Source organism: uncultured Sphingosinicella sp., from assembly GCF_963974575.1.
In the GTDB taxonomy this organism is placed as follows: domain Bacteria; phylum Pseudomonadota; class Alphaproteobacteria; order Sphingomonadales; family Sphingomonadaceae; genus Sphingosinicella.
The window spans coordinates 56024-279146 of sequence record NZ_CAXBBQ010000003.1 but is presented as its reverse complement, the minus strand read 5'-3'; the positions used below and the strand labels follow the sequence as shown (position 1 = coordinate 279146).

Sequence of the window (223123 nt, the reverse complement as noted above, 5' to 3'; positions counted from 1 at the left end):
CGCCGTTTCGGCACGGTGCTCGAAAATGTCGTCATCGACCCGGTCACCCGCGTGATCGACCTTCACGACAACAGCCTCGCCGAAAACAGCCGTGGCTCCTACCCGATCGACTTCATCCCGAACGCGTCTGAGAAGAACCTCGGCCCCGTGCCGAAGAACATCATCTTCCTCACTGCCGACGCCTACGGCGTGCTGCCGCCGATCGCGAAGCTGACGCCCGAGCAGGCGATGTACCACTTCCTGTCGGGTTACACGGCGCGCGTCGCCGGCACCGAGATCGGCGTCACCGAGCCGAGCGCGACCTTCTCCACCTGCTTTGGCGCGCCGTTCATGCCGCGCCACCCGAGCGTCTACGGCAACCTCCTCAAGGAGCGCATCGCGAAGGGGGGCGTCGATTGCTGGCTGGTCAACACCGGCTGGACGGGCGGCGCCTACGGCACCGGTAACCGGATGCCGATCAAGGCGACACGCGCGCTTCTGAACGCCGCGCTCGACGGCAGCCTGAAGGGCGCGAACTTCGTCACCGATCCGTTCTTCGGCTTCCAGGTCCCGACCGCGGTGCCGGGTGTCGACAGTGCGATCCTCAATCCGCGCGAAACATGGGCGGACAAAGCGGCATACGACGCGCAAGCCCGCAAGCTGGTCGGGCTGTTCATCGACAATTTCGCCCAGTTCTCCGATCACGTGGACGAAGGCGTTCGGCAGGCAGCACCCAAGGCGGCCTAACACCGAGCCCAAGACAAGCTCAAAAAGCGCGTCGGTCCCGTGGCCGGCGCGCTTTCCCTTTTTTGGAGGCGGACATGAATCCCAATGAACCGCGACTGTTTGCGGACGACGATGCCGTGCGACGCATCGGCGAAGGTCTGCTCGCGCGCACGCTGCCGCGCGCCGACTGGACGCACGAGGCCCATCTTGCAGCCTGCATGTGGCTGGTCCGCGAGCGGCCGGACGTCGACCTGCCGCGGGAACTGCCGGGCATCATCGCGCGCTACAACGTATCGGTTGGCGGTGTGAACGACGATACGCAGGGCTATCACGAGACGCTTACGCAGCTCTATATCGCGGGCGTGCGCGCCTTCGCGGCCCGGTACGCCGCGCTTGATCTTGCCGGGGCGGTGAATGTGCTGCTCGCCGCGCCGGAAGGGCGCCGCGACTGGCCGCTCGGCTTCTACAGCCGGGATCGGCTGTTTTCGGTGGAGGCGCGGCGGAATTTCGTCACGCCCGATCTGGCGCCGCTGCCGACGCTCGCCTAACTAGACGTCATGGCCAGACAGACTCGCAAGGACGATTGGGGATTTCCCCGCTGGCGCAGCTACGGCGGCGCGCGCGAGGCGGTGAACGTGCGCCTGTGCGATCGGCACGGCTGCACCGCCCCCGGCGATCGGCCCGCACCCAAGTCCCCCAACAGCCCGGAGCGCTGGTTCTTCTGCGAGGTCCACGCCGCGGAATACAACAAGAACTGGAATTATTTCGAAGGGCTTACCAAGGAGGAAGCCACCGCGCGCGAACAGGCCGAGCGCGGCGACACCGCGTTCGAACAGGCGCGCCACTGGCAATGGACCGGACCCGGCGACGGCAGCCGCACACGCGGCGAGCTCGATGCCTTGCGCGCGCTCGAGCTGGAGGACGATGCCGACTTCGAGGCGGTGAAGCGTGCCTACCGCAAGCTTGCCAAGCAATATCACCCGGATCGCAATCAGGACGACAAGGAGGCTGCCCGGCAGTTCCACGCCGTGCAGGCCGCCTACGAAGTGCTGCGCCGCGCCGAAGAGGGCAAGAGCTGGAAGGGCGAAGACTGAGCGCATGGGCGGATCGGACTGGACGGATTTCGCGGCGAAGTGGTGTGCGGACTGGAACGCGCGCGATGTCGAGCGCGTGCTCGCGCATTTCCATGACGACGCTGTGTTCACATCGCCGCTCGCCGCGCAGCGGGTTCCGGAATCAGGCGGCACGGTGAGAGGCAAAGCCGCGCTTCGCGCCTATTGGACCGGCGGCGTGCGTGCCGTGCCCGATCTGCATTTCACGATCGAAGGCGTGTTCGGCGGCGTGGATATGGTGACGATCCTCTACCGCAACCAGGCCGGCATCCGCGTAACCGAGACGCTTCGGTTCGACGGGGCCAAGGTGCGCGAGGGCCATGCCGCCTACGAGGCGGCAGTCTAGACCCGCTATTCCCGAACCAGCATCACGTTCATGTGCGCAGAGGCGACGGGCGCGCTCCGGTCTCCCTGCCATGCCTCGGCGCGCACGTTGGCGATGCGGCGGCCCATGCGGGTGACGATCGCGGCGGCGTATGTGGTCTCGCAGGCGGCGGCGCGGAGATAATCGACGGTGACGTTGATGGGTTTGACGCCCGGCGCGGTCTCCTCGCGGCCGAGGACATGGACGAGCTGCGCGATCGAGGCGATTTCGAGCAGCCCGGCGACAGTGCCGCCGTGCAGCCGGTTCGGCGCGCCGATCAGATCCTTGGAGAAGGGCATGATGATCACGATGCCCTCCGTATCGCGCCGGTAGCTGAGCCCGAGCGTGCGGGCGTAGGGCAGCGAGGACAGCGGGCCTTCGTCGGGGGCGCCCAGAAGCTCGCGGACCAGCGTGTCGAAGTTCATGACTTCGCGCCCGCCGTGAACATGTAGCTCGCCGTCATCAGCGCTACGGGGTCGTCCGGGTCGCCGTCGTGCGCGATGCCCTTCACGAAGGCGACCGCGCGCGTCAGCTTCGTCACTTCGGCGCGCCCGATCACGGTCTTGCCGGGTTCCGCCGGGCGCAGATAGTCGATCCGCAGGTCGAGCGTCGCCTGCCGCACCATGCGCTTCGATTTCGCGACCACCGCCATGCCGCCCACCGAATCCATCAGTGAAAAGATCGCGCCCGAGGCGATGATGCCGGGGGTGCCGTCATCGCCCGGATAAGCGACGAGATGTTCGGCGTAGGGCAGGGTGAGTTCTGCCCAGTTATCGCCGATGCCGTGGAAGCCGATGCCGAGCGCCTTCACGTGCGGCAGGAAACGCAGAAAGCTGTCGACGATGGGCTTCAGGATCGGGGTCACGCCGCGAGCCGCGCGGCGGTTTCGCGGATGAGCGCGATCATGTTGGGAATGCCCTGCGTGCGGTTCGACGACAGATGCTTCGCAAGTGCGAACGGGGCGAGCCGGTCAGCAATGTCCATCGCCAGCACCTCTTCGGCGGTGCGGTCCTGCACCAGCGTCAGGATCAGCGCGACGATGCCTTTGGTGATCGCCGCGTCGCTGTCGGCGAGGAAATGCAGGTGGCCTTTCTCGGCCGTGGTCGGATACACCCAGACGCTCGCCGAGCAGCCGCGTACCTTGGTGGCGTCGGTCTTCAGCGCGTCCGGCATCGACTCCAGCGCCTTGCCGAGGTCGATGAGCAGGCGGTAGCGCTCGTCGGGCTCGTCGAGGATCTCGAAATCGTCGCGGATGGTGTCGAAGTCGGGCAGCGTCATCGTGCCGAGACTTGGGCGAGGCGACCCGCCGCGTCAAGCCGAAGGGGTGGGCGGGGCTTGAAAGGTCGGTAGGTTGTGCTCATTTCGAGCGCGCGGGCCGGGCCCCTCTGGCGGTCGTCATTTCCGGCGACCTGCGATGTCGGACCGCATCGAGCCATCTCGATGCCGGTCGCCTTCGATTGGCATTCAGACAAGAGGAGAAACCAGGAAATGACCAACCCCGCCGCCGGAATGCCATGCCCCGTGTGCAAGGTGCCGCTCGTGATGAGCGAGCGCCAGGGCGTCGAGATCGATTATTGTCCTCAGTGCCGGGGCGTCTGGCTGGATCGCGGCGAGCTGGACAAGATTCTGGAGAGAAGCAGCCGGGACGCTGCACCTTCTGAGGCGCCGCGCGTTTCGCTGCCCCGGCGGGACGAAGATCGCTATGCGCGCGAGCAAAAGCCCTACGGCTACGGCTATGGGAAAAAGCGGAAATCGTTCCTCGAAGAACTGTTCGACTGAAGGTCGGCGACAGGCGCCGGCGTCAATAATCGACGCCGGCGGCGATCGCTTCGAGTTTGCGCACGCGTTCCTTGAGGTCGGCAACGTCGATCCGGCCGGAGACGGGCGGACCTGCCGCGATGCGGTCGTTTCCGAGCTCGGCGCGCTTCAGCTCGAGCCAGCCGTTCCAGCACCATGCTGCGATGCCGGCAATCATGCCGAGCCCCAATATGGCCCCGGCGGTAATGACGATCAGACTTTCAAATCCGGGCATGTCCGTCACTCCCTTCCTACCGATCGCGCCCAAGCGCATCGATTTCGTCTGCCAGAAGTCGGCTGCGGTCGGTCGCCAGCCGTTCCAGCGTTGCAATGCGGTCCTTCAGGTTGCCGATCTCGCCGCGCAGGCGGTCGTTTTCGAGTTCGGCGTCAGGCCGCCCACGGCCTTTCTGCTTCATGTATTGAAGCGCAATCTTGCCGAACACCACGATGGCGACGATCAGGACTACCATTTCGAACGGGTGCATCGCTTGTCTCTTTCCTGTGTCGTACCGCGCTTAGTTCTTCGGGCTGCGAAGTTGTTCGATCTCGTTTTCCAGCCTGAACGAGCTGTCGGTCACGATGCGCTCCACGTTGGCGAGCCTGTCCTTCACGCTGCCGAGTTCGGCGCGAAGCTGGACGTTTTCATTGGTCAGCAGCGTGATGCGCTCCTGGGCTTCGGTTGAAACCTTGGGATGCACCGCCATGCCCCAGGCGTTTTCCAGCGGGTAGCCGTGCTTGATCCGCATGAAGGTCGTGAACACCCAGCCCGCGATGCCGAGCGCACCGAGCGCGAAGCCGCCGCCGACAATCCAGGGGAGATAGGGGTAGATGAAGATGTCCATGATCCAGTCCCTTTTGTTCAGGCCCGCAAGGCCTCTATTTCATCGGCGAGCCGCGTCGAGCGGTCGATCGCGAGGCGTTCCAGTGTGGCCAGCCGTTCGCGCACATCCTCCATCTGGGTGATCAGCGCGGCGTTCTCGGCGGCGAGCCGGCGGGTTTCAAGTTCACGTTCGAAGTTGAACACCGGTGTTTCGGCGGACGCTTCGGCGGGCTCGCTTGCCGCGCCGCGCCTGCTGCACACCTGCACCAGCCACATACCGGCGGCTCCGGCGAGGAGACCGATCAGAAATCCGACTTCGGCAGGCATGGCTCACATTCCCCCTGTTTGGCCGTGCTAACGAAGGCCGTCGATCTCGTCGGAGAGCCTGCGCGACCTGTCCGTCGCGATGCGCTCCAGAACCGTGATCCGCTCTTCGAGCCTGGCGATCTGGCCCTTCATTTCCGCATTCTCGTTCGCCAGCAGTTCGGTCTTACGGCTCGCGGCGAGGCTCTCACCCGCGGTCTTGTTGGTCGTGCCCCAAAACTCGTTTTCGATCGGATAGCCGTGGCGGGCGCGGATCCAGGTACTGATCAGCCAGCCGCCCGTGCTGATGGCGATGATGGCGAGCACGAAAACCGGTGAACCCCAATCCATGGTGATGCGTCCCTTCGCTGCAGCCTAGCGCAGGCTGTCGATCTCGTCGGCGAGCCGGGTGTTCTGCGAGGTATAGTGCCGCTCCACGTGGGCGAGCCGGCGGTCGATGTCGCGGAAGCTGGCGTGAACGTCGCGGATCGATCGGCTCGGCGCGACCCGCACCTTCTGCCAGAACTTCTGGTCGGTGATGCTTTCGCCGTAGAATTCCGAAGGCTTGTCCGATGCCATCAGGCCGATCACCAGATATGCGACGGGCAGGATGCCTGCGCCGAGGATGGTGCCGACAACGGCACCGACACGCCACCAGAGCACATCAATACCCGTGAAATCCGCAAGCCCGGCGCACACGCCCAGCCACTTCTTTTCGCGTTTGTTGAGGTAGAATTTGGTGCGGCTGGACATTTGTGCCTCCCGTGTTCGGATCGTATCAGGCGTCGTGAGTGCGCGGCTGGGCGAGCCAGGCGATGAGCAGGTAGATGATCGGCAGGATGCCGAACCCGACGATGGTGCCGACGATGGCGCCAAGCCGCCACCACAGCGCATCGGTCCTGGTCATCTTTGCAAACCCGGCGCAGACGCCGAGGAAGATGGCGTTTCTCTTGTCGAGTGCGAAGCTCATTTCATCCTCCTGATTTCCGCGGTGCGTGTGTCCTCAAGCCGTTCGCCGACCGGGCTTCCGGCCGCGATGTGGCGCCAGTTGGGGTTGTCGACAGACATGATGCGTTCGATCGTCTGCAGCCGGTCCTCCAGGCGCATCGCGGCCTGGTGAAGATCGTCGAGCATCCGCTCGTCCTCGATGGACAGGCTGCGGTTCTGCTTGGATTTCATCCGGTAATGCAGGAACAGCCACGGCATACCGATGAAGATGGCAAGGATGGCGATAAGCGGGACGATAGCTTCGGCCATGGATCAACCCTCCTGCTTCTGAGCCATTCTGGACTTCAGCGCGGCCAGCTCGGCCTCGACGGCGTCGTCGGTGCGCAGATCGGCGATCTGCATCTCCAGGCTGCGCGTCTCGCCGAGCGCGAGCGCATCCACCTGGCCTTCGGCGTAGTCGACGCGGCGTTCCAGCACCTCGAAGCGCGAGAAGGCCTCGTCCACCTTCGGGCCGCGCAGCAGGCTGCGCATCCGCACGCGGTTGTTCGCCGTCTCAAGCCGCGACAGCAGCGCCGATTGGCGTGTGCGTGCCTCGCGAAGCTTGCTTTCCAGCTTCTGGATGTCGCCTTCGTAGTGGGAGAGCTGTTCGTCGAGCAGATCGACTTCGGCCTGCAGCTGGGCGCCGCTGCCGCTCATCTTCTGCTTTTCGAGCAGCGCCGCCTTGGCGAGATCCTCGCGGCCCTTCGACAGCGCCAGTTCAGCCTTCTCTGCCCACGTCGCCTGCGCCTGATCCAGTTTCATGATCGTGCGGCGCATTTCCTTCTGGTCGGCGATGGTGCGGGCGGCGGATGCGCGGACTTCCACGAGCGTCTCTTCCATCTCCATGATGATCATGCGGATCATCTTCGCCGGGTCTTCGGCGCGGTCGAGAAGGTCGGTGACGTTTGCGGCGATGATGTCGCGCGTCCTCGAGAAAATGCCCATCTGGTCGGAACTCCTGAAGTTGAAGGTGGCGGCCGGAACGGGAGGGGACTGGGGGGATCCGCTCCGGCCGCTGGACGCTGCGGACCGATCAGTAAACGATCGCGCTCGTCGAAGCCGGCATGATCTGGACCTGGGCGAGCTTGGTCGGGGCTTCGGCGCGAGCGGGGCCCGCTGCGGCGAAGAGGAAGACCGAGCTGACCGCGACGGCACCGACGGTGCAGAAGAGGGTCCGGAACATGGTGCTGTTGGCCTGCGTAAGCATTGATGCCTCCTGTGTTGAACTGTTGCTTTCAAATCCGTTGCCCCATGTTCAGCAAGGGCCGTGCCAATTTTTCTGGCATGATATAATTTGTTTGTTTTCAATACCTTATCGCAAATCCGACTTAAAAGTAGTGAAATTTACCATGGTGCATATTGCAAAATATTGGGAAATTTTACTAAGTATTAGCAATGAAAGACTCAGCGACGCTCGTTGGCCAATCGACCGAACTGCTCGATGCGATCGAGCGGGCGAGCCTTGCTGCCGCGCTTAACCGCTCGGTGCTTGTCATCGGCGAGCGCGGCACCGGTAAAGAGATGGTCGCGGAGCGCCTGCACCGGCTCAGTCCGCGCTGGGACGAGCCGTTCATCGCGATGAACTGCGCCGCCATGTCAGAGAACCTCATCGACGCCGAACTTTTCGGCTACGAAGCCGGGGCTTTCACTGGCGCGACCTCGGCCAGGCGCGGGCGGTTCGAGGAAGCGGACGGCGGCACGTTGTTCCTCGACGAAGTCGGCACGCTGTCCTCTGCCGCGCAGGAACGCCTGCTGCGCGTCGTCGAATATGGCGAGCTGACGCGGCTTGGTGCGAACCGGCCGCTTACCGTCGATGTGCGTATCGTCGGCGCCACAAATGAGGATCTGCCCGCGCTTGTCGAAAAGGGACACTTCCGCGCCGATCTGCTCGACCGGCTCTCCTTCGAGGTCATCACACTCCCGCCGCTGCGCGCACGTTCGGATGACATCATGGAACTGGCGAACCACTTCGCGCGCCGCATGTCTGTCGAGCTCGGCTGGCCGGACTTCCCCGGCTTCAGCCGCGAGGTACGCCAGCAGTTGCGGGCCTACGAATGGCCGGGCAACGTCCGCGAACTCAAGAACGTCGTGGAGCGCGCGCTTTACCGCTGGGGCGATCCTGCGACGCCCGTAGATGCGCTCCAGTTCGATCCGTTCGACTCTCCGTGGCGGCCGAAGCGTTCGATCGTGATGGCGGGGGCAGAAGCGGCAAAGGCGCCGCCGGTCGAACCGGCGGTCGCGGCGGTTGCGGCGGCAGAGCAGCGCGCCGCTGTGAGCGACCTGCGCGCTGCCGTTGCGGAATATGAGCGGGACATTCTCGTCCGCACGCTCGAAAGCTGCCGCTACAACCAGCGTGCCGCCGCGGAGGCGCTCGCGGTCACTTACGATCAACTCAGGCACTGCCTGCGCCGTCACGGCCTGCACCGGGCCGCTGCGGCATCCTGACCCACATCGATAGGGTTTTTGAACGCAACATCCGTCACGGCGCTGCGTTACCCCTCTGAACACCCACCCAAAACAAAGGAGCTATTCATGGCTATCGAACTCCCGCCGCTGCCGTTCGCGAAGGATGCGCTGGAGCCGCACATGTCCGCGCGCACGCTCGAATTCCACCACGGCAAGCATCACAAGGGCTACGTCGACAAGACGAACGCGGCGATCGCCGGAACAGGTTTGGAAAAGGCCTCGCTTGAAGAGATCGTGAAGACGGCCAAGAGCAAAGGCGATGAGGGTCTTTTCAACAACGCCGCTCAGGCCTGGAACCACACCTTCTTCTGGAACTCGCTGTCGCCGAAGGCTGCCGGGCCCGAAGGTAAGCTCAAGGACATGATCGACTCGGCGTTCGGCGGCCTGTCGGAATTCAAAAAGGCCTTCAAGACCGAAGCGACCGGTCATTTCGGCAGCGGCTGGGCATGGCTCTGCCAGGAAGGCGCCGACGGTCTGAAGATCATTTCGACTCACGATGCCGATTCCGCGCTCGTCCATAAGGGGCTTAACCCCCTCATCACGCTCGATGTTTGGGAACACGCTTATTATCTGGATTACCAGAATGCCCGGCCGGACTTTGTAGACGATTTCTTAACCAATACGATGAACTGGTCCTTCGCGGCGACCAATCTTCGTTGACGAAATGTTACGGCTAAAAGAGAATGAGAAATTAACCGACATTTCGTCGCCGTAATTACAATCACTTCGCCTGTCTTAACCATCAAAGTGTCGCACGGCACTTGATGTATTAGGCATTTGTTTAGAGTTGGCGCCCAAGAATCCCCTCAAATCCGCGATTTTGCGGTCACAACGAGGGGTCGTTGGGGTCAATGAACATTTATTCTGCTGGGCGTCTGCGCGGCCGAGGCCAGCCTGTGGCTTTCATCTCCGCGTTCATCCTTCTGTCGGCCTGTGGAGGCGGCAGTTCTGGCGGCACGCAAACCGATGCGGGGAGCCCTACGCCCCCGGCATCGGTGACGCCGTCCGATCCGTCTCCGACACCGACGCCAACGCCGACGCCCACACCGACGCCGACGCCCACACCGACGCCCACACCGACGCCGACGCCGACGCCGACGCCCACACCTACGCCAACGCCGACTCCCACACCGACGCCCACACCGACGCCGACGCCCACACCGACGCCTCCGCCGGCTGATCCGACGATGCCCTCGGGTCCGGTCACCGTGTCCGTGGCTGGTACGCGTCTCTCCGCGGCGGCGATGGACACGATCACCACGCCGACCGGCACATGGCCCGTCAGCGATCTTGGTCCTGTCAGCGGCGGCCGCGCTTACATGTTCGGCCTTGCAAGCCGCCCGACATGGTGGAGCGTCTGCATCGTTCGCTATGCCGCGCCCGCCGACACCACGGTTGGCGAACGCAGCTACGCCATCTCGGTCAGCGGCGTGGAAACGACGCTTTCCGTCCTCGGCGGCAGCATGAAGTGCATCGACAATGGCGAACCGATCGCACCGTCGATGGACCGGCTCCGCGCCGCGGTCACCGCGAAGCGCGTACTGCCCTATTCAAGTGCGGCATTTTCCGGTTGGCCGAAGTCGCCGACGCTCGCAACCGATCGCACCGCCGAAAACAAGGTGGGATACGTGCCGGGCCGCATCTACGGCCGCTCCGGCATGAACAATGCGATCGCGTACGCGATCACCGGCGCAGGAGGCGAGTACGGGTCATCGCGCGGTTTCATTTCCGGTGACGACGCGGTGATGATTGCCGCGGCACTTGCCGGCAACAGCGCTGTTTTCAACGATGCGGCCGAACAGAACCGTATCCAGACGCTTTACGGCCTCAGCCTTCCCAATCTTGCGATCTGGTCGGAAAACCACAATCAGCTTCGTGATCCGCAGGTCCCGCTCGCCGGCGACAGGCCATATGTGAACGAGGGTACGAGCACCAAGGCCGATCAGTTGAGCAATGAGGGCGAATGGTGCGCCCCCACTGATTACCCCTGGCTCAGCCAGATCGGTGCCACGGCCGGCTCGTGCTATTCGCACACACGCGACGAGGCGCACCTCTTCAACCATGGTTATGCCTATTGGCTGGCCACCGGCGACCCACGAGCCGCGGTCCTTCAGCAGGCAATCGCGGCCTACGCGCTCGCCAGCGTCTATCAGGGGGCCTATTCAGACGGTCGCTACCGTACGCGTTTCACTTATCAACGGACGACGATGAACATCTGGTCGGCGTTGTGGAAACTGCAAGACGTCGCGGAAAATGCGAGCAGTTCGAACGGGAATATCCTCTGGTCCAAGGCGCGCGCGCTGAAGATGGTCGATGACGCCTTTGCAGACTGGAAAACGCAGATCGCTGAGCTGGATGCGGGTACGAGTGTTTATGAGCGCTCTTCATCGATCTTCCGGGGCATCGACCTCAACCAGGACTCTGCCTACTCCAACTTCATGATCCAGCTTTACGGCCCGGAGGCGGCTTATCTGTTCGCCTCGAAGGGCGAGCCGGCCATGCTGAAGCGGATCGCCGAGAACATGGTCCTGCGCTTTGGAAAAATTGGTGGGACGCGCGGTGTTTATGGCAAGGGCTCCGGTTCCGGTTTCCTGGTTCTTGACGGCGGCACCATGCCCTACACGGATACGGAGAGCTTCATTGCCTGGACAAATGACGGCAACGCGCTTCCTGCCGACAGCTTTGACGGCGCCGCGCTGCACACCGTGCAACGCGCCTACTGGTCGCTGAAGCTCGCGCAGGACGCGGTGAAACGTGGCTGGATGGGTGCAGTTCCAGGCATTGACGAGGCCATTGCCAAGATGGAAGCCGCGCGTGGGAAAACCGCGCCCAACAAGGACACGAGCGCCTTGGCGTGGAAGCACGCGGCCGTCAATTTCTAGACTGGATCGTTTCAGGCTGAACCAGCCTGCAGATCTCGCAAAGCCTTCTTCCCCCGGCACCTTGTCCTTTCTGGGACAAGGTGCCACCTTGCGGAATGTTTCGCTGTTGCCGTTTCCGTCTGCTCCCGCTCGCTCTTGCAGCTTTCTGCAGCCTGCAAGTTTCTGAAACAGCGTGGGCCGCTCCCGCCACCCTCACCATTGATGGCCGGGCAGCACGGTCCGTCCCGCTCGACGTCATCCAAACACCGAGCGGTGAATGGCCGGTCTTCGATCTCGGGCGCGTCGCTGAAGGCCGCGCTTACCTTTTCACCTACCGTGCGAAGCCGGACTGGTTTTCGCTGTGCATTGTCCGCGCTCCCGACGGCGACGGCAGTATCGACGATCGCCCCTATGACGTGACGGTGGACGGACAGGCGATGCCGATTACGGTCCTGCCCGGATCAATGAAATGCGCCGACACCGGCGAACCGGTAACGCCAACAATGGCGCGGCTCGCGCAGGCTGTGCGAGAAAAGAGGGTTCTCCCCTTCTCGGGCGAGGCCTTCGCTGGATTCCTTAAACCGCGTACGCGGAAAACGTCACAGGACATCTACCGCCCGGATCGCATCTATGGGCGCTCATCTTCGAACAATGCCGTTGGCACCGTCTCAGGGCAGGCGGGCGAAGCGGGTTCGTCGCGCGGATTCGTCTCTGAAACTGATGCACGCATGATTGCGGCTGCTCTCGATCGCGATGGTCGTACATTTGCTGCAGCGGCAAAGCGCGCCCGTGTCGAAACGCTATATGGGCTCAGCCTGCCCAATTTCGTGATCTGGTCCGAGCGGCATCATCAAATGCGCGATCCGCAGATACCGCTCCCCGGCGATCGTCCGTATGCCAATGAAGGCAGAATCTCCGGCGGCGATAGCTATGGCGATGAGGGAAAGTGGACTGCACCCCAGAATTACCCGTGGCTCGATGAGATCAAGGCAGAGGCGGGGAAGACCTATAGCCATCGCCGTGACGAAGCGCATCTCTTCAACCACGGTTATGCCTATTGGCTGGCCACGGGCGATCCGCGCGCGGCAATTCTGCAGCAGGCGATCATGGCGTATGCGCTGGCCAGCAACTACAAGCGCGGCACTGGCCGTTATCGGCCGCGTTTTGGGTATCAGCGTACCACGCTCAACCAGTTTTCCGCGATGTGGAAGCTGCGCGACATTGCCGCGAACGTCCGCACCGAGCGGGGCAATCTTTTCTGGGGCCCAGCGCGCGCGCGCAAGATGAATGCAGACATGTGGGCGGGGTGGAAGTCCGATCTTGCGCGTCTTGATGTATCGCCTAACCCGCAGAACCGTTCAGTCTCGATATTTCGCGGTATCGATAGCAATGACGACAACGCCTATTCGAACTTCATGATGCAGATATATGGCCCCGAAGCAGCTTATCTCTGGGCTTCGGCCGGAGAGCCGGCACTCCTGTCGCGCATTACGGAAAATTTCCTGCTTCGGTTCGGGGCGATCGGCGGTGCACGAGGGATTTACGGTGCCGGGTCTGGAAGTGGGTTTCCCATCCTCGTCAAAGGTCAGATGCCGTATCGGGATCGTGCTTCATTTATCGAATGGGTGAATTCGACCAGCAAACACCCAACAGAGAGTTTCGATGGTGCAAGCCCCCATACCGTCCTGCGGGGATACTGGGTGCTTCGCTTTGCACGTGATGCAAGTGATCGCGGCTGGCTTCAGCCCTTCGACGGGCTGGATGATGCCATCGTCAAGACAGAACGGGCAAGCCGTGCAACGAAAGCATGGCGCTATCCAGGTATTCTAAGCTGGAAACATGCCGGGGTCGCCTTTGATAGAGACAAACGGGCGCAGCCATGAACGCGTCATTGCAATCCAGCCCGCACCTCAATGCCCTCACAAGCCTTAGAGGTCTCGCGGCGTGGTGGGTGGTTTTATATCACACCAGGTCCGTTCTGGAGCCCTACGTATTAGAACCCGTAATGGCTTTTCTCCGGAATGGCGATCTTGCGGTTGATATGTTTTTTGTTTTGTCCGGCTTTGTCATGTATCTTAACTATTCTGATAAGATTGGAAAGCCCTTCTCTTCGATATCGGATTTCCTTTATAAGAGATTTGCTCGGGTATATCCGCTTCACATTTTTTTACTTATATTGTTTTTAGTGTATTTTTCTATTTTCTCCCTATTTTCTGGAAAATTCCCAGATAAAGAAACTTATTCGTATTTCATTCAATCAGTATTTCTTGTGCAAAACTGGGGTTTTTCGAACGGGCTGCAATGGAATGTCCCGGCCTGGTCGATATCGACGGAATTTTTCGCCTACCTCTGCTTTCCGGTTTTGGTATTTTTCGTGAAGGCCCGCGAATGGCCAACATGGATGCTCGGGGGCGTTTTGGTCGCCATTGCGCTCGGGCTACACCTGTATTTTCAGGCGCTCGGTTTGAATTTCGCTGGGGGTATCGAGCGGACCGGTCTGCTGCGCTGTGTGGCCCAATTCCTTATGGGAATGATCCTGTGCGTAATCTACCTCCGGGATGAGCGCGAGAGTACGCTCAAGATCGCGGCTCTGCTCTCGATCGCGGCCCTTTTCATAACAATAAGGGCTTTGGATAAGCAGGCACCCGTCATCCCGCTAATCTGGGTGAGCTTGATCCTGGGATTCGCCCTGTGGCGACGTGCCAATCCGTTGGCATATCGACCGCTCGTGTGGCTCGGGGATATTTCCTACGCAACTTACCTCTGTCACTACCTCGGTTTCATCGCCTTCAAACATGTGTTCGTGAAGGCGGGGGAGGTGACACCGCTATGGCTCGTGATGGGATTCTATCTGGGCCTGCTCATCGCATCGCACCTTTTGTTTCGCTACATCGAGAAGCCTGCGCAACGCTGGCTACTGAGGCGCCGAACACGGCTTCAGCCTGTGCGCGTATGACCGGTAACGTGACAGCCGCTGGTCAGGCGTCTGTTTCCTCGTCCTTACCATGCTTCATCAGGATCGGCGCCTGTGAAGCCGCGAAGATCATCGAGATCACGAGCACGCCCCATACCTTGAAGGCGACCCACTGGTCGAAGGTGAGATAGGCGCGCAGGCCTTCGTTCAGGATCGCCATCGCGAGGAAAAAGAACGCCCAGTTGCGGGTCAGCTTCTTCCAGCCGTGGTCGTCCATTTCGGGAAAGCCGCTTTCCATCACGAGTTTGAGCAGCGGGCGCCCCGTCAGCAGGCCGAAGAACAGGATCGCGGCGAACATCGTGTAGATGATCGTCGTCTTGATTTGGAAGAAGCGTTCGTCGTGCAGGTAGATTGTCAGGCCGCCGAACACGGCGACGATAACGCCGGTGAACCACTGCATCGGTCCGACGCGGCCTGTCTTCACCTTGGAAACGATCATCGCGATGGCGGTTGCGATCATGAACGCGCCTGTCGCCCACATCGCCTGATTGACGTCGGCGCCCGGCGCAAGGCTGTTCACCGCGAAGAACACGAGCAGTGGCCCGAAATCAAGCGCCATGCGCAGGCCCGAACCTTTGGTCTTGTCTTCCGCCATTACGCGTCCTTCTTCGAACCCATACCCGCAAGCGCGCGGGCGAACTCCGCCGGATCGAACGGGCGCAGGTCGTTGATCTGTTCCCCTATGCCAATCGCGTGAACGGGGAGTTTAGAACGGTCCGCCGCCGCGACGAGCACGCCGCCGCGCGCGGTGCCGTCGAGTTTCGTCATCACGAGACCGGTGACGCCCGCGACTTCCTTGAATACGTCAATCTGGCTGAGCGCGTTTTGCCCCGTGGTCGCGTCGAGCACGAGCACGACGTCGTGCGGCGCTGATTCCATCTGGCGCTTCAGCACGCGCTTGATCTTGGCAAGCTCATCCATCAGCCCCGCCTTGTTCTGCAGGCGTCCAGCGGTGTCGATGATGAGCACGTCCGCACCCGCCGCGCGCGCCTTGGTGAGCGCCTCGAACGACAGCGCGGCGGCATCGCCGCCGACCTTGCCGGAAATCACCGGGATCTTCAGCCGCTCGCCCCAGATCGAAAGCTGCTCGATCGCGGCGGCGCGGAACGTGTCCCCCGCCGCCAGCATCACCGAATAATCCTGCTCCTGAAACAGATGCGCGAGCTTGGCGATGGTGGTGGTCTTGCCCGATCCGTTGACGCCGACGACGAGAATCACGTGCGGGCGCGGGAAGGCCGTCACTTCGATCGGATGCGCCACCTTCGCGAGCACGGCTTCCACCTCGGAGGCGACGACGGTTTTCACTTCGTCGTCTGTCACCTGCCGGTCGAACTTGTCGGCGGCGAGCTTCGCGGTGATGCGCGCGGCGGTGGCAGGGCCGAGGTCGGACGCGATCAGCGCCTCCTCGATCTCTTCGAGCATCGCGTCGTCAAGCGGGCGCTTCGAAACGAGCCCCGCGAGATTCTCGCCGAGTTTCCCGGACGTACGCTGCAGCCCGGCGCGGAGCCGCGCGAGCCAGCCTTTCGGTTCTTCCTGTTCTTCGCTCACGCCGGGGTCGCTAGCAGCCTCGACGCCTCGGCGCCAGTGACGCGTGCGCGCACGATGCTGCCGGGGAGCGCCGCCCGGTCGAGCACGGCAGGCGTGAAATCGGCGGCGTGGCCAGTGTGCCCGTCCTTCTCCACGAGCATGTCGATGGCGTGGCCCTGTTGCGCGGCGAGGTGGGCGGCGAGCCTGCGGGCGGCGGCCTCGCGCAGCCGTGCGGCACGTGCCTTGCGGATGGGCACGGCAAGCTGCGGCATCCGCGCGGCTGGTGTGTCGGTGCGCGCCGAGTAGGGAAAGATGTGGCCGAACACGATGTCGCAGTCCTCGATCAGGCGCAGCGAGTTTTCGAACATGGCGTCGGTCTCGGTCGGGAAACCGGCGATGATGTCGGCCCCGATGGCGATCTCGGGCCTCTTCGCCTTCACGGCGTCCACGAATCGCACGGCATCGGCGCGGCTGTGGCGACGCTTCATGCGCTTCAGGATCATGTCGTCGCCCGATTGCAGCGACAGATGCAGGTGCGGCATCACGCGCGCTTCGCCCGTGATCGCCTCGACGAGCGCAGGGTCGGCCTCGATCGAATCGATTGAGGAGAGGCGCAGCCGCCGGAGCGCGGGCACGTGGATGAGGATACGCTGCACGAGGCTGCCGAGCGTCGGGCTACCCGGAAGATCGGGGCCGTAGGAGGTGAGGTCGACCCCGGTCAGCACCACCTCCTGCGCGCCGCCCTCCACCAGCCGTCGGATACGATCCACAACGAGCCCGGCGGGAACGCTGCGCGAATTGCCGCGTGCGTAGGGGATAATGCAGAAGGTGCAGCGGTGGTCGCAGCCGTTCTGCACCTCCACGAAGGCGCGCGTGTTGGCGGCAAAGCCGTCCAGCAGGTGCGGCGCCGTTTCGCGCACCGCCATGATGTCGCCGACGCGCACACGCTCGCCGCCGAGCAGCGCGGCGGCGTCCAGCTTCTCGGCATTGCCGACGACGCGGGAAACCTCGGGCATTGCCGCGAAGGCCGCCGCTTCCACCTGCGCCGCGCAGCCGGTGACGATGACGCGCGCCTCCGGGCGTTCGCGCTTCAGCCGCCGGATCGTCTGCCGCGCCTGTCGCACCGCTTCGCCGGTGACGGCGCAGCTGTTGATGACGATGGTGTCGGCGTCTCCAGCGGTGGCGAGGTGCTGCCGGATGATCTCGCCTTCATAAATGTTGAGGCGGCAGCCGAGATTGATGACCTGATGGTCGCTCAAGCGTAGGCCTCGAGGTCGATCTCGCCCGTGAAGGCGGTGGTCGCCGGGCCGGTCATGACGATGTGGTTGTCGTCCCGCCACGCGATCGAAAGGTCGCCGCCGGGCAGCGTCACCGTCACGTCGCGGCCCACGAGTCCGCGCCGCATTGCCGCGATCGCGGTGGCGCAGGCCCCGGTACCGCAGGCACGGGTCAGGCCGACGCCGCGTTCCCACACCCGCAGGCGGATGTGTTCGCGCGACACGATGCTTGCAACGTTCACATTGATGCGCGCGGGAAATAGCGCGTCATGCTCGATGATCGGCCCCAGTCGCTCCAGCGCGATCGCATCGGTGTCGGCCACGAAGAAGACGACATGCGGGTTGCCGACGTTGACCGCGACCGGGTTCTCCAGCGTTTCCCAGCCGACCGGCATGTGCAGCGTGTCCATCGCGTAGGCGAGCGGGATCTCATCCCATCCAAAGCGCGGCGCCCCCATGTCGATGCTGGCGCCGTCTGCCGTCGCGGTGCCTTCGATGAGGCCGCCTGCAGTCTCGATCACGGCGTTCGCGCCGATCACCTGCGCCACGCAGCGGGATGCGTTGCCGCACGCCTCCACCTCGCCGCCATCGGCATTCCAGATCCGCATACACGCGTCGGCGCGGTCGGATCGTTCGATGACAATCAGCTGATCGCAGCCGATGCCGGTATGGCGGTCCGCAATGGCGCGCACCTGCTGCGTCGTCAGCGACACCGAATCGCGGCGCGCGTCGAACACAACGAAGTCGTTGCCGAGGCCGTGCATTTTGAGAAACGGTGTAGTCATCGCGCCGCATTTAGGGATTCGCAGGCACCAAGTCCATGCGCCCACCCCTCGCATTGCCTGCGCGACTGCGTTCGCGGTAGACAGGGCACAATGAATCGTCGCGCCATCCTGCTGTCTTGCCTCGTCGTGCTGGCGGCCTGCCAGGCCCCACCCGCGCCGCCGCCGCCGCCTGGCGAGCATAGCTTCCCGTCTGTCGAACGTCCCGTCGCCGAGATCGTCAGCGCCCAGTTTTCCGACGAGGAGAGCCGCGAGCAGGCCGGTGAGGCGCGCCGCGTGATGGACCTGATGGGCATCGCGCCCGGCTTGATCGTCGCCGATATCGGCGCGGGGCGCGGCTATTATACGGTGAACCTCTCGCGGCGCGTGGGTGACGCCGGCCGCGTCTATGCCGAGGATATTTTCGAGAACACCGTGAACGACCTGCGCGGCCGCGTGCACGCCGCCGGGTTCAACAACGTCTCGGTGGTGCTTGGTTCGCCGGGTGATCCGAAGCTGCCGCCCAAAACCCTCGACCGCGCAATCCTCGTGCACATGTACCACGAGATCGAGAACCCTTACGAACTGCTCTGGAACCTGCGTACCAGCCTGAAACCGGGGGCGGTCGTGGGCATCGTCGATACGGATCGGCCGACGCGAAGCCATGGCACGCCGCCGTGGCTGCTCGATTGCGAAGTGCAGGCGATCGGCTTCGAACGGCAGGCGCTGCACGAGCTGGATGGCAAATCATATCTCGCGATCTACGCGGCGACCAAACCGCGCCCACGCCCGATCGACATCCAGCCGTGCCGGTCGGCGCCGTAAACGCCCGAAGGCGTCCACGGCGCCGTTACGCTTACTAGAAGTGGAACACGACTGCCGCGGTCGGGCGGATGCTCTGGAACACGTCGAATGTATCGACCGCAAGGCGCAGACGCACGCCGCTCTGCCCGGTGATACCGCCAAGGCCGATGTCCTTCGGCCCGACCTCTACGCCGAAGCCGTAAAGCTCGTTGCGGTCGTCACCGATCTCGGTGTTGACCCACTGATAACCGGCGCGGCCGAAGACCATGCCGCTTTCGCCGATGCGAAGGCCGAGATGTCCGGTAACGCCGTATTCCCAGTCGATGTCGCTGAAGCCCTTGGCGACATTGCCTTCCGCGCCGACAACGAACATGCCGAGCGGCACGTTGACGCCCGCGAAGCCGGTCACCAGCGCGCCCTTGGCGCTGCCCTGCGTCTGCAGCAGGCCTTTGTTGCCCGTGTCGAAATCGTGCCAGCCGCCGCCGATACCCACATAGGGTTCGATGCCGAACGCACGGCTGCCGTCCGGCGCTTCCTGCGCATTGGCAGCGGCGAACGGAAGGGTGGCGGCGCAAAGCGCCGCGATCAGGGTGAGTTTCATGGAAATACCTCTTACGCTTGGGGACGTGCGGTGGGGCCGCACGCCGGGCTTGAACACGCGCCGCTGGACCAAAATGCCCCTAAGCCTGTCCGGCGACAGTGGCATAAACCTTCGGCCCCGGCTTCGGGTTGCACGCACGTTGCGGATTGACCGGGAAGGTGTTGCGTCGCGGCCACACGCTGCTGTCGGGCATTGACATCACTATGGCCCGCGCCTAGGGGAACCCGGCTTTTTCTTGAAAAGCGCGAGTACGAGACGCGTCCACGGATGCACGCCGGTCAGCGAAGGTTCGCCCACCGGCGTATTTTGCGTTGGGCCGTCCGGCATAGGGAAGTTGGATGTTCGAAAGTCTTTCAGAGCGTCTTGGCGGTGTCTTCGATCGTCTTCGCGGTCGCGGTGCGCTGACCGAGGCGGACGTGCGCGCAGCGATGCGCGAGGTCCGCGTCGCGCTTCTGGAAGCTGACGTCGCGCTCCCTGTCGCCAAGACATTTATCGACAAGGTCACGGAACGCGCCGTTGGCGCCGAAGTCACACGCTCGGTCACGCCCGGCCAGCAGGTCGTCAAGATCGTCCACGACGAGCTTGCCGCCATGCTCGGCGGCGATGCCGAAGGGCTGGAGCTCGATGTCACGCCGCCCGCCATCGTGATGATGGTCGGCCTCCAGGGCTCGGGCAAGACGACGACGACCGCGAAGATCGCGAAGCGCCTGAAGGAAAGGGACCGCAAGAAGGTCCTGATGGCCTCGCTCGACGTCAACCGCCCGGCCGCGCAGGAGCAGCTCCGCGTGCTCGGCGAGCAGACCGAGGTCGCGACGCTGCCGGTCATCGCCGGGCAGCAACCGGTCGATATCGCCCGCCGCGCCATGCAGGCCGCGAAGCTGCAGGGCTTCGACGTGCTGATGCTCGATACGGCGGGGCGCCTTCACGTCGATGCGGCGCTGATGGCGGAAATGCAGAGCGTCGCCGCTGACGCAGTGCCGCAGGAAATCCTGCTCGTCGTCGATGCGCTGACGGGTCAGGACGCGGTGAACGTCGCCGAGAATTTCTCGAAGCAGGTCGACCTCACGGGCGTCGTGCTCACCCGCATGGATGGCGATGCGCGCGGCGGTGCGGCGCTTTCGATGCGGCATGTTACCGGCAAGCCGATCAAGTTCGTCGGCATCGGCGAAAAGCTCGATGCGCTCGACGCGTTCGATCCGCAGCGCGTCGCGGGCCGTATCCTGGGCATGGGCGATGTCGTCAGCCTCGTCGAGAAGGCGGCGGCGACGATCGAGCACGAAGACGCCGAGCGCATGGCGGCAAAGCTCGCCAAGGGTCAGTTCGACATGAACGACCTGCGCTCGCAGCTTCAGCAGATGCAGAAGATGGGCGGCATGGCGGGCCTCATCGGGATGCTGCCCGGCATGGGCAAGCTCGCCGCGCAGGCCGAGAAGGCGGGCGCCGACGACAGGCTGCTCGGCCGCATGGAGGCGGTAATCCTTTCGATGACGCCGAAGGAGCGCGGCAAGCCCGAGCTTTTGAATGCGAAGCGCAAGATTCGCATCGCGAACGGCGCGGGGACGACGGTGCAGGAGGTGAACAAGCTCCTGAAGATGCACCAGGAAATGTCCACGGCGATGAAGAAGATCCGGAAGATGGGCGGCATGAAGGGGCTCGCCGGTCTCATGGGGAAAATGGGCGGGGGTCTCCCCGGCCTTGGTGGTCTCGGAGGATTGGGGGGAGGCGGCATGCCGCAGCTTCCGCCCGGCTTCGACAAGTTCAAGCGTTAGAATTCAGTTCAAGCAAGGAAACGAAGAAAATGGCTATTTCCATCCGTCTCGCACGCGGCGGCGCCAAGAAGCGCCCCGTCTACCGCATCGTCGTCGCCGATTCGCGCAATCCGCGCGACGGCAAGTATCTGGAGCGTCTCGGCACCTACAACCCGCTGCTGCCGAAGGATTCGGGCGAGCGCGTGAAGCTCGACACCGAACGCGCCGCGCACTGGCTGAAGGTCGGCGCGCAGCCGTCTGACCGTGTTGCCCGCTTCCTCGATGCCGCCGGCCTCATGAAGCGCACCGCGAAGAACAACCCGAAGAAGGCCGAGCCGGGCGAAAAGGCCAAGGAGCGCGCCGAGGAGCGGGCTGCGAAGGCTGCCGAAGCCGAAGCCGCCGCCAACGCGCCGGCCGAGGAAGAAGCACCCGCTGAAGTGGCTGCCGAGGCTCCGGCCGAGGAAGCTGCTGCTGAAGCGGCTCCCGAAGCTGCTGCCGAAGAAGCACCGGCTGCCGACGAGACGGCTGCGTAAATCATGTCCGAACGCCGTGTCACGCTTGCCGCCGTCACCGGTGCGCATGGCGTGACCGGCGAGGTGCGGCTCAAGCTCTTTTCGGAGAGTTTCGAGAGCTTCCGCGCCTTCAAGAGTTTCGAGGCGAACGGCCGCACGCTGACCCTGAAGGCGGCGAAGGCCACGCCGAAAGGTGTCATCGCCCGCTTCGCCGAAGTGCCCGACCGCAACGCTGCAGAGGCGCTGCGCGGCACGCAACTCACGGTGGACCGGGACGCCCTGCCGCCGCTCGGTGAGGGCGAATATTATCATTGCGATCTGATCGGCCTTGCCGTCGAATCCGATGCCGGCACGCCGCTCGGCAAGGTTGCGGCGGTGGAAAATTTCGGCGCGGGCGACGTGATCGAAATCGAACGCCCGGACGGCAAGCGCTTTATGGTGCCGCTGCGCCCCGAAGCGGTTCCGCAATGGGACGATCAGCGGATGGTGGTCAGCGCAGTCTTCGTCGATTAGTCCTGTCGGCGTTCGGTCGAGGGGGAGAGTTCATGCACCGTCACGCCATCGCTGCCGCCGTCCTCATGTTTGTCGCAGCGCCGCCCGTGATCGCGCAGGTGCCGGAGCCTGTCGTGCAGCAGGGGGCCTTGCCTGCAAGCGTTGCGGCCGAGATCGATGCGGCCTTCGTGGCCTACCGCGAGCGCACGCCGGTGCCGGGGCTCGCTTATGCCGTCGTGAAGGACGGCAAGATCGTGCACCAGGGCACGTGGGGCATGCAGACGATCGGCGGCACGCGGCCGGTGACGGCGGACACGCGCTTCCGCATTGCCTCGATGAGCAAGGCGTTCACGGCGCTTGCGATCCTATCGCTGCGCGATGCGGGCAAGCTTTCGCTCGACGATCTTGCTGAAACGCACGTGTCCGAGATGAAGGGCTGGACCTACCCGACGACGGATGCGCCGCGCATCCGTGTGCGCGACCTCCTCCAGCACGTCGCCGGGTTCGTCACCGACGATCCGTGGGGCGACCGCCAGCAGGTGCTGAGCGAGGCCGATTTCACGCGCATGATCGCGGCGGGCGTGCCGTGGAGCCGCACCGGGCAGATGCAGCACGAATATTCGAACTTCGGATACGCGCTGCTCGGGCGCATCATCAAGAACGTCTCGGGGATGTCCTATCAGGCCTATATCCGGCAGACGATCCTCACCCCGCTCGGCATGGTGAATACCGGCTACGAGATCGCCGATGTGCCGAAGGATCGGCTCGCTGTCGGCTACCGCTGGGAAAACGATCAGTGGGTGGAGGAGCCCTCGATGCGCGACGGCACGTTCGGTGCCATGGGCGGCCTTCACACCACCGTGAACGACTATGCGAAGTGGGTTTCGTTCCTGCTTTCGGCGTGGCCGCCACGCAGCGGGGCCGAAATGGGGCCGGTACGCCGTGCCACCGTGCGCGAGATGGCGCAGGGCCTCAATTTCGTGCGAATCATGCCGCGCCCCGGCGCGCCCGCAGACGACAAGTGCGTGCACGCGGTTGCCTACGGTATGGGCCTGCGCGCCTCGCCGGACTGCGATCTCGGTCTCACCCTCGCGCATGGCGGGGGCTATCCGGGCTATGGCAGCTTCATCGTGCTCGCACCGGAAATGGGAGCGGCGGCGTTCGGCTTTGCGAACCGCACCTATCAGGCGCCTGCGGTGCCGGTTTGGCAGTCGCTTTGGGCGATGGCGCGCGCGGGTGCGATCCGTCCCGCTGAAACGCCGGTGAGCGACGCGGTTGCAGCGATGCACGAGGCGGCGCGCGCCGCCTATGCCGCCGGTACGCTGGCGCCGCTCGAAAGGCGGCTCGCGATGAACTTCCCGCTTGATCGCTCCGCCGAAAACTGGGCGCGCGAGTTCACGAGGCTGAAGACGCTGACGGGCACATGTACAGAAGTCGAATCGCTGCGCGCCACCGGGGCCCTGTCGGCGACGTTCCGCTGGACATGCGAGAAGGGCGTGCTCAGCGGGCAACTCCTGCTCGCGCCGACGCTGCCGCCGATGCTTCAGGCGCTGCGGTTCGTCCCTCCGCAGCCGTGACCTTCGCCGCCACCGTCCTCACGCTCTACCCGGAAATGTTTCCCGGGCCGCTCGGGCATAGCCTTGCGGGCCGCGCGCTCGGTGAGCGGCTCTGGTCGCTGGAAACGGTTCAGATCCGGGACTTCGCGACCGACAAGCACCGTTCCGTCGACGATACCCCGGCAGGCGGCGGCGCCGGCATGGTGATGCGCGCGGACGTGCTGGCGCGCGCGGTGGACGACGTACTGGCACGCCGCCCGGACGTGCCGCTCCTCGCGATGACGCCGCGCGGTACGCCCCTCACCCAGGCGCGGGTGCGGTCGCTGGCGGCGGGGCCGGGCGTGTCCATCCTGTGCGGCCGCTTTGAGGGCATCGACGAGCGATTGTTCGAGGCGCGGCCCATCGAGCAGGTCTCGATCGGTGACTATGTGCTCTCCGGCGGAGAAATGGCGGCTTTAACGCTGCTTGACGCTTGCATTCGGCTGGTTCCCGGCGTAATGGGCGCCGCTTCGAGCGGGAACGAGGAAAGCTTCGAAAGCGGCCTCCTCGAATATCCGCAATATACCCGGCCCAATGATTGGGAAGGGCGCACGATCCCCGAAGTGCTGCGATCGGGGGATCATGCGCGGATCGGGGCTTGGCGTCAAAGCCGGGCAGAGACCGATACACGGCTAAGGCGGCCGGACCTATGGGAGCGCCATGGTGGCGTTCGGGTCGGCGAGCCCTCTGGCGCGCGGCATGAGAAGGACGAATGAGATGAACCTCATCCAGCAGCTCGAAGCCGAGCAGATTGAAAAGCTTGCCGCAGGCAAGACCATTCCGGAATTCCGCCCGGGCGACACGCTCCGCATCGGCGTGCGCGTCGTCGAAGGCGAGCGTACCCGCATTCAGAACTTCGAGGGCGTTTGCATCGCCCGCTCGAACAAGGGGGTCAGCTCCAATTTCACCGTTCGCAAGGTGAGCTTCGGCGAGGGCGTCGAGCGCGTCTTCCCGCTCTATTCGCCGAACGTCGATTCGATCGCGGTCGTGCGCCGCGGTGCCGTCCGCCGCGCGAAGCTCTATTATCTGCGTGGCCGCAGCGGCAAGTCGGCGCGTATCGCCGAGCGCCGCGACACGCGCGAAAGCGCCCAGTAAAGCGTTTTCAGCTGTTCGAAAGGGCTGTGCCGGGCGACCGGTGCGGCCCTTTCCGCTTCCGCGATACATAGTATTCTAAGAATATGGGGCGCCGCCCGTTGCGCTCCCGCGCATCATCGCCTAATTCCGCGCGCATGACACAGACTCCGCGCACGCTTTACGAGAAGATCTGGAATGCCCACATCGTCGCCGAACGCGACGACGGCACCGCGCTCATCTTCATCGACCGGCACCTGATCCACGAAGTGACGACGCCGCAGGCCTTCGAAGGTCTGCGTACGGCGGGTCGCCGGCTGCGCCGTCCGGACCTGACGCTGGCGGTGCCGGATCATAACGTGCCGACGAACCATCGCTTCGAGCCGATCACTGATCCCGAAAGCGTCGCGCAGCTGGCGGCGCTCACGCAGAACTGTGCCGACTTCGGCGTCGAGCTGATCGAGATGAACGACGCGCGGCAGGGCATCGTGCACGTGATCGGGCCGGAGCAGGGCTTCACGCTGCCAGGCACCACGGTCGTCTGCGGCGACAGCCATACGGCGACGCACGGCGCCTTCGGCGCGCTCGCCTTCGGTATCGGCACGTCGGAAATCGAGCATGTGTTCGCGACGCAAACGCTGCTGCTGCGCCGCGCGAAGACCATGGAGGTCCGCGTCGAGGGCAGCCTCGGCCACGGCGTGACCCCGAAGGACGTTACGCTCGCGGTGATCGGCGAGACCGGCACGGGCGGTGGCACCGGCCACGTCATCGAATATCGCGGACCCGTGATCGAGGCGATGTCGGTCGAAGGGCGCATGACCGTGTGCAACATGGCGATCGAGGGCGGCGCGCGCGCTGGCCTCATCGCGCCTGACGAGAAGACCTTCGCCTATTTCAAGGACCGGCCGCGGAGCCCGAAGGGCGCGGACTGGGAGAAGGCGGTCGCCTACTGGCGCACGCTCGTCACCGATCCCGGCGCGCGCTTCGATAAGAGCGTCGTCATCGATGGCACGAAGATCGCGCCGCTGGTGACGTGGGGAACGAGCCCGGAGGACGTCGTGCCGATCACGGGCATTGTGCCGGAGCCCGCCAGCTTCGCCGATCCCACCAAGCAGGAAGCCGCGCGGAAGAGCCTCGACTACATGGGCCTCGTGCCGGGTACGCGGCTTGAGGACGTCGAGGTGCAGAACATCTTCATCGGCAGCTGCACCAACAGCCGCATCGAGGATCTGCGTGCCGCTGCTGCCGTGGCGAAGGGGCGGCATGTCGCGGGGCATATCAAGCAGGCGCTCGTCGTGCCGGGCTCGGGCCTCGTCAAGCGACAGGCGGAGGCCGAAGGGCTCGACCGCATCTTCATCGAGGCGGGCTTCGACTGGCGCGAGCCGGGCTGCTCCATGTGTCTCGGCATGAACCCGGACAAGGTGCCCGCGGGAGAGCGCTGCGCGTCGACCTCCAACCGCAACTTCGTCGGCCGGCAGGGGCCGGGCGCGCGCACGCATCTGATGTCGCCCGCGATGGCCGCCGCTGCCGCCGTCACCGGTCGCCTCACCGATGTGCGCCAGCTGATGGGAGCCGCCTGATGGACGCCTTCAAGACCCTGACCGGCATCGCCGTGCCGTTCGGCGCGAAGAACGTCGATACGGACGTCATCATTCCGGCGCGCTTCCTGAAAACGATCCAGCGTGCAGGCCTTGGCAAGGGCGCCTTCGCGACGATCCGCGAAAACCCCGACAACATCTTCGACCAGCCCCGCCACAAGGGTGCCCCGGTGCTCATCGCGGGCGACAACTTCGGCTGCGGCTCCAGCCGCGAGCACGCGCCGTGGGCGCTCACCGACATGGGCTTCCGTGCCGTGATCGCGCCGTCGTTCGCGGATATTTTCTCGGGCAACGCGTTCAAGAACGGGATGCTGCTTGTGGCGCTGCCGCAGGAGCAGATCGACCGGCTGATGGAGATCGCCGAGACCGACGAGATCACCATCGACCTTGAAAACCAGGTGGTGACGACGCCCTATCAGGACCGCTTCACCTTCGAGATCGATCCGTTCCGCAAGCACTGCCTGCTGAACGGCCTCGACGAGATCGGCCTGACGCAGGCGATGGACAAGGACATCGCTGCGTTCGAGGCGAAGCTCGACGCCGAGCAGCCGTGGATCGCAGGCGCCGCGAAGGCCGCCTGAACGCACAATCACGAAAACAAGGAAGCCCCATGACGAAATCCCTGCTGCTGCTCCCGGGTGACGGTATTGGCCCGGAAGTGATCGGGGAGGTGAAGCGGCTGATCGAGACGCTTGCGCTCGACATTGCCGTGGAAGAGGCGTTGTTCGGCGGCGCGGCGATCGACGCGACGGGGCTTCCGATCACGGACGAAACGGTGGCGCGCGCGCTTGCCTCCGACGCCGCGCTGATGGGTGCGGTCGGTGGCCCGAAGTGGGCCGGGCAGGCGTATGACAAGCGGCCCGAGGCGGGGCTGCTGCGCCTGCGTTCCGAAATGGGCGTTTACGCCAACCTACGCCCGGCGCGCTGTTTTTCGGCGCTCGCCGATGCGTCCAGCCTGAAGCGCGAGTTCGTCGAAGGGCTCGACATATTGTTTGTGCGCGAACTCGTCGGCGGCGTCTATTTCGGCACGCCGCGCGGTATCGAAGACATCGGCGGCGGCGAACGGCGCGGCGTCAACACGCAGGTGTATACCTCGTCCGAGATCCGCCGCGTCGCGCGCACGGCGTTCGAGCTTGCGCGGACGCGATCGAACCGCGTGTGCTCGGCCGAAAAGTCGAACGTGATGGAATCGGGCCTGCTCTGGAAGGAAGAGGTAACCGCGCTGCACAAGGCCGAATACGCCGACGTGGAGCTTTCACACATGCTTGCTGACAACATGGCCATGCAGCTTGTGAAGAACCCGAAGCAGTTCGATGTGATCGTTACCGACAATCTCTTCGGCGACATCCTTTCGGATGAGGCGGCGATGCTGACCGGTTCGCTCGGGATGCTCCCCTCGGCCGCGATCGGCGAGGCCGGAAAGCCGGGCCTGTACGAACCGATCCACGGCTCGGCGCCGGACATCGCGGGGCAGGGCCTTGCGAACCCCTGCGCGGCGATCCTCAGCTTTGCGATGGCGCTGCGGTTCAGCCTTGGCGACACTGCTGCGGCGGACCGCGTGGAAGCGGCCGTGGACAAGGCGCTGACCGGCGGCGCGCGCACGCGCGACATCGGCGGCACGCTTTCGACACAGGGGATGGGCGCGGCGATCATCGCAGCGCTATAAGGGGCGCATGACAGCCCCCGACGATCTTCCCGAACCGCCGCGTCCGCCCTGGCGCATTGCACTCGACCGTATCGTCGCGCAGTTCCTCACCGGGCTGTTGTTCCTGCTGCCGTTCATCCTCACGCTGATGATCCTCGACTGGCTGGTGCGGCAGGTCGCGGGATTGTTCGGCGAGGAGACGCTGCTCGGATCGGCGCTGACAAGCGGCGGCGCATTCATTTTCGGAGACGGAACGGTCGGCTTCTGGCTGCTGCTGATCTTCGTGGTCGCCGGTATCTGGGGCGTCGGCTTTGCGTTCGGCGACCGCGCAAGGCGGAGCATCGACCGGCGGCTGGACGCCATCATCGGCCGGATCCCGGTGCTGCGCGATGTCTACCGCCCGGTTTCGAAGCTCGTTCGTATGCTTGGCACCAAAAACGAAAGCGATCTTGCGGCGATGCGCGTGATCGCCTGCCGCTTCGGCGATCGGGGGGCGGACGTGCTGGCTTTGCTGGCATCGCCCGACATCTTGAGGGTGGGCGGCGAAGAGCGGATGCTTGTGTATCTGCCATCGGCGCCGCTGCCGATGACGGGCGGGCTCGTGCTTGTGCCGCCGTCCTCGATAATCGAGGTCACGGGCGTTACCGTTGATGAGCTTCTGAAATGCTATATTTCGCTCGGTATGCTCTCGCCCGATGCACTGAAGGGTGATGCTCCCGCATTGCTCCCAAACTAGCAAAACGGCCTTGCAAGCCTCGTCTGGGGGGCGCAGAAGGCCGCGCGGCACACGGACAGGCGGAACAGGCATATGGGTTATAGAGTTGCTGTTGTGGGCGCGACGGGGAACGTCGGCCGCGAGATGCTGAATATCCTCGCCGAGCGTGAGTTTCCGATCGACGAGATCGCCGCCCTCGCCAGCTCGCGTTCCACGGGCGACATGATCCCCTTCGGCGAGACGGACCGCGAACTGAAGGTTCGCAACGTCGAGCATTTCGACTTCACCGGATGGGACATGGCGCTGTTCGCGGCGGGCTCCGGGCCGACGAAGATCTACGCCCCGAAGGCTGCGGCGGCAGGCTGCGTCGTGATCGACAACTCGTCGCTCTACCGCATGGAGCCGGATGTCCCGCTCATCGTGCCGGAGGTGAACCCCGATGCGATCGACGGCTACAAGAAGCGCAATATCATCGCGAATCCGAACTGCTCGACCGCGCAGATGGTTGTGGCGCTGAAGCCTCTCCATGACCTTGCGACGATCAAGCGCGTCGTCGTTTCGACCTACCAGTCGGTGTCGGGCGCGGGCAAGGAAGGCATGGACGAGCTTTTCGAGCAGACCCGCGCGATCTTCGTGGGCGACCCCAAGGAAACCCGCAAGTTCACCAAGCAGATCGCCTTCAACGTTATTCCGCACATCGACGTTTTCCTGGAGGACGGTTCCACCAAGGAAGAATGGAAGATGGTCGCCGAGACGCACAAGATCCTCGATCCCACCATCGGCGTGACCGCCACCTGCGTGCGCGTGCCGGTGTTCGTCGGGCATTCGGAAGCGATCAACATCGAGTTCGAAAACCCGATTTCGGTGGAAGACGCGCAGGACGTGCTGCGCACGGCGCCGGGCATCATGCTCGTCGACAAGCGCGAGGACGGCGGTTACGTGACGCCGATCGAATGCGTCGGCGAATATGCGACCTATGTGAGCCGTGTCCGCAAGGATCCGACCGTCGCGCACGGGATCAGCCTGTGGTGCGTTAGCGACAATCTGCGCAAGGGCGCAGCGCTGAACGCAGTGCAGATCGCCGAACTGCTCGGCCGCCGGCACCTGCGGAAGGCGTAAGGCTTCAGCGCCCCTTACGGGGCGCGGTCTGCGTCCGTTTCAAGAGCAGAACCAGCGGGATCGAGATCAGCGTCACGATCATCAGCAGGTAGAAATCGTTGAGATAGCCGATCATCGTCGCCTGCCGGGTGATCTCCGCGTCGATCATCGAATACAGGCTGGCGCCGGTGCCGCCCGCGCTTTCGATCATGCGCAGGTCGAGCGGGGCAAGCGACGTATCGGTGATGTTGCCGACCATGAGTTCGTGGCTTGTCTGCACGGTGCGCGCGAGCTGTGCCGTGACGATCGAAATGCCGACGGACGAGCCGAGGTTGCGCATCAGATACAGCAGGCTTGCCGCGTCGGTACGATAGCGCGGCGACAGCGTTGCAAACGCCGCGAGGTTGATCGACGAAAAGATGAAGCCGAGTCCGAGGCCTTGCAGCACGCCGCTCCACACCACCGGATGCCAGTCCATATTGAGCGACCAATGCGTCATCCACCAGAGTGAGGCGGCGGCGAGCGCCATGCCGCCCCCGATCATCACACGCGGATCGACGCGCCCCGCGAGCTGCCCGGCGATCGCCATGCTGATGAGAATGCCAATGCCGCGCGGCGCGAGCAGCAGCCCGGTATCGAGCACGGGATAGCCGTAGACCGCCTGCAGCATGGGCGGCAGCAGCGCCATCGTCGCCATCAGGATCGCGCCGATGTTGATCATGAAAACGAGGCCGATGAGGAGGTTTCGGTTGGCCAGCATTTCGCGTTCGAACATCGGCCGCCTGCCGGTCACCATGTGGACGAGGAACAGCCAGATGCCGATAATCGCAACGCCGAGCTCAATGCGGATTTCCCAGGATTGCAGCCAGTCTTCCTGCTGGCCGCGATCGAGCATCAACTGGAGCGCGGTGAGACCGATGGCGAGCATCGAAAAACCGAACAGGTCGAAGGCGCGACGACGCAAGGGGCGCGAAGGCAGAAGCGCGATCAGGATCGCCAGCGTGGCGACGCCGATCGGCACATTGATGTAGAAAATCCAGCGCCAGTTGTAATTGTCTGTCAGCCATCCGCCGATGATCGGCCCAAGGATCGGCCCGACCATGATGCCCATGCCCCAAAGCGCCATCGCCTTGGGGTGCTGCTCGCGCGGCGTGATATCGAGCATCACGGTTTGCGACAGCGGCCCGACAAACGCGGCTGACGCGCCCTGCAGAACGCGGAACAGCACCATTTCGGGGAGATTCACCGCGATGCCGCAGAGCATCGAGGTGATGATGAATCCCGCCACAGAGGTGATGAACAGTCTGCGCGATCCGAACCGGTCGGAGAGCCAGCCGGTGAGGGGCATGGCGATCGCGGTGGCGAGAATGTAGCTCGTCAGCACCCACGACACGCTGTCGAAGGTGGCGCCGAGCGAGGCCTGCATGTGCGGGAGCGCGACGTTGGCGATCGTCGAATCGAGCACCTGCATGATCATCGCCATCATGATGCCGATGATAAGCAGAGGCTTGTTGCTGACCTCGACGACCGCTTGGCCGTGCGCTCCTGCGGCGCTCGTGGACATCAGTTCACGGCGGTGGTGGAACGCACGTCAACGCTGACCTCGGCGCTGAGGCCGGCGATGAGCGCGCGTTCGCTTTTCGAATCGATCGCGATGCGCACCGGCACGCGCTGCGTCACCTTCACCCAATTGCCGTTTGCGTTCTGCGCCGGGAGCAATGCGAACTCGCTGCCCGTACCCGCGCCGATGCTTTCGACATGGCCGCCAAGATGCTTGCCGTAGGCGTCGATCGTGACCGTCGCTTTCTGGCCGGGGCGCATCTTGCGAAGCTGGGTTTCCTTGAAATTCGCCTCGATCCAGGAATGGCCATCGGCGACGAGGCTGAGCGTCGGCAGGCCTGTGGGCACCATTGCGCCGATCTGCAACCGTTCGGTCTGGCTGACGACACCGCTCGCGGGCGCACGGATTTCGGTGCGCGACAGGTTGAGCATCGCCTGTTCGCGCGCAGCGAGCGCCGCCTCGACGGCCGCCGGGCGATTGGCGACGGCGCCGCCGCTGCCGAGCGCGACGCGGGCCTTGCGCGCCTCGGAGGTGGCGGTGTTCATCTGCTCACGCGCCTTGGCGAGCGCGAGCTGCGCCGCCTGATAGCGCGCTCGGGTGGTGAAACCGCGGTCGATCAGCTCAGCCTGCCGATCGAATTCCGCCTTGGCGAAGGCGATCTCGTCGCGCGCTGCGGCGATGTCGACATCAGCGACCGTGACCTCGGCGCCGAGCTCGTCGACCTCGACGCGCGCCTTTGCGAGCGCGGCCTCCGCTTGCCTCAGCGCGATGCGGTAGGGTTCGGGGTCGATACGGAACAGGAGCTGGCCTTCCTGAACGCGCATGTTTTCGTGCACCGCCACTTCGACGACGCGGCCGCCGACTTCGGGGGCGATCGAAACCTTGTCCTGACGGACGTAGGCATTGTCGGTGGATTCATGCGCCTGGCCGGCGATGTAGAGCCATGTACCGCCGACAATCAGCAGCAACGGCACGGACAGCATCAGCAGCGGACGCAGCCACGCAGGGAAACGGCGGCGCGACATGGCCGTGTCGTCATTCACTTCGAAACCGAGGTCAGCCATTGACGGCCTCCTGCCCTGTCTGGCGCAGCAGGTTGGCGCGCACACGTTCAAGATAGTTCGCGAAAGCCGCGTGTTCGGTCGGGGTAAAACCTTCGAGCATGTCCGCGATCATGCGGTCGGATACCGGCCCCAGTTCCTCCATCAGCGCGCGCGAACGCGGGGTCAGGTAAAGTCGCCACGCGCGCCGGTCGTTCGGATCGGCGCGCCGCTCAACAATGCCGGATTCCTGCAGGCGATCGACCATGCGGCCGACCGTGATCGCCTCGACCTCCAGCCGGTCTGCAAGCTCGCCCTGATTGATGCCTTCTTCGCGCTTCAGCAGGATAAGGACACGCCATTGCGGGCGGGTGACGCCGATGGCGCGCGCCCGCGCATCGAATTCACGCCGCAGCAGGCGTGCACTGTCCGCGAGAAGAAAACCGAGTGATTCGCTCATAAGCGTGGATATAATAACTATGCTTACTATGTGCAATGACAGGATGGCGCGCACCGAATTGTGGTGTAATTTGTCGCACATGCCGACACTTTCCGCCGACGTCTTCTGGTCGTTCCGCTCGCCCTATTCGTATCTCGCGGCGCGGCGCTATCGCGCGCTGACGGAAGAATACCACCTCCGGATCAATCTCCGGCCCGTCTATCCGCTCGCGATCCGCCAGCCCGATTTCTTCGAGACGAACCATCCGAACTGGCTCGGCTACACGATGCGCGATTTCGTGCGGGTGGCGCAGTATCTGGAGATACCTGTGGCGCCGCCGCGGCCCGATCCGATTGTCCAGAACATGTTCACGCGCGAGATCGCCGCCGATCAGCCCTACATCTTCCGCCTGACCCGGCTCGGGCAGGCAGCGGCGCGGCGCGGGGCAGGCCTAGCGTTCGCCGACGAAGCCTCGCGGCTCATCTGGGGCGGCACGGAAAACTGGCACGAGGGCGATCACCTGGCCGGCGCGGCGACGCGCGCCGGGCTCGATTTCGCGGAACTCGAAGCCGAGGCCGCAGCCGACGCCGAAGCGCTCGACGCGGAGATTGCGGCGAACCAGCAGGCGCTCGAAAAGGCGGGGCACTGGGGCGTGCCGACGCTGGTGTTCGATGGGGAACCCTTCTTCGGTCAGGATCGTATCGACATTGCCGTCTGGCGCATGAAACAGGCGGGACTGGAGGCGCGATGACGAAGGTGACCGGCGGCTGCCAGTGCGGCCGCGTCCGTTACGAGGCGGAGATCGAAAACTACGAGGCCTACCTCTGCCATTGCCGCTATTGCCAGCGCGCGACGGGCGGGGTTTCGATCGCGTTCAAGAACCTGCCGAAAGCGGCGGTGCACTGGGGCCGGGAGCCGGATTGGTATGCATCGTCACCGATCGCGAAGCGGCCGTTCTGCTCGGCCTGCGGCACCCCGCTCGGCTTCGCGTTCCCGGACAGCGACCACATGGACCTCACCGTCGGCACGTTCGATGACCCCGCGCCGTTTTTCCCCACCTCCAATTTCGGCATTGAAAGCCGCCACGATGCATGGAGCGACACGTCCGCTCTTCCCGGCCAGCGCTGCGATGAGTACGAGGCGCTGAACAAACGGTGGAAGGAAGCGGGTGTCTCTCCAGACGCGGGATAGGGATTTCGAATCGTTCGACGGCGTCCGCATGGCGTGGACGGAGGCAGGGCCCGAGGACGGGCGCCCGCTCGTGCTGCTGCACGGCCTGTTCTCGAACGCCAACGTCAACTGGCTGAAGTTCGGCACGGCGGCACGCATCGCCGAAGCCGGCCTGCGCGTCATCATGCCGGATTTCCGCGCGCACGGGAAAAGCGCGGCGCCGACCGATGCAGCCGCATACCCGGCGGACGTGCTGGCTGACGATGTGCTCGCGCTGATCGATCACCTCGGCCTTACCGACTACGATCTCGGCGGCTATTCGCTCGGTGGACGGCAGACGCTGCGCGCGGTGATCCGCGGCGCGACGCCGCGCCGCATCGCGGTGGTGGGCATGGGCCTCGGCGCGGTCGTGAACGTTGCGCCCAGCACCAACTGGTTCCTCGATACGGTGCGGAATGCCGATGACCACGCGCGTGGCAGCGAGGCCTATTTCGCGATCCAGTTCATGCGGACCAACAAGGTGGACCCGGAAGCCGCCATCCACCTGCTGAATGCACAGGTCGACTCGGCACTTGCGGACGTGGAGGCGATCGCGCTGCCCGCGCTCGTGCTGTGCGGTGCCGAGGATCATTACAATGCCGAGGCGAATGCGCTGTCTGAAGCGCTGCCGAATGCGACGTGGCGTGAAATCCCCGGCACGCACATGTCGAGCGTCACCCGTCCTGAACTCGGTTCGTCGCTGGCGGACTTCTTCGCCGCTTGACCAACAGGCCGGTCGTTTTACCCTGACTCCATACGATTCAGGGAGAAATCCGACCATGAAACACCTGACTTCCGCAATTGCGCTCGCCGCCATGCTGCTTGCGACCGGCGCTGCGCCCGCGCCCACCGCCGCCGATGCCGACGCCTTCGTGGCGAAGGCTGAAAAAGACCTTGAAGAACTCGGCATATTCGCGGCGCGCGCCGCATGGGTGAACGCGACCTACATTACCGACGATACCGACATTCTTGCCGCGCGCACGGGCGCGGCCTTTACCGAAGCCGGGGTGCGCTATGCCTCGGAGGCCGCGAAATACGCCGCACTGCCGGGGCTTTCGTACGACACGAAACGCAAGCTCGACATGTTGCGGCAGGGCCTTGTGGCGCCCGCGCCGAACACGCCCGGCGCGGCGGATACGCTCTCGACACTGCTCACCGGCCTCCAATCCGCCTACGGAAAGGGCAAGGGCACCTACAAGGGTGAGGTGAAGAGCGGTAACGACCTTGAAGAGCTGATGGGGACCGAGCGCGATCCCGAGCTGCTGAAGGAGATGTGGGTTTCCTGGCACAAGATTGGCGTGCCGATGCGGAATGACTACACGCAGTTCGTCTCCATCTCGAACGCGGGCTCGAAGGAACTCGGCTATGCCGACACCGGCGCGCAGTGGCGTGCGGGCTACGACATGGACCCGGATGCGTTCGCGAAACTCACCGACGATACGTGGAACCAGGTGAAGCCGCTTTACGACCAGCTCCACTGCTACACGCGCTCGAAGCTCAATGAGAAATACGGCGATGCCGTACAGCCGAAAACCGGCCCGATCCGCGCCGACCTTCTCGGCAACATGTGGGCGCAGGAGTGGGGGAATATCTACGATGTCGTCGCACCGAAAGGCGCGGGCGACGTCGGCTACGATCTCACCGAACTACTCGTTTCGAAAGAATACACGCCCGAGACGATCGTGAAGACCGGGGAGGGATTCTTCTCCTCGCTCGGCTTCGCGCCGCTGCCGCAGACGTTCTGGGAACGCTCGATGATCACCGCACCGCGCGACCGCGAGGTGGTGTGTCATGCAAGCGCGTGGGACATCGACAACAAGGACGACATCCGCATCAAGATGTGCACCAAAGTAAACGGCGACGATTTCGTCACCGTCCATCATGAGCTTGGGCACAACTACTACCAGCGCGCCTACAACCAGCAGCCGTTCCTTTACATGAACAGCGCCAATGACGGCTTCCACGAGGCGGTCGGCGACTTCATCGCGCTGTCCGTGACACCGGATTACCTCGTGAAGATCGGCCTGCTCGACCCGAAGGCAGTGCCGAGCGCAGACAAGGATATCGGGCTGCTCCTGAAGCAGGCGATGGACAAGGTCGCGTTCCTGCCCTTCGGGCTTCTGATCGATAAATGGCGCTGGGGCGTATTCTCGGGGCAGATCACGCCCAACACCTACAACAAGGCCTGGAACGACCTGCGCCTCCAGTATCAGGGCATCGTGCCGCCGGTGCCGCGCAGCGAGGCGGATTTCGATCCGGGCGCGAAATACCACATCCCCGGCAACACGCCCTACACGCGCTATTTCCTCGCGCGGCTGCTGCAGTTCCAGTTCCATCAGGCAGCCTGCAAACAGGCGGGCTGGAAGGGGCCGCTGCACCGCTGCTCGATCTATGGCGACAAGAAGGTCGGCGAGAAGCTGAACGCTATGCTGGAGATGGGCGCCTCGAAGCCGTGGCCGGACGCATTGCAGGCGTTCACGGGTTCGCGCCAGATGGATGGCAAGGCGATGATCGCCTATTTCCAGCCGCTGATGACGTGGCTCGAAAAGCAGAACAAGGGCAAGACCTGCGGCTGGTAGCCGGGCCGGCGGAGCTATCTGAACGCAGGTTCGTCGAAGGCGCGGAGCTTGCGGCTGTGGAGGCGTGAGCCGGCGGCGCGGAGCAGGTCGCAGGTGGCGATGCCGATGCGGATGTGTTCGCGGATGGCGCGTTCGTAGAAGCGGTTCGCCTGACCCGGCAGTTTGAGTTCGCCGTGGAGCGGCTTGTCGGAAACGCAGAGCAGCGTGCCGTAGGGGACACGGAAGCGGTAGCCCTGCGCGGCGATCGTCGCCGATTCCATGTCGATCGCGACGGCGCGCGACTGCGAGAAGCGTAGCGCCGAGAGCGAGTAGCGCAGCTCCCAGTTGCGGTCGTCGGTGGTGACCACGGTGCCGGTGCGCAATCTCCGCTTCAGCGCATCGGCGCTCTCGCCGGTGACATCGAGCGCGGCCTGCTGGAGCGCCTGCTGGACTTCAGCGATGGCGGGGATGGGGATTTCGGGCGGCAGCACGTCGTCGAGCACATGGTCGTCGCGCAGATAGGCGTGCGCGAGCACATAGTCGCCGATGGTCTGTGTGGGACGCAGCCCGCCGCAGTGGCCGATCATCAGCCACGCTTCGGGGCGCAGGACGGCGAGGTGATCGGTGATCGTCTTGGCGTTTGACGGGCCGACACCGATGTTGACGAGGCTGATGCCAGTGCCGTCCTCGGTCATCAGGTGCCACGCGGGCATCTGGTGGCGCCGCCATGCCGCGTCGGAGGCCATGCGTTCCGGGTCGGCGTCGCCCGCGGTCATCACCACGCCGCCCGCGCCGGAAAGCGCGATGTAACGGCTGTCAGCTTTCAACTGCTCGCACGCCCAGCGCACGAACTCATCGACGTAGCGGTGATAGTTGGTGAACAGCACATAGCGCTGCACGTGCTCGGGCGGTGTGCCCGTGTAGTGGCGGAGGCGCGCGAGGCTGAAATCGGTGCGCAGCGCATCGAACAGCGCGAGCGGCCGTGCCTGGCTGAGCGCGGGGTTCCAAAGGCCGTCCACGACCTCATCGCCGATGTAGGCCAGTTCCGTTGCCGGGAACCAGCGCGCCAGTTCTTCCGCGGTCGCCTCGCCAAGGTCCACGCCGCCCGCGTCGAGGACATAAGGGAAGGGGATTTCCTGACGGCCGGGCGCGGCCTCGAACATCACGCCATAATCGCGGACGAGAAGATTGATCTGTTCGGCGAGGTAGTCGCGGAACAGCGCGGGCCGTGTGATGCTGGTCGCGTAGGTGCCCGGTGCGGTGAGGCGGCCCCAGGCGTGAGCGGCGGGCCGCGCGGCGCGTTCGCCGCGGTAGGTCAGTTGGAGTTCGGGGTAGGCAAAGGCACCCGCTTCGCGCGCTGCGGCGTCGGGGCGGGTGCCGTCTGCGATATAGGCTTGCAGGGCAGTCCGCAGCCGCTCGCGGGACGCCTCATAGAGGCGATCGAGTTCCGCGACGACGGCTGCGGCGTCCTGCATTGGGGCTTAGGCCAGCTGGCCCAGCAGATGCTCGGCGCTCGAGACGCGGAAGGCGCCTGGTTCTTCGACGTTGAGTTCGCTGACGACGCCGTCCTTCACGAGCACCGAGAAACGCTGGCCGCGCTTGCCCATGCCGAACTTGGACGCATCCATGGTGAGGCCGAGCGCTTCGGAAAAGCTTCCGTTGCCGTCGGCGAGCATCGTCACCTTGCCGTCGGCGCCCGCGCCCTTGCCCCATGCGCCCATCACGAACGCGTCGTTCACGGCAAGGCAGGCGATCTCGTCGACGCCCTTCGCCTTCAGCTCTTCGGCATGATCGATGAAGCCCGGAAGGTGCTTGGCCGAGCAGGTCGGCGTGAACGCGCCGGGGACAGAGAAGAGCGCGACCGTGCGGCCGGCGAAGAACTCGTCGGTATGGACGGGCGCGGGGCCGGTTTCCGTCATCGTCATCAGCGTTGCGCTCGGGATCTTGTCGCCTACCGAAATCGTCATGGGTCTTGCTCCTTGGACGGGGGAATCTGGACGCGCTTCGTAACCGGTCCCCCACCGATCGCCAAGCGTCCGTTGGCATGAAGCAACAGGATTGCCTATAGTTCCGCCATGGACGTCGCGCCCTATCTTTCGGGACAGCTTCTGCTGTCGATGCCCGGCATGGCCGATCCGCGATTCGAGCGGGTGGCGATCGCGATGTGCGTTCACGATGCCGAATCGGCGCTGGGGCTCATCATCAACAAGGTCCGCGACGATATCGACGTACGCAGCCTGCTCGAACAGCTCGATGTCGATCCCGGCATCGCGCCCGCCGTTCCGGTGTTCGCGGGCGGGCCGGTGGAGCCGGGTCGGGGCTTTGTTCTGCACAGCCCGGAATACGAGGGCCAATCCACGCTTTCCGTGGGCGGGCGTTGGGCGCTGACCGCAACGCTCGATATCCTGCGCGACATCGCGGCGGGCAAGGGGCCGCAGCAATGGCTGATCGCACTCGGCTATGCAGGCTGGGGGCCGGGTCAGCTCGACGAGGAGATGACGCGTCACGGCTGGTTCGCGGTGCCGGGAGACAGCGCGCTGCTGTTCGATGCACCGATCGATAGCCGCTGGACCTCAGCCTATGCCGGCGCGGGGATCGACGTCGGTCTGCTCAGCGCGAGCGCGGGGCACGCGTAGGGAATCGCGTTTAATTGTTCGACAACCGTTCCGTTTAAGGCCTGATTTACACCCGAGTCGCACTCTTGGCCTGCCGCCGGGAGAAGAGGGTCCCTCCCTGCGTGTCAGCTGGGGGTCACGCCATGAAAAGAGTTTCGAAAATGCTCATCAGCAGCGCCGCCGCGCTGCTGTCTCTGTCGCTTGCCACGCCGGCGGCCGCGCAGAACTGCTGGAACGGCGCAGCGGTGAAGGCCGCCAAGGTGCGCGACCTGCAGACGCTGCTGATGGTCGGCGCGCTGCAATGCCGCGCCACGCAGTACGACGTGCTCGGCCACTACAACCGCTTCGTGAAGGCGCATCGCACAACGATTTCAGCGCACAACGACGTGCTGAAGACGCACTTCGTCCGCGCCGGCAAGGCGCGCGATTACGACCGCTTCACCACCGCGATGGCGAATGGCCATTCGGCCGGCGCCGCCAATCCGGAGTTCTGCAAGGAAACCGCTGCGCTCGCGGAGCAGGTCTCCGGGCTCGGACGCGCTGAAGTTGAGGCGATCGCCGACAGGCTGTTCGTTTCGCCCAAGGGTGTCGGCCGCACCTGCTCCTGAGTCGGGCGCCGGAAGCGTTTCAGTTTCGTCGCGTCGCTTACCGTTTTCCCAGTCCCTCCGGCCCGCTGCCGCTGTTTTTCCTCCCCTTTTACGGCGGTGGCGGGCAGTTTCTTGCGGCTGCGCGAGTGCAAGCTCACGCAGCCGTATTTCTTTATGGACATAAAGAGTTCTTTATATTCACTCTTGCCTTGAGCCGAACCCTCTCGTAATCCCGCCTTTGATATCCGCGCGGCCGCCCGCGCGCACAGAGACAGGAAAAGATCATGGCGCAGGATTATATCGTCCGGGACATCACGCTCGCCGATTGGGGCCGCAAGGAACTTGCCATCGCGGAAACCGAAATGCCGGGCCTGATGTCGCTCCGCACCGAATACGGCGCCGCGAAGCCCCTGAAAGGCGCGCGCATCACCGGCTCGCTGCACATGACGATCCAGACGGCGGCGCTGATCGAGACGCTGACAGCGCTCGGCGCTGAGGTGCGCTGGGCCTCGTGCAACATCTATTCGACGCAGGATCATGCCGCCGCCGCGATCGCCGCGCAGGGCATTCCCGTGTTCGCGGTGAAGGGCGAGACGCTCGCCGAATACTGGGATTACATCGACCTCACCTTCCAGTGGCCGGGCGAACCGGCCAACATGATCCTCGACGACGGCGGCGACGCCACCATGTTCATCCTCTGGGGTGCGCGGCTTGAGGCGGGCGAGAGCCTGCCGGCGCCGACCAACGAGGAGGAAGAGGAATTCCAGCGCGTCGTGAAGGCGCGCGCCGCCGCCACGCCGGGCTTCTTCACGAAGACGCTGAAGAGCATCCGCGGCGTTTCGGAAGAAACGACCACGGGCGTCCACCGTCTCTATGAGCTGGCGAAGGCGGGCAAGCTGCCGTTCCCGGCGATCAACGTGAACGACAGCGTCACCAAATCGAAGTTCGACAACAAGTACGGCTGCAAGGAAAGCCTCGTCGACGGTATCCGCCGCGGCACCGACGTGATGATGGCGGGCAAGGTCGCCGTCGTTGCGGGTTACGGCGACGTCGGCAAGGGCTCGGCCGCCTCGCTGCGCGGCGCCGGTGCGCGCGTCATGATCACGGAGATCGACCCGATCTGCGCGCTGCAGGCGGCGATGGACGGGTTCCAGGTCGTCACCATGGAGACGGCGGCGCCGATCGCCGACATCTTCGTCACCGCGACGGGCAACAAGGACGTCATCACGATCGATCACATGCGCGCGATGAAGGACATGGCGATCGTCGGCAACATCGGCCACTTCGACAACGAGATTCAGGTCGGCGCGCTCAAGAACCTCAAGTGGACCGAGGTAAAGCCGCAGGTCGACATGATCGAATTCCCGGACGGCAAGCGCATCCTGCTGCTTTCGCAGGGGCGTCTTCTCAACCTCGGCAACGCCACGGGACACCCGAGCTTCGTGATGTCGGCGAGCTTTTCGAACCAGGTGCTCGCACAGATCGAGCTCTTCACGCGCGGCGGTGAATACAAGAACGACGTCTATGTGCTGCCCAAGCATCTCGACGAGAAGGTGGCGGCGCTGCACCTCGAAAAGCTCGGTGTCGAGCTGACCACGCTCTCGGGCGAACAGGCGTCTTATCTCGGCATCGATGCTGCCGGACCCTTCAAGACCGACCAATACCGCTACTGACGCGATCAACAGGGATTCAAACCGGCGGCGACTGCGTCTAAGGTCGCCGCCGTGATCCTTCGTCTCACTTCTCTTGCTGCGCTTCTGATGCTGCTTGCGGCACCGGCATCGGCTGCTGTGTCGCTGATGCAGCGCGGCTGGCCGGTGACAGCCACCGCAATTATCGGCGCGGCGTGGCTGGCGTTCGCCGTATGGGCGGTGATCCGCTCGGCGCGTGCGCGTGTGCAGGCGGAAACGGCGAAGGAATGGGGCCTACGGTTACGTGGCCTGCTCACCACCACGCCGGGCGCCTATCTCGTCGTCGGCGAAGACGGCGCGGCATCATGTTCGGACACGCTCCGCTCGTGGCTGGGTCTCGATCGCAAGGTGGCGCGGTTCGACGATCTGCTCGGCAGCGGCGAGAGCGGCCTTTCCGCGGATGATTATGCGGCACTTGGTGCTGCAATCCAGGCGCTCGCCATTTCCGGCGCGCCGTTCCGCATTTCCGTGTCCGGTGCCGGCGACCGGGTGCTGACCGCGGAGGGTAAGACCGCCCCACCGCAACTCGCAGGCGATCGTGGGACGGTTGTGTGGTTTTCGGATTCGAGCGGCGCCTACCGCCGGACGGAGGCGCTGGAGGCGGACCGCGACGGGCTTCGCGCCACGCTCGGGGCCTCGACGGCGGTGATCGACGAGGCGCCGATCCCGATCTGGCGACGCGGCGCTGATCAGCGCCTTGTCCATGTGAACCGCGCCTATGCCCACGCGGTGGAGGCGGAAAGCCCCACCGCTGCCGTGCGGCTTGGCGTCGAACTCGTTTCCAACCCGCTGTCGGCGACGCCGCAATCGGCGGCGCGCCTGGCGCTCGCGACCGGTACGCCGCAGGTGCGCGAGGAGCCGGCGATCATCGGCGGCGAACGCCGCATGATGCGGATCATCGACAAGCCGCTCGAAAACGGGGAGGTGGCGGGCTACGCCATCGACATCAGCGAGCGTGACGAGGCGGTCGGCAAACTCGAACGCTTCGTTGCTGCGCAGACAGCGACATTCGACCGCCTTTCCGCCGGAGTCGCCCGCTTCGGCGCGGACCGCGCGCTGGTGTTCTGGAACACGGCGTTTGCAGCGCTCTTCCGCCTCGATGCCGCGTTCCTCGACGAAGGCCCCGAGTTCGACCGGCTGTTCGAGCGTATGCAGGAACAGCACCGCCTGCCCGAGCAGCGCGATTTCCCGAGCTGGCGCCGCGCGCGTCGCGCGTGGTTCACAAGCCAGATGGACAATGCCGAGGAGACGTGGGTTCTCCCCGACACGACCGTGCTGCGCGTCATCGCGCAGCCGAGCCCTGATGGCGGCCTGCTGCTGATCTTCGAGGATCGCTCCGAACAGCTTCGTCTCGCCAGCTCGCGTGACACACTGCTGCGTGTGCAGGAAGCCACGCTCAACAACCTTCACGAAGCCGTCGCTGTGTTCGCCGCCGATGGCCGCGTGCAGCTCTACAACAGCGTGTTCGCCGACCTGTTGAATATCGACGAAGTACACCTCGCGACGAAGCCGCACGTCGATGAACTCGCAGATCCCGCCGCGCCCCCGCGCGCTGAGCACGCCTATCTCGGCCTGCTGCGCGACCTCATCCAGGCTTCCACCGTCGGGCGGCAGGCGAAGGCGGGCCGCGTCGACTTCACCGGCGCGCGTGTGCTCCAGTACGCGGCGGTGCCGCTGCCGGACGGCAATGCGCTCATCACCTTCCTCGACATCACCGATTCGACGCGCATCGAGAATGCGCTGCGTGAACGCAACGAGGCGCTGGAGGCGGCGGACCGGCAGAAATCGGCGTTCGTCGAAAACATGTCCTACGAGCTGCGTACGCCGCTGACCGCGATCAGCGGCTTTGCCGAGATGCTGGCGCAGGGCTATGTCGGCACGCTCTCGCCCAAGCAGGAAGATTATATTCGTTCGATCCTCATTTCGTCGGATCGGCTGCAGCTGCTCATCAACGATATCCTCGACCTCGCCGTGACCGAAGCGGGCGCGCTCGCGCTCGATATCCGCGCGATGGCGGTGGGTGAACTCGTCGAAAGCGTGGCGATGATGACGCGCGGGTTCGCGGAGGATCGGGGCCTCACGTTCGAGATCAATGTGCCCGCCGATATCGGCGAGATGGACGGGGATCCGGTGCGCCTGAAGCAGGCGCTGTTCAACCTCGTCAACAATGCGATCCGCTTCACCCCCTCTGGCGGGCGCGTCGTGATCTTTGTCGAAAGCCTGCCGGACAGCATCGTGATCCGTGTGAGCGACAATGGCATTGGCATCCCGGACGACGAGCAGGAGCTGGTGTTCGATCGCTTCCGCAAGGGTTCCAACGCCACGGCGAGCCAGGGCGTCGGCCTCGGCCTGTCGCTGGTGCGCGATGTCATCGATCTGCACGGCGGCCGGGTCATTCTCGATTCGCACCTCGGTGAGGGCACGACGGTCAGCCTCTACATTCCGCGCCGCCATGGGGACCGTGCGTGATCGCGCTTGCGGACGAAGCGGCGACGGACACGTTCGGACGCCGTCTTGCCGCGCGCCTCGCGCCGGGCGACGTCGTGCTGCTGTCGGGCGATCTGGGCGCGGGGAAAACGGCGCTCGCGCACGGGATTCTGGCCGGCCTCGGCCATGTCGGCGAGGTGCCGAGCCCAACCTTCACGCTGGTGCAGAGCTATGAGGTGCCGGGGGTGCGCCTCCCCGTGTGGCACGTCGATCTCTACCGGCTCGAAGACCCGGACGAGGTGGAAGAACTTGGCCTCGACGAAATTCTGGCGGACGGCGCGCTCATCATCGAATGGCCCGAACGCGCGGGCGGACGCTGGCCGGAAGCGCTGCACCTGACGCTCGCCGACAGCGGTGAAGGCAGCCGCCGCTTGACAGCGCGCGTGCCGCCCGCTTGGGAAGCCCGATGGCCGATCTGAACCTGCCCGAGGGGGCAAGCGCTTTCCTGAACGCGAACGGATGGGGTGGTGCCGAGATTGCGCCGCTCGCCGGGGATGCCTCCTTCCGCCGCTATTTCCGCGTGCGCGACGGCGCCCGCCGCGCCGTGCTGATGGATGCACCGCCGCCCAATGAGAATTGCGCGGCGTTTGTTGCGATCGACACGTATCTCGCGGCGCGGGGCATCAGTGTGCCGCAGGTGTTCGCGTCGGCACCGGAGCAAGGCCTCGCGCTTCTCGAAGACCTCGGCGATTCGATGTTCGTGCGCGCCATCGAAGCGGGCGCCGACGAGGCGGCGCTTTACCGCGCGGCGACGGACGTGCTCGCACATCTCCATGCCGAGCCTATGGCGGAGAGTGTGGGGGTGCACCCCGTCGGCCCCTATGCCGAGGAACGCATGGCACGCGAGGTGGCGCTGGTGCTCGATTGGCATTGGCCGGAGCTTATGGGCGGCGCGGCGGACGATGCCTTGCGCGCTGCCTATGCCGCGGCGTGGGCTGAGGTATGGCCGCTCGCGCGCGCGCACGATGACCGGCTCGTGCAACTCGATTACCATTCCCCGAACCTGATGTGGCTGCCCGAACGCGAAGGTCTGGCCCGCGTCGGCGTGCTCGATTTCCAGGACGCGATGCGCGGCCCCGCAGCCTACGATCTGGTGTCGCTGATCCAGGATCCGCGCCGCGACGTTCCGGCTGCGCTGGAGTCGGAACTCGTCGCGCGCTATCTCGCCGCGCGGCCGGAATTCGATCCGGGCGCATTCGCGGCGAGCTATGCCGTGCTTGGCGCGCAGCGTGCCGCGCGCATCCTCGGCGTGTTCGTCCGGCTGTGGCGGCGCGACGGCAAGCCGGGGTATCTGAGGCACATCCCGCGCGTGTGGTCGCTGCTCGACCGTAACCTCGCGCACCCGGCGCTCGCACCCGTCGCGGGCTGGTTCGACGCGAACTTGCCTCTGTCGGCGCGGCGTGACTTTACGGGGGCAGCATGAAAAAGCACCGTGCGCCGCTCTCGCTCCGTCCCAATCCCGAAGGCCCGCTGCCTACGGCCGCGATGGTGCTCGCCGCAGGGCTTGGCAAACGGATGCGGCCACTGACCGCGACGCGGCCGAAACCGCTCGTGCGCGTGCATGGCAAGACGCTGCTTGATCACGCGCTCGACAACCTGCGCGCTTCGGACGTGCAGCGGGTCGTCGTCAATGTGCACTACCTCGCCGGGCAGGTGGAGGCGCACCTCGCGCGCAATGCCGCCGATCTCGACATCGTGGTTTCTGATGAACGCGAGGCGCTGCTCGAAACCGGCGGCGGTGTCGCGAAGGCGTTGCCGCTGATCGGTGCGGACCCGTTCTTTGTCGTGAACAGCGACAACATGTGGGTGGACGGCCCGATCGACACGCTGCGGCAGATGGCGCGGCGCTGGGATCCCGAAATCATGGACGCGCTGCTGCTCGTCGTGCCGCTCGCCCGTGCGCACGGCTATGAAGGGCGCGGCGATTTCCACATGACGGGCGAAGGCCTGCTCGCGCGCAGGCGCGGCGCGCGGGTGGCGCCGTTCGTGTTCTCGGGCGTGCAGCTGCTGAAGGCCTCGCTGTTCGACGACGTGCCGGAGGGCGCCTTCTCGCTCAATCTCATCTACGACCGGCTGATCGAAAGCGGCCGCCTCTACGGTATCGCGCACACCGGGCAGTGGTTCCATGTTGGCACGCCGGGGGCGGTGAAGGAGACGGAGGCGCTGCTCGGCAATGGCTGAGCGGAAAGCCGTCTTCACGATCCCGGCGCACCGCGCCTTCGCCGACGCGCTCGCGGCAGGGATGCTCGGCCGCATCGGCAGGGATGATCTGCCGCGCGCGCTGTTGCTGCTTCCCAATCGCCGTGCCGTGCGCGCCGTGACGGAAGCGTTCGTGCGCGCCTCGGGCGGTGCGCTGTTGCTGCCCCGGATGCTGCCGATCGGCGATGTCGGCGAGAACGAGGCGCTTGGTCTCTTCGACGAGGCGATGACGCTGGAGGCGGATATCCAGCCGGCGATCGCGGCGTTCGAGCGGCGGATGCTGTTGATGCCGCTCGTCCACCGCTGGCAGCAACTGAACGGCCGTGCGCGCAGCAGTGTCGAGACGCTGCGCCTCGCCGATGCGCTCGCACACACGCTCGATCAGCTCCAGCTTGAAGGCATCGCGCCGGCGCGACTCCACGAGACAATGGTGGAGCTTGGCGCGCATTGGGAAGCGACGCTGACGTTCCTGGAAGTCGTCGTCGAGGCATGGCCGCCGCAGCTTGCCGCGCGTGGCCTGATGGACAGGGTGGCACGGCGGCAGACGCTGCTCGGCGCCATCGCCGCCCGCTGGCGTAGCGCGCCGCCCGCCCGCCCGGTCGTGGCGGCGGGCATGGCAAGCGCTGATCCGGCAGTCGCGGAGGTGCTTGCGGTCATCGCGGGCCTGCCGCAGGGCACGGTCGTGCTGCCCGGCCTCGATCTCGACACGGCCGATTGGGATGATATCGGCGGCTTTCCGGCGCATCCGCAGTGCGGCCTCTGGCATCTGCTCCAGCGCATGAGCATCGCGCGCGACGAGGTGCAGTTATGGAATGCAGAAGGCGCGCTTGATGGCCCGGACACGCGCGCCGAGGCGATCGGCGCGGCGCTGTCACTCGCAGGCAGCACCGCACACTGGCCCCCGGCAGGGCCGCTGCCCGGCCTTCGTTTCGCAGAGGCGGCGAACCCGGCCGAGGAGGCGGGGGTCATCGCGCTCGCGATGCGGCGCCAGCTTGATACGCCGGGCGCCACTGCCGCGCTGGTCACGCCCGATCGCGGCCTCGCCCGCCGCGTCGCCGCGCAGCTTCGGCGCTGGGAGATCGAGGTCGACGATTCGGCGGGCACACCGCTCGCGCGTGCGCCTTCGGGCACGTTGCTGCTCGCGGCGCTGGAGTCGGGCGCACAGCGGTTCGCGCCGGGTGCGCTGCTCGCGCTTCTGAAGCATCCGCTGGCCGGGCCGGGCGAGGGCAGGGCAAGGCTGAACTGGCTCGACGAAGTGCGGCGCCTCGATCTCGCCCTACGCGGGGTGCGCCCTAATGCGGGGCTCAAAGGCATTGCCGCGCGCGTCAAGGCTCCGCCCAAGGGTGCGCTCCCCGATAGCGAACGTGCGCAGCTCGCCGCGTGGTGGACGGCACTCCGCCCGCGCCTCGATGCGCTCGAAGCGCTGATGGCGAAGCCGCGTGCGCTGGCCGCGTTCGCGGAAGGGCTCCGTGCCTTCACCGAGGACATTTCCGAAGGCCGCGTGTGGGAAGGCGCAGCCGGGCGTGCCGCGGCCGAGACGATCGCGGAGATGGTGCAGCACGGCGAAATCGGGCTCCTCATTCCGCCGACTGACCTCCCCGCGCTGCTGGGCGCGATGCTGGATGACGTGGCCGTGCGCCCACCGTTCGGCAAGCATCCGCGCCTCGCCATCTACGGCCTTCTCGAAGCGCGGTTGCAGCGTGCGGACCTGATGATTCTCGGTGGCCTCAATGAAGGGGTCTGGCCCGGCGGCGATCCGTTCGATCCGTGGATTCCGCCCGCGATCCGCCGACGCCTCGGTCTTCCAGAGACCGAGCGGGCGATCGGCCTTGCGGCGCATGATTTCGTGCTTGCCGCGGCTGCGCCGCAGGTGCTGCTCACGCGCGCGCGCCGCGACGCCTCCGCGCCGACGGTCGCCTCGCGCTTCTGGCTGCGGTTGCTCGCTTTCGCGGGCGATCATGTCGTCTGGGAAACGGGCCTTCCCGCGCTCGCTGCAGCGCTTGATGCGCGCGAGAGCGTCCCGCCCGCCGAACGACCACGCCCCGCGCCGCCCGCTGCCGACCGGCCGAAACAGATCAGCGTCACCCAGGTCGATCGCCTGCTGATCGACCCCTACAGCTTCTACGCCGAAAAGATGCTGCGCCTGCGGCCGCTCGATCCGCTCGACGCCGATCTGTCGGCCGCCGAGCGCGGCACCATCGTCCACGCCGTCATCGAAGCGCTGCTCGGTGCCGGCACGCTGCATGTTCCCGCCGCGCGTGAGGCCGCGATCGACGCCGCCATTGCCGCACACGCCGATCAGCCGCTCGTCGCGGCGCTGTGGCGGCCCCGCATCGTGCGGATGCTCGATTGGGTCGCGGAGCTGATGGCCGCGCGGGCTGCCGGGGGGTGGGGGGAGGTCCGCTCGGAAGTGGAGGGGCACTTCGAGGTCTCCGGGATCACGCTCAAGGGCAAGGCGGACATCGTGCAGGCGGGGCCGGAGGGGCTGCTGATTGCCGACTTCAAGACTGGCGCGGTTCCGCGGCAGGCCCGGCTTGCGGACGGACTCGCCTCGCAGCTCGGCCTTCTCGCGTGGCTTGCCGAGGAAGGCGCACTGGATGGCCCCGCCTCGCGCATTGTCGAGGTCGCCTATTGGAAACTCTCGGGCGGCAAGGAGGCGGGCAAGGAAACGACGAGCGCGCGCCATTACAAGGATGCTTGGGCTGATCTTCCCGCCTTCATCGAAACCTGTCGCACCGCGTTCCGCGAGGCGGTCAGCGAATATCTCGCGGGCAGCCGCCCGTTCGAGGCGAAGGTGAAGCCGGAATACGCTGTTCACTTGCAGGACTACGATCACCTCGCGCGGCTTGCCGAATGGTGGGGGCGCAAATGAGCATCCGCCCCCTTCTTCCCGAACAGAAGCGCGCCGCCGACCCTGAACTCAGCGCATGGGTTTCCGCCTCTGCGGGCACGGGAAAGACGCAGGTGCTGACCGCGCGCGTGCTGAGGCTGCTGCTTGCGGGCGCGCGGCCCGATGGGCTGCTCGCACTCACCTTCACCAAGGCGGCGGCGGCGGAGATGCAGACGCGCATCTTCGAAACCCTGTCGCGATGGGTGCGCGCGGATGATGAGACGCTCGCCGCCGAACTCGCCGCGATCGGCGCACCCGCCGATGCGGATACGCGCCGCCACGCCCGCGCGCTCTTCGCCGAGGCGCTGGAAACGCGCGGGGGCCTCAAGGTGCAGACGCTGCACAGCTTCGCGAGCTCCTTGCTTGCCGCCTTCCCGCTCGAAGCGGGAATCGCGCCCGGCTACGAAACGCTCGATGACCGGAGCGCACTGCGCATCCATTCCGAAACGCTCGCCGAACGGATCGGCAGCGGCGACGCCGCGCTGCTCGCCGATCTCGCGGACCTCTCCGTGCTGGGCGGCGAGGCGCGCGTTCAGGAGGTGATCGCGAAGCTGCTTGCCGGGCGCAGCGTGTTCGAGAACGTTTACGGCAAGGCCATCGATTGGCGCGGGCTCGTGCGGCGCGGGCTTGGCCTGCCGGGCAACGGCAGCCGCGACGAGGTGCTGGCTGCGGCGCTTGCCGACGATGCGTTCGACTGGGAAACCGTGCGCGAATATGCGGCGGCGATGCGTGCGTGGGGCACGAAGACGGGCCTTGAGGCCGCCGATGCGCTGGCGCGCGTGTTGGGTGCGGCGCCGGAAGTGCGCCACGATTTTCTGGGCGATCTCGTCGGCGCGGGCTTCCGCAAGGATGGCGAACGCCGCGCTGCGGCCAAGGGGCTCGGCGACCTCCACGAGCGGTTCTGCACGGTGGTCGGCGCGGTCCGTGATCTTGCCGCCGGGCTCGACCTTGCCGAGACCGCCGCGCTCCACCTGCGTGTCGGCCACGCGCTCGCCGCCGCCTACGAGACGCGGAAGGAAGCCGCGGGCGCGCTCGACTATGCCGACCTTATCGTGAAGGCCGCGCGGCTGCTGACCACGCTCGCCGCGCCCTTCGTACTCTACAAGCTCGACCAGCGCATCGATCACATCCTCGTCGACGAGGGGCAGGATACGAACGCCGCGCAGTGGGCGATCGTCGAGGCGATTGCGGACGAGTTCTTCGCAGGAGCCGGTACGCGTGACGAGGGGGAGACGGGCGCGCGCACGCAGTTCGCGGTCGGCGACTACAAGCAGGCGATCTTCGGCTTTCAGGGCACGGACCCGCGCGCGTTCGAAGCGGCGCGCGCCGCGGCCGAGCGCCGGGCACTCGGTGCGGACAAGCCCTTCGAGACCATCGACCTCGCGCTCAGCTTCCGTTCCGCGCCCGCAGTCCTCGATGTTGTCGATACGGTGGTGGAAACCGTGGGGGCGGCAGCGTTCGGTATAGAGGGTGATATTCCGCGCCACACCGCGCACCGCGCCGGTGCAGCCGGAGCCGTCGTGTTGTGGGCGCCCGTTACCGGGACACCGGACGAGGAAGACGAGGTGGAAGACGCCGTCCCCGAGGACGCCGAGCGCACCCTCGCGGCGAACATCGCGCGGCAGGTCTCGGGTTGGCTGGAGCGCGGCGAGCTGCTGGCGTCGAAAGGCAGGCCCATTGCGGCGGGCGACATCATGCTGCTGGTGCGCTCGCGCGGCAGTCTCGTTCCCGCGCTCGTCTCGGCGCTGATGGCGGCGCGCGTGCCGGTGGCGGGCGCGGACCGGCTGCGCCTCACGCAGCCGCTCGCGGTGCAGGATCTGCTCGCGCTCGTCCGCTTCGCGCTGCAGCCGGGCGACGACTTGTCGCTCGCCGCACTGCTTGTCTCGCCGTTCCTCGGCTGGACGCAGGACGATCTCTATGCCCTCGCCTTCAAGCGCCGCGGCACGCTCTGGCGCACGCTGCGTGATCGCATCGACGACAAGGCCCGCGCAGCGGAAGACTGGCTCGGCAAGGTGCTCGCCCGCGCCGACTACATGGCGCCTTACGAGTTCCTCGAATATGTGCTTTCCGGCGAGCCTCAGGGCCGGCTCCGCCTGATCGCGCGGCTCGGCGAGGAAGCGCGCGATCCGATCGAGGAACTGCTCAACCAGGCGCTTGCATACGAGGGCGCGAACACGCCCTCGCTGCAGGGTTTCCTGTCGTGGATCGAGGCGGACGATGTTGACGTGAAGCGCGACGCCGAGGCCGCGCACGATGCCGTGCGCATCATGACGGTGCACGGTTCGAAGGGATTGCAGGCGCCGATCGTCATTCTTGCGGACGCGGCCTCCGCGGTGCCCAAGGGCGCGAAGCCGCCGCTGCCGCTCGATCTCCCCGGCCTCGGCCCCGCGCCGCTGTTCTTCGGCTCCTCGAAAACGCTCGTCGGTCCCGCGCGTACCGCCCACGAAGCCGCGACACGCGCTGAGGGCGAGGAGCATCTGCGCCTGCTCTACGTCGCGCTCACCCGTGCCGAGGACCGGCTCTATGTCGGCGGCGCGCTCGGCAAGCGTCCTTCAAAGGCGAAAAGCTGGCACGGCCACGTTGCCGATGCGCTCGCGGCGCTCGGCGCCGAAAGCATAGTGGACCCCGTGTGGGGCGACGTGCTGCGCCATGCGAGCGGCATAGCTGCCCCGGTTTCTGCGCCGGCGAAACCTGCGCAGCCAACCGCGCCCGCAATTCCTGCATGGGCGCTCGCCGTGCCGCCGGAGGAGGAACGCCCGCCGCGTCCGCTCGCGCCGTCCGCGCCGCAGTACGATGATCCAGCCGAGCCGCCGCCCGGCCCGGCGCTGCGTGCTGCCGCGCGGCGCGGGCAGGTGCTGCACCAGCTGTTCGAGCGGATCGGCGGTGTTGCGCCGGAGACTCGCGAGGCGGCGGTGCGCGCGTGGCTACGCCGGAATGCGCCTGATCTGGACGCGGTTGCGATTGCCGCCGAGGTTGTGGGCGCGCTCGCTGATCCCGCGCTCGCCCCATGGTTTGCGGAGGGCGCCTATGCCGAAGCGCCGCTTTCCGCCGTCGTCGAGGATGTCGTCATCACCGGCACGATCGACCGGCTGATCGTCGGCGAAGAGGTCGTGCGCGCGCTCGATTTCAAGACCGGGCGGAGTCCGCCGCAGGACCTTTCGGGCGTGCCGACTCCGCATCTGCGCCAGATGCGCGCCTACCGCGACGCGCTCGCCCGCATCTTCCCTGGCCGCCGCATCGAGACGGCATTGTTCTACACGGCGGCGCTGCGTTTCATCCGCGTGGATTGACCTGAAAGCGCGGCTTTCCGCCCTGTCAGAAAGCCTTGGGATATTTGGCCTTGAAGCGGTGCCGCTCAGCCTCCATTTTGTGGCAAAAGCTGTTGTTCATGGAGACTTCTCATGGGTTCCACCGCCATTACGCCTGAAAACTTCGAAGCTGAGGTCGCAAACGCCGGAAAGCCGGTTCTCGTTGATTTCTGGGCGCCGTGGTGCGGCCCGTGCCGTCAGATCGCGCCGGCGCTCGAAGAGCTTTCGGAGGAACTCGGCGATCAGGTGACGATCGCCAAGCTCAACACCGACGATCATCCCGAGCTTGCCTCGCAGTTCGGCATTCGCGGCATCCCGACGATGATCCTGTTCAAGGACGGCAAGCCCGCCGCCACCAAGGTGGGCGCGCAGCCCAAATCGATGATCAAGGATTGGCTCGTCGGCGAACTCGCCTGATCAAACCTGCCCCCTTCCCCAGTGGAAGGGGGCGGTCATGCTTCGGCCAGAACGGCCCGGCGGCTGACAATAGCCGCGATCACTGCGCCGCCGAACAGGATCGCCGCCGCCACAAGGAAGCTGAGCCCCGGCACCTCGGCGACCGATACCTGATAGACCCAACCGAAGAAGAGCGGCGATGCGACGCCGGCGATGCTCGCCACGCTCATGTTCGCGCCCTGAAGCTGGCCCTGCTCGCTCTCCGTCACGCGCCGCGTGGTCAGCGATTGCAGCGTGGGCATGGCGAGGCCCCACAGGGCGTTGGGCAGCATTGCGAGCGTGAACAGCAGGCCCGTATCCGCAAGCCCCATGCACGCGACCCCCGCTGCTCCGGCGGTGAGGCCGAACACCATCGTTCGCCGGTCGCCCCACCGTGCAACGGCGGGACCGACCAGCAGGCCCTGCACCAGCATGTCGAGCGCACCGACAAGGCCGAGCAGGATGCCCACTTCCAGCGGCCCCCAGCCGTAGCGATAGGCCGCGTACAGTACGAAAACCGCCGAAAACACATGGTGCGCGAAGTAGAGCAGGAAGTTCACGACGGACAGTCCGGCAAGCTCGGGATGCGATCTAAGCAGCTTCAGCGCGCCAAAGGGATTGGCGCGCGCCCATGAGAAGGCCATGCGCCGGTCAGCCGGCAGCGACTCGGGCAAGATGAACAGCCCATAGAAGAACGCGAGGCCCGAAAGTGCCGCCGCCGCCCAGAATGGTGCGCGCGGTCCCAGCTCGCCGAGCAAGCCGCCGACGAGTGGCCCGGCGACGAAACCGGCACTGAACGCGGCGCCGATCAGGCCGTAAGCGCGGGCCCGTTTCTCGGGTTCGGTGATGTCGGCCATGTACGCATAAACGGCCGTGAAGCTCGAGGACGTGATCCCTCCGAGGATGCGCCCCACTGCCAGCCACCAGAGGTTCGGCGCCAACGCCATCAATATCCAGTCGAGCGAAAGCCCCGCCGCCGAGATGAGGATCGTCGGCCGCCGGCCATAGCGGTCCGAGATGGATCCAATGATCGGCGAACAGATGAACTGCATCGCCGCCCAAAGCGCGATGAGGATGCCGTTCCAGAGCCCGGCAGAGGCATTCGAGCCGGTGAATTCCTCGATCAGCACCGGCAGCACGGGGATGACGATCCCCATCGCCATCACGTCGAGTACGGCGACGGCGAGGATGAACGCGATTGCGGGACGGGAGGACGCGGACGACATGGCCCGGCGCTCATAGCCGCGCGCGGGCGCGCCGTCACGCGTCCAAGATGTCAGCTTCGATAGTCGGCGTTGATCGAGATGTAGCCGTGCGTCAGGTCGCAGGTCCAAACCGTGGCGCGGCCCGTGCCGAGCCCGAGGTCTACGCCGATCTCGATCTCCTGGCCCTTGAGGTGCGCCGCGACCGGCGCCTCGTCGTAGCCGTCTACGACCATGCCGTCCTTCGCGACGACGGTGTTGCCGAAGCGCACCGAGAGCCTGTCGCGATCGGCCGGTTCGCCGGCCTTGCCGACCGCCATCACGACGCGGCCCCAGTTGGCGTCCTCGCCCGCCACCGCCGTCTTCACGAGTGGCGAGTTTGCGATCGAGAGGGCGATGCGCTTGGCCGAAGCGTCGTCGGTTGCGCCTTCCACGGTCACGGCGATCAGCTTCTGCGCGCCTTCGCCATCACGCACCACCTGCTGCGCGAGGTCGCGGCAGACCTGCGTGAGCGCGGCCTGGAACGCGTCGGCGCCCGGCGAGTCGGGTCCGGTGATCTCGGCGTTCTTTGCTGCGCCGGTCGCGAAGGCGAGGAGCGTATCGCTGGTCGAGGTGTCGCTATCCACCGTGATCGCGTGGAAACTGAGGTCGGTTGCCGCGGCAAGCATCGTCTTCAGGTACGCGGGGGAGACGGCGGCATCGGTGAAGACGAAGGCGAGCATCGTCGCCATGTCGGGCGCGATCATGCCCGAGCCCTTGGCGATGCCGACGACCGCGACGGTGCGGTCGCCGATGACGGCGGTGGCGCCGGCGCCCTTCGCAAACGTATCGGTCGTCATGATCGTCGAGGCGGCGTGGAGCCAGCTTGCGTCGGACCCGACCGAAAGCTTGTTGAACGCCTGCCGGAGGCCGTCTTTGGCCTTGTCTTCGGGAAGCGGCACGCCGATCACGCCTGTCGAAGCGAGAAAGATTTCGTCTTGCGCCACGCCGAGTTCGCCGGCGACCGTTTCGAGGATCATGTCGCACGCCGCCTTGCCGCGCCGCCCGGTGAAGGCGTTGGAATTGCCCGCGTTCACGACGAGTGCGCGCGCCTTGCCACCGGCAAGCGCGCTTCGGCACCATTCTACTTCCGGCGAGGGACACTTCGATGTCGTCGTCAGCCCGGCCACCACGGTGCCTTCGGCGAACTCGCCGAGCAGCATGTCGGCCCGGTCCCAGCTCTTGTATCCGGCGCGGGCGGTCGCAAGACGGATGCCTTCGATGTCGGGCAGTTTCGGGAATTTATCGGGGGCCAGCGGCGAGCGGTCGTGCATCATCGTCCTCGTGAATGGAACTCCTGCCGGTTTAGGCCACTGCGGCGTTTTGGTCGAGCCGCAAGAGGGGACTCGCCAAGGCGATTCCGCCACGTTAGGCTCATGTCCAACGACAAAGACCAAGCGGCGAGCAGAGACGAAGGAGCGCAGGTTTAAAAGGGGACACGCATTTCGACGTTCAACGAAATGTACGACGGGGAAACGGTTCGCGCGCCCTATCTCGACCTTGCCGGTTGGGTGTCGGACATGCCGACGGAACTCCTCGATCTGAAGCGCGCCGAGGCTGACGCCTTGTTCCGCCGCATCGGCATCACCTTCGCGGTGTATGGCGAAGGCGGTGATCCCGAACGGCTCATTCCTTTCGATATTTTTCCGCGCGTGTTCACCGCGCACGAATGGCGGCGGCTTGAGCGCGGCGTGAAGCAGCGCGCGCAGGCACTGAACGCCTTTCTCCGCGACGTTTACGACCGCGCCGAGATCGTCCGTGCCGGACGCATCCCGGCAGAGCGCATCTTCCAGAACGCCGCTTACGAGCCTGCGGTCGTCGGCATCCAGCCGCCGCGCGGCATCTACAGCCACATCGTCGGCGTCGATATCGTGCGCACCGGCCCCACCGATTTCTTCGTGCTGGAAGACAATTGCCGCACGCCGTCGGGCGTCTCCTACATGCTGGAGAACCGCGAGATCATGATGCGCATGTTCCCGGATCTCTTTCAGCGCAACCGTGTGGAGCCTGTGGAGGATTATCCCGACCAGCTTCGGCGCACGCTGAAAAGCGTGGCGCCAAACGGCTGCAACGGCGAGCCGACCGTGGTGCTGCTCACCCCGGGCTCGCTCAACAGCGCCTATTACGAGCACTCGTTTCTCGCCGATCAGATGGGCGTCGAACTCGTGGAGGGGCAGGACCTCTTCGTCGATGGCGACCATGTCTACATGCGCACGACGATGGGGCCAAAGCGCGTCGACGTGATCTACCGCCGCATCGACGACGACTTCCTCGACCCGCTTTGCTTTCGACCGGATTCGATGCTGGGCGTGCCGGGGCTGCTCAACGTGTACCGCGCGGGCAATGTTGCGATTGCCTCGGCGCCCGGTGCGGGCGTGGCGGACGACAAGGCGATCTACACCTATGTGCCGGAGATGATCCGCTTTTACCTCGGCGAGGAGCCCGTGCTGGCGAACGTGCCGACGTGGCAGTGCGGCAAGCCGGATGATCTCGCCTACGTGCTCGGCAACCTTTCCGATCTTGTCGTCAAGGAAGTGCACGGGTCGGGCGGATACGGAATGCTCGTCGGGCCCGCCGCGACGCGCGCCGAGATCGAGGCCTATGCGCGGCGCATCAAGGCCAACCCATCGGAATTCATCGCGCAGCCGACGCTGTCGCTGTCTACGACGCCGACCTATGTCGAGTCCGGCCTCGCGCCGCGCCATGTCGACCTCCGGCCCTACTGCCTTGTCGGCGAGCGCATCCATCTTTGCGCGGGCGGGCTGACGCGCGTCGCGCTTCGAGAAGGGTCGCTCGTCGTCAACTCCTCGCAGGGTGGCGGCGTGAAAGACACGTGGGTGCTGGCGGACTAAATGACCATGCTGAGCCGCACCGCCGAAAACCTGTTCTGGATGACCCGCTACATGGAGCGGGCCGAGACGATGGCCCGGCTTCTGGAGGTCGGCTACCGTATCGCGCTGATGCCGTCCGCGGGCGCCGGGCACCAGAACGACTGGGCATCGATTCTGGCCGCGGCGGGCGGTGCGGCGGCATTTGCCTCACGCTACGGCGAGACAACGCCTGCCACGGTGGAAGCGTTTCTGTTCTTCGACCGCGAGAACACCTCGTCGGTTGCGAACTGTATCGCCCGCGCGCGCGACAACGCCCGCGTCGTACGCACCGCCGTCACCAGCGAAGTGTGGGATGCGCTGAACGGCGCTTTTCAGGATCTGAAGAGCTTCGAACGGCGCGGGCCGGGACGGGCCGACCTGATGGCGCTCTGCGACTGGACCAAGCGGCAGACCGCGCTGCTGCGCGGCGCCATCGAAAGCACGCAGCTGCAACAGGACGGCTACGACTTCATGAACCTCGGCTATTACATCGAGCGCGCCGACAACACCGCGCGGATGCTTGATGTGAAATACTACGTGCTGCTCCCGGTAACGGACCGCGTGGGCGGGGGCATCGACAATTACCAATGGACCACGCTGCTGCGCGCCATGTCGGTGTTCCGTGCGTTCCACTGGGCTTACGGCGGCGACTATACGCCGGGGAAGATCGCGCACTTCCTCATTCTCAACAAATCCTGCCCGCGCTCGCTCATCCACTGCGCCGAACAAACCAATTATCACCTCGCGCGTCTCTCCCGCGCCTACGGCCAGCGCACGAAGCCGCACCAGACCGCGCGCACCATGCTTTCCGAGCTTGCCGATACCGAAATCGACGACATCGTCTTTTCCGGCCTCCACGAGTTTCTCACCGGCCATATCCGCCGCACCGGCGCGCTCGGCAGCGAGATCGCGGATACATATCTGTTCGGGGGCGGCTGATGCGTCTCTCCGTCTCCCATGTCACCCGATACCGCTACGCCGCGCCGATCCGTCAGGTGGTTCAAAGCCATCGTCTGACGCCCTCGCGCTTTGCCGGCCAGCGCACGCTCGACTGGAAGGTGGAAGTGGAAGGCGGCCGCTTTTCGCAGCCGTTTACCGACGGCGCGGGAGACACGATCCGGACCATGTCGATCCACGGCGCGGTGGAAGCGGTCGATATTCACGTGACAGGCACGGTCGAGACCGTGGATCTCGCGGGGGTGCTTAAAAACCACGGAGAGCGTATCTCGCCGCTCGTCTACCTTCGCACCACGCGTGCGACGCGGCCCGATGCAGCGCTCAGGAAACTCGCCGCAAAGGCCGTCTCGGGCATCCCCGAAACCGCGGGCCTCGACCGCGCGCACGCCCTCTCCGCCGCCGTCGCCGACGGCATCGTGTACGCGCCGGGGGAAACGCACGCGCATACAACGGCGGCCGAAGCGCTCGCGCTTGCGCTGGGTGTCTGCCAGGATCACACGCACGCGCTTATCGCCTGCGCGGTGTCGGTCGGCATCCCCGCGCGCTACGTGTCGGGCTATCTGTTCGCCAACGCCGACGGCGTTGCGCACGAGGCAAGCCACGCTTGGGCGGAGCTTCATATCGAGGGGCTGGGCTGGGTGGGGTTTGACGCGGCCAACCGCTGCTCTCCGGACGAACGCTATATCCGGCTCGGCTCGGGCATCGATTCGGTGTCCGCGGCGCCGATCCGGGGCGTCTCGTTCGGTACTGCGAACGAAGATCTCGACGTGACCGTTGCGGTTACCGCGGTGCAGCAATAAAGATTGCAGCATCATGACATACTGCGTCGGCGTCCTTCTCAATGATGGCATCGTGCTCCTCTCGGACACGCGCACCAATGCCGGCTTCGACAACATCGCCAGCTACAAGAAGATGTTCGTGTTCGAGGAGCCGGGCGAGCGCGTGATTGCGCTGATGACCGCGGGCAGCCTGTCGGTGACACAGACGGTGATCGCGCGCCTGCGCGACGCGATCGACGATCCCGAGCAGACCGAAACGCCTTCGATCATGAAGGCGACGACGATGTTGGAGGTGGCGCATATCATCGGCGACACACTCTCGCAGGTCACGTCCGAGGTTTCCGAAAAGCTTGAACGCATGAAGCAGGGGGCGACCGCTTCGATGATCCTCGCCGGTCAGCGCAAGGGCGGTGGCCCGCGCATGTTCCTGATCTACCCGGAAGGCAATTTCATCGAGGCTACAGAAGACACGCCCTTCCTGCAGATCGGCGAGCACAAATACGGCAAGCCTATCCTCGACCGCGTGGTCAGGAAGGACATGCCGATCGACGACGCGCGCAAGGCGCTGCTCCTCTCGATGGATTCGACGCTGCGTTCGAACCTGTCCGTCGGGATGCCGCTCGATCTCACCGTGCTGCGCAAGGACGAGCTCAAGGTTTCCGAAGCCCATCGTTTCGAGCCGGGCGACCCGGGTTTCTCCGCCATGTCTGAAGCGTGGAGCCGCACGCTCCGCGAGGGGTTCTCGCGGATCGAGATCTGATCGGTCAGGGTTTGCCGAAGAAGCGTTCGATGACGCTTTCGGCGAGCCGCGCCGGGCGCAGCGTTTGCGCGTCCACACAGCACCAGCTCGATTTCACCTCGGCGAGCACTTCCTCGCCGCGTTTGATGATCGTTTCGTAGAACGCCCGCGCGCCGTGCACCTTTTCAAGGAGTACGGTGGCGATCACCTCGTCGTCGAGGAAGGTCGGGCGCCGATAGGTGATCTCGTGCTTCAGCGCCACCCACAGGTGCGCGGCAACCGCTTCGGCGGGCGCGAAGCGCTGCCAGTGGCTGAGTACTGCGTCCTGCACCCACTTCAGATAGCTCGCATTGTTCACGTGCCCCATGAAATCGATATCGGCGGGGCTGATCTCGATTGCGTAGCTGAAGGGGGCGGGTTCGGACATGCCTTGGATATAGCAGGCATGCCGCGAATTTACGAGCGCCACGCGATTTCGGACAGTATGCCGCAGCCGCAAACGAAAGGCGCCGCCGGAGATGTCTCCGGCGGCGCCCTTGCGTGACGAAGCTGTCGCTTACGCGGCCTTGCGGCGGCGCGCGGCGCCAACGCCGATGAGGCCGAGACCGAAGAGCGCAAGCGCGGCCGGCTCAGGCACCTCGACGGGCGCGACGACCTTCACGGCCTTGACCGTCGCCTTCACGCCGATCGGCGCGAAGAAGTCGATACCGACGAGGTCGTGGAAGTCCACGGTGAACTCGGAACCGTCTGCAGTGACGATCGTGGAAATGTCGTCCCAGATCAGCGAGCCGCCGGTGATGATGCCGCCAGCAGTGATGTAATAGGCTTCACCGCCCGAAGAGGCCGAACCGGCGATCGGCTCGAAGAACGCAAGCGTCGCGGTGAACGTGGCGTGGCCCGCGCCGAAGCCGCTCGGCGTGATCTGGCCGAAGCTGAACGTATAGCCTTCGCTTTCCTCGAGCGAGAACGAGAAATCGCTCCCGAACGAGAGACCGCTGGAAACGCCACACCAGCCGAGGCAACCGCTCGTGTCCACGGTGAGGCTCGAGCCGCCCTGATCGACGTCGAAAACGAGGCCGGCGTTGGCGGGGGCAGCGAATGCGGTCATGCCCAGCAGGGCGGTCGCAGCAGCGACTTTCAAGGTGCTCATATTTTTTCTCCAAGCAAAGCAACGACTTGATGGTGTTAACCATGCAATGCACGTGCCATGCCGGGAAAACTGCGCTGTTCCGGGCGATACGGAGGCAGGTTTTGTTACGTCTCCGTAAAAAGTGTTAATAATTCCGACGCTCTCGCGTTCAGAACCAGAAACGCACGCCGACAAGCCCGCGTACCGCGTCCACGTCTTCGCCCGCCGCGCGCGCGAAATCGGCCGTGTCGCCGATCTTCCGGTGCCATTCGACGCCGACGTAGGGCCGGAACTGCGGTACGAATTCATAGCCGAGCCGGGCGCCCGCCTCGATCGCGGAGAGGCCCGCGCCGATGCCGTATTCTGGGATGTCCTGAGCCGAAAGCTCCACCTCGATGCGTGGCTGCAGGATCAGCTTCTGCGTCAGCCGCTGGTCGTATTCGGCTTCGATGCGCGCGGTGACGTCGCCCTTCGTCGAGATGAAGGCGGCGGCGTCCACCTCGAACTTGTAGGGCGCGAGGCCCTGGATGCCAATCACCGCGTGCGCGCGGTCCGGCTCCGGGCGGATGTCGTAGCGCACGCCCGCCTGCAGATCGAAGAACGGGCCGATGGCGTGGCTCCACAGCGCCTGGACTTCGGCGGATTCAAGCGGGCCGCCGAACGCGCCTTCGCCTTCGGTCTTCCACCAGAACTTGTCGATGTCGCGGCCGATCCAGCCCTGCACGTCCCACAGGTAGGTCTCTTCGCCCTGCCCGAAGCCCGCCTCGAGTCGATCGACGATGGTCTTCGATACCGTCATGCCGCCCGTCTCCTTGTAGAGCGCGGCGCGTGCGGCGGCCATCGTGTCGGCGCCGAACACGGCGTCGGCGGCGTAGGTGGGCCCACCGGCCGCGGCGGCGGGCGGCGGACCTTTGGGAATGGAAGGGCCGGAGGGGGTGGCGCCGTGTCCCGCGTGGGGGTCTGCTTGCGGCATCACATGGCCAGCGTGCGGGTCGGTTGGCGCCGGCATCGTGTGGCCTGCGTGCGGATCGTCGGCCGGCGGCATGGCATGTCCCGCGTGCGGGTCGGTCGGCGCGGGCATTGCGTGACCCGCATGCGGGTCGTCGGCAGGCGCCGGCATGGCGTGGCCGGCGTGGGGATCATCGGCCGGCATCTGGTGCTGCGAATGGTCCTGCGCGAACGCAGGGCCTGCTGTGCCGATGAGGAGGAGGGCGATCAGCCGCTTCATGCCGCGTCTCCCGCGCCGTCCACGGGCCGCACCGTCACCACGTTGAACATGCCGAGGTGCATGTGCATCAGCAGGTGGCAGTGGAACGCCCAGTCGCCGGGCGCGTCTGCGGTGAGATCGAAGGAGACCTTGCCGCCGGGCAGCACATTCACCGTGTGCTTGCGCGGATGGTGGCCGTCGTGGCCGTTCACAACCTCGAAGAAATGGCCGTGCAGGTGGATGGGGTGCGCCATCATCGTGTCGTTCACCAGCGTCACGCGCACGCGCTCGTTCTTCTCGAAGCGGAACGGCTCGGTCACGGGGCTGAACTGCTCGCCGTTCAACGACCACATGTAGCGTTCCATGTTGCTCGTCAGGTGGATTTCGAGGCTGCGCGAAGGTGGCCGCGTGTCAGGGTTCGGCGCCAGCGCGACGAGATCGGTGTAGACGAGCACGCGGTGCGTCTCGTCTTCAAGCCCGAGGCCGCGATCGCCGACGCGGTCGACGGGCATCGGCGCGATCATGTCCACGCCGGGGCTGAGCTTCACACCCGCGCGCGCTGCATTCTCCGGGTCGCGCATCTTCATCGAATGGCCCATCGCGGCATGGTCTCCGCCGCCGCCGTGACCCATGTCCTTCATTGAAAGCGTCGGGCGCTCGCGCAGCTTCGGCACCGGCGCGCTCATGCCCATGCGGGGCGCGAGCGTCGCGTGGGCCATGCCGGAGCGGTCGACGCTTTCGGCGGCGAGCGTGTAGGCGGCGTCACCAGGCGTTACGATCACGTCGTAGGTTTCGGCGACGCTGATCTGGAGTTCGTCCGTCTCCACCGGCCGCACGTTCTCGCCGTCGGCGTTCACAACGGTCATGGGCAGGCCGGGAATGCGCACGTTGAAGATGGTCATTGCCGAGGCGTTGATGATGCGCAGCCGCACGCGTTCGCCCGGATTGAAGAGCCCGGTCCAGTTCTCGGCCGGGCCGTGGCCGTTCACGAGATAGGTGTAGGTCGCGCCCGTTACGTCCGAGATGTCGGCGGGGCTCATGCGCATGGCGCCCCACTCCAGCCGCTCTTTCAGGGTCTGGCCCTTGCCCGCGGCAAGCTCGGCGAAATTGGGATTGTCGCGGCGGAAGAACTCAGCGTCCTGCTTCAGCTTCTTCATGACCGCGTGCGGATGCATGAAGCTCCAGTCCGAGAGCACGATGACATGCTCGCGGTCGTAGGCGACCGGATCGGCGTCCGCAGGATCGATGACGATGGGGCCGTAGTGGCCCATCGCCTCCTGAAGGTTCGAATGGCTGTGATACCAATAGGTGCCCGCCTGGATGACGGGGAACTCGTAGGTGAAGCTCGAATGCGGCGCGATGCCGGGGAAGCTGATGCCGGGCACGCCGTCCATCTGGAAGGGCAGCAGCAGTCCGTGCCAGTGGATCGAGGTGTCCTCGTCCAGGTGATTGGTGACGATCAGCCGCGCGGTCTGGCCTTCCTTCAGCCGGATCAGCGGCGCGGGGAGCGTGCCGTTCACCGTCACGGCATGACCGGTGCGGCCGCCGACGGTGAAGGGCGTGTGGCCGACGTTCAGCCGAATCTCGGGGCCTGACAGCGCGGCGCCGATGCCGGGTGTGCCGCTCCGTGCCCATGCAGGGAAAAGAGCCGTAGCGCCGATACCGCCGATCAGCGCGCGTCGAGAAAGGGCGATTCTGTTCATGAGGGGAGGTTTGCACCTTGACACTATGGTAAGGTCAAGGGCTCTTGACCCTCACATCGTGTAAAGGTTCAATGTGCTGGCAAGAGGAGATTTTCAGTGTCCGATTGCTGCAAACACCACGATCATCAACAGAGTATGCCGGTAGACCCCGCAACCGTGGCGCCCGGCGTCATGTGGATCTGCCCGATGCACCCGCAAATCCGACAGGACGGGCCGGGTACGTGCCCGATCTGCGGCATGGCGCTGGAGCCCGAGTCGCCCTCGCTCGACGACGCGCCCAACCCTGAGCTGATCGATTTCACGCGGCGATTTTGGGTCGCCGCCGCGCTCGCGCTGCCGCTGTTCGTGCTGGCGATGGGCACGGACATGCTCGGCTGGCACCTGCTGCCGATGCGCACGATGGTGTTCGTCCAGCTCGCGCTCGCGACGCCCGTGGTGCTGTGGGCGGGGCTGCCGTTCTTCGAGCGGGCCATCGCTTCGGTCCGCACGCGCAATCTCAACATGTTCACGCTCATCGGCCTCGGCGTCGGGGTGGCCTATGCCTACAGCGTCGTCGCAACGCTCGCGCCCGGCCTGTTTCCCGCAAGCCTGCACACGATGCATGGTCAGGTCCCGGTGTATTTCGAGGCGGCAGCGGTCATCGTCGCACTTGTGCTGCTCGGGCAGGTGCTCGAGCTGCGCGCCCGCGCCGCGACCGGCAAGGCGATCAAGGCGCTGCTCGGCCTTGCGCCGAAACACGCACGGCGGATAGCACCGGATGGCAGTGAGGCGGATGTGGACATCGGCCACATCGCCGTCGGCGATCTGCTCCGCGTACGCCCCGGCGAGAAGATTCCCGTGGACGGCATCGTCGAGGAAGGGCGCTCGTCGGTCGACGAATCGATGCTCACCGGGGAGCCTGTACCTGCCGAAAAGGCCACGGGCGACGCGGTGACGGGCGCGACGGTGAACGGCACCGGGATGCTCGTCGTCCGCGCGTCGCGCGTCGGCAGCGATACGATGCTCGCGCAGATCGTGCGCATGGTGGCGGAAGCACAGCGTTCGCGCGCGCCGATCCAGAGCCTTGCCGACACGGTTTCGGGCTGGTTCGTTCCCGCCGTGGTGCTGATCGCGGTGCTCGCCTTCGCCGTGTGGCTGTTTGTGGGGCCGGAGCCGCGCCTCGCCCACGCGCTCGTCGCGGGCGTTTCGGTGCTCATCATCGCCTGCCCCTGCGCGCTCGGGCTCGCGACGCCGATGTCGATCATGGTCGGCACCGGGCGCGGCGCGGCGGCGGGCGTGCTCGTCCGCAACGCCGAAGCGCTGGAGCGCATGGAAAAGGTCGACTCACTTGTCGTCGACAAGACCGGCACGCTGACGCTCGGCAAGCCGCGCCTCGTCGGCATCGAAGGTGCCGACCACGACGATATGCTGCGCCTCGCCGCATCGGTGGAGCGCGGAAGCGAGCATCCGCTCGCCGCCGCGATTGTCGATGCCGCGGAGGAGCGCGGGCTTGTTCTGGGCGATGTCAGCGATTTCGCATCCGAAACCGGCAAGGGCGTCTCGGGGATGGTGGACGGCCGCCGCGTCAGTCTCGGCAACCGCGCGATGATGGCGGGCCTCGATACGTCGGCACTCGACGCGAAGGCGGACGCCCGGCGCGCGTCGGGCGAGGGCGTGATGTACCTCGCCATCGACGGCGCCTTCGCGGGCTTCCTCGCGGTGGCCGATCCGGTGAAGGAAAGCGCGTCGGAAGCCATCGCGGACCTCAAGCGCGAAGGGCTGCACATCGTCATGCTCACCGGCGACAACAGGAAGACCGCCGAAGCCGTGGCGAAGCGGATCGGCGGTATCGACGTGGTGATCGCCGACGTGCTGCCCGCCGACAAACAGAAGGCCGTCGAGCGCCTGCGCGCCGAGGGGCATGTCGTCGCGATGGCCGGAGACGGCATCAACGATGCGCCCGCGCTCGCTGCCGCGAACGTCGGCATCGCGATGGGTACCGGCACGGATGTTGCCATGGAAAGCGCTTCCGTCACGCTCGTGAAGGGCGACCTTCGCGGCATCGTCCGCGCGCGTCGCCTCAGCCGCGCCGTGATGCGCAACATCCGCCAGAACCTGTTCTTCTCGTTCGTGTTCAATGCGGCGGGCGTTCCGATCGCGGCGGGCGTGCTCTATCCGGTGTTCGGGCTGCTGTTGAGCCCGATGATCGCCGGGGCGGCCATGTCGCTGAGCTCGGTCACGGTGATCGGCAATGCGCTTCGGCTGAGGGGGGCGAGACTGTGAACATCGGCGCGGTATCGAAGAAAAGCGGCGTCAGCCAGCGCATGATCCGCCATTACGAAGGCATCGGCCTCATCCCGTTGCCGCCGCGCCGGGACTCGGGCTACCGGGACTATGGCGAGGACGACGTGCACCGCCTTCGTTTCATCGCCAACGCGCGCGATCTCGGCTTCGGCATCGAGGAAATCCGCACGCTGCTCGCGCTCTGGTCCGACCGGGAGCGCAGCAGCGCCGACGTTAAGCGCCTCGCGCTGCAGCAGGCAGAGGCGCTCGGCAAGAAGATGAAGGCGATCGAAGCGATGCGTAGCACGCTCATCCATTTGGCAAAGGGTTGCCACGGCGACTCTCGCCCCGACTGCCCGATTATCGATGCGCTCGCGGCGAAGATGAACTGAACGGCGACGTGCTGCGAAGCAGGGCGTTACGGTGGCAATGCCGTCGCCTGCGCGCGGTTGTAGACATGCCGCCGACAGGTGCCCCTGGGTGCGGGAAGCCGCCGGGCCGCAGATTCCCGAGACCCGGATTCATTGACTATAAAGCGCACCGTTCCTATGTCGGCGGCGATGTTGGGGCCCGCCTGTGCGGCCCCGCCCTTTGCGCACAAGGTACCCCATGCTCGGTCTGAACGCGCTCGCGAAGCGTATCTTCGGCTCCTCAAACGATCGCTACGTCCGGTCGCTGTCCCCCATCGTCCGCAAGATCAACGATCTGGAACCCTCGTTCGAGGCGCTCACCGACGAGCAGCTGAAGGCGAAGACAGAAGAATTCCGCCAGCGCATCGCGGGCGGCGAAACGCTGGATGCGCTGTTGCCCGAAGCCTTCGCCACCGTGCGCGAAGCCTCGAAGCGCGTGCTCGGCATGCGGCATTTCGACGTCCAGCTCATCGGCGGCATCGTGCTGCACCGGGGCGAGATCGCAGAGATGCGCACCGGCGAAGGCAAGACGCTGGTGGCAACGCTCGCCACCTATTTGAACGCCATCGGTGGCAAGGGCGTCCACGTCGTCACGGTGAACGACTATCTTGCCCGCCGCGACTCCGGCTGGATGGGTAAGATCCACAATTTCCTCGGGCTTTCCGTGGGCGTCATCGTCCCGAACATCGACGAGGCGACCCGCCGCGCCGCTTACGCGGCCGACATTACCTACGGCACCAACAACGAGTTCGGCTTCGACTACCTCCGCGACAATATGAAATATTCGCGCGAGTCGATGGTGCAGCGGCCCTTCAACTTCGCGATCGTCGACGAGGTCGACTCGATCCTGGTGGACGAGGCGCGCACGCCGCTCATCATCTCCGGCCCCACCGAGGACAAGACCGACCTTTATGTCGCGGTCGATGCCGTGGTGAAGGTGCTGCCGAAGGAATCCTACGAGGTCGACGAGAAGCAGAAGTCGATCACGCTCACCGAGGACGGCACCGAGGCTGCCGAGCGCGCGCTTGAAGCCGCGGGGCTGCTCGTGGGCGAAAATCTCTATGATTTCGAGAACACGCAGGTGGTTCACCACCTCAATCAGGCGCTGAAGGCCAATATCATCTTCCGCCGCGACACCGACTATATCGTGAAGGGCGACAAGGTCGTCATCATCGACGAGTTCACGGGGCGCATGATGGACGGCCGCCGCTGGTCCGACGGGCTCCACCAGGCGGTCGAGGCCAAGGAAGGCGTCGAGATCCAGCCCGAGAACCAGACGCTCGCGTCGATCACCTTCCAGAACTACTTCCGCATGTACCCGAAGCTCGGCGGCATGACCGGTACGGCGGCGACCGAAGCGGCCGAATTCTACGATATCTACAAGCTGAACACGGTCGAAATCCCGACGAACGTGCCCGTGAAGCGCATCGACGTGGATGACGAGTTCTACAAGAACGCACAGGACAAGTACGGCGCGATCGTGAAGGCGATCCGCGAGGCGAGCCTGAAAGGCCAACCCGTGCTTGTCGGCACCGTTTCCATCGAAAAGTCGGAAATGCTCTCCGAGCATCTGACGAGGGAAGGCGTCGAGCACAATGTTCTGAATGCGCGCTTCCACGAGCGGGAGGCGCATATCGTGGCGCAGGCGGGCCGGCTCGGCGCCGTCACCATCGCCACCAACATGGCGGGTCGCGGCACCGACATCCAGCTTGGCGGCAACGTCGAATTCCGTGTCGACGACGAGCTGAAGACGATGCCCGAAGGCCCCGACAAGGAACAAGAGGTCGAGCGCATCCGTCAGGAGGTCGCCGCCGAACGCGAGGCGGTCAAAGCCGCGGGCGGTCTGTTCGTGCTCGGCACCGAGCGCCATGAGAGCCGCCGCATCGACAACCAGCTGCGCGGCCGTTCGGGTCGTCAGGGTGATCCGGGCTTCTCGCGCTTCTACCTCAGCCTCGACGACGATCTGCTGCGCATCTTCGGCCAGCAATCCATGCTCAATCGCATGATGCAGTCGGGGCTCGAAGAGGGCGAGGCGATCGTCCACCCGTGGATTTCGAAGGCGATCGAGACCGCGCAGAAGAAGGTGGAGGCGCGCAACTACGACGTCCGCAAGCAACTCCTGCAGTACGACGATGTGATGAACGACCAGCGCAAGGTCGTTTACGAGCAGCGCGCCGACGTGATGGATTCGGAAACGCTCGGCGATGTCGTCGCGGACATGCGCTCAGAGACCACGAACGATCTCGTGGCGCTGCACTGCCCGGCCGGAAGCTATCCCGAGCAGTGGAATGTGGAAGGGCTGAGGGTCGATCTCGCGCGCCTGTTCGCGCTCGACTTGCCGATCGAGGAATGGGTCAGCGAGCAGGCGGTCGATCAGGAAATCTTCATCGAGCGCATCGAGGCGGCCGCGAAGGACGCGCTTGAGACGAAGACGGCGAACATCCCTGCCGAAACGTGGACGCAGATCGAGAAGAGCTTCCTTCTCCAGGCGATCGACCATCACTGGAAGGAGCACCTCGCGACGCTCGACGCGCTCCGCGCCGTCATCCACCTGCGCGCCTATGCGCAGAAGCAGCCGATCAACGAATACAAGCAGGAGGCCTTCGCGCTCTTTGAGCGGATGCTCGTCAACATCCGCGAGGAGGTCACGCGGATGCTCAGCCACGCGCAGTTCGAAATGGCCCCCCCGCCATTGCCGCGTACGCCGCCGGAGTTCCTGACCACGCATATCGACCCGTTCACGGGCGAGAACGACTCGCTTGCCGCCGATCCCGATCAGCTCGCGGAGGCGGCGGGTGCCGTCGGCCGCAATCAGCCCTGTCCTTGCGGCTCGGGCAAGAAGTATAAGCACTGCCACGGCGCGAAGGACTGAGCCTTCGCTTCCAAGGGGGGGTGAAATGCTGAAACTGGCACTTGCCGCCGCCGCGCTGCTTTCAGGCACGGCGCAGGCGGAAACCGTTGTCGTCACCGCAGACCGCATGGTCGATGTCGTTGCCGGAAGGATGGTGGAGAACCCGGTGGTGGTGATCACCGACGGGCGTATTGTCTCCGTATCCGGTGGTGCGGGCATCCCGGCAGACGCGAAACGGGTCGACCTGCCCGGCATGACGCTCGTGCCCGGCCTCATCGACATGCATGTCCACCTGGACAGTGCCCCCATTTACGGCGGCTACAACAGCCTCGTCTTCACCGACAGCTTCTGGACCGTGGTGGGCGCGGCGAATGCGCGCGCCATGCTGGACGCGGGCTTCACGACCGTCCGCAACGTCGGCTCGGCCGGCTATTCGGACGTCGGCATCAAGCAGGCGATCGAGGAAGGCTTCGCGACGGGGCCGCGAGTCGTTCCCGCCGCTTATGCGCTCGGCGCCACCGGTGGCCACTGCGACGAGACATTCTATCCACCGTCGTTCCACCGCAAAGGCGAAGCCGTTGGCGATTCGCCCGATGAACTTCGCCTGCGCGTGCGCGAGCAGCGCAAGTACGGCGCGGAGGTCATCAAGGTGTGCGCCACGGGCGGCGTCTTTTCGCGCAACACCGAACCCGGCCAGCAGCAGCTCTCCGAAGGGGAGCTTCGCGCCATCGCGGACGAGGCGCACATGTGGGGCCTGAAGGTCGCCGCGCACGCGCACGGCACCTCGGGCATCAAGGCGGCGATTCGCGCCGGCATCGACACGATCGAGCACGCCAGCCTCATCGACGCCGAAGGCATACGCCTCGCCAAGGAGCGCGGCGCGGTGCTGGCGATGGACATCTATAATACCGAGTATACGCAGGCTGAGGGGCGCAAGAACGGCGTGCTGGAGGACAATCTGCGGAAAGACCGCGAGATCGCCCAGATCCAGCGCGACGGCTTCCGTGCGGCACACAAGGCGGGCGTGAAGATGGTGTTCGCGTCCGACGCGGGCGTGATGCCCCATGCGGAGGTCGGGAAGCAGTTCCGCGTGATGGTGGACTACGGCATGACGCCGATCGATGCGATCCGCGCGGCGACGCGGAATGCCGCCGAGGCGCTGGGCCGCGAATCGGACGTCGGCGCGATCGCACCGGGCCGCTACGGGGACCTCATCGCGGTCTCCGGCGACCCGACTGCGGACGTCACGCTGCTCGCGAATGTTCCTTTCGTTATGAAGGGCGGCGACATCGTGAAAGATGCGCGCTGAGCGCATCGCCGAAGACCCGCGGAGAACCGTCACAAAAGCCGTTGACCTTGGGGGGAGGCGCGCATATAAGCCGCGCCCGTACTCGCGGGCTGGTGGTAGGCGTTCGTCCTAGACGCTGTCCTGGAACGGGTTTTTAGAGCTGATAGGCCGCAAGGCCGCGAAATAAGGGTCCGGGTGGGGCCGTTAAGGTACCCGCCGGGACCGTTTGCATTTGTCCGCGAATCGATCGCGGACGCTTTGCGCGCGGCTGGCCCTGAAGGCTTGCATGGATTTGGAAACAAGAGGCTGAAGCGTTAATGCCGACGATCAACCAGCTGGTCCGCAAGGGTCGGAATCCGCAGAAGGCGCGCAACAAGGTGCCGGCGCTCGAAGCGAATCCGCAGAAGCGCGGCGTATGCACGCGCGTCTACACGACGACCCCGAAGAAGCCGAACTCGGCGCTCCGCAAGGTGGCCAAGATTCGTCTGACCAACGGTTTTGAAGTGATCGGCTACATCCCGGGTGAAGGCCACAACCTTCAGGAGCACTCGGTGGTGCTTATTCGCGGCGGCCGCGTAAAGGATTTGCCGGGCGTGCGTTACCACGTGCTGCGCGGCGTTCTTGACACCCAGGGCGTCAAGGATCGCAAGCAGAGCCGTTCGAAGTACGGCGCCAAGCGGCCTAAGTAAGGAACTAGAGAAATGGCTCGTCGTCGCCGTCCGGAGAAGCGCGAAATTCTCCCCGATCCCCGCTTCGGGGATGTCACGCTCACGAAGTTCATGAACCTCGTGATGTATCAGGGCAAGAAGTCGGTCGCCGAAACGATCGTCTATACCGCGCTCGACAACATCGAATCGAAGATGAAGAAGGACCCGGTTGGGATCTTCCACGACGCGCTCAACAACGTGAAGCCGGGCATCGAGGTCCGCAGCCGCCGCGTCGGTGGCGCGACCTATCAGGTGCCCGTCGAGGTGCGTCCGGACCGTTCGCAGGCGCTGGCGATCCGCTGGCTGATCTCGGCCGCGCGCAACCGCAGCGAGAACACAATGTCGGCGCGCCTTTCGGGTGAACTGATGGACGCCTCGCAGAACCGCGGTACCGCCGTGAAGAAGCGCGAAGACACCCACCGTATGGCCGAGGCGAACCGCGCCTTCGCGCACTACCGCTGGTAAAGATTAAGGACTGATCGCAATGGCCCGCAGCCATCCGCTCGATAAATATCGCAACATCGGCATCATGGCCCACATTGATGCCGGTAAGACGACGACAACCGAGCGAATCCTCTATTACACCGGCAAGTCCTACAAGATCGGCGAAGTGCACGAAGGCACGGCGACGATGGACTGGATGGAGCAGGAGCAAGAGCGCGGCATCACGATCACGTCTGCCGCGACGACCTGTTTCTGGAACGATCACCGCATCAACATCATCGATACGCCCGGCCACGTCGACTTCACGATTGAAGTCGAGCGCAGCCTTCGCGTGCTCGACGGTGCTGTCGCGTGCTTCGACGGCGTTGCCGGCGTGGAGCCGCAGTCGGAGACGGTGTGGCGCCAGGCGGACAAGTACAAGGTTCCGCGGATGTGCTTCGTCAACAAGCTCGACCGCACCGGTGCCAACTTCGAACGCTGCGTGCAGATGATCAAGGATCGTCTGGGTGCGCGTCCGCTGGTGCTGTATCTTCCGATCGGCATCGAAAGCTCGTTCAAGGGCCTCGTCGACCTCGTCGAAAACCGCGCGATCATCTGGCTCGAGGAATCGCTGGGCGCGAAGTTCGAATATTCGGACATCCCGGCCGAGCTCAAGGACGCCGCCGAGCTGGCCCGCCAGGAACTCATCGAGATGGCCGTCGAGCAGGACGATGCCGTCATGGAAGCCTACCTCGAAGGCAACGTTCCCGATGCCGCTACGCTGAAGGCGCTGATCCGCAAGGGTACGCTGAACTTCGCGTTCGTGCCGGTGCTGTGCGGTTCGGCGTTCAAGAACAAGGGTGTGCAGCCGCTGCTCGACGCCGTCGTCGACTATCTGCCGAGCCCGCTCGACGTGCCGGCCGTGCAGGGCGTCAAGCTCGACGGCGAGACGGTCGATACCCGCAAGGCCGACGACAGCGAGCCGTTCTCGGCGCTGGCGTTCAAGATCATGACCGACCCGTTCGTCGGCACGCTCACCTTCGCGCGCATCTACTCGGGCAAGCTCGAGGGTTCCTCCACCGTGCTCAACTCGGTGAAGGACAAGAAGGAAAAGATCGGCCGTATGCTCCTGATGCACGCGAACGAGCGTGAAGACATCAAGGAAGCCTACGCGGGCGACATCGTGGCGCTCGTCGGTCTCAAGGAAGTGACCACCGGCGAAACGCTCTGTGCGCCGAACGCGCCGATCATCCTGGAGCGCATGGAGTTCCCGGATCCGGTCATCGAGGTCGCGGTCGAACCGAAGACCAAGGCTGACCAGGAGAAGATGGGCATCGCGCTCAATCGTCTCGCGCAGGAAGACCCGAGCTTCCGCGTGTCGTCGGACATGGAAAGCGGCCAGACCATCATCAAGGGCATGGGCGAGCTTCACCTCGAAATCCTGGTCGATCGCATGAAGCGTGAGTTCAAGGTCGAGGCGAACGTCGGCGCGCCGCAGGTGGCGTACCGAGAATCGCTCGCGCGCAAGGTCGATATCGACTACACGCACAAAAAGCAGTCAGGCGGTTCGGGTCAATTCGGCCGCGTGAAGATGACGGTCGAGCCGGGTGAACGCGGCCAGGGCGTGCTTTTCGTCGACGAGGTCAAGGGCGGCAACGTTCCGCGCGAATACATTCCTTCGGTCGAGAAGGGCATTCGCGAGGTCGCGGCTTCGGGTTCGCTGATCGGCTTCCCGATCATCGACTTCACCGCGACGCTGACGGACGGCGCCTACCATGACGTCGACTCGTCGGCGATGGCGTTCGAAATCACGGGTCGCGGCGCCATGCGCGAAGCGGCCCAGAAGGCCGGCATCAAGCTGCTCGAGCCGGTGATGAAGGTCGAGGTGGTGACGCCTGAGGAGTTCATGGGCGACGTCATCGGCGATCTCAATTCGCGGCGCGGCCAGATCCAGGGCACCGACAGCCGCGGCAACGCACAGGTGGTCGAGGCGATCGTGCCGCTGGCGAACATGTTCGGGTACGTCAACCAGCTCCGTTCTTTCTCGCAGGGCCGGGCGCAGTACACGATGCAGTTCAGTCATTACGAGGAAGTCCCGGCGAACGTCGCCGAGGAAGTCAAGGCGAAGCTCGCCTGATAATTTGGTTGGCAATCGGAATTGGCCGCGAGGCCAGGGACAGCAGAAGACAAGAGGGTTAGAGACATGGCGAAAGCGAAGTTTGAGCGCACCAAGCCGCACTGCAACATCGGCACCATCGGTCACGTCGACCATGGCAAGACGACGCTGACGGCGGCGATCACGAAGGTTCTGTCGGAGACTGGCGGCGCGACGTTCACGGACTACGCCAACATCGACAAGGCTCCCGAAGAGCGCGAGCGCGGCATCACGATCTCGACGGCGCACGTCGAATACGAGACCGAGAACCGTCACTATGCGCACGTCGATTGCCCGGGCCACGCTGACTATGTGAAGAACATGATCACCGGCGCCGCGCAGATGGACGGCGCGATCCTCGTCGTGAACGCCGCTGACGGCCCGATGCCGCAGACCCGCGAGCACATTCTGCTTGCGCGTCAGGTCGGCGTGCCGGCGCTCGTCGTCTACATGAACAAGGTCGATCAGGTCGACGATCCCGAGCTTCTCGAGCTCGTCGAGCTCGAAGTTCGCGAACTGCTCTCGAAGTACGACTTCCCGGGCGACGACATTCCGATCGTCAAGGGTTCGGCGCTTGCCGCGCTCGAAGGTCGTGATGACGAGATCGGCAAGAACTCGATCCTCGAGCTGATGAAGGCGGTCGACGACTTCATCCCGCAGCCGGCGCGTCCCCTCGACAAGGCGTTCCTGATGCCGATCGAAGACGTGTTCTCGATCTCGGGCCGCGGTACCGTCGTCACGGGCCGTGTTGAAACGGGCATTGTCAAGGTTGGTGAGGAAGTCGAGATCGTCGGCATCCGTCCGACGACGAAGACGACCGTCACGGGCGTTGAAATGTTCCGCAAGCTGCTCGATCAGGGTCAGGCCGGCGACAACATCGGCGCGCTGCTCCGCGGCACGAAGCGTGAAGACGTGGAGCGTGGCCAGGTCCTCTGCAAGCCGGGCACGATCACCCCGCACACGGATTTCAAAGCCAACGTCTACGTGCTGTCGAAGGATGAAGGCGGCCGTCACACGCCGTTCTTCGCGAACTATCGTCCGCAGTTCTACTTCCGCACGACCGACGTGACGGGTGAAGTTGTTCTCCCCGAGGGCACCGAGATGGTGATGCCGGGCGACAACATCGAACTCGGTGTGAAGCTGATTGCGCCGATCGCCATGGATCCGGGTCTCCGCTTCGCCATTCGCGAAGGCGGTCGTACCGTGGGTTCGGGCGTCGTGGCGGAAATCACGAAGTAAGCGAAAGCATATCGCCGGTCCGGCACGAAAACGTGCCGGACCGGTTTGCTTTTGCCGGTTGGATTGAGAAGGCCGAATTGGTCGGCCGAATAAAGGTTTGAACGGGTACCCGCATGGAAACGCAGAATATTCGCATCCGCCTCAAGGCCTTCGATCACCGCGTGCTCGATCAGGCGACGGGCGAAATCGCCGACACGGCGAAGCGGACGGGCGCGATGGTGCGCGGACCCATCCCGATGCCGACGCGCATCGAGAAGTTCACCGTGAACCGCTCGCCGCACGTCGACAAGAAGTCGCGCGAGCAGTTCGAGGTTCGCACCTACAAGCGCCTGCTGGACATTGTTCAGCCGACGCCCCAAACGGTGGACGCGCTGATGAAGCTCGACCTCGCCGCGGGTGTGGATGTCGAGATCAAGTTGCAGGCCTAGCCTGACGTTTTAACTCAAGCCCGCTCCGCGGAGTGGGCCTCTGAAGAGGAAGGAACAAGATCATGCGCACTGGCGTGATCGCAAAGAAGGTGGGAATGACCCGGCTGTTCAAGGACGACGGCCGGCACGTTCCTGTGACGGTCCTCAGCCTTGAAGGTTGTCAGGTCGTTGCACAGCGTACCGAGGACCGCGACGGCTACGTCGCGCTCCAGCTCGGTGCCGGCACCGCGAAGGTTAAGAACGTCGCCAAGCCGCAGCGCGGCCACTTCGGCAAGGCCGAAGTCGAGCCGAAGGCGCAGGTTGTCGAATTCCGTGTCACGGAAGATGCGCTCGTCGATGTGGGGGCCGAACTTTCGGCTGACCATTTCATCGCGGGTCAGTATGTCGACATCACCGGCTCCACGCAGGGCAAAGGCTTCGCCGGCGCCATGAAGCGTTGGGGTTTCGGCGGTCTGCGCGCGACGCACGGCGTTTCGGTCTCGCACCGTTCGCACGGTTCGACGGGTAACCGCCAGGATCCGGGCAAGGTCTTCAAGAACAAGAAGATGGCCGGCCACATGGGCGCCCGCAACCGCACGCAGCAGAACCTCGAGATCGTCGGCACCGACGTCGCGCGCGGTCTGATCTTCGTCAAGGGTTCGGTCCCCGGTCACAAGGGCGGCTGGCTCGAAGTTCGCGACGCCGTGAAGGTGGCGCGTCCTGGCGAGGCTCCGTATCCGGCCGGCATCCGTTCTGCGAACAACAATGAAGCGGCCCCCGCCGAGGCTCCGGCCGAGACGGTCGAAACCGCCGCCGACGGCCAGGAGGGCTGAACATGAAGATCAAGGTACAGACCCTCGACGCGAAAGCTGCTGGTGATGTCGAACTGAACGACGAGATTTTCGGTCTCGAACTTCGCACCGACATCCTGCACCGCGTCGTCAACTGGCAGCTCGCCAACCGTCGCGGCTATGCCCGCGCGGCGCGTGAGCGTTCGGATGTTGCACGCACCGGCAAGAAGTTCGGTCGCCAGAAGGGCGGCGGCACGGCCCGTCACGGCAACCGTCGTTCGCCGATCTTCATCGGCGGCGGCAAGGCCCACGGTCCGCGTGCGCGTTCGTTCGAGCAGAGCCTGAACAAGAAAATCCGCGTCCTCGGTCTCAAGACCGCGCTGTCGGCGAAGGCCAAGGAAGGCAAGCTCATCGTCGTCAAGGACCTTGAGCTGAAGGATGCCAAGACGAAGGCGCTGCGCGAGCAGCTCGGCAAGCTTGGGATCACCAGCGGCCTCTTCATCGACGGCGACACGCCCGCGAACTTCCGTCTGGCCTGCGCGAACCTCTACAAGGTTGACGTGCTGCCGGTCATCGGCGCGAACGTGTACGACATCCTCAATCACGACACGCTCGTCCTCACGACGTCGGCGGTCGAAAAGCTGGAGGCGCGCTTCAATGGCTAAAGCCGCGAAGAAGGCCGAGATCGCGCTGGAGCACTACGACGTGATCCTGTCGCCGGTCATCACCGAGAAGTCGACGCAGGTGTCGGAATACAATCAGGTTGTGTTCCACGTCGCGAAGACCGCGACCAAGCCCGCCATCAAGGCGGCGGTCGAAGCGCTGTTCGATGTCAAGGTGAAGGGCGTGAACACGCTCATCGCCAAGGGCAAGACGAAGCGCTGGAAGGGTCAGCGCTACATCCGCTCCGACGCGAAGAAAGCCGTCGTGACGCTCGCCGAAGGCGAGTCGATCGACGTGACCACGGGAATCTAAGCCATGGCGCTCAAATCCTATAATCCGACCAGCGCTGCGCGCCGCGGTCTCATCCTCGTCGACAAGTCGCAGCTCTTCAAGGGCAAGCCCGTCAAGGGCCTGACCGAAGGCCTGCACAAGTCCGGCGGTCGCAACAACCAGGGCCACGCCACGGCGCGCGGCATCGGCGGCGGTCACAAGCGTCGTTATCGCATCGTCGATTTCAAGCGTCGCAAGTGGGACATGACGGCTGTTGTCGAGCGGATCGAATATGACCCGAACCGCACGGCGTTCATCGCCCTCGTGAAATACGAGGACGGCGAGCTGAACTATATCCTCGCACCGCAGCGTCTTGCCGTCGGCGACACCATCGTCGCCGGCAAGAAGACCGACGTGAAGCCGGGCAACGCGATGGAAATCGGGCAGATGCCGGTCGGTACCATCGTCCACAACGTCGAGATGAAGCCCCGCAAGGGTGGCCAGATCGCGCGTTCGGCAGGCACCTATGTGCAGGTCGTCGGTCGTGACCGCGGCATGGCGATCGTCCGTCTCGGTTCAGGCGAACAGCGCTACGTCCCCGCCGATTGCATGGCGACGGTCGGCGCAGTATCGAACCCGGACAACTCGAACCAGAACCTCGCCAAGGCCGGCCGCAACCGCTGGCTCGGCAAGCGTCCGCTGACGCGCGGTGTCGCCAAGAACCCGGTCGACCACCCGCACGGCGGTGGTGAAGGCCGTACTTCGGGTGGCCGTCATCCGGTGACCCCTTGGGGCAAGCCGACGAAGGGTGCCAAGACCCGGAACAAGAAGAAGGCGTCGAGCGCGATGATCATCCGTTCGCGTCACGCGAAGAAGAAGAGGTAAGCCATGGCGCGTTCCGTCTGGAAGGGTCCGTTTGTCGACCTGCACCTTCTGAAGAAGGCCGAGACCGCCCAGGATTCCGGTGCCCGTGCGCCGATCAAGACCTGGTCGCGCCGCTCGACGATCCTGCCGCAGTTCGTTGGGCTCACCTTCAACGTCTACAACGGCAAGAAATTCGTGCCGGTGACCGTCAACGAGGACATGGTGGGCATGAAGCTCGGCGAGTTCGCGCCGACGCGCACCTATTTCGGCCACACCGCCGACAAGAAGGCGAAGAGGTAAGCGATGAGCAAGGCTGCAAACCCCCGCCGCGTCGGCGAGCGCGAGGCGCTCGCGGTGGCGACGACCGTTCGCGGTTCGGCGTACAAGCTGAACCTCGTCGCCGGTCTCATTCGCGGCAAGAAAGCCGGCGATGCGCTCAACATCCTCACCTTCTCCACGAAGGCGATGGCGGTTGACGTTCGCAAGGTTCTCGCCTCGGCGATCGCCAACGCGGAAAACAACCACAACCTCGACGTCGATGCGCTCGTGGTGAAGGAAGCCAGCGTCGGCAAGTCGATCACGATGAAGCGCTGGACGCCCCGCGCACGCGGCCGTTCGGCGAAGATCATGAAGCCGATCAGCCGCATCCGCATCGTTGTGCGCGAAGCGGACGAAGAGGCAGGAGCGTAAATATGGGTCACAAGACTTCCCCCATCGGCCTGCGGCTGCAGATCAACCGCACCTGGGACTCGCGCTGGTTCGCGGACGGCGAAGACTACGGCCGTCTGCTGCTCGAGGATCTGAAGATCCGCAACTTCGTGATGAAGACGCTGCCGCAGGCGGCGATCTCGAAGGTGGTGATCGAGCGTCCGGCGAAGCTGTGCCGCGTGTCGGTGTATGCCGCGCGTCCGGGCGTGATCATCGGCAAGAAGGGTGCGGACATCGACAAGCTGCGCAAGCAGCTCGCCGCGATGACGTCGAGCGAAGTTTCGCTCAACATCGTCGAAATCCGCAAGCCCGAGGTCGACGCGAAGCTCGTCGCGCAGTCGGTCGCCGATCAGCTCGTGCGCCGCGTGGCGTTCCGCCGCGCCATGAAGCGTGCCGTTCAGTCGGCGCTGCGTCTTGGTGCCGAGGGCATTCGTATCACCTGCTCGGGCCGTCTTGGCGGCGCCGAGATCGCGCGCACCGAATGGTACCGTGAAGGCCGCGTTCCGCTGCACACGCTGCGCGCGAACGTGGACTACGCGGAAAGCCAGGCGCACACGGCTTACGGCGTTTGCGGCGTCAAGGTCTGGATCTTCAAGGGTGAGATCCTCGACCACGACCCGCTGGCGCAGGACCGGATCATGATGGATGCACAGACGTCGGGAGTTCGGCCGGCGCGTTAAGGTCGAAAGACCATAACTGCGTCGCCTGATCGAGGACCGATTCCTGTCAGAAGGCGATAAAAGATGCTGCAACCGAAACGCACCAAGTTCCGCAAGGCCCACAAGGGCCGCATTCACGGCAACGCCAAGGGCGGGACCGAACTCAACTTCGGCGCCTATGGCCTGAAGGCGCTCGAGCCGGAGCGCGTCACTGCGCGCCAGATCGAATCCGCGCGCCGTGCCATCACGCGCCACATCAAGCGCCAGGGCCGTCTCTGGATCCGCATCTTCCCGGACGTTCCGGTCTCCCGCAAGCCTGCCGAAGTCCGCATGGGCTCGGGCAAGGGCGCGCCGGAATACTGGGTTGCCCGCGTGAAGCCGGGCCGCGTGATGTTCGAGCTTGATGGCGTCAGCTACGAGGTCGCCGCTGGCGCCTTCGAACGCGCTGCCGCGAAGCTCCCGATCAAGACGAAGCTGATCGCTCGTCTTGGCGACCAGCACTAAGGAGGGGATGCAGCCATGAAGCACGCAGACCTCAAGACCAAGACTGACGACCAGCTCTCCGCCGATCTCGCCCAGCTGAAGAAGGAGCAGTTCAACCTGCGCTTCCAGGCGGCGACGGGTCAGCTGGAAAAGGCGAGCCGTGTGCGCGAGGTGCGCCGCACCATCGCGCGTATCCGGACGCTGCAGAACGAACGCGGTCGCGCCAGCGCCGCTGCCGAAGCCTGAAGGGAATAACGATGCCGAAACGCGTCCTCGTCGGGCAGGTAGTCTCCGACAAGACCGACAAGACGGTGGTTGTGAAGGTCGAACGCCGGGTTCAGCACCCGCTGTACGGCAAGATCATCCGCCGCTCGAAGAAGTATCACGCGCATGATGAAGCCAATGCCTTCAAGGCCGGCGACACCGTGCGGATCGAAGAATGTGCGCCGATCTCCAAGCTGAAGACGTGGCGCGTCACGGAAAAGGTGAGCTGACATGATCCAGATGCAGACGAACCTCGACGTTGCTGACAACAGCGGCGCGAAAAGGGTGCAGTGCATCAAGGTGCTCGGCGGTTCGAAGCGCCGTTTCGCAACCGTCGGCGACGTGATCGTCGTCTCGGTGAAGGAAGCAGCGCCGCGCGGCCGCGTGAAGAAGGGTGACGTGCATCGCGCCGTCATCGTTCGCACCGCGAAGGATATCCGCCGCGCCGATGGTACGGTCATCCGCTTCGATTCGAACGCGGCCGTGCTCATCAACAAGAGCGAGGAGCCGATCGGCACCCGCATCTTCGGGCCGGTGGTGCGCGAACTGCGTGCCAAGAAGCACATGAAGATCATCAGCCTTGCGCCGGAGGTCCTCTAAATGTCCGCAGCGAAGATCAAGAAGGGTGACCGCGTCGTCGTCCTGTCCGGCAAGGACAAGGGCAAGCACGGCGATGTCACGAAGTCGCTCCCGAAGGACGGCAAGGTCGTCGTGTCGGGGATCAACATCGTGGTCCGCCACGTGAAGCCGAGCCAGGCCAATCCGCAGGGCGGGCTGGAGCGTCGCGAGGCGCCGATCCACGCGTCGAAGGTGGCGCTCGAGGATCCCAAGACCGGCAAGCCGACCCGCGTCGGTTTCCGTATCGAGAAAGACGGCAGCAAGGTGCGTGTCGCCAAGCGGTCGGGTGAGGTGATCAATGGCTAAGGCAGAACGCGTGAAGCCGCGCCTTCAGAAGGTGTATGAAGAGCAGGTGCGCGCTGCGCTCACCGAGCGCTTCGGCTACAAGAACGCCATGGAAGTCCCGGGCATCGAGAAGATCGTGCTCAACATGGGCGTTGGCGATGCGACGCAGGACAAGAAGCGCATCGACGCGGCACTCGCCGAGATGATGCAGATCGCCGGTCAGCGTCCGGTGGTCACCAAGGCCCGCGTTTCGATCGCGCAGTTCAAGCTGCGCGAGGGAATGCCGATCGGCGTGAAGGTGACGCTGCGGTCCGACCGCATGTGGGAATTCCTGGATCGCCTCATCAACATCGCGCTGCCCCGCGTGCGCGACTTCCGGGGCGTAAACCCGAAGTCGTTCGACGGTCGCGGCAACTACGCGATGGGCATCAAGGAGCAGATCGTGTTCCCCGAGATCAACTATGACCAGGTCGAAAAGGTCCGGGGCATGGATGTGATCATCACCACCACCGCGAAGACGGACGAGGAAGGCCGCGAGCTGCTGCGTGCGCTCAACATGCCCTTCACCGACCGCGACGAAACCCAGAAGGCCGCGTAAGCGGCCGCTAGAGGAGCTGAACTTAAGTCATGGCGAAACTGAGTTCGATCAACAAGAATGAGCGTCGGAAGAAGCTCGTGAAGCAATATGCGGGCAAGTATGCCCGTCTGAAAGCGATCGCGAACGACGAGAGCAAGGATGAGACGGAGCGTCTGATGGCGCGCCTGAAGCTTGCCGAGATCCCGCGCAACGCAAACCCGACGCGCATCCGCAACCGGTGTGAACTCACCGGTCGTTCGCGTGCGTATTACCGCAAATTCCGCTTGAGCCGCATCATGCTCCGGGAACTGGCCAACAAGGGCCTGATCCCGGGTGTGACGAAGTCGAGCTGGTAAGGAAAGGATCGATCCCATGTCGATGACCGATCCGCTGGGCGATATGCTGACCCGCATCCGCAATGGTCAGCAGGCCCGCAAGGACTCTGTTCTCACCCCGGCCTCCAAGCTGCGCAGCCACGTCCTCGACGTGCTGCAGCGCGAAGGCTTCATCCGCGGCTATTCCGCCGCAGACACCGGCCAGGCGATGCGCGAGCTTCGTATCGATCTCAAGTATTTCGAAGGCCAGCCGGCGATCCAGCACCTGCAGCGCGTCTCGAAGCCGGGCCGCCGCGTCTATTCGGGCGCGAAGGAACTGCCGCGCGTCCGCAATGGCCTCGGCATCACCATCGTTTCGACGCCGAAGGGCGTTCTCTCAGACGCGGAAGCGCGTGAGCAGAACGTCGGCGGCGAAGTGCTCTGCCAGGTCTTCTAGGGGTATTGACGATGTCACGCATTGGAAAAAGACCCGTGAGCGTACCTGCAGGCGTCACCGCGACGCTGGCCGATGGCCGGCTGTCGGTGAAGGGCCCGAAGGGCGAGCTCAGCATCGTCACGCACGATGACATCAGCTACGCGGTCGAGGACGGTCGCATCTCCGTGGGTCCGGCAAACGCCTCGCGGCGTGCCCGCGACTTCTGGGGTATGCAGCGCACACTCGTGCAGAACCTGGTGACGGGTGTCACCGAGGGTTTCACGAAGACGCTGGAGATCACCGGCGTCGGCTACCGCGCGAACGCGCAGGGCAACACCCTGAAGCTGCAGCTCGGCTACAGCCATGATGTCGACTTCGCGATTCCGGAAGGGATCACGGTGAAGACGCCCGATCAGACCACGGTCGAGATCTCGGGCATCGATCGCCAGCAGGTCGGCCAGGTGGCTGCAGAGATTCGTCGTTGGCGGAAGCCGGAGCCCTACAAGGGCAAGGGCATTAAGTACCGCGGCGAATTCATCTTCCGCAAAGAAGGCAAGAAGAAGTAGCGATGGGCAAGAAACTCACACCATTCGAACAGCGCCGCCGCCGCGTGCGGACGGGGCTTCGGCTGAAGGCCGGCACGCGTCCCCGCCTGTCGGTGCACCGCTCGTCGCAGCACATCTACGCGCAGATCATCGACGACGCCGCAGGCAAGACGCTCGTGTCGGCCTCGACGCTGGACAAGGACGTGAAGGGCCAGGCTGGCGCGACCGTTTCGGCGGCGACCGATGTCGGCAAGCGCCTTGCCGAGCGGGCGAAGGCGGCAGGCGTGACGCAGGTTGTTTTCGATCGTGGCGGCTTCCTGTTTCACGGCCGGGTGAAAGCGCTCGCCGAGGCGGCGCGCGAAGGCGGATTGGAGTTCTAGTATGGCTGACGAAACCCAGATCGACGCCCCCGAGGCGGAAGCTGTCGAGACCGAAAGCCGGGGCCGTCGGGGTCGCGGCGGACAGGGCCGTGACGGCGGCGCCGGACGTGGTCGTCGTGACGATCGCGGCGGCCGCGGCAATCGTCGCGAGCCGCGTCAGGAGCCGGGCGAGGAGCTGATCGAGAAGCTCGTCCACATCAACCGCGTCTCGAAGACGGTGAAGGGCGGCAAGCGCTTCGGCTTCGCAGCGCTCGTCGTCGTCGGCGACGGCAAGGGCCGCGTCGGCTTCGGCCACGGCAAGGCCCGCGAAGTGCCGGAAGCGATCTCGAAGGGCACCGCCGCCGCCAAGAAGGCGATGGTCCGCGTGCCGCTGCGCGATGGCCGCACGCTGCATCACGACGGCTTCGGCCACTTCGGCGCCGGCAAGGTCTACGTGCGCTCCGCGCCGCAGGGTACCGGCATCATCGCCGGCGGTCCGATGCGCGCCGTGTTCGAAAGCCTTGGCGTTGCCGATGTCGTCACGAAGTCGGTCGGCACCAACAACCCCTACAACATGATCCGCGCGACCTTCGAGGCGCTGAAGGAACAGGCTTCTCCCAAGGCTGTTGCCCAGCGTCGCGGCAAGAAGATCGCCGACCTCATCGGCCGTCGCGGCGATGTGTCCGGCGCTGCCGTTCAGGTCGAAGCCGACGCGGTCACGGAGTAAGTCATCATGGCGAAGATCAAGCTCAAGCAGGTGGGTTCGCCCATCCGCCGCACCAAGGACCAGCGCGCAACGCTCGTCGGGCTCGGCCTCAACAAGCTCCACCGCACGTCGGAGCTGGAGGACACTCCCGAGGTTCGCGGCATGATCCGCAAGGTTCAGCACATGGTGCAGGTCATCAACTAGAACAGGTTCGAAGCCCTCTTTCTCCGCGAAAGAGGGCTTCGAATTTGGCGCGACAATAGCGAAAGCGAGTGCTCACAATGAAAATCAGCGATCTCAAGGACAACAAGGGCGCCCGCAAGAGCCGCACGCGCGTGGCGCGCGGTATCGGTTCGGGTCTCGGCAAGACCGCAGGCCGCGGCCAGAAGGGCCAGACCAGCCGTTCAGGCGTTGCCATCAACGGTTTCGAGGGCGGCCAGATGCCGCTCCACATGCGTCTGCCGAAGCGCGGCTTCAACAACCCGTTCGGCAAGGATTACGCGATCGTCAACGTCGGCACGATCCAGCGCGCCATCGACGAGAAGACGCTCGATGCGAAGGCCGCCATCGGCGCTGCCGAGCTCCTCGCCGCGAACCTCATCCGCAAGTCGAAGCACGGCGTCAGCCTGCTCGGCAAGGGTGAGCTGAAGGCGAAGCTCGACATCACCGTTGCGCGGGCCTCCAAGGGCGCGCTCGCGGCGGTGGAGAAGGCCGGCGGCAAGGTCACGACGACGGTTGCCGCTGAGTCCGCCGAGGGCTGACACGGATTTTTCGGGGCGTGGGCATGGCGCAAAGCCGTCCCGCGCCCTATCTAGTTCCGGTCGCCGGCCGTATCGGGGGCAGGGCAGAGCTTTTTCCGGGGTAATGTGATGGCGTCAGCAGCCGAACAACTTGCAGCCAATCTCAATTGGGGCTCGTTCTCCAAAGCGACCGACCTCAAGAAGCGGCTGTGGTTCACGCTCGGCGCGCTCATTGTGTTCCGCCTGTGCTCGTTCGTGCCGCTACCCGGTATCGATCCCATTCAGCTCGAGCTTCTGTTCGATCAGACGCGCGGCGGCGTGCTCGATTTCGTCAACATGTTCTCGGGCGGTGCGCTCGAACGCATGTCGATCGTCGCACTCAACATCATGCCGTACATCACGGCCTCGATCATCGTGCAGCTCATGACCTCGCTGTCGCCTTCGATGGCGCAGCTCAAGAAAGAGGGTGAGAGCGGCCGCAAGAAGATCAACCAGTATACGCGCTACGGCACCGTGGCGCTCACGCTGTTCCAGGGTTACGGCATCGCGGTCGGCCTCGAAGGCTGGGGTGCGGGGCAGGGTGCGTCGGCCGTGCTCGATCCGGGCTGGTTCTTCCGTATCACCACGATGATCACGCTGCTCGGCGGCACCATGTTCCTGATGTGGCTCGGCGAGCAGATCACCGCGCGCGGCATCGGCAACGGCATCTCGCTCATCATCATGGCGGGCATCGTCGCGACGCTCCCGGGCGCGCTTGCCGGCCTCTTCGAGCAGGGCCGCACCGGCGCGATGTCGGGCATCGTCATCCTCGCGATCATCCTTGCGGTCATCCTCGTGATCGCGTTCATCTGCTTCATGGAGCGCGCACAGCGGCGCATCCTGGTGCAATATCCAAAGCGCCAGGTGGGCAACCGCATGTCGCAGGGCGAAAGCTCGCACCTGCCGCTGAAGCTCAACACCGCGGGCGTCATCCCGCCGATCTTCGCTTCGTCGCTGCTGCTGATGCCGCTCACCGTCGCGCAGTTCGCGGGGCAGAATTCGCAGAACGAGTGGATGATCGCGGTCACCACCGCGCTGCAGCACGGCTCGCCGCTCTACATGTCGCTCTATGCGTTCGGCATCATCTTCTTCTGCTTCTTCTACACGGCGGTCGTCTTCAATCCCGAGGAGACGGCAGACAATCTGAAGCGGCAGGGCGGCTTCATCCCCGGCATCCGCCCGGGCGAGAAGACGACGCAGTATCTGGATTATGTGCTCACGCGCATCACGGTGGTCGGCGCGGCGTATCTCACGCTCATCTGCCTCATCCCCGAATTCCTGATCTCGTCGTTCGCGCTGCCGTTCTACTTTGGTGGCACTTCACTTCTCATCGTCGTCAACGTAACGATGGATACGGTTGCGCAGATTCAGTCGCATCTGCTTGCGCACCAGTATGAGGGGCTCATCAAGAAGGCGAAGCTGAGGGGGAATCGGCGTTGAACATAATACTGCTCGGCCCGCCGGGGGCGGGTAAGGGCACGCAGGCCGGCAAGCTCGTCGAAGAGCGCGGCATGGTGCAGCTCTCGACCGGCGACATGCTTCGCGCGGCGGTGAAGGCGGGAACGCCCGTCGGTCTCAAGGCGAAGGCCGTGATGGACGCCGGCCAGCTCGTCTCCGACGAGATCGTCTCCGACCTCATCGGTGACAAGCTCGACGAGATGGGCCCGGACAAGGGCGCGATCTTCGATGGCTATCCGCGCACCGCGGCGCAGGCGGAATCGCTCGACGCGATCCTCAGCGCGCGTGGCCGCACCCTCGATCACGTGATCGAACTCGATGTCGATGAAGACGCGCTCGTCGAGCGCATCACCGGCCGCTTCACCTGTGCGAAGTGCGGCGAGGGCTATCACGACACCTTCAAGCAGCCGAAGACCGAAGGCGTCTGCGATGTCTGCGGTGGCGCTGAATTCAAGCGCCGCCCCGACGACAATGCCGAAACGGTCCGCACGCGCATGGCCGAATACCGCGCCAAGACCGCGCCGATCCTGCCGATCTACGAAGCGCGCGGCCTCGTGAAGCGCGTCGACGGCATGGCCGACATGGGCGACGTCGCTGCCAGTATCGCGGCGATTCTGGACGCCTGACGCGCTTCCGGGCACACTTCCGCTCGGCAACGAGGGGAGGGACTCATGCGCTTCATTCTGCCGGTGCTGATGCTTGCCGCTGCGCCGGCTGCGGCGGACGTGAAGGTCAGCGAAACCGGTTTCGTCGTCGAGAACAAGGCCGTCGCGGCGGCCGCGCCCGATGCGGTCTGGGCGGCACTTGTCGCCCCTGCGCGCTACTGGAATCCGGACCATAGCTATTCCGGCAAGGCGGCGAACTTCACGCTCGATGCGAAGGCGGGTGGCTGCTTCTGCGAGGCGCTGCCGGACGGCGGTTCGGTCGAGCACATGCGCGTCGTCTTCGCTGGTCCCGGCAGCACGCTGCGTCTGGTCGGCGGTCTCGGCCCCCTGCAATCCGAAGGTGTCGCCGCCACGCTTACATGGGCGCTGAAGCCCGTCCCGAACGGCACGGAGATCACCCAGACCTATGTCGTCGGCGGCCACATGCGCTTCGATGTTCCGGCGACCGCGCCGCTCGTCGGCCAGGTGCTGAACGAACAGCTCACGCGTCTCGCGGCGCTGTTTCCCAAAGACTGAGCCGCGTGGCGATCATCGGCCCCCTCAAGCTCAAGGCGCAGATCTTCTGCGGCGGCGAGCCCGCGATCGGCCCCGGCAAGGCGGACCTGCTTGAAGCCATCGACCGCGAAGGCTCGATCTCCGGCGCGGGCCGCGCGATGGGCATGAGCTACCGCCGCACTTGGCTCCTCGTCGACAGCCTGAACCGCTGCTGGGCGGAACGTGTCGTCGAAACGACCGCGGGCGGCGGCGCAGACAAAGGCGCGCGCCTCACGCCCTTCGGCCGCACCCTGCTCGATACCTATCGCGCCTTCGAGGCGAAACTTGCGGAAACCACAGACGACCCAGCCTACCGCGACCTGCTCGCGCTCCTGCGCGACAAGCCCTTGCCGCACGCCTGAAACCTCAGCGGGGCTCCGGCTTCACCATCAGCAGCCCGAGGAAGCTCACCGTCGCCGCGCCCGCGAGATAGAGCCCCACCGGCGCAAGCCCGCCCCGATCGGCAAGCGCCTGCGCGATGTTGGGCGCGAGGCCCCCGCCCAGGATGCCGCCCACATTGAACGCCATTGATGCGCCCGTGTAGCGCACGCGCGCCGGAAACAGCCCGGGCAGGAACGCGCCGAGCGGCCCGTAGACGAACCCCATCATCAGCAGCATCAGCGACAGGAAGGCGAACACCGGCAGAAGCGCGCCGCCTTCCATCATCGGCGCCATCAAAAGCGCCGTCGGCACGGTGCCGATGCAGCCCGCCATCAGGATGAAGCGCGGCGTCTTCACGTCCGAAAGCCAGCCCGCGATCAGGATGCCCACGGCCATGAACAGGATCGCGCCGAGCAGGATCGACAGGAACGTCTCACGCGCGATGCCGAGCGTCGTCGTGCCGTAGCCGAGCGCGAACGCGGTCGCGAGGTAGAAGATCGCGAAGCAGCAGACGACGGCGAGCGTGCCCGCCAGCGTCTCGCGCCAGTGATCCTTCAGCAGCTCGGCAAGCGGCACCTTGGGCGGCGGTCCCTGTTCCATGGCGGCGGCGAAGGCGGGCGTTTCGGTCAGCTTCAGCCGCACCCACAGGCCGACGCCCACCAGCACCGCGCTCGCAAGGAAAGGCAGCCGCCAGCCCCACGCGAAGAACTGCTCCGGCGTCAGTGTGAGGCCGAGGATCAGGAACAGCCCGTTCGCCGCGATGAAGCCTACCGGCGCGCCGAGCTGCGGGAACATGCCGAAGCGCCCGCGCCAGCCCGGCGGCGCGTTCTCCACCGCGAGCAGCGCCGCCCCGCCCCATTCGCCGCCCAGGCCGAAGCCCTGCCCGAAGCGCAGGAGGCACAGCAGCAGCGGCGCGATCCATCCGGCGGTCTGGTAGGTCGGCAGGAAGGCTATGGCGAGCGTCGAGCCGCCCATCAGCATCAGCGAGGCGACAAGTGTGGACTTGCGCCCGATCCGGTCGCCGAAGTGCCCGAACACGCTGGCGCCGAGCGGACGCGCCAGAAACGCGATGCTGAAGCTCGCATACGACATCATCAGCTGAACGGAAGGGGACTCGGAGGGAAAGAACAGCGGCCCGAACACCAGCGCCGCCGCCGTCACGTAAATATAGAAGTCGTAGAACTCCACCGCCGTGCCGACGAGGCTCGCCGTCAGCACGCGCCGCGTCGATGGCGGCAGTTGTCCGGCTTCAGCCATGCGATCCCCCGTTCACGATATTGCAACCGCCGATGGCGATATGCGATGCACGCGTCAACCGTCTGCGGGTTGCGGCTGCGTTTCGTATCTTGACACCGGCGTCGCGCCGCCGCTTGACACAGGCCGATTCGGCTCCTATCTCCCCCACATCCCGAATGTATCGCATTCCGGCGGCGCATAACGCGTGCTCGCCGGTTTTGTGTGTTCATTGGGATTTACGCTTTGAGATAGGCCCGCGTGCCCGCGCCGGCCTGTGGAGCTAGGAGAAACATCTGTGGCACGTATTGCGGGCGTTAACATCCCGACCAACAAGCGCGTCGTGATTGCCCTTACCTATATTCATGGCATCGGCCGTACCACCGCGTCGAAAATCTGCAGCACGCTGGGCTTCCCGGCGGAACGCCGCGTTCAGGACCTCACCGATCAGGAAGTCATCCAGATCCGCGAGATGATCGACCGCGACCACACTGTGGAAGGCGATCTTCGCCGCGAGACGTCGATGAACATCAAGCGCCTGATGGACCTCGCGTCCTATCGCGGCCTGCGTCATCGCAAGGGCCTTCCGGTCCGCGGCCAGCGCACGCACACGAACGCCCGCACCCGCAAGGGCAAGGCGAAGCCGATCGCCGGCAAGAAGAAATAAGCGAGCAAAAGGGAGCTATTCGAAATGGCACGGGAACCGGCTCGCATCAAACGGCGCGAGCGCAAGAACATTACGTCGGGCGTCGCGCATGTGAACGCCTCTTTCAACAACACCATGATCACCATCACGGACGCGCAGGGCAATGCGATTGCCTGGTCGTCGGCCGGCACGATGGGCTTCAAGGGCAGCCGCAAGTCGACGCCTTACGCCGCGCAGGTCGCAGCGGAAGACGCCGGCAAGAAGGCTGCCGAGCACGGCGTGCGCACGCTGGAAGTCGAAGTTCGGGGCCCCGGTTCGGGCCGCGAATCGGCACTCCGCGCGCTGCAGGCGGTCGGCTTCCAGATCACCGCGATCCGCGATGTGACGCCGATCCCGCACAACGGCGTGCGTCCGCCGAAGCGCCGCCGCGTCTGACGCCCCGCGCGTTCGCCAAAGCGTTTCGTCCGAAAATCCTATGCGGCGGGCTTCGGCCCGCCAGCCCGCGAAGGGGAAGACAGTGGCCGTAATTGCAAAGAACTGGCAGGAACTGAAGAAACCCAACAGCCTCGAAGTGAAGGCCGGCGCGGACAAGGCGCGGAAGGCGACGTTCGTCGCCGAGCCGCTGGAGCGCGGTTTCGGCCTCACGCTCGGCAATGCGCTGCGCCGCGTGCTGCTCTCCTCGCTGCAGGGTGCGGCCGTCACCTCGATCAAGATCGACGGCGTGCTGCATGAGTTTTCCTCGCTTGCCGGCGTGCGTGAGGACGTTACCGACATCGTGCTGAATGTGAAGCAGGTTGCGGTGAAGATGCTCGACGAGATGCCGAAGCGCCTGCACCTCACCGCCTCGGGTCCGGGCGAAGTCACCGCCGGCCAGATTTCGGTGACGGGCGATATCGAGATCATGAACCCCGATCTCGTCATCTGCACGCTCGACGAGGGCGCGACGCTCAACATGGAACTGACGGTCGAAACCGGCAAGGGCTACGTGCCCGCGTCGCAGAACCGTCCGGCGGATGCGCCGATCGGTCTCGTGCCGGTCGATGCGCTCTACTCGCCGGTGCGTCAGGTCGCCTACAAGGTGGAAAACACCCGCGTCGGCCAGGAACTCGATTACGACAAGCTGACGCTGACGATCGAAACCGACGGCACCGTGACGCCGGATGATGCGCTCGCCTATTCTGCGCGCATTCTTCAGGACCAGCTGGCGCTCTTCATCAACTTCGACGAGCCGACGGCGATCGCCGCCGTTCCCTCGACGGCTGCTGCCGCGCAGGAAGACGAAGGCGCCATCAACCGTTACCTCCTCAAGAAGGTGGACGAGCTGGAGCTGTCGGTGCGCAGTGCGAACTGCCTGAAGAACGACAACATCATCTACATCGGCGACCTCGTTCAGAAGACCGAGGCCGAGATGCTGCGCACGCCGAACTTCGGCCGCAAGAGCCTCAACGAGATCAAGGAGGTCCTCTCGCAGATGGGCCTTCGCCTCGGGATGGAAATCCCCGGCTGGCCGCCGGAGAACATCGAGGAACTCGCCAAGAAGCTCGAGCAGGAAATCATGGGCTGAGGCTTCGGCCTTACCCTACACGGGTTTGGGCGGCGCCCGGTTTCTGCCGCCTGGTCCGGAGTACCTCGCACGGCTCCGTGAACAAACGAGAAGGAAGACAAGATGCGTCACCGCGTAGGACACCGTAAGCTCGGCCGTACCTCGAGCCATCGCCAGGCGATGTTCCGCAACATGGCCGCCGCGCTCATCAAGCACGAGCAGATCAAGACCACGCTGCCCAAGGCGAAGGAACTTCGCCCGTACGTGGAAAAGCTGATCACGCTCGCCAAGAAGGGCGGCCTTTCCAATCGCCGTCTCGCGCAGTCGCGCCTGATGGACGAAACGCAGCTGAAGAAGCTCTTCGAGGTGCTCGGCCCGCGTTACGAGGGGCGCCCCGGCGGCTACATCCGCGTGCTGAAGGCCGGCATTCGCGGAGACGATGCCGCGCCAATGGCGATCATCGAGTTCGTGGATCGCGACACCAGCGCCAAGGGTCAGGACTCTGGGCCGGTCGAATCATACGATGAGGCCGAAGCCGCCTGAGCGGGCGCTTTCGCTGAAAGATAGGGGCCGTGCCTTCGGGTGCGGCCCTTTTCTTTTTCGGGCCAGCCAATAGGGTGCCGCCCATGACCGACTTCCGCTTCGACTACGGCCCTCGCGTGCTCTCCGGGACCGGCCGCAGCACGTCCGTCCCCGATCTCGTGCCCGAAGGCCCCGTGCTCGTCGTCACGGACAAAGGCGTGCGCGGCCTCGGCCTTGCCGATCCCATGCTCGCCGCGCTCGGCGACCGGGCGCTGGTGTTCGACGGCGTCGAGGCCGACCCCTCCGCTGCGACCGCGCTTGCTGCCGTGGCCACCGGGCGCGAAGCGGGCGTCACGTCGGTTATCGGCTTCGGCGGCGGCAGCCCGATGGATGTCGCCAAGGTTGTCGCCTATTTGCTCGGCTCGGGCGATGATCTGGATAGCATCTACGGCATCGATCAGGCGCAGGGCGCGCGCCTGCCACTCGTTCTCATCCCCACCACGGCGGGCACCGGCTCGGAAGCCACGCCGATCGCGATCCTCACCGTCGGCGGCGCCGAGAAAAAGGGCGTCGTCGCGCGGCCGCTGTATGCGGACTGGGCAATCCTCGACGCGTCGCTCACCTTCGGCCTACCGCGCGGCGTCACCGCAGCCACGGGTATCGATGCCATGGTCCACGCCATCGAGGCGTTCACCACGAAGCGCCTGAAGAACCCGCTGTCGGATGCTCTCGCGAAGGAAGCGCTCCGCCTGCTCGGCGCCAATATCCGCCGCGCCTGCGATGATCCGGCCAATCCCGACGTGCGCGGCGCCATGCTGCTTGGGTCGCACCTCGCAGGCGTCGCCTTTGCCAACGCCCCCGTCGCGGGCGTCCATGCGCTCGCCTATCCGCTCGGCGGGCATTTTCATGTGCCGCACGGGCTTTCGAATGCGCTGATGCTGCCACATGTGCTCGGCCACAACATGGCCGCCGCGCTCCCGCTCTACGCCGACCTCGCGCCGATCCTCGATTCCAGCCTGGCACCCCTCGGCCGTCAGGCGCAGGCGCAGGGGCTCGTCGAGGCGCTCGTCGCCATCGCCGCCGATTGCGGCGTCCCCGCGCGCCTGCGCGACGTCGGCGTCAAGGCAGCCGACCTCGATCTGCTGGCGTCTGAAGCGATGAAGCAGCAGCGCCTGCTCATCAACAACCCGTGCGAGATCGGCCTCGCCGATGCGCGCCGTCTCTACGAGGCCGCGCTTTGAGCCGCGAACCCTACCGCGCCCGCGCCGATTACGCCGCGTTCCGCCCCATCACCACGCGCTGGGCGGACAACGACGTCTACGGCCACGTCAACAACGTCGTCTATTACAGCTGGTTCGACACGGCGGTGAACGCGCATCTGATCGAGGCGGGCGTTCTCGATATCCACGGCGGCGCCGTCATCGGTCTCGTCGTCGAAACCGGCTGCCGCTACGCCGCGCCGCTCGCCTTCCCGCAGGTAATCGAGGCGGGTATCCGCGCCGCGCACATCGGCACCTCTTCGGTCCGCTACGAGGTCGGGCTGTTTGCGGAAGGCGAGGCGCAGGCCGCCGCCGAGGGTTTTTTCATCCATGTCTACGTGGACCGCCAAACCCGCCGCCCCGTGCCGCTTCCCGCCGACCTTCGCGCCGCGCTGGAGGCGATTTCGGTTCATCGCGGATAAAGCTCGCCCGGCGCATTCTCGCGGCAGATCATCGCGGGGTAGCATTATGCGCAAGGTAACGGGTTTCGGCATCGCCACGGCCATCGTGGTCTCTTCAATGGCGGGTATTCCCGGTTTCGCGAACACACCGCTCGGCGTGTCGGAAGCTCATGCCGACGGGCGCTACGGGCGCCGCCATCATCGCCGCGGCGACGGCTTCGATCTCGGCGACGCCATTGTCGGCGCCGTGGTTGCAGGCGGCCTCATCGCCGTCCTTTCCGGCGCGTCCAAAAAGAAGAAAGAGGAAGAGCAGGAGCGTCCGCTCGATTCGGGCTGGGAGCCGGAAGGCGACTGGAACCGCGACGGCACCTACGGCCGCGACGGCGATATCAGCTGGCAGGACCGCGACTGGAAGAACCGCACGCAGGAAGAACGCGCCGCGATTTCCACCTGCGCGCGCGAAGCCGAAGACCTCGGTAGCCGCTATGGCCGCGAGGCGCGCGTGAACGACATCCGCGGCGTCGACAGGCAGGGCGGCGAGTATCGTGTCTCGGGCCGGGTCGAGATGCGCGGCGACGATCGTGCGGATCGCCGCGACGAGAGCCGCCGCGACGAGAGCTTCACCTGCTACGTCCGTAACGACCGCATCACCGACTTCCGCTTCGAAAGCGCTTACGCAGGTCGCTGATTGGTCTTGCGACCTGATCCGGTTAGGCTGGTCTCCTGCCCCCCCTACAGGAGACCAGCCTTTGTCCGTTCGCGAAGATTCCGCCGCCGTTCTTCATTTCTGGTTCGATGAACTGACGCCCGAACAGCACTGGACGAAATCCGACGACCTAGATGCCGAGATCGCCCGCCGCTTCGGCGCACTGCGCGACCGGGCGCTTGCTGATACCTCGCCCTGGACGCGCGACGCCGATACGCTGCTCGCCGCGATCATCCTGCTCGATCAGTTCTCGCGCAACATTCACCGCGATACGCCGCGTGCGTTCGAGGCGGATCCTGCCGCGCTCGATCTCACGCTCTTCGGCATCGGAGAGGGCTGGCACCGTCAGATGGAGCCCGTGCGGCGCGGCTTTTTCTACATGCCGCTGATGCACGCCGAGGATCGCGGCGTGCAGCGGTTCGCGCTGCGCTGCTTCGCGGAAGCGGGCCTTGAGAAGCAGATTGATTTCGCGCGCGATCACGCCGCCGTCATCGAACGCTTCGGCCGCTACCCGACACGCAACGCGATCCTCGGGCGCACTTCCACCCCGGAGGAACTTGAATACCTCAGCCAGCCCGATGTCGGCTGGTAGCCGCGCTCAGCGGGCGCCGATGTCCGCCATGTCGAACGGCGTGGTCTGATAGAGCTGGTTGATCCAGTTGCCGAACAGCAGGTGCGCGTGGCTCCGCCAGCGATTCTGCGGCGTGGCCGAAGGATCGTCGCCGGGGAAATAGTTCTTCGGCACCTCAATGGGCTTCCCGGCGTCGCGGTCGCGGAAATACTCCTCGGCGAGCGACGTCGAGTCGTACTCCACGTGATTGAACATGTGCAGTGATCGGTGCTGCGGGTCATCGAGCAGGCAGAGCCCCGTCTCGGCGCTTTCGGCAAGCACGACGATGCCGTGATCTTCGGGCAGATCCTCGCGCCGCACTTCGGTCCAGCGCGAAACGGGGATCGCGAAATCGTCCGAAAAGCCGCGCAGATAGGGGGAGGCGGGCGCAAGGTTGTGGTGATCGAAAACGCCGAACGCCTTCTTGTCCAGCGCATGTTTCGGCACGCCGTGGAAGTGGTGCACCGCCGCCTGCGCGCCCCAGCAGATGTTGAAGCTGCCGTGCACGTTTGTCTGCGTCCAGTCGAACACGCGGCGCAGCTCATCCCAGTAGCTCACCTCCTCGAACGGCAGCAGCTCCACGGGCGCGCCGGTGGTGATGAAGCCGTCGAAATATTCGTCCCGAATGTCGCTCCACGGCCGATAGAACGACAGCATGTGGTCGGCAGGCGTGTTGCGGGGGATGTGGTCGCTCATCCTGACCAGTGTGAGTTCCATCTGCAGCGGCGTCGCGCCGATCAGCCGGGCGATCTGCGTTTCGGTGCGGATCTTGTTGGGCATCAGGTTCAGAAGGCCGATGCGCAGTGGGCGGATGTCCTGCCGCACGGCGTCCGCCTCGCCCAGGATCATCACGCCTTCGCGCTCCAGCGTGCTGCGGGCGGGCAGGTCGTCGGGAATCTTGATCGGCATCGACGCGTCTATCCTCGGTCGCTTTCCGGGTAAGACGCGGTGGCTTGATCCGTTTGGTTGCCGGCTCGGCCACATCCTCCCCAAAGGGAGCGCCACCTTGCCCGGAAAGCAGGTTGGCGTTGGGCTGAACCCAACTCTTGATGTGAGGCCGTATGTAGGCGGGTTTGCGCCGTCTCTCAAGAGGGAAGGCGTGTCCCCGCCGCGCACATGCCCGGCGGGGACGGAGAGGTCAGATGGCGCGGCGGCGGCGGGCGATGCCGAGCGCGCCGAGGCCGAGCACGACGAGCGCGAGGCTGGCCGGTTCCGGCACGTCCGCGCTGTTGAAGCGCACTTCCGAAAGGCCCGAGGCTTCCCAGGCTTCGTAGATCGTGCCGTAGGTGTAGTTGCTCAGGATATCGAGCTGCACGAAGCGCGCGGCGCCCGACAGCGCAATGGTCTGCGCGGTGATCGGCGAACCGTCCAGCGAGCGGTCCAGCGTGCCCGTGAAGATTTCGCTGAAGCTCACGCCGTCGAGCGAGACGAGAACGCGGAAATCCTTCACGCCGCGGTCGAGCGTGGAGATCACCGGCGTGTTGGTGCCGAAGTTGAACTGCCAGATGTCCGCGCTCGCGAGGTTGAAGAGGCCGCCGAGGTCGAACGTCACCTGCGCCTTGCTCGCGCCGAGGTCGGTCATCCACATGTTGGCGAAGTTCGAATCGTGCTGGCCGCCCGAAAGGCCGCTGCCGTCGATCAGGTTTTCGGCGTTGTAGAAGCCGTTGTTGAACGTGCTGCTGGCGGTCGCGGAAACCGGCGTGATCACCGCCGCCTGCGCTGAAGCGGCGAAAACGGCGGCCGTAGCGGCGCCGAGGAGAAGCTTGAGCATACGAATACCCCTGTAAGGACGGTTGGCATTGCGCGGGCGGTCATCGCCAGCGTTAACCATGTTTCGGGGCCGCGTCTGACAAGGGGATGACGATTCGCGGAAGCTTTTGTGAGGCGCTTTTGCGGTTCACCCACGTACAATGATCTCAATGCTATCCAGAGGAACACCCAACCCAATGGATAAACCTTCTTTCGCCTGAGCAATTGTTAGGCCCGCTTGCGGCGCACGGTGTGGGGGAGGGTCACCTTCATCGGCGCCATCGTAGTAAAATGTTACCATTTCCGATTTCAGGTCCACGTCGCCGGTTTTCCAGCCTGCGCTTCTCCAAGCCGAGCTCTGCGAATGTCCACCGCCATTTGCCCACCACGCTTGATAAAGGCGCGCACTCGCTGGCAATGGAAACTGCAGAATCTCTTCGATCTCATCGAAAGTCGCTCGCCATTGAGAGCCTTCAAGACTGGCAAGTTTGAAGGTAAGATTTCTATACTTTGACATGGTTATCCCTTTCGTTTGATCGAACTTTACCAAAATATAAAGTACATACTTTTGTATGTCAAAATATTTTTGATTGAACATTCGAGCAGGTGGCGGCATGGCTGGACAGGCCCCCCGCGCAGCGTTAACCCGGCCGGCATTCCCACGTTCTGACCATCGAGGCCCCGCGTGACCGTTCCCCACGGCGATTCCATCCTCATTCTCGATTTCGGCAGCCAGGTGACGCAGCTCATCGCCCGGCGCGTGCGCGAGGCGGGGGTTTACTGCGAGATCGTGCCGTTCTCGGGCGGCGAAGCGGCGGTGGAGCGCCTGAAGCCCAAAGGCATCATCCTCTCGGGCGGCCCGGCCTCCGTCACCGAAGGCGCCAGCCCGAAGGCGCCGGGCGCCATATTCGCGGCGGGCGTGCCGGTGCTCGGCATCTGCTACGGCGAGCAGACGATGTGCGCCGAACTCGGCGGCAAGGTCACGCCTTCCGATCACCGCGAATTCGGACGCGCCTTCATCGAAATCGTGCGCGATTGCCACCTGTTCGACGGGCTCTGGAACAGCGGAGAGAAGCATCAGGTGTGGATGAGCCACGGCGACCGCGTGGAGGCGATCCCGCAGGGCTTCGAGGTCGTGGCGAAGTCGGATGGCGCGCCCTTCGCGGCCATCGCGGACGACGTGCGCCGCTTCTACGGCGTGCAATTCCACCCGGAGGTCGTGCACACGCCGGACGGCGCGAAGCTGCTTTCGAATTTCGTCCGCCACGTCGCGGGCTGCTCTGGCGACTGGTCGATGGCGGGCTACCGTGACGCCAAGATCGCCGATATCCGCAAGCAGGTCGGCAAGGGCAAGGTCATCTGCGGCCTGTCGGGCGGCGTCGATTCGGCGGTCGCGGCGGTGCTGATCCATGAGGCGATCGGCGAGCAGCTCACCTGCGTGTTCGTAGACCATGGCCTGATGCGTTCGCAGGAGGCGGAGGAAGTCGTCTCGCTGTTCCGCGGTGCCTATAACATCCCGCTCGTGCACGTGGACGCGGAGGAACTGTTCCTATCCGGCCTCGCCGGTGTTTCGGACCCCGAAGCCAAGCGCAAGTTCATCGGCAAGACCTTCATCGATGTGTTCGAGGCCGAAGCGAAGAAGATCGGTGGCGCGGATTTCCTCGCGCAGGGCACGCTCTACCCGGACGTCATAGAAAGCGTCTCGTTCACCGGCGGGCCGTCCGTCACGATCAAGAGCCACCACAACGTCGGCGGCCTGCCCGAGCGCATGAACATGCAGCTCGTCGAGCCCTTGCGCGAACTCTTCAAGGACGAGGTGCGCGCGCTTGGCCGCGAGCTCGGCCTCCCCGAGGCGTTCGTGGGCCGCCATCCGTTCCCCGGTCCGGGCCTTGCCATCCGCATCCCCGGAGAGGTCGACAAGGAAAAGTGCGACACGCTGCGCAAGGCGGACCGCATCTATCTCGAGGAAATCCGCAAGGCGGGCCTTTACGACGCGATCTGGCAGGCGTTTGCCGTGCTGCTTCCCGTCCGCACCGTCGGCGTGATGGGCGACGGCCGCACCTACGACCGCGTCTGCGCGCTGCGCGCCGTCACCTCGGTCGACGGTATGACCGCCGACGTCTACCCCTTCGACGCCGCCTTCCTCAGCCGCGTCGCCACCCGCATCGTGAACGAAGTGCAGGGCATCAACCGCGTCGTCTACGACTACACCTCGAAGCCGCCCGGCACGATCGAGTGGGAATAATTTTTGCCCATCCGAGGGTATCCGAAACTACGCCAAAATACGATGTAACCACCTGAAAAACAAAAATATTTCAGCCGAGACCTATCGAGAGCTATCGGTGGGCATCAAACGCGTCTGTCGTGCCCGCTGACGGACCCTGCCCCCGTTGATCATCCGGAAAATCGAAAGTACCGTCATAGCGACCGAGGCTAATGACGGTACTTTTTTCAGCCTAACACGCTGAACATAAACAGATATTCCCGTCAAAAGCCTTCAAAAACCGCGTGACGGTACTTTTCCGCGAGGAGGCCCAGAATGTTGACGGATGCGGCACTCAAGTGCCTGAAACCAAAAGCTAAAATGTACAAGGTGACCGATCGTGACGGCATGTATGTGCGTGTCGCGCCGACAGGCGGCATCTCGTTCAGGCTCGACTATCGGCTGAACGGCAGGCGGGAGACCGTTCATCTCGGCAAGTACGCCCGAGATGGGATCTCGCTCGCCCGGGCGCGGGAATTGTGCCTGGACGCGAAACGCATGATCGCCGAGGGGCGGTCCCCCGCCATCGAGAAGCAGCGGGAGAAGCGCCGGATCAAGGAGGCCAAGAGCTTCGGCGAGTTCGGCGAGAAGTGGCTGACGGGCGCGCCCATGGCGGACAGCACGCGCGCCATGCGCCGCGCCATATTCGAGCGTGAACTCAAGCCGGTCTGGCAGAACCGTTTGCTGACCGAAATCACGCCTGATGACCTGCGCGCCCACTGCGCCAAGATCGTGGAACGGGGCGCGCCCGCGACGGCCATCCATGTGCGGGATATCCTGAAGCAGATCTACGCCTTCGCCATCCTCCACGGCGAGAAGGTCGCGAACCCGGCCGATGACGTCGGCCCGGCGTCGATCGCCACATTCACGCCCAAGGACCGGGCGCTTTCGCCGACCGAGATCCGCATCATGCTCAAGCAACTGGAGCATGTCGCGACGCTGCCGACGATCCGGCTCGGCATGAAGCTCTACCTCCTCACCATGGTCCGGAAGAGCGAACTACAGGACGCGGTCTGGGATGAAGTCGATTTCGAAAACGCCGTCTGGACGATCCCGAAGGAGCGCATGAAGCGATCGAAGCCGCACAATGTCTACCTGTGCCGGCAGACCCTCGACATCATGATCGCGCTCAAGACCTGCGCCGGTAATTCCCGGTATCTGCTGCCGTCCCGCTACGATGCGGATGCGCCGATGTCGCGGGCGACCTTCAACCGGGTCACCTACGCGGTCGTCGAACAGGCCAAGAAGGAGGGGCTGCCGCTGGAGCCGTTCACCGTGCATGACCTGCGCCGCACGGGCTCGACGCTGCTCAATGAGCTGGGCTTCAACCGCGACTGGATCGAAAAGTGCCTGGCGCACGAGGACGGGCGTTCATCACGCGGGGTCTACAACAAGGCCGAATACGAGGTTCAGCGTCGCCACATGATGCAGGAATGGGCCGACACCGTCGATGCCTGGGTCGAGGGGCGGAAGTATGGTCCGACGCTGCTGCCGACAGTCATGCCGTCTATCACGCTCGATCCTGCCCTTTGACTGGGCGGGACTTGCGCTTGGTGACGTCGGGATGCTGTGCGCGAGGGATTGGCTTCGCGCGCCGCGCTAGCAACCAGGCGTGGACCTCGGCGAGGTCCCAGACGATGCAGCGCGGCGACAGCGCGAAGCGGCGTGGGAATTCGCCGCGCTGCTCCATCTCGTAGATTGTGCTGTCGGCCAGGGGCACCATCTCGCGCAGTTGGTGCCGCCGGATGGTCTTCCTGATCTCCAAAGGCTCGCTCTGACCCATACCCAATCTCCTTAGCGGCTGTCGCTGGCGATTGAGAACGATAGGTGCCGATGCCGGAAGTCCCTCCCGAGTGGCGTGCGGCAATTTCGGGCTCTGGCGTAGAAATCGGCGGGTCATTTTCAGTCCTGACAGCGCGGCCGGACATCCGTCAGCCCACAGAATCTGCACGACTCGCCGCACGCGTTCCGCGCCGTAATTGCGCTGTTCAGATTACGCACCATTTACTGCTTGCACCGGCGAGATGCGATCCGGAAGTCCGCTAGCGACGTAACAACAGTCGAATGTGTGACACTTAAGGATTTCGTGGGCGGCGGTAGCGAGGAGACGGAGAAGATCCATAATCTGATTGGAACAGTTCTCGGGGGCTGACGGGGCTACGTTTGCAAAGACCTTTGCATCATGGGGAACCATCGTGCCGAGATCGAAGATCGAGCTACGCCATGTGCGTTACATCATCGCCGCTGCGGAAAGCGGCAGCTTCCGGCGCGCGGCGCAAGATCTCGGCGTCGAGCAGTCGGCGATCAGCCGCCGCATCCGGGATGTCGAGGATGAGATCGGCGCACAGCTGTTCCGCCGTCATCCTGCCGGCGTCGACCTGACGGACATCGGCAAACAATTCCTGAATCAGGCCGCCCCTGGGGCTCGCCAGATCGGATCGGCGCTCGACGGCGCAAGAACGGTGGCGAACAGAGGACGGCATCTTCGGATCGGCGTGTTCGGGCCTCTGACCATGGGCTTTCTGTCTGAGCTCTTCGGGGCCTTTCGGGGTGACCGCCCGGGGGTCAAGCTGCGGTTCAGCGAGGGCAGCTGTCCCGAACTTATCGCGGCCGTGCGGCGGGGGCAGCTTGATGTCGGTGTCGTCGCCGAAGCATCGCCCGGGAAGGGCTTTGACGTGACGCATTTGTGGGCCGAGCCCGTGTACGCGGCATTGCCGGACGGCGACCCACTCGCCGATCAGAAGGCGCTCCGGTGGGATGACCTGCGTGATCGGCACTTTGTGGTGACTGATTTACCGACCGGCGATTTCGCGAAGGGTTACCTGATGCGAAACCTCCAGACTTCGCCCGGAGACCTCCAGATCGAGCAATTGTCCGTCACTCGGGAATCTCTGATGCAGATCGTCGCGCATGGGGACGGCATCACCATCGCAGGCAGCGCGCATGTCCGTCACGGTCTGCCAGGCATTGCTTTTCGCCTGATCGAGGATGCTGTTCTCCGCTATGGTGCTGTCCACCCGCGAGGGGCGCTCCATCGGAACCTCGAGCGCCTGCTGGCGCTGGCAAAGTCTTTCTCGGAGCGAGATGACGCTTGGTTCGCCCGGCAACGGCTCATGCGCCCTGAGCATCGGCGCGTGCCGCACGTTGACTGCCATCGCGGCGCGCGCGGGCGAACCCCCGATCGGTTGCAATGAAGCGCTCGAGCATGGGCACAATCAGCTTCGTCGGGTCGCCGATGGTCTGGCCTTGTTCGCGGCCGAGTGCTGCGGCGTAGGCGACGAGGTCCCGATGCAGCGGCGCAGGGAGTTCAATCGTCACCTTGACCGGCTTGTCGTCGATGATCGGGCCGAGCTTCAGCTTGGTCATCACAACCCTCCATAAGGTTCGAGCACGAGGTCGCGGGTGACGATGACGCGCACGGGGAACCCCGGTCTGATCGTCAGGGTCGGCGCGACATTGAGTTGCCGACGGATGATCTGCTGCCCTGCGTCGTTGATGGTGTCCTGCCCGCCGTTGCGGATCGCCCGGAGCAGCCGATCCTGATCGTCAACGGCGAGTTCGGCGCCGACCGACAGCAGTGTCGACAGGCCGGCAGCCTTGGCGAGATCCCACCAGTGATAGTCGACGCCATCCTGAAGACCCGCATAGCCTTGCGCGTCGGCTCCGGGTTGACGTTCCAGGACGATCGAACGGCCATTCGGAAGGATGAGCCGCTTCCAGACGAGCAGCACCCGGCGCTGACCGAAGCCGACATCGTTGCTGTACTCGCCGATCAGCCGCGTGCCTTGGGGGACGAGCAGGATGCGCCCGGTCGGGCTGTCGTAGACATGCTCCGTGACCTGCGCGGTGATCTGGCCCGGCAGGTCGGATCGGATGCCGGTGATGAGGGCCGCGGCGATGACGGCGCCGGTCTGAAGCACATAGGGCGATGCCGGACCCATCACGCGATCTGGCGAGACCGTGCGGCGGTCCACGCCCGCATTAAGGAACGCGAGCTGGCGATCCTGCGCCGTCGCTGCACCTGGCTGGCCCGGAAGACCTAGCCCAGAGAGGCTCGGACTGCCTGGTCCACCAACTGTCGCAATCGGAGCTGCGACGCGCGCCTCCGTCTGGAAGAAGACGCGGCTCGTTCGGGCAGCTTCTTCTTCCGCGCGCCTGCGTTGCTCGACCGGATCGACGGTGGGCGCTGCTGCCATCGGCGGCGTGACGGGCTGGCCACGATTCTGCGCATCGAGGATGGGGCGCCCCAGATCCCCGGGCAGCGGAGGCCCAAGCACCGGACCGGTGTAGTCGCGTGGCAGGCCGGCGAGCCCGTCCGCGGTTCGCCGATTTTGCGTCGAGTAAAGCTCCTCACTGCCAGGGCCGATACTGCGCGTCTGAAGCGCATAGATGAGCGCACCACCGACCCCAAGGGCGGCGACGAGACTGATACCGCCCAGCACCTTTCGCGACAGTCGGGTGACCCGGGGCGGTTCGGCGCGCAGCCGCATTGGCGCAGCAGCGTCGCCAGGCTGTGTGCCGACCAGCGGTGCGTCGGCTTCGTTGGGCGTGTCGCGCTCGCTCATGACGCGGGCCTCCCATCGGTGCGAACGATCCGGACCGTCTGCTGGCGCTCGCCACTGCCGAGACGGAGCTCGGCGGCGCCGAACAGGCGGTCGACGATCAGTATGTTCTGGTGGATCCTGCTGTTTGCGATCTGCGGTTCGCCATCTGCGCCGATGACGAAGAGCGGCGGCATCTCGCCCTGAACGATCCCACGCGGGAACTCGACATAGACGCGGCGCCCGTCGTCGTAGACCGAGATTGGCCGCCACGGCGGCGCGTCGCCCGTGAGGCCGTAGCGATAGTTCCGTGCCGCAACGGCCGGGAGCACTGGCGGAGCGGGCACTGCCTGTCTCTGCGAGGCGGGCGGCTGCGGATAGGCCCAGGCGACGGCCGGCATATAAGGGCGTTCGCCCGAGCGCAGCTCGATCATGTAGATGCGACGGTCGGTGGTGATGACCAGATTGGTCGTGATGTCTGGCCGTGTCGGCTTCACGAGAACATGGACGCGGCGAGTGATCCCCGAGCCGCTCTCGGTGTCGCCGATGATCCAGCGCGCTGTGTCGCCCGCAGCGATCGGGCCGGCGCCAGTCAGGCTTTCGCCTGGTTCCAGCGCGATGTTGGTGATCTGCCCGGGCGCGGTATAGATTTGATAGAGCGCGCCGTCGCTCCAGGGATAGATCTGGATCGAGTTGTAGTAGCCCTCGCGTCGAGGCTCGACGCGCGCGGCGGCATTGGCATTCTCCACGCGGCCCGCCGGCGTCCCTGCGGCAGCGCCACCGCGCGCGGGTGTCCAGGCGGGCGGTGCGTGAAGCGGCCTTGGTGGCGCCTCCGTGACGGCAGCCGGCACAGGGGGGAGCGGCGGCACATCGGCGTCGTAGCTGACCTGTGGCGGCCGGTTGGTCGCGCAGCCGGCCAGCGCCAATCCGGAGATCAGCAAAAGCGTAGAGCCGGATAGGCGGAAACCGCGGCTCGCGGATCGGCGGAGATGATCTCTCATTGCCCCATCTCCCGCGACCAGTTGATGGCGTTGACGTAGATCCCAAGCGGATTGGCCCGCAGCCGCTCTGCGTCGCGCGGGGATTGGATCACAATGGTCAGGATGGCTGTCCAGCGCTGTGTCGTGGAGAGCTGGCCGTTCTCGTACTGGCGTTCGGTCCAGGCAACGCGGAAGCTGTCAGGCGATGCGCGGATCACGCTCGACACTTCGACCGACACCTGCTGCTTCCCGACGCGGGTGAACGGATCGTTGGCACGGGCGAAGTCATTGAGGGCCGCCGCGCCGCGATCGGTCGTGAACTCGTAGGCGCGCAGCCAATTCTGCCGCACGACGATGGCGTCGGCCGGGATCGAGCGGACCTGCTCGATGAACCGCGCCAGATGCCAGGCCACCTGCGGGTCGCTGGGGCGGTAGTCGGCCTGCGCTGGCGCGACCGCCTGCGCCTGGCCGAGATTGTCGACCTGCACCACCCACGGGACGATGGTCCCGCGCGCCGACTGCCAGACCAGCGCGGCGGCGAAGCCGGCGGAGAGGATCAGGCAGCCGAAGGCCATGAGCCGCCAGTTTCGGGCCTGGACACGCGCTGAGCCGATCCGATCATCCCAGATCTGCGCCGCGCGCTGATACGGCGTCTCGGGCTCGGGCGTCTTTCCATAGTGGGTTGCGGGTCGCTTGAAGAAGCTCATGTGCGGTCGCCTCCGGAGAGATTGATGGAAGAGCCGCCGCCTTGGCTGTCGCCCGATCGGATCGCGTGGGCCGCGAGCGTGACGCCGTGGCTCATGGTCTGCCCACGCCGCATGCGTTGCGCCCAAGGCGGCGGGCTGGCGGCAGAGCCTGTGGCCGCAGGTGCGGCCGAACCGACATCATTCGCGACCGTTCCCATGCTCGAGGAGCCGCCGGTGGCGCCGAAGCCGCTTTTGACGCCGTCGGCGAAGCTCGAGCGAACGCTTTGCGCGGCCCGGCGCAGCGGAGAGGCTGCCGCGCCGCTGGCCGCTCGTGCGACGCCGCCGAGGCCCGACGCGACGCCGGCGGCGCCCGACTGGCCGAGGGAACCGAGACTATAGGCGGCGGAGGCGGCTCCCGCCGCGGTGGCTCCACCGCGCACGGCGGCGGCGCCGCCGGAAATGGCGCTCGCGCCACCGCGCAAGGCGAGCCCGGCCGCGCCGCCGGCAGCCATGGCTGCGCCGCCCGCGACGAGGCCGGTGCCGATGGCGGAGCCTGCGCCCAGTTGCGGGCCGCCGGAAACGATGCCGTTGGCGATACCCGGACCGAAGATGCCGAGACCGAGAAGCGACAGCGCCGCCAATACGACGGCCATCGCGTCGTCGATGGTCGGTGGCTGACCGCCGAAGCCTGCCGTGAACTGACTGAACAGAGTCGAGCCGATGCCGATGATGACGGCGAGCACTAGTACCTTGATCCCAGACGAGATGACGTTGCCCAGCACGCGCTCGGCCATGAAGGCAGTCTTCCCGAACAGGCCGAACGGGATCAGGACGAAGCCGGCCAGCGTGGTCAGCTTGAATTCGATCAGCGTGATGAAGAGCTGGATGGCGAGGATGAAGAAGGCGAGCAGCACCAGCGCCCAGGCGAAGAGCAGGCAGGCGATCTGGATGAAGTTTTCGAAGAAGGCGATCCAGCCCATCAGGTTTGAGATGGATTCGAGCAGCGGCCTCGCCGCATCGAGACCCGTCTGCGCGACCCGGCCCGGGCGCATCAGGTCCTGGATGGAAAACCCGGTGCCAGACGCCTGAAGTCCGAGGCCGGCGAAGCTTTCGAAGACGATCCGCGCCAGGTTGTTCCAGTTGCCGATGATGTAGGCGAAGACGCCCACAAACAGCGTCTTCTTCACCAGACGCGCGATGATGTCGTCATCCGCGCCCCAGCTCCAGAACAGGGCGGCCAGCGTGACGTCGATGACGATCAGCGTCGTCGCGATGAACGCCACCTCGCCGCCGAGCAGGCCGAATCCGCTGTCGATGTAGGAGGTGAAGACCCCGAGGAAATTGTCGATGACGCCGCTGCCGCCCATGGCTCACCGCCCTTCGTCGGCGCGTCGCGTCGCGGTGCGGGTGCCAAGGAAACGGTCGCGGGTTTCGGCCCAGATGCGCAGACACTCGCCGTCCCTGGCGGCGGCTTCCCCCATCTGCTGGCACCGACGCTGGCCCTCGCGCAGCGGGTCCGGCGCCTCCTCAAGCACGGGCGTCGGCCGAACCGCTGGCCTTTCCTCTTTCCGGGTCATCTCGATCGCCGTTGCGGTGATCGCGACGGAGACGAAGATGATTGCGCCCACGCGGGCCAGCGTCTTGCCGTCCATCCTGCTGTCCTCAGTTGCCGTTCGGGAACATCCGGGCGTTGCCGGGCTGATAGCCGGAGCCGGGCGTCAGGAACCGGCGGCGCTGTTCACGGCCTTGTTCGGCGGCTGCGGCGCGCTCGGCATCGACAAGCGCCTGCGCTCGGCCGTTCGCAGCGACGACGGCGACCAGGTCTGCAAGTTGCTGCGCCTGCAATGCGAGCAACTGGTTGCCGGCCTGGGTTGCCTGAAGCGCGCCGGTCGCACCCTGGCTCTGCCCGACCAGAGCCGCCATCTCGGCGCGGTTGGTGTCGATATTGCCGACGACACCGGCCTGCACGCGAAGCGCGTCCTGAAGGCCGCCGACCGTGTTCTGCCAGCGCGATCGTGCATCGGCGACGAGACGCTGATCCGAAGTCGACAGCGAGATGTTGCTGTACTGGCTCTGAAAGGCTTGGTCGATCTGCTGCACGTCGAAGGCGATGCGCTGTGCCTGACCCAGAAGCGCTTGCGTGCGCTGCACCGATTGCTGGAGCTGCTGAAGCGAGGAATAGGGCAGGCTCGCGAGATTGCGGGCCTGGTTGATCAGCATCTGCGCTTCGTTCTGGAGGCTCTGGATCTGGTTGTTGATCTGCTCGAGCGCCCGCGCGGCCGATAGGACATTCTGGACGTAGTTGGTCGGATCATAAACGACCCACTGCGCCGCTGCCGGGGTCACGAACACGGGCGAGAAGGCGACGGGCAGCGACAGGATGGTTGCGGCGAACAGCGCCGCGCGAGAGCGTCGGATCATCATGGCTTGGGCTCCAGGTTGGTGAGATCGGGAATGAGGTCGGCGGCCCATCCGACATCGCGGGCGCGCAGCCAGGCGGACAGGAAGCCGTCGCGGCCATGCTCGGCGAGGATCGCCTCGATGGCGGCCTGATCAGTTTTCGAGGATGCCGCGCAGAGCGCGAGGGCGACTTCGGAGAGCCCCAACTCGAACAGCCGGTTGCCGCGCCGCGACTGGCAGTAATAGTCGCGCTTGGGTGTGGCCCGGCTGAGGATCTCGATCTGGCGGTCGTTCAAGCCGAAGCGCCGGTAGATCGTGGTGATCTGGGGTTCGATCGCGCGTTCGTTCGGCAGCAAAAGGCGCGTCTGGCAGCTTTCGATGATGGCCGGAGCGATCGCGCTCCCATCGATGTCGGCCAGCGATTGCGTGGCGAAGACGACCGACGCGTTCTTCTTGCGCAGCGTCTTCAGCCATTCGCGCAGTTGCGCCGCGAAGCCTTCATCGTCGAGCGCGAGCCAGCCTTCGTCGACGATCAGGAGCGTGGGCCGTCCATCCAGACGGTCGCCGATCCGATGGAAGAGATAGGCGAGGACCGCCGGCGCCGCGCCGCCGCCGATCAGCCCCTCGGTTTCAAAGGCCTGGACCGCAGCTTCCCCTAGCTGCTCGCCTTCGGCGTCCAGCAGCCGTCCGTAGGCACCGCCAACGCAAAAGGGGCGCAGCGCTTGCTTGAGATCGTTCGACTGGAGGAGGACGGCGAGGCCCGTCAGCGTGCGCTCTGTGATCGGCGCGGACGCCAGCGAGGTCAGCGCCGTCCAGAGATGTTCTTTCACCTCCGGCGTGATCGTGACGCTCTCGCGGGCAAGGATGGCGGCAATCCAGTCGGCTGCCCAGGCACGCTCATGGGTCTCGTGAACGCGTGCGAGTGGCTGGAGGGAGACCGACGACGCGGCGCCGTCCGTCAGGCTGCCACCGAGGTCGTGCCAATCGCCTCCCATGGCGAGCGCGGCCGCGCGAATGGAGCCGCCGAAGTCGAAGGCGAAGACTTGGCTGCCCGGATAGCGCCGGAACTGAAGTGCGATGAGCGCGAGCAGCACGGACTTGCCCGCGCCTGTCGGCCCGACGACCAGTGTGTGGCCGACGTCGCCGACATGCAGCGAAAAGCGGAACGGCGTGCTCCCTTCGGTCTTGCCGTACAGCAGCGGCGGCGCTCCGAAATGCTCGTCCCGTTCCGGCCCGGCCCAGACCGCCGAGAGCGGAATCATGTGGGCGAGGTTTAGAGTGGAGATCGGTGGCTGGCGGACGTTGGCGTAGACATGGCCGGGCAGCGAACCGAGCCAGGCATCGACGGCATTGATGGTCTCGGACATCGCGGTGAAGTCGCGGCCCTGGATCACCTTTTCCACGAGGCGCAACTTCTCGTCGGCGGTGCGCGGATCGGCGTCCCAGACTGTGACCGTGGCGGTCACATAGGCCTGACCGGCATAGTCGGCCCCAAGCTCCTGCAGGGCCATGTCGGCATCGGCGGCCTTGTTCGCAGCGTCCGTATCGACGAGGGCGGAGGCCTCGTTGGTCATTACCTCCTTCAGGATTGCGGCGATCGACTTGCGCTTGGCGAACCACTGCCGCCGGATGCGCGTCAGCAGTTTCGTAGCGTCCGTCTTGTCGAGGAGGATCGCCCGCGTGGACCAGCGATAGGGAAAGGCGAGCCGGTTGAGATCGTCGAGAATCCCTGGCGTCGTCGCCGTCGGAAAGCCGTTGATCGTCAGCACGCGCAGATGAGCGGCGCCGAGCCGTGGCTCGAGGCCGCCGGTCAACGGCTCATCGGCGAGAAGCGCATCGAGGTAGATCGGCGTTTCGGGCACGCGGACGCGGTGGCGCTTCGTCGAGACGGTCGAGTGCAGGTAAGTCAGGGTCTCGGCGTCATCGAGCCACCGGCATTCCGGCATGAAGCCATCGACGAGCTGGAGGACGCGGTTTGTGCGGTCAATGAAGGCCGCGAGGGCTTCATGGGGATCGACGCCGGACTGTTGGCGACCCTCGTAGAGCCAGGTCTCCGCCCGCGCGGCGTCCTCGGCAGGCGGGAGATAGAGAAAGGTCAGGAAGTAGCTCGACTCGTAATGCGCGTCCGCTTCCTCGAAGTCGGCCTTGCGCTCCGCATCAACGAGGGCGGAGGCGGCGTCCGCGAAGCGGCTTGCCGGATAGGAGGCGGCTTCGTGACGCTGCGCTTCGACGAAGATCGCCCAGCACGAGCCCAGACGCCGGAAGGCGTTGTTGAGGCGACTGGCGACGGCCACCAGTTCAGCGGCCACAGCTGAGTCGAGATCGGGACCACGAAAACGCGCGGTGCGCTGGAAGCTGCCATCCTTGTTGAGCACGACCCCTTCGCCGACCAGCGCCGCCCAGGGCAGGAAATCAGCAAGACGGGTCGCGGTACGGCGATATTCGGCGAGGTTCATCATGGCCACGCCTCACACCGAGAGATGGCCCGGAATGCGCAGATGCCGGCGGCCCACTTCGACAAAGAGCGGATCGCGCTTTGCTGCCCAAACGGCGGCGAAATGGCCGATCGCCCAAATGAGGAGACCAACCAGCCATAGCCGCAATCCGAGACCGACAGCGCCGGCGAGTGTGCCGTTCATGATGGCGATGCTGCGCGGTGCGCCGCCCAGCAGGATATGCTCGGTCAGCGCGCGGTGGACCGGAACCGAGAAGCCCGCGACCTCATCGGGATGTTGCAGGAGGCCCGCCATCAGACGAGTGCCCCGCCGCCGAATGAGAAGAACGACAGGAAGAAGCTGGACGCCGCGAAGGCGATCGACAGGCCGAAGACGATCTGGATGAGACGCCGAAATCCTCCGCTCGTGTCGCCGAACGCCAGCGTCAAGCCTGTGACGATGATGATGATCACCGCGATAATCTTGGCGACCGGTCCCTCGATCGACTGGAGGATGGACTGCAGCGGCGCTTCCCAGGGCATCGAGGAGCCGGATGCGTGGGCGGCGGGCGCCAGAAGAAAGCTTAGGGTCAGCGCCGTGGCGGCAGTTGCGAGGCGCTGATGGCCGCGCGCGATATGTCGGATCATGCGGGTTCTCCTTTTGGGTCGGGAGGCTGGGTTGCGGGGGAAAGGCGGTAGTCGGTGTCCGTCCCGAGCCCTTCGACGCGGGCGAGTTCTGTGAGACGCCGCGCAGCGCCGCGGCCGGAGAGCACGGCCACCAGATCGATGGTCTCGGCGATCAGCGCCCGGGGGACGGTGACGACAGCTTCCTGGATGAGCTGCTCGAGGCGGCGCAGCGCGCCGAGCGCGGTGCCCGCGTGGATCGTCCCGATCCCGCCAGGATGGCCGGTGCCCCAAGCTTTCAGGAGATCGAGCGCCTCAGACCCACGCACCTCGCCGATCGGTATCCGATCCGGCCGCAGCCGCAGCGAGGAGCGCACGAGGTCGGACAGGGTCGCGACGCCGTCCTTGGTGCGCATGGCGATGGTGTTCTGCGCCCGGCATTGCAGCTCGCGGGTGTCTTCGATGACGATGACGCGGTCGGTTGTCTTCGCGACCTCGGCCAGCAGGGCATTGGTCAGCGTGGTCTTGCCGGTGCTGGTTCCGCCGGCGACGAGGATGTTGGCGCGCGCTGCGACCGCCTGCCGGAGGATGACGGCTTGGTCGGCCGTCATGATGCTGGCGGCGACATAGTCGTCGAGCGTGAAGACGGCGACTGCAGGCTTGCGAATCGCGAAGACCGGAGCCGTTACGACCGGCGGCAGCAGGCCTTCGAAGCGCTCGCCGGTTTCGGGCAGTTCAGCCGAGACACGCGGCCGTCGGTCATGCACCTCGGCACCGACATGATGGGCGACGAGGCGGATGATGCGTTCGCCATCTGCGGCCGAAAGTCGTTCCCCCGTATCGGACAGGCCGTCAGAGAGCCGGTCGACCCAGAGCCGCCCATCGGGGTTGAGCATGACCTCGACGATCGCGGGGTCTTCCAGGAATCGGGCGACCGCAGGCCCCAGCGCGGTGCGCAGCATGCGTGCACCGCGTGAGGCTGCTTCCGATTGCTGATGGTTGACCGCCACGTCGTCCCCGTTCGCTTGCGGGCCCGCGCGATGCGCGGCCCTGGATCGGGGATGAGTAAGAAAGGCAGGAATTGGGGCGTTGCAACAACGCTCAGGGGGTCATCGTACTGTGGCGAAGAAAGACAGGTGATCGGCGGACCGGCGTCGAGCCGCGGCAGCATCTGAGGCTCCCGACCGGCGCGTTTTCCCGAGCGGGAATAATTCAGACCCAGGAGCTACCCTGAGGCGCAAGCTTTCCCGAGCGGGAAATTCTTATAGACATTCTTCAGAAATCCATGATACTTTCCCGTTCGGTAAATATCATGACCAGACGCAACCTCACCACCGCCGAGATCGGCGACATTGTCCGGACAACCCGCAAGGCCGCTGGCCTGCGGCAGGACGAGCTTGCCGGCGCAGCTGGCGTCGGCCTGCGCTTCATCGTCGATCTCGAAGCGGGCAAGCCGACCGCGCAGATCGGCAAGACACTTCAGGTCCTAGCAGCGTTGGGCTGCTCGCTCGATATCACACCGCCGCCCGACTCCAAAGGAGCGCGGAAAGCATGACGCGCACCCTCGATATCTGGTGGGACGGGCGCCTTGTGGGCCAGTTGACGCAGGACCGGCATGGTGAACTCGGCTTCGCCTATGCGCCGGCGTGGCTGCGTGATGAGGCGGCGCAGCCCTTGTCCGCCTCGCTGCCCAAGCGGCCGGAGCCGTTCACTCGCCGCGAGTGCCGCCCGTTTTTCGGCGGCCTTCTGCCGGAGGAAGGCCAGCGCGACGCGGCGGCTCAGGCACTCGGCGTGTCGCGCGCCAATGATTTCGCCCTTCTTGATCGCCTCGGCGGCGATGTGGCAGGTGCGCTCCAGGTTCTGCCGCCCGGTGAAGTACCGACCGCTCCTGCCCGCGATCAACGGCCAACCCCGCTTGACGATGCAGGCTTGATCCGGGTGCTGGACGCGCTGCCCGTCCGCCCACTGCTCGCGGGCGAGGAAGGCTTGCGGCTCTCTCTCGCTGGCGCGCAATCGAAGGTGCCGGTGGTTCTGGTGGAAGGCGCAGTGGCGTTGCCTGCGCCGGGCCAGCCCACGACGCATATTCTCAAGCCCCCAATATCCCGCTTCACGGCCACGACCGAGAACGAGGCGTTCGTGATGCGCCTTGCCGCCGCGATCGGCCTCGATGTTGCCCCTGTCGAGCCGCGGACTGTGCAGGATCGAACGTTTCTACTGGTCCAGCGCTATGACCGCGTCATTGGCAATGATGGCTTCGTGCGCCGGATCCATCAGGAGGATTTCTGCCAGGCGCTCGGCGTGCCACCGGAGACCAAATATGCCAGCGAAGGCGGCCCGACTCTCAAGGATTGCTTCGCGCTGCTCCGCCGCGTCGCCGCAAGGCCCGCTGTCGATGTGCTGAAGCTTCTCGATGCGGTGATCTTCAATGTGATCGCCGGGAACGCCGACGCACACGGCAAGAATTTCTCGATCCTCTACGGCGATGAAGGCCCACGCCTCGCCCCGCTGTATGATTTGCTTGCGACCGTCGCCTATCCCGATCTCTCGCCGAAATTCGCCATGAAGATCGGGAAACGGGCGACGCTTGCCGAACTGGACGCGAAGGGGTGGGCAGCGTTCGCGGCGGAAGCGGGTGTCGGCCTGCCGCTGATACGCAGGCGGATCGCGGAGATCAGCAAAGGCATGATTGCGCGAACAGGCGAGGTTACCGCCGAGTTGGTGCGCCCCGGCTTCGATCGGGCGGCCATCGAAAGCCTTGCCGCGATGGTCCGCGAACGAGCGGAGCGCTGCGCACTGACAGTGGTGGAACCCGGCCGCTCGGCCAGCCAACTGCGCGATGGGGAGAATGTCGAAGGGAGCAATGGCCAATGACATTTCTCTACTTCGCTTATGGCTCCAACATGTTGCCGGCACGTCTGCTTGGCCGTTGCCCGTCGGCGAAGGTCGTCCGGACGGGAGTTGCACGCGCCTGGAGCCTTGCGTTTTCGAAGGCGAGTAAGGACGGTTCAGGAAAGGCGACCCTGGTTATCGCCCCGAATTCTGCCGTGCCCGGGGTCATTTTCGAGATTGATCTGGCCGAACGAGAGCGGTTGGACCGGCACGAGGGGGTAGGCTCTGGCTACCGGCGCGACGACACTTTCGCCATCGAGGGAAGCACCGTTCCGGCGAGCAGCTATCTGGGCACCTCGTTGGACCACACATTACGGCCTTTCGATTGGTACCTCGCGACCGTCATTGCCGGCGCCGAATATCATGGGCTGAAGGCGCCGAACGGTGAGACCGACGCGCGCCTTCGCGTGATCTATTCGAACGGAACCGAAAGCGACCTGCTGCTCCGGTCACTCCAGCGTGCCCTCTACAAAGATGAAGCCGGAAGGCGGATTACGGAGCCGAGTGCCGGTCCGTTATTCGACGACCAGACTGACGACAGTGATCAGGCGAGCGGCACAATCTATGTGTTGCGGAGCAAGTCAGATCACCCGGTTGTAGCTGAGAACCGGGCGGTTCTGCACAAGATTGGTGTCACCGGCGGCAGTGTCGAACGGCGCATCGCGAACGCGCGTCTCGATCCCACCTATCTCATGGCGGAGGTCGAGCTCGTGGCGACATACGAACTCTACAACATCAATCGAGCTAAGCTCGAAACCGTTATCCACAAGGTCTTCGGGGCGGCGCGTCTCGATGTCGAGATAATGGATCGGCTCGGCCGACCGATAGTTCCGAAGGAGTGGTTTCTTGTACCCTTATTTGCTGTGGATGAGGCAGTAAATCGGATCAAAGATGGCTCAATTACCGGCTATGTGTACGACCCGGAGAGTGCAAGGCTGGTTACTCGTTAGCACTAATCTTGATATCGGCGCCGCTGCGATGTCGCCTCACGTGGCAGCACGCAATAGCGCGCGAAGATTGCTTACGATCCGCAGCCCCATGATTTCTTCCGTCTCCCCGCGCAATTTCGCCAGCTCTGCGACAGTCTGCGCTACAGCACGGGGCCGAACCGGTAGGCCCTCTGCCGTCACGAAAGGGCCGTCTGTCTCGGTGAGCAACCGATCCGGAGGCAGGCCTGCCACAAGCTGGCGGTGCTTCGGCGAGCGCAGCATTTCCGAATTGATCGAAAAGTAGCAGCCGCGGTCGGAGGCTCTGCGCGCCTCTGCCACAGTTCCAGTAAACCAGTGAAGGATGACCTGCCCGCGGTCCGGCGGCAGGGCGCGGTCGAGATGTCCGAGCACTTTGGCGACGGCGCGAACGCTATGGAGCGTCAAGATCTTGTCGCCATGTTCGGCGCAGGCGGCAAGAACGCGCGCGAACACGCGCTCCTGCGCTTCGAAGCTCCGGTAGAAGCGGGGACCGGCATCGAGCCCGACCTCCCCAATATAACGTGCTTCCCCAAGGTATCGCTCGAACAGAGGCAGCTCGGCCTCGCGTTCGGCGACCAGCTGCGGATGCAGGCCGAGCGCGACCCGCACATGGGTCGAGGCCTGGGCCAGATCGCGATTGCGCGGCCACGCCTTCGGCGTCGTGGTCACCGCGAGCGTGGCCACGCGTTCGCGGTCACATTCGCGGATGAGCGCGACATGGTCCGGATAGAGGTCGAGATGACAATGGAAGTCGACCAGGCGCGGGCGCGCCGCTTGCGGGAGCGTCATCGCGGCCGAGCCCGCACACCCTTCAGCAGGCGTCCGACCTCCTGCAGCCCGTCGACATAGACCTTCTCATAGGCGGCGAGATCGCCCGGGTGGTCGGTGAGGGGGCCGGGCCGGTGGATGTCGAGCCTCGCACGAGCCGGCTTCTTGGCTAGCCGCGACAGGGCGATCTGGAAGCCGCGCACATGGGCGCCCTCGGCCTTGGCGCTGTCGAGGACTTTCGACTTCAGATCCGGGATCTGGTAGGGCGTGTCGTCGGCGCCGAGCCCTTCGACCATCGCGGCGCGGCGGATCAGGCAGGGCACACAGTGGCCGCAATGCTTGGGCTGGCGGGCGTTCTCATCCTTGGCCCAACGCGCCTTGGCGGGCGAAGAGCACGACATGGTGTGTCGCGCTTCCTTGTTGAGCAGCGCCGCGTCGGCGCAGTTCTTCGCCATGATCCCCTTCGTCTGGAAGCGGTAGCGGTTCTCCAGGCGGATCGGCAGGCCGAGACCGGCCAGGATCTCGTCGAAGCGCGCCATGTAGAAGGGGTGCGTGGTTCGGGTGCTGAGGGCGCCGAGCCGTGTCGGGTCGAGAGGGACGTTCAGGGATATCAGCCCATTCTCCGGGACGTGGATAAGCCCCACGCCGAGCGCATCGGCCGCCATGGCGGCGAGCGCGAAGAACAGGAACGAGCGACCCCGCAGGGTGTTCTCCCCCGCCGATCCGTCGACCAAGTCGTTCGGGAAGCCGACGCGGGCGCGCAGGTGATGGAATCGCTGCTTGGGGAAGCGCTTGGCGATGACGTCGGCGCAATAGGTCTGGTGGGTGCTGGTGATGCCATCCCAGTAGTGGCTGACGAGCATCGGGGCCTTACCGTCCGCGAGCAGGTCGATCGCGCCGATGAAGCTGTCGAGGCCGCCCGAGAATAGGCAGACGGAGTCGGCGGTCGCGGTCCGGAGCTTGGTCGGGGCCGGCGCGAGGGCGGCGAGCCCCTTGGGCCGCGCGCGGAACCGCACGCCCCAGCGATCCCCGGTGAGGAAGTTGAGCGTCGTGATGATCAGGGGCGCCAGGCCCTCCCACAGCTTCGGCTCCGCAACGGGCAAGCAGAGGTCGATCTCGCGCGTCCAGGCGTTCTGCGACTCGGTCGAGCGCGAGATCCGGGTGTCGGCCGCTGTCAGCGCCGCGGCAAGGAGGGCGAGATCGATCGTGCGTTCGGAGGGGCGGAGGCCGAGCTCGCGCAGCTGATCGAGCGCCTGGCCGAGGCCGTATCCGAGGCGATGATCGCCATCGACGAACGAGACCTCCGTGAGCTTGCTGTCGGATCGGGAGGGTTTGACGGTGGCGGTATCGCCCGGGCCCAGCCGGCAAATGAGGCTGTGATGGTTCATTGCGCGGCCTCCCCTGCGGCTGCCACGAGCTCGAAGGCGGCTTCGTAGATCTCGTTGACGACGCGCTCGACGTCGCGGTCGCCGAGCCGTTCCACCCCGTCCAGTCGACCGGAGAGTTCGCTCTGGGTGCAGCCGGTGACGAAGTCGTGGAGCTGCTGCTGCGCCGCCTCGACGGTCGCAACATCTGCCGGCAGCGTCACCCCGCGGGCGCCGAGATCGGCCATGACGCGGCCCTCGATCGAGCGGGCGACGAAGTCGAGGAAGAATTCCTGCATCTGATCGGGCGTCATAGCATCGAAGTCGCCGACGCCGGCCTCGGCGAGATCACCGATCGTCTCAAGCATGGCCTGACGCGCGATGGCCTCGTCGACCGCGCCGCCTGGGGGGCAGATGAACTCGAGGATGGCGAGGAAAACTTCGGCGGCGGGGCGACCTGCCAGGCCGGGCAGGTTGAGCTGCCGGAGCGTTTCGGCGGCACCCAGGCGCTGGACGTCGCGGACGACGCCGAGGAGGCGCGCCCCCGCCGCTCGCGACGCCCCCATGCGGCGCGCGGCGCGACGGGCACCGCCGGTCCCGCTACGGACATAGCTCGACATCGCGCTGCCGAGAGCGCTGCGGCTGCCGGTCTTGGCGAAGCGGGAGAAGGCGCCGCGGGCTCCCTGGAAAGAGCCCGCTCCGGAGGTGTCCGGTCGCGGCGGCGTGCGGAGCGGTGGCGGCGGCGCTTGGCCGGGACCCGGCAGGGGCGCTCCGCCGCCTGGCGGCGGCGTCGGCGCGGGTCCGGGCGCGACGCCGGGCGATGGGTCGTCGACCCAGGAGGGGACGAGCCCCGAACCAGCGCCGCCATAGCCCTTCGACGTCCCCATGCCCTCAGGTCCTCTTCAGCTTCGCAACGCCCCTGGATGCGACCTGGAGGACGGTGTTCTCGGACTGCTCCGCCCAGCCGGCGGCGATCTGAGCGAATTCGCCCTTGGCGGTCGCGTCGGTAAAGGCGGTTCCCCAGCTCGACACCGCCCAGGCCCCAAGCTTGGCGACCGGGAGCTCACGCAGGAACTCGAGCAGTCGCCTCTGGAGGCCGGGATGCGCTTCGACCACGACCACTAGGCCCTGGACACCGTCCGGGAGCTTGGTGAAGTTGTCTTCCTGCAGGATTCGGCCCCGGATCGCGTCGAAGACCTCCTCCGGTTCCGGACCGGTCAGTTTGGCGACCTCGCCGGCGGCGGCCCGGGCCAGCATCCGCGGTCCCATCAGGCGTTCGACCAGACCCTCCAGATGGCTCGCGGCGACGAGGCCGCCGAGCGCGCCACGCTTGTCGCGGGTGACGAAGACATAGGGTCGTAGATCGATGTCCTTCAGGAGGGGGTCGATTGCCGCCCATCCCTTGATCCAGTCGTTCTTGGCCCATTCTTCGGCCTCGGACGGAAGGGCAGAGGGCTTGGCGGCCGTAGGCTTCTTCGCCCCTTTCCCGGCCGGCTTCGGATCGTCGTCGTCATCGTCAGGGAGCGCGGGGGCCCGGACGTGATCCTCGAACCGGCCGAGCGCTTCGACCTTGCCGTCGGGATCGGCGGCCGCCAGCCGGGCGATCTGCTCGTAAAAGTCCGGGTAGAAGCGTTCCGCCAGCATGATCTTGGCGAGCACGGGCCGCTGGACGTCGCCGCCGAAGCCGCGTTCCTCCGCAATCGCGTGGCGCAGCATCAGCGAGTTCAGGAATCGCTTGATCTGCCGAGGATTGCCCCGCGTGCCCTCGCTGAGGATCTTGGTCACATGGGCCGCAAGCGTCAGGGCCTGGCCGACCTCGGCCGGGACCGTCCCGCCCATCGCTGCCTCGACGGTCTTCCGATCGAGCCCCCGGCTCTTCCAGGGCCGGCGCATGTCCTCCCGTGCGGCGGCGAGAAGCTTCGTGAACCTGGCATCGGTCCGGCCCAGAGCATTCTCGGCGAGGAGCAGCGTGACATAGACTCGCGTCTCGGCGACGCCGAGCGCCGGGATCCGGAAGGGGACCTGGATCAGCTTCTCGAGATAGTTGCGCGCGTAGCTCAGCGGGCCGGAGCTGCGCGGCAGGTCGGGGAAGTGTTCCCGCACCGCATATTCGATCATCAGCTCGTCGGCGCCGATGACGAAGGCGGTGCGCTCGACGAACAGGAAGAGCCGGATCGCTTCGAGGGTAGCGATCGCGGTCTTGGGCAGACAACGGTCGAGATCGTCGACGATGACCACCAGCTGGTCGATGTCGGCGGCGTCGAGCAGCTCCTTGAACTCCTCGCGGAAGGCGTGGATGTGCTCGGGCAGGTGGTCGCTTTCCTCAGGCGCCTCCTTGACGAACTCGCCGGCCTTCTCGGCGACACCCTTCAGGTCTTCGAGAGAGATGTGGTCCTGAGGTTTTGCAAGGATCGAAGTGGCGAGACCGTACAGGTCCTTCATCTGATCGAAGGTCGGAATGCCAGTCGCCGCGGTGAACGCGAGTCCGCCTGCCTTGCGGGCGATCTTGAGCCAGTCGACGCGTTTCAGGACCTTCTTCGCCGCTTCCGCCACCTTCTTCGAGTTGGGACGTGCGCGACGCAGTTCATCGACGATAGTCTCTATGACGATCGTCTTGGCGTCTTCGAAGCCTTCGAATGTCCATCCGTTGAACCAGAGGCAGAGGACGCGATCGTCGCCGGCGAAGGCGCTCTCTGTCATCTTCAGGACGCTGGATTTGCCGGCGCCCCAATCGCCATGCACGCCAATAGTAATCGGCACGTCCGGCGTCTGGCGGATCAGCTTAACGACGGTCTTGGCGATGGCCTCGTAATAGAGAAGATCGGTCGCCGTCTCGTGATCATTCAAGAACATGCTGTTCCTTACCGGTTCGCCTTACACGACTCGACTCGACCAAATCAGTCAATTTCCCAACTCGAAAGTTTATAGCGATCTTTGCTGAGACAAAAAACATCTGAAAAGCTATCGCATGGCGGGTGCCTTGAGCGGGCCAGGAATGCTGGAGCAAGCACTTGTCGCTAAGTGCCGGCCAGGAAAAATGAGGATGCCTACCCAACGTAGATGCGGCCGTTTCTAGGTCGAATGAATAAGTCATTCGTCATCATTATACCGTCGCCTGCCGTGACCGGATATCAAGCAACCATTTCTCCAGTGTGTCGATTTCGGCCTCGATGACCGTTGGCGCGGGTAGTCGGGGATTAATCTCACCAGGCTGACTGTGTAGGAGCGCTGAGCAACGCCCGAACGCATTCCGCATGGCCGTGCAATCCGCATCGGTGAGGACGGTAAGCTTGATGAGACCCGTGGTGTCCACTTTGCGAGATAGGCGCCGGATCACAGGGCCGACAATCTCTTCGACGCCGCGCTCCCAACTAGTGCGAAGCTGGTCCTGAAAAGACGTAACTTCGCGCAGCCATTTCGCCTGATCCCCGCGTTCATGGTGGATTTTCACGTTGCCCAGATGCGTCTTCATTCCGTCGATCACTTTGTCGAGCGGCATGACGGTGGCCGGCGGGTCCTGATGACAATAGCCCGCGTTCTCCGTCCCGCGGCTGATCAGGCGATATGTTACGGGCGTCGCCTCACGGTCTTTGGTCGCTCGGCAGGCTTCATCGAGGAGAAGCAGGAACGCCATGTCGTGGGTGAAGACGATGACTTGGCGCGTCTGGCCAGCCTCTGCCAATCGGGCTGCCACTCTGTCGCGATGTAAATGGTCTAGGGAGGAGACGGGATCATCGAACACGATCGCGGATTGCGCATCGATGGTCGACAACTCGGCAAGAAAGGCGGCAAGCGCGACGCAGCGATGCTCTCCTTCGCTCAAAACCTTGCCGACCGGTTCGCTCGGTTTGTTTATCAGTCGGACTTGAAAAAAGGGGACGCCCGCTGTGGTCTTGGCCTGCTGAAGTTCGATAGCGAGCCCCGCGACACCGAGCTTGTCTACTTCGACTGCGAACCTCCCGCGCAGGCGATTGGTGACCAGCGCTTGCGCGATTCGGGCGCTCTGGCTGGTAATCTTGTTTGTTGCCGTGTCCTTGGTGGCTTTCTCGATCGCTTCGATGACCTTTAGGCGCTCGATCTGGGCAAGCACATCGGCCTTCACCAAGCCGAGCCATTTGCGGTCAGCAAGGCCATCTCGCTCGGCGATAAGCGCGGCGCGCTGTGGAGAGCTCGCTTCCGACTGCATACCTTCGATGCGCGTCGCGATGCCGCTGAGCGCCGTGCGCAGGGGATCGAGCGATATTGCGCTTGGAGGCGGAAGATCAGGCAGGACCGCAAGGCCGTGGGTTCTCAGAATGGCGCGCAGTCGCCATGCCAACTGGAGGATCTGGCGGCGAAGAACGCTTGCGGCTTCCTCTTGGCCGGTATCATCGCGGATCGTGGCAACGATTGCCTTGAGATCTTTCATGGAGATGGCGTGCGCCGAAATCCCGTCCAGCTTTTCGGCATATGCGGTTGCCGCCTCGTGTTCGCGACGCTTGCTCTCGTTCTGCACGAAAGCCTCGAAACTGCTAAGCCGCTTGGAAGCTTCCTCGCTGAGAGGCTGCTGACACAGGACGCAATGGGCCCCAATCTCGGTTACAGGGAACGGGCGGCCTGCATAGGCAGAAGCCCGAGAATAATCGCGGGCCGCCTCCCACAGGGCCTTCCAGACGTCCGACCCGATGTCAGGCAGAGGTTCATCGGCGAACAGGTCGGCTGAGGCGGCCGCAACTGCAGCACGCGCCGTGTCAACTCGCGTGCGGGCCGCGCGAAGCTCCCCACGGCCTTCGTCGGTCGCGGCAGCTATCAGCTGCTCGAGCTGTCCGATCGCTGACTTGATCCGGATTTCTTGGCCTTGGAGCTGACGGACGGTACGCGCCGGGTCGCTCGCCAGGTCGGTGTTGAGCGTCTGAAGTCGGATTTCTTCCTCTGCCGACAGACCAGCAAGTTTCTCTATGGTTTCCGGTTTGGTCTTGCCCGACAGGCCGGAGATCAGCTTTCCGACTATGGTCTCCGGCTTGCATTCGGGTTTGGAAAGAACCGCCGGGGTCTGTTCCTGCAGCGCCTTCACCTCGGCCGCCAGTTTGGCTTTGACGTCCTGACAGGCCTGCGCCAAGCCCGCGAGGATGCGCAGCGGCAGCGGTGTGTAAGCGAGGTCGTTGGTGTTCTCGACATGGACGTTGGCAGTCCGCGAGTCGAACACGCTCACGGCGGAGAGCATGGCGTCCGGCGGGCTACCCTGGGTCCATGACGCGCTTCGCTTTTGCGCGCCGATGAAGAAGTCGATGTTGGCGGCCGGAATGCCCGAGCCGGCCACATAGATGTTGGGGAGGATTGCATCGCCCTTCATCGACCGCGCGCGGCAGAGCTGCTTTAGGACCCTGGCGTAGCCGGACTTGCCGGCGCCATTGTCGCCATAAATGACGGTGAGACCGGATTTGCCGAAGGTCAGCCGCTCTCCAGGTGCCAGGGCATTGACGTGCGAGAGGCCATGGAGTGCGCCGAGGCTGACAACGGCGTGGCTGGCTGCAGGGTCCCTGATGTGGTTCGCATCGAGCGGACTACCTCCGGCGGCGCCTTTGCAGATCGCGACGAGCGCGGTGATATCTTCGGTTTCCAGCTTGGACTGACCGCACAGCCGCCTCAGCGCATCGCGCTGCCAGGCAGGCAGATCCGTTGACCACTTGAGGATATCCGCCAGTGCTGCGGCTTCGTTCGAGAGATCAGTCTCCTGCGCGTCCATGTCGTCTGCCCCGATCCTGCCCGCATAGTCTGACGGGCCGTTTTCCATGATGCTTGTCTTCCGCTGTCGCTGTTTCAGGTGCCGCCTATGACGCGTCGCTCCTGGCCTAGCGGAATGATCCAGCCGCCGGCACGGTCCGATCGTGCAAACTCGTCCGGGCTCGCCTTGTCAGCGAGACGGCTGCGAATGGCTTGCGGCTCGGCATCGATAGCGGCGCGAATGAGCTCGTGTTCGACCCCGACGAAGACCGGCCGAAGATTAAGGCGGGAGAGTGCTTCCTGATCGGCAGGCTCAACGCCGGTATCGGTGAGCGGTCCGGCGCGGGTGACGATGCCACCGATCAAACCGTCCATGGCGGCGCTCGCCTTGTCCACATCCTGCACCGGGGATGCGTCGAGCAACGAGCGCGCCCGCTGGGTCTCACCTTGGAGCCTTCGCGGAATTGATTGCAGTGTGAGGCTGCGAAGCGCGTCTGCCAGTTCGGCATGGCCGAGCGGTTTGATGAGATTGGCGATATGGAGGCGAAGCATGCCGATGAAGAGCGCATCCTTCTCTTCCTGGGTGTGCGGCTCGCCTTCCTCGATGGGGTCCCGAACCGAAAGATGGGCATCGGCTGGACCGGCCGTCGCCATCCCCCAGCGCGTTGCGATTGCGATACGTTTTACCGTGACTTTGCGGCCTCGGGCGGTGACGTCGATCCGTCGGGCCTGCGCCCATGCCCTGTCCAGCGCTTTCGTGGGACCGCCGACATCGTGGCATCCCTTGGCTTCGGCGACAGTCAGCGAAGACAGGTCGGCTGCGCAGGCTATCCAGTCGGGCAGGTCGCCCCGTGACAGGCGCGTGATCTTGATCTGACGGCGGCGATCAATGTCGATCGTGCGGTTGCCGAGATGCGCGAAGATCGAGAGGTTGAAATAGCGCTCGAGGTAGGCACGCGCGACGAACCGTCCGAACAGGCCGGAGAGCGCGACCTTGACCTCACGAGATTGACCGAGCGGCTCCCTGAACACGAACGGCGTGCCTGCGCCGGTCGGGGTCAGCAGCGCATCGAGAATCGACCAGGCGCCATAGGCCGCGCCCGGTGTCTGAAGCACCTCGCGGATACCGGCATCCTCGATCTCGGAGACTTCCAGATCGACGGTGGCCCCGGAGATCGGGCTTGCGGCTGGCGGATCGAAGCTATGAAAGAAGGTCCTGGTCATAGCGCCAGTGCTCGCGTGAGATCTTCGTGCTCGAAGGCGCTGGCCATGCGGGAGATCTCGGCCGACCGGGCGCCAACGGCCTTCGCGGTCTCGCGCCATGTCGCGGTCACGGCCGCGACCTCTTTGATGATCGCGCGGGCCTGAGCCAGCGTGAGCGCGAAAAATTCCGACGCCTGTTCGAGCAGATCCAGCGAGCAGGTGCCCTCATCGAGGTCGATGTTCGTTGTCAGCACGCGCGCCTTGAGATCGGTGGGCACCGGATTGAGGTCGTAGGCGGGTGAGAGGGACCACCCTGCCTTCCCGAGCCAGAGAAAGCCGTGGTTGCGCAAATGATCGTCGACATTGGAGATCAGCACATTGAAGGCGACACGCCGATAGAGTGCGTGTGCGTCCGTCTTTCCCTGCGCGCCATGCCGGGTCAGGGCGTCAACGATCTCGGGATAGCTGCCACGCTCGCCGTCCCTGGCGCCCATCATCGCCATGGCGGACAGGAACGGGATGCGGATCGCGCCATCGCGATCGAAGCGTCGCGATAGCATCACCGATTTGCCGGCCACTTCAACAAGTTCGTGTTGTGGGGTGGCGATGCCCGCTTGGCCGGCCAGCCGCAGCGCGATCTCCTCCCAGGTTTCCATGCTGTAGTCGTCGGTCTCTTTCGGAAACTTGGCGATGGAGAGATGACCATGTTGGTCGATGACCGAGGCCTTCGGCCGCGCGCCGCCTAGCGAGGAGCCCGGTGCGAAGATCAGTTGTAGGTCTTCGTCCGTTTCCTCGTCCCGGAGAATCCGCTCGGTGATCTGAAGCAGACGGCCAAGTTCGATCAGGGCCGGCACGCCGGCCCTGATCGGTGCCTGGAAGACCTCTTCGCCGACCCAGCGAAACCGTAACGCGCCAAGCCGCGTCTCATCTGCGACCCCGAGCAGGTAGTCACTTTCCGCGAGCGTGCGAACTGCGCGGCCCTCGCGGTCGGCGAAGCGACGCTCGGCGCGCTGCATCAGGCGGCGGCCCCAAGTATCTGGTGCGGAGTCGCCGATTGAGCCGAAGGTCGCAAGGCCAGCAGGAGGAGCGAACGCGCCACGCGTCAATGCAAGTGCAGGTTCCAGCGAAAAGCGATCGGGATCCTCCAGCCATGTACGGTCGTACTCGAAGAGAACGGTCTCCGTGCCACGGACACGATTACTCCTAGCCAATCCGATCGGGCGTGTGCGACCGTGGAGATCGATGTGGACCTCGAAGTCAGCCATCGCGAGAGGATCCAGCCGGCCGTTTGAGATGAACGTGCTTGGGAAGATCGGCGCTAGCTAACGCCTGGCCGACGATGTCATTGCCGATGTCGGCGACTTGGCTTAGCCCCTCAAGCAAACCGAGGGCCTGGAGGACGCTGGCATAGATACCGATGCTGACATTGGCGTCGCCAGATTCGACCTTTTGCAGGGTTGAGCGGGAGGTGAAGGCGCGCTCCGCCACGACTGCCATCGGTAGTTTGCGGCGTCGTCGGGCATCGTGGATATCCGCTCCGAGCTTCCGCAAGCTTCGGCGAACTGCTGCTGGAGGAGTATGAGGAGTAGGCATTGCCACCTTCGCGCTACACAGATCAGGAATATGTAGCACGAAGCCTACATTTATCCTAGCGCGGATTGCAGTCGCATCCGAAGCTGATCGTCGGCGGGAAGACCCAATTTCATAGGCTGCTCGATCCGAAGTGAGTATCCTGATATGAAGCGTTGACGGTACTTTCGTGCAGCCCTCTGAATGACTCTATGCAGCCAGAAAACTGGGCCGGAGGGTCGATTGACCTCGATAGATGCCGGAACCGCAAAAATATTTTTTCTGGCATTTTTCCCAATAAAATCAAAAGCGTAGCATTTTGACGGCCTCACAGTCGGAGAATGACCGTCAAACCGGGTTCTTACCATCGACTTTTCAAACGCTTATGCGAGATTCAGACAATCGAGTGGGAGTGACGGGTAGTAGAAACGGCGGGAACCGACGGCTGTAGCGGGCGATTGCGAAAAGCTCATGAGCGAATGCTGGCGATAGTCTTTGCGAGTTCATCTGCCGTCTCAATGCGGTTTGATGACGGTATCTGGCGGGATACATGTTCGTTCGGGCTCAGGTGATCGGCTTTAAGCTCGACCGGCTCGCTCGGTGCCGGATGCACGGGCCATCGCCGACAGCTGATGAAACGCGGGGTGAAGCTCGAGATCGGATCGACAATCCACGATCCGACCGACCCGATGGGCAAGATGTTCTTCAACATCCTCGCTACCTTTGCCGAATTCGAGAGCGACCTTATCCGGCTGCGGAGCCGAGAGTGAATGGCGGTCGCTCGGGCAGAAGGGAAGCTGAAGGTCAAGAAGCCCAAGCTGTCGCAAGCGCAGAGCAAAGAGCTGCGCCGGATGTAGGCACTGGCGATTACTCGATCAGTGACTTGGGCAACCTGTTCCAGGTATCGCGGCCGACAATCTACCGAACGCTGACTCGGCAGCCTGCAACCGAGTGACCATGGGCTAATAGTTGCGCCGTGCAAGCCCAGTATCTGCTTTGAACAGCTTCTACCACCGGCTAAAGGTCAGATGGCAGAGAATTGCTCGCTCAGTCCTGTTCCAATACTTCAGGAAGGGACGAAATGTTGGTAGCGATGCGGTCGAGCATTGTTTTGAGGGCCGCCACATCTGCGTTGGTCAGACCATTCCATGTGAGTTCATGCAGCCAGTCTGCTTCCTTGCGTAAGAGAGGGACAAGGTCATAAGCTGCTGGAAGGAGATGCACCTCCCACACTCGGCGATCGGTCGGGCATGGGCGCCGTTCGACTAGTTGCTGGTCTTCCAGCCTGTCAATCGCCTGGCCGATCGTGGCACGCTCGAGATCGAGAAGACGCGCCAGTTCGGACTGCGACACGCCTTCGCACCTCAAAAGGTAAGCGAGCATGCGCCATTGGGTTCGCGTTAGCCCCGACTGTGCGATACGCCGTTCGAACGCCTGCCTTAATGTGCGGGTGATCTCCTCCATCCGGAAAACGATCTCATCACGGTCGGTCACGAAAGGAGCGGCGGCTGCTGAGCCAGGATAGGCGCTACGACTTGGCATGCTTGGGAAATAGCTGCCGAATTGACTGGATGGCAAGACGAGATAATGTAAGGTGGTTTACAGAAAGAGGTGCCGGCGGTGAGGCGAATCCAGTTTAGGGGAGCAGAGGGACAGACACTGGTGGCTGATGCGATGGGCGTTGATGACGCCCTACCTGTCATCCTGGCCCATGGCGGCGGGCAGACCAGGCTCAGTTGGCGCCGCACACAGGAAAGGCTGGCAGCTGCTGGCCTGAGGGTCATCGCGATAGATCTTCGCGGCCATGGCGAAAGCCAATGGTCATTGTCTGGCCACTATCGGATCGAGGATTTTGCTGATGATCTTCTTTGCGTGGCGCATGCCTTGGGAACGCCCCCCGTTCTGGTAGGTGCCTCGCTGGGCGGGCTGTCCGGTCTGATTGCCGAAGGTGAAATCAGGCCGGGCAGCTTTGCGTCGCTAACCCTGGTCGATATTGCGCCCAACATGGAGCCGGCAGGAGTCGCACGGGTGATGGGCTTTATGGCGGCTCATCTCGAAACCGGTTTCGCCTCTGCCGAAGAGGCCGCCGAGATAGTCGACAGTTATCGCCCCCGGGAGGGGCGTCGGACGACGGCCGAGCGGATCGCACCCTATGTGCGGAAAGGGCAGGACGGCCGCTGGCGCTGGCATTGGGATCCCAGATTTATCAGTTCGGTGATGTCGAGCAGGGGGGAGGCGCGCATGGAACGTCTTGCCGAAGCAGCGCGCCGGCTCGCCTGCCCGGTGCATCTGATCCGCGGAGGATCAAGCGATCTCGTCTCGCCAGAAGGAGCGGCAGCTTTCCTCGACCTCGTGCCACACGCCTGCTTCACCGACATTGCAGGTGCCGGCCACATGGTCGTGGGCGACCGCAATGATGCCTTTGCCGATGCCATCCTGCAATTCCTGCAGGACCCCGATCAATCAAAAAGAGGATTTGCATGACCGTTGACAGGAGTGCGCTCACGACGCTCGATGGACTTCAGGCGGCGCTTCACATCGCCCCTTTCCATCGCTGGCTTGGCCTCGAGCTGCTATCGGTATCTCACGGCGGCATCGTGATTGCCATGCCGTGGCGCGACGAACTGGTGTCGAACCCGGCGCTCGGTGCGGCACATGGTGGCGTGCTCGCCTCCCTCGTTGACCTTGGTGGCCTGTATGCGGTGTTGGCGGCCGGCGGACTTGCGCAGGCGACCGCCGACCTTCGGGTCGATTATCATCGTCCTGCGCTGGCGGGCCGGATTCTGGCACGCAGTCGGGTGGTCAAGCTGGGAAAGCGCCTGAGTGTTGCTGATACGCTTGTCGAGAGCGAGGCCGGTGATCTGCTGGCATCTGGTCGCGGGGCATATCTCGGTGCCTGAGCTCTCCCGCGCACTTAAGCGCGTTCCGATCCTTGGTCTGTTGGGTGCCGCTGCATGGGCTCTTGCTGCCTGCTCGGCCGAACCAAAGTCCCAGGATGCGCCGGTGGCAGCCCCGCAAGCCATCGACGTTCAGGTTGTGCCGGCGCGTGCCGAACAAGTGTCTACGCCGATCCGGGCATCGGGGACCATTGCCGCAATGCAGACAAGCAACGTGACCGCCCTTGTCGAGGGGCCGGTCGATCGCGTGTTCGTCCGCGTCGGAGACCGTGTGACCCGGGGGCAGCCCTTGCTGCGCATCCGGCAGGCCGATTATCAGCGGCGGGCCAGCGAGGCGGAGGCCGCACTTCGTGTTGCTGAGGCCGAAGTGGTGCAGACCGAGCGGGCCTTCGAGCGGGTGCGCCAACTGAAGGACCGCAGTTTTGCACCAGCGGCCCGGCTGGATGAGGCAGAGGCCGCGCGCGACGTGGCACGGGCGCGCCGCGATCAGTCCCGAGCGGCGTTGGCGACCGCTCGCCAGGCGCTGTCGGATACGGTGCTGCGCGCGCCCTATGACGGTGTTGTCACGCAGCGCATGGTGGATGAAGGCATGTTTCTGAACAGCCGTTTTTCCATGGGTGGGCAGTCGTCCGCGCTGCAGCTTCAGGAATTGCGCGTGGTGGCAGCGATCGTGGCGGTGCCCGAGGCACGGGTGTCAGAACTGCGCAAGGGACAGCCTGCGCGCCTGTTCATCACCGGTCAGGCCGGGGCGTTGCCGAGCGAAGTGTTCATCATCAATGATTTCATCGACCCCAGGGCTCGGACCGTTGAAGTGCGGCTGCCGGTTCGCAATCCCGACTACGCCATCAGCAGCGGCGTTTCGGTCGTGGCCGAGATTCTCATCGATCCGGTCAATGCCATTGTTGTGCCACGTCGCGCACTGCGCGGCGAAAGCGCAAATCCGCATCTGTTTGTTTTGATCGGTGACGTTGCGCGACGGCGTGCCGTGGAGACGGCGGATATCGATCTTGACAGGGTGCGGATCGTCCAGGGCGTGGCGGCGGGCGACCGCGTGATCCTCGATCCGCCCACGACACTGGCCGACGGCATGAAGGTCCGGGTCCGTGAAAAGGACGCGGGATCGCGCCCTGCGGCCGCCAGCGCGCCGGGCAGCAGGTAGGAGAACAGTCATGTGGCTTGCCGATGTCTCGATCCGCCGTCCTGTTTTCGCCACCATGATGATTGGCGCGCTGGTCGTCCTCGGTCTTATCAACTTCACGCGGCTTGGAGTCGATCTCTTTCCCCGGGTCGAGTTTCCCTATGTCTCTGTCAGCACCTCTCTCGAAGGCGCCGCGCCGGGTACCATCGAGACCGAAGTGAGCGACGTTCTCGAAGAAGAACTGAACAGCATTTCCGGCATGCGCCAGATGCGATCGGTCAGTGCGGAGGGACTTTCGCAAATCTTCCTGGAATTCGAGCTCGGGGAAGACGGGGACGTGAAGGCGCAGGACGTGCGCGACAAGGTAAGCATCGCGCTGCGCGGTTTGCCCACCGACGCCGATCCGCCTGTGGTCGAGAAGGTCGATCCCGATGCGAGCCCGATCCTGTCGATCATGCTGTCTGGCGACATGCCGATCCGGGAACTTACGACTTATGCGGATGAGGTGGTGAAGGAACGCATCCAGCGCGTCCCCGGTGTCGGATCTGTGACCCTGGCCGGCGGGCGCGAACGCGAGATGCGGATCTGGCTCGATGCCACCCGTATGCGCGCCGTCGGTGTCACTGCGGACGATGTGGTTCGGGCCGTGCGCGGTGGCAATGCCGAACTTCCGGGCGGCCGGCTCGAGATCGGCGGAGCGGAGCGCGAATTGGGCGCGCGCACCATGGCTGAGGCGCGTACGCCAGAAGAATTCGGCGCGCTCGTCATTCTCTGGCAACCCAACGGAGCTGCCGTGCGGGTCCGCGATATCGCCCGGATCGAGGATGGCCAGCAGGACGAGCGCAGCTTTGCGCAGTTGAACGGTACACCCGGGGTCGCGCTCGAAGTCAGACGGCAGTCGGGGCGCAACACGGTCGAGGTTGCGCGGGCCATCCGCGCCGAAGTGGAACAGCTTTCGAAAACTGCACCAGCGGGCGTTGAGATGGTGATCGCCCGCGACACCTCCCGCTTCATCGAATCCTCGATCGGCGACGTGCAGTTCGAAATTGCCGTGGCGATCGTGCTGGTCGTTCTCGTCACCTTCTTCTTCCTGTTGAGCTGGCGTGCGACAATCATCGTCACGCTCGCAATCCCGACATCGCTGGTGGCGACATTCATCGCGTTCGGTGCGTTCGATCTCACCATCAACATGATGACATTGCTGGCACTCACAGTGGCGATCGGCCTGCTGGTCGATGACGCCATCGTGGTAACTGAGGCAATCCAGCGAGACATCGACGGGGGTGCCGATCCCCGGAATGCCGCCTTTGCCGCCACCAAGAGGGTGGCACTCGCCGTGCTGGCCGGCACCTTTGCCACGCTTGCGGTGTTCGTGCCGATCGCCTTCATGGAAGGCATCGTCGGTCGATTCTTCTTTCAGTACGGCCTCGCCATTGTCTTTTCGGTCAGCGTGTCGCTGCTGGTCGCCTTTACGCTAACCCCGATGCTGGCAGCCCGCCTGCTAAAGGCGGGCGATCATGGCGGGGCATGGCTGTCGCGTATCGAACAGTTCCACCAGTCGACCGAGCGACGGTACGGGCGCGTTGTGCGTTGGGCGCTCCAGCGCCGTCTGTTGGTGATGATGATCGCGCTGGGCAGCCTAGTGATCGGCGGAATTGCCGCCTCGATGGTGCCTTCTACCTTTATGTCATCAACCGACCGCAGCGAGTTTCTTGCCACGGTCAAGCTGCCGCAGGGAACCGGCATCGCAGGGTCTCGCCGAGCGGCAGCACGCGCCGATGCGGCGCTGCGCGGAATTGACGATGTCGAACTCGTGTTCGTCACGGTGGGAGCCGGCAGCCGCCAGCGCAGCAACGAGCTGGAACTCTATGTCGCAATCACGCCCAAGCAGGGACGGTCGACCCACCAGATGGTGGTCATGGATCAGGCGCGCGTCGCGTTGCGGCAGGCACTTCCCGAGGCAACCGAGATTGTTGCCGCCGAAGTCCCATGGGTTTCGGGTGGTGGCATCGGTCAGGCCGCTATCGAACAGGTTATCATGGGTCGCGATCTGGCCGAAGCCGAAGCCTATGCGGCCCGGCTGGCGGCGGCGATGAAATCGCGCCCCGAATTCGCCGACGTTCGCTCCAGTTACGAAGGCGGCCGGCCCGAATTGCAGCTCCGCATCGATCGCACGCGTGCTGCCGATCTCGGCGTATCGGCACGCGACCTGGCGAACACGACCAGGATTCTCCTCGGCGGGGTGGAAGCCGGGACCTTCGAGGAGGGCGGGCGGCGCCATGACGTCCGGGTCCGGCTGGAAGAGGCACAGCGCCAGTCGCCAGATGCGGTGGCCATTCTGCAAACCCGAAGCCTTGAGGGACGCCTTGTTGATCTGGGCCAGGTAGCCGATTCAAGGATCGGCACCGGCCCTGTGCAGATCGACCGCCAAGACCGCGCCCGCAAGGTCTCGGTGCTCGCCAACAGCGCGACCGGTGTGTCCCTCGGCGCCGCCGTGCAAGCAATGGACGCAATCATTGCCGCCAATCCACCGCCCTCCGGCATCGAGCTGGTGGTGGAAGGGCAGGCGCGGCGCATGGCGGAGACAGCGACCGCAATCGGCTTTGCCTTCTTGCTCGCGCTTATCGCGCTCTACATCGTGCTTGCCAGCCAGTTCGACCGCTTCGGCCAGCCTTTCCTCATCATGCTGACGGCGCCCCTATCCTTCTCCGGAGCATTCGTGGCGATGTTGATCGGTGGACAGGAAATGAGCCTGTTCGGTCAGATCGGCCTCCTGGCGCTCATGGGCATTGTCATGAAGAACGGGATCCTGCTGGTCGACCGGGCAAACCAGCTTGTCGAAGCCGGTGTGTCACGCGCCGACGCCATGGCCCAAGCCGCTCCGGAACGGCTGCGTCCGGTGCTGATGACGGCACTAGCCGCAATCTTCGGTATGATTCCGGTGGCCTTGGCATCATCCGATGGATCGGAATGGCGCAACGCGATGGGCTTCATCGTGATTGGCGGGCTGATCACATCGACGATGCTGACCCTTGTTGTCGTCCCGGCGGCCTGGATGCTGCCGGAAGACGCAGCGCGGATGTGGCGGCAACTCGTCAGAAGGTCGCCGTCACTTGATAAAGGACATATCAGAAGTGCCGATAGCCCGGTCGAGGTCCCGATGGATAGCGAGAAGCAGCAAGCGATAGCGTCTCATCCTCCCGCCGTATCGTGGGCACTTGAAGACCGCTGATTGCGGGTCTCGAAGCGATGCAGGGCGGCAGAGCTGCCGAAGCCCGCTTCGGCAACGCTCGATGCGCTCGATCCGACGGCGGAAGGCCCGCACTTTGCAAGACATTTGCTCGGGCCGGCTCAACTGGAAGTCTTGTACGGTACAAGAGTTTAGGGACTTCCGGCCTGTCCGAAAGGGGACCCTTATGGCAGCATCAGGGTGGAAATCCGAATAGCGACTCATGCATCCTCGCGACCTCGGACCGTCAGCCCTTGTCGGTCGCAGGCTGATCGGGACACAAGAGCGTTACAGTTCTGGACTCGAAATCGTACGTAATCGACGCGCAATGCGCAATCGTGTCCATTCCGATGTAGAGCCGTTGGTTGGGGACCTTGCGCTTGCTGTCGGCCGAGACAGCGATCTCGTTGGGGTCCTGTTCGGGCGTGGCCCTTCCGCAGTGCCTCGTGAATTGCCTTTGCAGAAACGGGTTGGTGACGGTACTTTTTGCGAAGATTTCGGCTTTAGGCCGGCGGCAAGAATCGGCATCAGTGTCGGAATAGGAGTCGATAGATGCCGAAACCTCGAAAAAAATTTCGCATCGATTTCCTAAATGATTTCAACAGCGTGATTAAATGACGGGCGTTGAGCCGGCCTGCAGTACCGGCAAGCAGCAATATCGCAAATAAATCATAGGCTTAAGAGTGATTGGAACGATCGAGTGGGAATAAGGCGCCCAGGGCCTCGATAGGCATTGGCGTTCGCACCCACCGGGTGGCAAGTTTGCGGACAGACGTTTGTCGAGCAGCTTGCAGGAGGGTGGGGCATGAAGCAGGGATTTCGCGGTTCAGCGTTTGTCGTGGGGCTCGCGGCGTATCTCGCGCTTCTTCCGGGTGCGGCAGCTGCCGCTGAAAACGCCGCGCTGAAAGCTGAAGTCGCCAAGGCCGTCGAGGCGCGCGGAAAACTCGCGCAGCAGATGACCGATTCGATCTTCAGCTTCGGCGAGATCGGTTTCGAAGAATCCGAAACCAGCCGCTACGTTACCGACATTCTCGAAAAGAACGGTTTCAAGGTCACGCGCGGCGTCGCCGGGCTGCCGACGGGCTGGACCGCGACATGGGGCAGCGGCGGGCCACTGATTGCGCTCGGCAGCGATATCGACGGCGTGCCGCAGGCCTCGCAGAAGCCCGGCGTTCCGTATCATGATCCGATCGTGCCGGGGGCGCCCGGCCACGGCGAGGGGCACAACAGCGGCATCCCGCTCGTGGTGGTCGCCGCGCTCGCCGCCAAGGAGGTGATGCAGCGCGATAACATTCCCGGCCGTCTGCTGATCTGGCCGGGCGTTGCTGAAGAACTCCTCAGCGGCAAGGCGTGGTTCGTGCGCGCGGGCGTGTTCAAGGATGCCGACGCGGTGCTCTTCGCGCATGTGTCGAGCGGCTTCACGACAAGCTGGGGCGAAGCGGCCGGCACGGGCATGATTTCCGCATCCTACACGTTCGACGGCAAAGCCGCGCACTCGGGCGCGTCGCCGTGGTTCGGCCGCAGCGCGCTCGACGCGGTCGAGCTGATGAACATGGGCTGGAACATGCGGCGCGAGCATCTGCGCCTGCAGCAGCGTTCGCACTATGTCATCACCAACGGCGGCGATCAGCCCAACGTGGTGCCGCCGCAGGCGTCGGTCTGGTATTATTTCCGCGAACAGACCTTCGATCGCATCAAGGACAATTTCGCGATCGGCAACCGCATCGCAGACGCCGCCGCGGCGATGACCGATACGAAGGTGACGCGGCGCATCCTGGGTGTCGCGGCGCCCCGTCACTTCAACAAGCCGCTCGCGGAGGCGGCGTGGGCGAACATCAACGCGGTGGGAATGCCCACGTGGAGCGCGGACGATCAGGCCTTCGCGAAGACCGTGCAGCACAATCTCGGCGCGCCCGAGGAGGGCCTGAAGGCGAAGGTCGATGCGCTGCGTCCGCCGCCTGAAGAGAATTACATCGGCGGCTCGGACGACATCGGCGACATTTCGTGGACGGTGCCGACGATCACGCTCACCTATCCCTCGAACATCCCCGGCATCCCCGCGCATCACTGGGGCTCGGCGATCGCGATGGCGACGCCGATCGCGCACAAGGGCGTCGTGAACGGCGCGAAGGCGATGGCGATGACGGTCCTCGATCTGATGACGAAGCCCGCGCTTCTCACCGAGGCAAAGGCCTATTTCACCGACGTGCAGACGAAGGACCAGAAGTACGTGCCCTTCCTTTCGGCGGAAGACACGCCGCCGATCCTGCTCAACCGCAAGCGGATGGACGAATTCCGGCCGGAGCTGCGGAAGCATTATTACAACCCCGCCCGCTACGGCACCTATATGGAGCAGCTCGGCGTCCGCTATCCGAACACGGAGCGGAAAAAGGCCGACTGATCGGCAAAGAGGACGATGGAACAGTGATCACGCTCTACGGCATTCCGAACTGCGACACGGTGAAAAAGGCGCGCACGTGGCTCGAAGCAAGCGGCTTCGACTATGCCTTCCACGACTACAAGAAGGCGGGCATCGATCGGCCTCGCCTGGAAGCGTGGGTGAAGGAACTCGGCTGGGAAACCGTGCTCAACCGCGCCGGAACCACCTTCCGCAAGCTGCCGGATGCGGACCGCGAGAACCTTGATGCGAACAAGGCAGTCGATCTGATGCTGGCCCAGCCTTCAATGATCAAGCGTCCGATTCTCGACAACGGCAAGACGCGGTTGGCGGGGTTCAAGCCAGAGGTTTACGCAGCGGCGCTCCGCTGAGCTTTCCACGCTTGCATGGAAGCGTTACAAGCCGCCCATGTCTACGACCTCGATGACGCTCACGCTCGACACCTCGACGAGCCGTGCCAACCCCACTCCGGCACCGATGAAGCGCCTCACGGTGCCGCGTATCCGGCAGCGCAAGGGCGGCGAGCCGCTCGTGATGCTTACCGCCTACACGGTCCGCATGGCGCAGATCATGGACCCGCACTGCGACATGCTGCTCGTCGGCGATTCGCTGGGGCAGGTGATCTACGGTCTGCCGCACACGGTTGCGGTGACGATGGAGATGATGTGCGCGCATGGCGCGGCCGTCGTGCGCGGCAGCTATCACGCCGCCGTCATCGTCGACATGCCGTTCGGCAGCTACGAGGCTTCGCCCGAGCAGGCATTCACCAACGCCTCTCGGCTTCTGAAGGAAACCGGCGCCGCCGCCGTCAAGCTTGAAGGCGGCAAGGTGCTCGCGCCCACGGTCGAGTTCCTCACCTCGCGCGGCATCCCGGTGATGGCGCACGTCGGTTTGACGCCGCAGGCGGTGAACATCCTCGGCGGCTACGGCGTGCGCGGCAAGAGCGATGTGGAGGCGCGGTCGATCGTTGCCGATGCCACGGCAATGGCCGATGCGGGCGCCTTCTCGATCGTCATCGAAGGCGTGATGGAGCCGATCGCCATCGAGATTACGCAGAAGGTGGCGTGTCCCACCATCGGTATCGGGGCCTCGGCGCAGTGCGATGGGCAGGTGCTGGTCACGGAAGACATGCTCGGTCTCTTCGATCGGACGCCCAAGTTCGTGAAGCGCTACGGTGCGATGTCGAAGATCGTGGCCGATGCGGTGAAGGCCTATGCGGCCGATGTGCGCGCGCGGACCTTCCCCACGGAAGACAACCTCTACCGGGCCGACGAGGAAAAATAGGGTTTTGCTTGCGCGCGTGGCCATCGCTATGGTCCCGCGCACATTTTGAGAGGCACAACATTGGCCAGGGAACCATCGGGCACGGCGCCCGAAGACGTCTTCTTCCGCGAGGTTGATGAGGAAGTTCGCAAGGATCAGCTTGCGGGCTTCTGGCACCGTTATGGCCGCTGGATCGTCATTGCGGTCGGCGCGGGTCTTGTCGCGCTCGCCGGATTCCTCTGGTGGCGCGAAGAGCAGATCCGCAAGGTCGGCGTGCTCAGCGAAGAATATTCTGCGGCACAGAAGGGGCTGGAGATCGGCAGCGCCAAGGCGGTCCAGGAGATCGATCGCTTCGCTTCGGGCAACTACGGCGGCTACACGGCGCTCGCGCGGTTCACCAAGGCGTCGCGTGCCGTTGAAAACGGCGACAACGCCGCTGCGCTTGCCGAGTATAAGGCGCTCGCCGCCGACACGAAGCTGCCGCAGCCGCTGCGCGACCTTGCGACGATCACCGCCGTGCGCGTCGAATATGATACGCTCGCACCCGCCGATGTCGTGACGCGACTGAAGCCGCTCGCGCAGCCCGGCGCGCCGTGGTTCGGCGTTGCCGGAGAGATGCTTGCGGTCGCCTATATGGCGCAGGGCAAGCCCGAACTCGCGGGGCCGATCTTCGCGGCGATCTCGTCAGATGAAACCATCGCACCGTCGCTGCGCCAGCGTGCGCAGCAGCTCGCCGCCTCGCTCGGCAGCCTCCCTGACGTTGCACCTGCGGCGGCTGCTCCGGCAGCCGAACCGACAACCGGAAAGAATTGATGCGTAAATCGCTTATCGTCGTCGTGCCGCTGGTCGTGGCGCTTGCCAGCTGCGGAATTTTCCGCGGCGGCGGAGACAAGAACAAGTCGAAGATCGCCGGAGAGCGTCTTGCCGTGCTCAGCTACGAGGCGCGGACGACCGCTGACCCCGACCTTGCGAACATCGCAGTCACACTTCCGCCGCCCGTCACCAATGCGGAGTGGACCCAGCCGGGCGGCAGCGCGTCGAAGGCGCTCGGGCATCTCAGCCTGCGGGACAATCCGTCGCGGGCCTGGTCGGTGTCGATCGGCAGCGGCAGCGATCGGACAAAACGGCTGACGTCGGGCCCGGTGGTCTCCGGCGGGCGCGTCTACACGATCGATACACAGGCGGAGGTTCGCGCGTTCAGCGCCGCGAACGGCGGCCAGCTCTGGTCGGCGACGCTCCGCAAGGACGGCGAATCCCAGAACGTCGCGTTCGGCGGCGGTGTCGCGACTGATGGCGCCCGCGTCTACGCGACTTCGGGCTACGGCCTCGTTGCCGCCTATGACGCCGCGTCGGGTGCGCAGGCGTGGCGCGTGGACATCGGTATGCCACTGCGCGGTGCGCCGGCTGTCGAGGGCACGCAGCTTTTCGTGATGACGCAGGACAACCAGTTGCAGGTGCTCTCCACCGCGACCGGTGAAACGCTTTGGGAAAACGCCGCGACCGTCGAACCCGCCGGTCTGCTCGGCGCCGCGTCGCCCGCTGTTGCGCTCGGCACGGCGGTTGTCGGCTTCTCGAGCGGCGAACTCATCGCGCTCCGCGTCGAAAACGGCCGCAGCGTCTGGCAGGATGCGCTCAACCGCACCGGCTCCACGACCTCGCTCGCCGCGCTCAGCGACATCGATGCGTCGGCGGTGATCAGCGATGGCCGGGTCTACGCGATCGGTCACGGCGGCCGCATGGTGGCGCTTGATCTTTCGACCGGCCAGCGCGTCTGGGAGCGCAACCTCGCGGGCACCTCGATGCCGTGGGTGGCGGGCGAATACATCTTCGCGGTGACCGTGGACGGCGAGCTCGTTGCGGTGCAGCGCTCCGACGGGCGCGTGCGCTGGGTGACGCAGCTTCCGCGCTGGCGCAACGTCAAGAAGCGCAAGAATCCGATCATCTGGCAGGGGCCGGTGCTGGCGTCGGATCGCCTCTATCTCGTCAACAGCGAGGGTGATCTCACCGCCGTATCGCCGGCGGACGGCGCCGTCCTGTCCACGAAAGAGGTCGGGAAGGACATCTTCCTTGAGCCTGTGGTGGCCGACAACACGCTCTACATCCTCTCCGAAGACGGCCGCCTGAGCGCATACCGTTAGAGCCATGACCAACAAAAAGCCCAAGGTCGTCATCATTGGGCGCCCGAACGTCGGCAAGTCGACGCTCTTCAACCGGCTCGTCGGCAAGCGCATCGCGCTCGTCGACGATACGCCGGGCGTCACGCGCGACCGCCGCGAGGGTGAGGCAAAGCTGTTCGATCTCGATTTCATCGCCGTCGATACGGCGGGCCTCGAGGACGCCGGGCCGGAGACGCTTTCCGGCCGGATGCGCCTGCAAACCGAAGCGGCGCTCGAAGACGCGTCGGCGGCGCTGCTCGTCATCGATTCGCGCGCCGGTCTCACGCCGATGGACCGGCATTTCGCGGACTGGCTGCGCACCGCGAAGGTGCCCGTGGTGCTCGTCGCCAACAAGGCGGAAGGCCGCTCGGGCGATTCGGGCATCCTTGAAGCCTATGCGCTCGGCTTTGGTGAACCGGTCGGCATCTCCGCCGAGCACGGCGAGGGTCTCGCGGATCTGTTCGAGGCGCTGGCCCCGCACGTTGACGCCGCCACCGCCGCGGCGGGCGATGCGTTCGAAGGCGAAGACGAAGAGGCGGGTCCGCTCAAGCTCGCCATCGTCGGGCGCCCGAACGCCGGCAAGTCCACGCTCATCAACACGCTGCTCGGTCAGGACCGTCTCGTCACCGGGCCGGAGGCGGGGATCACGCGCGACAGCATCGAGATCGAGTGGAGCTGGGAAGGCCGCCCCGTGCGCCTGATCGACACCGCGGGCGTTCGCAAGAGGGCGAAGGTGCACGAGAAGCTGGAAAAGCTCTCGGTCGCCGATACCCGCCGCGCCGTCGATTTCGCCGAGGTTGTCGTGCTGCTGCTCGATGCGACGCTCGGTCTCGAAGCGCAGGATCTGCGCATCGCCGACATGGTGATCGAGGAAGGCCGCGCACTCGTCATCGCGCTCAACAAGTGGGACGCGGCGGAGGATCAGTCGCGCCTGTTCCAGGGCGTCCGCAAGGCGCTCGACGAGGGGCTCGCGCAGATCAAGGGCGTGCCGCTGCTCGCGGTTTCGGGGATGACCGGCAAGGGTCTCGATACGCTGCTCAAGGCGGCCTTCGAGCAGCGCGACGCGTGGAGCCAGCGCGTGCCGACCAGCCGCCTCAACCGCTGGTTCGAAGGCGCGCTCGAGCGCAACCCGCCGCCCGCGCCCGATGGCAAGCGCCTGAAGCTGCGCTATGTCACACAGGTGAAGGCGCGCCCGCCGTCATTCGTGATCTTCGGCAACCGGCTGACCGAGCTTCCCGAAAGCTATCGCCGTTACCTCGCGAACTCGCTGCGCGATGATCTCGGCTTCACCGGCGTGCCGATCCGCCTGACGCTGCGCGGCGGGAAGAACCCCTTCGACCGTCAGAGCTGAACGGCTCTATCGCGCCGCCACGGCTTCGGCCGTGAAATCGCTGAACAGTCCGTCGATGCCGGTGGCGAGGTAGGCGCGAATCTCCCCGGCAAGTTCACCGTGCGCGCGCGGGTCTTCGCCTTTTCGATGGTCGGCGGGGAGGAAATAATTCTCCGCGCGGAATGTCCACGGATGGACCTTGAGCCCCGCCGCGTGCGCGTCCGCCACGAGCCGGGTCGGTGATGTGAGGCGCATGTCGGGTCCGCGCGGGATCACCAGCGTCTTTTCGGGGCCGATGCCGTCCGCATAGGCCGCGACGGCCTTGAGGCCCTCCGGCGTCAGCATTTCTGCATAGCTCCGATACGTGCCGTCCGCCGGTCCGCCCTCTGCGGCGACGAGCTGGATCAGGCGCACGCCCGTCATCCCGTCTAGCCGCTTCAGATTGTTCACTTCGAACGATTGGATGAAGACAGGCGCATCGGCATCGCGCCAGCCGGCGGCATCGAGCGCGGCGACCAGTTTTGCTTCAAGCGGCAGGCCGATCGCGGCAAAGTACGTCGGGTGTTTGGTCTCGGGGTAGATGCCCACACCGCGCGCCTTGGCGAGCGTGATGATCTCATCCAGCGTTGGAATCTCGAATCGGCCGTCGTTCGCTGTGCCGCGCAGCTCGGGCAGGCGCTCGCGGGCGCGCAGCGTTTTCAGTTCGGCGAGCGTGAAGTCTTCAGTGAACCAGCCGGTGACGGAAGCGCCGTCGATGGTCTTGGTTGTCTTGCGATCCGCGAATTCCGCGCGCGAAGCCACGTCCGTGGTGCCCGAAATCTCGTTTTCATGCCGCGCGACGAGCACGCCGTCGCGTGTCGGCACGAGGTCGGGTTCGATGAAATCCGCGCCGTCGTCGATCGCGCGCGTGTAGGCGGCGATCGTGTGTTCGGGAAGCAGGCCGCTTGCGCCGCGATGCGCGATCACGATGGGGCGGTCAGCAGCGTTCACGCCCGAAGCAAGCATGAGCGAGAGTGAAAGGGCAAGGAAAAGTCTCATGCCCCTTCGTTAGCGCGGTTGTATTCAGATTTTGCGACGCAGGAGATATTTGCGGCCGCCGATCAGGCCTGCCGCGCCAAGCCCGAAGAGGGCAAGCATGGCGGGTTCCGGAACAGGGTTGGTTCCGCCACCGCCGGGTTCGCCGCCACCGGGCTCGCTGCCACCGCCGCCTTCCTGGCCACCACCGCCGCCGGAACCGCCCGGCAGGATCAGCTCGGCATATTCGGGAAGGTTGGTCGCCTCGAAGTCGCTGGGGATTTGGGCATCGCGCATCATCTGGTCCTGCACGATGTAGGGCTCGCACGGGAACTGCACGACCTTGCGAGCAGGGTTCTTCGATGCCGTCTTCACGGCCTTCGGTTTGTCGGCATTGTGGCGGGCTTCGTTCACCCCGGCACCAACCACGGCGCCGGTGCAGATGCACAGCGCCAGCTTTCCAGCAGCAGCGATATTCATAACCAAACCTGCCCTATACGCGCCGCGCTAAGCGTGGCGGGCCCCGTTGATACTTTGTGTCATTACGCTCGCGACACGGCCCCGCTACGAGCGTTGATTGGTTACTACAGTGTTATGGATTAATACCGGATTTACAAGCCTGACGCGGCTTTCAAGCGGTATTAACGCGCAACAAATTGTATTCTGTTGCGGCGAATATACATAATGTTGGTGGTTAATTGCCAGAGCGCCGACTTGCGGCATGCCGCCGCAGTTGTCGGTCGCCGAATGAATGGAGCATGCGTGAAATGTCCACGGAAACCGCGATCCTCGCAGGCGGATGCTTCTGGTGCGTTGAAGCGATTTATGATGATCTCCAGGGGGTTAGCGCGGTCGAATCCGGCTATATCGGCGGGCACACCGCGAATCCCACCTACAAGGAGATTTGCGGCGGCGACACCGGCCACGCCGAAGCGATCCTGATCCATTTCGATCCGGCGATCGTCAGCTACGAAGAGCTGCTCGACATCTTCTTCCACATTCACGACCCGACGACGCTCAATCGGCAGGGGAACGACGTCGGTACACAGTACCGCTCGGCGATCTTCCCGCAGGATGATACGCAGCGGGCGGCGGCGGAGGCGGCGATCGTGAAGGCCGCGGCGCTATGGCCGGACCCGGTGGTCACGACCATCGAGAGCGGCACATGGTATCCGGCCGAGGACTATCACCAGGAATATTACGCCCGAACCGGCGATACGACGCCCTACTGCAACTTCGTCGTCGGCCCCAAGGTCCGGAAGTTTCGCGAAAAATACGCGGATCGCCTTAAAAGCGCGAACTGAATCAGGGGTTTGCCGGCTACTCGGCCGCGATCGCCTCCGGCGCGCGCTGCGCCGTCGCATCCGCCGCCTTGCTGAAGCGCAGCACGCCGTCGTCGACGGGCGCGTGGCGGAACATCTTCACGTCGCCGGCATAGTTCTGGTTGAGCCGCCACGGCAGCGCCTTGCCCTGCTTCGGGAACTGGTGAAGCCCGCGCTTGAAATAACCCGAGGAGAAGTCGATCCACGGCTCCGATTCCATGGCGGGATCATCGAGTGTGGGCGTTGCGACATCGGTGCCGGTTTCCGTCATGTGATTGAGCACGCGGCAGAGATACTCGCTGGTGAGGTCCGCCTTCAGCGTCCACGAGGCGTTGGTGTATCCGAACGCCACCGCGAGGTTCGGCACGCCCGAGAACATGATGCCCTTGTAGCCGTAGGTCTTCGGGAACTCGACCTTGCGGCCGTCGAGCGTCACGTCGATCCCGGCCATGAACAGCAGTTCGAGGCCTGTGGCGGTGACGATGATGTCCGCCTCCAGCGTCTTGCCTGATTTGAGCAGGATGCCGGTTTGCGTGAAGCGGTCGATATGGTCGGTCGCGACCTCGGCGCGGCCTTCGCGGATCGCATCAAACAGGTCGTGGTCCGGGACGAGGCAGAGCCGCTGCTCCCACGGGTTGTACGTCGGCGTGAAGTGCGTCTTCACGTCATAGTCGGGGCCGAGAAGATCCTGGACGCCGCCCAGAAGCTTCTTTTTCAGCTTCTCGGGCTTGCTGCGCGCAAGGCGGAAGACCCACTGTTGCAGCGCGACGTTGCGCCAGCGCACGATGTTGTAGGCGAGCATCGGCGGCAGCCAGCGCCGCAGCCAGTTCGCGAAGCGGTCTTCGGCAGGCCGCGAGACCATGTAGGTCGGCGAGCGCTGCAGCATCGTGACATGCGCGGTCTTCGCCATCTCGGGGACGAGCGTGACGGCGGTCGCGCCCGAACCGATCACGACCACGCGCTTCCCCGCATAGTCGAGGTCTTGCGGCCAGTGCTGCGGATGGATGATGCGGCCCCGGAAGCTATCCGCGCCCTCGAATTGAGGCGTATAGCCCGCGTCGTAGCGATAGTAGCCCGAGCACATGTAGAGGAAATTGCAGGTGAACCGCACGGGCGTGCCGTTGGTTCGCGCCGTCACCGTCCAGCGCGCGGCGCGCGAATCCCAGGCTGCGGCCTCGACATGGTGGCCGAAGCGGATTTTTTCGGAAAGGCCGTATTCGCGCACGGTTTCATCGAGGTAGCGCAGGATGGAATCACCGTCGGCAATCGCCTTCTGGTCCGTCCACGGTTTGAAGTTGAAGCCGAGCGTGTACATGTCGCTGTCGGACCGGATGCCGGGATAGCGAAACAGGTCCCACGTCCCGCCGATGCCCGGGCGGCCTTCGAGGATCATGTAGCTGCGATCCGGGCAGTGCTTTTTCAGGTGTACGCCCGCGCCGATGCCCGAAATGCCGGCGCCCACGACGATCATGTCGAAATGTTCGGTCATGCGGTCCCTCTTCCGCTGATTTGAGCAGAACATAAATTAGGCGCGCGTGAACGGAAACTCTTCTAATGCGCAGCGCAAATCACGGCTGCGCGAATGCCTGCGGCGATCACCGAAAGCGGGGCCGCCGCAGGATTGTCGCAGAGCCGGACGAGTGCGGACGGGTCGGGTTCGGCGCCGTCGAGCCCGATCGCTTCCAGCAGTTCCGCCTCATGCGGCAGCAGCGCCGCGCAGCAGGGCGCGCCGATTTCCAGCCGCTGCGTGCCGTGCATGGCGATGCCCGTCAGCAGGCAGCGTAGCAGGTGTTCGATCCCGCAGGCACTGTCGCCGTAGGCCTCGATCAGCGCCGCGTGGAGGCAGGGCGGGCGCGGCCATCCGATCACGAGCCGCCGCAGCGCCCACAGAATCGTCCGGCTGTCAGGCGGCAGGTTCAGCCACGGCCCGCCACGGTAGTCGGCTATTTCGGCAATCGTCGCCATGATGCGATCCCTGTTGCGAATATATTGATAATCATTCGCAACAGGGCATCTGTCAACGCATCATTCGTCCCAGACTACTTTGTATACAAAGCCCGCAACCAGAGCGCCGACAATCGGGTAAACCCAGAAGAACCACAGCTGCTCAAGCGCAATCCCGCCCTCGATCAGCGCCGGGCCCGTCGAGCGCGCCGGGTTCACCGACGTGTTCGTCACCGGAATGCTGATGAGGTGGATGAGCGTGAGCGCCAAGCCGATCGCGATCGGCGCAAACCCCGGCGAAGCGCGCTTCGCCGTCGCGCCGAGGATGACGATCAGGAACCCGAAGGTCATCACGATCTCGGTCCACAGCGCCGAGGTCATCGAATAGCCTCCCGGCGAATGCTCGCCGAAACCGTTCGAAGCAAGCCCGCCCGCGTAGCCGGCCTTACCGCTCGCGATCGTGTAGAGCACGAGCGCGGCAAGGATCGCGCCGACGACCTGCGCGAGGATATAGCCGGGAGCATCCTTCCAAGCGAAGCGTCCCCCCGCGGCGAGGCCCAGCGTGACGGCCGGGTTGAAGTGCCCGCCCGAGATCGGTCCCAAAGCAAAGGCCATCGTGAGTACGGTAAGACCGAACGCGAGACTGACCCCGGCAAGACCGATGCCGACGTCGGGAAACGCAGCGGCAAGCACTGCGCTGCCGCAACCGCCGAGAACGAGCCAGAAGGTACCGAAGAGTTCCGCTGTGAGCTTCTTGAGATCGAACATGCCATACCCTCCCCTGAAGGACCGCGTCCTGCGCGGCGGGGCTGCATAACACATTCTGGACGCAAGGAGAATCAGCGCGGCGCGGCGGCGCGGCGAAGCCTGTCGTTGATCGCGGCGCCAAGACCCTCACGAGGCACGGGTGCGACGGCGATGGCGTTTGCTCCGCTCGCGTCGGCGGCGTGCAGACAGTCGAACAGTCGGGCGGCGGCTTCGACGGTATCGCCCGCCCGGGACAGGCTGATGTCGCCCGCGACAGCCCCAAAGCCGATCAGGAACTCGCCTTCCGATGCGGTTTCCGCGTCGAGACGGAGCAGCTTCGTGGGCGCATAATGGCTCTCCATCATGCCCGGCGCCTCGATGCCGCCACCGGCGAGCGACACTGGGGCATAGGCCTCCAGCGCCTCGCGCGATACGCCGCCGGGGCGAAGCAGGCGCAGATGGTCTCCGTCAACAGCGACGATGGTCGATTCGATCCCGCCCCTGCAGCGGCCGTCATCGATGATGAGTGGAATGCGGCCACCCAGGGTTTTCAGGACGTGTTCGGCACGCGTTGCGCTGATCCGTCCGGAGGCATTGGCCGAAGGGGCGGCGAGCGGGCGGCCGAGCGCCGCGATCAGTGCTTGCGGGACGGGATGATCGGGGCAGCGCACGGCGAGCGTTGGGAGGCCGGCGGTGACGATGGCAGCGATGGGGCTGCCGGGTTTGTGCGGCAGGACGAGCGTCAACGGTCCCGGCCAGAAAGCATCGATGAGGCGACGCGCGAGCGGCGACACCTCGACATGCTCGGCCGCCATTTCGGCGTCGCTGACGTGGGCGATGAGCGGGTTGAACGAGGGTCTGCCCTTGGCGGCGTAGATGCGGGCGACGGCGTCTGCATTCGTGGCGTCGGCGGCGAGGCCGTAGACGGTCTCGGTGGGGATCGCGACGACCGAGCCGGTGCGCAGCAGCGCGGCGGCGAGCAACACGCCTGCGGTGTCCGGCGGCACGGTTTCAGTGCTCAAAAGATCAGGTTGCCCGCTCACAGCCCCCCGCTATACCCGCGCCGTTTCCTCTCACAAGCGATAGATGGCCGCCCATGACTTACACCGCCCCGATCACCGAGCAGCGCTTCGTCCTTGAAACCATCGCAGACCTGCCCGGTCTTGCGCAGCTGCCGCACTTCGAAGCAGCGACCGCGGATCTCGTTGACGCGATTCTGGAAGAGGCGGGGAAGCTCTCCGCTGGCGTTTTCGCGCCGCTGAACCGCATCGGCGATACGGAGGGCGCGAAGCTCGCGAACGGCGTGGTGACGCTGCCCGCAGGCGTTCGTGAAGCCTACGCCGCCTATGTCGAAGGCGGATGGATGACGCTCGGCGCCGATCCGGCGTGGGGCGGGCAGGGGCTGCCCTTCGTGCTGGCGACCGCCGTTCAGGAGCAGACGACGAGCGCCAACATGGCGCTGTCGCTTTGTCCGATGCTGTCGCAGGGCGCGATTGAGGCGCTGACCGCGCACGGCTCCGAGGACCAGAAGCAGACCTACCTGACCAAGATTATCTCGGGGGAATGGACCGGCACGATGAACCTCACCGAGCCGCAGGCCGGGACGGACGTCGGCGCGCTCCGCACTGTGGCGACGCCCGCGGAGGACGGCACGTGGCGCATCAAGGGATCCAAGATCTTCATCACGTGGGGCGAGCATGACGTTGCGGACAACATCATCCACCTCGTCCTCGCGCGCACGCCCGGATCGCCCAAGGGCACCAAGGGCATCTCGCTGTTCATCGTGCCGAAGTTCCTCGTGAACGCGGACGGCTCGCTCGGCGCGCGCAACGACCTGCGCTGCGTTTCGATCGAGCACAAGCTCGGCATCCATTCCTCGCCGACCTGCACGATGAGCTACGGCGACAACGACGACTGCGTCGGCTTCATGATCGGCGGCGAGAACGCCGGGATGCGCGCGATGTTCACGATGATGAACCATGCGCGCATCAACGTGGGGCTGCAGGGCGTTGCCATCGCCGAGCGCGCGTACCAGCACGCGCTCGCCTACGCGAAGGACCGCGTGCAGGTGCGGCGCATCATCGAATTCGCCGACGTGCGGCGGACACTGATGACCATGCGTGGCCTTACCGAAGCGGCGCGGGCGCTGACCTATCTGAATGCGGCCGCCGTCGATCGCGCGCACGCTGAAATAGACGAACTAGCCCGGCGCGAGGCGCAGGCGCTTGCCGATCTGCTGACGCCGGTGACGAAGGCGTTCTCGACCGATGTCGGCGTCGAGGTCGCGAGCCTCGGCGTGCAGGTTTTTGGCGGCATGGGCTTCATCGAGGAGACGGGCGCGGCGCAGCACTACCGCGACGCGCGCATCGCACCGATCTACGAGGGAACGAACGGCATCCAGGCTATGGACCTCGTGGGGCGCAAGCTGCCGCAGGGCCGATGGAAGAGTCTATTTGCGGACATGCGCTCGGATTTTGCGGAAACGGCCGGGCTGGCGCCCTATCTGGAGGACGCGCTTGCGGCACTCGAAAGCGCGACCATTTGGCTCGCGGAAGGCGGCGGCGATGACAATGCTGCGGGCGCGACGCCGTACCTTCGGATGTTCGGCCTTACCGTCGGCGGATGGCTGCTCGCGAAGCAGGCGGCGGCGGCAGCGCAGCGTCTTGCGGCGGGCGAGGGTGATCCCGCCTTCCTGAACGCGAAGATCGTGACGGCACGCTTCTTCGCCGAGCAGTTCCTGCCGCAGGCGGCGGCACTGCTGGGGCCGGTGACGCGCGGCGCGGAGACGCTCTTCGCGATACCAGACGAGGCACTTTAGAGACCTCTTTCCCACCCGATATGACAGTTTAACGGGCGCTGAACGTCGTTTGTCGAAGCCCGTATGTCGTTCGTCCTGTTTCCGACGGTCGTTCGCCGAAGCCGTGATTCGTCGCCTTTTCTCGGCCGCAATTCGCCACCACCTGTGCCGCCGTCCGCAAGGCTCTCCCCTCGCGGGCAGTGCAATCTTTGTAGAGGTGAGTTCATGAAAAAGCTTATTCTTGCCGCGCTCGCGACAGCCCTCCTCCCGGCGTCCGCGCTCGCTCAGGACGCAGGCACCATCGGCGGTGCATTCGTCGGCGGCCAGATCGGCTGGGGCAAAAGGTCGGTCGATCTCGATTACGGCCTGCTCGGCGTGGATGATTTCGACAAGAGCCGCAACGGCATCGAGTACGGCGTCTTCGCCGGCTACGACTACGGCGTCGGAAGCAACATGATTGTCGGTGTCGAGGCCGGTATCGGCATGGGCGGCAAGACGCTGCGCGACACGCCCGTCGCCGGGCTGACCGCAGAGGTCGACCCGAAGTGGAACTATGATGTGAGCGCGCGCGCAGGCTTCCTCGCGACGCCGAACCTGCTCGTGTACGGCCGGCTCGGCTATGGTGCCGAACGCACGCGGGTTTCCACTGTCTCGACGCTTCAGGGCGTTGCGTCCACCAGCGAAAAGGGCTGGTCGGATGGCCTGCTCTATGGCGGCGGTCTCGAATACGGCCTCAACGAGTCGGCGAGCATCCGCACCGAATACCGCCACCGCGACATGGACGGCGGCTATGCGGCCGATCAGGTTCTGGCGGGCCTCGCGTTCCGCTTCTGAACGACTGTCGGTCCGAAAACAGTTGGGCCGGAGGCATCGCCTCCGGCCCTTCTTTTTTGGCTTCGCTCAGGTGAAACGTTTTATTCCCAGGCGCGGTAGGCGAGGCCGAGGTCGTCGGCGACCGCCTTGTAGGTGATGAAGCCGCCCGCGACGTTGAGGCCGTTGCGTAGGTGCGGATCGGCGCGCATCGCGCCCTCTGCGCCGAGCTTCGCCAACTTCACGATGAACGGCAGCGTCGCGTTGTTGAGCGCGAAGGTGGAGGTGCGGGCGACGGCGCCGGGCATGTTGGCGACGCAGTAATGGATGACGCCCTCGACCGTGTAGACCGGGTCGCTATGCGTCGTCGCGTGCGAGGTTTCGAAGCAGCCGCCCTGATCGATGGCGACGTCGACGAGCACCGAACCGCGCTTCATCGTCTTCAGCATCTCGCGCGTGACGAGCTTCGGCGCGGCGGCGCCCGGGATCAGCACGCAGCCGATGATGAGGTGCGAGTTCTCCGCCGCGCGCGCCACGGCGGCGCTGCTTGCGTAGACGGTCTTGATGCGGTTCTGGAACAGCGCATCGAGTTCGGCGAGGCGGGTCGACGACACGTCGTAGATCGTCACGTCGGCGCCGAGGCCGACTGCCATCTGCGCGGCATTGAAGCCAGAAACACCGCCGCCGAGGATCGAGACCTTGGCGGGGGCCACGCCCGGCACGCCGCCGAGCAGGATGCCACGGCCGCCCTGTTCCTTTTCAAGATAATGCGCGCCGACCTGCACGGCCATGCGCCCGGCGACCTCGGACATCGGCTGGAGGAGCGGCAGGCGGCCCTGCGCGTTCGTGACGGTCTCGTAGGCGATGCAGATCGCGCCCGATTTCATCAGCGCTTCGGCCTGGGGCTTGTCTGCGGCGAGGTGCAGGTAGGTGAAGAGCGTATGGCGCGGCTCGAGCCATGCGATCTCGTGGAGCTGAGGCTCCTTCACCTTCACGATCATGTCGGCGGCGGCGAACACTTCCTGCGGCGTCGCGAGGATCTTCGCGCCGACCGCGATATAGGCGTCGTCACCGAAATCGATGCCGCTGCCCGCGCCCGTTTCCACGAAAACCTCGTGGCCGGCCTGCGTAAGCTCGGCGACCGAGGCCGGCGTCATGCCGACACGATATTCGTGAACCTTGATTTCCTTTGGTACCCCGACGCGCATGACTGTTCTCCCTCATCCTGATGAATTGAGGGGAATCTACCGGAAATCGCGTCGGAGAAGTTTGCGAAGTTGCTCGCGGGGAGGCGGATCGTGTAGAGAATATTCGAATAGAGATGAGGATTTCGGGAAATTGTCCGAACTGGATCAGATCGACCGCAAGATTATCGCCCAGCTTGCAATCGACTCGGGATTGACGAGCGAGCAGCTGGGCAGCCGCGTGGGGCTTTCGGCGTCCGCCGCGCATCGGCGCGTGAAGATTCTGGAGGAAACGGGATTCATCCGCGGCTATCGCGCCGTGCTGTCGCCCCAGGCGCGGGGCAATCCTTCCGCCGTCTACGTTGCCGTCACGCTCACCGACCAGCGCAAGGAAACGCTTTCCGCCTTCGAAACCGCCGTGGCGCGTGCGCCTGAAATCGCCGAGGGACACCTGATCACGGGCGATTCGGACTACATGCTGAAAATCCTGGTGAAGGAAGGCGACAGCTTCGAGCGCGTGCACCGCGAGCTGCTGGCGGCGCTGCCCGGCGTGCAGCGGCTGGTGACACAGGTAAGCATCCGCAGGATCGTGGGTGAGTGAGCGGTTTCGCACGCCTGTTGTGCAGTGCGGCACGCTATGCTAGTCGCCGCCGCCGCTTCGGTTCAGAACAACGCAGCTTGAGACATGAGTCGCATGACCCGGCAGAACAAGGATTACAGGGGTTCGTGCCGCTAACCGCGGCACCGGCGCCCCGCATCCGTCCATGACCGGACCCCACAACCCGCACGGGCCGTCTTCAGACAGCCATGACGGTATCGCGAAGCTCGCGGTCGCCGCGATCGGCATCGTGTTCGGCGACATCGGCACATCGCCGCTCTACGCGTTTCGCGAGACGTTCGCGGGGCATCACCCGCTCGCGCTCGATGCGGTTCACATCTACGGTGTCATCAGCCTCATCTTCTGGTCGATGATGCTGGTGGTGACGATCAAGTACGTCACCATCATCATGCGCGCGGACAACAAGGGGCAGGGCGGCAGCCTTGCGCTGCTCGCGCTGATTTCGCGCAGTACGGGACACGCGCGGCTTGGCGTGGTGATCGTGATGCTGGGCGTATTCGCGACCGCGCTGTTCTATGGCGACAGCATGATCACCCCTGCGATCTCGGTGCTTTCGGCGGTTGAGGGTCTCGTGGTGGTGAACGACGCGTTCGAACCGCTAGTGCTGCCGATCGCGGTGTTCATCCTCGTCTTCCTGTTCCTCATCCAGTCGCGCGGCACCGCCAAGGTCGGCGCGCTGTTCGGCCCGATCATGGTGCTCTATTTCCTGGTGCTCGCCGTGCTCGGGATCGTGAACATCGCGAAAGACCCCGAAATCCTGACGGCGCTCAACCCGTGGTACGCCTTCCAGTTCTTCCTGCTCGACGGCTGGCTCGCTTTCCTCGCGCTCGGTTCCGTCGTCCTCGCCGTGACCGGCGCGGAGGCGCTCTATGCCGACATGGGGCACTTCGGGCGCCGCCCGATCCGCTTTTCGTGGCTGTGGTTCGTGATGCCGGGGCTGATGCTCAACTACATGGGGCAGGGCGCCATGATCGTGAGCATGACACCCGCCGAAGCCGAGGTGGCGATCCGCAACCCGTTCTTCATGCTGGCGCCCGAAGACCTGCGGCTGCCGCTCGTCGGTCTTGCGACACTCGCCACGGTGATCGCCAGCCAGGCGGTGATCTCGGGCGCATTTTCGGTGACGCATCAGGCGATCCAGCTCGGCTTCATGCCGCGCCTCACCATCAAGCACACCAGCGCCTCGACACAGGGGCAGATCTACATCCCGGTGATCAACTGGCTGCTGATGTCGGCCGTGATCCTGCTCGTGCTGATGTTCCAGAATTCGAGCAACCTCGCCGCCGCCTACGGCATTGCCGTGACAGGCGCGATGCTGATCGACACGTGCCTGCTCGGCGTCGTGCTGTTCTCGCTGTGGAAATGGAAGCCGTGGCTCGCCATTCCGCTGCTCGCGGCATTCTTCATCGTCGACGGCGCCTATTTCGCCGCGAACCTCACCAAGGTTCCCGACGGCGGCTGGTTCCCGCTGCTCATCGGCGTTGTCGCCTTCACGATGCTGACGACATGGTCGAAGGGTCGCCTGTTGATGCGCCAGCGGATGCAGGAAGCCGCGATGCCGATGGAAATCTTCGTGAAGTCCGCTGCGAACAGCGCCATCCGTGTGCCCGGCACCGCGATCTTCATGTCATCGGAGCCGACCGGGGTGCCCCACGCGCTCCTCCACAATATGAAGCACAACAAGGTGCTGCACGAACGCGTGATCGTGCTCACCGTGGCGATCGAGGATATTCCCTACGTCGAGACGTGCGACGTGGTTGAAACGCAGGATCTGGGGCAGGGCTTCTACCGGATGAAGCTGCGCTACGGCTTCATGCAGGAAACCGATATTCCGAAGGCGCTGTCGCCGGTGAACACCTGCGGGCCGAAGTTCGACATGATGCAGACGAGCTTCTTCCTTTCGCGCCAGACGCTGATCGCGGCGCCGAAACCCGGCATGGCGCTGTGGCGCGAAAAGCTGTTCGCCTGGATGTTGCGCAACGCGGCGACCGCAATGGAATTCTTCAAGCTGCCGACCAATCGCGTGGTGGAACTCGGCAGTCAGGTCGAAATCTAGCGGCGGGGTTCAGCCGAGAGTGCGTGCCTCGCGCACGTAGCTGAAATCGCCCGCGCCGGACCAGGTGCGCCCGTCCGGAAAACGCAGTTCGATGCCGGCGAGATCCTTCTCGTCCGCCAGCCACATGTTGACGCCCATCATGCTGTTTCCGAACTTTGAGACGGCGCTTTCGGTTAAGGTGAAATGCGCTGTCGCGCCGCACGCGGGGCAGAAGTGGATTGCCGCGGCGGGATCATCCTTGTCCTGCCGGGAATAGGTATTCGTCGCGCCTTCGACGCTGACCTCCGATGGATGATAATAGGCCCAGCGCGCGCCCGACTTCGTGCAAAGCGTGCAGTTGCATTCGTGGATGTAGTCGGGCCGTTTTTCGGTCGCGATGCGGACCTGGCCGCAGAGGCAGGAAAGCTGGAGCATGGGCGGGGCCTATACTGTGTAGGCCGGCGGCCGGATAGCCGCCATTCCGGCCTGGACCGGAATGGCGGCTCTATCGGACGCTTATTTCTTCGACGCGATCCAGTCGTCGATCTTCTTTTCCAGAACGGCGAGCGGCAGGGCGCCGGTCATCAGCACCTGCGCGTGGAAATCGCGGATGTCGAACTTCGGCCCGAGCGCCTTTTCGGCGCGCGCGCGCAGTTCCTGGATCTTCATCGCCCCGACCTTGTAGGCGAGCGCCTGGCTGGGGATGGCGATGTAGCGCTCGACCTCTGCGGTTGCATCGGTGCGGCCCATGTCGCTGTTGGCGAGCATGTATTCGATCGCCTGATCGCGGGTCCAACCCTTCGAATGGAGGCCGGTATCGACGACAAGCCGCATCGCGCGCAGCATCTCGTCCGACAGCGTGCCGACACGTTGGTACGGGTCATCGAAGAAGCCCATCGGGTAGCCGAGCGTTTCGGCATAGAGCGCCCAGCCTTCGATGTAGGCGGTGTTGCCGCCGAAGCGCATGAAGCTCGGCAGGGCGGTGTTCTCCTGCGCGAGGCTGATCTGGAAATGATGCCCGGGCGCTCCTTCGTGGAGGTAGAGCGTCGTCATGCCCGGCGTGGTGCGCGAGGGCAGATCGTAGGCGTTGAAATAGAAGATGCCGGGGCGGGTGCCGTCGGGCGTGCCCTGCTGGTACGAGCCGCCCGCCTCGTGCTTCTCGCGGAAGGGTTCATAGGGGCGGATTTCGAGCGGCGACTTCGGCACCGTGGAGAAATACTCCGGGACTTTCGCGTCCACGGCCTTGCCGATCTCATAGTATTTTTCGGTCAGCCATTCTCGCGACTGCGGCTTGAACTGCGGATCGGTGCGCAAATAGTCGAAGAACGCGGGCAATGTGCCCTTGAAGCCGACCTCGGCCTTAACCTTCTCCATGCCCGCCTTGATGCGCTCCACCTCGGAAAGGCCGATGTTGTGGATGTCTTCGGCTTTGAGCGGCAGCGTCGTCGTGTTCTCGATGAGCTGTGCGTACAGCACGGGCCCGCCCTTCATCGCGGAAAGGCCGACCTGATCGCGCGCCAGGGGGAGGTACTCGGTCTTCAGGAAATCGTGGAGCCGCTTGTATGTCGGATAGACCTTGCCTGTGATCATCGCGCGGTATTCGGCCTTGAGGCGCGCCTGATCCGCGGCGGAGATGCCTTCGGGGAACTTGGTGACAGGGCTGTAAAACGGGGAGTCCTCCGGCGCCTGCGCGAGCTGGGTGGCGAGCTGTTCGATGACGTTGTTGATCGTGAGCTTCGTTTCGACGACGCCTGACGCCATGCCTTCACGGAAGCGGCCGACAGAGCGGTCGAGCAGCGTCACGTAGTCCTGATGGCGCTTCAGGTTGTTCTCGTAGTCGGCGAGCGTCGCGAAGGGCGCGCCGCCGGTGGCCGATGCGAACGACGGGTAGAAGGTGTGGAAGCCGCTGAAGTGGTTGATCGGGCGCACGACGGTGAGCGCGAGGATTTCGGGGGTGAGGCCCTTGAGCGTCTCCTCGGTCTGCCACTTGAACACGTCGTAGGCGATGCGGTCGGTGGCATCGAGCGCGTTGCGGTCGATCGCCTTCAGGCGCGCAAGGTCGCTTTCGCCGGCGGCACGCTCGGCATTGTAGTACGCGTCGGTGATGTAGTCGCCGAGCCGGTCCGCGTAGCGCATGTCGCCGCGGAACAGCGCCTGGATCGGATTGCGCTTGAGGCTCGCTTCGTCCGAATCCTGGAAGAGCTGCCAGAGCGCCTGATGGGCGGGGTTCTGCGCCGCGGCAGAGGCCGTCGCCGGCGTTTGGGCCGAGACGGGGGCGGCGAGCGTGAGCGAAAGCGCGATGGCGAAAGCCGACGCAAAGGTGCGCGTCATCAATGAAGTCCTTTCGGGAAAAGCGATCATGACGGGTTCATACGCTGCGCTGCCGGGAGTTGCTATACGCCCGTCGAACAGCGTGAGTGGTTCATCGAAGCGGGGTGGTGATCCTCCCAGCATCGCTAGGGCGGTGTCCGCGCCCCAACCGATAAGCTGGGCTGTGTGACCCGGCTTCCGACGCGCACGCTTGCCGCCTATGCGGGCCCCGGCCTTCCCGTCGCCGCGCTCGGGCTTCCGCTCGTCATTTATCTGCCGCCTTATTACGCGGGCACGCTGGGTCTCGATCTTGCCGCGGTGGGGTTCGTCTTCTTCCTCGTGCGGATGCTCGACATGCCGCTCGATCCGCTGCTCGGGCATTTCATGGACGGCACGCGCAGCCGCTGGGGACGGTTCCGGCCGTGGCTGGTGGCGGGCGGGCTCACGCTCCTTGTCGCAACGGTCGCGGTGTTCTTCGCGACGCCGGGCATCACCGTTTGGTATCTGTTCGGCTGGCTGATGCTGCTGTTCGCCGGTCATTCGATGCTGAACGTCTTGCACATGGCGTGGGGCGCGACGCTGTCGGGCGATTATCACGAACGCTCGCGCGTGTACGGCTGGTGGATCGGTGGGCATCTCGTGGGGCTGATCGCCGTGCTCGTGCTGCCTGCCGTGCTCGGGCAGGTCATGGGCGCGGATGCGCCGAGGCCGGTGCACCTGATGGGCGCCTTCATCCTCGCCATCATTCCGCTCACGGTGATCGGCGCCATCGTGGGCGCGCGGGAGGGCGCGGCGCAGGCGGAACACCCGCGGATCACGTGGGCGGATGTCCGCAGGCTGTTTTCGAACCGGACGCTGGCGATGCTGCTGCTTGCCGACGTGCTGGTGAACCTCGCGCCGGGCGTGACGGGCGCGCTGTTCGAGTTCGTCTTCGTGCGCCTGCTCGACTTCACACATGCCGGGGCGGCGGTGATGCTGCTCATCTACTTCGGCAGCGGCCTCCTTGCGCTACCGCTGTGGCTGCACCTTGCCGCGCGCCTTGGCAAACAGCGCGCCGCCGCCGCCGCGTGCGTGATCGGGGCGGCGCTGCATATCGCGGCGTTCCTCGTCTTCGATCCGGCGCAGGCGTGGCTGTCGTATCTCGCGATCGGGCTCGCCGGGACGCCCTATGCCGCGCCCGGCTTCCTGCTGCGCGCGATGCTGGCTGACGTCGGCGACGAGGAGCGGCTGGCGGGCGGCGCGGACCGGATCGGACTGCTGAATGCCGTGCTGACGACGGCGATGAAGCTCGGCTACGCGCTGCCGGTGGGGATCTTGTTCCCGATTCTCGCGCTTGTCGGGTTCAGTGCCGAAGCGGCGGCAGAGAGCGCCCCGGGTGCGCTGCTGTGGGTCGAGGGCTTCTGGATCGTGCTGCCGCCGGTGATCCTCGTGCCCGCCGCGCTCGTGCTCGTGCGATTGCCGCTCAGCGCGGTGCGGCACGCCGAAGTGCAGGCTGCACTCGCCCGTGCCGGAAAGAACTGAGAACGCGTCTTTTTCGCTCGCAGCTTTTGCGAATCTCCTGTAGGCTGGCGAAGTTCATGTCAGTTTGAGACTGGTACGAACGTTCATCATGAATGTCCGTGGGCGCACGGATTTTGTTTTGGGAACAACAGACTGTCGAACGCCGCGAATAGAATTTGGCCGAGAACGACAGTGCTGTGGCGGCATGCGCCCGGCTGCCGACGTCATTCAGACTGGATATCACGACATGGGTTTTGATGGCCGCAAGCGCGGTGGGGACCGTGGCTATGACCGCCGCGGCGGAGGACGCGATTCGTTCGGCGGTGGCGACGATTTTTACGATTCCGGCCGTAGCTTCGGCGGCGGCGACCGCTTCGGCGGCGGTGGCGGCGGCGGTGGCTTCGGAGGCGGTGACCGCTTCGGTGGCGGCGGCGGCGGTGGTTTCCGCGGCGGCGGCGCCGGTGGCGGCGGCGGGTTCGGTGGCGGCGCAGGCCGTGACGCCGGCACCTCGCTCGGCACGGCTTCGGGCACGGTCAAGTGGTTCAACGCCACGAAGGGCTTCGGCTTCATCGCCCGCGACAGCGGCGAAGACGTGTTCGTGCACATCAGCGCGGTCGAACGCGCCGGTCGCACGACGCTCGATGAAGGCCAGCCGGTCACGTTCTCGATCTTCGATCGCGGCGGACGCCTCTCGGCTTCCGATCTCGTGGTCGACGGTGAGGCGCCCGAGCGTCCTGATCGCCCCGAACGTCCGGCCCGCGACCGCGGTCCTTCGGGCGGTGGTGCCATGGACGACGACTTCACGCCCGGCGAACGCATCGAAGGCACGGTCAAGTTCTTCAATACCATGAAGGGCTTCGGCTTCATTTCGCGCGGCGACGGCAAGCAGGACGCGTTCGTGCACATCAGCGCGCTCGAGCGTGCCGGTCTCACGAGCCTCGCCGAAGGCCAGCGCGTCAGCTTCGAGCTGGCACGCGACCGCCGCGGCAAGGTCGCTGCAGGCAATATCGAACTGCTCTAAACGAGCAGCCGCAATCGATTCGGGGAGGATCGAACGCAGGAGGGGCCGGCGCGAATACGCGTCGGCCCTTTTCGTTTGATGATCATGCCGATTGCACACGCACTGTGCGGTGATCGCTTTCGATCGCATTGCAGTTGAGCTTCTCCCCGTTCAGGCTGGTGGCATGAAAGCGCATTCGACAGTGCAGGACGTTGGCGATCAGGCTCGAGCTGACTTGGCAGATCTGATCGATTTGCAAATGTCTCCATTAGGCTTGGTCGCTATGGACGCCTTGGCCCCAGCCGCCGGGCAAACGATTTTGGACGTCGGTTGCGGTGCAGGAGAGACGATCCTGCAGCTGGCTGATCGAGTAGGTCCGACCGGCCGCGTCATTGGCGTGGATGTAGCCCCGCGTGTTCTGGCTGTTGCGGCTACAAGGGCGGCTCACCTGTCTCAGGTAACATTGTTGCAGGAGGATGCTGCGAGTCTTGCACTGCCTGACCAGAGTGTCGATGGCGTCTTTTCCAGGTTTGGAACGATGTTCTTTGCTGACCCGACGCAAGCATTTGCGAACATACATAGAATACTGAGACGTGGCGGCAGGGTCGGTTTCATCTGCTGGCGATCTATGCAGGAAAACGAATTGGATTTCTTTCCCGTTGAAGCCGCGGGTTTGAAAATTACAGTCGATGCGACGCCATTCAGCTTCGAGAATGCCGATACCATCAATCTTGTTCTTCGATCCGCAGGCTTTGAATGTATCTGTGTCAAGGCATACGACGCCGACATTTCCAGTGGTGACGCCGACGCGATGTTGAGGGTCATCACGCGTGTTGGCGCCCTGGGAAAGGTCTTGAGGGAAACGCCTGCACTTCTGTCGAAAGCTGAACCGCAGGTCCGTGCCGCACTGCGAGCGCGCGAGCGGGGCGGCAAGGTGAGCTTGGGTGCGGCAACATGGATCGTCACTGCAACTGCCGCATGAAGGCAAAAAAATAACCACATTAGCTTTGCCTGCGGCCGCGACGTGCAGCCGGGCTGTATCTCTCGACACAGCCCGGCCTTGTGTCATGCCCCCTGATTGTCGAGCTGCGCGCGGACGGAGATGCGGCCGCGCTTCGAAATTCGATAGGGGCTGCCCGACCGGGATTCGATCAGACGTTTCCGCCGCAACTGGTGGAAAACCGTCAGGTCGAAGCCGGCCAGGAACATCCCTTCACGTGTGACGCAGGCCACGGACGTGATTTTGCGGCCATCGCCGCGCTCATGCAGAATGCGGCCGCCAAGGGCCAGAACGTGCAGCGCACGCTGCTCGTTTCGTGAGATATTCATGGAAGTCTCGTAAGATAGACGTGAAAAATACCCCGAGCGCATTGCGCCCGGCGGCTTTGAATTCACGAGGCTCTCTGAGGTTCAGAGAGCCTTATCGTACAAGCTCAGACATCCACTCTCCGGTTACCGCGAAGCGAACAGGGTCGCCGCGTATCCCGCCAATATAGGGATCGCGCGTTCCCGCTGACAAATAAAAAGCTGGCATGGCCCGATGCGTGCGGCGCGCGCTGAAACTTAGCTGATCGGCGAAGTTTTTGCTTGCGCGACGTCGGTGTCGTGAATTACTTAGCAACATGACTAAGCATGATCCCGAACTTTCACGGCTGTTCCATGCGTTGGCCGATCCGACCCGGCGGTCGATCCTCTCCCGCCTCGCGGCGACACCGGCGGGCGTGACGGATCTGGCGGACCCCACGGGGCTGCGGCTGCCCACGGTGATGCGGCACCTTTCGGTGCTCGAGGACGCGGGATTGATCACCTCGTCCAAGGACGGGCGGGTCCGCACCTGCGCGCTTGTTCCCGAGGCGCTGGAACCGGCGCGGACGTGGCTCGATGAGCATCGTGCCATTTGGGAAGAGCGGCTGGATCGGCTGGACGCATTTGTGATGAACGTGATGAAGGAGCGCAAAGAATGACACAGACCTTCGCTGCAGACGCACACCGAGCGTCCGATGACGGCAGCCCCTTTGTGACACTCACCTTCGAACGGAATGTTGCTGCGCCGCCCGCCGTGCTGTGGGAAGCGTGGACGGCCCCGGCCGCACGCGCGATCTGGGCTTCGCCTTCGCCCTCCGTGACTGTCGAAATGCTCGAAAGCGACACAAGGGTCGGGGGGCGCGAGATTTCGCTCTGCAAGGTGGAAGGCGAGCGCGATATCTGCTGTGAGAATGGCTGGCTCGTGCTGCAGCCGGCGGCGCGCAGCGTGAATTACGAGGTGATCTCGTGCGAAGGCGCGACGCTGTCGGCGGCGCTGGTGACGGCGCAGATCGAAGATGCGGACGGGCACAGCCGCTTGGTTGTGACGGTGCAGCTGTCCTCACTCGCGCAGGATATGGCGGCCGGCTACCGGGAGGGCTTCGGCGCCGGTCTCGACAATCTGGCTGCCGTCGCCGAGCGAACCATGATTTTGCAGCGCGTGATCCAGGCGCCGAAGTCGATCGTTTGGGGCGCGTGGATGAATGCCGAAACGCTGCCGCAATGGTGGGGCCGGACGGATTTTCATGCCGCACGACGCGGATCGATCTGCGCGCGGGCGGCGAGTGGGTGTTCGACATGATCGGGCCGGACGGCACCGTGTTCCCGAACCATCATCTCTATAACGAGGTTCGCCCCGAAGAGCGGATCGGCTACGCGCTGCTTTGGGGCGAGAACGGCCCCAAGCACGCGGATGCCTGGGCCGCGTTCGAGGAACAGGACGGCGCGACGAAAGTAACGCTCGGCATGGTCTTCAGCACGGCGGCGGAATTTCAGGATGCGAAGGGGTTCGGCGCCGTGGAACTGGGGCATCAAACGCTGGGCAAGCTGGAACGCTTCATCACTGCCCGCTGAAGCGCCAGGGCGCATCGACATTCAGTTCTGACGGCCTGCAAATGGCGGCTTTCCGCGCTTCCGGTGCTCACGTACCTTTCGTACGCTCCGCTCCGGGTCGCGAAAACCCACCATTTTCGGCACGTCATCTTCTGAATGTCGACCCGCCCTGGAGCGGGCGCGCGCCCGCTTTCGGAAATCAGCCCCGGATGGGAACGATGCGCGCGGCGGCGGGGCGTTCGCTATGGCGCGCGGTTTCGCGCCAGCTGACGACGCCGAAGACCACGTCGATCGCGCCGCCGTTCGTGGTGAACGGCATCAGCAAGGCGCGGTAGATGCCGGGGTGGCCCGTGGCGGTTTCATAAGGCGTTTCGACCGACAGCGGCACGGCGCGGCTGAGCAGTTCGGGCAAATAGCTGCTAATGCGCATCAGAAGCGAGCCCGGCGGCGCTTCGGCGAGGCCGATGACATCGGTATCGACGCCGCCTTCGGCCTGGAGCGCCTCGCCGATGAGACGGAGGTGCGGACCTTCGTTTTCGTCGAGATCGATGACGAAGCTCTGCGTGCAGCGGTCCTCGATCAGCATCGGATCGAAATCGCTCCAACGGGGCACGCTGCCGGCGCGCGGCAGCGTCGCCCAGTAATTGTGCGCCTGCATATGCAGGCGGCGTTCCTGCGAACCCGTGCTGACCGGAGGCAGCGCCTTTGCGCGGCGAAGCGCGGAAACCTTGCTGCCGAGTGTCATGTACGCGCTCCCTTAATACAGTGCGCGCGACCCTGCCCCAGCAGGCGTTAACAGGTTGGAAACAGAAGCGCCGCTTCAGCCCGCCGCGACGGTTTGTTCGATCGCGCCGAAGACGCTGTGGCCCGTGGCATCGTCCACCCAGATTCGCACCGTGTCGCCGTATGTGAGGAACGGCGTTTCGGGCTTCCCCGACAGGATCGTTTCGACCATCCGCACCTCTGCCAGGCACGAATAGCCGAGGCCGCCCTGCACGATGGGCTTGCCCGGCCCGCCGCCGGCGTCGCGGTTCGAAACCGTGCCCGAGCCGACGATCGAGCCCGCTTCGAGATCGCGCGTCTTGGCGAGGTGCGCGATCAGCACGCCGAAATCGAAGGTCATGTCGACATCCGTTTCGGCGCGGCCGAACGGCTGGCCGTTCAGATCGACCTTGAGCGTGCCGATAAGCTTGCCGCCGTCCCACGCGGCGCCAAGTTCGTCGGGCGTCACGAACACCGGCGAGAAAGCGCTCGCGGGCTTGGACTGGAGGAAGCCGAAGCCCTTGGCGAGTTCGGCGGGGATGAGATTGCGCAAGGACACGTCGTTGACGAGGCCGACGAGGCGGATGTGCGCGCGCGCGTCCTCGGGCGAAATCCCTTGCGGCACGTCGCCCGTGACGACGACGACCTCGGCTTCGAGATCGCAGCCCCAGCTTTCGTCGGCGAGCACGATCGGATCGCGCGGGCCGACGAACGAATCGCTGCCACCCTGATACATCAGCGGATCGGTCCAGAAGCTTTCGGGAAGCTCTGCGCCGCGCGCTTTCCGCACCAGCTCGACGTGGTTCACATAGGCGGAGCCGTCCGCCCACTGATACGCGCGCGGAAGGGGCGAATGCGCCTCACGCTCGTGGAAGCGCATCATGGGAATCGCTTCGTGCGCGAGATCGGTGGCGAGGGCTTCGAGCTTCGGCGCTGCCACATCCCAATCGTCGAGCGCGGCCTGCAGCGTCGGGGCGATGGCGGAGGCGTCCGCGCACCACGCAAGATCCTTCGAAACGACGACCAGACGGCCGTCGCGTCCGCCCTTCAGGCTGGCAAGCTTCATTTCTTCCCTCCGGCAAGCGTTTTGATGAGGTGCGGCCAATAATCGAGGCCGTTGTAGAAGGAGGCGACGGGCGCGTTCTCGTCGAGCCCGTGCGCGCGCATTTTCTTCATGTCCATGAAGACGGGCGAGACGGCAAAGGTGGGAACGCCCGCGATGCGGAACCACATGCCATCGGTGCCACCCGATTCCTGATAGGGCGTGATCGCGACGCCGGGGTAATGCAGCGCCAGCGCCGATTTCACGGCTGCGGTCACGTCCGGGCGGGGTTCGGAAACCGGGCTGGCCGTCGGCGTGCCGCGCACCTTCCATTCGGCCTTCGGATTGCCACCCGCCTGCTCGAGCGCGGCCTGCACGGTGGCAACCTCGACGCCGGGGAAGATGCGGCAGTTCACTGTGCCGATCGCGCGCTGCGGCAATGCGTTTTCGGCGTGACCCGCGTTCAGCATCGTGGCGACGCAGGTGGTGCGCATCTCGGGCTCGAATTCCTCGCTCGAAGCGAGCGCGGCGGCGGCTTCGGCATCGTTCGGGTTTTCGGAGAAACGGCGCAGCATCTCGGCGACCTGCGGCTGCGAGGCTTTCAATTCCTTCGCCATCGCACCGAACGAGGCGCGCGTGACGCTGTTCGCCTGGATCGGGAACTTGAGCGCCTCGACGTTCTTGAGGAGCGCGGCGAGATCGTAGATCGCATTGTCCTTGCGCGGGCGGCTGGAATGACCACCCTCGTTGCGGATCGTGACGTCGAAGGTGGCGAAGGTCTTCTCGGCGACCTGCATCCCGTAGCCGAAGGGCTTGCCGTCCGGCGTGAGCGCGCCGCCGCCGGCATCTGAATTCAGCGCATATTCAAGCTTCACGGGCTTCAGCGCGTCGACGAGCGCGCGCGTTGTCGTCATGCCGGTTTCCTCGTCGCCGGAGAAGGCGAGGTAGAGGTCGCGGTCCGGCACGAAGCCGCTCGTTTTCAGATCGGCGAAGGCGCGCGTGAGGTGGGCGACGCCCATCTTGTTGTCGAGCGTGCCGCGGCCAAGGAAGTCGCCGTCCTTCTCGCGCAGAACGAAGGGATCGAACGACCAGTCCTCGGGCTTCGCGTCCACCACGTCCATGTGCGCGAGGTAAGCGACGGGCGGCTTCTTGCTGCCCGCTTTGCCGGGATAGCGGGCGAGGAGGTACACGGTCTCGCCCATCGGCACGACCTTGATGTCCGCGTCGGCAAAGCCCGCCGCCTTCAGATCCTTGACGACGCGCGCCGCAACCTCGGGCACCTTGCCGTGACCGGCGGCGGAGCGAATCTCGACGATGTCCTTGTAGAGGCTGAGCGCTGCGGTGCCTTGCGGCGAATTGGGCGCGGCGGCATTCGCCATCGGTGCGGCGAGGCACAGCATCGCCGCGGACAGGATCATGGGTTTCATGTGGGGCCCCTTCAGGATTTGCTTTTCCAGCTATCCTTGTAACCGGTCCATTCGACAGCGGAAGCCGCTTCGCCGATTTCGAGCGGATCGCGCGTGTCGATCATCACCGCATACTCGTCGGTCATCGGCTTGGGCTGCTCGAACATGCGGGTGAGCGCCTTGGGGTGGGGGCCGTGCGTGAAGCCGCAAGGGTGCAGCGTCATCATGCCGGGGTGGATGTTGTCGCGGCTGAAGAAGTCGCCGTCGTGGTAGAACAGCACTTCGTCGTAATCGTCGTTGTTGTGAAAGAACGGCACCTTCAGCGCCTTCGGGTCCGTTTCGAACGGACGCGGCGCGAAGGTGCAGATCACGAAACGATCAGCCAGGAAGGTCGTGTGCGCTGAGGGGGGCACATGGTAGCGGTGGCTCATGATCGGGCGGATGTCGCGCACGTTGAGCCGCGCAACCGAAAGCTCGCCGTGCCAGCCCACCGCATCGAGCGGGTTGAACGGATAGGTCATCCACGAAACCTGCCCGCGCTTCTTCACCGCGACGCGTGTTTCGGTGTCGCCCTGCTGCGCGCGGAAGGCCTCGTCGATCTCGGGCGTATCCATCACCGCCGGATCGAAGATCGCGTGCGGCCCCAGAAGGCCCTTGTCCGGGAGCGTGTAGCTGCAGTTGGTCGCCTCGACCGCGAGGATCTGCATCGGTTCGGTGGGCACGATGCGCCACATCGTGCCGCGCGGGATCACGACATAGTCGCCCTGTCCGATCACGAGATGACCGAAATCGCAGAAGAAATCGCCGCTGCCGCGGTGCACGAACAGGATCTGATCGCCGTCGCCGTTGCGATCGAGCGCCGTCATGGCGTCGGCGAGGCGCCACAGGCGGATTTCGGTCGCCTTGTTGTGCAGCACGACCGGGGCGGACCAAAGCGAGTTCGGCGCTTCGTTGATCTGCGTGAGATCGAAGGCGCGGGGCGCGAGCGGCCCGTCGAAATCGGTCCAGCCCGTGGGCGGATTGCGGTGATAGAAGAAGGCGGCGGGGCCGAAGAAGCCTTCCTTCGACATCTCGCGCTCGTAGGTGCCCTCGGGAAGATCGGCGTGCGCCTGACGGCTCGCTTCGCCCTTCACCAGCGGGAAATTGAGGTAGCGCTTCATGGCTCAGCCCTCCGCGGTTTCGAGCACGCCGCGCTCGATCTGGTCGCGCTCGATTGATTCGAACAGCGCCTTGAAATTGCCCTCGCCGAAGCCTTCGTCCTTCTTGCGCTGGATGATCTCGAAGAACACCGGGCCGAGCACGTTGCCCGAGAAGATTTGCAGGAGCAGGCGCGGGTCGTTGTTCTCGGTGGAGCCGTCGAGCAGGATGCCGCGGGACTTCATCGCGTCAACGGGCTCGCCGTGGCCGGGCAGGCGCTCGTCGAGCATTGCATAATAGGTTTCGGGCGGTGCGGTCATGAACGGCAGGCCGAGCGCTTTCAGGCTGTCGATCGTGGAATAGATGTCGGCCGTGGAGAGCGCGACATGCTGGATGCCCTCGCCGTTGAAGGCCATCAGGAACTCTTCGATCTGGCCGCCGCCCTGCTTGGCTTCCTCGTTCAGCGGAATGCGGATCTTGCCGTCCGGCGCCGTCATCGCCTTGCTGGTGAGGCCGGTGTATTCGCCCTTGATGTCGAAGTAGCGAATCTCGCGGAAGTTGAAGAGCTTCTCGTAGAACTCCGCCCAGAACTTCATGCGGCCGCGATAGACGTTGTGCGTGAGGTGATCGATGATCTCCAGCCCCGCGCCCTTGGGATGGCGGTCAACACCTTCGAAATAGCGGAAATCGATGTCGTAGATGTCCGCATCGTCGCCGTAGCGATCGATGAGATAGATGAGACTACCGCCGATGCCCTTGATGGCGGGGAGCCGAAGCTCCATCCAGCCGGTGGCGGTCGGCATGGGTTCGGCGCCGTTCGCGACGGCGTGCGCATAAGCCTTCGCGGCGTCCTTCACGCGGAAGCCCATCGCGCAGGCGCCGGCTTCATGTTCCTCGGCGAAGAAGGCGGCGGGCGAGCGCGGCTCGGCGTTCAGCAGGAAGTTGACGTGGCCCTGCCGGTAAAGCGTCACGTCCTTCGAGCGGTGCTTAGCGATGGGGGTGAAGCCGAGCTGGCGGAACACACGATCGACGACCGCAGGATCCTGCGCTGAGAACTCCAGGAATTCGAATCCGTCGAGCCCTGCCGGGTTTTCGAAAAGGTCGGCCATTGACGCTCACTCCCTCATTTGCTTCGAGTCGCTATTCCGTGATATTAGTTTCATATGAAACTTGTTGCAAGTGGAACGATATGCCTCCGATCCGTCTCGACACGTTCCTGCCCTACCGCGTCGCGGTGCTCTCCGACCGGCTGAGCCAGCGGCTCGCGCGGGTCTATGAAGGCTGCGGCCTGTCCTCGCCGCAGTGGCGCGTGCTTGCGGCGGTCGCCGAGAAGCCGGGGCGGAGCGCGCAGGACGTGGTGCGGATGACCCCGATGGAGAAGGCGACGGTAAGCCGGGCCGTTTCCGCGCTGATCGCGCGCGGTCTGATGCGCCGCGCGGCGGACGACCGCGACGGCCGCACCTCGCGCCTGACGCTGACGACGGAGGGGGAGCGCCTGTACGGCGAGATCGCGCCCGGCGTGCTCGCGATCGAGGCGGATATCGCGGCGCGCTGCGACAAGGCGGGGCTGCTCGCCGCGATCGATGCGATCGAGAACGGGCTCGGCGCGGAGGACGCGGTGGACACCGTTTCGGTGCGCCGTTAGGAGACAGGCCTGCACGGTGTGCCAAGGAATGGACTCGCATGAATACGGTCGCAGCTCTGCTCGGTATCTTCACGATGGTCATCCAGCTCGTGATCTGGATCATCATCGCGCAGGTCATCATCAGCTGGCTGGTGGCGTTCAACGTCATCAACACCAGCAATCAATTCGTCCGCAGCCTGCTGACCGGGCTCGACCGGCTGACTGAGCCGATGATGCGGCCGATCCGGCGCGTGCTCCCCGATCTCGGCGGTATCGACCTTTCGCCGATGGTGCTGATCCTCGGCCTCATCCTCATCCAGCGGCTGGTTCCGGCGCTGGTTTTCGACATCATGGCGGGCTGAAAGTTTTCAAATGACGGCTGAGCGTATCGACGGCAAGGCATTTGCCGAGGGTCTCCGCGGACGTGTGTCCGCCGCGGTTGCGCCATTTCTCGCGGCGACGGGGCGCAGGCCCGGCCTCGCGGTCGTGCTCGTGGGCGAAGACCCGGCGAGCCAGGTCTATGTCGGATCGAAGCACAAGGCGACGGTCGAGGCCGGCATGGTGAGCTTTGAGCATCGGCTGCCTGCCGACACGCCCGAGGCCGATCTGATCGCGCTCGTCGAAACGCTGAACGCCGACGAGAGCGTCGACGGCATCCTCGTGCAGATGCCGCTTCCGAAGCACATGCGCGAGAGCGCGGTGATCGAGGCGATCGACCCCGAAAAGGATGTGGACGGGTTTCATATCGTGAACGCGGGGCGGCTGGCGACCGGGCTTCCCGGGCTCGTACCGTGCACGCCGCTCGGCTGCATGATGCTGCTGGAAGACCGGATCGGCCGCGACCTTTCGGGGAAGCGCGCGGTCGTGATCGGCCGATCGAACATCGTCGGCAAGCCGATGGCGCAGCTTCTACTCGCCGCGAATGCAACCGTCACCATCGCGCACAGCCGCACGGCTGACCTGCCTTCGGTGGTGCGCGAGGCGGACATCGTGATTGCCGCCGTCGGTCGCCCGGAAATGGTGCGCGGCGACTGGCTGAAGCCGGGCGCGGTCGTGATTGATGTCGGCATCAACCGCATCGCGGCGCCGGAACGCGGCGAGGGCAAGACGCGGCTCGTCGGCGACGTCGCCTACGCCGAGGCCATGGAGACCGCGAGCGGGGTGACGCCGGTTCCGGGCGGTGTCGGGCCGATGACCATCGCCGTGCTTCTGCGCAACACGCTCGTCGCCGCGCATCGCCGCGCCGGGCTGCCCGCACCCGAAGGGCTCTGATGACCGAGCTGTTCATCTCGGCGCTCGCCACGCTTTTCGTGGTGATCGATCCGCCGGGGTGCGCGCCGATCTATTCTTCGCTGACGGCGGGCGCGTCCGCGCAGCAGCGGCGGTCCATGGCGATCCGATCGGTGCTGGTGGCAGCGGCGGTGCTGCTGTTCTTCGCCTTCCTCGGCAAGGGGATGCTCGCGGCGCTCGGCATCAGCCTTGATGCGTTCCGCATCGCGGGCGGCATCCTGCTGTTCCTGATCGCGTCCGAAATGGTGTTCGAAAAGCGTACCGAACGGCGCAATTCGCGCGCGCAGGAGGTGGCATCGAAGGAGATCGAGGACGTCTCGGTGTTCCCGATGGCGATCCCGATGCTCGCCGGGCCGGGCTCGATCGCGAGCGTGATGCTGCTCACCTCGCAGGCGAACGGCTGGATGGAGCGCAGCGTTGTGCTTCTTGCGCTCGGCATCGTGCTGGCGCTGACATTGCTCGCGCTTCTGACCGCAGGGCCGCTGATGCGGCTGCTCGGCGAGAAGATCGAGGCGATGATCACGCGGCTGCTCGGCGTCATCCTTGCCGCGCTCGCCGCGCAATACGTGATCGACGGAATCCGGGCGAGCTTCAGCCTTTGATCCGGTAAAGCCGCAAGGGGGACCCCTTGGGCATCGGCACGGGTTCGAGCCACGCCGGAACCTCTCCGCCTTCCAGCCGTGCCCAGAGACCCCCGGGCGCTTCTTTCTTCGCGGCGGCGAGGTCGTTGGTGCCGACGCAGCCGAGCACATAGGTCGCGCCGTAGCGCGTGGCGATCATCTTTGCCTCCTCGTCGTCCGCGCGCCACAGGCGGACGGAGTCAGCGATGGAGGCCGCATTGCGGTGGTAGGGGCCGGCGATGACGCTGTGCGGTGTGTGGACGAGGATCGCGGGCCCCATGTCGAACACGTCGGCGATGATGCCCTCGGGCACACCGTTCAGCGGTGCGAGTGTCGCGGATGCGGTGCACGAGGCGAGAGGTGCGGCCGCTGGGGCGGCATTGCCGGAGCCGCCCAGGCGCTTTGCCGCGAGCGCGGCGAACATGGGTAGCGCGCTGGTGAGGCCGACGAGCACGAGCATGGTTGCGCCGATACGCGGCAGTGTCGACGGGATCGCGCGGGCGCGGGGCAGCAGCATCGCGGTGACGGCGGCTGCGGCGATCGCGGCGAGAGCGTTCGGCCCGGTCGCGGCGCGGAGCTGCAGGAACATCAGCCATGTCGTGGTGGCGAGCAGGCCGAACACGAGGCTCCAGCCGAAGCGGCTGTCCGCGTCCGCGCGGCGCAGCATCACGAAGGCGCAGGCGATACCGATGAAGGGATAAAGGCCGAACGCGATCGCGGTTTCGGGCTCGGTGCCGAGATAGCTGATGATCGAACGCGCCTCGCTGATGCGGGCGAGGACCGGCAGGAACGCTGGGTCGAGCATCGCCATCGGGCCGCCCGCGCAGTGCGGGAAAGCGACGAGCACCGCAACGCCGACGCTCGCGAAGCCGATAGCCGCGGCGATAGCGCGCCTCAGCGGTGACGTGAGCACATCGATCTGCGGCAGGATCGCGGCGAGCGCGCCGCCGAAAACGAGCGGCGCGGCATAGACGGGCGAGAAGGCATCGCACGCGGCGAACCACCAGCGCGCGGGCGGCACGAAGGCCGGAAAGGCAAGTGCCGATCCCACCACTAGCGCGACGCCGTAGCCTGCGAGCATCCGCCCGAGTGCCGGCTCACGGCACCAGCCGAGCACGAGGATCGCGCCGACGACCACGAGGTGCGGGAGCATCTCAAGTCCGATGACGAGCGCCGCGACGGTGGCGAGACCAGCAAGGACACCCGACGAAAAGCGGCGGCGCGGATCGGCAAGCGCTGCGACGGCGCACAGCATGAACGCGATCTGCCAATTGTGGTGATCGATCCTGAGCGGCTTGAACAGCGACAGGATCTGGCCGCTTGCCGCGATGAACACCGCCGCGAGGATGGCGGCCTGCCGCTCGGCGAGACGGAATGCGGCGAGCGCGGCGGCGCCCATCGTGACGAGAAGCGCAAGGAGCGGCACGGCGGTGCCTGCGATGCGCTCGGCAACAGCGCGGCCGAAAACGGGCTCGGTGAGGGCGATGATGCCCGCGATCGGCAGGTCGACGAGGCGCGACCAATGCATGTTCGCGCCTGCGGGCGGGTTCATGCGGTGCTGATCGACATCGCCCCACGCCTGCCCGCCAAGCCAGTCGCGCACCTGCATCAGCCGCTGCGCGTCGTCGGTATCGGGAAGGTCGAGCGCGGCGATATCCGCGCGGTTCACGATCGTGAGCGCGAGCGCGGCGAGCAGCCAGATGATGAGCAGCGGCACGAGGAAGCCGCGGGTCCGATCCGTATCCATGTGCGCTGCTCTACGGCGTACGTGGTTAACAGTCGGCTTCGAAGAGCCGCGATATTAACCTGTTGGAAGCCATCGCCGCCCTAGAGTTTCGCCAATCGGAACTTTCCGCCCGAGGAACAGTCATGGTCTCGATCCCCTCAGCCTCGCAGTTCGACACCGCGCAGTCGCGGGTCGGCCTTGCCACCGCCGTCGTGCTGCCGTGCTACAACGAGGCGGCGACGATCGCGCATGTGGTCGCGAGCTTTGCGGACGCGCTTCCCGGCGCGGTCATCTACGTGTTCGACAATAATTCCTCCGACGACACGGCGCGCGTGGCGGAAGGCGCGGGCGCGATCGTCATCCGTGAGGAGCGGCAGGGCAAGGGCCACGTCGTGAGGCGCATGTTCGCCGAGGTGGATGCCGACATTTACGTGATGGCGGACGGCGACGGCACCTATGCGGCGGCCGATGCGCCGATGCTGGTGAAGGCGCTCGTCGAACGCCGGCTCGACATGGTGGTGGGAACGCGGCGCGGCGTGCGGCAGGACGCCGGGCGATCCGGCCACGCGATCGGCAACCGCCTGTTCAACGGCGTGTTCCAGTGGATGTTCGGCGACGATTTCAGCGATATCTTTTCGGGCTACCGCGTGTTCAGCCGCCGCTTCGCCAAGACCTTTCCGGCGGTAAGCCGCGGCTTTGAGATCGAGACCGAAATGTCCGTCCACGCGAGCCAGCTGATGCTGCCGGTCGCTGAGATCGAGACCGATTACGGCGTGCGGCCGGAAGGCTCTGTGAGCAAGCTCCGCACCTTCCGCGACGGCTTTCGCATCCTTTCGGTGTTCTTCCTGCTGCTGAAGGAGACGCGGCCTGCGTTCTTTTTCGGCGGGCTCGCCGCGCTCTTGACGCTCGTGTCGCTGGCGTTCGGCCTGCCGGTCGTTGCCGAGTATCTGGAAACCGGCCTCGTGCCGCGCTTCCCGACTGCGATCCTCGCCGCCGCGCTGATGATCATTGCGGCGATGTCCGCGATGTGCGGGCTCATTCTCGATTCGGTCTCGCGCTCGCGCGTGGAACTGAAGCGCATGTTCCTGCTGACGCAGCGCGGGCTGCCGACGCCGTGAAGGCGCGGCTTCGCGAAGGCGCTGCGTTTCTGGCGATCGGGGGCGCCGCGTTCGTTCTCGGCGCGGTGAGCCTCGAAGCGCTGGTTCGTGCGGGTGTTTCTCCCTATGCGGCGCAGGTTCCGGCGCTCAGCCTTGCGATCCTGACGACGTGGATGGGTAACCGGCGCTGGACGTTTCGCGTGGATGCGCCGCCGACGTGGCGGGAATTCCTCCGCTATGTCGGCGCCTCGCTTGGCGGGCTGGCGGTCAACGCCGCCACCTTCTCCGCGCTTACCTACGCCGGGCTGCCGACGACGCCGGCATTCGCCGCCGCGACGATCGCGGCGATGGGGTTCAATTTCTTCAGCTACAAGTTCGCTGTTTTCGCGCGCTGACGCCTATTCAGCGAGCGCGAGGGCAGGTTCGCGGTGCGCGCGCGGCGAGCATCACCTCGGCGACGCGACCGCAGACATACCAGATGAGGACAGCGAGCACGGCTGCGGCGATCCCGTCGATCGCATAGTGCCAGCCGAGGTGGATTGAGCCGATCCAGATCAGCGTCGCATAAACCCACATCACCCAGCCGAGCACGCGGTTGATGCGCATACCGCCGAGCGCGAACAGGACGGCGAGCGCATTGTGCATCGAGGGCATCGCCGAAATACCGCCGCCGAGCACGAGCGTGCCGTTGCCGTTGAAGTGGTTGAGGAGCGCCTGCTGGTTCTTGAGTGCGGCGATCCCGACGCCGCCTTCCGCGATGAGCGTCCGGTCGTAGCTGTCGAGCGTGTCCATCAGTGCGGTGAACGTCGGCGCGCCGCCCGCGAAATCATCGTAGAAGCACGGCCCCGCGGCCGGGAGCAGCCAAGCAAGCACGGATCCGATCAGAATCCACGAAACCGCGTAGCTGAGCACATACTGCGTGCGCAGGTGCGAATCGCGCAGGTACGCGCAGACGATGACGCCGAGCGTCATCGGTACGAACCAGCCGTGGTAGAAACTGTCGATGGCGAGCGTCGCGGCCGGGCCGCTCAGAATTTTGTGCGTCACGACCCACGGGTCGGTGCCGAGGAACAGCGCCTTGTCCCACGCCGCGAACAGCGGATCGAGGTGGAAGCCGGCGCGCGGCAGGACCAGCTGCTTGAAGGCATTGAACGACGCCAACATGATCGCGCAAACGAGCGGCGGCGCGGCGAGGCTGAGGAAACGGTCGCGCTGCCAGCGCAGCGCAACGAAGCTGCGGATCACGCCGAACGGGGAGGGGGCGGCGCCTTCGCGGCGCGCGCGGCGCGCGCATTCGACGAAGAGCGCGATGCCGCCCGCCGCGAGCGTGAGAGCACCGAGCGACTGCGCGTAAACCGAGAAAAGCTGGACGAACTGGCCCGCCGGAATGAGCCCGGTGCCGAGCACCACGGCCATGTAAAGCCCGGCGATGCCGAGCATTACGCCCGCCGCGCGAAGCTCGCCGATATCCGCTTTCATCGCCCGTGCCGCCGTTTCCATGGTGCGGCGAGACTAGGGGCGCAGGGTTAAAGGCGGGTTTAAGCGCCCCGGCGCCCCAGAAGGCGCAGGCGCAGGGCGTTCAGCTTGATGAAGCCTTCGGCGTCGCGCTGGTCGTAGGCGCCGGCGTCGTCTTCGAAGGTGACGACCTTTTCGGAATAGAGCGAGTTCGGCGACTTACGGCCGACGACCCAGGCCGAGCCCTTGTAGAGCTTGAGGCGGACGGTGCCGCTGACCTTTTGCTGGCTGTGATCGATGGCGGCCTGCAGCATCTCTCGCTCCGGGCTGAACCAGAAGCCGTTGTAGACGAGTTCGGCGTAGCGGGGGCCGAGTTCGTCCTTGAGGTGGGCGGCGCCGCGGTCGAGCGTGAGCTGCTCGATGGCGCGGTGGGCGATGTGGAGGATGGTGCCGCCGGGGGTTTCGTACATGCCGCGCGACTTCATGCCGACGAAGCGGTTCTCGACGAGGTCGAGACGACCAATACCGTGCGTGCGGCCGTAATCGTTGAGCTTGGCGAGGAGGTTTGCCGGGGACAGCGCCTCGCCGTTGATCGCGACCGCGTCGCCTGCGTCGAACTCGACGGTGATGTATTCGGGCGTATCGGGCGCGTCTTCCGGGTTCACGGTGCGCGAGAAGACGTAGTCGGGCACTTCCTCCCACGGGTCTTCGAGGACCTTGCCTTCAGAGGAGGTGTGGAGGAGGTTCGCGTCGGTCGAGAACGGCGCTTCGCCGCGCTTGTCCTTGGACACGGGGATCTGGTGCGCCTCGGCGAACTCGATGAGGCGGGTGCGGCTGGTGAGATCCCACTCGCGCCACGGCGCGATCACCTTGATGTCGGGGTTGAGGCCGTAATAGCCCAGCTCGAAACGGACCTGATCGTTGCCCTTGCCGGTCGCGCCGTGGCTGACGGCATCCGCGCCGACCATTTTGGCGATCTCGATCTGGCGCTTCGCGATCAGCGGCCGGGCGATCGACGTGCCGAGCAGGTAAAGACCCTCGTAGAGCGCGTTCGCGCGCATCATCGGGAACACATAGTCCTTCACGAACTCTTCCTTGAGATCGTCGATGAAGATGTGCTCGGGCTTCACGCCCATCAGCTCCGCCTTGGCGCGCGCCGGCCCGAGCTCCTCGCCCTGGCCGAGATCGGCGGTGAAGGTCACGACCTCGCAGGCATAGGTCTGCTGAAGCCATTTCAGGATCACGCTCGTGTCGAGACCGCCAGAGAAGGCCAGAACCACGCGCTTGATATCAGACATCCAACCAGACCTTTCGCGAAAAAACGAAGTACGCGCGCCCTTCGCATTGATGAACGGCATATTCAAGGGAGAGTCAGCGCGGGCTGCGTATAGGCAGATAATCAGATGCTGAAACGGAGTACCGACAGTGACCAAATTCCTGATGATCGGCGCATCGGCTGCCGCGCTTATGGCGCTTCCCGCGATCGCGCAGACTGCCGCCCCGGCGCCTGCGGAAAAGGCAGCCCGCTGGAGCGCGCCCGAGACGCGTGCGGACGTTGAAAAGAAGATCGCCGAGCGCTTCGCGGCGGTGGACGCGAACAAGGACGGCGCCGTTACCGAGGCCGAGGTCAAGGCGCACGCCGAAGCGCGGCGCGCCGAAGGCGAAAAGAAAATGGCCGAGGCACGCACGCGCATGTTCGAATCGATGGACGCCGACAAGAACGGCCAGATCAGCCGCACGGAATGGGATTCGCACCACGCCGGGATGAAAATGAAGTGGATGGAACACCGCGAGACGGCAGCGGCCGGCGGCAATGAGCGCCGCGAGATGCGCATGAAGTTCAAGGATGGCGAGGGGCGCAAGGGCCACCATATGATGCACCGCGGCGGAATGGGCTGGGGCGGCTTCGGTGAGAAGGGCTTTGAAACCGCTGACGCCAACAATGACGGACGCGTCACGCTCGCCGAGGCGAAGGCGAAGGCGTTTGCACGCTTCGACGCCGCCGACACGAACAAGGATGGTACGCTGAGCCCCGACGAGCGCCGTGCGGCGCACGAGGCGAAGCGCGCGGAACGTCGCGCGGAGCGCGGCGACAGCTGATCGGCACGTCCCAGTCCGATCTGCTGTATTGAGAGCGCGGGGCGCCGTTTCCGATCCCCCCTGTCGGAAACACGCCCAAAACGCGCGGAGGGCCGGCATTCTCACGCTTGAGAATGCCGGCCCTCTGTCTTTTCGGGGGTATCCCTACGCACAAGACGACTCGACTTCGCGCGCGAGCCCGATAGCTTTGCAACAAAAGCATAACCGGGGAGATTGGCCATGACTGGCGGAATCAGAGTCAGCCTGAAGTGCGAGAACTGCGGCGGCATGGACTTTGCGGTGTCGGAGCGTCCTGCCGAACGCGACTGGATCGTCTGCACCGAGTGCGGCAAACAATTGTCCACGGTCAGCGAGCTGGACGACGAGGTGGTGCGGCTGGCGCACGCGGCTGTTCGGCAGCGGGACATGGCGCGGGGCGCGCACCGCTAGCGGGGATCGATTTCAGCTAACGACCTGAAAATGGCGGCTTCCTGCGCTAGCGGACGAAGACGCTGCGCGTAATCCATGCCTGATCAGGGTTGAATACGAGCAGGCCTGCATCTCCGATCAGGGCAGATTTAAGCACGCAGGATTCTATGGAACCTCCCAAAGGAGGACGCCCTGGAAACACTGCGCAAATGCGTCCGCCGAAGCGCTCGTAGACTTTGATCTCGCTCTTGAGATCATGCATTGGCATAGGGCCCTCTGCCGTGTTCTCCGCACCCATCCACAAGAGGGAGGCAATTGCTCGCAGATCGGGTTTGCCGGCAACAACAAATGGCGGTGATGCGTGATGAGCAAGGAGCTTGGCTTGCGAGACCGGGCCCAAGCCTGCGATCTGGATCTGCTCGCGGTCATATAGAAGGGCGCGCAGGCGATATCTTCCGACTTCCGCCATTTCGTTGCACAACGTTGGTGCATCCGTAGGAGCGCAGGGCTTTTCTCGACCATTCCATTTGAAACTGACCCCGCCAACATCAGAGGCTGGAATTGGGGCCATGACCAATGCTCCGACAGGTTCGAGGTAGCGGGTGGCTGGGTTTGGATCATCCCGTTCCAGAGAGATGACGACTGACGATCCTGCAGGCACATTTCGCCACGTAACCGGAGCACCGATGGCTTCGCCTTTGTGATACTGGCGCTTTTCGGTTTGTCCCACACAGATTTCTGGCCCCGAACTGGGCTTCGCTGCTCCGTCGCAAACAGATTGCGGTGGGATTACATCAACGCCGTATGGGTCGCGGATGAGTTCGGATTTTATGTCATTGCTGGCACAAAACATGCCGTCAAAGTGAACCGGATTATTGTCGAGCGTGATGCTGTTCCAGACGACGACAGCGATCAATCCGAAGGTAACGGTCAAAATGCCTGCTGGGCTTTTCTGATTCGGCCTCAACTCCAATTCCTTACAAGAGCGCGTCGAGGTTAACGGCGCTAGAACCGTGCTCTGAGGCGGAGCGCTGCGCCCATGTCGTCGTCGAGCGAGGCGATGTGGCCGGGGTCGCGGCGCCAGAAGAGGTTTGTGTCGAGGTGGCCGATGCCGGCCAGGGGCAGCGACCACGCGGCTTCCACGCTGATCTCGCGGCCCGAGGGCGCGAGCGTGAAGGTGCGGCGGGTGTAGCCTGCCGTTTCGGTTTCGTAGTCGTAGCTCGTCGGGATATCGGCGCGGAGCGCGCCGCCTTCGACGCGGAGCGGCTGGGCGATTCGCACCGAGACCGTGTCGCCGCGTGCGACCACGCCCGATTTCGTCACGTCGAACGCGAAGGCGAGGGTGCGGAGTGCATTCGCGCCGGAGATGAGGCCGCCTGCGGCGACATCGAGATGGGAGAGCCCGCCGCGTGCCTGCGCCGCGACGCGCCAGCCGTTCCCGGCATCCATCGCCCAGTCGAGGCCGAGGAAATTGCTGGAGGCGCGTGTCAGCCCGAGCGCTGCTGAGCCTTCGGCGCCAAGGATGCTGCCGCTTTCATCGAGGCGGCTCCACGTGACGCTGACGTCTGACGCGCCGATGCGGCGCGCGGCGCTGGCGGCGAACAGCTGCATGGCGTCCGTGTCGCGGCGCCGGTCCCACGCGCTGCCGGGGCTGAGCGACCGGGTTTCGCCCGTGCCCGCCGCCATGCCGAAGGTCCAGCTGCCGATGCGCTGGCTGACCGCCGCGGCGCGCGTGCCCGCGATAGAAACGCCGTCGTCGCGCAGCGCATCTCCGCTCGCGATGAAGCGCGAGCCCGGCGCGCGCGTGCCCGCCATGTTCGCAAGCAGATCGTCCGCGCCGTAACCGGCCGCGAAGCCGACACCCGTGCCGGGGGTGACGCTGCCGGTGACAAAGCCGCGCGTGACGCTGGCGTCCACGTCTGCGCGGGCATCGATGCCGCCCGACTGGGCGAGGCCGAGCCAGGGCCGCGTGCTGACAGCGGCGTTCCACGACAGGCTGTAGCCGGCGATGCCGAAGGCGTCGCGCGCCTCTTCGGTGTTGGTCTGCAGCGCAGCGGCGAGGCGCGGCGCGGGGGCGATGCGCGAAATGCCCGCGCCGAGATCGGCGACGTAGGCGCGGCCGTAGCTGTCGAGAACGACGATATCGGAAAGCGCGCCGGTGAGATCACCGCCGTCGCCGAGCGCGCCGCCGAGCACCGCGAGCGAACCCGCTTCGCTGGTAACGGGCACGCTGCTCCCCGCAAGCGCGGTGGCGCCGATCGGCGAGAAGGCGCGGACGAGATCGAGAATGCCCTGGCCGAAGACTGTGTCGTCACCCGCCGCGCCCGCATCGCGCGCGGTGCGGAACAGGATGTCGATGATCTCGTCGGCGCTCAGCGTGGGGAAGGCGTCCGCCAGCAAGGCGACGGCGCCGGCGATGCCGGGAGCGGCGTAGGAGGTGCCGCTGAACCAGTAGTGGGTACCGGTATGATCGAAGCTGCGCACCCCCTCGCCGAGCGTGGCGATGTAGTGCGCCGCGAAACTGCCCGCGCGGTTGCTGAAGCTTGAAAGCGCATCGGTATCGTTCACCGAACCCGCGATGATGACGCGGCCGCGTGCCGCCGGATCGCTTGCGATCTGAGCGAAGGGATCGGGATTCGAAAGGCTGTCGTTGCCTGCCGAGATGACGACGATGACGCCCGCTGCGGTCGCGTTTGCAATCGCGGTGCGCAGGCGCGAATTGGGCCCCTCGCCGCCGAGCGACATGTTGATGACGCGCGCGCCCGCCGAGACTGCCGTATCGATCGCAATGGCGATGTTGTTGTCCGAATGCGAGCAGCCGTCGGTTGAGGTGCAGGTGCCGGGCGTGTCGGTTCTGAGCGCGATCAATGTCGCGTCGAAGGCGAGGCCGTGGATGCCGCTGTCGTTCTTCGCTGCGAGCGCGACGGCGGAGACGGAGGTGCCGTGGCCGTCGGTATCGTCGACACTGCGCGCGCCTGCGATGTCGCGGCTCGCCGAATCGATGCGGCCTGCGAATTCGGCGCTCTGGATATCAACGCCGCTGTCGATGACCGCGATTTTCACGCCCGCGCCGGTCGCGCCGTCCTCGTAGGCCGCGATCGCACCCGCCGACGCCGCGGCGTTGGAGCGATTATATTCGGCCGTATCGTAAACGGGGCTTGGCGTGGGTGTCGGGGTGGGTGTCGGTGTCGGGGGCGGCGTGACCGTGCCCGGCGCCACGGGGCGCGTGCCGCCTCCACCGCCGCCGCATGCGGCGAGGAATGCAGCCATGCACAGCGCCGAAACGGCAGTGAATCCACGAAGCTGCGTACTGACGCGTCGGCGCATATCCGCCAGCACCCCTATTGTTCCCTTTGCACCCCTGATGGCAGAATCGTCGCTTAAAGGCATTACCAAATGCTTGCGGAATCGACCGGTCGAAGCCATGACCCCCGCATGGACGCCTTCGGCCACATCGAGACGTGGATTTTCGATCTCGACAACACGCTCTATCCGCCGCGCGCGAACCTGTTCGCGCAGATCGACGAGCGCATGGGCGCATACATCATGCGCTTGATCGGGTGCGACGCTGTGGAAGCGCGGCGGGTGCAGAAGCGCTTCTTCCACGATCACGGCACGACGCTGCGCGGGCTGATGGACGGGCACGGCGTGGCACCAGCGGATTTCCTGAGCTTCGTGCACGACATCGACATGGGCGTGCTGGAGGCGGACAGCCGCATGGCGGCGGCGTTTGACAAGCTGCCGGGCCGCAAGCTCGTGTTCACCAACGCCGACACGGCCTATGCCGAGAGGGTGCTCGACCGGCTCGGCCTCGGCGGGGTGTTCGAGGCGGTGTACGATATCCACGCCATGGATTATCGGCCGAAACCCGATCCGAACGCCTATCACGGCTTCTGCACGGCGCACGGCATCCGGCCCGAACGCGCCTTGTTCGTGGAGGACATGGCGCGCAACCTCGTGCCCGCGAAGGCGATGGGCATGACGACGGTGTGGGCGGACAACGGCGCCGAAAGCGGCAGCTATCAGGCCGACCACGACAGCATCGACCACCGGATCGCCGACGTTGGCGACTGGCTTCATTTTATTACGACAGGGGTAGAAGCATGACCGATCTCGCCGCCATCATCGATCAGGCCTGGGAAGAGCGCGAAGGGCTTGGCCTTTCCACAACCGGCGCGGTGCGCGAGGCGGTGGAGGCCGCGATCGAAGGGCTGGACGCGGGCACCTACCGCGTCGCCGAGAAGGTGGACGGGGAGTGGCGCGTCAACCAGTGGCTGAAGAAGGCGGTGCTGCTGTCGTTCCGGCTGAACGATAACGCCATCGTCGAGGCCGGGGCGGGCGGCGCGCCGGCGTTCGACAAGGTGCCTTCGAAGTTCGCCGGATGGGGCGAGAACCGGTTTCGCGCGGCGGGCTTCCGCGTGGTGCCGGGCGCCACGGCGCGGCGCGGCGCTTACATCGCCAAGGGCGCGGTGCTGATGCCGAGCTTCGTCAACATCGGCGCTTATGTGGGCGAGGGCACGATGGTCGATACGTGGGCCACCGTCGGCAGCTGCGCGCAGATCGGCAAGGGCGTGCACATTTCGGGCGGCGTCGGCATCGGCGGCGTGCTGGAACCGCTGCAGGCCGGACCAGTGATCATCGAGGACAATTGCTTCATCGGCGCGCGCAGCGAAGTCGCCGAGGGCGTGGTGGTGGAAGAGGGCGCGGTGCTCTCCATGGGCGTCTATCTCGGCGCCTCCACGAAGATCGTCGACCGCGCGACGGGCGAAGTGATGCGCGGGCGCGTGCCGGCTTACTCCGTGGTCGTGCCGGGCTCGCTGCCGGGCGCGGACGGCGGGCCGGGGCTTTACTGCGCGGTGATCGTGAAGCGTGTCGATGCGCAGACACGGAGCAAGACGGGCATCAACGAGCTTCTGAGGGACTAAGCCGCCGCGCTCTGGATAGCGGCGGCGCGGCGACGTTCGACCGAGGAGCCGATGCCCATCGCCTCCCGGTATTTCGCGACGGTGCGGCGGGCGATGTCGAAACCGGCGTCGTTGAGCAGCTCGACGAGCTTGTCGTCGGAGAGGATCTTGCCGCCGCGCTCGCCTTCGATGAGTTCGCGGATCTTGGTTTTCACCGATTCGGCGGAGACGGCGTCGCCGCCGTCCGAGGCCTGAATCGCCGAGGTGAAGAAGTATTTCAGCTCGAAGAGGCCGCGCTCGCACGAGAGGTACTTGTTCGAGGTGACGCGGCTGACGGTCGATTCGTGCATCCCGATGGCGTCGGCGATGGCGCGGAGATTGAGGGGCTTCAGGTGCTGGACGCCGTGGAGGAAGAACGCCTCCTGCTGGCGGACGAGCTCGGTCGCGACCTTGATGATCGTGCGCTGGCGCTGATCGAGCGCCTTGATGAGCCAGTTCGCGGATTGCAGACAGTCCGACAGGAAGCTCTTCGCCGCCTTGCCGCCCGTGCCTGAAAGTTCCGCATAATAGCTGCGGTTGACGAGGAGGCGCGGCAGCGTCGCGGCGTTGATCTCGACTGCCCAGCCGCCCGATACGGTGCGCGCGACGAAGATGTCGGGCATGATCGGCTGCGGGGGCTCGCCGCCGTAGGCGAGGCCGGGCTTGGGGTTGTAGGCGCGCAGCTCGGAGATCATGTCGGAGAGGTCTTCGGCATCGACGCCGCAGATGCGGCGCAGCGTCGCCAGCTCGCCGCGCGCGAGCAGATCGAGGTTCGAAAGCAGCGTCGCCATCGCGGGATCGTGGCGGTCCGCCTCGATCGCCTGCAGCGCCAGGCACTCGCCGAGCGAACGCGCGCCGACGCCGGTCGGCTCGAACGTCTGGACGATCTTCAGCACGGCCTCGACATCGGCGGTGGGCACCTGCAGGCGTGCGCCGATTTCATTGAGATCGCCGGTGAAATAGCCGCTTTCGTCGATGAGATCGATGATGTGGCGCGCGATGATCTGCTGCACCTCGTCCATGCCCGCGAGCTGGGCGAGGAGCGTGTCGTGGAGCGAGAGTTCGGCGGAGAGCGTGGCGTCGAAGCCTTCGCTGTCCTCGCCGCCGCCCGCGCCCGCGACGGTGGGACCCGCGACGCTGAGGCTGCCGTCGAGGCCGCCGGTGCCGGGGGCGGGCATGTCGCTCGCGCAGTCGTGGTGGAAGGTTTCGGCGGCGTGGTCGACGTCGAGCGGTGCATCGGCATCGCCGGCGCCTGCCGCGATGAGCTGGTCCGAGCCCGCCGGATCGGGTGCTGACCACTCGTCGGACGCGATTTCGGGGGCGTCGGAGGGCTCCGCCGGAGCCTCGCCCGCCGCTTCGAGCAGCGGATTGCGTTCGAGTTCGCCGTTGATGTAACTTTCGAGCTCGAGGTTCGACAGCGCCAGCAGCTTGATCGCCTGCTGCAGCTGGGGGGTCATTACCAGCTGCTGCGAGTGCCTCAGATCAAGACGCGGACCGATCGCCATGGCGCTAGAGGCTGAAGCTTTCGCCGAGATAGACCTTGCGCACCGTCTCGTCGGCGACAAGCGCCTCGGGCGTGCCTTCGAAGAGCACGCGGCCGTCGTAGATGATGCAAGCACGGTCCACGATCTCCAGCGTTTCGCGGACATTGTGATCGGTGATGAGGACGCCGATGTTGCGGTCTTTGAGGTGGCCGACGAGGTTGCGGATGTCGGCGATCGAGATGGGATCGATGCCCGCGAACGGCTCGTCGAGGAGCATGATCGAGGGGTTCGCGGCGAGCGCGCGGGCGATCTCGCAGCGGCGGCGTTCACCGCCCGACAGCGACATGGCGGGCGCCTTGCGAAGCCGCGCGATGGAGAATTCGCCGAGCAGCTGATCGAGCCGCGCCTCGCGCGCTGCCGGGTCGGGCTCCGAGACTTCGAGCACGGCGCGGATATTGTCTTCCACCGTCATACCGCGAAAAATCGAGGTTTCCTGGGGCAGATAGCCGACGCCGAGCGCGGCGCGGCGATACATGGGAAGGCCGGTGATATCGATGCCGTCGAGGAGGATGCGGCCCGAATCGGGCATCACCAGCCCCATGATCGAATAGAAGCACGTCGTCTTGCCCGCGCCGTTCGGCCCAAGCAGTCCGACGACCTCGCCCCGCCGTACGCCGAGCGACACATCGCGCAGCACCACGCGCTTGTCATAGCGCTTTCCGATGGACACGACAGCGAGACCGCGTTCGGTATCGACCGCGGGAGTCTCGTCCTCCATCGTCATGACTTCGCTCATGGCGGCTTTCTACCTCACGAATACTTAACGACAAATGCAGGCTGGCGCCCAATTGGCGCAATTTGTGCATGGTCGGTTTCGGCAATGCAAGCCGAACGGGACCAAACAGAATAAAAAGGATCGTTTAGGCGGTTACTGCGAACCGCGCGGGGGCACCACGAAGCGGCCGGTGACGCGGGGGCCGCCGTCCGTCGCGCTGGCCGAGCCGTCGAGTGTCGAACGGCCGTTTTCAAGGTCGATGACCAGCCGCTCGCCGCGCAGCACGCTATCGCCGCGATTGAGCACGACGCCGCCGACAAAGGTGATCTGGCGGGTCTGGACATCGTAGATGCCGAGGCGCGAACTTACGCGCTCGCTGGGGCTGACAAGCTGCACGCCGCCTTCGGCATCGAGCCGGTTGATCGCAAGATTGCCGCCCGCGGCATTTTCGTAGAACACGCGCATCGTTGCGGCATTCAGCGTCATGTTGCCTTGCACGACGCGCACCGCGCCCGAAAAGATCGCCTGCGAATCGCGGTCGCGCACCTCGATGCGCGCGGCATCGATATCGATGGGCGCGCGCGTGTCGTGGCCTTTCAGCGCCGAGCTGCCGAAGCCGCTCTGCGCGGAGGCAGCAAGGGGGAGCGTAAGCGCTGCTGCGGCAGCGAGGAGAAGGGCGGAGCGGATCATCGCTGCGTAATCCGCATTTTCACGCCCCCTGACAAGGTGACAACGCGCGTTTCCATGTCGGCCTCGAGTCGGGAGGCTGAAAACGAGCCGAGCGGCATACGCCCGCTGACCCGCCCGACGCTCGTCACCTTGCGTGTCGGCAGGCTGACCGCGACGTCGCCGGTTTGCAGAACATAGCCGTCCGGGCGGTGGAAAACGACCGGGCCGAGGACATTGAGCTTTTCCGCTTCGAGATCGTAGCGGCCGCTCGGCGCGGTGACGGTCGCGATGCCTTCCTGCATCGTGAGGCGCGCCTCGATGCGCTTCAGCTCCACGACCGGTTCGTTCGAGGTGCGCTGCACGGCCTCGTCCGCGAGGATGCTGAACGGTCGGCCCCGGCTGTCTTCGCCGCGATACATCGGCGCTTCCATGCGCAGCCGCTCGCCCGCCTTTTCAACAGCGTCGCGCGACAGGATGAAGCTGAACTCCTGCTGCGCGGTGAGCGGCCAGACGAGGCACGCGAGCAGGATGAGCGCGGCGGTGGCGGGCAGCAGGCGCTTCAGGATGACGACCTGCCGATCCCACGCGCTTCCGGGCATCGCCCAGCGGCGGCGGTCGCTGGCAAGTTCGTCTGCGGCCTGCGTCATCGTTGTTCAGCTCAGCTTTCGTGGCTGAAAATATCCTTGTCGGCCCAGCCGGCAAGGTCGAGCGCGGCGCGCGTCGGGAGGAAATCGAAGCACGCCTGCGCCAGCGCCGTGCGCCCTTCGCGCTCCAGCCGTTCTTCGAGGATGGCCTTGATGCGGTGCAGATAGCGCACGTCGGACGCGGCATATTCGATCTGCGCCTCGCTGAGCGTTTCGGCGCCCCAGTCCGACGACTGCTGCTGCTTGGAGATGTCCTGCCCGATCACCTCACGCGCGAGATCCTTGAGACCGTGGCGGTCGGTGTAGGTGCGGATGAGCTTCGAAGCGATCTTGGTGCACCACACGGGCGCCATCACGATGCCGAGATACTGCTGGATGAGCGCGACGTCGAAGCGCGCGAAGTGCAGGATCTTGAGCCGCGACGGATCGGTAAGCACAGCCTTCAGGTTGGGCGCATCGAACTGGCCGAGCGGGAACTGCACCAGATGCTCGTCCCCCCAGCCGTCCGAAAGCTGCACGACGCAAAGCCGGTCGCGCAGCTGGTTGAGGCCCATCGCCTCGCAGTCCACGGCGATGGCGCCCGGGGCGAAGACGTCGGCGGGCAGGTCGCCCTTGTGTAGATATGCGGTCAATCCTGTTTCCCTTCACGGCGCCGCCTTGCCCGGCGCGACAGCATGTTCAAAACCTCGACCAGAACCGAGAAGGCCATCGCCGCGTAGATATAGCCCTTGGGCACGTGCGCGCCGAAGCCTTCGGCGATCAGCGTGGTGCCGATCATCAGCAGGAAGCCGAGCGCGAGCATCACGACAGTGGGGTTCTTGTCGATGAAGTTGGCGAGCGGGTCTGCGGCGAGCAGCATACAACCCACCGCGACGATGACGGCGACGACCATGATCGGCACGTGTTCGGTCATGCCCACCGCCGTGATGATCGAATCGATCGAGAAGACGAGATCGAGCAGGATGATCTGCGTGATCGCCGATCCGAAGCTCATCACGGCCTTGCTTGTATCGAAAACATCGCCGCTCGGATCCGGATCAACGCTGTGATGGATTTCCTTCGTGGCTTTCCACACGAGGAACAGGCCACCAGCGATGAGGATGATGTCCCGCCACGAGAAGCCCTGCCCGAAAAGTTCGATAACCGGCTTCACCAGCGTGACGATAAAGGCGACCGTCGCGAGCAGGCCGAGGCGCATCAGGAGCGCAAGGCCGATGCCGATCCGCCGCGCCTTTTCGCGCTGGCCTTCCGGCAGCTTGTTGGTGAGGATGGAGATGAAGATCAGGTTGTCGATGCCGAGTACGACTTCCATCGCGATCAGCGTGATCAGCGCCGCCCACGTCGCTGGCTGCATGAACAGTTCGATAAGGCTTTCCATCATCCGCCTGTCTTAGCGTGGGTTGAATTGCGCACAAGAATTCGAGCGTCGCGCGTCTAAAGCGATTGCGACTTTTTCTGCTTTTTGTCCGCGGGCACGGTGAGCGGAAGGTCGGTATCTTCGAGAAGGACGGAGGCTTCGAGCTGCTGCAGCGCGCCGTAGCTGTTCGCGTAAGCTTCCGCTGAGATACGCCATTGCCGGGCAAGCTGCTGCGTGCGGGCCGGAAGCCGCTGCATGGCGAGCAGCGCGCCGGAAACATCGCCCTGCGAAAGCCGCGTCGCCATATCGGCGAGCCGCGCTTCGTTGGCGGTCTGCGCCGCGGCTGTGCCTTTTTCGCGGACCTGCACGAGACTGGCGACACCGGCCTTGAATTGCGACCAGAGGGACTCCGCCTTTTCGGGGGCTGCGCTTTCGGCGAGCTGGGGCCGGATCTGTTCGAAGCGGCGGCGCAGCACGGCGAGCGTCGGCGCATCGGGCGACTCGGTGAGCAGCCGTTCGACGGCATCGGCATCGGCGGCGGCGAAATGGCGGCGCAGCGCCGGCGCCAGGACGGCGAGGCTCTGGCCCTGTTCGGCGGCGCGCCTTGCCGCCGTGACCAGCAGCACGCCGCGCGCTTTTTCAGCGCTTGCGGCGGCCGCTTCGATCGAGCGTGCGGCGCTGCCGCCGACCTGCTCGATCTTCACGTTGAGACCTGCAAGCTCGGCGGAGACGTTGTCGAGACGCGTCGACGCTTGCGCCTGTCCGCGATCGAGCGCTTCGATGCGCGCTTCAAGCCGCGCGAGACGCTCCAACCCGGGGCCGGTGCCGAGTGCAAGCGGCATGGGGTCGTTGAGCGCAGGCGGCGCGCCTGCGCTGTCCACCAGAGGCGCAGGTGCGCTCGGGCGGGTTTCGAGCGCGGTGACGCGCGCTTCGAGCTGGGTGATCGCGCCGGCTTCACGCTCGACGCGTGCCGCGATCGATTCGACGTCGGGGCGCTGCAATGCACCGGGCAGGCGCGTGCGAATATTCGTTTCGAACCAAGGGCTCAGGAGCAGCCCGGCCGCGAACAGAACCAGCCCGGCCACCAGCACCCAGGGTAAAGCGTTGCGCGGTCGGGGCGTTTCGCGGGTTTCGTCGTCGATCATCGCGTCCTCGTCAGCGGTGCCTTACGCGTCTGCTTCTCGCACAACAGCCCCGCTGCCGCAAACAGCGCGTCCTCATCCGGCGCGGCAGCAACCGCACGGGCGGCCCAACCGGCGCCCGCGGCGTCGGCCGCATTGCGGCTGATTGCCGAGAGGCGCACATCCTTGCGGTGCGCACCAAGCGCGGCACCAAGAGCCTCCCCGCCGCGCGGCGAATAGACGAGCGCAACGTCGGCAGCCCGTGCCGCCTTGAGCTCCGCTTCGGACCAGCGGTGGAAGTGCGCGCCGTAAACGACGCGGCGTTCGACCCTAAGCCCCGCCGGCGGTGGATAGCTGGCGATTTCAATGCCGGAGAGGTGCAGGATATCGCCGATGCCTTCCTCGGCGATGGCGGCGAGCAACTCTCCGCCGTCCTCCACCTCCGGCGTGCGGATATCGGTGAAGCCCGCGTCCTGCGCGGCGGCGGCGGTACGCGGGCCGACGCAGAAGCACGGCAGCCCGAGATAGGGCGCCATCGCCGGGCCGCCTTCGCGCGCCGCCGCGGCGCTTGTCAGCATGACAGCCTCCGGCATGGCGGCGGGCTGCGACCATTCCTTCGCCCTCACCTCGAACAGCGGGGCGACCACGGGCTCGTGGCCCAGCGCGCGAAGGCGCTCGGCAGTGTCGGCAGCGCCTGGCTGCGGGCGGGTAATGAGGACACGCGTCATGCGGCGAAGAGGCTCCGAAGGGCGGGCGATGCCCGGTTCAATAATGTTCTTGCGAGGGTTTCAGCGGCCGGGGCCGCATCGATTTCCGAAAAACGGGTTTCTCCCGCGATGCGTTCCTGACCATCCGTGCTGAGGATTTCGGCGCGAAGACGGAAGTCTGCGCCGTCCCGCTCGGCAAGCGCGGCGACGGGGCTGTGGCAACTGCCGCCGAGCGCCGCGGCGAAAGCGCGCTCGGCGACGAGCGCCGTCATCGCATCGGCGTCGCTCACGGCGGCGAGGTGCCCGAGGACGGTATCGTCGCCGGCGCGGGCTTCGATCGCGATGATCGCCTGCCCCGGCGCGGGGAGCATCGCTTCGACCGGTATGGGCGCGCCGACATCGTGCATCCCGAGCCGACCGAGACCGGCACTCGCGAGCAGCGTTGCGTCGGCTTCGCCGGCATCAATGCGGGCAAGCCGCGTCGCCACGTTGCCACGGAACGGTACGAGGCCGAGGCCGGGGATGCGCGCGAGAAGCTGCGCGGCGCGGCGCGGCGAGGTGGTGCCGACGCGCATTCCCGGCCTCAACGCGTCGAGGCCGGAGACGCCGATGATTCGTTCGCGCACGTCGGCGCGGGGTAGCGCGGCGGCGAGCGCGATGGTGTTGGGGCGGATGCTCTCCATGTCTTTCGCGGAGTGGACGGCGAAATCGATCTCGCCCGCGATGAGTGCGCGGTCGAGCTCCTTCGTCCACAGCGCCTTGCCGCCGATCTCGGCGAGTGGACGGTCCTGGACCTTGTCGCCGGTGGTCTTGATCGGAACGATCTCGACTCTGTCTTCAGCCCAGCCGTGCGCGGCAATGAGTGCGGCCGCGGCGGCGCGCGCCTGTACGAGCGCGAGCGGCGACCCGCGCGTTCCGAGTTTCAGAGGCTCAGCCTTGTGCATGGGGGGCGGCGTATCTAGTTACGAGCGCGGAGACAATATGATCGTTCTGGGTCTTGAATCGAGCTGCGACGAAACGGCGGCAGCGCTCGTCGACGGAAACCGCACCATTCTTGCCCAGCGCATCGCGGGGCAGGAAGAGGCGCACCGGCCCTATGGCGGCGTGGTGCCGGAGATTGCGGCGCGCGCGCACGTCGATCGGCTGGCGCCGCTCATTGAGGCGGTGATGGCGGAGGCGGGGCTTGGTTTCGGCGATCTCGATGCCGTCGCGGCGACGGCGGGGCCGGGGCTGATCGGCGGGGTGATGGTCGGACTCGTGACCGGCAAGGCGCTGGCGCTGGCGAGCGGCAAGCCGCTCGTCGCGGTCAACCACCTCGAAGGCCATGCGCTTTCGGCGCGGCTTGCCGATCCTGGCCTCGAGTTTCCGTATCTGCTGCTGCTGACATCGGGCGGGCACTGCCAGCTGCTCGGCGTGGAGGTCGTCGGGCGCTACCGGCGGCTCGCCACGACGATCGACGACGCGGCGGGCGAGGCGTTCGACAAGGTGGCGAAGATCCTGGGGCTCGGCTTTCCGGGCGGCCCCGCGGTGGAGCGTGCGGCGCGGGACGGCAACCCGAAAGCGGTGCCGTTGCCGCGTCCGCTCGTGGGGAGCGGGGATTCCAACTTCTCGTTCGCGGGGCTGAAAAGCGCCGTGCTGCGCGCGGCCGGAGGCTCGGTTCCCGATCTTGCGGCGAGTTTCCAGCAGGCGGTGGTCGACTGTCTTGTCGACCGGACGCGGATCGCGCTCGGGCGTATGCCGGAGGCGACGCGGCTTGTCGTGGCGGGCGGTGTCGCGGCGAACGGTGCGATCCGGGCAGCGCTGCAGCGGCTCGCCGACGACAGCGGCATCGGTTTCACCGCGCCGCCACTTGCGCTCTGCACGGACAATGCGGCGATGATCGCATGGGCCGGAATCGAACGGCTGCGCGCCGGATACACGGACACGCTCGACGTGCCGGCGCGCGCGCGCTGGCCGCTCGATCCGGACGCCGAGCCGGTGCGCGGGGCAGGAGTGAAGGCATGAAGGTTGGCGTGATCGGCGGCGGCGCGTGGGGCACGGCGCTTGCGGAGGTCGCTGCGGGAAACGGCGACGTGGTGCTGTGGGCGCGTGAGCCCGAAGTGGTCGAGGACATCAACGCCGTGCGCGAGAACCGGCTGTTCCTGCCCGGCGTGCGGCTTTCCAAAGCGATAACCGCAACGGGTGATCTTGATGCGCTCGGCGATTGCGGCGTGCTGCTTGTTGTAGCGCCGGCGCAGCATGTGCGGAGCGTGCTTGGCGGCGTGCCCGGCCGCGACACGCCGATCGTGCTTTGCGCGAAGGGTATCGAGGCGGCGACGCGCAAGCTTGTCGGCGAGGTTGCAGCGGAGGTGCTGCCGGAAGCGCCGCTCGCCGTGCTTTCCGGGCCGACATTTGCGCGCGAGGTGGCGATGGGGCTGCCGACCGCGATTACCTTTGCGTGCGCGGACCGGGCGCTCGCCGAGCAGCTGATCGCGCGCATCGCGGCGCCGCGCTTCCGCCCCTACTGGACCGACGACGTGATCGGCGCGGAGGTGGGCGGCGCGATCAAGAACGTGCTCGCGATCGCGTGCGGTGTCGTCGTCGGGCGCAGGCTGGGCGAGAACGCGCGCGCCGCGCTCATCAGCCGGGGCTTTGCCGAAATGCTGCGCTTCGGCATCGCCAAAGGTGCGCGTTCCGAAACGATGCGCGGGCTCTCCGGGCTTGGCGATCTGGTGCTCACCTGCTCGTCGACGCAGTCGCGCAATTTCTCGCTCGGCCACGGGCTTGGCGAGGGCAAGAGCGCCGGGGAACTGCTCAGCGACCGGCTGACGGTGGCCGAAGGGGCGTTCACGGCGCCCGTGCTGCAGGCTGCGGCGGATGAGCTTGGCGTCGACATGCCGATCACGCGCGCGGTGTGCAGTTTGCTCGACGGCAGCGCGTCGGTGGATACGGTGATCGCCGAGCTGCTTTCCCGGCCTCTGCGCAGCGAGGACATTTGAGTCAGCTCCTGTCGGCAAATTTTACAACCGAATAACAAGATTGCTGTGCCGGAATATTAACCATATGTTTTCGCTGGGTTTCGCCAATGTGGCGCGGCTCTTGCTTGGACCCGCCCCATCTGCGTGACCGCCACGCGGCACGCCGTGCGTACCCCTGCTGGGAGGGGTTTGCGTCTCTGGTATCAGGGTGGGAAAACATGCAAAAATCCATTCTCGTCGGAGCCTCGGCAATTGCGCTGGGGCTGGTTGCTTCGTCGTCTGCATTTGCCGGTGGAATCACCAAGGTTTCGATGGCGGACAACAAGGCTCTGCTGCAGCCGAAGCTGGTGGTTTCAAGCGCCAGCCAGGTGAACGATCCGCAGTTCAAGATTGGGGCAAGCGCCTATTCGGGTGTCGGCGGTCTCATCATGAACACGGATTCGCTCGATGCGGCCGGGTTCATCACGGTTTGCACCGGCACCTTCATCGCCGCGGATGTCGTCGTCACGGCGGCGCACTGCGTCGATGATTCCGATCTCAACCGCATCCGCTTCCGCACCGGCGCGGGCAATGGCCTTGCCGGCACGACCTTTGACGCCGAGTACGAAGCCTTCAGCTACTGGGTGCATCCGGACTTCGATTTTCCGAGCAACGACATCGCGTTCATCAAGCTGAAGAAATCGGCGGCGAACGGCGAAGAGATCTACGGCGTCTACACGGAGAACGATGAACTCGGCCAGATCCACACCAAGGTGGGCTTCGGCACGACCGGCGAAGGCACGGCGGGTACGCGCGGTATCACGCCCGCGACCGACGACTTCGACAAGCGCGCCGGCAACAACATCTACGAGGGACTCGGCAGCGACATCTTCTCGGATGTCGGCGATGGCGTGCTGCTGTTCGACTTTGACAGCGGCCTCGACGAGAATGACGTGTTCGGCACGGTGGACCGCGCCTTCTGCGGCGGGCTCGAACTCTGCTTCGCGCACGACACCGGGGTCGTGATCGACGGCGTGAGGACGGAAGCGAACAGCTCGCCGGGCGATTCTGGCGGACCGACCTTCATCGACGGCCTGATCGCCGGCATCACCTCGTTCGGCATCACCGGCGGCGTGTTCGACGGCGGTTGCGGACCGGGCTTCATCGATCCCGATTCGAACGCACCGGGTGTCGACGTGGGCGTTACGCCCGTGTCGAGCGCATGCACCAACTCCAGCTTCGGTGAGCTGTCGGGCGACACGCGCGTCTCTTTTTATCTCGATGAGATTTACGCGATGCTTCGCGGCGATCTGCGCATGATCTTCCTGCCCGAGCCGGGCATGATCGGCCTGTTCGGCCTTGGTGTCGTTGGAGCGCTCGCCGCGCGCCGTCGCCGCAAGACCGCATAACGTCCCCCGAACGCCGCTGCCCCCCGGCCCGCGGCGTTTCTAAAAAGGCATCGCCGTCAGAAATCGACGGCGATGCCTTTCCTTTCCCAGTCGCCGTAGCGCACCGGATCAGGGCCGGCGGGTCCGCCCTCTTCCTTCACCTTCGGCGCCGCATCGGGCGTCACGGGCTTTGCCGTTTTCGCGGGCTTCTTCTCTTCCATCGGGCTTTTCCACCATATTCATAGCTGTGCGCGCGCCGGCGGGCACGGCACCATGCGGGTGAGATAGGGGGAGGCAGACGACATGAAAAGCCTTGAAGGCCGAGCCATTGCCGTAACGGGCGCCGGAAGTGGCATTGGACGCGCGCTTGCGATCGGCCTTGCCAAACGTGGCGCGAAGCTGGCGCTTTCCGACAAGGACGCGGCCGGTCTCGCCGAGACCGCGCGGATGCTCGGCAATTATCCGCACACAAGCGCGGCGTTCGACGTGACCGACGAGGCGGCCCTGAAAGGCTGGATCGACGCTGCTGCCGCCGAATTCGGCAAGCTCGACGGCATCATCAACAACGCGGGGCTTTCCGTCGTGGCGCCGTTTGCAGACACGCCGAAGGCCGATTTCGACCGGGTGATGGCGGTGAATTTCGATGCGGTGGTGAACGGCTGCCGGCATGCCATCCCGCATCTGCGCAAATCCTCCGATGCGTGGCTGGTGAACATCTCTTCGGTGTTCGGCATGATGGGCTACCCCACCCAGTCCGCCTACAACGCTTCCAAATACGCGGTGCGCGGACTCACCGAGGCGCTGTACCTGGAACTCGCAGAGACCGATCCGCATATCAATGTGATCCGCGTGCACCCCGGCGGCATCAAAACGAACGTCGCGCGCAACGCCAAGTTCATCAAGGGCATGGACGGGCGCACCAACGCGCTCGATTCCGGCGACGAATTTGAAAAGTCGGCGCGCACGACGCCCGAGGCGGCCGCAGAAACGATCATCCGCGGCATGGAGCGCGGACAGCACCGTGTACTCATCGGCAATGATGCGCGCTTCATCGACCTGATGACACGCTTATTCCCGGTCAGCTATTTCAAGCGCATCGGCAGTTTTCTCGGCAGCGGAAAGTCTTGAAGCGGGGCGGGCGCATCCCGATAATGTGACGCGAGGACAGAAGGAGCCTCGCGTACCATGGGTCAGATGAAGACGGTGATGCTGCTGGCGGCGCTGACGGCGCTGTTCATGGGGCTGGGCTACATGCTCGGCGGCAGCGGCGGCGCATTGATCGCGCTTCTGATTTCCGGCGGCATGAACCTGTTCGCGATCTGGAACGCGGACAAGATGGTGCTGCGGATGCACAACGCGCGCGAGGTGGATGAACGGAGCGCGCCGGAATTCGTGGGCCTGGTGAAAAACCTCGCGCTGCGTGCGGGCCTGCCGATGCCGAAAGTGTTCATCATCGATACCGATGCGCCCAACGCGTTCGCGACGGGGCGTAACCCGGAGAACGCGGCGGTTGCGGCAACCACCGGCCTGCTGCGTATCCTCGACCGGGACGAGATCGAGGCCGTGATGGCGCATGAACTCGGCCACGTGAAAAATCGCGACACACTGCTGATGACGGTGACGGCGACGCTCGCGGGCGCGATCTCGATGCTTGGGAATTTCGCGCTGTTCGCGGGCGGCAACAACCGCAACCCGCTCGCGATCATCGCGGCAGTGATCGTTGCGCCGCTGGCCGCGATGCTGGTGCAGATGGCGATCAGCCGCACGCGCGAATACGGCGCGGACCGCGCGGGCGCCGAAATCAGCGGCAAGCCGATGAAGCTTGCGTCGGCGCTGCAGAAGCTCGCGGCAGGTGCGGCGCGCATCCCCAATCCCTATGCGCAGAAGAATCCGGCCGCAGCGCAGCTCTATATCGTCGAGCCGCTGATGGGCGGCGGCATGGACAATCTGTTCTCGACGCACCCGAACCCTGAAAACCGCGTCGCGGCGCTTAGCCGAATCGCGCAGGACATGGGGCAGGGCACGCGACCGCAAAGCATCAACGAAGCCGCCGCGCGCGGCCGTGTGAGCGCGCTCGATCCGCTCAAGCGTCGTCGCTGAGCATGGAGCAGATTTCCGGTGTACCCGCGCGCGCCGCGGCGCTCGCGCTCCTGCAAGCCGTGCTGTGGCGCGGCGAGCCGCTCGACCGCAGCATCGATCGTGCATTCCGCAAGCTCGATGCGCCCGCCGATCGCGGCCTCGCGCGCGCCATCGTTTCGGGCGTGCTGCGGCATCTTCCCGATCTCGATGCCCTGATCGACAGCGCGACGAAGAAGCCGCTGCCAGATGATGCGCGTGCGCGGATGGTGCTGCGCATGGCGCTCGTTCAGACGATCCTGCTTGAAACGCCGCCGCACGCGGTGATCGCGACGGCGTTGCCGCTCCTTGAAGGCGGGCCGCGCAGGCTTGCGCACGGGGTGCTTTCTACCCTGCTGAAGCAGGGCGCGACGCTGCCGTCTCCGCCCACGCTGCCCGACATGTGGACGGTGCGCTGGGGCGCGTCGTGGGGCGAGGATGTGATCGCGGCTGCTTCCGTGGGGCTTGGGGCGGAGCCGCCGCTCGACCTGACGCTGCGGGATGCTGCCGATACGGCGCCGTGGATCGAGCGGCTGGGCGGTACGTCGCTGGTGCCTGGCCATGTCCGGCTGGCGCGGCATGGGCGCATCGAAGAGCTGCCCGGATTCGAAGAGGGTGCTTGGTGGGTGCAGGATCTGGCGGCGTCGCTGCCGGCGCGGCTGCTGGGCGCAAAGGCGGGAGAGACGGTCGCTGACATTTGTGCTGCGCCCGGCGGCAAGACGCTGCAACTGGCGAGCGCGGGCGCGCAGGTGATCGCGCTCGACATTTCCGAAAATCGCATTGCGCGGGTGCGCGAGAATCTTGAGCGGACGGGTCTGTCGGCGGACGTGGTCGCGGCTGACGCGCTGAAGTGGAAACCGCCTGCGCCGCTCGACGCTGTGCTGCTCGATGCGCCCTGTTCGGGCACCGGCATCTTCCGGCGGCACCCGGACGTTCTGCACCTGAAATCGGCGCGCCAGATCGGCGAACTCGTACGGATGCAGGCCGCGCTGATGGATCATGCGTTCGACACGCTGAAGCCCGGCGGACGGATGCTCTACTGCGTCTGCTCGCTGGAGCGGGACGAAGGCGAGTCGCAGGTCGCGGCGTTCCTTTCGCGGACACCGTGGGCGCGCGTAGTCCCAGTGACGCCGGAGGAGCTTCCTGCCGGAATCGCGCCGAATCCCGAGGGTTTCGTGCGGACGTTGCCCGGACAGCTTGCCGCCGAGGGGGGGCTCGACGGGTTTTTCATGGCGCGCATCGCGAGGGTTTGAGGCACGAATTTGACCTCCCGGCACGGGATGTTAAAGCCGGTCACATGCAGCAGCCTGTCCGTATCGCGCCTTCCATCCTTTCCGCTGATTTTGCCGAGCTCGGCGCCGAGGTGCGCCGCATCGATGCGGCGGGCGCGGACTATATCCATGTCGATGTGATGGATGGGCATTTCGTACCGAACATCACGATAGGGCCCGCTGTGGTGAAGGCGCTGCGGCCGCACACGGCGAAACCCTTCGACGTGCATCTGATGATCGCGCCGGTCGACCCGTACCTGGAAGCCTTCGCGGCGGCGGGTGCGGACATTCTTTCCGTGCACCCCGAATCGGGGCCGCACCTGCACCGCACGGTCCAGACGATCCGCGCGCTCGGCAAGAAGGCGGGCGTCGTGCTCAATCCCGCGACGCCGCTCAGCGTGCTCGACTATGTGATCGAGGATCTCGATCTTGTACTCGTGATGAGCGTGAACCCCGGGTTCGGCGGGCAGTCCTTCATCGACAGCCAGCTTCGCAAGATCGAGGCGATCCGGAAGTTGATCGATGCGACCGGCAAGACGATCGACCTGGAGGTTGACGGCGGCATCGACATGGCGACCGCGCCGCGCGCCATCGCGGCGGGCGCGGACGTGCTTGTGGCGGGTACGGCGACGTTCCGCGGCGGGCCGGACGCCTACGGAGCAAACATCGCGCGCCTCAGGGGAGGCGGCGCGGCGTGAGTGATGCGGGCGGCAGGGACGATGGCGGGCGTGATGGCCAGCGCTTGACGCGCGGGCGCGGCGCCGCGCGGACGCTCGGCGCGCGCCTCTCCGAAAAGCTCGCCCGCATCGGCTATGCGACGCCGCTCCACAACCGCAAGCTGCGCGGACGGCCGCCGCTGAAACTGCTCGCCGTGGCGGCAGACCCGATCGTGGGCGACGTTGCGGCGGGGCGCGAGATCGCGGCGGGCAAGCTCAGCTTCGGGGGGCATACGGAAGCCATCCGCACGCTCAACTTCGCCACGGCGCGCGCGCCGCTCGCGTGGCGCGAATGGGTGCATGGCTTCGAATGGCTGCGCGACCTCGCGGTGGCAAGCGACCGCAAGAAGGGCGCGATCGTCGCCGAACTCGTCGTCGAGGCGTGGCTCGCGAGCTACCGCGAGTATGACGAGCTGGCGTGGCGCGCCGACCTTGCCGGGCGGCGGCTGATGTTCTGGCCGCTCTATGCGCCCTACATTCTTTCACGCGGCGATCCCATTTACCGCAGTCTCGTGCTCAACCACCTCGCGCGGACCGCGCGCCATGTTGATCGTGCGTGCGAGAAAATGCCGGAGGGGATGCCGCGCGTGGAGGCGGCGGCTGGCTTGCTCGCGGCCGGGCTGATTCTGCCCGAAGGCGCGGCGCGGACGGTGCGTGCCGAGAATGCGCTGCGGAAGGCGCTCGAAGACGTGCTGCTTCCGGGCGGCGGCGTTGCGAGCCGCCGGCCTTCCGATGCGCTGGTGCTGCTCGAACGGTTGCTGACGCTCCGTGCCTTTTATGAAGCGCGCAAGACCGACGTTTCCGAAGTGGTCGCCGAGGCGATCGAGACGGTGGCTTCGGGTGCGAAGGGGCTCCTGCTTGGCGACGGGCGGCTTGCATCGATCCACGGCGGCAACGTCTGCGCGCCGGAACGGATCGCCAAGGCGCTCGCGCTTGTCGGCGGCAATGTGCGGCCGACGCGGAACGGGGCGGCTTCGGGCTTCCAGCGCATGGACGCGGGCAAGACGGTGATCGTCGTCGATGCCGGTCCGCCGCCCGCCAAGGACGCGGGCAGCGGCGCGCACGCGGGGACGCTCGCGTTCGAAATGTCGGACGGCGACGCGCGCATGATCATCAACTGCGGCGGCAGGGACGGCGCGGCGTCAGCGCTGCCGGACGCGCTTGCCGGGCTGCTCCGCACGACGGCGGCGCATTCGACGCTGATCGTGAACGACACCAATTCGACGCGGCTCCTCGGCGGCGGCGGGCTCGGCAAGGGCGTTGGCGAGGTCGTCGTGACGCGGCACGAAAGCGAAGAGGGCTGCTGGCTCGACGCGACGCACGATGGCTATGCGAAACGCTTCGGCGTCATGCACCGCCGCCGCATTTTCCTTGCGGCTGACGGGCGCGACATCCGCGGCGAGGATGCACTTGAACCCGTGCGGGTCACCCGGTTGCTCGGCCGCCGCAAGGCGCTGCCGTTCGACGTTCGCTTCCACCTTGCGCCCGGCGTCGAGGCGACACCGACCGCGGACGGCAAGGGCGCGCTCTTGAAGCTCGCGGCGGGGCGCGTGTGGCAGATGAAGGTGCGCGGCGGCCGCCTGACGGTTGACGAGAGCATCTTCGTGGACGAAAGCGGCAAACACCGCAGCGTGGCGCAAATCGTCGTCAGCGGCGAAACGGAAGACGGCGGCGCGACGGTCAACTGGTCGTTCAAGCGCGCAAGCAAATAACAGGCAGGACATGACGATGAGCGAGATGCCGGTGAAGGTCACCCGGGCACTGATTTCGGTTTCGGACAAGACGGGCGTGGTCGACCTCGCCAAGGCGCTCGCCGCGCGGGGTGTGGAACTGCTCTCCACCGGCGGCACGGCGAAGGCGTTGCGCGACGCGGGGCTCGACGTGAAGGACGTGTCGGAGCACACGGGCTTTCCCGAGATGATGGACGGGCGCGTGAAGACGCTGCACCCGAAGGTGCACGGCGGGCTGCTGGCACTGCGCGATCATCCCGAACACGCCGCCGCGATGCGCGACCACGACATTACGCCGATCGACGTGGTGGTGGTGAACCTCTACCCGTTCGAGGCGACGGTCGCGAAGGGCGCGGGCCGCGAGGAGATCATCGAGAACATCGACATCGGCGGGCCTTCGATGGTGCGTTCGGCGGCGAAGAATCACGGCTTTGTCGCGATCCTTACCGATCCCGCTGATTATGCCGAGTTTATCGCGGCGCTTGATGCCAATGACGGGGCGACCGATCTTGTGCTTCGCAAGCGTCTCGCTGCCAAGGCGTTCGCGGCGACGGCGGCCTACGACAGCGCGATTTCCTCCTGGTTCGCATTTGGCGATCAGGGCGCGACCTTCCCCGATACGCTGACGCTTGCGATGACCCGCGGCGGCGAGCTGCGCTACGGCGAGAACCCGCACCAGAAGGCGGCGTTCTATGCGCCGCGCGGGCCGCACACCAAGGGCATCGGGCAAGCCCGGCAGGTGCAGGGCAAGGAACTCAGCTACAACAATCTGAACGACGCCGACGGTGCGCTCGAACTCATCGCCGAGTTCAAGGACGCGGGTCCTGCGGTCGCGATCATCAAGCACGCGAACCCGTGCGGCGTGGCGACGGGCGCGAGCCTTGCCGATGCCTACGGCGCAGCGCTTGCCTGCGATCCCGTGTCGGCGTTCGGCGGCATCATCGCGGTCAACCGCGCGCTCGACGCAGCGGCGGCAGAAGCGATCACTGGTATCTTCACCGAGGTCGTCGTGGCGCCGGACGCCGATGAAGCGGCGCTGGCGATCTTTGCGAAGAAGAAGAACCTGCGTCTGCTGCTCACCGCGCTGCCGGACCCGGCGCGCGGCGGTCTTGCGCTGAAGACCATCGCGGGCGGCTATCTGCTGCAAGCGCGCGACAACGGTGCGATCGGCGTCGATGATCTGAAGATCGTCACCGCGCGGCAGCCGAGCCCGCAGGAGCTTGCCGATATGCTGTTCGCGTGGCGCGTCGCGAAGCACGTGAAATCGAACGCGATCGTCTACGCGAAGGACGGCGCGACCGCGGGCATCGGCGCGGGGCAGATGAGCCGGCTCGATTCGGCGCGCATTGCTGCGTGGAAGGCGCGCGACGCTGCCGAGACGGCGGGCTGGGCGCAGCCGAAGACGATGGGTTCGGCAGTTGCATCCGACGCGTTCTTCCCGTTCGCGGACGGGTTGCTCGCGGCGGCGGACGCGGGCGCGACGGCGGTGATCCAGCCGGGCGGATCGATCCGCGATGACGAGGTGATCGCGGCGGCCAATGAGAAGGGCCTTGCGATGGCGTTTACCGGGATGCGGCACTTCCGGCATTAGACTGGGCTTCGTCGCGGCGGTTGCTGCGGTGTTCCCCTCTCGCCAACCCTCTCGGAGGGGCGAGGGAGAAGGGGTGCTCGAAACGTCCTCCCCTGTGCGAATCGTTCCGCTTTCGCTTTGAAAGGCGTAGGATTCGCGCTTCGCAACGGGGCGAGGGAGGAAGCCATGCGTGTTCTCTGTCTTGGCGTAGTGTTGGCGTTTTCGGCATCCACGGCGCTGGCGGCGGAGATGAAGCTTTCGCCCGCCGATACGGCGGCGGCGTTCAAGGCGGCGGGGTTCGCGAAAAAGGGGAACCGCTGGGAAAGCTGCGGCGATCCGGGCACGGCGGCCTACACACCCGGCACGATCGAAACGGTGCGCGATGTGAACGGCGACGGCCAGCCGGAAGCGATCATCACCGAGGGCAGCAGCTATTGTTTCGGCAACACGGGCATGGGCTATTCGGTTGTCAGCAAACAGGCCGCAGGCGGATGGAAACTGATCACCGGCGGGCCGGGCATTCCGAACCTGCTCGCCACGAAAGGCGCGGGCGGCTGGCCGGACATCGAGATCGGCGGCCCCGGCTTCTGCTTCCCGGTCGAGCGCTGGAACGGCAAGGAATACCGGTTGCATCGGCATCAGTATGAAGGCAAGGCCTGCCGCCCAAGATAGGCTGCAATCCAGGCTAGGCCGGCCTGCAAAGCACGACTTTCTGCGCTTCCGGTGCTCACGGACCCTTGTCCGCTGCGCGCTGGTTCTCGAAAGTCATCCTTTTCGGCTCGGCCTGGCCCGGATTCCGACCGATCTTCTATAATCGACCAGCGAGTTTTGATGTCCGATCCGACCACCATCCGCCGACTCTACGGAAGGCGACAGGCGTTTGCGCTGCGTAACCGGGCGCAGCGGCTTGTCGAGGAATTCCTGCCCACTGTGGCGGTGCCCAAAGAAGGCCCGCTGGATGCGGCGCGGCTGTTCGGCAAGGCGTGCCCGCTGGAGCTGGAGATCGGGTTCGGCAAGGGTGAGCACCTCGTTGCCCACGCCGGCGCACGACCGGAAACCGGATTCATCGGCTGCGAGCCGTTCCTGAACGGCGTGACGGGGCTGCTCGGTCATATCGAGGATGAGGGGCTGACGAACGTGCGCGTGCACGACGGCGACGCGCTGAATGTGCTGGAGCGTCTGCCCGATGCGGTGCTGGAGCGCGTTTATCTGCTGCACCCCGATCCGTGGCCGAAAGCGCGGCACGCGAAGCGGCGCTTCGTCAATCCCGGGCCGCTCGACTTGATCGCCGCGAAGCTGAAGCCGGGCGGCGAGTTCCGGCTGGCCACGGATCATCCGGTCTATATGCGCTGGGCGGTGATGCAGATGGCGCGGCGCGATGATTTCGAATGGCTTGCCGAGCGGGCGTCCGACTGGGAAACTCGCCCCGACGACTGGCCCGCAACGCGTTACGGCGAATGGGCTGCCGGTGAAGGACGCCCGATCTGGTATTTCCGATATCTGCGGAAATAGGGAGAATGACATGACCGCGAACGAAGCCTTTGTAACGACCACAATGGAAGGCGGCGTTCTTCGGTTGACGCTGAATGCGTCTTCTTCGCGCAACAGCCTGTCCTTCGCGATGATCGAGGCGCTTCGCGCGGCCCTCCGCGCGGCGGATGTGGACCGCGACGTGCGGGTCATCGTGATCGCGGCGGCGGGGCATGTGTTTTCCGCCGGGCATGATCTCAAGGAAATGGATGCAGCGCGCGCCGCGGAGGACGGCGGGCGCGGCGCGTTCATTCGGCTGTTCGAGGCGTGCGGCCAGTTGATGCAGGAAATCGTGAACCATCGCTGCCCGGTGATTGCCGAGGTCGCGGGCGTCGCGACGGCCGCCGGGTGCCAGCTCGTTGCGAGCTGCGACCTCGCCGTGGCGGGCAGGGCCGCGCGGTTCGCGACGCCGGGCGTGCGGATCGGGCTGTTCTGCTCAACACCGATGGTGGCGCTGACGCGCAACCTTTCGGCGAAGCACGCGATGGAAATGCTGCTGACGGGCGATCTGATCGATGCGGCGCGCGCCGCCGAAATCGGCCTCGTCAACCGCGTGGTGGAGGATGCAGCGCTCACCGCCGAGACGATGGCGCTCGCGGGGCAGATCGCGGGGCGATCGCAGCTGACGGTCGGCATCGGCAAGCGCGCCTTCTACGCGCAGCGCGAAATGCCGCTTGCCGAAGCTTACGCTTATACCGCCACGGTGATGGCGGAAAACATGATGGCTTCCGACGCCTGCGAAGGCATCGGCGCCTTCATCGCGAAACGCGATCCGGTCTGGACCGATTCCTGAGGCTCAAGACGCAGGCGTGAGCTTCAACAGGCGGCCGTTCCTACCGTCCTCGAGCAGCCAGATCGCGCCGTCCGGGCCTTGCTCGACGGCACGGATGCGGGCGTCCATCGGCCACTCGTCCGCCTTGGTCGCGGTTTCGCCGTCAAGGTCGACGCGAATCAGAGCCTCGCCAGAAAGCGCGCCGATGAAGGCATCGCCTTTCCAGTCGGGGAACAGGTCGCCCTTGTAGATGAGCAGGCTTGAGGGCGAGATCACGGGGTTCCAGAACACCTTGGGCGGTTCGAAGCCGTCGCCGGGCTTGTGGTCGGGGATCGGCGTGCCGTCATAATGGTCGCCGTTGGAAACCTTCGGGTAGCCGTAGTTCACGCCTTTCCGGATCAGGTTCAATTCGTCGCCCCCGGCCGGGCCCATTTCCATTTCCCACAGGCGCCCTTCGCTATCGAAATCGATGCCGAGCGGATTGCGGATGCCGTAGGCCCAGACCTGCGCCTTCACGCGGCCTTGATCGTAAAACGGATTGTCCGACGGGATCATGCCCGTGTCGGAAAGGCGCACGATCTTGCCGAGGTTTGCGGTGAGGTCCTGCGCGGGGTCGAACTTCTGCCGCTCGCCGCTCGACACGTACATCATGCCATCGGGGCCGAAGGCGATTCGGTGGCCGTAATGGCCGCGTCCTGTGACCTTGGGTTCCTGCCGCCAGATCACCTGCAGGCCTTCGATGCGGGGCGCACCATCCAGCACCAGCTTGCCGCGCGCCACGGCCGCGCCACGTGTGTTGCCGTCGCCGGCTTCGGCGAAGCTGAGATAAATATAGCCGTTGTTTGCGAAATCCGGGTGCACCGCGACGTCGCCGAGACCGCCCTGACCGCCGTAATCGACCTTGGGCACACCCGCGACATCGACCGTTTCGCCGCCAAGGCGGACGAGCTTCAGGACGCCCTTCTTCTCGGTGACGAGAAGGCGGCCATCGGGGAGGAACGCGAGCGCCCACGGCTCTTCGAACGTGCCCATTTCGGCGGCGGTGAAGGGTTTGCCGTTCTTTGCCGTGGCGGCCGGAGCGGTGTCGGCGTTGTCGCCGGCGGCGGTGCCGTTCGCGCCGCAGGCGGCAAGGCCGAGCGCGGAAGCAAAGGCGAGCGCGGATAGGGAGCGGATCATTGCAGCAATGTCTCCAACATTCGGGGGAATGGCCGCAGGCTAGCCAGATGTTTGGCCACTGACAAATGCCTATGGCGCTCCCCGGGCGGCCTCTCTTGCAGGGCGCGGGCTTTACGCCTATATGGGCGGCATTCTCCACATGGGTAGTCCAAGCGGAGGTCGGTTCCAAGGTTCGGGACCGGCGCCGAAGGGTCGTATCCGCTAGGGAGGCTGGAGTTTGACGGATACAAAAGCGCTCGAGGTACTGGTGGAGCCGATCGCAACCGCGATGGGATTCGATCTCGTGCGTGTCGCGCTGATGAAGGGTGCTGGCGGGCTGACGCTGCAGGTGATGGCGGAAGATCCCGCGACACGGCAGCTCACCATCGATCAGTGCGCGGCGCTCAGCCGCCGCGTGTCGGACATGCTCGACGAGGTCGATCCGATTGCGGACGAATATCATCTCGAAGTGAGTTCGCCCGGCATCGACCGGCCGCTGACCCGGCTTCAGGATTTCGCCGACTGGGCCGGATATGTCGCGAAGTTCCAGCTCACCGAACTGCTGGAGGGGCGGAAGCGACTTCAGGGGCACATTCTCGGTCTCGATGATGCTATGGTACGCATCGCGGTCGAGGGACTCGGCGAGACCGCCGTGCCGTTTGCAAATATCGCCGGCGCGAAGCTGGTGTTGACCGATGATCTCATCAAGGCAACGAAGCCGCTCTCCAGCGAGGGCGTCGACGCGTTAGACGAAGAAGAAGAGGAAGACGACTGATGGCCACCGCGATTTCCGCCAACAAGGCCGAGCTGCTGGCAATTGCCGATGCTGTTGCGCGTGAGAAGTCGATTGATCGCATGATCGTGATCGAGGCGATGGAAGAGGCCATCCAGCGCGCTGCTCGCGCCCGCTACGGCGCCGAGAACGACATCCGCGCGAAGATCGATCCGGTCTCGGGCGAAATGCGCCTTTGGCGTGTGCTCGAAGTGGTCGAGGCGCCGGAAGATCATTTCAAACAGATCAGCCTTGTGGACGCACAGAAGCGCGACAAGAAGAGCGCCATCGGCGACTTCGTCGTCGATCCGCTGCCGCCGATCGAATTCGGCCGCATTGCCGCCCAGGCGGCCAAGCAGGTGATCGTGCAGAAGGTGCGCGATGCCGAGCGCGAGCGTCAGTATGAGGAATTCAAGGACCGTGTGAACGAGGTGACGACGGGCGTCGTCAAGCGTGTCGAGTTCGGCCACGTCGTCGTCGACCTCGGCCGGGCCGAGGGCGTCATTCGCCGCGACCAGCAGATCCCGCGTGAAATCCTGCGCGTGAACGACCGCGTGCGGTGCCTCATCAAGGACGTGCGCCGCGAAAACCGCGGCCCGCAGATTTTCCTGTCGCGCGCGGCAGGCGAATACATGAAGAAGCTGTTCGCGCAGGAAGTGCCGGAAATCTACGACGGCATCATCGAGATCAAGGCGGTCGCGCGCGATCCTGGTAGCCGCGCGAAGATCGGCGTCATCAGCCGCGATTCGTCGATCGATCCGGTCGGCGCGTGCGTCGGCATGAAGGGCAGCCGCGTACAGGCGGTCGTGCAGGAACTGCAGGGCGAGAAGATCGACATCATCCCCTGGTCGCCCGACATCGCGACCTTCGTGGTGAACGCGCTGCAGCCCGCCGAAGTGGCGAAGGTCGTGATCGACGAGGAAGAGCAGCGTATCGAGGTGGTCGTTCCTGACGACCAGCTTTCGCTCGCCATCGGCCGTCGCGGCCAGAACGTGCGCCTTGCAAGCCAGCTCACCGGTCACCAGATCGACATCATGACCGAGGCTGACGAGAGCGAGCGCCGCCAGAAGGAATTCGTCGAGCGCTCCGAGCTGTTCATGAACGAACTCGATGTGGACGAGACGCTCGCGCAGCTGCTCGTCGCCGAGGGCTTCACGGAGCTTGAGGAAGTCGCATACGTCGAGACCGAGGAGCTCGCCGCGATCGAGGGCTTCGACGAGGATCTCGCGGGCGAGCTGCAGAATCGCGCCACCGAGGGGCTGGAACGCCGCGAAGCCGCAGCCCGCGAGGAGCGCCGGTCGCTCGGTGTCGAGGACGCGCTGGCGGCGATCGAAGGGCTCTCCGAGAAGATGCTCGTGACGCTCGGCAAGGCGGGCATCAAGACGCTCGACGATCTCGGCGATCTCGCGACCGACGAACTCGTCTCCAAGCGCGAGGGCGTGCTCAAGGAGTACGGCCTCAGCGAGGCAGACGGCAACCGCATCATCATGGCGGCCCGCGCCCACTGGTTCGAGGGCGAAGATGCATCCGGGGAGGACGCACCCGCGGATGCCGAAGCATGAGCCCGAACGTCGCTGCATAATAAGCGGTGAGCGCGAAGGGCGGGACGCACTGGTGCGGCTCGCTCTTTCCCCCGACGGCGAGGTTCTGCCGGACATCGGCGCGCGTGCGCCGGGCCGCGGCGCGTGGGTGACGCCCGACCGTGCGCTCGTTGCGGAAGCCGAGGCCAAGGGCAAGCTGAAGGGGGCGCTGCAACGTGCCTTCAAGGGCGATGTGAAACGCGTGCCAGAAGGCATGGCGGATCGCATCGAGGCCGGGCTGAAACGCGCGGCGCTCGATCGGCTCGGGCTGGAGCTTCGCGCGGGCAATCTGCTGCTCGGCAGCGACCGCATCGCAGGGGCGGTGGACAACGGTGAGGCGCGGCTTGTGCTGCACGCCGCCGACGCGGCCCCCGACGGTGTGCGCAAGCTGGCGCAGCGGTTGCATTCGGCGGGCGGAAAGGCCAAAGCAATCGCCTTGCCGGCGGGCCGGGATGAATTGTCCTTGGCGCTCGGGCAGGCCAATGTGGTACACGCCGCGGTCCGCGACCGGCAGGCGGCGCTTCGCGTCGAATCTGTGGTTGGCCGCTGGCGCGCGTATCTCGGCCTGCAGGGCGGAATCGAAATTGAGGGCGATGAACCGCCCGCTGGACTTGAGTTGTGAAGGGTACGAATGAGCGACGATAACAAACCGAAGCTGGGCGCGCGTGCACCGCTTGGAATCAAGCGCACGGTCGACGTCGGCAAGGTCAAGCAGAGCTTCAGCCACGGCCGGACCAAGTCCGTCGTCGTCGAGGTGAAGCGTCGGCGTGTGCTCGGACGGCCCGATGGCGCACCCGAGGAAACGCCGGTCGTGGAAGCGGCGCCCGAGGCGCCCGCACCTGTCGCGGCGCCGCCGAAGCCTGTTGTCGAAGCGCCGAAGCCGCGGCCTGTTGCGCCGCCGAACGACCTGATGTCGCGTCAGGAGCGGCAAGCTCAGCTTCTGCGCGAGGCCGAGGAAGCGCGTCTCCAGATGCTGGAAGACCAGCGCCGCCGCGAGGAGACGATGCGCGCCGAGGCCGCCGAGGCCGAACGCCGCCGTGCGGAGGAAAAGCGCCGCGAGGAAGAAGCCCGCGAAGCCGAGCCTGCGGCGCCCGAGCCTGCGCCTGCGCCTGAACCCCAGGCCGCCGCGACCCCGGTTGCACCCGCGCCGACGGCAAAGCGCGAGGCTGCGGACGACGAGAGTAATCGCGGTGTTCGCCGCGGCCCGCCGCTGCCTGTGCGCAAGGAAGCGCCGAAGCCCGCGCGCGGACGCGGAGAGGATCATCGCCGTTCAGGCAAGCTCACCGTTACGCGCGCACTCGAAGGCGACGAGAACGGCCGCGCCCGCAGCCTCGCCGCGCTTCGCCGCGCGCGCGAGAAAGAGCGCCGCGCGCACATCGGCGGTGCCAATCAGGCGAAGCAGGTGCGCGACGTGGTCGTCCCCGAGGCGATCACCGTGCAGGAACTCGCGAACCGCATGGCCGAGAAGGGCGCCGACCTTGTGAAGTCGCTGTTCAAGATGGGCTCGATGGCGACGATCAACACGACCATCGACCAGGACACGGCCGAGCTGCTCGTCACCGAGTTCGGACACAACATCAAGCGCGTCAGCGATTCGGACGTTGAAATCGGCCTCGAAGGCGAGGCGGACAACACGGGCGATCTGCTGCCGCGTCCGCCGGTCGTCACCATCATGGGTCACGTCGATCACGGCAAGACGTCGCTGCTCGACGCGCTGCGCGGCACCGATGTCGTCTCGGGCGAAGCCGGAGGCATCACGCAGCATATCGGCGCGTATCAGGTGAAGGTTGCCACCGGCGACATCGTCACCTTCCTCGACACGCCCGGCCACGAAGCGTTCACCGAGATGCGCGGCCGTGGTGCGAACGTCACCGACATCGTCGTGCTGGTGGTCGCGGGCGACGACGGACTGAAGCCGCAGTCGATCGAGGCGATCAGCCATACAAAGGCCGCAGGCGTGCCGCTGATCGTTGCGATCAACAAGAGCGACAAGCCGGGCTCCAAGCCGCAGAAGGTCCGCGAGGAACTGCTGCAGCACGAAGTCGTCGTCGAGGACATGGGCGGCGACGTGCAGGATGTGGAGGTCTCGGCGCTCAAGAAGACGAACCTCGACAAGCTGCTCGACGCAATCCTGTTGCAGGCCGAGCTTCTGGAACTGAAGGCCAATCCGAACCGTCCGGGCGAAGGCACGGTGATCGAGGCGAAGCTCGACAAGGGCCGCGGTCCTGTCGCGACCGTGCTCGTCAGCCGCGGCACCGTTCGTGTCGGCGACATCTTCGTCGTCGGCGCCGAGTGGGGCAAGGTGCGTGCGCTCGTCGACGATCGCGGCGTGCAGGTGAAGGAAGCCGGCCCGTCCAAGCCCGTCGAGGTGCTCGGTCTTTCCGGCACGCCGATGGCAGGCGATGTGTTCGCGGTCGTGGAAAACGAAGCGCGCGCCCGCGAGATCGCGGCGTATCGCGCTTCGGTTGTGCAGCGCAAGCGCACGACGCAGGCGCCTGCGAACCTCGAAACGATGTTCTCGGCGCTCAAGGAAAAGCAGGCGCTGGAATACCCGCTCATCGTCAAGGGTGACGTGCAGGGTTCGGTCGAGGCGATCGTGGCGGCGGTGAACAGGATCTCCACCGACGACATCAAGGCCCGCGTGCTGCATTCGGGCGTCGGCGGCATCACCGAATCCGATGTGACGCTGGCGGGCGCTTCGGGCGCACCGATCATCGGCTTTGGCGTGCGCGCCAATGCCAAGGCGCGCGAGATCGCCGAGCAGCGCGGCGTCGCGCTCAAATACTACGACGTGATCTACGATCTCGTGGACGATGTGAAGGCGGCGATGGCCGGCCAGCTCGGCCCCGAGAAGATCGAACACGTGGTCGGGCGCGCCGAAATCCGCGAGGTGTTCCAGGCGGGCAAGCACGGCAAGGCCGCCGGTCTGCTCGTCCTCGAAGGCTTCATCCGCAAGGCGCTCAAGGCGCGTGTCATGCGTGACGATGTCATCATCTACAACGGTTCGGTCTCCTCGTTGCGCCGCTTCAAGGACGACGTTGCCGAAGTGCGAGCAGGCCTCGAATGCGGTGTCACGCTGGAAGCCACCACGGATATCAAGGCGGGCGATTACCTTGAAACGTTCGAGGTCGAGGAGCGCGAGCGGACGCTCTAGGGCGTTCGCGCGGGACGCCTATGCGCCAGATGCAGACCCCCGAAGGCAAATCGGTCCGGCTGCTGCGGATCGGCGAGCAGGTGCGCCATGTGCTGGCGGGCGTGCTCGGCCGCGGTGAGGTGCGCGATCCGGTGCTCGAAACGCATATCGTCTCCGTGAGTGAAGTGCGCGTCTCGCCGGACCTCCGCATCGCCACCGCCTTCGTGAAGGCGCTCGGCGGTGACGACGATGAAGTGCTTGCCGCGCTTCGCCGCAATGCGAAGTTCCTGCGCGGCGAGGTGGCGCGGTCGATGTCCACCAAATACACGCCCGAGCTGAAGTTTCGGCTCGACGAGAGCTACGAGGTTGCCGGGCGCATCGACGCGCTGCTGCGCGACCCCAAGGTGGCGCGCGACCTCGAAGACTGATGGCGAAGCTGTATTTCTACTTCGCGTCGATGAACGCGGGGAAATCGACGACGCTGCTGCAATCGAGCTTCAACTATGTGGAACGCGGGATGCGGACGTTGCTGTTCACGGCGGCGGTCGACGATCGCGGCGGGCGGGGGCGCATCAATTCGCGGATCGGGCTCGAGGCCGAGGCGATTCCCTTCTCGGACGATACCGATCTCGACGTCATCATTTCGGCCGAACACGGCGCGGCGCCGATCGGTTGCGTGCTGGTCGATGAGGCGCAGTTCCTTAGCCGCAAGCAGGTCGATCAGCTCGCGGCGGTATGCGACCGGCTCGGTATTCCGGTGCTCGCCTATGGTCTCCGCACCGATTTCCGCGGCGAACTGTTCGAAGGGAGCGCGCGGCTGCTCGCGATTGCCGACAAGCTCGTCGAGCTGAAATCCGTGTGCGAATGCGGGCGCAAGGCGACGATGAACCTGCGTGTCGCTGCTGACGGAACACCGGTGCGTGAGGGTGCGCAGACCGATATCGGTGGCAACGACCGCTACATCGCGCTCTGCCGGAAGCATTTTCTGGAGCGTCTCGCGTCCTGAACGGGAACTGACCTTGCCGCTCAGTCGTCGTTCAGTTGGCGGGTGGGAAAAGCAGGGCGAAGGAGACAGAGCATGAAGACCATTTTCCATGCTGCGGGAGCGGGCGTCGTCGCCGCGCTCCTTTCCGCCGTTCCGGCGAGCGCGGCCGAACCGCACGCAAAGCTTGGCGAAGAGGCGCGCATTCCGTTTGCCGACACCACCGGCATCCGAAATTTCCGCGCTGAAAACGACCATGCGCTCTATATCGAAGGTCAGACCGGGCGCTGGTACTATGCCGAGACGATGGGACCGTGCATGGGGCTGAGCTTCGCGACCAAGATCGGCTTCATCACCAAGGGCACGGGTACGCTCGACAAGTTCGGGCAGATTCTCGTCGATGGCCGCACCTGCCAGCTGCAAAGCCTTGTGACGGCCGAAGACCCGGGCAAAAAGGCGAAGGCCGAAAAGTCCGACGACAGTAAAGAAGACTGACAGGCAGTTCGGCGGGCGTTAAAGCCGCCCGGTGAACGGCTGGATCATTCTAGACAAGCCGCTGGGGCTGACCTCGGCGCAGGGCGTTGCCGCTGTGAAGCGGCTGTGGCGGCAGGCCGGGCTGCCGAAGCCGAAAATCGGCCACGGCGGTACGCTCGATCCGCTCGCAACGGGCGTGCTGCCGATCGCGCTCGGTGAGGCCACCAAGCTCACGGGCCGGATGCTGAACGGCGACAAGGCTTACGACTTCACGGTTCGCTTCGGCGTCGCGACGGAAACCGAGGATGCCGAAGGCGCCGTGGTGGCGACATCGGACGTGCGGCCTTCGCGCGCGGCGATCGAGGCGATCCTACCGCGCTTTACCGGCCTCATAGAACAGCGCCCACCTGCATATTCGGCACTGAAGGTGGACGGCGAACGGGCCTATGCCCGCGCGCGCGCCGGCGAGGTCGTTGTGCTGCCGCCGCGCGCGGTGACGATCCACGCGCTGCAGCTGCTGGAGACGGACGGGGAGACGGCAACGTTCTCCGTGTCCAGCTCGAAGGGTACCTATGTGCGGAGCCTTGCGCGCGACATTGCGGAGGCGCTCGGTACGGTCGGACACGTCGTCATGCTGCGGCGCACGAAGGCCGGCCCGTTCGGCCTGGAACGCGCGATATCGCTGGACAAACTCGGCGAACTCGCTATGGAGCAGCGCCTTATAGCGGCACTGTTGCCGCTGACCGTGGGGCTGGACGACATCCCGGCTCTGACGGTCAACCCCGGCGAAGCGGCCCGGCTCAAATCGGGCCAGACGCTCGCCGGACGTCCCGAACCGGACGGACTTGTGGTCGCGATGCTGGACGCAGTGCCTGTCGCGCTCGCCCGCGTTGAAGCGGGGACGGTCCGTGTGGAGCGGGGCTTCAACCTCTAGAACGAAGGAGTCACGATGTCGATTACAGCCGAGCGCAAGGAAGCGCTGATCAAGGAACATGCCCGCGCCGAAGGCGACACCGGCAGCCCCGAAGTCCAGGTCTCGATCCTTTCGGAGCGCATCGCCAACCTCACCGAGCATTTCAAGACCCACGCCAAGGACAACCATTCGCGGCGCGGTCTGCTCATGCTGGTGAACAAGCGGCGCACGCTGCTCGATTACCTGAAGCGCAAGGACGAGGGGCGGTATACCGACCTCATCGGGAAGCTCGGGCTTCGCAAGTAAAAGGTTCGTCTCGGGCGCCGCGCACGGCGCCCGTTTCGTATTGAAGGTACGGCGGGCGCGAAAATGCCTGCCACCGTGCGCAAACCGTCTGCCGCGACAAGCGCGGCGACGGATGATGGAGGCCGGGCGGGCATAGGGCCCGTTTTTGACCGGCCGCGAAGGAAACGGAAAAACACATGTTCAATATCCACAAAGTTGAAACGCAGTGGGGCGGCAAGACGCTGACCCTGGAAACGGGCCGCATTGCCCGTCAGGCCGACGGCGCGGTGTTCGCGACGCTCGGTGAAACCGTGGTGCTCTGCGCCGTGACGGCTGCGAAGTCGGTGAAGGAAGGCCAGGATTTCTTCCCGCTGACCGTGCACTATCAGGAAAAGTTCTCGGCCGCGGGCCGCATCCCCGGCGGCTTCTTCAAGCGCGAAGGTCGCCCGACCGAGCATGAGACGCTGACCAGCCGCCTCATCGATCGTCCGATCCGTCCGCTGTTCCCGGAAGGCTTCTACAACGAGATCAACGTGATCTGTCAGGTGCTGAGCTATGACGGCGAGAACGAGCCGGACGTGCTGGCGCTCATCGCGGCGTCGGCCGCGCTGACGCTTTCGGGCGTGCCGTTCATGGGTCCGATCGCGGGTGGCCGCGTCGGCTATGTCGACGGCGAATATGTGCTGAACCCCAGCCGTGGCCTCGAAGGCTCGAAGCTCGATCTCGTCGCCGCCGGTACGCAGGACGCAGTGCTGATGGTGGAATCAGAAGCGCATGAGCTTTCCGAGGAAGTCATGCTCGGCGCCGTGATGTTCGTTCATGAGAACGGCAAGAAGGTCATCGACGCGATCATCCGCCTCGCCGAGAAGGCCGCGAAGGATCCGTGGGAACTGAAGCTCGACGACGATTCCGCCGCCAAGAAGGCGACGCTGAAGAAGCTCGTCGGCAAGGACATCGAAGCCGCCTACAAGCTGACCGTGAAGCAGGAGCGCGTTGCCGCGCTCGACGCCGCGCGCGCCAAGGCGAAGGAGTCCTTCGCAGACGCAGAGCCGGCCGAGAAGCTGAAGCTCGGCAAGCTCGTCAAGAAGCTGGAAGCCGACATCGTTCGCGGCGCGATCCTGAAGGACGGCCGCCGCATCGACGGTCGCGGCAAGGAAGATGTCCGCCCGATTCTGGCCGAAGTGCAGGTTCTGCCGCGCACGCACGGCTCCGCGCTCTTCACCCGCGGCGAGACGCAGGCGATCGTCACCACGACGCTCGGCACCGCTGACGACGAGCAGATGATCGACGCGATTTACGGCATCAGCCACGAAAACTTCCTGCTGCACTACAACTTCCCGCCGTATTCGGTCGGTGAAGTCGGCCGCTTCGGCGCGCCGGGCCGCCGCGAAGTCGGCCACGGCAAACTGGCGTGGCGTGCGCTGCGCCCGGTGCTGCCGGCGAAGGAAGAGTTCCCCTACACGATGCGTGTCATCGCCGACATCACCGAGTCGAACGGCTCGTCCTCGATGGCGACGGTGTGCGGCGGATCGCTGGCGCTGATGGATGCCGGCGTGCCGCTGAAGCGTCCGGTTTCGGGCATCGCCATGGGCCTCATCCTCGAAGGCAAGGACTTCGCGGTGATTTCGGACATCCTCGGCGACGAGGATCACCTCGGCGACATGGACTTCAAGGTGGCGGGCACCGAGCTCGGCATCACCTCGCTGCAGATGGACATCAAGGTCGCCGGCATCACCGAGGAAATCATGAAGGTGGCGCTCAGCCAGGCGAAGGCCGGCCGCGCGCACATCCTGAATGAGATGAACAAGGCGCTCGACGGCACGCGCACCGAGATGTCGGCGCACGCGCCGCGCATCGAGACGATGACGATCCCGAAGGACAAGATCCGCGAAGTGATCGGTACCGGCGGCAAGGTGATCCGCGAAATCGTCGCGGAGACCGGCGCCAAGGTGGACATCGAGGACGACGGCACGATCAAGATCGCGTCTTCGGACATCGCCAAGATCGAAGCCGCGCGCAACTGGATCATCGGCATCGTCGCCGAGCCGGAAGTGGGCAAGGTCTACAACGGCAAGGTCGTGTCGATGGTCGATTTCGGCGCGTTCGTGAACTTCATGGGCGCCAAGGACGGCCTCGTCCACATCTCCGAGATCAAGGAAGAGCGCGTCGCGAAGGTTTCCGAGGTGCTCACCGAAGGCCAGGAAGTGAAGGTCAAGGTGCTCGGCATCGACGACCGCGGCAAGGTTCGCCTGTCGATGCGCCTCGTCAACCAGGAAACGGGCGAGGAACTGCCCGACACGCGTCCCCCGCGTGAGGAGCGCCCGCGCGGTGAGCGCAGCGACCGCGGCGATCGTGGAGATCGCGGCGGCCGTGGCGGCGACCGTGGACGCGGCGGCGGTGGTGGCGGCCGTGACCGTGATCGTGGCCCGCGCCGCGACCGCGGCGAGGGCGGCGACCGTCCCCGTCGTGAAGAGTCGAGCGAAGGCGAGGGCGGCGGTCTGCCGGACTTCATCGCCGGCGACCGCGACTGACAAATGGCATAAAAGGGGGAGTCTCCCGCGAGGCTCCCCCTGTCTATTTGACGGCTGGGTAATATTTCGCCCCCAATAGCGCTCCCGTTGGTTTATAGCTCGCAGGGGGAGACGCGTCGGAGGGGCGCAAGCGGGCTGAGAAACGACAACTGGTACGATGAAGCTTCTGAATTCCATCCGCATGGGCGGGCGCGAGATGCTTCCGCTCGTTGAAGGCGGCAAGGGCGTTTCGGCGACCAACCATGCATCGTCGGGCGCGTGGGCCGCGGCGGGCGGGCTTGGCACCGTCTCGGCGGTGAACGCCGACAGCACGGATGCGCTCGGCAACATCATCCCGCAGATATATCGCGGCCGCACGCGCGGGGATCGTCACGAAGAACTCGTCGCCTACGGCATCGCCGGCGGCGTCGAGCAGGTCCGTCGCGCGCACGAGATCGCGGGCGGCCAGGGGGGCATCAACATCAATGTCCTCTGGGAAATGGGCGGCGCGCAGCGCATCCTTGAAGGCATATTGGAAGAGGCCGGCGAACTTGTCGACGGCGTCACCTGCGGCGCGGGAATGCCCTACAAGCTGAGCGAGATCGCCGCGCGGTACAGCACCTATTATTATCCGATCATCTCCTCGGCGCGCGCCTTCCGCGCGCTTTGGAAGCGCGCCTATAGCAAGGCGCCCGAATGGCTTGGCGCCGTGGTCTATGAAGACCCATGGCTTGCCGGCGGACACAACGGCCTTTCGAACGCTGAAGATCCGCTCCGCCCACAGGACCCCTATCCGCGCGTCAAGGACCTGCGCGACACGATGCGCGAGGTCGGGATTTCCGACGACGTGCCGATCGTGATGGCGGGCGGCGTCTGGTATCTGCGCGAGTGGGAAAACTGGATCGACAACCCGGAACTCGGCACGATCGCCTTCCAGTTCGGCTCGCGGCCGCTTTTGACGCAGGAAAGCCCGATCCCGGACGTGTGGAAGCGCAAGCTGACGACGCTGAACGAAGGCGACATCCTGCTGCAGGCGTTCTCGCCGACGGGCTTCTATTCGTCCGCCGTGAGGACGCCGTTTCTCGAAGAGCTGATCCACCGCTCCGAGCGACAGATCGGCATTTCCACCGAACCGCACGACCACCGCACACACCTGCTCGACGTCGGTGTTCCGGGGAACAAGCACTATTACGTCACGCGCGACGACCTTCTGCACGCGCGCGGCTGGCACGCGCAGGGCTATACCGAAGCGCTGAAGACGCCTGACGACACGCTGGTGTTCGAAACGCCGACGATGGCGAAGACCGTGCGCAAGGATCAGGCGGACTGTATGGGCTGCCTTTCTCAGTGCCGCTTCAGCGCGTGGGCCGAGCACCTCGACAAGAACAGCACCGGGCGGCTCGCCGATCCGCGTTCCTTCTGCATCCAGAAGACGCTTCAGGATATCGCGCACGGCTCACCGCCCGAGGACAACCTCATGTTCGCCGGGCATAGCGCGCATCACTTCTCGACGGACCCGTTCTATTCGAACGGTTTCATTCCGACGGTGAAGCAGCTTGTCGACCGGATCGTCACCGGCGACTGAGGCTTAACGATCGCGACGGCAGCGGTCGTATTCACGGGAATCGCGCGGATAGCGATCGCGGCAGTATTTCTTGCTCCCGCGCTTGGCGTCGCCATCCGTCACCGCGCCGTAAATCGCGCCGGCTGCACCGCCGGCAACTGCGCCTTCGGTCGTGCTGACGCCAGGGACGACGGCTCCTGCCGCCGCGCCGACACCCGCACCGATAAGGCCGCTATCCACCGTTCGGCTGCCGGTACAGGCGCCGAGTGCAAGGAGCGCGCCGGAAGCGAGCAAAATCATAGACTTACGCATGAAAGGTCTCCCACATAACGCCCCATCGAAGGGTCAACGCTGTGCGGGTGCAAGGAGTTCCCTGCCTAGAGCCAGCCTTCAAGCACCTGATCGGGCGGTCGGTGGCCATCGGCCCAGGCGCGGATGTTGGTGACGACCTTGTCGCCCATCGCCTGCCGCCCTTCGAACGTGGCGGAGCCCATGTGCGGCAGCAGCGTGACGTTGTTGAGCGGGATGAGCCGCGGGTTGATGCGTGGCTCGTCTTCGAACACATCAAGGCCCGCGCCCGCGATCACGCCCTTTTCAAGCGCATCCGCCAGCGCATCCTCGTCGATGATCTCGCCGCGCGCAGTGTTGACGAGATAGCCGTCCGGGCCGAGCAGCGCGATGCGGCGGGCGTTGAACAGGTGGCGCGTATCGTCCGTGAGCGGGCAGTTGATGGAAACGATGTCCACCGCCTCGATCATCGCGTCGAGATCATCCCAGTAGCTCGCGCCGAGCATGCCTTCCACCGTGTCCGCCAGCGGGCGGCGATTGTGGTAGTGGATGCGCAGGCCGAAGGCGCGGGCGCGCGTGGCGATCGCCTGGCCGATGCGGCCCATGCCGATGATGCCGAGCTTCTTGCCGGTGATGCGGTGGCCGTGCACGTCGCACGGCTTCCAGCCGTCCCATTTCCCCGAATAGAGCTGGCGGCTGCCTTCGGTGAGGCGGCGCGGCACGGAAAGGATCAGCGACATGGCGAGGTCGGCGGTATCGTCCGTGAGGACGCCGGGCGTGTTCGTCACCATGATGCCCTTCGCGCGCGCGGCGACGAGATCGATGTGATTGACGCCGGTGCCGTAGTTCGCGATCAGCCTCAGCCGCGGCGGCGCGGCGGCGATGAGTTCAGCGTCGATCGTGTCGGTCACCGTGGGCAGGAACACGTCGCAGTCCGCCATCGCGGCGGCAAGCTCGGCCTGCGACATCGCTTTGTCTTCGACATTGAAAACGACATCGAACAGTTCGCTCATGCGCGCTTCGACCGGTTGCGGCAGGCGGCGCGTGACGACGACGCGCGGGCGGCGGGGGCGTTCTTCCATGTGCCGTGGCTAGGATCGCCTCGCACCCGCGTCAAGGCCGAGAGCGCAAGCGAGGTGCTTGCATGGCGGGGCGGTTTCGATTCAATAGCGGTATGAAACGCATCATCGTCTTGCTGCTCGCCTTCGGTTTTGCAGGAACGCCCGCTGCGGCGCAGGATTCGGACGCCACAAAGGGACTTTCCGGCCTGCCGACGCCACGCTGGGTCTCCATCGCTTCGGGCGAAGCCAACATGCGTGCCGGGCCGGGCGAGGCCTATCCGGTAACGTGGACCTACAAGCGCAAAGGGCTTCCCGTGGAGGTGATCCGCGAATGGGGAATCTGGCGGCAGGTCCGCGATCCGGATGGCGAAACCGGCTGGATGAACAAGAACCTGCTTTCGGGCAAGCGCACGGCGATGGTGCGCGGCAAAGTTGCGAACCTCTATGCCCGCGCCGAGTTTTCGAGCCCGCCGGTGTGGCGCGCGGAGCCAGGCGTGGTTGCGGACATCCAGGTCTGCGACGAAGGCTGGTGCCGCCTCTCGCTCGGCGGCCGCAACGGCTATGTGCTCGCGGTCGATCTGTGGGGTGTCTACAAGGGCGAGACGATCGACTAGCCCGGTTTTAGACGAAGAGGAGTTCGTCCTCACGTGCATCGGCGAGGAAGGCGACCATGCCCCCCGTTTCGATGCCGGGAATGAGGTTCGGCGCGCTGAGGCCACAGAGGTGGATGCCTGATTCGCACGCCATCATTGGCAGGCCAAGGCCGATGGCCTGATCGAGAAGATCGGACAGGCGCGGCAGCCCGCCCGCTTTGTAAGACTTGTCGCCTGCCCAGTGGCGTTCCGCCTGAAGCGCGCAGACCGCTTCGCCCTGAAAGAACAGCCGCACGGGACGGCCAAGCGCGGCAGCGGCGAGGGCGAGGCTGAGCCCGCCGTGCAGGCGCGCGTGGTTCGCCTCGGCAAAGATGAGTGCAAGACCTTGCTGTTTCACGCTTTTCCACATGACGGGCATCGGGGGTCCTTCGGCAGCCGCACGGTTCGTACCCGGGCGCCGAGCGCATCATACAGCAAAACCCGTCCGGCAAGCGAATCGCCGAAGGGCACGACCTCGCGGATCACCTCAAGCGCCTGCATCGCGCCCATCACGCCGGTGAGCGCGCCGAGCACGCCAGCCTCGGCGCAGGTCGCACCCTCGCGGTCCGCAGCGTCGCCGACGAAGCAGCGCCAGCAGGGCTTGTCCGCTTCCCAGCCGCGATAAGTGGCGATCTGCCCCTCGAAGGGCCCGACGGCGGCGGCGACGAGCGGGATGCGCAGCGCGAGCGCGGCATCGGCGACGGCGCGGCGGGTTTCGAAGCTGTCGGAACCGTCGGCGATCACGTCGTGGCCGGCAAGGAGCGTCGCGGCGTTCGCGGCATCGAGACGGATGCGGTGCTGCGTCACGGCCACGTCCGGGTTGAGGTGGGCGACGGCATCCGCCGCGCTTTCCGTCTTGGCGCGGCCCACGTCGTCGGTGCCGTGCAAGACCTGGCGCTGGAGGTTGGACAGGTCGACGGCATCGTCGTCGATGACCGTGAGGTGCCCGACACCCGCCGCCGCGAGATACTGGATGCAGGGGCTGCCGAGCCCGCCCGCGCCGACGACGGCGACGCGGGCGGCGAGCAGCTTCGCCTGGCCCGCCCCGCCGACTTCCTTCAGGATGATGTGGCGGGCGTAGCGTTCGAGTTGTTGGTCTGTAAGGCTCAATGTCGGCGTTATCGGCCCGTCGAGCCGAAGCCCCCGGTGCCGCGCGCGGTCTCGTCGAGGTCGTCGACCTCCGCGAAGTGCGCTTGCTGCACAGGCGCGGCGACGAGCTGCGCGATACGCTCGCCGCGCTTCACGGCGAAGGGCTCGGCGCCGAGGTTGGCGAGGATCACCTTCACCTCGCCGCGATAGTCCGCATCGATCGTGCCGGGCGTGTTGAGGCAGGTGATGCCGTTCTTGAGCGCAAGGCCGGAGCGCGGGCGCACCTGCACCTCATAGCCCTCGGGAATCGCAAAGGCGAAGCCGGTGGCGACGGCATGGCGGCCGCCCGGCGGGACGATGACGTCTTCCGCGGCGACCACGTCCATGCCCGCAGCGCCGCGCGTCGCGAGCGCTGGGATGGGCAGGCCTTCGCCGTGGGGCAGGCGCTTCAGGCGGATTTCAATCGGTGAGTTCATCTGCGATCCTTTGTGCAAGGCGCCGGGCGACGGCATCCTTTTCCATGTCCGGCCAATCCTCGACACCGTCCGGGCTTACGATGTGGATGCGGTTGCGGCTGCCCCCCATCACATCGCCGGACACGTCGTTGGCAACGATCCAGTCGCAGCCCTTGCGCGCGAGCTTGGCCTTGGCGTGCTCGACGACCGCTTCGGTCTCGGCGGCGAAGCCGATGACAAGGCCGGGGCGCTTCGGCGATTTCGAAAGGCCTGCGAGAATGTCGGGATTCTCGACGAGCGGGAGTGCGTTGAGGCCGCCTTTGTCTTTCTTGATCTTCTGATCCGTCGCTTCGGCGCGCCAGTCGGCGACGGCGGCGACCATCACGGCGGCGTCGGCGGGAAGCGCGGCATCGACCGCTTCGGCCATCTCGCGCGCGGTTTCCACGTTCACGCGGCGCACGCCGGGCGGCGTCGCGAGCGTCACGGGGCCGGCCACGAGCGTTACGTTCGCTCCCAGCGCTGCAAGCGCGCCAGCGATCGCGAAGCCCTGTTTGCCCGACGAGCGGTTGGCGATGTAGCGCACGGGGTCGATCGGTTCGTGCGTCGGCCCGGCGGTGACGAGAACGTGTTTTCCAGCGAGCGGCGGCGGGTTCTCACCGAAACGCGCGGTGGCGCCCTGCGCTTCGCTGAGCGGCGCTGCGAGCATGGCGCGAATCGACGCCAGGATCGCTTCGGGTTCGGGCAAACGGCCGGGACCGTATTCACCGCAGGCCATGTCGCCTTCATCGGGCTCCATGATGGTGACGCCGTCGGCGCGGAGCTGCGCGATATTGCGCTGCGTCGCGGGGTGCAGCCACATGCGGACATTCATCGCGGGCGCGGCGAGCACCGGCTTGTCGGTCGCTAGCAGCAGCGTCGTCGCGAGGTCGTCGGCGATGCCGCCCGCCATCTTCGCGAGGATGTTGGCGGTTGCAGGCGCGACGACGACGAGGTCGGCCTGGCGCGAAAGCTGGATGTGCCCGATCTCGCGCTCGTCCTTCAGGTCGAAGAGATCGGTGTAAACATTGTCTTCGGTGAGCGTGCCGAGGCTGAGCGGCGTTACGAACTGCTGCGCGGCTTCGGTGAGCACCGCGCGCACTGCAATGCCGTCTTTCCTCAGTAGCCGTACGAGTTCCAGCGCCTTGTAGGCGGCGATGCCGCCTGAGAGGATGAGGAGGATGCGTTTGCCCACGCGCCGGACCCTAAAGCGTCATCGCCAGCCAGCCAAGGCCCACGCCGATGCCGGCGCCGAGCAGCAGCCATGCCGTGCGCGAAATGCCGCGCGGGGCGGGCAGGGGGGCGAGCGGCGGCAAGGGCGGCGCGGCGCCCGGGTTGGGGACCATCGCTTCGAGGCGTTTCAGGAGATCGGGAAGCCTTGCGAGTGCGCGCACGCTCTCGACGATCCGATCGGCGACGACGGCTTCGGGGCCGAGTTCGTCGCGCATCCAGTCGCCCACGAAGGGACCGGAGATTTCCCACATGTTGACGTCGGGATCGAGCGCCAGCGCCACGCCTTCCACCATCACCATCGTCTTCTGGAGCAGCAGAAGGTGCGGCTGTGTCACCATGTCGAACTGGCGGGTGACCGCGAACAGCCCGTCGAGCATGTTGCCGATCGAGATGTCCTTCACCGGAAGGCCGCGGATCGGCTCTCCGATCGAGCGCAGTGCAGTTTCGAACTCGGCCATGTCGTGATGCGGCGGCACGTACTGCGCTTCGAAATGAATCTCGGCGACGCGCGCGTAGTTGCCCGTGAGGAGGCCGTGCAGGATCTCGGCGAGCCAGAGCCGCGCCTGCCGGTTGATGCGGCCCATGATGCCGAAATCGACGACGGCGAGCCGTCCGTCGGGCAAAGCGAACATGTTCCCCTGATGGAGATCGGCATGGAAGAAGCCGTGGCCGATCGCCTGCCGCAGGAAGCTGCGGACGAGCGTCTGCGAAAGCACCTTGCGGTCGATGCCCGCCGCGTCGACGGCGGCGAGGTCGGTGAGCTTCACGCCGTCGATCCACGCGATGGTGAGCACGCGGCGGCTGGTGCGCGCCCAGTCCACCTCGGGGACGACGAAGCCGGTTTCGGGGGTGAGCGCGGCGGCGAGTTCGGACGCCGACGCTGCCTCCATGCGGAGGTTCAGCTCGCGCTCCACCCAGCGGCGGAAGTAGGCGATCGTGGCGCGTGGGCGCAGACGGGCAAGCTCGCCGCCGATCGTTTCGGCGCGGACGGCGGCCCATTCATAGGTCTCGATCGCGCGGGCGAAATCGGCCTCGATGCCCGGCTTCAGCACCTTCACAGCGACGGCGCGGCCATCAATGGTGACGGCGCGGTGGACCTGCGCGACCGATGCGGAGCCGACGGGCACTTCGTCGAACCGCGAATAGAGCGATTCGAGCGGAACGCCGAAGGCCTCCTCGATCGAGGCCTTCACGGCGGCGAACGGCGCGGGTGGGAGGTTGTCCTGCAGCCGGGTCAGGTCTTTCGCGGCATCCGGCCCGACGAGATCGGGGCGCGTGGCGAGCGCCTGCCCAAGTTTGATCGCGGCCGGGCCGAGCACCTGGAAGGCGTCGGCATAGTGCGGCGTTTCGGGCGCGCCCGTGCCGAACCGGGCGAGCTTTGCGATCCGGCGCAGCAGCGGCGGCGATTGCGGCGCCGTCTCGATCTCGCGCAGCGCGCCGTGCCGCGCGAGCGTCCGGCCCCAGCGCAGCATCCGAAAGGCATGGACGATGCCGGCGGTCAAATCTTCCAGCCGCTGTGCATGGCGACGACGCCGCCGAGGATGGGCCGCGCCGTGGTCTGCGCGAAGCCCGCGTCAGCGATCATCGACTTGAACGTGGACATATCCGGGAAACGGCGGATCGATTCGACGAGGTACTGATAAGCCTCCTCATCGCGTGCCACCGCCTTGCCGATCTTCGGTACCACGTTCATCGAATAGCGATCGTAAACGTCGGCGAACACGGGCCACTCGCAGCGGGAGAATTCGAGGCAGAAGAAGCGCCCGCCGAACTTCAACACGCGGTACGCCTCGCGGAGCGCCGCCGGGATGTCGGTGACGTTCCGAATGCCGAACGCGATCGTGTAGGCGTCGAAGCCGGCGCCATCGAAGCTCAGCACCTCGGCGTTCTGTTCGGACCAGTCGAGGCCTTCAATGCCGCGTTTCTTCGCGCGATCCTTGCCCACGTCCAGCATCGCCGGGTTGATGTCGGCGACCGTCACGCTCGCACCGCGCTTCGCCATGCGGAAAGCGATGTCGCCGGTGCCGCCCGCCATGTCGAGGATGCGCTCGCCGGGGCGCGGGTTCACGGCGCGGACGAAATCGTCCTTCCACAGCCGGTGCAGTCCGCCCGACATCAGGTCGTTCATCAGGTCGTAGCGCGCCGCGACGCGCGCGAAGACGGAGCCGACGCGCCGCGTCTTCTCCTCGGGGTCGACCTCCTGGAAGCCGTATGAGACTGTTTCCGACATTGCCCTTGCCCTTAGCCCACGCTTGCCCCCTTCGTAAACGCGGCATAGACGCCTCTTCGATGCCTGAGCTTCCCGAAGTCGAAACCGTGATGCGCGGTCTGAGGCCGGTCCTCGAAGGCCGCCGCCTCGCACGCGTCGAGGCACGGCGGCCGGACCTGCGCTGGCCGATCCCAGCGGACCTGCGTCAGCGGCTGACGGGCGCGGTCGTCACCGGCATCCGGCGCCGGGCCAAATACGGCCTCATCGACACCGATCGCGGCGACACGATGATCCTGCATCTCGGCATGTCGGGCAGGATGCGTGTCGATCCCGAAACCGATGAGAAGCACGATCATATCGTGATCGAGACCGACGAAGGCCGCCGCGCCGTGCTCAACGACGCGCGCCGCTTCGGATCGGTGCATCTTGTGCCGACGGACGACCTCGACAGTCATTTTCTCATGAAGGGACTCGGCCCCGAGCCGCTCGGCGCGCCGGTCGATCTCGCGGGCTTCAAGGGACGTTTCGCGCCGGTGAAGGCGCTGCTGCTCGATCAGCGGCTGATCGCGGGCCTTGGCAACATCTACGTGTGCGAGGCGCTGTTCGATGCGGGCATCCGGCCGACGCGCGAGGGCGGCAAGGTAAAGCGCACGGAGCTTGCGAAACTTGCGGCCGCGATCCCCGAGGTGCTCGAACGTGCCATCGCGGCGGGTGGCTCAACCTTGCGCGATTATCGCCAGGTGGCCGGCGAGCTCGGCTACTTTCAACACGAATTCCGCGTCTACGGCCGCGAGGGCGAGGCCTGTGTGCGCTGTGCCGCCCCTGTCGCGCGCATCGTCCAGTCGGGACGCTCCAGCTTCTATTGCCCATCCTGTCAGAAATAGGGGAGACCAGCCCATGTCCGAATATCAGTGCCTGAAGGTGGAAACGCGCGGCCGCGTCGGCATCATCACCATGTACCGGCCCGAGGCGCTGAACGCGCTGAACCACCAGCTGACGAGCGAGATCACCGCCGCGCTCCGCACCTTCGAGGCCGATCCCGATATCGGCGCGATGATCCTCACCGGCGACGGCAAGGCGTTCGCAGCGGGCGCGGACATCAAGGAGATGCAGCCGAAGACCTTCTCCGTCGTCTACGCGGAAGAGTTCATCACCGCGACGTGGGAGGAACTGACGCGCACGCGCAAGCCCGTGATCGCGGCGGTGAACGGCTTCGCGCTCGGCGGCGGCTGCGAGTTCGCGATGATGTGCGACACGATCTTCGCGAGCGAGAAGGCGAAGTTCGGCCAGCCGGAGATCAAGCTCGGCGTCATCCCCGGATCGGGCGGCACGCAGCGGCTGACGCGCTTCGTCGGCAAGGCGGTCGCGATGGACATGATCCTCACCGGCCGCATGATCGATGCCGAGGAGGCGCTGCGCATCGGTCTCGTCGCGCGTGTCTATCCGCCCGAGCAGCTGATGGAGGAGACCATCAAGGCGGCCGAGCAGATCGCAAACTACGGCGCGCTCGCGGTGATGGCCGCGAAGGAAACCGTGAACCGCGCCTACGAGACGACGATGTCCGAAGGCGTCCGCTTCGAGCGCCGCCTGTTCCACGGCCTGTTCGGCACCGCCGATCAGCAGGAAGGCATGGCCGCGTTTCTGGAGAAGCGCGAGGCGAAGTTCACGGGTCGCTGAGGCCGCTTCACCCGAACAATGCCACCATCTGCCGCCCCGCCAGCACGGGGCGGCCGCCTTCGTCCCACATGCCCATGGTTTGCGACGTGTAGCCGTTCGCGCCGGTTTCCGCCGTGGAGCGGATGAGGTGCCAGCCTTCGCCGCTCGCCTCGGTGTCGAGCACCTCCATCTGCCATGTCGCGGTACTGATGGGCGCGAAATCATTGAACATCGGCATCACGGCGGGCGGCGGCGTGTCGGCGAGCGCGAGCAGGCGCACGGCGGGCGGAATGCCGGAGGGGTCGCGCAGGCGAAACCAGTAGGCGATGTCGCCGTTGCCGGTGCCGTCGGCGGAGCGGCCGCCAAAGGCCATGCGCGCATCGAACTGCTGCAGGAAGTTGAGCGGCGTGCGCTTGCGCCACAGCAGCTCGCACGCATCAGGCGGGGGCACGTCCGGCATCGGGAAATGGTAGAGGTTGATGACCGATTCGCGGCTGCGGCCGAACGCGAAGAGGCTCCGCGTCGCGAGCGCCTCGCCCTGGCGAAGATCGGCCTCCATGAAGGTCATTGATTTGCCCTGCCGGAGCACGCGGCTGCACGTCGTCACATCACCGCCCGCAGGGCCGATGAAGGCGACCTGCGCAGACCGGAGCGGGGGCAGGTCCGCGTGCGCGGAGAGCGTTCCGGCGAGGCACAGCGCTGCGGAGAGCCCACCATAGGTGGTGCGTCCCTGCATCCATTCCTCGGTAATCGTGTAGAGCGCCGCGTCGCCTTCGGTGCGCGCGGCGGCGAGCATGGCGCCCAGGCTTGTTCCCACGGTTTCGTCCTTGCTGGTCATGGCTTGGCGAGCCTATCGGCGGGTCCGCCGCTGTATATCCCGAAACTTGTGAGGAAGGCGGCGGCAAAGCGTGCTTGACGAGGGCAGCGGCGCCTAGTAGGAGGCCCGCTTTCCCGGTCGCGGGTTCTCCCGCGTCCAGCCGGCCTGTGCGCCGGTCCGGATCAGGATCATTTGAGGACTCGATGGCGAATACACCGCAAGCGCGCAAGCGCATCCGTCGCAACACCCGCCGTCAGGCGATCAACAAGTCGCGGGTCAGCCGCATCCGCACGTTCGTGAAGGGTGTCGAGACCGCGCTTGCGAGCGGCAAGAAGGATGAAGCCGCCGCCGCGCTGCAGGCGGCGCAGCCGGAAATGATGCGTGGTGTCACCAAGGGCATTCTTCATAAGAACACCGTTGCGCGGACCATCTCGCGACTCAGCAAGCGCGTGAAGGCGCTCGCCTGAAAATCCTTTGAATTCAAGGGTCAAACGCCGCCGGATTCCGGCGGCGTTTTAGTTTGGGACACATTCTCGATTCGTTCCATATGCGTCACGGACCATGCCTTTCGAGGGGGCCGAAGCGGCGAATCGGCGGTCGTCCTTGTCAAATCTTTTATTTCATTTTCGTTGCACGCGGAGTCCCTTGAAAGCCCGTCCGGGGCCTGCCTAATGTACCTCCGGCCTCGCGCCAAAG

At 65.3% G+C, this 223123-nt stretch carries 241 protein-coding genes and 1 riboswitch (1 of these 242 only partly in view); of the genes, 146 read left to right on the top strand and 95 right to left on the bottom strand.

The genetic code is table 11. The features are described from left to right. The 4 genes from AAC014_RS07190 to AAC014_RS07175 form a co-directional block, all read left to right on the top strand. Nucleotides 1-726: the end of a phosphoenolpyruvate carboxykinase gene (locus AAC014_RS07190; protein ID WP_339706137.1), read on the top strand. Its footprint begins 876 nt before the window's first position; only the last 726 of its 1602 coding nucleotides appear in the window; its start codon lies off the left edge, out of view; its stop codon occupies nt 724-726. A 74-nt stretch (nt 727-800) separates the two neighbouring features. Continuing rightward, nucleotides 801-1253: a hypothetical protein gene (locus tag AAC014_RS07185; RefSeq protein WP_339706135.1), complete on the top strand. Its 453-nt coding sequence runs from the start codon at nt 801-803 to the stop codon at nt 1251-1253. Nucleotides 1254-1262: 9 nt separating this feature from the next. Next, nucleotides 1263-1799 (top strand): DnaJ domain-containing protein, encoded by a 537-nt coding sequence (locus AAC014_RS07180; protein WP_339706133.1) that lies wholly within the window; start codon nt 1263-1265, stop codon nt 1797-1799. 4 nt (nt 1800-1803) lie between these two features. Beyond that, a complete protein-coding gene (locus tag AAC014_RS07175; protein WP_339706130.1) occupies nt 1804-2163 on the top strand; it encodes a nuclear transport factor 2 family protein in 360 nt (119 codons plus the stop codon). A 5-nt stretch (nt 2164-2168) separates the two neighbouring features. Here the strand turns inward: AAC014_RS07175 and AAC014_RS07170 are convergent, their stop codons facing one another. The 3 genes from AAC014_RS07170 to AAC014_RS07160 are packed head-to-tail and all read right to left on the bottom strand — an operon-like array spanning nt 2169 to nt 3459. After that, nucleotides 2169-2606: a PaaI family thioesterase gene (locus tag AAC014_RS07170; protein WP_339706127.1), complete on the bottom strand. Its 438-nt coding sequence runs from the start codon at nt 2604-2606 to the stop codon at nt 2169-2171. Continuing rightward, the gene (locus AAC014_RS07165; RefSeq protein WP_339706124.1) at nt 2603-3046 is read right to left on the bottom strand and encodes a PaaI family thioesterase; all 444 of its coding nucleotides are present in this window, start codon (nt 3044-3046) and stop codon (nt 2603-2605) included. The genes AAC014_RS07170 and AAC014_RS07165 overlap by 4 nt, the downstream gene beginning before the upstream one ends. Next, on the bottom strand, nt 3043-3459 hold the full coding sequence (locus AAC014_RS07160) for a SufE family protein (protein ID WP_339706121.1): 417 nt from the start codon (nt 3457-3459) through the stop codon (nt 3043-3045). The genes AAC014_RS07165 and AAC014_RS07160 overlap by 4 nt, the downstream gene beginning before the upstream one ends. A gap of 210 nt (nt 3460-3669) precedes the next feature. Between AAC014_RS07160 and AAC014_RS07155 the strand changes: the two genes are divergently transcribed. After that, on the top strand, nt 3670-3960 hold the full coding sequence (locus AAC014_RS07155) for a zf-TFIIB domain-containing protein (RefSeq protein WP_339706602.1): 291 nt from the start codon (nt 3670-3672) through the stop codon (nt 3958-3960). Between the two features lie 22 nt (nt 3961-3982). On the opposite strand, the gene AAC014_RS07150 is transcribed toward AAC014_RS07155, so the two are convergent. From AAC014_RS07150 to AAC014_RS07105, 10 genes are all read right to left on the bottom strand, one after another. Next, nucleotides 3983-4213, bottom strand: coding sequence for a hypothetical protein (locus tag AAC014_RS07150; RefSeq protein ID WP_339706119.1), 231 nt, complete (start codon nt 4211-4213; stop codon nt 3983-3985). Between the two features lie 16 nt (nt 4214-4229). Further along, nucleotides 4230-4463, bottom strand: coding sequence for a hypothetical protein (locus AAC014_RS07145; protein ID WP_339706115.1), 234 nt, complete (start codon nt 4461-4463; stop codon nt 4230-4232). Between the two features lie 30 nt (nt 4464-4493). Next, nucleotides 4494-4820, bottom strand: coding sequence for a hypothetical protein (locus AAC014_RS07140; protein WP_339706112.1), 327 nt, complete (start codon nt 4818-4820; stop codon nt 4494-4496). 17 nt (nt 4821-4837) lie between these two features. Next, nucleotides 4838-5125: a hypothetical protein gene (locus tag AAC014_RS07135; RefSeq protein WP_339706109.1), complete on the bottom strand. Its 288-nt coding sequence runs from the start codon at nt 5123-5125 to the stop codon at nt 4838-4840. 27 nt (nt 5126-5152) lie between these two features. Beyond that, the gene (locus tag AAC014_RS07130) at nt 5153-5452 is read right to left on the bottom strand and encodes a hypothetical protein (RefSeq protein WP_339706106.1); all 300 of its coding nucleotides are present in this window, start codon (nt 5450-5452) and stop codon (nt 5153-5155) included. A gap of 24 nt (nt 5453-5476) precedes the next feature. Continuing rightward, nucleotides 5477-5854 carry an envelope stress response membrane protein PspC gene (pspC, locus tag AAC014_RS07125; RefSeq protein WP_339706103.1) on the bottom strand — a complete coding sequence of 126 codons (378 nt, stop codon included), beginning with the start codon at nt 5852-5854 and terminating at the stop codon, nt 5477-5479. A 25-nt stretch (nt 5855-5879) separates the two neighbouring features. After that, nucleotides 5880-6071 (bottom strand): PspC domain-containing protein, encoded by a 192-nt coding sequence (locus tag AAC014_RS07120; RefSeq protein WP_339706101.1) that lies wholly within the window; start codon nt 6069-6071, stop codon nt 5880-5882. Then, complete coding sequence (gene pspB, locus AAC014_RS07115) at nt 6068-6358, bottom strand: envelope stress response membrane protein PspB (protein ID WP_121047185.1); 291 nt, start codon at nt 6356-6358, stop codon at nt 6068-6070. The genes AAC014_RS07120 and pspB overlap by 4 nt, the downstream gene beginning before the upstream one ends. A gap of 3 nt (nt 6359-6361) precedes the next feature. Continuing rightward, nucleotides 6362-7033, bottom strand: a complete 672-nt coding sequence (gene pspA / locus AAC014_RS07110; RefSeq protein WP_339706098.1) for a phage shock protein PspA — start codon at nt 7031-7033, stop codon at nt 6362-6364. 88 nt (nt 7034-7121) lie between these two features. Further along, entirely contained in the window at nt 7122-7295 is a 174-nt protein-coding gene (locus AAC014_RS07105; RefSeq protein ID WP_339706095.1) for a hypothetical protein, read from the bottom strand. Between the two features lie 188 nt (nt 7296-7483). Here AAC014_RS07105 and pspF point away from each other — a divergent pair, with 188 nt between their 5' ends. Then, complete coding sequence (gene pspF, locus AAC014_RS07100; protein ID WP_339706092.1) at nt 7484-8533, top strand: phage shock protein operon transcriptional activator; 1050 nt, start codon at nt 7484-7486, stop codon at nt 8531-8533. Nucleotides 8534-8620: 87 nt separating this feature from the next. Beyond that, nucleotides 8621-9214, top strand: a complete 594-nt coding sequence (locus AAC014_RS07095) for a superoxide dismutase (protein WP_339706599.1) — start codon at nt 8621-8623, stop codon at nt 9212-9214. Between the two features lie 199 nt (nt 9215-9413). On the opposite strand, the gene AAC014_RS07090 is transcribed toward AAC014_RS07095, so the two are convergent. Further along, nucleotides 9414-9761 carry a hypothetical protein gene (locus tag AAC014_RS07090; RefSeq protein WP_339706089.1) on the bottom strand — a complete coding sequence of 116 codons (348 nt, stop codon included), beginning with the start codon at nt 9759-9761 and terminating at the stop codon, nt 9414-9416. Between AAC014_RS07090 and AAC014_RS07085 the strand changes: the two genes are divergently transcribed. The 3 genes from AAC014_RS07085 (at nt 9742) to AAC014_RS07075 (ending at nt 14371) form a co-directional block, all read left to right on the top strand. Next, on the top strand, nt 9742-11436 hold the full coding sequence (locus AAC014_RS07085) for a hypothetical protein (RefSeq protein ID WP_339706086.1): 1695 nt from the start codon (nt 9742-9744) through the stop codon (nt 11434-11436). The genes AAC014_RS07090 and AAC014_RS07085 overlap by 20 nt on opposite strands. Nucleotides 11437-11531: 95 nt before the next feature. Then, complete coding sequence (locus AAC014_RS07080; RefSeq protein ID WP_339706083.1) at nt 11532-13298, top strand: hypothetical protein; 1767 nt, start codon at nt 11532-11534, stop codon at nt 13296-13298. Next, a complete protein-coding gene (locus AAC014_RS07075; protein ID WP_339706080.1) occupies nt 13295-14371 on the top strand; it encodes an acyltransferase in 1077 nt (358 codons plus the stop codon). Before AAC014_RS07080 ends, AAC014_RS07075 begins: the two co-directional genes overlap by 4 nt. A gap of 22 nt (nt 14372-14393) precedes the next feature. Here AAC014_RS07075 and ispZ read toward each other — a convergent pair whose 3' ends face one another. From ispZ to dapF, 4 genes are read right to left on the bottom strand one after another with little or no spacing between them, the layout of a single operon-like run. After that, nucleotides 14394-14984 carry a septation protein IspZ gene (gene ispZ / locus AAC014_RS07070; RefSeq protein WP_339706077.1) on the bottom strand — a complete coding sequence of 197 codons (591 nt, stop codon included), beginning with the start codon at nt 14982-14984 and terminating at the stop codon, nt 14394-14396. Beyond that, nucleotides 14984-15937 (bottom strand): signal recognition particle-docking protein FtsY, encoded by a 954-nt coding sequence (gene ftsY, locus AAC014_RS07065; protein ID WP_339706074.1) that lies wholly within the window; start codon nt 15935-15937, stop codon nt 14984-14986. Before ftsY ends, ispZ begins: the two co-directional genes overlap by 1 nt. Then, on the bottom strand, nt 15934-17175 hold the full coding sequence (gene mtaB / locus AAC014_RS07060) for a tRNA (N(6)-L-threonylcarbamoyladenosine(37)-C(2))-methylthiotransferase MtaB (protein ID WP_339706071.1): 1242 nt from the start codon (nt 17173-17175) through the stop codon (nt 15934-15936). Before mtaB ends, ftsY begins: the two co-directional genes overlap by 4 nt. Beyond that, on the bottom strand, nt 17172-17978 hold the full coding sequence (gene dapF / locus AAC014_RS07055) for a diaminopimelate epimerase (protein ID WP_339706068.1): 807 nt from the start codon (nt 17976-17978) through the stop codon (nt 17172-17174). Before dapF ends, mtaB begins: the two co-directional genes overlap by 4 nt. A 90-nt stretch (nt 17979-18068) precedes the next feature. On the opposite strand from dapF, the gene AAC014_RS07050 reads away from it, so the two are divergent. Further along, nucleotides 18069-18779 carry a methyltransferase domain-containing protein gene (locus AAC014_RS07050; protein WP_339706065.1) on the top strand — a complete coding sequence of 237 codons (711 nt, stop codon included), beginning with the start codon at nt 18069-18071 and terminating at the stop codon, nt 18777-18779. Between the two features lie 34 nt (nt 18780-18813). Here AAC014_RS07050 and AAC014_RS07045 read toward each other — a convergent pair whose 3' ends face one another. After that, nucleotides 18814-19359 (bottom strand): opacity protein, encoded by a 546-nt coding sequence (locus AAC014_RS07045; RefSeq protein WP_339706062.1) that lies wholly within the window; start codon nt 19357-19359, stop codon nt 18814-18816. 338 nt (nt 19360-19697) lie between these two features. Here AAC014_RS07045 and ffh point away from each other — a divergent pair, with 338 nt between their 5' ends. The 11 genes from ffh (at nt 19698) to AAC014_RS06990 (ending at nt 29854) form a co-directional block, all read left to right on the top strand. Next, nucleotides 19698-21128 (top strand): signal recognition particle protein, encoded by a 1431-nt coding sequence (gene ffh / locus AAC014_RS07040; RefSeq protein WP_339706059.1) that lies wholly within the window; start codon nt 19698-19700, stop codon nt 21126-21128. Between the two features lie 29 nt (nt 21129-21157). Continuing rightward, the gene (gene rpsP / locus AAC014_RS07035; protein WP_339706056.1) at nt 21158-21640 is read left to right on the top strand and encodes a 30S ribosomal protein S16; all 483 of its coding nucleotides are present in this window, start codon (nt 21158-21160) and stop codon (nt 21638-21640) included. Nucleotides 21641-21643: 3 nt separating this feature from the next. Further along, nucleotides 21644-22132: a ribosome maturation factor RimM gene (gene rimM / locus AAC014_RS07030; RefSeq protein WP_339706053.1), complete on the top strand. Its 489-nt coding sequence runs from the start codon at nt 21644-21646 to the stop codon at nt 22130-22132. 32 nt (nt 22133-22164) lie between these two features. Next, on the top strand, nt 22165-23688 hold the full coding sequence (locus tag AAC014_RS07025) for a serine hydrolase domain-containing protein (protein WP_339706050.1): 1524 nt from the start codon (nt 22165-22167) through the stop codon (nt 23686-23688). Beyond that, nucleotides 23685-24422: a tRNA (guanosine(37)-N1)-methyltransferase TrmD gene (gene trmD / locus AAC014_RS07020; RefSeq protein WP_339706047.1), complete on the top strand. Its 738-nt coding sequence runs from the start codon at nt 23685-23687 to the stop codon at nt 24420-24422. The genes AAC014_RS07025 and trmD overlap by 4 nt, the downstream gene beginning before the upstream one ends. Before the next feature lies 1 nt (nt 24423). Further along, nucleotides 24424-24801 (top strand): 50S ribosomal protein L19, encoded by a 378-nt coding sequence (rplS, locus tag AAC014_RS07015; protein ID WP_339706596.1) that lies wholly within the window; start codon nt 24424-24426, stop codon nt 24799-24801. Between the two features lie 134 nt (nt 24802-24935). Next, nucleotides 24936-26357 (top strand): 3-isopropylmalate dehydratase large subunit, encoded by a 1422-nt coding sequence (gene leuC / locus AAC014_RS07010; protein WP_339706044.1) that lies wholly within the window; start codon nt 24936-24938, stop codon nt 26355-26357. Beyond that, nucleotides 26357-26956, top strand: a complete 600-nt coding sequence (gene leuD, locus AAC014_RS07005) for a 3-isopropylmalate dehydratase small subunit (RefSeq protein ID WP_339706041.1) — start codon at nt 26357-26359, stop codon at nt 26954-26956. Before leuC ends, leuD begins: the two co-directional genes overlap by 1 nt. 29 nt (nt 26957-26985) lie before the next feature. Beyond that, nucleotides 26986-28041, top strand: coding sequence for a 3-isopropylmalate dehydrogenase (gene leuB, locus AAC014_RS07000; RefSeq protein WP_339706038.1), 1056 nt, complete (start codon nt 26986-26988; stop codon nt 28039-28041). A 7-nt stretch (nt 28042-28048) separates the two neighbouring features. Next, complete coding sequence (locus AAC014_RS06995) at nt 28049-28756, top strand: DUF502 domain-containing protein (RefSeq protein ID WP_339706035.1); 708 nt, start codon at nt 28049-28051, stop codon at nt 28754-28756. 72 nt (nt 28757-28828) lie between these two features. Then, a complete protein-coding gene (locus tag AAC014_RS06990) occupies nt 28829-29854 on the top strand; it encodes an aspartate-semialdehyde dehydrogenase (RefSeq protein WP_339706032.1) in 1026 nt (341 codons plus the stop codon). 4 nt (nt 29855-29858) lie between these two features. On the opposite strand, the gene AAC014_RS06985 is transcribed toward AAC014_RS06990, so the two are convergent. Genes AAC014_RS06985 through AAC014_RS06975 form a run of 3 tightly spaced genes read right to left on the bottom strand, consistent with a single transcriptional unit; the run spans nt 29859 to nt 32894 of the window. Continuing rightward, complete coding sequence (locus AAC014_RS06985) at nt 29859-31397, bottom strand: MDR family MFS transporter (protein WP_339706029.1); 1539 nt, start codon at nt 31395-31397, stop codon at nt 29859-29861. After that, nucleotides 31397-32458, bottom strand: coding sequence for an HlyD family secretion protein (locus tag AAC014_RS06980; protein ID WP_339706026.1), 1062 nt, complete (start codon nt 32456-32458; stop codon nt 31397-31399). The genes AAC014_RS06985 and AAC014_RS06980 overlap by 1 nt, the downstream gene beginning before the upstream one ends. After that, on the bottom strand, nt 32451-32894 hold the full coding sequence (locus tag AAC014_RS06975) for a MarR family transcriptional regulator (protein ID WP_339706024.1): 444 nt from the start codon (nt 32892-32894) through the stop codon (nt 32451-32453). The genes AAC014_RS06980 and AAC014_RS06975 overlap by 8 nt, the downstream gene beginning before the upstream one ends. A gap of 79 nt (nt 32895-32973) precedes the next feature. Between AAC014_RS06975 and AAC014_RS06970 the strand changes: the two genes are divergently transcribed. The 4 genes from AAC014_RS06970 to AAC014_RS06955 are packed head-to-tail and all read left to right on the top strand — an operon-like array spanning nt 32974 to nt 36661. Continuing rightward, complete coding sequence (locus tag AAC014_RS06970; protein ID WP_339706021.1) at nt 32974-33624, top strand: DsbA family protein; 651 nt, start codon at nt 32974-32976, stop codon at nt 33622-33624. Beyond that, nucleotides 33621-34064, top strand: coding sequence for a GFA family protein (locus tag AAC014_RS06965; protein ID WP_339706018.1), 444 nt, complete (start codon nt 33621-33623; stop codon nt 34062-34064). Before AAC014_RS06970 ends, AAC014_RS06965 begins: the two co-directional genes overlap by 4 nt. Beyond that, nucleotides 34042-34806: an alpha/beta fold hydrolase gene (locus AAC014_RS06960; protein WP_339706015.1), complete on the top strand. Its 765-nt coding sequence runs from the start codon at nt 34042-34044 to the stop codon at nt 34804-34806. Before AAC014_RS06965 ends, AAC014_RS06960 begins: the two co-directional genes overlap by 23 nt. Before the next feature lie 55 nt (nt 34807-34861). Then, nucleotides 34862-36661: a M2 family metallopeptidase gene (locus AAC014_RS06955; protein WP_339706011.1), complete on the top strand. Its 1800-nt coding sequence runs from the start codon at nt 34862-34864 to the stop codon at nt 36659-36661. A gap of 14 nt (nt 36662-36675) precedes the next feature. Here the strand turns inward: AAC014_RS06955 and AAC014_RS06950 are convergent, their stop codons facing one another. Then, nucleotides 36676-38115: an AMP nucleosidase gene (locus AAC014_RS06950; protein ID WP_339706008.1), complete on the bottom strand. Its 1440-nt coding sequence runs from the start codon at nt 38113-38115 to the stop codon at nt 36676-36678. Between the two features lie 6 nt (nt 38116-38121). Then, nucleotides 38122-38607 carry a peroxiredoxin gene (locus tag AAC014_RS06945; RefSeq protein ID WP_339706005.1) on the bottom strand — a complete coding sequence of 162 codons (486 nt, stop codon included), beginning with the start codon at nt 38605-38607 and terminating at the stop codon, nt 38122-38124. 108 nt (nt 38608-38715) lie between these two features. Between AAC014_RS06945 and AAC014_RS06940 the strand changes: the two genes are divergently transcribed. The 10 genes from AAC014_RS06940 to trxA all read left to right on the top strand — a co-directional run bounded on the left by AAC014_RS06940 (nt 38716) and on the right by trxA (nt 52834). Continuing rightward, nucleotides 38716-39276, top strand: a complete 561-nt coding sequence (locus AAC014_RS06940; protein WP_339706002.1) for a YqgE/AlgH family protein — start codon at nt 38716-38718, stop codon at nt 39274-39276. 140 nt (nt 39277-39416) lie between these two features. Then, nucleotides 39417-39863: a hypothetical protein gene (locus AAC014_RS06935; protein ID WP_339705999.1), complete on the top strand. Its 447-nt coding sequence runs from the start codon at nt 39417-39419 to the stop codon at nt 39861-39863. A 263-nt stretch (nt 39864-40126) separates the two neighbouring features. Then, the gene (gene ahcY, locus AAC014_RS06930) at nt 40127-41515 is read left to right on the top strand and encodes an adenosylhomocysteinase (RefSeq protein ID WP_339705997.1); all 1389 of its coding nucleotides are present in this window, start codon (nt 40127-40129) and stop codon (nt 41513-41515) included. Between the two features lie 51 nt (nt 41516-41566). Beyond that, nucleotides 41567-44002, top strand: a complete 2436-nt coding sequence (locus AAC014_RS06925) for an ATP-binding protein (RefSeq protein ID WP_339705994.1) — start codon at nt 41567-41569, stop codon at nt 44000-44002. Next, nucleotides 44002-44439, top strand: coding sequence for a tRNA (adenosine(37)-N6)-threonylcarbamoyltransferase complex ATPase subunit type 1 TsaE (gene tsaE / locus AAC014_RS06920; protein WP_339706593.1), 438 nt, complete (start codon nt 44002-44004; stop codon nt 44437-44439). The genes AAC014_RS06925 and tsaE overlap by 1 nt, the downstream gene beginning before the upstream one ends. Beyond that, the gene (locus tag AAC014_RS06915) at nt 44427-45443 is read left to right on the top strand and encodes a phosphotransferase (protein WP_339705991.1); all 1017 of its coding nucleotides are present in this window, start codon (nt 44427-44429) and stop codon (nt 45441-45443) included. Before tsaE ends, AAC014_RS06915 begins: the two co-directional genes overlap by 13 nt. Next, nucleotides 45440-46201 (top strand): nucleotidyltransferase family protein, encoded by a 762-nt coding sequence (locus AAC014_RS06910; protein ID WP_339705988.1) that lies wholly within the window; start codon nt 45440-45442, stop codon nt 46199-46201. Before AAC014_RS06915 ends, AAC014_RS06910 begins: the two co-directional genes overlap by 4 nt. Further along, on the top strand, nt 46194-49091 hold the full coding sequence (addB, locus tag AAC014_RS06905) for a double-strand break repair protein AddB (RefSeq protein WP_339705985.1): 2898 nt from the start codon (nt 46194-46196) through the stop codon (nt 49089-49091). Before AAC014_RS06910 ends, addB begins: the two co-directional genes overlap by 8 nt. Further along, nucleotides 49088-52399: a double-strand break repair helicase AddA gene (gene addA, locus AAC014_RS06900; RefSeq protein WP_339705982.1), complete on the top strand. Its 3312-nt coding sequence runs from the start codon at nt 49088-49090 to the stop codon at nt 52397-52399. The genes addB and addA overlap by 4 nt, the downstream gene beginning before the upstream one ends. A gap of 111 nt (nt 52400-52510) precedes the next feature. Then, on the top strand, nt 52511-52834 hold the full coding sequence (trxA, locus tag AAC014_RS06895; protein ID WP_121047226.1) for a thioredoxin: 324 nt from the start codon (nt 52511-52513) through the stop codon (nt 52832-52834). Between the two features lie 35 nt (nt 52835-52869). On the opposite strand, the gene AAC014_RS06890 is transcribed toward trxA, so the two are convergent. Further along, a complete protein-coding gene (locus tag AAC014_RS06890) occupies nt 52870-54078 on the bottom strand; it encodes a TCR/Tet family MFS transporter (protein WP_339705979.1) in 1209 nt (402 codons plus the stop codon). A 50-nt stretch (nt 54079-54128) separates the two neighbouring features. Continuing rightward, nucleotides 54129-55367, bottom strand: a complete 1239-nt coding sequence (gene argJ / locus AAC014_RS06885; protein WP_339705976.1) for a bifunctional glutamate N-acetyltransferase/amino-acid acetyltransferase ArgJ — start codon at nt 55365-55367, stop codon at nt 54129-54131. Between the two features lie 186 nt (nt 55368-55553). Between argJ and AAC014_RS06880 the strand changes: the two genes are divergently transcribed. The 4 genes from AAC014_RS06880 to AAC014_RS06865 are packed head-to-tail and all read left to right on the top strand — an operon-like array spanning nt 55554 to nt 59459. After that, nucleotides 55554-56945 carry a circularly permuted type 2 ATP-grasp protein gene (locus AAC014_RS06880; RefSeq protein ID WP_339705973.1) on the top strand — a complete coding sequence of 464 codons (1392 nt, stop codon included), beginning with the start codon at nt 55554-55556 and terminating at the stop codon, nt 56943-56945. Then, complete coding sequence (locus tag AAC014_RS06875) at nt 56946-57902, top strand: alpha-E domain-containing protein (protein ID WP_339705970.1); 957 nt, start codon at nt 56946-56948, stop codon at nt 57900-57902. Then, the gene (locus AAC014_RS06870; protein ID WP_339705968.1) at nt 57902-58720 is read left to right on the top strand and encodes a transglutaminase family protein; all 819 of its coding nucleotides are present in this window, start codon (nt 57902-57904) and stop codon (nt 58718-58720) included. Before AAC014_RS06875 ends, AAC014_RS06870 begins: the two co-directional genes overlap by 1 nt. Before the next feature lie 13 nt (nt 58721-58733). Further along, nucleotides 58734-59459, top strand: a complete 726-nt coding sequence (locus AAC014_RS06865; RefSeq protein WP_339705966.1) for a proteasome-type protease — start codon at nt 58734-58736, stop codon at nt 59457-59459. A gap of 4 nt (nt 59460-59463) precedes the next feature. On the opposite strand, the gene AAC014_RS06860 is transcribed toward AAC014_RS06865, so the two are convergent. The 4 genes from AAC014_RS06860 to AAC014_RS06845 all read right to left on the bottom strand — a co-directional run bounded on the left by AAC014_RS06860 (nt 59464) and on the right by AAC014_RS06845 (nt 63477). Next, nucleotides 59464-59865 (bottom strand): thioesterase family protein, encoded by a 402-nt coding sequence (locus AAC014_RS06860; protein ID WP_339705964.1) that lies wholly within the window; start codon nt 59863-59865, stop codon nt 59464-59466. A 129-nt stretch (nt 59866-59994) separates the two neighbouring features. Then, nucleotides 59995-60588 (bottom strand): PEP-CTERM sorting domain-containing protein, encoded by a 594-nt coding sequence (locus AAC014_RS06855; RefSeq protein WP_339705961.1) that lies wholly within the window; start codon nt 60586-60588, stop codon nt 59995-59997. A gap of 148 nt (nt 60589-60736) precedes the next feature. Then, a complete protein-coding gene (locus tag AAC014_RS06850) occupies nt 60737-61795 on the bottom strand; it encodes a copper resistance protein B (protein WP_339705958.1) in 1059 nt (352 codons plus the stop codon). Further along, a complete protein-coding gene (locus tag AAC014_RS06845; protein WP_339705955.1) occupies nt 61792-63477 on the bottom strand; it encodes a copper resistance system multicopper oxidase in 1686 nt (561 codons plus the stop codon). Before AAC014_RS06845 ends, AAC014_RS06850 begins: the two co-directional genes overlap by 4 nt. Before the next feature lie 135 nt (nt 63478-63612). Between AAC014_RS06845 and AAC014_RS06840 the strand changes: the two genes are divergently transcribed. The 33 genes from AAC014_RS06840 (at nt 63613) to AAC014_RS06680 (ending at nt 87559) form a co-directional block, all read left to right on the top strand. Further along, the gene (locus AAC014_RS06840) at nt 63613-65739 is read left to right on the top strand and encodes a copper-translocating P-type ATPase (RefSeq protein WP_339706590.1); all 2127 of its coding nucleotides are present in this window, start codon (nt 63613-63615) and stop codon (nt 65737-65739) included. Continuing rightward, nucleotides 65736-66131 carry a Cu(I)-responsive transcriptional regulator gene (gene cueR, locus AAC014_RS06835; RefSeq protein ID WP_339705952.1) on the top strand — a complete coding sequence of 132 codons (396 nt, stop codon included), beginning with the start codon at nt 65736-65738 and terminating at the stop codon, nt 66129-66131. Before AAC014_RS06840 ends, cueR begins: the two co-directional genes overlap by 4 nt. Nucleotides 66132-66348: 217 nt before the next feature. Beyond that, nucleotides 66349-69021 carry a preprotein translocase subunit SecA gene (gene secA, locus AAC014_RS06830; RefSeq protein ID WP_339705949.1) on the top strand — a complete coding sequence of 891 codons (2673 nt, stop codon included), beginning with the start codon at nt 66349-66351 and terminating at the stop codon, nt 69019-69021. Between the two features lie 25 nt (nt 69022-69046). After that, a complete protein-coding gene (locus tag AAC014_RS06825) occupies nt 69047-70309 on the top strand; it encodes an amidohydrolase family protein (RefSeq protein ID WP_339705946.1) in 1263 nt (420 codons plus the stop codon). A 296-nt stretch (nt 70310-70605) separates the two neighbouring features. Next, the gene (gene rpsL / locus AAC014_RS06820; protein ID WP_121047240.1) at nt 70606-70977 is read left to right on the top strand and encodes a 30S ribosomal protein S12; all 372 of its coding nucleotides are present in this window, start codon (nt 70606-70608) and stop codon (nt 70975-70977) included. A 12-nt stretch (nt 70978-70989) separates the two neighbouring features. After that, a complete protein-coding gene (gene rpsG, locus AAC014_RS06815; RefSeq protein WP_300535666.1) occupies nt 70990-71460 on the top strand; it encodes a 30S ribosomal protein S7 in 471 nt (156 codons plus the stop codon). Nucleotides 71461-71479: 19 nt separating this feature from the next. Beyond that, nucleotides 71480-73555: an elongation factor G gene (gene fusA, locus AAC014_RS06810; protein WP_339705935.1), complete on the top strand. Its 2076-nt coding sequence runs from the start codon at nt 71480-71482 to the stop codon at nt 73553-73555. 66 nt (nt 73556-73621) lie between these two features. After that, nucleotides 73622-74812 carry an elongation factor Tu gene (gene tuf, locus AAC014_RS06805; RefSeq protein ID WP_339705932.1) on the top strand — a complete coding sequence of 397 codons (1191 nt, stop codon included), beginning with the start codon at nt 73622-73624 and terminating at the stop codon, nt 74810-74812. Nucleotides 74813-74925: 113 nt separating this feature from the next. Continuing rightward, entirely contained in the window at nt 74926-75240 is a 315-nt protein-coding gene (rpsJ, locus tag AAC014_RS06800; protein ID WP_121047244.1) for a 30S ribosomal protein S10, read from the top strand. A gap of 62 nt (nt 75241-75302) precedes the next feature. Then, nucleotides 75303-76052 (top strand): 50S ribosomal protein L3, encoded by a 750-nt coding sequence (rplC, locus tag AAC014_RS06795; protein WP_339705929.1) that lies wholly within the window; start codon nt 75303-75305, stop codon nt 76050-76052. Between the two features lie 2 nt (nt 76053-76054). Beyond that, nucleotides 76055-76675 (top strand): 50S ribosomal protein L4, encoded by a 621-nt coding sequence (gene rplD / locus AAC014_RS06790; protein ID WP_339705926.1) that lies wholly within the window; start codon nt 76055-76057, stop codon nt 76673-76675. Then, entirely contained in the window at nt 76668-76985 is a 318-nt protein-coding gene (locus tag AAC014_RS06785; protein WP_293780884.1) for a 50S ribosomal protein L23, read from the top strand. Before rplD ends, AAC014_RS06785 begins: the two co-directional genes overlap by 8 nt. 3 nt (nt 76986-76988) lie before the next feature. Then, on the top strand, nt 76989-77828 hold the full coding sequence (gene rplB / locus AAC014_RS06780) for a 50S ribosomal protein L2 (RefSeq protein ID WP_339705922.1): 840 nt from the start codon (nt 76989-76991) through the stop codon (nt 77826-77828). A 3-nt stretch (nt 77829-77831) separates the two neighbouring features. Then, a complete protein-coding gene (gene rpsS, locus AAC014_RS06775) occupies nt 77832-78107 on the top strand; it encodes a 30S ribosomal protein S19 (RefSeq protein ID WP_293780878.1) in 276 nt (91 codons plus the stop codon). Between the two features lie 3 nt (nt 78108-78110). Further along, nucleotides 78111-78497 (top strand): 50S ribosomal protein L22, encoded by a 387-nt coding sequence (gene rplV, locus AAC014_RS06770; protein ID WP_293780875.1) that lies wholly within the window; start codon nt 78111-78113, stop codon nt 78495-78497. A gap of 2 nt (nt 78498-78499) precedes the next feature. Further along, nucleotides 78500-79195 (top strand): 30S ribosomal protein S3, encoded by a 696-nt coding sequence (rpsC, locus tag AAC014_RS06765; RefSeq protein WP_339705918.1) that lies wholly within the window; start codon nt 78500-78502, stop codon nt 79193-79195. Nucleotides 79196-79258: 63 nt separating this feature from the next. Next, nucleotides 79259-79678 carry a 50S ribosomal protein L16 gene (gene rplP, locus AAC014_RS06760; protein ID WP_121047252.1) on the top strand — a complete coding sequence of 140 codons (420 nt, stop codon included), beginning with the start codon at nt 79259-79261 and terminating at the stop codon, nt 79676-79678. A 15-nt stretch (nt 79679-79693) separates the two neighbouring features. Then, nucleotides 79694-79903 (top strand): 50S ribosomal protein L29, encoded by a 210-nt coding sequence (gene rpmC, locus AAC014_RS06755; protein ID WP_121047253.1) that lies wholly within the window; start codon nt 79694-79696, stop codon nt 79901-79903. Nucleotides 79904-79914: 11 nt separating this feature from the next. Then, entirely contained in the window at nt 79915-80151 is a 237-nt protein-coding gene (gene rpsQ / locus AAC014_RS06750; protein WP_121047254.1) for a 30S ribosomal protein S17, read from the top strand. Nucleotide 80152: 1 nt separating this feature from the next. After that, a complete protein-coding gene (rplN, locus tag AAC014_RS06745) occupies nt 80153-80521 on the top strand; it encodes a 50S ribosomal protein L14 (RefSeq protein ID WP_121047255.1) in 369 nt (122 codons plus the stop codon). Beyond that, nucleotides 80522-80845, top strand: a complete 324-nt coding sequence (gene rplX, locus AAC014_RS06740) for a 50S ribosomal protein L24 (RefSeq protein WP_339705907.1) — start codon at nt 80522-80524, stop codon at nt 80843-80845. It abuts the gene before it with no gap. Next, nucleotides 80838-81422 carry a 50S ribosomal protein L5 gene (gene rplE / locus AAC014_RS06735; protein WP_121047257.1) on the top strand — a complete coding sequence of 195 codons (585 nt, stop codon included), beginning with the start codon at nt 80838-80840 and terminating at the stop codon, nt 81420-81422. Before rplX ends, rplE begins: the two co-directional genes overlap by 8 nt. A 29-nt stretch (nt 81423-81451) precedes the next feature. Next, nucleotides 81452-81757, top strand: a complete 306-nt coding sequence (rpsN, locus tag AAC014_RS06730) for a 30S ribosomal protein S14 (protein ID WP_121047258.1) — start codon at nt 81452-81454, stop codon at nt 81755-81757. Between the two features lie 16 nt (nt 81758-81773). Continuing rightward, nucleotides 81774-82172 (top strand): 30S ribosomal protein S8, encoded by a 399-nt coding sequence (rpsH, locus tag AAC014_RS06725; RefSeq protein WP_339705901.1) that lies wholly within the window; start codon nt 81774-81776, stop codon nt 82170-82172. 11 nt (nt 82173-82183) lie between these two features. Continuing rightward, on the top strand, nt 82184-82717 hold the full coding sequence (gene rplF, locus AAC014_RS06720) for a 50S ribosomal protein L6 (protein WP_293780854.1): 534 nt from the start codon (nt 82184-82186) through the stop codon (nt 82715-82717). A 2-nt stretch (nt 82718-82719) separates the two neighbouring features. Next, nucleotides 82720-83076 (top strand): 50S ribosomal protein L18, encoded by a 357-nt coding sequence (gene rplR / locus AAC014_RS06715; protein ID WP_339705898.1) that lies wholly within the window; start codon nt 82720-82722, stop codon nt 83074-83076. A 1-nt stretch (nt 83077) separates the two neighbouring features. Beyond that, complete coding sequence (gene rpsE, locus AAC014_RS06710; protein WP_339705895.1) at nt 83078-83782, top strand: 30S ribosomal protein S5; 705 nt, start codon at nt 83078-83080, stop codon at nt 83780-83782. A 6-nt stretch (nt 83783-83788) separates the two neighbouring features. After that, nucleotides 83789-83965 (top strand): 50S ribosomal protein L30, encoded by a 177-nt coding sequence (gene rpmD / locus AAC014_RS06705; RefSeq protein WP_293780845.1) that lies wholly within the window; start codon nt 83789-83791, stop codon nt 83963-83965. 77 nt (nt 83966-84042) lie between these two features. Next, entirely contained in the window at nt 84043-84522 is a 480-nt protein-coding gene (rplO, locus tag AAC014_RS06700; protein ID WP_293780842.1) for a 50S ribosomal protein L15, read from the top strand. A gap of 108 nt (nt 84523-84630) precedes the next feature. Beyond that, entirely contained in the window at nt 84631-85980 is a 1350-nt protein-coding gene (gene secY, locus AAC014_RS06695) for a preprotein translocase subunit SecY (protein ID WP_339705891.1), read from the top strand. Continuing rightward, complete coding sequence (locus AAC014_RS06690) at nt 85977-86624, top strand: adenylate kinase (RefSeq protein ID WP_339705888.1); 648 nt, start codon at nt 85977-85979, stop codon at nt 86622-86624. The genes secY and AAC014_RS06690 overlap by 4 nt, the downstream gene beginning before the upstream one ends. A gap of 45 nt (nt 86625-86669) precedes the next feature. Further along, the gene (locus AAC014_RS06685) at nt 86670-87179 is read left to right on the top strand and encodes an ATPase (protein ID WP_339705885.1); all 510 of its coding nucleotides are present in this window, start codon (nt 86670-86672) and stop codon (nt 87177-87179) included. A 5-nt stretch (nt 87180-87184) separates the two neighbouring features. Beyond that, a complete protein-coding gene (locus AAC014_RS06680; protein WP_339705882.1) occupies nt 87185-87559 on the top strand; it encodes a ModE family transcriptional regulator in 375 nt (124 codons plus the stop codon). A 4-nt stretch (nt 87560-87563) separates the two neighbouring features. Here the strand turns inward: AAC014_RS06680 and AAC014_RS06675 are convergent, their stop codons facing one another. Then, nucleotides 87564-88835, bottom strand: a complete 1272-nt coding sequence (locus AAC014_RS06675; protein WP_339705880.1) for an MFS transporter — start codon at nt 88833-88835, stop codon at nt 87564-87566. A 274-nt stretch (nt 88836-89109) separates the two neighbouring features. Here AAC014_RS06675 and rpsM point away from each other — a divergent pair, with 274 nt between their 5' ends. The 8 genes from rpsM (at nt 89110) to AAC014_RS06635 (ending at nt 94480) form a co-directional block, all read left to right on the top strand. Continuing rightward, nucleotides 89110-89478: a 30S ribosomal protein S13 gene (gene rpsM / locus AAC014_RS06670; protein WP_339705877.1), complete on the top strand. Its 369-nt coding sequence runs from the start codon at nt 89110-89112 to the stop codon at nt 89476-89478. A 24-nt stretch (nt 89479-89502) separates the two neighbouring features. Then, a complete protein-coding gene (rpsK, locus tag AAC014_RS06665) occupies nt 89503-89892 on the top strand; it encodes a 30S ribosomal protein S11 (protein ID WP_121047270.1) in 390 nt (129 codons plus the stop codon). 82 nt (nt 89893-89974) lie between these two features. Then, nucleotides 89975-91021 carry a DNA-directed RNA polymerase subunit alpha gene (locus AAC014_RS06660; protein WP_339705872.1) on the top strand — a complete coding sequence of 349 codons (1047 nt, stop codon included), beginning with the start codon at nt 89975-89977 and terminating at the stop codon, nt 91019-91021. A gap of 102 nt (nt 91022-91123) precedes the next feature. Then, entirely contained in the window at nt 91124-91543 is a 420-nt protein-coding gene (rplQ, locus tag AAC014_RS06655) for a 50S ribosomal protein L17 (protein ID WP_121047271.1), read from the top strand. Between the two features lie 83 nt (nt 91544-91626). After that, nucleotides 91627-92763 (top strand): iron-containing alcohol dehydrogenase, encoded by a 1137-nt coding sequence (locus tag AAC014_RS06650; RefSeq protein WP_339705866.1) that lies wholly within the window; start codon nt 91627-91629, stop codon nt 92761-92763. After that, complete coding sequence (locus AAC014_RS06645; RefSeq protein WP_339705863.1) at nt 92760-93203, top strand: thioesterase family protein; 444 nt, start codon at nt 92760-92762, stop codon at nt 93201-93203. The genes AAC014_RS06650 and AAC014_RS06645 overlap by 4 nt, the downstream gene beginning before the upstream one ends. Before the next feature lie 46 nt (nt 93204-93249). Then, a complete protein-coding gene (locus tag AAC014_RS06640; RefSeq protein WP_339705860.1) occupies nt 93250-93870 on the top strand; it encodes a hypothetical protein in 621 nt (206 codons plus the stop codon). Between the two features lie 61 nt (nt 93871-93931). Next, complete coding sequence (locus AAC014_RS06635; protein WP_339705857.1) at nt 93932-94480, top strand: DUF924 family protein; 549 nt, start codon at nt 93932-93934, stop codon at nt 94478-94480. Nucleotides 94481-94486: 6 nt separating this feature from the next. Here AAC014_RS06635 and metA read toward each other — a convergent pair whose 3' ends face one another. The 3 genes from metA to AAC014_RS06620 form a co-directional block, all read right to left on the bottom strand. Further along, entirely contained in the window at nt 94487-95407 is a 921-nt protein-coding gene (metA, locus tag AAC014_RS06630; RefSeq protein WP_339705854.1) for a homoserine O-succinyltransferase, read from the bottom strand. Between the two features lie 43 nt (nt 95408-95450). Beyond that, nucleotides 95451-95556: riboswitch (SAM-I-IV-variant riboswitch) on the bottom strand. An 80-nt stretch (nt 95557-95636) separates the two neighbouring features. Beyond that, complete coding sequence (locus tag AAC014_RS06625; RefSeq protein ID WP_339705851.1) at nt 95637-96269, bottom strand: PEP-CTERM sorting domain-containing protein; 633 nt, start codon at nt 96267-96269, stop codon at nt 95637-95639. A 126-nt stretch (nt 96270-96395) separates the two neighbouring features. Beyond that, entirely contained in the window at nt 96396-96863 is a 468-nt protein-coding gene (locus AAC014_RS06620) for a hypothetical protein (protein ID WP_339705848.1), read from the bottom strand. A 69-nt stretch (nt 96864-96932) separates the two neighbouring features. Here AAC014_RS06620 and guaA point away from each other — a divergent pair, with 69 nt between their 5' ends. Next, the gene (gene guaA / locus AAC014_RS06615; protein WP_339705845.1) at nt 96933-98492 is read left to right on the top strand and encodes a glutamine-hydrolyzing GMP synthase; all 1560 of its coding nucleotides are present in this window, start codon (nt 96933-96935) and stop codon (nt 98490-98492) included. Nucleotides 98493-98786: 294 nt separating this feature from the next. Further along, complete coding sequence (locus AAC014_RS06610) at nt 98787-100043, top strand: tyrosine-type recombinase/integrase (RefSeq protein WP_339705842.1); 1257 nt, start codon at nt 98787-98789, stop codon at nt 100041-100043. Here AAC014_RS06610 and AAC014_RS06605 read toward each other — a convergent pair. Continuing rightward, a complete protein-coding gene (locus tag AAC014_RS06605) occupies nt 100021-100293 on the bottom strand; it encodes an AlpA family phage regulatory protein (protein WP_035599892.1) in 273 nt (90 codons plus the stop codon). The genes AAC014_RS06610 and AAC014_RS06605 overlap by 23 nt on opposite strands. Nucleotides 100294-100639: 346 nt before the next feature. Here AAC014_RS06605 and AAC014_RS06600 point away from each other — a divergent pair, with 346 nt between their 5' ends. Beyond that, complete coding sequence (locus AAC014_RS06600; RefSeq protein WP_339705838.1) at nt 100640-101704, top strand: LysR family transcriptional regulator; 1065 nt, start codon at nt 100640-100642, stop codon at nt 101702-101704. Here AAC014_RS06600 and AAC014_RS06595 read toward each other — a convergent pair. The 11 genes from AAC014_RS06595 to trbB all read right to left on the bottom strand — a co-directional run bounded on the left by AAC014_RS06595 (nt 101622) and on the right by trbB (nt 111185). Beyond that, the gene (locus AAC014_RS06595; protein WP_011579845.1) at nt 101622-101876 is read right to left on the bottom strand and encodes a DUF2274 domain-containing protein; all 255 of its coding nucleotides are present in this window, start codon (nt 101874-101876) and stop codon (nt 101622-101624) included. The two genes, AAC014_RS06600 and AAC014_RS06595, sit on opposite strands and share 83 nt — an antisense overlap. Then, on the bottom strand, nt 101876-103000 hold the full coding sequence (locus AAC014_RS06590; RefSeq protein WP_245870323.1) for a TrbI/VirB10 family protein: 1125 nt from the start codon (nt 102998-103000) through the stop codon (nt 101876-101878). The genes AAC014_RS06595 and AAC014_RS06590 overlap by 1 nt, the downstream gene beginning before the upstream one ends. A gap of 71 nt (nt 103001-103071) precedes the next feature. Beyond that, entirely contained in the window at nt 103072-104052 is a 981-nt protein-coding gene (trbG, locus tag AAC014_RS06585; protein ID WP_339705835.1) for a P-type conjugative transfer protein TrbG, read from the bottom strand. Continuing rightward, nucleotides 104049-104738 carry a conjugal transfer protein TrbF gene (gene trbF, locus AAC014_RS06580; protein WP_339705832.1) on the bottom strand — a complete coding sequence of 230 codons (690 nt, stop codon included), beginning with the start codon at nt 104736-104738 and terminating at the stop codon, nt 104049-104051. The genes trbG and trbF overlap by 4 nt, the downstream gene beginning before the upstream one ends. Next, nucleotides 104735-106084 (bottom strand): P-type conjugative transfer protein TrbL, encoded by a 1350-nt coding sequence (gene trbL, locus AAC014_RS06575; RefSeq protein WP_339705829.1) that lies wholly within the window; start codon nt 106082-106084, stop codon nt 104735-104737. Before trbL ends, trbF begins: the two co-directional genes overlap by 4 nt. Nucleotides 106085-106087: 3 nt before the next feature. Then, nucleotides 106088-106369 carry a putative entry exclusion protein TrbK-alt gene (gene trbK-alt / locus AAC014_RS06570; protein WP_339705826.1) on the bottom strand — a complete coding sequence of 94 codons (282 nt, stop codon included), beginning with the start codon at nt 106367-106369 and terminating at the stop codon, nt 106088-106090. A gap of 10 nt (nt 106370-106379) precedes the next feature. After that, nucleotides 106380-107141, bottom strand: a complete 762-nt coding sequence (trbJ, locus tag AAC014_RS06565; RefSeq protein WP_339705824.1) for a P-type conjugative transfer protein TrbJ — start codon at nt 107139-107141, stop codon at nt 106380-106382. Beyond that, nucleotides 107138-109576 carry a conjugal transfer protein TrbE gene (trbE, locus tag AAC014_RS06560; protein ID WP_339705822.1) on the bottom strand — a complete coding sequence of 813 codons (2439 nt, stop codon included), beginning with the start codon at nt 109574-109576 and terminating at the stop codon, nt 107138-107140. The genes trbJ and trbE overlap by 4 nt, the downstream gene beginning before the upstream one ends. Before the next feature lie 9 nt (nt 109577-109585). Next, entirely contained in the window at nt 109586-109867 is a 282-nt protein-coding gene (locus AAC014_RS06555) for a VirB3 family type IV secretion system protein (protein WP_035599869.1), read from the bottom strand. Beyond that, on the bottom strand, nt 109867-110199 hold the full coding sequence (locus AAC014_RS06550; RefSeq protein ID WP_035599872.1) for a TrbC/VirB2 family protein: 333 nt from the start codon (nt 110197-110199) through the stop codon (nt 109867-109869). Before AAC014_RS06550 ends, AAC014_RS06555 begins: the two co-directional genes overlap by 1 nt. Continuing rightward, on the bottom strand, nt 110196-111185 hold the full coding sequence (gene trbB / locus AAC014_RS06545; protein WP_282888581.1) for a P-type conjugative transfer ATPase TrbB: 990 nt from the start codon (nt 111183-111185) through the stop codon (nt 110196-110198). Before trbB ends, AAC014_RS06550 begins: the two co-directional genes overlap by 4 nt. A gap of 302 nt (nt 111186-111487) precedes the next feature. Between trbB and AAC014_RS06540 the strand changes: the two genes are divergently transcribed. The 3 genes from AAC014_RS06540 to AAC014_RS06530 are packed head-to-tail and all read left to right on the top strand — an operon-like array spanning nt 111488 to nt 114014. Next, nucleotides 111488-111730, top strand: a complete 243-nt coding sequence (locus AAC014_RS06540; protein WP_339705815.1) for a helix-turn-helix transcriptional regulator — start codon at nt 111488-111490, stop codon at nt 111728-111730. Beyond that, nucleotides 111727-113046, top strand: coding sequence for a type II toxin-antitoxin system HipA family toxin (locus AAC014_RS06535; protein WP_339705813.1), 1320 nt, complete (start codon nt 111727-111729; stop codon nt 113044-113046). The genes AAC014_RS06540 and AAC014_RS06535 overlap by 4 nt, the downstream gene beginning before the upstream one ends. Beyond that, nucleotides 113043-114014: a GIY-YIG nuclease family protein gene (locus tag AAC014_RS06530; RefSeq protein WP_339705810.1), complete on the top strand. Its 972-nt coding sequence runs from the start codon at nt 113043-113045 to the stop codon at nt 114012-114014. Before AAC014_RS06535 ends, AAC014_RS06530 begins: the two co-directional genes overlap by 4 nt. Nucleotides 114015-114050: 36 nt before the next feature. Here the strand turns inward: AAC014_RS06530 and qatD are convergent, their stop codons facing one another. The 8 genes from qatD to AAC014_RS06490 form a co-directional block, all read right to left on the bottom strand. After that, nucleotides 114051-114821 (bottom strand): Qat anti-phage system TatD family nuclease QatD, encoded by a 771-nt coding sequence (gene qatD / locus AAC014_RS06525; RefSeq protein ID WP_339705807.1) that lies wholly within the window; start codon nt 114819-114821, stop codon nt 114051-114053. Further along, nucleotides 114818-116188 (bottom strand): Qat anti-phage system QueC-like protein QatC, encoded by a 1371-nt coding sequence (gene qatC, locus AAC014_RS06520; RefSeq protein WP_339705804.1) that lies wholly within the window; start codon nt 116186-116188, stop codon nt 114818-114820. The genes qatD and qatC overlap by 4 nt, the downstream gene beginning before the upstream one ends. Continuing rightward, a complete protein-coding gene (gene qatB, locus AAC014_RS06515; protein ID WP_339705801.1) occupies nt 116185-116784 on the bottom strand; it encodes a Qat anti-phage system associated protein QatB in 600 nt (199 codons plus the stop codon). The genes qatC and qatB overlap by 4 nt, the downstream gene beginning before the upstream one ends. 271 nt (nt 116785-117055) lie before the next feature. Further along, nucleotides 117056-119017 (bottom strand): Qat anti-phage system ATPase QatA, encoded by a 1962-nt coding sequence (gene qatA / locus AAC014_RS06510; protein WP_339705798.1) that lies wholly within the window; start codon nt 119015-119017, stop codon nt 117056-117058. Between the two features lie 250 nt (nt 119018-119267). Next, entirely contained in the window at nt 119268-121937 is a 2670-nt protein-coding gene (locus AAC014_RS06505) for an AAA family ATPase (RefSeq protein ID WP_339705795.1), read from the bottom strand. Between the two features lie 26 nt (nt 121938-121963). Then, on the bottom strand, nt 121964-123091 hold the full coding sequence (locus AAC014_RS06500) for a hypothetical protein (RefSeq protein WP_339705792.1): 1128 nt from the start codon (nt 123089-123091) through the stop codon (nt 121964-121966). Further along, nucleotides 123088-124335 (bottom strand): HipA domain-containing protein, encoded by a 1248-nt coding sequence (locus AAC014_RS06495; protein ID WP_339705789.1) that lies wholly within the window; start codon nt 124333-124335, stop codon nt 123088-123090. The genes AAC014_RS06500 and AAC014_RS06495 overlap by 4 nt, the downstream gene beginning before the upstream one ends. Further along, nucleotides 124328-124663 (bottom strand): helix-turn-helix transcriptional regulator, encoded by a 336-nt coding sequence (locus AAC014_RS06490; RefSeq protein ID WP_339706587.1) that lies wholly within the window; start codon nt 124661-124663, stop codon nt 124328-124330. Before AAC014_RS06490 ends, AAC014_RS06495 begins: the two co-directional genes overlap by 8 nt. 608 nt (nt 124664-125271) lie before the next feature. Here AAC014_RS06490 and AAC014_RS06485 point away from each other — a divergent pair. Next, entirely contained in the window at nt 125272-125409 is a 138-nt protein-coding gene (locus tag AAC014_RS06485) for a recombinase family protein (protein ID WP_339705786.1), read from the top strand. Nucleotides 125410-125686: 277 nt separating this feature from the next. Here AAC014_RS06485 and AAC014_RS06480 read toward each other — a convergent pair whose 3' ends face one another. After that, a complete protein-coding gene (locus AAC014_RS06480) occupies nt 125687-126133 on the bottom strand; it encodes a MarR family transcriptional regulator (protein WP_339705783.1) in 447 nt (148 codons plus the stop codon). 168 nt (nt 126134-126301) lie between these two features. Between AAC014_RS06480 and AAC014_RS06475 the strand changes: the two genes are divergently transcribed. The 10 genes from AAC014_RS06475 (at nt 126302) to der (ending at nt 139071) form a co-directional block, all read left to right on the top strand. Continuing rightward, complete coding sequence (locus tag AAC014_RS06475; protein WP_339705780.1) at nt 126302-127123, top strand: alpha/beta hydrolase; 822 nt, start codon at nt 126302-126304, stop codon at nt 127121-127123. Continuing rightward, entirely contained in the window at nt 127120-127539 is a 420-nt protein-coding gene (locus AAC014_RS06470; RefSeq protein ID WP_339705777.1) for a PaaI family thioesterase, read from the top strand. The genes AAC014_RS06475 and AAC014_RS06470 overlap by 4 nt, the downstream gene beginning before the upstream one ends. Then, nucleotides 127496-128695, top strand: coding sequence for an efflux RND transporter periplasmic adaptor subunit (locus AAC014_RS06465; RefSeq protein WP_339705774.1), 1200 nt, complete (start codon nt 127496-127498; stop codon nt 128693-128695). The genes AAC014_RS06470 and AAC014_RS06465 overlap by 44 nt, the downstream gene beginning before the upstream one ends. A 10-nt stretch (nt 128696-128705) precedes the next feature. Beyond that, nucleotides 128706-131906 carry an efflux RND transporter permease subunit gene (locus tag AAC014_RS06460; protein ID WP_339705771.1) on the top strand — a complete coding sequence of 1067 codons (3201 nt, stop codon included), beginning with the start codon at nt 128706-128708 and terminating at the stop codon, nt 131904-131906. An 802-nt stretch (nt 131907-132708) separates the two neighbouring features. Then, nucleotides 132709-134304 carry an amidohydrolase gene (locus AAC014_RS06455; protein WP_339705768.1) on the top strand — a complete coding sequence of 532 codons (1596 nt, stop codon included), beginning with the start codon at nt 132709-132711 and terminating at the stop codon, nt 134302-134304. A gap of 23 nt (nt 134305-134327) precedes the next feature. Further along, the gene (locus tag AAC014_RS06450) at nt 134328-134672 is read left to right on the top strand and encodes an ArsC family reductase (RefSeq protein ID WP_339705765.1); all 345 of its coding nucleotides are present in this window, start codon (nt 134328-134330) and stop codon (nt 134670-134672) included. A gap of 37 nt (nt 134673-134709) precedes the next feature. Continuing rightward, complete coding sequence (gene panB / locus AAC014_RS06445) at nt 134710-135585, top strand: 3-methyl-2-oxobutanoate hydroxymethyltransferase (RefSeq protein WP_339705762.1); 876 nt, start codon at nt 134710-134712, stop codon at nt 135583-135585. A gap of 60 nt (nt 135586-135645) precedes the next feature. Further along, nucleotides 135646-136377: a tetratricopeptide repeat protein gene (locus AAC014_RS06440; protein ID WP_339705759.1), complete on the top strand. Its 732-nt coding sequence runs from the start codon at nt 135646-135648 to the stop codon at nt 136375-136377. After that, a complete protein-coding gene (locus tag AAC014_RS06435; protein WP_339705756.1) occupies nt 136377-137702 on the top strand; it encodes a PQQ-binding-like beta-propeller repeat protein in 1326 nt (441 codons plus the stop codon). The genes AAC014_RS06440 and AAC014_RS06435 overlap by 1 nt, the downstream gene beginning before the upstream one ends. A 4-nt stretch (nt 137703-137706) precedes the next feature. Then, nucleotides 137707-139071, top strand: coding sequence for a ribosome biogenesis GTPase Der (gene der / locus AAC014_RS06430; protein WP_339705753.1), 1365 nt, complete (start codon nt 137707-137709; stop codon nt 139069-139071). A 6-nt stretch (nt 139072-139077) separates the two neighbouring features. Here der and AAC014_RS06425 read toward each other — a convergent pair whose 3' ends face one another. Both AAC014_RS06425 and AAC014_RS06420 read right to left on the bottom strand, forming a co-directional pair. After that, nucleotides 139078-140055, bottom strand: a complete 978-nt coding sequence (locus AAC014_RS06425; RefSeq protein WP_339706584.1) for a glycerophosphodiester phosphodiesterase — start codon at nt 140053-140055, stop codon at nt 139078-139080. A gap of 57 nt (nt 140056-140112) precedes the next feature. Continuing rightward, complete coding sequence (locus AAC014_RS06420; RefSeq protein ID WP_339705751.1) at nt 140113-140544, bottom strand: PEP-CTERM sorting domain-containing protein; 432 nt, start codon at nt 140542-140544, stop codon at nt 140113-140115. A gap of 287 nt (nt 140545-140831) precedes the next feature. Here AAC014_RS06420 and msrA point away from each other — a divergent pair, with 287 nt between their 5' ends. Continuing rightward, a complete protein-coding gene (gene msrA / locus AAC014_RS06415; RefSeq protein ID WP_339706581.1) occupies nt 140832-141368 on the top strand; it encodes a peptide-methionine (S)-S-oxide reductase MsrA in 537 nt (178 codons plus the stop codon). 16 nt (nt 141369-141384) lie between these two features. On the opposite strand, the gene AAC014_RS06410 is transcribed toward msrA, so the two are convergent. From AAC014_RS06410 to AAC014_RS06395, 4 genes are all read right to left on the bottom strand, one after another. Beyond that, on the bottom strand, nt 141385-142875 hold the full coding sequence (locus AAC014_RS06410) for an NAD(P)/FAD-dependent oxidoreductase (protein WP_339705749.1): 1491 nt from the start codon (nt 142873-142875) through the stop codon (nt 141385-141387). A 62-nt stretch (nt 142876-142937) separates the two neighbouring features. Next, complete coding sequence (locus tag AAC014_RS06405; protein WP_339705747.1) at nt 142938-143351, bottom strand: hypothetical protein; 414 nt, start codon at nt 143349-143351, stop codon at nt 142938-142940. A gap of 60 nt (nt 143352-143411) precedes the next feature. Next, entirely contained in the window at nt 143412-144098 is a 687-nt protein-coding gene (gene aqpZ, locus AAC014_RS06400; protein ID WP_339705745.1) for an aquaporin Z, read from the bottom strand. A 71-nt stretch (nt 144099-144169) separates the two neighbouring features. After that, entirely contained in the window at nt 144170-145099 is a 930-nt protein-coding gene (locus tag AAC014_RS06395) for an L-threonylcarbamoyladenylate synthase (RefSeq protein ID WP_339705742.1), read from the bottom strand. Between the two features lie 74 nt (nt 145100-145173). Between AAC014_RS06395 and AAC014_RS06390 the strand changes: the two genes are divergently transcribed. Both AAC014_RS06390 and AAC014_RS06385 read left to right on the top strand, forming a co-directional pair. Further along, complete coding sequence (locus AAC014_RS06390) at nt 145174-146895, top strand: acyl-CoA dehydrogenase (RefSeq protein WP_339705739.1); 1722 nt, start codon at nt 145174-145176, stop codon at nt 146893-146895. A 204-nt stretch (nt 146896-147099) separates the two neighbouring features. Continuing rightward, on the top strand, nt 147100-147708 hold the full coding sequence (locus tag AAC014_RS06385; protein ID WP_339705736.1) for an outer membrane beta-barrel protein: 609 nt from the start codon (nt 147100-147102) through the stop codon (nt 147706-147708). 80 nt (nt 147709-147788) lie between these two features. On the opposite strand, the gene ald is transcribed toward AAC014_RS06385, so the two are convergent. Further along, nucleotides 147789-148892, bottom strand: a complete 1104-nt coding sequence (gene ald / locus AAC014_RS06380) for an alanine dehydrogenase (RefSeq protein ID WP_121047297.1) — start codon at nt 148890-148892, stop codon at nt 147789-147791. A gap of 139 nt (nt 148893-149031) precedes the next feature. On the opposite strand from ald, the gene AAC014_RS06375 reads away from it, so the two are divergent. Both AAC014_RS06375 and AAC014_RS06370 read left to right on the top strand, forming a co-directional pair. Next, on the top strand, nt 149032-149469 hold the full coding sequence (locus AAC014_RS06375) for an Lrp/AsnC family transcriptional regulator (protein ID WP_339706578.1): 438 nt from the start codon (nt 149032-149034) through the stop codon (nt 149467-149469). A gap of 163 nt (nt 149470-149632) precedes the next feature. Next, nucleotides 149633-151543, top strand: coding sequence for a potassium transporter Kup (locus AAC014_RS06370; RefSeq protein WP_339705729.1), 1911 nt, complete (start codon nt 149633-149635; stop codon nt 151541-151543). Between the two features lie 9 nt (nt 151544-151552). Here AAC014_RS06370 and AAC014_RS06365 read toward each other — a convergent pair whose 3' ends face one another. Together AAC014_RS06365 and AAC014_RS06360 are read right to left on the bottom strand one after the other, a co-directional pair. Further along, on the bottom strand, nt 151553-151957 hold the full coding sequence (locus AAC014_RS06365) for an aldehyde-activating protein (protein WP_339705726.1): 405 nt from the start codon (nt 151955-151957) through the stop codon (nt 151553-151555). Nucleotides 151958-152038: 81 nt separating this feature from the next. Continuing rightward, nucleotides 152039-153853 (bottom strand): DUF885 domain-containing protein, encoded by a 1815-nt coding sequence (locus AAC014_RS06360; protein ID WP_339705723.1) that lies wholly within the window; start codon nt 153851-153853, stop codon nt 152039-152041. A gap of 165 nt (nt 153854-154018) precedes the next feature. Between AAC014_RS06360 and AAC014_RS06355 the strand changes: the two genes are divergently transcribed. The 3 genes from AAC014_RS06355 to AAC014_RS06345 all read left to right on the top strand — a co-directional run bounded on the left by AAC014_RS06355 (nt 154019) and on the right by AAC014_RS06345 (nt 157314). Beyond that, nucleotides 154019-155353, top strand: a complete 1335-nt coding sequence (locus AAC014_RS06355; RefSeq protein WP_339705720.1) for an MFS transporter — start codon at nt 154019-154021, stop codon at nt 155351-155353. Between the two features lie 226 nt (nt 155354-155579). Then, complete coding sequence (locus AAC014_RS06350) at nt 155580-156353, top strand: cold-shock protein (protein WP_339705718.1); 774 nt, start codon at nt 155580-155582, stop codon at nt 156351-156353. A 109-nt stretch (nt 156354-156462) separates the two neighbouring features. Next, nucleotides 156463-157314 carry a methyltransferase domain-containing protein gene (locus AAC014_RS06345; protein WP_339705716.1) on the top strand — a complete coding sequence of 284 codons (852 nt, stop codon included), beginning with the start codon at nt 156463-156465 and terminating at the stop codon, nt 157312-157314. An 83-nt stretch (nt 157315-157397) separates the two neighbouring features. On the opposite strand, the gene AAC014_RS06340 is transcribed toward AAC014_RS06345, so the two are convergent. Next, entirely contained in the window at nt 157398-157661 is a 264-nt protein-coding gene (locus AAC014_RS06340) for a YjhX family toxin (RefSeq protein WP_339705714.1), read from the bottom strand. Between the two features lie 293 nt (nt 157662-157954). Here AAC014_RS06340 and AAC014_RS06335 point away from each other — a divergent pair, with 293 nt between their 5' ends. Genes AAC014_RS06335 through AAC014_RS06325 form a run of 3 tightly spaced genes read left to right on the top strand, consistent with a single transcriptional unit; the run spans nt 157955 to nt 159209 of the window. Next, entirely contained in the window at nt 157955-158296 is a 342-nt protein-coding gene (locus AAC014_RS06335) for a metalloregulator ArsR/SmtB family transcription factor (protein WP_339705711.1), read from the top strand. Further along, nucleotides 158293-158937 carry an SRPBCC domain-containing protein gene (locus tag AAC014_RS06330; protein ID WP_339705708.1) on the top strand — a complete coding sequence of 215 codons (645 nt, stop codon included), beginning with the start codon at nt 158293-158295 and terminating at the stop codon, nt 158935-158937. Before AAC014_RS06335 ends, AAC014_RS06330 begins: the two co-directional genes overlap by 4 nt. Continuing rightward, a complete protein-coding gene (locus AAC014_RS06325; RefSeq protein ID WP_339706576.1) occupies nt 158934-159209 on the top strand; it encodes an SRPBCC domain-containing protein in 276 nt (91 codons plus the stop codon). The genes AAC014_RS06330 and AAC014_RS06325 overlap by 4 nt, the downstream gene beginning before the upstream one ends. Before the next feature lie 178 nt (nt 159210-159387). On the opposite strand, the gene AAC014_RS06320 is transcribed toward AAC014_RS06325, so the two are convergent. From AAC014_RS06320 to hppD, 5 genes are all read right to left on the bottom strand, one after another. Next, nucleotides 159388-159933, bottom strand: a complete 546-nt coding sequence (locus AAC014_RS06320) for a PAS domain-containing protein (protein WP_339705705.1) — start codon at nt 159931-159933, stop codon at nt 159388-159390. Between the two features lie 75 nt (nt 159934-160008). Next, nucleotides 160009-161016: a fumarylacetoacetate hydrolase family protein gene (locus AAC014_RS06315; RefSeq protein WP_339705702.1), complete on the bottom strand. Its 1008-nt coding sequence runs from the start codon at nt 161014-161016 to the stop codon at nt 160009-160011. Then, on the bottom strand, nt 161013-162419 hold the full coding sequence (locus AAC014_RS06310) for a M20/M25/M40 family metallo-hydrolase (protein WP_339705700.1): 1407 nt from the start codon (nt 162417-162419) through the stop codon (nt 161013-161015). The genes AAC014_RS06315 and AAC014_RS06310 overlap by 4 nt, the downstream gene beginning before the upstream one ends. A gap of 11 nt (nt 162420-162430) precedes the next feature. Then, a complete protein-coding gene (locus AAC014_RS06305) occupies nt 162431-163558 on the bottom strand; it encodes a homogentisate 1,2-dioxygenase (RefSeq protein ID WP_339705697.1) in 1128 nt (375 codons plus the stop codon). A 3-nt stretch (nt 163559-163561) separates the two neighbouring features. Further along, nucleotides 163562-164644: a 4-hydroxyphenylpyruvate dioxygenase gene (hppD, locus tag AAC014_RS06300; protein WP_339705694.1), complete on the bottom strand. Its 1083-nt coding sequence runs from the start codon at nt 164642-164644 to the stop codon at nt 163562-163564. Nucleotides 164645-164724: 80 nt separating this feature from the next. Between hppD and AAC014_RS06295 the strand changes: the two genes are divergently transcribed. The 4 genes from AAC014_RS06295 to AAC014_RS06280 are packed head-to-tail and all read left to right on the top strand — an operon-like array spanning nt 164725 to nt 167051. Further along, nucleotides 164725-165180, top strand: coding sequence for a MarR family transcriptional regulator (locus tag AAC014_RS06295; protein ID WP_339705691.1), 456 nt, complete (start codon nt 164725-164727; stop codon nt 165178-165180). Nucleotides 165181-165218: 38 nt separating this feature from the next. Beyond that, the gene (locus tag AAC014_RS06290; RefSeq protein WP_293780701.1) at nt 165219-165521 is read left to right on the top strand and encodes a YggT family protein; all 303 of its coding nucleotides are present in this window, start codon (nt 165219-165221) and stop codon (nt 165519-165521) included. A gap of 10 nt (nt 165522-165531) precedes the next feature. Continuing rightward, nucleotides 165532-166431 carry a bifunctional methylenetetrahydrofolate dehydrogenase/methenyltetrahydrofolate cyclohydrolase FolD gene (gene folD / locus AAC014_RS06285; RefSeq protein ID WP_339705688.1) on the top strand — a complete coding sequence of 300 codons (900 nt, stop codon included), beginning with the start codon at nt 165532-165534 and terminating at the stop codon, nt 166429-166431. Then, on the top strand, nt 166431-167051 hold the full coding sequence (locus AAC014_RS06280) for a MarC family protein (RefSeq protein ID WP_339705686.1): 621 nt from the start codon (nt 166431-166433) through the stop codon (nt 167049-167051). The genes folD and AAC014_RS06280 overlap by 1 nt, the downstream gene beginning before the upstream one ends. On the opposite strand, the gene AAC014_RS06275 is transcribed toward AAC014_RS06280, so the two are convergent. After that, nucleotides 167041-168816, bottom strand: a complete 1776-nt coding sequence (locus tag AAC014_RS06275) for a hypothetical protein (RefSeq protein ID WP_339705684.1) — start codon at nt 168814-168816, stop codon at nt 167041-167043. The genes AAC014_RS06280 and AAC014_RS06275 overlap by 11 nt on opposite strands. Before the next feature lie 122 nt (nt 168817-168938). Between AAC014_RS06275 and AAC014_RS06270 the strand changes: the two genes are divergently transcribed. Together AAC014_RS06270 and AAC014_RS06265 are read left to right on the top strand one after the other, a co-directional pair. Further along, a complete protein-coding gene (locus AAC014_RS06270) occupies nt 168939-169913 on the top strand; it encodes a glycosyltransferase (RefSeq protein ID WP_339705682.1) in 975 nt (324 codons plus the stop codon). Next, nucleotides 169910-170287, top strand: coding sequence for a GtrA family protein (locus AAC014_RS06265; RefSeq protein ID WP_339705680.1), 378 nt, complete (start codon nt 169910-169912; stop codon nt 170285-170287). Before AAC014_RS06270 ends, AAC014_RS06265 begins: the two co-directional genes overlap by 4 nt. A 7-nt stretch (nt 170288-170294) precedes the next feature. On the opposite strand, the gene AAC014_RS06260 is transcribed toward AAC014_RS06265, so the two are convergent. Then, a complete protein-coding gene (locus AAC014_RS06260; RefSeq protein ID WP_339705678.1) occupies nt 170295-171371 on the bottom strand; it encodes a phosphatase PAP2 family protein in 1077 nt (358 codons plus the stop codon). 59 nt (nt 171372-171430) lie between these two features. Continuing rightward, nucleotides 171431-172645 carry an argininosuccinate synthase gene (locus tag AAC014_RS06255; RefSeq protein WP_339705676.1) on the bottom strand — a complete coding sequence of 405 codons (1215 nt, stop codon included), beginning with the start codon at nt 172643-172645 and terminating at the stop codon, nt 171431-171433. 127 nt (nt 172646-172772) lie between these two features. On the opposite strand from AAC014_RS06255, the gene AAC014_RS06250 reads away from it, so the two are divergent. Together AAC014_RS06250 and AAC014_RS06245 are read left to right on the top strand one after the other, a co-directional pair. Beyond that, nucleotides 172773-173447 carry an EF-hand domain-containing protein gene (locus AAC014_RS06250; RefSeq protein WP_339705674.1) on the top strand — a complete coding sequence of 225 codons (675 nt, stop codon included), beginning with the start codon at nt 172773-172775 and terminating at the stop codon, nt 173445-173447. A gap of 219 nt (nt 173448-173666) precedes the next feature. Beyond that, nucleotides 173667-173876: a hypothetical protein gene (locus AAC014_RS06245; RefSeq protein WP_339705672.1), complete on the top strand. Its 210-nt coding sequence runs from the start codon at nt 173667-173669 to the stop codon at nt 173874-173876. Nucleotides 173877-173922: 46 nt separating this feature from the next. On the opposite strand, the gene AAC014_RS06240 is transcribed toward AAC014_RS06245, so the two are convergent. Further along, complete coding sequence (locus AAC014_RS06240) at nt 173923-174789, bottom strand: hypothetical protein (protein WP_339705670.1); 867 nt, start codon at nt 174787-174789, stop codon at nt 173923-173925. A 71-nt stretch (nt 174790-174860) separates the two neighbouring features. Continuing rightward, nucleotides 174861-177182, bottom strand: coding sequence for a S8 family peptidase (locus AAC014_RS06235; RefSeq protein WP_339705668.1), 2322 nt, complete (start codon nt 177180-177182; stop codon nt 174861-174863). Nucleotides 177183-177251: 69 nt separating this feature from the next. Here AAC014_RS06235 and AAC014_RS06230 point away from each other — a divergent pair, with 69 nt between their 5' ends. Both AAC014_RS06230 and dapD read left to right on the top strand, forming a co-directional pair. Next, entirely contained in the window at nt 177252-177962 is a 711-nt protein-coding gene (locus AAC014_RS06230) for a pyrimidine 5'-nucleotidase (protein ID WP_339705665.1), read from the top strand. After that, complete coding sequence (gene dapD / locus AAC014_RS06225) at nt 177959-178780, top strand: 2,3,4,5-tetrahydropyridine-2,6-dicarboxylate N-succinyltransferase (protein ID WP_339705662.1); 822 nt, start codon at nt 177959-177961, stop codon at nt 178778-178780. The genes AAC014_RS06230 and dapD overlap by 4 nt, the downstream gene beginning before the upstream one ends. Here the strand turns inward: dapD and rpoN are convergent. The 9 genes from rpoN to hemC form a co-directional block, all read right to left on the bottom strand. Then, nucleotides 178777-180303, bottom strand: a complete 1527-nt coding sequence (gene rpoN, locus AAC014_RS06220; protein ID WP_339705659.1) for an RNA polymerase factor sigma-54 — start codon at nt 180301-180303, stop codon at nt 178777-178779. The two genes, dapD and rpoN, sit on opposite strands and share 4 nt — an antisense overlap. A gap of 4 nt (nt 180304-180307) precedes the next feature. Then, nucleotides 180308-181078: an LPS export ABC transporter ATP-binding protein gene (gene lptB / locus AAC014_RS06215; RefSeq protein ID WP_339705656.1), complete on the bottom strand. Its 771-nt coding sequence runs from the start codon at nt 181076-181078 to the stop codon at nt 180308-180310. A gap of 132 nt (nt 181079-181210) precedes the next feature. Beyond that, nucleotides 181211-181747 carry an LptA/OstA family protein gene (locus tag AAC014_RS06210; protein ID WP_339705654.1) on the bottom strand — a complete coding sequence of 179 codons (537 nt, stop codon included), beginning with the start codon at nt 181745-181747 and terminating at the stop codon, nt 181211-181213. Beyond that, nucleotides 181744-182373: an LPS export ABC transporter periplasmic protein LptC gene (gene lptC, locus AAC014_RS06205; RefSeq protein WP_339705651.1), complete on the bottom strand. Its 630-nt coding sequence runs from the start codon at nt 182371-182373 to the stop codon at nt 181744-181746. Before lptC ends, AAC014_RS06210 begins: the two co-directional genes overlap by 4 nt. Nucleotides 182374-182384: 11 nt before the next feature. Further along, a complete protein-coding gene (locus AAC014_RS06200) occupies nt 182385-183002 on the bottom strand; it encodes a ribonuclease D (RefSeq protein WP_339705648.1) in 618 nt (205 codons plus the stop codon). Then, nucleotides 182999-183748: a TerC family protein gene (locus AAC014_RS06195; protein ID WP_339706574.1), complete on the bottom strand. Its 750-nt coding sequence runs from the start codon at nt 183746-183748 to the stop codon at nt 182999-183001. Before AAC014_RS06195 ends, AAC014_RS06200 begins: the two co-directional genes overlap by 4 nt. Nucleotides 183749-183804: 56 nt before the next feature. Next, the gene (locus tag AAC014_RS06190; RefSeq protein ID WP_339705645.1) at nt 183805-184872 is read right to left on the bottom strand and encodes a hypothetical protein; all 1068 of its coding nucleotides are present in this window, start codon (nt 184870-184872) and stop codon (nt 183805-183807) included. Continuing rightward, nucleotides 184869-185576 carry a uroporphyrinogen-III synthase gene (locus tag AAC014_RS06185; protein ID WP_339705642.1) on the bottom strand — a complete coding sequence of 236 codons (708 nt, stop codon included), beginning with the start codon at nt 185574-185576 and terminating at the stop codon, nt 184869-184871. Before AAC014_RS06185 ends, AAC014_RS06190 begins: the two co-directional genes overlap by 4 nt. Next, nucleotides 185573-186499 carry a hydroxymethylbilane synthase gene (gene hemC, locus AAC014_RS06180; protein ID WP_339705640.1) on the bottom strand — a complete coding sequence of 309 codons (927 nt, stop codon included), beginning with the start codon at nt 186497-186499 and terminating at the stop codon, nt 185573-185575. Before hemC ends, AAC014_RS06185 begins: the two co-directional genes overlap by 4 nt. 37 nt (nt 186500-186536) lie before the next feature. Here hemC and tsaD point away from each other — a divergent pair, with 37 nt between their 5' ends. The 3 genes from tsaD (at nt 186537) to AAC014_RS06165 (ending at nt 189900) form a co-directional block, all read left to right on the top strand. Then, nucleotides 186537-187559, top strand: coding sequence for a tRNA (adenosine(37)-N6)-threonylcarbamoyltransferase complex transferase subunit TsaD (tsaD, locus tag AAC014_RS06175; protein ID WP_339705638.1), 1023 nt, complete (start codon nt 186537-186539; stop codon nt 187557-187559). Further along, nucleotides 187556-188533 (top strand): NAD(P)H-dependent glycerol-3-phosphate dehydrogenase, encoded by a 978-nt coding sequence (locus tag AAC014_RS06170; RefSeq protein WP_339705636.1) that lies wholly within the window; start codon nt 187556-187558, stop codon nt 188531-188533. Before tsaD ends, AAC014_RS06170 begins: the two co-directional genes overlap by 4 nt. A gap of 197 nt (nt 188534-188730) precedes the next feature. Beyond that, entirely contained in the window at nt 188731-189900 is a 1170-nt protein-coding gene (locus AAC014_RS06165; RefSeq protein WP_339705634.1) for a trypsin-like serine protease, read from the top strand. Nucleotides 189901-189956: 56 nt separating this feature from the next. Here the strand turns inward: AAC014_RS06165 and AAC014_RS06160 are convergent, their stop codons facing one another. Continuing rightward, complete coding sequence (locus AAC014_RS06160) at nt 189957-190100, bottom strand: DUF1674 domain-containing protein (protein ID WP_339705631.1); 144 nt, start codon at nt 190098-190100, stop codon at nt 189957-189959. Nucleotides 190101-190182: 82 nt separating this feature from the next. On the opposite strand from AAC014_RS06160, the gene AAC014_RS06155 reads away from it, so the two are divergent. The 9 genes from AAC014_RS06155 to AAC014_RS06115 all read left to right on the top strand — a co-directional run bounded on the left by AAC014_RS06155 (nt 190183) and on the right by AAC014_RS06115 (nt 199604). Continuing rightward, on the top strand, nt 190183-191007 hold the full coding sequence (locus tag AAC014_RS06155; protein ID WP_339705628.1) for an SDR family oxidoreductase: 825 nt from the start codon (nt 190183-190185) through the stop codon (nt 191005-191007). A gap of 57 nt (nt 191008-191064) precedes the next feature. Next, on the top strand, nt 191065-191979 hold the full coding sequence (gene htpX, locus AAC014_RS06150; protein ID WP_293780636.1) for a zinc metalloprotease HtpX: 915 nt from the start codon (nt 191065-191067) through the stop codon (nt 191977-191979). Nucleotides 191980-191981: 2 nt separating this feature from the next. After that, the gene (locus AAC014_RS06145) at nt 191982-193247 is read left to right on the top strand and encodes a transcription antitermination factor NusB (RefSeq protein WP_339705623.1); all 1266 of its coding nucleotides are present in this window, start codon (nt 191982-191984) and stop codon (nt 193245-193247) included. 44 nt (nt 193248-193291) lie between these two features. Further along, nucleotides 193292-193963, top strand: coding sequence for a ribulose-phosphate 3-epimerase (gene rpe / locus AAC014_RS06140; RefSeq protein ID WP_339705620.1), 672 nt, complete (start codon nt 193292-193294; stop codon nt 193961-193963). After that, entirely contained in the window at nt 193960-195693 is a 1734-nt protein-coding gene (locus tag AAC014_RS06135; RefSeq protein WP_339705617.1) for a heparinase II/III family protein, read from the top strand. The genes rpe and AAC014_RS06135 overlap by 4 nt, the downstream gene beginning before the upstream one ends. Before the next feature lie 16 nt (nt 195694-195709). Beyond that, entirely contained in the window at nt 195710-197302 is a 1593-nt protein-coding gene (purH, locus tag AAC014_RS06130; protein ID WP_339705614.1) for a bifunctional phosphoribosylaminoimidazolecarboxamide formyltransferase/IMP cyclohydrolase, read from the top strand. A 165-nt stretch (nt 197303-197467) separates the two neighbouring features. Continuing rightward, complete coding sequence (locus AAC014_RS06125; protein ID WP_339705611.1) at nt 197468-197953, top strand: hypothetical protein; 486 nt, start codon at nt 197468-197470, stop codon at nt 197951-197953. Nucleotides 197954-198112: 159 nt separating this feature from the next. Continuing rightward, complete coding sequence (trmB, locus tag AAC014_RS06120) at nt 198113-198793, top strand: tRNA (guanosine(46)-N7)-methyltransferase TrmB (RefSeq protein WP_339705608.1); 681 nt, start codon at nt 198113-198115, stop codon at nt 198791-198793. Nucleotides 198794-198803: 10 nt separating this feature from the next. After that, entirely contained in the window at nt 198804-199604 is an 801-nt protein-coding gene (locus AAC014_RS06115; protein WP_339705605.1) for an enoyl-CoA hydratase, read from the top strand. Between the two features lie 3 nt (nt 199605-199607). On the opposite strand, the gene AAC014_RS06110 is transcribed toward AAC014_RS06115, so the two are convergent. Further along, nucleotides 199608-200759 (bottom strand): PQQ-dependent sugar dehydrogenase, encoded by a 1152-nt coding sequence (locus AAC014_RS06110; protein WP_339705602.1) that lies wholly within the window; start codon nt 200757-200759, stop codon nt 199608-199610. Between the two features lie 217 nt (nt 200760-200976). Here AAC014_RS06110 and rimP point away from each other — a divergent pair, with 217 nt between their 5' ends. The 11 genes from rimP (at nt 200977) to AAC014_RS06055 (ending at nt 212972) form a co-directional block, all read left to right on the top strand. After that, nucleotides 200977-201513, top strand: coding sequence for a ribosome maturation protein RimP (gene rimP, locus AAC014_RS06105; protein ID WP_339705599.1), 537 nt, complete (start codon nt 200977-200979; stop codon nt 201511-201513). Beyond that, nucleotides 201513-203072 (top strand): transcription termination factor NusA, encoded by a 1560-nt coding sequence (nusA, locus tag AAC014_RS06100; protein ID WP_339705596.1) that lies wholly within the window; start codon nt 201513-201515, stop codon nt 203070-203072. Before rimP ends, nusA begins: the two co-directional genes overlap by 1 nt. Then, complete coding sequence (locus AAC014_RS06095) at nt 203032-203712, top strand: DUF448 domain-containing protein (RefSeq protein ID WP_339705593.1); 681 nt, start codon at nt 203032-203034, stop codon at nt 203710-203712. Before nusA ends, AAC014_RS06095 begins: the two co-directional genes overlap by 41 nt. A 9-nt stretch (nt 203713-203721) precedes the next feature. Beyond that, the gene (gene infB / locus AAC014_RS06090) at nt 203722-206244 is read left to right on the top strand and encodes a translation initiation factor IF-2 (protein WP_339705590.1); all 2523 of its coding nucleotides are present in this window, start codon (nt 203722-203724) and stop codon (nt 206242-206244) included. A 20-nt stretch (nt 206245-206264) separates the two neighbouring features. Further along, nucleotides 206265-206651 carry a 30S ribosome-binding factor RbfA gene (gene rbfA / locus AAC014_RS06085; RefSeq protein WP_339705587.1) on the top strand — a complete coding sequence of 129 codons (387 nt, stop codon included), beginning with the start codon at nt 206265-206267 and terminating at the stop codon, nt 206649-206651. Then, complete coding sequence (locus AAC014_RS06080; protein ID WP_339705584.1) at nt 206651-207229, top strand: thymidine kinase; 579 nt, start codon at nt 206651-206653, stop codon at nt 207227-207229. The genes rbfA and AAC014_RS06080 overlap by 1 nt, the downstream gene beginning before the upstream one ends. A gap of 72 nt (nt 207230-207301) precedes the next feature. Continuing rightward, nucleotides 207302-207700, top strand: a complete 399-nt coding sequence (locus AAC014_RS06075; RefSeq protein ID WP_339705581.1) for a DUF6491 family protein — start codon at nt 207302-207304, stop codon at nt 207698-207700. Nucleotides 207701-207731: 31 nt separating this feature from the next. Further along, entirely contained in the window at nt 207732-208613 is an 882-nt protein-coding gene (truB, locus tag AAC014_RS06070; protein WP_339705578.1) for a tRNA pseudouridine(55) synthase TruB, read from the top strand. Between the two features lie 15 nt (nt 208614-208628). Beyond that, nucleotides 208629-208898, top strand: coding sequence for a 30S ribosomal protein S15 (gene rpsO / locus AAC014_RS06065; RefSeq protein WP_293780579.1), 270 nt, complete (start codon nt 208629-208631; stop codon nt 208896-208898). A gap of 176 nt (nt 208899-209074) precedes the next feature. After that, entirely contained in the window at nt 209075-211408 is a 2334-nt protein-coding gene (gene pnp, locus AAC014_RS06060) for a polyribonucleotide nucleotidyltransferase (RefSeq protein WP_339705569.1), read from the top strand. A 157-nt stretch (nt 211409-211565) separates the two neighbouring features. Then, nucleotides 211566-212972, top strand: coding sequence for a nitronate monooxygenase (locus AAC014_RS06055; RefSeq protein ID WP_339705567.1), 1407 nt, complete (start codon nt 211566-211568; stop codon nt 212970-212972). 3 nt (nt 212973-212975) lie between these two features. Here AAC014_RS06055 and AAC014_RS06050 read toward each other — a convergent pair whose 3' ends face one another. Together AAC014_RS06050 and AAC014_RS06045 are read right to left on the bottom strand one after the other, a co-directional pair. Continuing rightward, on the bottom strand, nt 212976-213263 hold the full coding sequence (locus tag AAC014_RS06050) for a hypothetical protein (protein ID WP_339705564.1): 288 nt from the start codon (nt 213261-213263) through the stop codon (nt 212976-212978). A gap of 65 nt (nt 213264-213328) precedes the next feature. Beyond that, nucleotides 213329-214321, bottom strand: coding sequence for a D-glycerate dehydrogenase (locus AAC014_RS06045; protein ID WP_339705561.1), 993 nt, complete (start codon nt 214319-214321; stop codon nt 213329-213331). Nucleotides 214322-214413: 92 nt separating this feature from the next. Between AAC014_RS06045 and AAC014_RS06040 the strand changes: the two genes are divergently transcribed. Next, a complete protein-coding gene (locus AAC014_RS06040) occupies nt 214414-214914 on the top strand; it encodes an SH3 domain-containing protein (protein WP_339705558.1) in 501 nt (166 codons plus the stop codon). A gap of 7 nt (nt 214915-214921) precedes the next feature. Here AAC014_RS06040 and AAC014_RS06035 read toward each other — a convergent pair whose 3' ends face one another. The 6 genes from AAC014_RS06035 to AAC014_RS06010 are packed head-to-tail and all read right to left on the bottom strand — an operon-like array spanning nt 214922 to nt 219975. Continuing rightward, entirely contained in the window at nt 214922-215290 is a 369-nt protein-coding gene (locus AAC014_RS06035; protein WP_339705555.1) for a DsrE/DsrF/DrsH-like family protein, read from the bottom strand. Beyond that, nucleotides 215287-216042, bottom strand: coding sequence for a molybdopterin-synthase adenylyltransferase MoeB (gene moeB, locus AAC014_RS06030; RefSeq protein WP_339705553.1), 756 nt, complete (start codon nt 216040-216042; stop codon nt 215287-215289). The genes AAC014_RS06035 and moeB overlap by 4 nt, the downstream gene beginning before the upstream one ends. Nucleotides 216043-216050: 8 nt before the next feature. Then, entirely contained in the window at nt 216051-216497 is a 447-nt protein-coding gene (gene dut, locus AAC014_RS06025) for a dUTP diphosphatase (protein WP_339705550.1), read from the bottom strand. After that, nucleotides 216481-217707, bottom strand: coding sequence for a bifunctional phosphopantothenoylcysteine decarboxylase/phosphopantothenate--cysteine ligase CoaBC (gene coaBC / locus AAC014_RS06020; protein ID WP_339705547.1), 1227 nt, complete (start codon nt 217705-217707; stop codon nt 216481-216483). Before coaBC ends, dut begins: the two co-directional genes overlap by 17 nt. Before the next feature lie 10 nt (nt 217708-217717). Beyond that, a complete protein-coding gene (gene ubiB, locus AAC014_RS06015; RefSeq protein WP_339705544.1) occupies nt 217718-219247 on the bottom strand; it encodes a 2-polyprenylphenol 6-hydroxylase in 1530 nt (509 codons plus the stop codon). Then, nucleotides 219244-219975, bottom strand: a complete 732-nt coding sequence (locus AAC014_RS06010) for a class I SAM-dependent methyltransferase (RefSeq protein WP_339705541.1) — start codon at nt 219973-219975, stop codon at nt 219244-219246. The genes ubiB and AAC014_RS06010 overlap by 4 nt, the downstream gene beginning before the upstream one ends. A 59-nt stretch (nt 219976-220034) precedes the next feature. Here AAC014_RS06010 and mutM point away from each other — a divergent pair, with 59 nt between their 5' ends. Together mutM and AAC014_RS06000 are read left to right on the top strand one after the other, a co-directional pair. Continuing rightward, on the top strand, nt 220035-220838 hold the full coding sequence (gene mutM / locus AAC014_RS06005) for a bifunctional DNA-formamidopyrimidine glycosylase/DNA-(apurinic or apyrimidinic site) lyase (RefSeq protein ID WP_339705538.1): 804 nt from the start codon (nt 220035-220037) through the stop codon (nt 220836-220838). 13 nt (nt 220839-220851) lie between these two features. Then, nucleotides 220852-221631: an enoyl-CoA hydratase gene (locus AAC014_RS06000; protein WP_339705535.1), complete on the top strand. Its 780-nt coding sequence runs from the start codon at nt 220852-220854 to the stop codon at nt 221629-221631. Nucleotides 221632-221638: 7 nt separating this feature from the next. Here the strand turns inward: AAC014_RS06000 and AAC014_RS05995 are convergent, their stop codons facing one another. Beyond that, nucleotides 221639-222448 (bottom strand): thioesterase family protein, encoded by an 810-nt coding sequence (locus AAC014_RS05995; protein WP_339705532.1) that lies wholly within the window; start codon nt 222446-222448, stop codon nt 221639-221641. A gap of 182 nt (nt 222449-222630) precedes the next feature. Between AAC014_RS05995 and rpsT the strand changes: the two genes are divergently transcribed. After that, nucleotides 222631-222894 carry a 30S ribosomal protein S20 gene (rpsT, locus tag AAC014_RS05990; RefSeq protein ID WP_339705529.1) on the top strand — a complete coding sequence of 88 codons (264 nt, stop codon included), beginning with the start codon at nt 222631-222633 and terminating at the stop codon, nt 222892-222894. The last annotated feature ends 229 nt before the right edge of the window (nt 222895-223123 follow it).

Bases quoted from the DNA above. Each gene is read 5' to 3' on its own strand.
- AAC014_RS07185 (WP_339706135.1), top strand. From the start codon at position 801: ATGAATCCCAATGAACCGCGACTGTTTGCGGACGACGATGCCGTGCGA.
- AAC014_RS07180 (WP_339706133.1), top strand. From the start codon at position 1,263: ATGGCCAGACAGACTCGCAAGGACGATTGGGGATTTCCCCGCTGGCGC.
- AAC014_RS07175 (WP_339706130.1), top strand. From the start codon at position 1,804: ATGGGCGGATCGGACTGGACGGATTTCGCGGCGAAGTGGTGTGCGGAC.
- AAC014_RS07170 (WP_339706127.1), bottom strand. From the start codon at position 2,606: ATGAACTTCGACACGCTGGTCCGCGAGCTTCTGGGCGCCCCCGACGAA.
- AAC014_RS07160 (WP_339706121.1), bottom strand. From the start codon at position 3,459: ATGACGCTGCCCGACTTCGACACCATCCGCGACGATTTCGAGATCCTC.
- AAC014_RS07155 (WP_339706602.1), top strand. From the start codon at position 3,670: ATGACCAACCCCGCCGCCGGAATGCCATGCCCCGTGTGCAAGGTGCCG.
- AAC014_RS07150 (WP_339706119.1), bottom strand. From the start codon at position 4,213: ATGCCCGGATTTGAAAGTCTGATCGTCATTACCGCCGGGGCCATATTG.
- AAC014_RS07145 (WP_339706115.1), bottom strand. From the start codon at position 4,463: ATGCACCCGTTCGAAATGGTAGTCCTGATCGTCGCCATCGTGGTGTTC.
- AAC014_RS07140 (WP_339706112.1), bottom strand. From the start codon at position 4,820: ATGGACATCTTCATCTACCCCTATCTCCCCTGGATTGTCGGCGGCGGC.
- AAC014_RS07135 (WP_339706109.1), bottom strand. From the start codon at position 5,125: ATGCCTGCCGAAGTCGGATTTCTGATCGGTCTCCTCGCCGGAGCCGCC.
- AAC014_RS07130 (WP_339706106.1), bottom strand. From the start codon at position 5,452: ATGGATTGGGGTTCACCGGTTTTCGTGCTCGCCATCATCGCCATCAGC.
- pspC (WP_339706103.1), bottom strand. From the start codon at position 5,854: ATGTCCAGCCGCACCAAATTCTACCTCAACAAACGCGAAAAGAAGTGG.
- AAC014_RS07120 (WP_339706101.1), bottom strand. From the start codon at position 6,071: ATGAGCTTCGCACTCGACAAGAGAAACGCCATCTTCCTCGGCGTCTGC.
- pspB (WP_121047185.1), bottom strand. From the start codon at position 6,358: ATGGCCGAAGCTATCGTCCCGCTTATCGCCATCCTTGCCATCTTCATC.
- pspA (WP_339706098.1), bottom strand. From the start codon at position 7,033: ATGGGCATTTTCTCGAGGACGCGCGACATCATCGCCGCAAACGTCACC.
- AAC014_RS07105 (WP_339706095.1), bottom strand. From the start codon at position 7,295: ATGCTTACGCAGGCCAACAGCACCATGTTCCGGACCCTCTTCTGCACC.
- pspF (WP_339706092.1), top strand. From the start codon at position 7,484: ATGAAAGACTCAGCGACGCTCGTTGGCCAATCGACCGAACTGCTCGAT.
- AAC014_RS07095 (WP_339706599.1), top strand. From the start codon at position 8,621: ATGGCTATCGAACTCCCGCCGCTGCCGTTCGCGAAGGATGCGCTGGAG.
- AAC014_RS07085 (WP_339706086.1), top strand. From the start codon at position 9,742: ATGCCCTCGGGTCCGGTCACCGTGTCCGTGGCTGGTACGCGTCTCTCC.
- AAC014_RS07080 (WP_339706083.1), top strand. From the start codon at position 11,532: ATGTTTCGCTGTTGCCGTTTCCGTCTGCTCCCGCTCGCTCTTGCAGCT.
- AAC014_RS07075 (WP_339706080.1), top strand. From the start codon at position 13,295: ATGAACGCGTCATTGCAATCCAGCCCGCACCTCAATGCCCTCACAAGC.
- ispZ (WP_339706077.1), bottom strand. From the start codon at position 14,984: ATGGCGGAAGACAAGACCAAAGGTTCGGGCCTGCGCATGGCGCTTGAT.
- dapF (WP_339706068.1), bottom strand. From the start codon at position 17,978: ATGACTACACCGTTTCTCAAAATGCACGGCCTCGGCAACGACTTCGTT.
- AAC014_RS07050 (WP_339706065.1), top strand. From the start codon at position 18,069: ATGAATCGTCGCGCCATCCTGCTGTCTTGCCTCGTCGTGCTGGCGGCC.
- AAC014_RS07045 (WP_339706062.1), bottom strand. From the start codon at position 19,359: ATGAAACTCACCCTGATCGCGGCGCTTTGCGCCGCCACCCTTCCGTTC.
- ffh (WP_339706059.1), top strand. From the start codon at position 19,698: ATGTTCGAAAGTCTTTCAGAGCGTCTTGGCGGTGTCTTCGATCGTCTT.
- rpsP (WP_339706056.1), top strand. From the start codon at position 21,158: ATGGCTATTTCCATCCGTCTCGCACGCGGCGGCGCCAAGAAGCGCCCC.
- rimM (WP_339706053.1), top strand. From the start codon at position 21,644: ATGTCCGAACGCCGTGTCACGCTTGCCGCCGTCACCGGTGCGCATGGC.
- AAC014_RS07025 (WP_339706050.1), top strand. From the start codon at position 22,165: ATGCACCGTCACGCCATCGCTGCCGCCGTCCTCATGTTTGTCGCAGCG.
- rplS (WP_339706596.1), top strand. From the start codon at position 24,424: ATGAACCTCATCCAGCAGCTCGAAGCCGAGCAGATTGAAAAGCTTGCC.
- leuC (WP_339706044.1), top strand. From the start codon at position 24,936: ATGACACAGACTCCGCGCACGCTTTACGAGAAGATCTGGAATGCCCAC.
- leuD (WP_339706041.1), top strand. From the start codon at position 26,357: ATGGACGCCTTCAAGACCCTGACCGGCATCGCCGTGCCGTTCGGCGCG.
- leuB (WP_339706038.1), top strand. From the start codon at position 26,986: ATGACGAAATCCCTGCTGCTGCTCCCGGGTGACGGTATTGGCCCGGAA.
- AAC014_RS06995 (WP_339706035.1), top strand. From the start codon at position 28,049: ATGACAGCCCCCGACGATCTTCCCGAACCGCCGCGTCCGCCCTGGCGC.
- AAC014_RS06990 (WP_339706032.1), top strand. From the start codon at position 28,829: ATGGGTTATAGAGTTGCTGTTGTGGGCGCGACGGGGAACGTCGGCCGC.
- AAC014_RS06985 (WP_339706029.1), bottom strand. From the start codon at position 31,397: ATGTCCACGAGCGCCGCAGGAGCGCACGGCCAAGCGGTCGTCGAGGTC.
- AAC014_RS06980 (WP_339706026.1), bottom strand. From the start codon at position 32,458: ATGGCTGACCTCGGTTTCGAAGTGAATGACGACACGGCCATGTCGCGC.
- AAC014_RS06975 (WP_339706024.1), bottom strand. From the start codon at position 32,894: ATGAGCGAATCACTCGGTTTTCTTCTCGCGGACAGTGCACGCCTGCTG.
- AAC014_RS06970 (WP_339706021.1), top strand. From the start codon at position 32,974: ATGCCGACACTTTCCGCCGACGTCTTCTGGTCGTTCCGCTCGCCCTAT.
- AAC014_RS06965 (WP_339706018.1), top strand. From the start codon at position 33,621: ATGACGAAGGTGACCGGCGGCTGCCAGTGCGGCCGCGTCCGTTACGAG.
- AAC014_RS06955 (WP_339706011.1), top strand. From the start codon at position 34,862: ATGAAACACCTGACTTCCGCAATTGCGCTCGCCGCCATGCTGCTTGCG.
- AAC014_RS06950 (WP_339706008.1), bottom strand. From the start codon at position 38,115: ATGCAGGACGCCGCAGCCGTCGTCGCGGAACTCGATCGCCTCTATGAG.
- AAC014_RS06945 (WP_339706005.1), bottom strand. From the start codon at position 38,607: ATGACGATTTCGGTAGGCGACAAGATCCCGAGCGCAACGCTGATGACG.
- AAC014_RS06940 (WP_339706002.1), top strand. From the start codon at position 38,716: ATGGACGTCGCGCCCTATCTTTCGGGACAGCTTCTGCTGTCGATGCCC.
- AAC014_RS06935 (WP_339705999.1), top strand. From the start codon at position 39,417: ATGCTCATCAGCAGCGCCGCCGCGCTGCTGTCTCTGTCGCTTGCCACG.
- ahcY (WP_339705997.1), top strand. From the start codon at position 40,127: ATGGCGCAGGATTATATCGTCCGGGACATCACGCTCGCCGATTGGGGC.
- AAC014_RS06915 (WP_339705991.1), top strand. From the start codon at position 44,427: ATGGCCGATCTGAACCTGCCCGAGGGGGCAAGCGCTTTCCTGAACGCG.
- AAC014_RS06910 (WP_339705988.1), top strand. From the start codon at position 45,440: ATGAAAAAGCACCGTGCGCCGCTCTCGCTCCGTCCCAATCCCGAAGGC.
- addB (WP_339705985.1), top strand. From the start codon at position 46,194: ATGGCTGAGCGGAAAGCCGTCTTCACGATCCCGGCGCACCGCGCCTTC.
- addA (WP_339705982.1), top strand. From the start codon at position 49,088: ATGAGCATCCGCCCCCTTCTTCCCGAACAGAAGCGCGCCGCCGACCCT.
- trxA (WP_121047226.1), top strand. From the start codon at position 52,511: ATGGGTTCCACCGCCATTACGCCTGAAAACTTCGAAGCTGAGGTCGCA.
- AAC014_RS06890 (WP_339705979.1), bottom strand. From the start codon at position 54,078: ATGTCGTCCGCGTCCTCCCGTCCCGCAATCGCGTTCATCCTCGCCGTC.
- argJ (WP_339705976.1), bottom strand. From the start codon at position 55,367: ATGCACGACCGCTCGCCGCTGGCCCCCGATAAATTCCCGAAACTGCCC.
- AAC014_RS06880 (WP_339705973.1), top strand. From the start codon at position 55,554: ATGTACGACGGGGAAACGGTTCGCGCGCCCTATCTCGACCTTGCCGGT.
- AAC014_RS06875 (WP_339705970.1), top strand. From the start codon at position 56,946: ATGACCATGCTGAGCCGCACCGCCGAAAACCTGTTCTGGATGACCCGC.
- AAC014_RS06870 (WP_339705968.1), top strand. From the start codon at position 57,902: ATGCGTCTCTCCGTCTCCCATGTCACCCGATACCGCTACGCCGCGCCG.
- AAC014_RS06865 (WP_339705966.1), top strand. From the start codon at position 58,734: ATGACATACTGCGTCGGCGTCCTTCTCAATGATGGCATCGTGCTCCTC.
- AAC014_RS06860 (WP_339705964.1), bottom strand. From the start codon at position 59,865: ATGTCCGAACCCGCCCCCTTCAGCTACGCAATCGAGATCAGCCCCGCC.
- AAC014_RS06855 (WP_339705961.1), bottom strand. From the start codon at position 60,588: ATGAGCACCTTGAAAGTCGCTGCTGCGACCGCCCTGCTGGGCATGACC.
- AAC014_RS06850 (WP_339705958.1), bottom strand. From the start codon at position 61,795: ATGAAGCGGCTGATCGCCCTCCTCCTCATCGGCACAGCAGGCCCTGCG.
- AAC014_RS06845 (WP_339705955.1), bottom strand. From the start codon at position 63,477: ATGAACAGAATCGCCCTTTCTCGACGCGCGCTGATCGGCGGTATCGGC.
- AAC014_RS06840 (WP_339706590.1), top strand. From the start codon at position 63,613: ATGCCGGTAGACCCCGCAACCGTGGCGCCCGGCGTCATGTGGATCTGC.
- secA (WP_339705949.1), top strand. From the start codon at position 66,349: ATGCTCGGTCTGAACGCGCTCGCGAAGCGTATCTTCGGCTCCTCAAAC.
- AAC014_RS06825 (WP_339705946.1), top strand. From the start codon at position 69,047: ATGCTGAAACTGGCACTTGCCGCCGCCGCGCTGCTTTCAGGCACGGCG.
- rpsL (WP_121047240.1), top strand. From the start codon at position 70,606: ATGCCGACGATCAACCAGCTGGTCCGCAAGGGTCGGAATCCGCAGAAG.
- rpsG (WP_300535666.1), top strand. From the start codon at position 70,990: ATGGCTCGTCGTCGCCGTCCGGAGAAGCGCGAAATTCTCCCCGATCCC.
- fusA (WP_339705935.1), top strand. From the start codon at position 71,480: ATGGCCCGCAGCCATCCGCTCGATAAATATCGCAACATCGGCATCATG.
- tuf (WP_339705932.1), top strand. From the start codon at position 73,622: ATGGCGAAAGCGAAGTTTGAGCGCACCAAGCCGCACTGCAACATCGGC.
- rpsJ (WP_121047244.1), top strand. From the start codon at position 74,926: ATGGAAACGCAGAATATTCGCATCCGCCTCAAGGCCTTCGATCACCGC.
- rplC (WP_339705929.1), top strand. From the start codon at position 75,303: ATGCGCACTGGCGTGATCGCAAAGAAGGTGGGAATGACCCGGCTGTTC.
- rplD (WP_339705926.1), top strand. From the start codon at position 76,055: ATGAAGATCAAGGTACAGACCCTCGACGCGAAAGCTGCTGGTGATGTC.
- AAC014_RS06785 (WP_293780884.1), top strand. From the start codon at position 76,668: ATGGCTAAAGCCGCGAAGAAGGCCGAGATCGCGCTGGAGCACTACGAC.
- rplB (WP_339705922.1), top strand. From the start codon at position 76,989: ATGGCGCTCAAATCCTATAATCCGACCAGCGCTGCGCGCCGCGGTCTC.
- rpsS (WP_293780878.1), top strand. From the start codon at position 77,832: ATGGCGCGTTCCGTCTGGAAGGGTCCGTTTGTCGACCTGCACCTTCTG.
- rplV (WP_293780875.1), top strand. From the start codon at position 78,111: ATGAGCAAGGCTGCAAACCCCCGCCGCGTCGGCGAGCGCGAGGCGCTC.
- rpsC (WP_339705918.1), top strand. From the start codon at position 78,500: ATGGGTCACAAGACTTCCCCCATCGGCCTGCGGCTGCAGATCAACCGC.
- rplP (WP_121047252.1), top strand. From the start codon at position 79,259: ATGCTGCAACCGAAACGCACCAAGTTCCGCAAGGCCCACAAGGGCCGC.
- rpmC (WP_121047253.1), top strand. From the start codon at position 79,694: ATGAAGCACGCAGACCTCAAGACCAAGACTGACGACCAGCTCTCCGCC.
- rpsQ (WP_121047254.1), top strand. From the start codon at position 79,915: ATGCCGAAACGCGTCCTCGTCGGGCAGGTAGTCTCCGACAAGACCGAC.
- rplN (WP_121047255.1), top strand. From the start codon at position 80,153: ATGATCCAGATGCAGACGAACCTCGACGTTGCTGACAACAGCGGCGCG.
- rplX (WP_339705907.1), top strand. From the start codon at position 80,522: ATGTCCGCAGCGAAGATCAAGAAGGGTGACCGCGTCGTCGTCCTGTCC.
- rplE (WP_121047257.1), top strand. From the start codon at position 80,838: ATGGCTAAGGCAGAACGCGTGAAGCCGCGCCTTCAGAAGGTGTATGAA.
- rpsN (WP_121047258.1), top strand. From the start codon at position 81,452: ATGGCGAAACTGAGTTCGATCAACAAGAATGAGCGTCGGAAGAAGCTC.
- rpsH (WP_339705901.1), top strand. From the start codon at position 81,774: ATGTCGATGACCGATCCGCTGGGCGATATGCTGACCCGCATCCGCAAT.
- rplF (WP_293780854.1), top strand. From the start codon at position 82,184: ATGTCACGCATTGGAAAAAGACCCGTGAGCGTACCTGCAGGCGTCACC.
- rplR (WP_339705898.1), top strand. From the start codon at position 82,720: ATGGGCAAGAAACTCACACCATTCGAACAGCGCCGCCGCCGCGTGCGG.
- rpsE (WP_339705895.1), top strand. From the start codon at position 83,078: ATGGCTGACGAAACCCAGATCGACGCCCCCGAGGCGGAAGCTGTCGAG.
- rpmD (WP_293780845.1), top strand. From the start codon at position 83,789: ATGGCGAAGATCAAGCTCAAGCAGGTGGGTTCGCCCATCCGCCGCACC.
- rplO (WP_293780842.1), top strand. From the start codon at position 84,043: ATGAAAATCAGCGATCTCAAGGACAACAAGGGCGCCCGCAAGAGCCGC.
- secY (WP_339705891.1), top strand. From the start codon at position 84,631: ATGGCGTCAGCAGCCGAACAACTTGCAGCCAATCTCAATTGGGGCTCG.
- AAC014_RS06685 (WP_339705885.1), top strand. From the start codon at position 86,670: ATGCGCTTCATTCTGCCGGTGCTGATGCTTGCCGCTGCGCCGGCTGCG.
- AAC014_RS06675 (WP_339705880.1), bottom strand. From the start codon at position 88,835: ATGGCTGAAGCCGGACAACTGCCGCCATCGACGCGGCGCGTGCTGACG.
- rpsK (WP_121047270.1), top strand. From the start codon at position 89,503: ATGGCACGGGAACCGGCTCGCATCAAACGGCGCGAGCGCAAGAACATT.
- rplQ (WP_121047271.1), top strand. From the start codon at position 91,124: ATGCGTCACCGCGTAGGACACCGTAAGCTCGGCCGTACCTCGAGCCAT.
- AAC014_RS06650 (WP_339705866.1), top strand. From the start codon at position 91,627: ATGACCGACTTCCGCTTCGACTACGGCCCTCGCGTGCTCTCCGGGACC.
- AAC014_RS06640 (WP_339705860.1), top strand. From the start codon at position 93,250: ATGCGCAAGGTAACGGGTTTCGGCATCGCCACGGCCATCGTGGTCTCT.
- metA (WP_339705854.1), bottom strand. From the start codon at position 95,407: ATGCCGATCAAGATTCCCGACGACCTGCCCGCCCGCAGCACGCTGGAG.
- AAC014_RS06625 (WP_339705851.1), bottom strand. From the start codon at position 96,269: ATGCTCAAGCTTCTCCTCGGCGCCGCTACGGCCGCCGTTTTCGCCGCT.
- AAC014_RS06620 (WP_339705848.1), bottom strand. From the start codon at position 96,863: ATGCCGCCACCTGCTCGAATGTTCAATCAAAAATATTTTGACATACAA.
- AAC014_RS06610 (WP_339705842.1), top strand. From the start codon at position 98,787: ATGTTGACGGATGCGGCACTCAAGTGCCTGAAACCAAAAGCTAAAATG.
- AAC014_RS06605 (WP_035599892.1), bottom strand. From the start codon at position 100,293: ATGGGTCAGAGCGAGCCTTTGGAGATCAGGAAGACCATCCGGCGGCAC.
- AAC014_RS06595 (WP_011579845.1), bottom strand. From the start codon at position 101,876: ATGACCAAGCTGAAGCTCGGCCCGATCATCGACGACAAGCCGGTCAAG.
- AAC014_RS06590 (WP_245870323.1), bottom strand. From the start codon at position 103,000: ATGCGGCTGCGCGCCGAACCGCCCCGGGTCACCCGACTGTCGCGAAAG.
- trbG (WP_339705835.1), bottom strand. From the start codon at position 104,052: ATGAGAGATCATCTCCGCCGATCCGCGAGCCGCGGTTTCCGCCTATCC.
- trbF (WP_339705832.1), bottom strand. From the start codon at position 104,738: ATGAGCTTCTTCAAGCGACCCGCAACCCACTATGGAAAGACGCCCGAG.
- trbL (WP_339705829.1), bottom strand. From the start codon at position 106,084: ATGGGCGGCAGCGGCGTCATCGACAATTTCCTCGGGGTCTTCACCTCC.
- trbK-alt (WP_339705826.1), bottom strand. From the start codon at position 106,369: ATGGACGGCAAGACGCTGGCCCGCGTGGGCGCAATCATCTTCGTCTCC.
- trbJ (WP_339705824.1), bottom strand. From the start codon at position 107,141: ATGATGATCCGACGCTCTCGCGCGGCGCTGTTCGCCGCAACCATCCTG.
- trbE (WP_339705822.1), bottom strand. From the start codon at position 109,576: ATGATGAACCTCGCCGAATATCGCCGTACCGCGACCCGTCTTGCTGAT.
- AAC014_RS06555 (WP_035599869.1), bottom strand. From the start codon at position 109,867: ATGGCGGGCCTCCTGCAACATCCCGATGAGGTCGCGGGCTTCTCGGTT.
- AAC014_RS06550 (WP_035599872.1), bottom strand. From the start codon at position 110,199: ATGATCCGACATATCGCGCGCGGCCATCAGCGCCTCGCAACTGCCGCC.
- AAC014_RS06540 (WP_339705815.1), top strand. From the start codon at position 111,488: ATGACCAGACGCAACCTCACCACCGCCGAGATCGGCGACATTGTCCGG.
- AAC014_RS06535 (WP_339705813.1), top strand. From the start codon at position 111,727: ATGACGCGCACCCTCGATATCTGGTGGGACGGGCGCCTTGTGGGCCAG.
- AAC014_RS06530 (WP_339705810.1), top strand. From the start codon at position 113,043: ATGACATTTCTCTACTTCGCTTATGGCTCCAACATGTTGCCGGCACGT.
- qatD (WP_339705807.1), bottom strand. From the start codon at position 114,821: ATGACGCTCCCGCAAGCGGCGCGCCCGCGCCTGGTCGACTTCCATTGT.
- qatC (WP_339705804.1), bottom strand. From the start codon at position 116,188: ATGAACCATCACAGCCTCATTTGCCGGCTGGGCCCGGGCGATACCGCC.
- qatB (WP_339705801.1), bottom strand. From the start codon at position 116,784: ATGTCGAGCTATGTCCGTAGCGGGACCGGCGGTGCCCGTCGCGCCGCG.
- qatA (WP_339705798.1), bottom strand. From the start codon at position 119,017: ATGTTCTTGAATGATCACGAGACGGCGACCGATCTTCTCTATTACGAG.
- AAC014_RS06505 (WP_339705795.1), bottom strand. From the start codon at position 121,937: ATGGAAAACGGCCCGTCAGACTATGCGGGCAGGATCGGGGCAGACGAC.
- AAC014_RS06500 (WP_339705792.1), bottom strand. From the start codon at position 123,091: ATGACCAGGACCTTCTTTCATAGCTTCGATCCGCCAGCCGCAAGCCCG.
- AAC014_RS06495 (WP_339705789.1), bottom strand. From the start codon at position 124,335: ATGGCTGACTTCGAGGTCCACATCGATCTCCACGGTCGCACACGCCCG.
- AAC014_RS06490 (WP_339706587.1), bottom strand. From the start codon at position 124,663: ATGCCTACTCCTCATACTCCTCCAGCAGCAGTTCGCCGAAGCTTGCGG.
- AAC014_RS06485 (WP_339705786.1), top strand. From the start codon at position 125,272: ATGAAACGCGGGGTGAAGCTCGAGATCGGATCGACAATCCACGATCCG.
- AAC014_RS06470 (WP_339705777.1), top strand. From the start codon at position 127,120: ATGACCGTTGACAGGAGTGCGCTCACGACGCTCGATGGACTTCAGGCG.
- AAC014_RS06460 (WP_339705771.1), top strand. From the start codon at position 128,706: ATGTGGCTTGCCGATGTCTCGATCCGCCGTCCTGTTTTCGCCACCATG.
- AAC014_RS06455 (WP_339705768.1), top strand. From the start codon at position 132,709: ATGAAGCAGGGATTTCGCGGTTCAGCGTTTGTCGTGGGGCTCGCGGCG.
- panB (WP_339705762.1), top strand. From the start codon at position 134,710: ATGTCTACGACCTCGATGACGCTCACGCTCGACACCTCGACGAGCCGT.
- AAC014_RS06435 (WP_339705756.1), top strand. From the start codon at position 136,377: ATGCGTAAATCGCTTATCGTCGTCGTGCCGCTGGTCGTGGCGCTTGCC.
- der (WP_339705753.1), top strand. From the start codon at position 137,707: ATGACCAACAAAAAGCCCAAGGTCGTCATCATTGGGCGCCCGAACGTC.
- AAC014_RS06425 (WP_339706584.1), bottom strand. From the start codon at position 140,055: ATGCTTGCTTCGGGCGTGAACGCTGCTGACCGCCCCATCGTGATCGCG.
- AAC014_RS06420 (WP_339705751.1), bottom strand. From the start codon at position 140,544: ATGAATATCGCTGCTGCTGGAAAGCTGGCGCTGTGCATCTGCACCGGC.
- msrA (WP_339706581.1), top strand. From the start codon at position 140,832: ATGTCCACGGAAACCGCGATCCTCGCAGGCGGATGCTTCTGGTGCGTT.
- AAC014_RS06410 (WP_339705749.1), bottom strand. From the start codon at position 142,875: ATGACCGAACATTTCGACATGATCGTCGTGGGCGCCGGCATTTCGGGC.
- AAC014_RS06405 (WP_339705747.1), bottom strand. From the start codon at position 143,351: ATGGCGACGATTGCCGAAATAGCCGACTACCGTGGCGGGCCGTGGCTG.
- aqpZ (WP_339705745.1), bottom strand. From the start codon at position 144,098: ATGTTCGATCTCAAGAAGCTCACAGCGGAACTCTTCGGTACCTTCTGG.
- AAC014_RS06390 (WP_339705739.1), top strand. From the start codon at position 145,174: ATGACTTACACCGCCCCGATCACCGAGCAGCGCTTCGTCCTTGAAACC.
- AAC014_RS06385 (WP_339705736.1), top strand. From the start codon at position 147,100: ATGAAAAAGCTTATTCTTGCCGCGCTCGCGACAGCCCTCCTCCCGGCG.
- ald (WP_121047297.1), bottom strand. From the start codon at position 148,892: ATGCGCGTCGGGGTACCAAAGGAAATCAAGGTTCACGAATATCGTGTC.
- AAC014_RS06370 (WP_339705729.1), top strand. From the start codon at position 149,633: ATGACCGGACCCCACAACCCGCACGGGCCGTCTTCAGACAGCCATGAC.
- AAC014_RS06365 (WP_339705726.1), bottom strand. From the start codon at position 151,957: ATGCTCCAGCTTTCCTGCCTCTGCGGCCAGGTCCGCATCGCGACCGAA.
- AAC014_RS06360 (WP_339705723.1), bottom strand. From the start codon at position 153,853: ATGACGCGCACCTTTGCGTCGGCTTTCGCCATCGCGCTTTCGCTCACG.
- AAC014_RS06350 (WP_339705718.1), top strand. From the start codon at position 155,580: ATGGGTTTTGATGGCCGCAAGCGCGGTGGGGACCGTGGCTATGACCGC.
- AAC014_RS06340 (WP_339705714.1), bottom strand. From the start codon at position 157,661: ATGAATATCTCACGAAACGAGCAGCGTGCGCTGCACGTTCTGGCCCTT.
- AAC014_RS06335 (WP_339705711.1), top strand. From the start codon at position 157,955: ATGACTAAGCATGATCCCGAACTTTCACGGCTGTTCCATGCGTTGGCC.
- AAC014_RS06330 (WP_339705708.1), top strand. From the start codon at position 158,293: ATGACACAGACCTTCGCTGCAGACGCACACCGAGCGTCCGATGACGGC.
- AAC014_RS06325 (WP_339706576.1), top strand. From the start codon at position 158,934: ATGATCGGGCCGGACGGCACCGTGTTCCCGAACCATCATCTCTATAAC.
- AAC014_RS06320 (WP_339705705.1), bottom strand. From the start codon at position 159,933: ATGACACTCGGCAGCAAGGTTTCCGCGCTTCGCCGCGCAAAGGCGCTG.
- AAC014_RS06315 (WP_339705702.1), bottom strand. From the start codon at position 161,016: ATGAAGCTTGCCAGCCTGAAGGGCGGACGCGACGGCCGTCTGGTCGTC.
- AAC014_RS06310 (WP_339705700.1), bottom strand. From the start codon at position 162,419: ATGAAACCCATGATCCTGTCCGCGGCGATGCTGTGCCTCGCCGCACCG.
- AAC014_RS06305 (WP_339705697.1), bottom strand. From the start codon at position 163,558: ATGAAGCGCTACCTCAATTTCCCGCTGGTGAAGGGCGAAGCGAGCCGT.
- hppD (WP_339705694.1), bottom strand. From the start codon at position 164,644: ATGGCCGACCTTTTCGAAAACCCGGCAGGGCTCGACGGATTCGAATTC.
- AAC014_RS06295 (WP_339705691.1), top strand. From the start codon at position 164,725: ATGCCTCCGATCCGTCTCGACACGTTCCTGCCCTACCGCGTCGCGGTG.
- AAC014_RS06290 (WP_293780701.1), top strand. From the start codon at position 165,219: ATGAATACGGTCGCAGCTCTGCTCGGTATCTTCACGATGGTCATCCAG.
- folD (WP_339705688.1), top strand. From the start codon at position 165,532: ATGACGGCTGAGCGTATCGACGGCAAGGCATTTGCCGAGGGTCTCCGC.
- AAC014_RS06280 (WP_339705686.1), top strand. From the start codon at position 166,431: ATGACCGAGCTGTTCATCTCGGCGCTCGCCACGCTTTTCGTGGTGATC.
- AAC014_RS06275 (WP_339705684.1), bottom strand. From the start codon at position 168,816: ATGGATACGGATCGGACCCGCGGCTTCCTCGTGCCGCTGCTCATCATC.
- AAC014_RS06270 (WP_339705682.1), top strand. From the start codon at position 168,939: ATGGTCTCGATCCCCTCAGCCTCGCAGTTCGACACCGCGCAGTCGCGG.
- AAC014_RS06260 (WP_339705678.1), bottom strand. From the start codon at position 171,371: ATGAAAGCGGATATCGGCGAGCTTCGCGCGGCGGGCGTAATGCTCGGC.
- AAC014_RS06255 (WP_339705676.1), bottom strand. From the start codon at position 172,645: ATGTCTGATATCAAGCGCGTGGTTCTGGCCTTCTCTGGCGGTCTCGAC.
- AAC014_RS06245 (WP_339705672.1), top strand. From the start codon at position 173,667: ATGACTGGCGGAATCAGAGTCAGCCTGAAGTGCGAGAACTGCGGCGGC.
- AAC014_RS06235 (WP_339705668.1), bottom strand. From the start codon at position 177,182: ATGCGCCGACGCGTCAGTACGCAGCTTCGTGGATTCACTGCCGTTTCG.
- AAC014_RS06230 (WP_339705665.1), top strand. From the start codon at position 177,252: ATGCTTGCGGAATCGACCGGTCGAAGCCATGACCCCCGCATGGACGCC.
- dapD (WP_339705662.1), top strand. From the start codon at position 177,959: ATGACCGATCTCGCCGCCATCATCGATCAGGCCTGGGAAGAGCGCGAA.
- rpoN (WP_339705659.1), bottom strand. From the start codon at position 180,303: ATGGCGATCGGTCCGCGTCTTGATCTGAGGCACTCGCAGCAGCTGGTA.
- lptB (WP_339705656.1), bottom strand. From the start codon at position 181,078: ATGAGCGAAGTCATGACGATGGAGGACGAGACTCCCGCGGTCGATACC.
- AAC014_RS06210 (WP_339705654.1), bottom strand. From the start codon at position 181,747: ATGATCCGCTCCGCCCTTCTCCTCGCTGCCGCAGCAGCGCTTACGCTC.
- lptC (WP_339705651.1), bottom strand. From the start codon at position 182,373: ATGACGCAGGCCGCAGACGAACTTGCCAGCGACCGCCGCCGCTGGGCG.
- AAC014_RS06195 (WP_339706574.1), bottom strand. From the start codon at position 183,748: ATGGAAAGCCTTATCGAACTGTTCATGCAGCCAGCGACGTGGGCGGCG.
- AAC014_RS06190 (WP_339705645.1), bottom strand. From the start codon at position 184,872: ATGATCGACGACGAAACCCGCGAAACGCCCCGACCGCGCAACGCTTTA.
- AAC014_RS06185 (WP_339705642.1), bottom strand. From the start codon at position 185,576: ATGACGCGTGTCCTCATTACCCGCCCGCAGCCAGGCGCTGCCGACACT.
- hemC (WP_339705640.1), bottom strand. From the start codon at position 186,499: ATGCACAAGGCTGAGCCTCTGAAACTCGGAACGCGCGGGTCGCCGCTC.
- tsaD (WP_339705638.1), top strand. From the start codon at position 186,537: ATGATCGTTCTGGGTCTTGAATCGAGCTGCGACGAAACGGCGGCAGCG.
- AAC014_RS06170 (WP_339705636.1), top strand. From the start codon at position 187,556: ATGAAGGTTGGCGTGATCGGCGGCGGCGCGTGGGGCACGGCGCTTGCG.
- AAC014_RS06165 (WP_339705634.1), top strand. From the start codon at position 188,731: ATGCAAAAATCCATTCTCGTCGGAGCCTCGGCAATTGCGCTGGGGCTG.
- AAC014_RS06160 (WP_339705631.1), bottom strand. From the start codon at position 190,100: ATGGAAGAGAAGAAGCCCGCGAAAACGGCAAAGCCCGTGACGCCCGAT.
- AAC014_RS06155 (WP_339705628.1), top strand. From the start codon at position 190,183: ATGAAAAGCCTTGAAGGCCGAGCCATTGCCGTAACGGGCGCCGGAAGT.
- htpX (WP_293780636.1), top strand. From the start codon at position 191,065: ATGGGTCAGATGAAGACGGTGATGCTGCTGGCGGCGCTGACGGCGCTG.
- AAC014_RS06145 (WP_339705623.1), top strand. From the start codon at position 191,982: ATGGAGCAGATTTCCGGTGTACCCGCGCGCGCCGCGGCGCTCGCGCTC.
- rpe (WP_339705620.1), top strand. From the start codon at position 193,292: ATGCAGCAGCCTGTCCGTATCGCGCCTTCCATCCTTTCCGCTGATTTT.
- purH (WP_339705614.1), top strand. From the start codon at position 195,710: ATGAGCGAGATGCCGGTGAAGGTCACCCGGGCACTGATTTCGGTTTCG.
- AAC014_RS06125 (WP_339705611.1), top strand. From the start codon at position 197,468: ATGCGTGTTCTCTGTCTTGGCGTAGTGTTGGCGTTTTCGGCATCCACG.
- trmB (WP_339705608.1), top strand. From the start codon at position 198,113: ATGTCCGATCCGACCACCATCCGCCGACTCTACGGAAGGCGACAGGCG.
- AAC014_RS06115 (WP_339705605.1), top strand. From the start codon at position 198,804: ATGACCGCGAACGAAGCCTTTGTAACGACCACAATGGAAGGCGGCGTT.
- AAC014_RS06110 (WP_339705602.1), bottom strand. From the start codon at position 200,759: ATGATCCGCTCCCTATCCGCGCTCGCCTTTGCTTCCGCGCTCGGCCTT.
- nusA (WP_339705596.1), top strand. From the start codon at position 201,513: ATGGCCACCGCGATTTCCGCCAACAAGGCCGAGCTGCTGGCAATTGCC.
- AAC014_RS06095 (WP_339705593.1), top strand. From the start codon at position 203,032: ATGCATCCGGGGAGGACGCACCCGCGGATGCCGAAGCATGAGCCCGAA.
- infB (WP_339705590.1), top strand. From the start codon at position 203,722: ATGAGCGACGATAACAAACCGAAGCTGGGCGCGCGTGCACCGCTTGGA.
- rbfA (WP_339705587.1), top strand. From the start codon at position 206,265: ATGCGCCAGATGCAGACCCCCGAAGGCAAATCGGTCCGGCTGCTGCGG.
- AAC014_RS06080 (WP_339705584.1), top strand. From the start codon at position 206,651: ATGGCGAAGCTGTATTTCTACTTCGCGTCGATGAACGCGGGGAAATCG.
- AAC014_RS06075 (WP_339705581.1), top strand. From the start codon at position 207,302: ATGAAGACCATTTTCCATGCTGCGGGAGCGGGCGTCGTCGCCGCGCTC.
- rpsO (WP_293780579.1), top strand. From the start codon at position 208,629: ATGTCGATTACAGCCGAGCGCAAGGAAGCGCTGATCAAGGAACATGCC.
- pnp (WP_339705569.1), top strand. From the start codon at position 209,075: ATGTTCAATATCCACAAAGTTGAAACGCAGTGGGGCGGCAAGACGCTG.
- AAC014_RS06055 (WP_339705567.1), top strand. From the start codon at position 211,566: ATGAAGCTTCTGAATTCCATCCGCATGGGCGGGCGCGAGATGCTTCCG.
- AAC014_RS06050 (WP_339705564.1), bottom strand. From the start codon at position 213,263: ATGCGTAAGTCTATGATTTTGCTCGCTTCCGGCGCGCTCCTTGCACTC.
- AAC014_RS06045 (WP_339705561.1), bottom strand. From the start codon at position 214,321: ATGGAAGAACGCCCCCGCCGCCCGCGCGTCGTCGTCACGCGCCGCCTG.
- AAC014_RS06040 (WP_339705558.1), top strand. From the start codon at position 214,414: ATGAAACGCATCATCGTCTTGCTGCTCGCCTTCGGTTTTGCAGGAACG.
- dut (WP_339705550.1), bottom strand. From the start codon at position 216,497: ATGAACTCACCGATTGAAATCCGCCTGAAGCGCCTGCCCCACGGCGAA.
- AAC014_RS06010 (WP_339705541.1), bottom strand. From the start codon at position 219,975: ATGTCGGAAACAGTCTCATACGGCTTCCAGGAGGTCGACCCCGAGGAG.
- mutM (WP_339705538.1), top strand. From the start codon at position 220,035: ATGCCTGAGCTTCCCGAAGTCGAAACCGTGATGCGCGGTCTGAGGCCG.
- AAC014_RS06000 (WP_339705535.1), top strand. From the start codon at position 220,852: ATGTCCGAATATCAGTGCCTGAAGGTGGAAACGCGCGGCCGCGTCGGC.
- AAC014_RS05995 (WP_339705532.1), bottom strand. From the start codon at position 222,448: ATGACCAGCAAGGACGAAACCGTGGGAACAAGCCTGGGCGCCATGCTC.
- rpsT (WP_339705529.1), top strand. From the start codon at position 222,631: ATGGCGAATACACCGCAAGCGCGCAAGCGCATCCGTCGCAACACCCGC.